Source organism: Paenarthrobacter sp. AT5 (assembly GCF_032764245.1).
In the GTDB taxonomy this organism is placed as follows: domain Bacteria; phylum Actinomycetota; class Actinomycetes; order Actinomycetales; family Micrococcaceae; genus Arthrobacter; species Arthrobacter ureafaciens.
Window position 1 is genome coordinate 1,780,253 of sequence record NZ_CP136441.1, and the last position, 230,686, is coordinate 2,010,938.

Consider the following 230,686-nt stretch of genomic DNA (forward strand, 5'->3'; position numbering starts at 1 on the left):
CGGAAAGTTCGGCGACCTCTGCTGCAGTGGCGCCGCTGCGGATCCGGGCCTGGATGTCCCGGGGCGACATGGCCACGGGAGTGATCGATGCCCGCGCGGCAACCTGGGCAGGGGTCCGGCTCGCCGCGGCACGCAAGGCCTCGTCGATCGGAAGCTGGAACATCGCACCGCCGGGTCCGCTAAGGAGCAGATGCCCGCCGTCGTCGTGGACGCCTACCAGCCGTAGATCCTGCATAACACCCTCCACCACATGGCATAACTGACATTCGAAACTCTGCCACCCAAGCAGGCCTTTTCCCGTTAGGAGAAAGGGCGTGCCGTGATATTGGCGCTCAAAGCGGTGATATTGGCGGCCCATCGAGTCGATCTTGGCGGCGAAGTGCGCCGTTTTTTCCGGGTGCTCGGACCGGTTGCGGACCCTATGGACAAAGCCTGCCGGGAGGAGGAAAATCTGGCCGATAATCGGGCACAAAAACGCGGTGCCCGGCGTTACATGTGAACATCCGGGCGTGCCGCCCAGCGAACTGCCCGGCCCAAAACCACTGCCTGTATTAAGGACGAAGAAGGACCATGGCCACGGACTACGATGCCCCTCGGAAGACCGAGGAAGACGTCAGCGAGGACTCCATCGAGGAGCTCAAGACGCGTCAGCCGGGAAAACAATCCTCGGCGGTGGATGTCGACGAGACTGAACTGGCCGAGGGCTTCGAACTCCCCGGAGCGGACCTTTCCGGCGAAGAACTGCTCATCCAGGTGATGCCGCCGCAGGCGGACGAATTCACGTGCTTCAACTGCTTCTTGGTGAAGCACCGTTCACAGATTGCTGCGGAGCGCAACGGGCACCTCTACTGCACGGAGTGCGAGGGCTAAGGGCGCTGTTCCCGGGTTTCGGTCAGGGCCCCGGTTTCGGTCAGGGCAGCCACCAGTTGTTCCGGTCTGCGTGACGACGTGAGCCAATAGGGGGTCCGGTCGGCCGGATCGGTGATCTGGATCTTCACCACGGGATCGATCCAGCCCCGGAAGCACATAAAGGCGAGTCCGTTCAGGCGCGGGCCGCGCTCGGCGGTGGCTTCGGCGCCCCGAAAGGATTCAACGGTCCCGACGAACTTGCGCTCGATGCTGGCCCGCCCGACGCGCAGGTTGGTGCCGGAGACGGTGATAGTGGGTGTCGACAGGATCAGCAGCGTGGCGATGATCGTGAGCAGGACCAGTGCGGCGATGATGCCGGCGGCAGCGCTGATGGGGGAGAACATCAGGATTCCCGCACCCGAAAGCCCCACGGAGATGACCCAGATCCATGGCGAGGGCCAGAGTTTTTCCTTGAAGAGGAACTCCGGCGCCGAAGAAGCGTTCCGGGCAGGCATGGAGGCGGACTGGTCAGGCGTAGGCATGCACCCAGCTTATCCGTCGGCGTGGACCCACGTAGAATGGACGACTGTGAGCAACGAGACCGCAGTATTCAGCACAGACGCCGGCGCAAGCGGGGCGGGAACCGACAACCATGGGACCTATGGAGCTCCTACGCTCGAGGTCCGGTTGAAGATGCTTGACGAGGGACTCGAAGCACCGTCCTACGCCCACCCCGGTGATGCCGGCGCCGACCTCCGCGCCCGTGAAGACGTTTATCTTGCACCGGGGGAACGGAAGCTGGTTCCCACTGGCGTTTCCATTGCCCTGCCCAACGGTTTCGTGGCGCTGATCCACCCCCGTTCCGGATTGGCCACCAAGCACGGCCTGACCGTTGTCAACGCCCCCGGCACCGTGGACGCAGGCTACCGTGGCGAAATCGCCGTGACGCTCCTGAACACGGACCTGCACAAGGCCATCGAACTGAAGCGCGGCGATAGAATTGCCCAAATGGTGATCCAGCGCGTTGAGTACGCGCGCTTCGTGGCCGTCGACGAACTGAGCGGGTCGGCACGGGGTGCCGGTGGCTTCGGTTCCACCGGAGGCTTCGCCACGCCCGTCGCCTGATCCGGGGCAGGCGACCCGCCAAGGCATACATTTCACGCGTGAAAGAGCAGCCCCTCCGGCATTGCCGTACTTTGACGCGGTTGCGGTTTACTGGGGGATAGACCACTACTAAGGAGACAACCCACATGGTTTTTGGGCGCAAGAAGTCCAAGGCTGACCAGCCTGAATCCGCAGACTCCGAGCTGGAAAGCACCGGGGGCTCCGCAGCGGGAGAACCCGGCAAGGGCGACCTCCGCCAGAGCAAGGGCCCGTGGGACATCGACGAAGTGGAGGACCGCGACGGCTACGTCGACCTGGGCGCCCTCCTGATCGCTCCCACCGAAGGCCTGCAGTTGCGGCTCGAGGTGGAGGAAGCCACGCAGCGCGTGGTGGCAGTCACCATGGACCTGGGCGGTTCGAGCCTCCAGCTCCAGGCATTTGCCGCGCCACGCTCCGAGGGCCTCTGGGAGGAGATCCGGGAGCAGATCAGCCAGTCCGTGGCCAGCCAGGGCGGTGAATCGGAAGAGATCGAAGGCGCTTTCGGAATCGAACTGGTCGCCAAGCTTCCCGCCGAAGCCGCCGATGGCAGCCGCGGGTACCGTGCTGCCCGCTTCATGGGAGTGGACGGCCCGCGCTGGTTCCTTCGGGGCGTTCTTGGCGGAGCTGCGGCCCTGGAGCGCGAGGCTGCTGCCCCGCTGGAGGATCTCTTCCGCCAAGTGGTGGTGGTCCGCGGTGGAAACCCGATGCCGCCAAGGGAACTGCTCCAGTTGCGCCTGCCCAAGGATGCCGCGGCCCAACCGCCGGCGCCCCAGGGTGGACCCGGGGTCCAGCGTCCGGAACGGGGCCCGGAGATCACCCAGATTGGCTGAATCACCAGGGCTGCCCCCCCGGGGAGGCCGCTCCGGGCCTTCCGGTCAGGGCATTAAGGACTTGCCGGTCCGCGGCAGGGCCACCTGTACGGGTTTTATTGAGTCCGTCACCCATCAGCCGCCCAGCGAGCAACCGTTCTTCTCCGCAATCGTGGTTGATGCGTTGGAGCATGGCTCATTGTTGGCGGGCAGGGGCGGCAGTTCCCGGAAGTCCTACCAGCGGCTGCGCGTCGTGTGGTTGGGCCGCACCCGGGTGCCCGGCATCGAAGCCGGGGTCCAGCTGCGTTTGAACGGCATGGTGGCCCCGGTCGGCGGGCTTCCCACCATGTTCAACCCCCGGTACGAAATACTTTCCCGTCAGGAGAACCCATGACCGTGGCCAACGGATCCGATCCTAAAGACGGCAACCCGCCACAGCCGCCCTCCGAAGGCACTTCGGCCGGCCCGGCTGCCGATCACCGGCGGGTTGCCCCTGAACCCGGAACCGCAAATCCTACTGTGGCGGACCTTGCAGCGGGCTACGCCCAAAAAGCGGGCCTGCACCGCAACAGCGCCGGCCATGTTGACATGCTGAAGTCGGCCGGCGGAATCCAGGGAATTGCCGAAAGTATCCTGCCCGGCCTGGTCTTCCTGGTGGCTTTTACCATTACCCGGGACCTGACCCTCTCCTTGGTCGGCGCCCTGGCTGCTGCCGCCGTCTTCACGGTGGTGCGGTTGGTACAAAAGCGGCCGTTGACCCAAGCGCTGGCCGGCGTGGTCGGCGTCGGTATTTCCGCGTGGCTGGCCAACAGCACCGGCAAGGCCGAAGACTTCTATGTCCTGGGTTTCCTGACCAATGCCGCTTACATAGCGGGCATGGTCCTGTCCATCATCCTCAAATGGCCCCTCGCCGGGCTGCTGTTCGGCTTTGTCCGGAACGAAGGGCTGGACTGGCGCAAGGACCCCGAACGCCTGCGGGTCTATCAGCTGGGCACATGGATTGTGGTGGCCGTCCTGGCACTGCGCCTTGTAGTGCAGGTTCCGCTGTACCTCATGGGTGAGGAAGGGCTGACCGCGCTTGCCACCACGAGGCTCCTCATGGGCGCGCCGCTGTACATTTTGGGACTGTGGGTTGCCTGGCTGGTCACCAAGCCTGCGCCTCAGCCGTCGAAGCCGTCATCCTCCACGGACTGATCCGGGACCGGAACTGCTCCCTCGCGATGGCCGCTGCCGTCCGTTGATCCCGGGGAGAGCAGCGCGCGCAGCCCGTCTTCAGCCGCGATCGTGGTGACGAAGAAGAGCTCGTCGCCGCCGTCCAGGACGTCGTCGCGGCTCGGCGTGATGGGGGCTTGATCGCGGAGGATGGCCACCAACGTGGCGTCTTCCGGCCACTCGATGTCTCCCACCGTGCTGCCGATGATGTGCGAGTCGTGCGGCACGGTGAACTCGACGATCGACGCCACGCCCGTCTGCAGCGTCAGGAGCCGGACGATGTCCCCGATCTCGACGGCCTCTTCAACCAGCGCAGTCATCAATTGCGGAGTATTGACTGCGACGTCCACGCCCCAGGAGTCGTTGAACATCCAGTCGTTCTTGGGATTGTTGACCCGGCCGACGGTTCGTCCCACGCCGAATTCGGTCTTGGCGAGCAGGGAAACCACCAGGTTCACCTTGTCGTCGCCGGTGGCGGAAACCACGACGTCGGCGTCCTCCAGTTTGGCGTCCTGCAGGGTGCTGAGTTCGCAGGCATCGCCCACCAGCCATCGGGCACCGCGGAGTCCGCTGCGGCCGATGACCTCGGGTTTCAGGTCGATGAGGAGTATTTGGTGGTTGTGGGCCAGGAGTTCGCGCGCAATGGAGGATCCAACGCTGCCGGCGCCGACGATGACAACTTTCACTACGACTCCTTGGCAGGTGCTTTGGCGAGGACACGGCTGATCTCGGTTGTCCTGTCAACGCTGATCATCGCGTGGACGGTGTCACCCTCCTGGTAGGACGTTCCGGGCCCGGGAAGGAGGCCTTCCCCGAACCGGGTGAGAAACGCGATCCGGATGCCGGCTGCAGCCTCAATGGCGGCGAGGTTCTGGCCTATCCAACCGTCGTGGAGGTCCACTTCGGCCAGCACCAGCCGGCCGGACGGTTCCCGGTAGTCACCGGCAAGGTGTTGCTCGGGGAGGATGCGGCGCAGGACCTGGTCCGCGCTCCACCGCACCGCCGCCACGGTGGGGATGCCAAGGCGCTGGTAGATTTCCGCGCGGCCGGGGTCGTAGATGCGGGCCACAACGTGCGCGACGTGGAACGTTTCCCGTGCCACGCGGGTGGCCAGGATGTTGGAGTTATCGCCGCTGGAAACGGCCGCGAATGCGTAGGCCTCTTCAACGCCGGCTTGCTTGAGGGTATCGCGGTCGAAGCCGACGCCCGTTACTTTGCGGCCGGTAAAAGTGTTGCGGAGGCGGCGGAAGGCCCGCTCGTCCTGGTCAATGATGGCCACCGAGTGGCCGGAGTCTTCCAAGGTGTGTGCCAAGGTTGCGCCAACACGGCCACAACCCATGATCACGAAGTGCGCCACCGTGTCTCCTTTTTGATGTATCCGAACCGCTCCGTATGACTTTACCGGTGCGAACGTCGCGTTGACGTTACCGCAGTCATGACACCGCCGGGGTTTGCCGTCATGACATCGCCGGGGATTCAGAGTAGCTTTGCGGAGTGCTGACAATACTGAATGCGGCCAAGCGGGTATTGGTGGGTCGGCCGGTCCGGAATGACCGCTTGTCCCACACCTTGCTGCCCAAACGCATTGCGCTGCCGGTCTTCGCCTCGGATGCGCTTTCTTCCGTGGCCTACGCGCCGGATGAGATCCTTCTGACCCTCGCCCTGGCCGGGGTCAGTGCCGTTGCCTTTTCGCCGCTGGTGGGACTCGCCGTCATGGTGGTCTTGCTCACGGTGGTTGCTTCCTACCGGCAGAACGTCCACGCCTACCCGTCCGGTGGCGGCGACTACGAAATCGCCAATGTCAACCTGGGCAAGTATGCGGGACTCACCGTGGCGTCGGCACTGTTGGTGGACTACGTCCTCACGGTTGCCGTGTCCATGTCATCGGCGGCCACGTACCTGACCACTGCCATCCCTTCACTGCACGGCCAGCAGGCCCTCATTGCGAGTGTCGGCGTCGTGGTCCTTGCCTTGGTGAACCTGCGCGGCGTCAAGGAGGCCGGCAGCGTCTTTGCCGTGCCGACCTACATCTTCATGGCCTCCATCCTGGGCATGACGGTGGTTGGCATCTTCCAGGCGCTGACCGGGCAGCTGGGTGAGGCTCCCTCAGCCAACTTCACGATTGTTCCGCAGCCCGGATTCGACGAAGGACTGGTGGGCCTCGCCGGCGCCTTCCTGCTCCTGCGTGCGTTCTCCTCCGGTGCGGCTGCGCTGACCGGCGTCGAGGCCATCAGCAACGGCGTGCCCAACTTCCAGAAGCCGAAGAGCAAGAACGCAGCCACGACGCTGCTGTTGCTGGGGGCCATCGCAGCAGCCATGCTGGCCGGCATCCTCTATTTGGCCAATGCCACCAAGGTGCACATCGTCCTGGACCCTGCAACCGAGTTCCTGGTGGACGGCAAGCCCCTCCCTGAGGGATACATCCAGAACCCTGCCATCAGCCAGATCGCAGACACGATCTTCGGTGCAGGGTCGATTCCTTTCTACATTGTGGTTGCAGCCACCGGCATCATCCTGGTGTTTGCCTCCAATACCGCCTTCAACGGCTTTCCGGTCCTCGGTTCGATCCTCGCCCAGGACGGCTACCTCCCCAGGCAGCTCCGCACGCGCGGCGACAGGTTGGCGTTCAGCAACGGCGTCCTGGCTTTGGCCGCGGGCGCGTTGGTGCTGATCCTGTCGTTCGATGCCGATGTCACCAAGCTCATCCAGTTGTACATCGTGGGCGTGTTCATCTCGTTCACGGCGAGCCAGCTGGGCATGGTGCGGCACTGGGGCCGCGAGTTGAAACTCGTCCGGGACAAAGCCCTCCGGCGGAGGATGATCAAATCACGCACCATCAACATGGTGGGCTTCGGCATGACTGCGCTGGTGCTGGTGATCGTGTTGATCACCAAGTTCGAACAGGGCGCGTGGATCGCCCTCCTGGCCATGTTCATCCTGTTCCTGATCATGTGGAGCATCCGGGCCCACTATGACAACGTCGCCAAGGAACTGGCCGTCGACGAAGACTCTTCGCCCCGCGCACTGCCCACACGGGTGCACGCAGTCCTGCTGGTCTCCCATGTCCGTAAACCGGTGCTTCGTGCGCTTGCCTATGCCCGTGCATCCCGTCCTTCCCGCCTGGACGCCATCACGGTGGACATCAACGCAGAAGAGACTGAGCATACGGTCCGGGATTGGGAGAAGCTGGAAATTCCCGTACCCTTGACTGTCCTCGCCAGTCCCTACCGCGAGACGGTAACGCCCATCATGGAATACATCAAGAACATGCGGAAAGACTCTCCGCGGGACCTGATCGTGGTGTACATCCCCGAATACGTGGTGGGCAAATGGTGGGAACAGCTGGTCCATAACCAAACCGCACTGAGAATCAAGACGCGGCTCCACTTCGAACCCGGTGTCATGGTCGCCAGCGTTCCGTGGCAGCTGAAGTCCTCCGAAGAAGCAAAGGCACTGCAGGATACCCAATGACCCCCAAGGAAACTTCCACCCGGTCCCACGAAGCGCGCAGCCAGGGCGCTCCAGGCACAGAACTGGTGGTGGACATCGGTCCTATTGCCCACGGGGGCCACTTCGTGGCACGGCATGAAGGGCGGGTCATCTTCGTCCGCCACGGAATACCCGGCGAAAAGGCACGTATCCGGCTTACCGACTCCGGTGCGGAATCGCGCTTCTGGCGTGCCGACGTCGTCGACGTCCTGGAACCTTCACCCGACCGCGTGCCGCACATCTGGAAGAGCGCCGATTCACCCTCCGCCTGGCGGCGCGGTGGCCCGCCCGTGGGCGGCGCTGAGCTCGGGCACATTGCCTTGGAGCGGCAACGCTCACTTAAGTCCGAGGTTCTCGCCGAACAGTTGAAACGGTTGGCGGGAGTGGAACTGTCCGCGCCTGTCGAGGCTGTGGGAAACGACGACGACGGCGGCCTCGGCTGGCGTACGCGTGCCGCCTTTGCGGTCACGGACAACGGGCGGCTGGGTATGCACGCCCACCGTTCGGACGTTGTGGTTCCGGTGCGGGAGATGCCGCTTGCCCACCCCGCCATCAACCAGCTGCGGCTATGGGACGTGGACCTGACCGGGATCGAGCGCGTGGAAGTCGCCGCGCCTGCCAACGGTTCGAGGCCCCTGGTGCTCTTGGCGCCCCGCGAAGGGACAAGCCCCAAGCGCCTGCACTCCATAGCGTCCGCCTTGCCGGAAGACGTGTCGGTTGCCGGCTTCGAACCCAACGGACAGGTGGTCCGGCTCCGCGGCAGGACCTGGGTGCAGGAATCGGCGGCGGGCCACGAATACCGGGTGACGGGGGAGGGGTTCTGGCAAATCCACAAGGATGCACCCGCCACGTTGGTCAAGGCGGTCACCGACTACCTCTCGGGCGGAGGCTACCTCCAGCCCGGTGCCGTCGTCGCGGATCTCTATGCCGGTGCCGGGCTGTTCACGGCACCCCTGGCTGATGCCGTGGGAATTACCGGTTCGGTGCTTTCGGTCGAGGGTTCGCCGGGATCGAGCCGCGATGCGAAGAAGAACCTCCATGGCCAAAGCCACGTGGAAATCGTACAGGGGCGCGTCGAGCGCGTACTCCACCAACGGCCAAGGAACTTTGATGCCCTCATCCTGGACCCACCCCGGGCAGGGGCCGGCAAGGCCGTGGCTCGGCAGCTCATGGAGAGCGGCCCCCGCGCAATTGCCTATGTGTCATGCGATCCGGCATCGTTTGCGCGTGATTTGGGTTACTTCCAGCGGGGTGGCTGGCAGCTGGCGGAACTGCGGGCGTTCGACCTGTACCCGCACACCCATCACATGGAAACCGTGGGCTTGCTTATCCCCGGAGCATAGGTCCGGGGCAACAGGCCCGCGCAGTAGTGGGGCAATAGTGATTCGAGCCACTACGATTGCCTTTAAGTAGTCCCGCTCCGTTCAGTGCCGCGGTTGGATCCCGGCCCTCGGGCCGGGGTGATCAAGAGCACGTGCCGCGGGACCAAGTTAGGGCTGCCTAACTGGCCTGCGGCCAACCACGCGACAAAGATGAAACTGTTGCGAGAGGAGTCCTGCCATGAGCACTGTGGACAGCTTCGGTTCCAAAGGCGTACTGAATGTAGCCGGCACCGATTATGAAATTTTCCGGTTGAACTCCGTAGAGGGCGCAGACAGCCTTCCGTTCAGCCTCAAGGTATTGCTTGAAAACCTCCTGCGGACCGAAGATGGCGCCAATATAACGGCTGACCACGTCCGCGCCCTGGCCGGTTGGGACCCCAATGCGGAGCCCGACACGGAAATCCAGTTCACCCCGGCCCGCGTCATCATGCAGGACTTCACCGGCGTGCCCTGCGTAGTGGACCTTGCCACCATGCGTGAAGCCGTGAAGGAACTCGGCGGCGACCCCAAGCGCGTCAACCCGCTGGCACCTGCCGAAATGGTCATCGACCACTCCGTCCAGATCGACGCCTTCGGCAACGCCGGCGCGCTGGAGCGCAACATGGAGATCGAATACCAGCGCAACGGTGAGCGTTACCAGTTCCTGCGCTGGGGACAAACCGCGTTCGACGACTTCAAGGTTGTTCCCCCGGGAACCGGAATCGTCCACCAGGTCAACATCGAATACCTGGCACGCACCGTCATGACCCGTGAAGTGGACGGCGCGCTCCGCGCTTACCCGGACACCTGCGTTGGTACCGACTCGCACACCACCATGGTCAACGGCCTGGGCGTGCTGGGTTGGGGCGTCGGCGGCATCGAGGCCGAAGCAGCGATGCTCGGCCAGCCTGTTTCCATGCTCATCCCGCGCGTCGTTGGCTTCAAGCTCAGCGGCAGCATCCCCGCCGGTGCCACCGCTACCGACGTCGTCCTGACCATCACCGAAATGCTTCGCAAGCACGGTGTTGTGGGCAAGTTCGTTGAGTTCTACGGTGAAGGCGTAGCCGCCGTGCCGCTGGCCAACCGCGCCACCATCGGCAACATGAGCCCGGAATTCGGTTCCACCGCAGCCATGTTCCCGATCGACGACGTCACCCTCGACTACCTGCGCCTGACCGGCCGTTCCCAAGAGAACATCGCACTGGTTGAGGCGTACGCCAAGGAACAGGGCCTCTGGCACGATCCTTCCCGCGAACTCCGCTTCTCCGAGTTCCTGGAACTGGACCTCTCCACCGTGGTTCCCTCCATCTCCGGACCGAAGCGTCCCCAGGACCGCATCGAGCTCAGCGATGCGAAGGAGCAGTTCCGCAAGGACATCCACAACTACGTCACCATCGAAGACGGCAGCGTGGATGAGGCGCTTGACGAGTCCTTCCCGGCCTCGGACGCTCCGTCCTTCACGCACGCGGACTCGCACACCACCGAGACCGCACGCGCCGCCTCCGCGGCCAACGGTGCGAACGGCCGCCCGTCGTCGCCCGTCCAGGTAAAGACGGCCGATGGCCGCGAGTTCGAGCTGGACCACGGCGCCGTTTCGATCGCGTCGATCACCTCCTGCACCAACACGTCCAACCCTTCGGTCATGCTTGCTGCCGCGCTCCTGGCACGCAACGCCGTGGACAAGGGCCTGACGTCCAAGCCGTGGGTCAAGACTTCCGTCGCACCCGGCTCCAAGGTCGTCACGGACTACTACGAGAAGTCCGGCCTGACCCCGTACCTGGAGAAGCTCGGCTTCTACATCGTCGGTTACGGCTGCGCCACCTGCATCGGTAACTCCGGCCCGCTGGAGCCGGAAATCTCCGAGGCCATCCAGGCCAACGACCTCTCCGTTACGGCTGTCCTGTCGGGTAACCGCAACTTCGAAGGCCGCATCAACCCTGACGTCAAGATGAACTACCTGGCCTCCCCGCCGCTGGTCATCGCGTACGCCCTGGCCGGCACCATGGACTTCGACTTCGAAACCGATGCCCTTGGCACGGACTCCGAAGGCAACGAGGTATTCCTCAAGGACATCTGGCCGAACCCCACCGAGGTGCAGGAAGTCATCGACTCCTCCATCGACGAGGGCATGTTCGTCAAGGGTTACGAGGGTGTCTTCGAAGGTGACGAGCGCTGGAAGGCCCTCGATACCCCCGCCGGAGATACCTTCGCTTGGGCAGAGGACTCCACCTACGTGCGGAAGCCCCCGTACTTCGAAGGCATGAAGGCCCAGCCGGACCCCGTCCAGGACATCACTGGCGCCCGCGTCCTGCTGAAGCTCGGCGATTCGGTCACCACCGACCACATCTCCCCGGCCGGCTCCTTCAAGTCGGACACCCCTGCCGGCCAGTACCTGCTGGCAAACGGCGTGGAGCGCAAGGACTTCAACTCCTACGGCTCGCGCCGTGGCAACCACGAGGTCATGATCCGCGGTACGTTTGCCAACATCCGCATCAAGAACCAGCTTCTGGACGGCGTCGAGGGTGGCTTCACCCGCGACTTCACCCAGGACGGCGGTCCCCAGGCCTACGTTTACGACGCAGCCCAGAACTACCAGGCAGCCGGCACTCCGCTGGTTGTGCTGGCAGGCAAGGAATACGGTTCCGGTTCGTCCCGTGACTGGGCAGCCAAGGGCACCGCGCTCCTGGGTGTCAAGGCAGTCATCGCCGAAAGCTACGAGCGCATCCACCGCTCCAACCTGATCGGCATGGGCGTCCTTCCGTTGCAGTTCCCTGCAGGGGAGTCCGCTGCGACCCTCGGCCTGACCGGTACGGAGACCTTCTCCGTGGAGGGCGTGACCGAACTCAACAACGGCACCACGCCCAAGACGCTGAAGGTCACGGCAACGGCCGAGGACGGATCGTCCAAGTCCTTCGACGCAGTGCTTCGCATCGATACCCCGGGTGAAGCCGATTACTACCGCAACGGCGGCATCCTGCAGTACGTGCTGCGCCAGATCTCCGCATAAGGAATCGGCCGGCCTACCGCCAAATCACCCGCCAGGCAGCCCCTGCTGGTCCTCGACCGGCAGGGGCTGCCTGCTTTTTGTTGCCGGTCCAGCCACGCACGATCATGGCGGCGGCGTCCGTGGGCTTCAAGGATGCGGGCAACGCGCTAAAGTTAACAAGCACGTCATTCACGTAAGGAGGGCCTTTGGGACTCTTGGAAACCATCAAGGATCCGCAGGACCTGGCCGGCCTGACCAGCTCCGAATTGGATCAGTTGGCCGGCGAGATCAGGGACTTCCTGATCACCAACGTAGCCGCAACCGGTGGTCACCTGGGGCCCAACCTTGGCGTTGTGGAACTGACCATGGCCGTGCACCGGACCTTCGATTCGCCACGGGACAGCATCGTCTTTGACACAGGGCACCAGTCCTACGTGCACAAACTGCTGACGGGCCGGCAGGATTTCAGCACGCTGCGGCAGCAAGGCGGCCTGTCCGGCTACCCGGACCGTGCCGAGTCCGAGCATGACATCGTGGAAAGCTCCCACGCATCCTCGTCCCTGTCATGGGCGGATGGTATTTCCAGGGCCCGGCAGCTGACCGGCGAAGGCGACCGGTTCGTCGTCGCCGTCGTCGGCGATGGAGCGCTGACGGGCGGCATGACGTGGGAAGCCATCAACAACATTGCTGCCGATAAGCGCCGGCGGGTGGTGATCGTGGTCAACGACAACGGCCGCTCCTATGCACCCACCGTTGGCGGCCTTGCAGACTACCTTGCTTCGCTGCGCCCCACCATCGATTCCCTCCGCACTGCTCCCGCCTACGAAGGCATGCTGGACTGGTGGAAGAAGCGCCTCCAGAACGGCGGGCCGGTAGGGCAGTTCACGTACAAGAGCCTGCACGCGATGAAGAAGGGCATCAAGGACTGGTGGGCGCCCCAAGGCATGTTCGAGGACCTTGGGATGAAGTACATCGGCCCTGTTGACGGTCATAACCTCCAGGCGCTGGAACACGCCCTGAGTACTGCCAAGGCGTACGGCGGTCCGGTGATCGTCCATGCCATGACGGAGAAGGGCCACGGGTACGCCCCGGCCTTGGCCAACGAGGCCGACCAATTCCACGCAGTCGGGATCATCGACCCGGAGACGGGAGAGTCCACCGAGACCCCGGGCGCGCGCTCGTGGACGTCGGTCTTTGCCGAGGAGATCGCGGACCTCGCGGACGAACGCCAGGACATCGTCGGCATCACCGGGGCCATGTTGATCCCCGTGGGACTGCACAAGTTCGCCGAGCGCCACCCCGAACGCGTCATCGACGTCGGCATCGCTGAACAGCACGCGCTGACGTCTGCAGCTGGAATGGCCTATGGCGGCCTCCACCCTGTGGTGGCTGTGTACGCCACCTTCCTGAACCGCGCTTTCGACCAGTTGCTCATGGACGTAGCGCTTCATAAGGCCGGCGTCACGGTGGTCCTGGACCGCGCCGGCGTGACCGGTCCTGATGGGCCCAGCCACCACGGCATGTGGGACATGGCAATGGTGCAAATCGTCCCGGGCCTGCATCTGGCTGCGCCCCGCGATGCAACCCGGCTCCGTGAAGAACTCAGGGAAGCCGTGGCCGTCGATGACGCTCCAACGGTGGTGCGCTTCTCCAAGGGCAGCGTCGGCAAGGAAGTCGACGCGATCGAGCGGCTCAAGGACGGTGTCGACGTCCTGGCGCGTCGTCCGGAAGGGTCCACGGAAAACGACGTCCTGATCGTCAGCGTGGGAGCCATGTCCGAACTCGCCTTGGACGTGGCCGGTCGCTTGGGTGCCCAAGGCATTAGCTCCACGGTGGTGGATCCTCGCTGGGTCCTGCCGGTCCGGAAGTCGATCATTGCCCTCGCTGCCCGGCATCGCTTGGTGATCTGCATCGAGGACGGAGTCCGTGCCGGCGGTGTGGGCTCGCGGATCCGGCAGGAAATGCGTGCCGCTGGAGTGGACACCGCCCTCAACGAGGTCGGGTTGCCGGTGGAGTTCCTCGTCCACGGGTCCCGCAGCCAAGTCCTGGAGCGCGTCGGTCTGACGGCCCAACAGATAACCCACGACGTCGTTGCCCAGGTTTTGGGCACCAAGGTCCCCTTTGCGCGGCCCTTGCCAGGCCAGGCCCACCCCACCACCGGCAGCTTGCCCACGTTGTGAGCGGGGGACGCGAGCCCGGAGTGCTGCAGCCCGGCGATCTGGTGGTGGCACGGAACAGGAAATGGGACGGGAAGGCCCACTGGGTAGTACCGGGAAGATACCTCGGCGAGGACATCCACGGATGGTGGATCTTCCAAGGCAAGGGTGAATTCTGTGCCCGCCCCGGAGCTGCCTTCTACACAGCCTCGGATGCCTTGCTGCTGGTGCCCCGAACAGGGGAGTACGTTGCCACGTTCTACGACGACACGTACCCCGGCGACTTCCGGATCTATGTGGACCTTGCCACCGCCCATGAATGGAAGACCATCCGCCCGGGCGTGACGGAGTTCCACTTGATCGACATGGACCTTGACGTGATCAGGTCGACCGTCCGTGGCGTCTTCGTCGACGATGAGGATGAGTTCGAAGAGCACCGCATACATATGGGCTATCCCGGGGAAACTGTCTCAGCCATGCGCACTGAGTGCGCGGTTCTCCTGGCGGCAGTCAGCACCATGGAAGCACCCTTTGATGTTGCCTCACCGGGAAGCGTCAGCGCCGAATGGTTCACGAAAGGACGGGCATGAGCGGAATCATCCGCATGTACAAGCGCGATGAGGACGGAGTCCTGCATTTCCGCGAAGCATGGTTCGACGACGAGGACCGGCACTTTGTGGTCAACCATGGCGTGGTCGGGCACCAAAGCCGGACCGAAGAATCGGAAATCGGGGAGGACACCTCGGTGGACGGACTGATGGCTGCGTTCGCTGCGCAGTGCGAAGAGGATGGCTACGCGGAGATTCCTCCATCCGAACAGTTCTGGGTGGTGGCGCAGTTCGCGTTGAAGACCAAGGACGGCACCGAACGCGACCGGTACTTGGAACGGAATGCCAAAGCGGCACTGACCGCGGAGCTCGCTTGGCGGGGCCTCGGGACGGTGGAACGCTCAGAGGTAGGGAACTCGCTGTTGAACATCTTCTGCCTCTGCCCGGACGTCAATAAGGCCGTCAACGCCATCAAAGTCTGTATCCGCAATGAGGACCTTGATTTCACCAAGCTCAGCATCGCAGCGGCCCCGCATGGGGAACCGACCGGGTTTAAGTTGAAGCACTCGCCCCGGAAGGGTGCTGGCTTTACGCTCTAAGTACTAGCGACCGCACCAGGAGGGACCGTTCCATGCCACAGAAAAGCAACTGGCCCGGACATACGCCGCTGCCAAAGGGCCTCGCAGCTCCGGCCAGGCGGGCGTTGGCCCACGAGGGCATCGAAACCTTGGAACAGTTGGCAGCGTTCGGTGGGCTGGAGGCCTCGAAACTGCATGGATTGGGCCCCGTGGCCATAGCCCAGTTGGAGGATGCGATGGAAGAATCCGGCATCTCCTACGGAGCCGTCCGGGGGGACTGAGTCCCCGCGCCGGTGCCCCGGCCGCACGTACTAGGCTGGGGCCATGACTGAATATCGACGCCTTGGCCGCTCCGGACTGACCGTCTCCGTCGTGGGGCTGGGCTGTAACAACCTAGGCCGCGCCAATACGCCTACGGAATCCCAGGAGGGCACGGACGCGGTAGTCCACGCCGCCCTCGACGCCGGGGTGACGTTCTTCGATGTTGCCGATGCGTATGGTCGGGAAGCCGGCCTCAGCGAGACGATGCTGGGGAAAGCCCTCAAGGGAAACCGGGGGGACGTGGTCATTGGCACCAAATTCGGCATGGACATGAAGGGCGCCAACGGCAAGGACTTCGGGGCACGGGGTTCCCGGCGGTACATTGTGCGGGCCCTGGAAGCTTCCCTGCGCCGTTTGGACACCGAATGGATCGACCTTTACCAGTACCACACCCCGGACCACGCAACACCGGTGGACGAGACCCTCGCGGCCCTGGATGATCTGGTGACCAGCGGCAAAGTCCGGTACATCGGGCACTCCAACTTTGCCGGATGGCAGGTGGCGGAAGCAGAGTACGTGGCACGCCAGCTTGGTGGATCCCGCTTCATCTCGACCCAGAACCACTACAACCTGCTGGACCGCCGTGCGGAACTGGAGATCCTTCCCGCGGCCGAAGCTTTCTCCTTGGGCGTGCTGCCGTACTTCCCGCTGGCCAACGGGCTCCTCACTGGCAAGTACTCGGCGGGGAAGGCCCCGGAGGGATCCCGCTTGAGCCACACCCGCACGCATCTGGTCCATGACGCGGATTGGGACCAGCTGGGCCGGTATGGACAGTTCGCCAAGGAGCGCGGCCTGACAGAGGTGGAGCTTGCCTTCTCGTGGCTTGCCGCCCAGCCGTGCGTGGCCAGCGTCATCGCAGGGGCCACCAAGCCGGAACAGATCCGCCAAAACGCCGGGGCCGTGCGCTGGGTGCCCTCGCAGAGCGACCGGGACGAACTCGATGACATTTTCCCGAAAACTCCGAAGGTTGCACTCTTCTAGTTCTTGGGTAGACCAGAGGACAATGCCTACGCCAAAGGCCGTGGACCACGGGTCCACGGCCTTTGACGTTGCTGCGGTTAAAGCGCCGCTGACGTTGCTGCGGTCAAAGCGCCGCTGAGGCGACGCCCGGTGCGTGGAAACGCTTCCCGTTGACCCGCTCCGACGCCCCCACCCGGTCCAGGTATGGAGTGATTCCGCCGAGGAACATGGGCCATCCGGCACCGAGGATCATGCAGAGGTCGATGTCCTCAGGACCTGCCACGACGTTTTCGGCCAGCATGAGCCCGATCTCTTCGGCGAGGGCATCCTGGGTCCGACGCAGGACCTCTTCCCCGGTGGACGGACTCTGGCCGAAGGACAGAATGGCGAGTGTCTCTTCGGGGAGGACAGGCGCACCATCGGGGCCTGCAACCCACAGGGACTTCACGCCGTTGTCGATCAGCTTCTGCAGGTTCTGCGACACCGGGAAGCGGTCGCCAAAGGCCGCGTGGAGTGACTCCTGGACATGCTGTGCCACGGGCAATCCCACCATGGCACTCAGGGTGAACGGCGTCATGGGCAGGCCCATGGGGCGCAGCGCCGTGTCGGCCACCTGTGCGGGAGTTCCCTCGTCGAACGCGGCAATGACCTCGCCCATCAACCTCAGGAGGATCCGGTTCACGACGAAGGCCGCAGCGTCCTTGACGAGGACTGCGGTCTTCTTGAGCCCCTTGGCGAGTTCGAAGGCCGTGGCGAGGACGGCGTCATCGGTCTTCGGTGCCCGCACTATTTCGAGCAGCGGCATGACTGCCACGGGGTTGAAGAAGTGGAAGCCCACCAGGCGCTCGGGATGCCGGAGGTCCTCGGCCATGGCTGTCACCGACAGGGATGACGTGTTCGTTGCCAGGATGCACTCGGGGGAGACGATCGCCTCCACTTCGGCGAAGACCTGCTTCTTGACGCTGAGTTCTTCGAAGACCGCCTCGATCACAAAGTCGGCGTCGCTGAAGGCCTCCTTGGACACCGATCCGGTGACCAGTGCCTTCGTCCTGTTCGCGGCATCGGGGCTGATGCGCTTCTTGCCGAGCAGCTTGTCCACTTCGGCGTGGACGTAGGCCACACCCTTGTCGACGCGGGACTGGTCAATGTCGGTCATGACCACAGGGACCTTCAGCTGCCGTGCGAAGAGGAGCGCCAGTTGGCTGGCCATGAGGCCTGCACCGACGACTCCCACTTTGGTAACCGGCCGGGCCAGCTTCCGGTCCGGCGCACCGGCCGGCCGCTTGGACCGCTTCTGGACGAGGTCCAGGAAAGCGTAGACCGTGGCGCGGAATTCGTCCGACTGCATCAGGTCCGCCAGCGTCCGGCACTCAAGGGCAGCCGATTCCGCCTGGGTCATGGTCCGGTTGGCCTCCATGATGTCCAGCACCTTGCCCGGGGCGGGCGCTGCGTTGGAGATCTTTGCTTCCACCAAGTCCCTGCCTGCGGCAACGGCGGCGGCCCAACGCTCTGCCACGGCGGGGTCGGCAGGATCGACGGCGTTCTGCCGGTCGGCGGCGGTACGGCCGGAGATCACCCCGGCGGCCCAAGCCAGGGATTGCTCAAGGAAGTCGGCGGGTTCGAACATGGCATCGGCAATTCCCAGCTCGAAGGCTTGGGGACCCGTCAGCGTCTTGTTGTTGTTGAGGGCGTTCCCGATCATGACCTGCACGGCGTTTTCCGGGCCGATCAGCCTGGGGAGGATATAGACCCCGCCCCAACCCGGTACCAGGCCCAGGAACGCCTCGGGAAGCGCCAAGGCGCCTGCGCCGGTGGACACCGTCCGGTACGTGGACTGCAGCGCTATCTCCAGCCCGCCGCCGAGGGCGAGGCCGTTGATGAACGCGAAGCTGGGGACACCCAGGTTGGCGAGCGTGCCGTAGACCTCGTGGCCGAGTTGGGCCATCCACAGGCCGTGTTCGCGCTCCTTGAGGGTCTTGACCGCGGAGAGGTCTGCACCCGCCACCAGGAAGTAGGGTTTTCCGGTGACGCCTACGCCCACGATCTCACCCTTGGCGGCCCGGTCCCTTAGGGCTTCCAGGACGCCGCCAAGTTCGACGAGGGTATTGGGCCCCAGGGTGGTCGGCTTGGAATGGTCCAGTCCGTTGTCCAGGGTGATGAGGGCGAAGGTCCCGGCCCCGTCGGGAAGCTCGATGTCCTGCACATAGGAGTGCGTTACCACTTCGTCCGGAAACAGGGCGGCAAGCTTCTGGAAATCGTTGGCGCTCATGCGGCGGCTCCTTCTTCGGAGGTGGAATCGGTGGTGGAGCTGGCTCCATAGTCTGCGTGGTGCGGGTTCTCCCAGATCACGGTGGCGCCCATGCCAAGGCCGATGCACATGGTGGTGATGCCATACCGCACGGAAGGGTCCTGTTCGAACTGCCGCGCCAGCTGGGTCATCAGCCGGACACCGGAAGAAGCGAGGGGATGTCCGACGGCGATCGCGCCGCCATAGCGGTTCACCCGGGGATCGTCGTCCGCGATGCCAAAGTGGTCGAGGAAGCTCAGGACCTGGACTGCGAAGGCCTCATTGATTTCAAAGAGTCCGATGTCCGTGATGTCCAAGCCTGCATTCTTCAGCGCTTTTTCGGTGGCAGGGACCGGGCCGATTCCCATGACCTCCGGCTCCACGCCGGCAAAGGCGTAGGACACCATGCGCATCTTTACGGGGAGGCCGAGTTCGCCCGCTGTGTCTTCGGCCGCGAGCAGGGCTACGGTGGCGCCGTCGTTCAATCCTGCCGCGTTGCCGGCGGTGACCCGGCCGTGGGCCCGGAAGGGCGTCTTGAGCCCGGCCAGATCCTCCACGGTGGTTCCCGGGCGGGGAGGCTCGTCTACGGAGTGCACGGTCCATCCCTGGCCCGGCTTCATGGTGGCCACCGGAACAAGGTCGCCCTGGATCTGTCCTTCGGCGTAGGCCGCCGCAAGCTTCGCCTGGGAGGACGCAGCGTAGGCGTCCGCACGCTCCTTGGTGATGGCGGGGAACCGGTCGTGCAGGTTTTCGGCAGTGTTGCCCATGTTGAGTGCGGCCGGATCGACGAGGCGTTCGGACATGAAGCGCGGATTGGGATCAGCGCCGGCACCCATGGGGTGGTTGCCCATGTGTTCCACTCCACCGGCGATCACGACGTCGTAAGCGCCGAAGCCGATGCCGCTCGCCGTCGTCGTGACTGCGGTCATGGCGCCTGCGCACATGCGGTCGATCGCGAAGCCCGGAACGGTCCGGGGGAGCCCGGCCAGAAGCGCGGCTGTACGGCCGATGGTGAGGCCCTGGTCTCCGGTCTGCGTGGTTGCTGCGATGGCTACCTCGTCAACGCGTTCGGCCGGGAGGGAAGGATTGCGGCGCATGAGTTCCCTGATGCACTTCACCACCAGGTCATCTGCACGCGTTCCGGCGTAGATGCCTTTGTCTCCGGCCTTGCCGAAGGGAGTGCGGACGCCGTCCACGAAGACGACGTCGCGGACGGTTCTTTGCGCAGTGCGTGATGGACTCATGTGAAACTCCTCGCTGAGACACGGTGCCGGAACCGCTGGGCGGAATCCGGAGGGCATTGCTGCAATGTTACTCACCAGTAACTTTGCGTGCAAGGCCCGTATACGGCAAAGGCCCGCATCCACGAACCGGGGTTCATGAACGCGGGCCTTCAGGCGGTTACGGAGAATCTTTGGGCTTGGGCTCCTTGGCCGGGAGCGGCTGTGGGTTCAGGCATGCCTCGACGATGATCGGGGCGGCGAACGAAATCTGCCATTCGCGGGCTCCCAGGGCGCGCAGTTCGTCGGCGACCGTCTGGTGCGAGACTTCCGACGGCGGCCGCCACAGTACCCGCCGCAGGTAGTCCGGGGTCAGCAGGTTTTCCACCGGCAGCTTCAGCTCGTCCGCCTTTTCCTGGAGGGCAGGCCGGGCAGTGGCGAGGCGGGCGGCTGCTTCAGCATCGCGGTCTGCCCAAACGCGGGGCGGCGGCGGTGCGTTGGTGGGCAGATGCAGCGGGGGAAGCTCGGTCAGCATACGGGCCGCGGTGATGCAGCGGAGCCATCTGGGTGCTTCCCGCTGCGCCGACCTGCCGTGGAATCCCTTGGTGGCCAACAATTGGGGGACGGTGGTGGGCAGGGCTTTTGCGGCGGCCACCAGTGCGGAATCGGGGATGAGCCGTCCCGGTGCCACGTCCCGCTTCCGCGCCAGCTGGTCCCGCTCCAACCACAATTCGCGCACGGCTGCGAGTTGCCGCCGGTCCCTGATCTGGTGGAGGCCCGACGTCTTGCGCCACGCATCCACGCGGGGAAGTGCGATCCCGGCGGCGAGGATACCGGCGAACTCCTGTTCGGCGAATTCCAGCTTTCCGTCGGCTTCCAGGAGTTCGATGAGTTCTTCGCGCAATTCTGCGAGGACCTCGACGTCCAGTGCTGCGTACCGCAACCACGGTTCAGGGAGCGGTCGGGTGGACCAGTCGGCGGCGGAGTGTTCCTTGGCCAGGCCGAAGCCAAGCAATTGCTCGATGACGGCTGCCAGGCCTACCCGGGGCAATCCGGCGAGGCGGGCGGCAAGTTCGGTGTCGAACAGCTTGTCCGGCCACATGCCGAGCTCGGACAGGCATGGGAGGTCCTGCGTTGCCGCATGGAGGATCCATTCGACGCCGCGGAGGGCGTCATTGATGATGGCCAGGTTCTCAAACGGTTCAGGATCGATCAGCCACGTACCGGATCCTTCCCGCCGGATCTGGACGAGGAAAGCTCGTTGGCCGTAACGGAAGCCCGAGGCGCGTTCGGCATCGACCCCTGCAGGCCCGGATCCGGCGGCAATCGCTGCGGCGCAGCGCTCCAGTCCGGCCATGGTGTCGATGACCGGAGGGACGCCTTCGCGCGGTGAATCCAGTTCGATGATTTCGGGAACGTGGCTGTCGAAGCCGTCCACCTTGATGTGGGTTGTGGGATCAGCAACCGGGTCGCCGGTTGTGGTTTTTTCCAGTTTTTCAGGGGTCATGATTGCTTAAGCTTACCGAGTCCGGCGCGCCGGGGCCGGATCGGGGGTGCAGTGCGGCTTCAGTTGAGCCTCCTGTTGGGCAGTCCCGTCACTCCCGGCGGCAGGGGCGGGAGGCCGGCGAAGGTGCACACCATGTCCGACCAGGCTTCCAGGTGTGCCTGTACATCGGAGGAGGCCGGTGTCCATGAGGCCCGCAGTTCTATGTCAATGGTGTCCGGCCGGTCTTCCAGCGTCCCAAAACTCTCGGAAAGGATCCGCGTGGCCGTGCCACCGGCCGCTTTGTACTGCGCGTTGTGGTTTTCCAAGGCTTCCACCAGCCAGGTCCACGCCACTGAGCCGAGCATTGCGTCGTTGCCCATGTCGGCGTCCAGTTGGGCCCGGATATAGGTGACGATCCGGAACTCACCTTCCCAGACCGCCGACCCTTCGGGATCGTAGAGGAGGATGAAGCGGCCTGTGGCGAGTTCGTCGTCTTCGTTGTCGCCGGGGTGCTGTCCCTGTTTCTCGATGAAGGCCTTGGCCACGGGACCGTGCACCGGCACGCGGCGGGTGGCTGCCGTGGGCCGGAAGACTTCGGCTCCCAAAGCCACGGCGTACGGCGCGAGCCGTGCCGGGGCGGGGATCTCATCCAGTCGCAGTTCGCTGCGGCACTGTGCTTTTCGTAGCGTTCCCAGGGCTGAAAGGAAGTCCGCGGGAACCTGTGAGAGGGCGTTCACCATGGCAGATTATGCGTCCGGGGCGGCGTTTCTGTGCAGGCTCGCCGCCCCGGAACCCAGCCGTTATCCCGCAGCCACTTCCCGTCTGATGGCTGCCACGAACGCGTCGATGTCTTCCTCAGTGGTGTCAAAGGAACACATCCACCGCACCTCGCGCCGTGCAGCGTCCCAATCGTAGAAAGCGAACTGTGAGCGGAGGCGGTCGGCAACACCTTCGGGCAGGATGGCGAAGACGCCGTTGGACTCGGTTGCCTGGGTGGGTTCAACGCCGTCGATCTGATCGACGGCTGCCCGCAGCCGCGCTGCCATGGCGTTGGCATGCGCGGCTGACCGCAGCCAGAGGCCGTCGTCCAGCAGGGCTATGAACTGGGCGGAGATGAAGCGCATCTTCGAGGCCAGTTGCATGTTCATTTTCCGGAGGTACTTCAGGCCGTGGGCTGCCTCGGGGTTCAAGGCCACTACTACCTCACCGAAAAGCAGGCCGTTCTTGGTGCCGCCGAAGGAGAGGATGTCGACGCCGGCGTCGCGGGTGAAGGCGCGGAGCGGAAGGTCGAGGTGGGCGGCTGCGTTGGCAAGCCGTGCCCCGTCCATGTGGAGCTTCATGCCCTTGGCATGCACGTGGTCCGCGATCGCACGGACTTCCTCCGGGGTATAGCAGGTGCCAAGCTCCGTGGTCTGCGTAATGGAGACCACAAGCGGCTGGGCCCTGTGTTCATCGCCCCAGCCCCAGGCCTCACGGTCGATCAACGCGGGAGTGAGTTTGCCGTCTTCGGTGGGCACCTGCAGGAGCTTCATGCCGCCGATCCGTTCGGGGGCACCGTTCTCGTCCATGTTGATGTGGGCCGTGGAAGCGCAGATGACAGCGCCCCAGCGGGGGAGCAAGGACTGGAGGGACAGCACGTTGGCTCCCGTGCCGTTGAACACGGGGAAACATTCGATCCCCGTCCCGAACTGCTGCTCAAGGACTTCCTGGAGCCGGGCCGTGTAGATGTCCTCGCCATAGGAAACCTGGTGGCCGCCATTGGCTGCGGCCAGGGCAGCAAGGATTTCGGGATGCACGCCGGAGTAGTTGTCCGAGGCGAAGCCACGCACGGAGGGGTCATGCAGCCGGCTGTGATCCGTAGTGCTGCCGTCAAGGTGGATAGCCTGTGTAGTGCTCGTCACTTGTTCATTCACGCTTTCAAGTCTATTTCGCCGGCAGGATGCGTATGGGGCATCAGGCCGCGGTCGCGCCGGTGATGCCCGTGGTGGACTCGATGACGGGGCGCATCTTCTTCTCCAGGGCTTCATAGAACATGGACAGGGGGAACTCGTCGTCCAGGACCTGGTCGGTGAGCGCCCGCGGCGGTCCCGCCAGCGGAAGGGCCTCGGGGCCCTTGGCCCACACCGACGCCGGATGCGGAGTGACGGTCTCGGAAATCAGCTGGTAGGCGGCCAGCCAGTGAGCCGCCTTGGGGCGGTCGATGGAACGCCAGTACAGTTCCTCGATGCGGGCGCCCAGTTCAATCACGACGTCGGCAGCTTCCGCCCAGTCGATGCTGAGTTTGCTGTCGGTCCAGTGCAGGACATGGTGCTGGTGCATCCAGGCGAACAGCAGCTGGCCGCCGAGGCCGTCGTAGTTGCGCACGCGGCTGCCGGTAATGGCGAAGCGGAAGATGCGGTCGAAGATGACCGCGTACTGCACGAGCTTCGCGTGCCGGCGGGCATCGGGGTCTGCTTCCTCGTCCTTTTCGATGCGGACGGCTTCACGGAACGCCGTCAGGTCGCAGCGGAGTTCCTCCAGGGAGTACAGGAAGAAGGGCATGCGCTGCTTGATCATGAACGGGTCGAACGGAAGGTCCCCGCGCATGTGCGTGCGGTCATGGATCAGGTCCCACATCACGAACGTGCGCTGGGTCAGCTCCTGGTCCTCCAGCAGCTCTGCGGCATCCTCCGGCAGTTCCAGCGACGTCGTTTCCGCGGCAGCCTTGAGCACGCGGCGGAAGCGTGCTGCCTCGCGGTCGGCGAAGATGGCGCCCCACGTGAACGTCGGGGTCTGGCGGACTGCCACTGTCTCAGGGAACAGGACTGCGGAGTTGGTGTCGTAGCCCGCGGTGAAATCGACGAAACGGATCGGGACGAACAGTTTGTTCGAGTACTCGCCGCCCTCCAGGCCGGCAATGAACTCGGGCCAGATGACCTCGATCAGCACGGCTTCCACGAGGCGGTTGGTGCTGCCGTTCTGCGTGTACATCGGGAAGACCACCAAGTGCTGGAGGCCGTCGATGCGCTGCTTCTGGGGTTGGAAGGCCTGCAGGGAGTCAAGGAAATCGGGGATGCCGAAGCCACCCTCTACCCAGCGCGCGAAGTCCGCCACCAGCAACTCGAGGTAGTCGGCGTCGTGGGGGAAGCTGGGCGCCAGGCGGGTGATTGCATCCTGGATGGTGGCAACGAGCCGTGCCGCTTCTGCGTGGGCGGCGGGATCGGCGATGGAGCCGTCCTGCTGCTGGTGTGCCTGCAGTGCTGTTGCTGCTGCCTTAAGGGACTTCCAATCCGCGTTGTCTGCAGTGACGAGCGGACGGGTGGAGGTGGCGATGGTTGTCATGTAACTCGGCCCTTTCGAAGGAGGTAATGCTTCTGAGGCGAGCGTAGCAACGCAGAAGTATCGCTAATTCAAAAAAGGGTCGAGCATAAGAAAGTCTTGGCCATGGCCCTGGAAGAGTGGCCCCAAGGTCCAGCGGAACGCGGACCTGGGCGCGGAATTCCCTTCCGGAATCCCGCGCCCTCCAGCAGTTAGTCCGCGTCGGTTTCCACCAAGCGCAGGGAGATGGAGTTGATGCAATAGCGCTGGTCGGTGGGAGTGTCGTACCCCTCGCCCTCGAAGACATGCCCCAAGTGCGAATCGCACTTGGCGCAACGAACCTCGATCCGCTCCATGCCCAGTGTGCGGTCATGGAGGTACCTCACGGTGCCCTCGGCCAACGGCGCCCAGAAGGACGGCCAGCCGCAGTGCGAATCGAACTTCTCCCGGCTGGTGAACAACCGGCTTCCGCAAGCACGGCACTGATAGACACCCTCAGTGTGGGTGTCCCAGTACTCACCCGTGTAAGGACGTTCCGTTCCGGCCTGCCGCAACACCCGGTACTCCTCCGGAGTCAATTCCTGGCGCCACTGGGCATCGGACTTTGCCACGGGCACATCGGTAGCTGGGGTGGTGTTCTCAGATGAGCTCATGTTCTATGCAACGCTCACGAGTCGCCGATAAATCCCGAGCCCGCGTAAAGATGCAGCACGGGAAGGCCCAACTGGTCCTGCGCCTTGTTGGCCCAGTCCGTGTGGAAGGTATCGGCTATGGCATGCGGACGCGTGACGACGACGGCCTGGGCGGCACCGAGGTCCCGAACCTTGGCAACCAAGCCGGCCACGGCACCGCCGTCGACGATCTCTCCGGTCACGCCCCCGCCCAGGCCTTCCAGTGCCGCCAACGACGTCGCCAGCGTCTCAGACGCGTGCGCCCGCTCCACCTCCGGGTCCGGGGACTTGGCACCAAGCTCCCTGAAGGCCTTGGCAATATCCAGCAAGGAGAGATTCTCCAGGAAATCAACCAAGAGATGCCGTTCCGTGTTCGCGGGCACCAGGACCACCACCGGAGCGTCACCGCCGTCGAGCAATTTGGCAATGTTGGCACGGTCGTCGGGGCCGAGGGGTTCTTCTGTCAGGATGACGATGGGATCGCTCATGGCTACAGCGTAGACCTGCGATCGCGCACAACGCAGGGTTTTGCCCGCAATTGCGGCATTGCGCCACGGCTACCAGCGAGAATGGAACCATGGCAACCAATTCCCGGTCAGCGAGCGACGCTGCAGACTCCACCCTCAGCCTGCGTACCAAGTGGGCAATCGCCGGAATCCTCACGGGGACCTCATTGGCGGCCTTTGTGGGTGCCGGCTCCTCGGCGCTCGCCGTCTACTTCGCCAGGCGCGTCATCACGCCCTCTGCCAAGAACGCTGACCAGGAGGTCCTGGCGGTCATCCAGGGCGACGCGGGCCCGCAGGTCATTCTCGCCGCGACCCCGGACACAACCGTGGACGGCGTGTACAGCCTCTTCTTCGACAACGGCAAGGGGCATGCCAGGATCGGCCGGATTGTTTCCTACTCGCCGGCCGAGCAGACCGTACTGAGGGAGGTGGAAGAGGTCTACTCCGGGAACCTCTCCGAAGCCCGCCGGGGTTGGTGGAGCGGCGCCGCCTACCACCACCCGTCAGCCATTGGCGTGGCAGCTGACGACGTGGAGATCGAGGTGGAAGGCGGGACGGCGCCTGCCTGGTTGATCCGTGCCGAGGCGGCCGCAACCGCTCCTGTCTGGGCCATCATGGTCCACGGCCGCGGAGCCACCCGGATGGAATGCCTGCGTGCCGTCCGGACGGCAAAGGAACTGGGCCTGGACAGCCTGCTGGTGTCCTACCGCAACGACGGCCTGGCCCCTTCGGCCCTGGATGGCCGTTACGGACTCGGCTCCACGGAGTGGCGGGACGTTGAGGCGGCCATCGGATATGCCTTGGACCACGGAGCCCGGGAAGTGGTTCTCTTCGGCTGGTCCATGGGAGGTGCCATCAGCCTGCAGGCAGCGGACCTCTCCAAGCACCGGCAACGGATCCGGGCCCTGGTGCTGGATGCACCCGTGATCAATTGGGTCAACGTCATGGCCCATCACGCGCAGGTCAACAGGATTCCCTACAACGTGGGACGTTATGGGCAGTTGATGCTCGGCCATCCTTTGGGACGCCGCTTGACCGGGCTGGCCGCCCCCGTGAACCTGAAGGCCATGGACTGGGAAGCCCGCGCCGTTGAACTGCGGACCCCCACCCTGTTGATCCATAGCGTCGATGACGAATACGTGCCGTTCGAACCTTCGGCAAGCCTGGCGGAGAAGAATCCGGACATGGTGACGTTCGAGGCGTTCCACGGGTCGCGGCACACCAAGGAATGGAACGTGGACCCGGAGAAATGGGAGCGGATGGTGCGTTCCTGGCTGCTGCAGCAGCTGGCTCCCCGGAACAACCCCGGAGGCACCGGCGCGGACGCCGAACCGGCAGGAGAGGCCGCAGGCCGTTCCTAGTCCTTGGCGGAGCCGATTGCGGCGGTCACCGCCCGGGTGAGCCGCACAAGATCGGCTGGAGCCACTTCGATGTCCAGGCCACGCCGGCCGCCGGAGACAAAGATGGTCTCGAAACCCAGGGCGGACTCGTCCAGGACGGTGGGAGAGGGCTGGCGTTGGCCAAGGGGAGAGATGCCGCCCAGGACATAGCCCGTGCGCCGTTCCGCCGCCTTTGGATCAGCCATGGACGCCTTCTTGGCGCCCAGGGCACCGGCAACAGCCTTCAAATCCAGGCTGCCGGACACCGGGACAACCCCCACAGCCAGACGGCCTTCCACCTCCACCATGAGGGTCTTGAAGACCCGGGCGGGATCGATGCCCAGAACCTCGGCCGCTTCCAACCCGTAACTGGGAGCTGAGGGGTCATGAGCGTAGGGGTGGACGACGAAGGGAACGCCGGCCGCAGTCAGTGCTGCGGTAGCCGGCGTTCCCTGTGAAGCCATCTTCTTGGCCATGCTTAGCTTTCCAGCTTGTTGGCCGCTGCGACTTTCCTCTTGATACGTCCCAGCATGGCCGTCATCCCGCGCATGCGCAGGGGAGTGATGGCACGGGTCAAACCCAGCAGCTCCGGCATGTCGTCCGGCACCGCAAGGATCTCCTCCGCGGTCAGTCCGTCCAGTCCCTCATGGAGGACTCCAGCGAAACCACGCGTGGTGGGTGCCTCCGGCGGGGCTTTGAAGAACAGGCGGTAGGCGCTGGGGCCATCCGTTTTCCTCTCCGATTCAATGGTGAGGAACAGCGGCGACTGGCACTCCACCACCTGTTCCAGCAACTCCGGATGGTTCGTCAGCCGTTCCGGCAGTTCGGGCAGGCCACGCGAAAACTCCAGCAGCAGTTGCAGGCGTTCAGGCTCGGACAGCGCCTGGAAGTCGTCGACGATTTCCGCCAGTGCGGTGGGCAAAGTGTTGGTACTCATCACATCCCAGCTTACGCACTACGTAGCACGATGACGTGCTAGTTACGGACCAGGGAGGCCGGAACGGATCCGCGCTCGGCTCCCTTGACGATGGGAACGCGTACTGCATTGCCCCATTCGGTCCATGAGCCGTCGTAGTTGCGGACGGACTCAAAGCCCAGCAGGTACTTGAGGGCGAACCAAGTGTGGCTGGAACGCTCGCCGATGCGGCAGTACGCCACGACGTCGTCACCGGCCTTGAGGCCTGCTTCGCCAAGGTAGAGGGCTTCGAGCTCTTCGCGCGAGCGGTAGGTGCCGTCCTCGGCAGCAGCCTTGGCCCAGGGAACAGAGGCAGCCGTGGGAATGTGGCCGCCGCGCAGCGCGCCCTCCTCGGGGTAAGCCGGCATATGTGTGCGCTGGCCGGTGTACTCCTCGGGGGAACGCACATCGATCAACGGCTTGCCCAGGTGTGCCAGGACGTCTTCCTTGAATGCGCGGATGGGAGCATCGTTCCGCTCCACCTCGGGATAGTCGCCCCGGGCGGGAGCAGGGACGTCGGTGGTGAGTTCACGGCCTTCAGCAATCCACTTGTCGCGGCCGCCATCGAGGAGGCGGACATCCTCATGACCGAACAGGGTGAAGACCCACAGTGCGTAAGCGGCCCACCAGTTGGACTTGTCGCCGTAAATGACCACGGTGCTGTCGCGGGAAATTCCCTTGGCGGAAGCCAGGGCGGCGAAAGCCGCGCCGTCGACGTAGTCGCGGGTGACTTCGTCATTCAGATCGGTGTGCCAGTCGATCTTGACCGCGCCGGGGATGTGGCCGGTTTCGTAGAGGAGGACATCCTCATCGGACTCCACAACCACCAGCTTGCCGTCGGCAACGGCGCCATCGGCCAGCGCTGCCGCGAGCCACTCGGTGGATACGAGGCGTTCGGGGTTCGCATAAGCTGCGAACTTTTCGTTCTGTTCAACGGGGTAGGACATGGCGGTGGCCTTTCACTGACAACGGACGGAGCCAGGCCCAACGTAGCTCCTGTTGCCGGCCCGGCATGCTCACAACACTAACTACCGCGCCGGGTTCGCGCTGCTCCGCCGGTCATACGGTGAAACATGGCTTTGGTCACGTGCGCCGTCCGGGCGCCCGCGTTGCCGGTATTCTTGCTGGGGACCCACTACCGGAAGAACGGACCACGCCTGGTGCACATCGAACAACTGACAGCCCGCACGCCGTCAGTCTCTGTGGAGGAACTCCTCAAGGGTTTCTACCCCTCTCCGCGATTTGGCGAGGTGTCGTTCGACAGTTACCGGCCCGACCCGTCGCAGCCGAGCCAGGCCAACGCCGTCAAGGTGCTGTCCTTCTTCGCGGACGCTGTGGGGGCTGAAGACAACGGCGGCCTTTTCAAAAAGCTGTTCGCCAAGAAGACCACCTCGCGGGCCGGCATCTACCTGGACGGTGGTTTCGGCGTCGGGAAAACCCACCTCCTGGCGTCCCTGTGGCACCGGTCGCCCGGTCCGAAGGCCTTCGGCACGTTCGTTGAGTACACCAACCTCGTGGGCGCGCTGTCTTTCCGCAAGACCGTTGACGCCCTCAGCAATTACAAACTGGTCTGCATCGACGAATTCGAACTTGATGATCCCGGCGACACCGTCCTGATGTCGCGCCTCATGCGCGAATTGGCCGACGCGGGGGTCAAGCTGGCAGCAACGTCAAACACCCTGCCCGGTTCTTTGGGCGAAGGCCGCTTCGCAGCCGTGGACTTCCAGCGCGAAATCCAGGTCCTGGCGGACCAGTTCGATGTTGTGCGGATCGACGGCGAAGATTTCCGGCACCGCGGATTGCCGGCAGCTCCTGCACCCCTGAAGACCGAAGAGCTCAAGCATCGGATGCGCAGCGAGTTCAAAGGCCAGACTGTTGCCGTTGATGACTTCCGCACGCTGGTGGACCACCTCGCAGGCGTCCACCCGAGCCGCTACCGGCAGCTGATTTCCGGGATCGACGCCGTGGTGTGGCGTGACGTGGACACCATCACGGAGCAGGCTGTAGCCCTGCGCTTCGTGGTGCTGGCCGACCGCCTGTACGACAAGGACGTGCCGATCCTGGCCAGCGGTGTTCCGTTCGACAAACTGTTCACCGAAGAGATGATGGCCGGCGGCTACATGAAGAAGTACTTCCGCGCCGTTTCCAGGCTCACTGCCTTGGCGCGCGAGGCCCAGAACCACGAGCCTTCCTGACCAGCGGGCCGGGCTTCAGCAGCCACCGGACCAGAATGCCGCACGTCAGAGCCCAGAACGCTGCCCCGATGCCGCCGAAGCTGAGGCCCGAGGCTGCCAGCAGAAACGTAATGCAAGCCGGAACGCGTTCTTCTGCTTCGGCCAGCGCCGAGGAGATGGCGGCGGCCAAGGTCCCCAACAGCGCGAGGCCGGCAACAGCTTCCAGCAATCCCGGCGGAGCCGCCGAAACAACGGTGACCAAGGCGGCGGAAAACACGGCAAGAACCAGATAGGCGAGTCCTGACACGAAGGCGGCGCGCCACCTTTGGCCGGGGTTCCTGCCCGCTTCCTCCCCGGCAGCCAATGCAGCGCTGAGGGCCGCCAAGTTGATCGCATGACCGCCGAACACCGCCCCCGCCATGGTGCCTGCTCCGGTCATCACCATGGAAGACCGCCATGGGGTGGTGAAGCCGAACGACTTGAGGACGGCTACGCCGGGGATGTTCTGCGACGCCATGGTGACGATGAACAGCGGCAGGGCCAGCCCGACCGCAGCCTCCACACTGAAAGCCGGCGTTGTCCATTCAAGCCTGGGCACCAGCGCGTCAGCGGGAAGATAGGTCCCGTTCACGCCAAGATGGATTCCAATCACCGCCAGTGCCACCACCAATGCTCCGGGTACTGCCCACCGGGGAGCGAGCTTCAGCAGGAGCAACCAGCACAAGGCAACAGGACCAACCAGCAGCGGCGCCGTTCCCAAGGACTTGAACGGTGCCAGGCACAGGGGGAGCAGGACGCCCGCCAGCATGGCTTGGGCCAAGGCGGTGGGGATCCTTCCCATGAGCCTGCCCAGAACGGGGAGCAACCCGGTCAGCAGGATCAGCACCCCCACCAGCAGGAAGGCTCCTACGGCTGCCGGCCACCCGCCGTCGACCATCCCGGCAGAGGCGAGCAAGGCGGCGCCAGGCGTGGACCACGCCAAGGTCACCGGCATCTTGGAACGCCAGGACAGCCAGAGAATTGCCGCGCCGAACGTCAAAGTCAACGCCAGGAGTCCACTGGCTGCCTGGGATTGAGTGGCTCCCACGGACTGCAATCCTGCCAGGACTACGGCGAACGATGACGTGAAACCCACGAGTGCGGTGACCACTCCCGCTGCGATGGGCGGCCCGAGGCCCTCGCGCCGGGGAGGGTGCTGAATGACGGTGGGGGCGGAAGGCATAGTGACCAAGGTACCGGAAGGCCGCCAGCCTGCCCGCCCCGGGATAGCCAAGCGGATCTAGTGGCTGATTAAACGCCAAGGGCACCGGCGTCGCCTCTCGGCGGGACCGGTGCCCCCTTGACGTATCTGTTGCGGCGGCTCAGGCAGCTAGGGCTGCTTTGGCTCATCCGTTGCGGGAGCCGGATCGGCTTCACCGTCGTTCTTGGCCACGAAGTTGGAAGCGGCATTCTGGACTGCATCAACCTGTCCGGCGAACTTGCCGCCGGTCTTCTGGTCGACGAAGTCTCCGGCCTTTTCGATGCCATTCTTGATGGCTTCTTCGTTGCCCTGAATGAGACCCTGAGCCTTGCCCTTCAGGTCGTCAATTAATCCCACGGGCACCTCCCTTCCTTCGCGGAGCCAGTTCGCTCCTCCGCGTCCGACCCTAACACCAGATGCTGGGGGTGCCAAGGACCAGGCGGTTCGCTACGCCAAGGGCTTACTTGTCTCCAGGTGACGCGGGCTGTCCGGGTTCATGAGTGAGTGCTTCCGGCCGTAGAAGTAGTAGATCGCCAGGCCTATGACCAGCCACACGCCGAAGCGCACCCAGGTCTCCCAGTGCAACTGAACCATCAGGAAGGCCGAGGCCAGGACGCCGAATGCGGGGACAACCGGCATGAGGGGGAGCCGGAACGTGCGGGGCGCGTCGGGCTTGGTGTAGCGGAACATGATGACGGATACGCACACCACGACGAACGCCGCGAGGATGCCGATGTTCGTCAGGTCGGCAACTTCCTTGATGGGGAAGATGCCTGCCAGGAAGGCGGAGGCGACGCCGGCGATCCAGGTGACACGTTGGGGCGTACCGTGGCGGTCCGTTTTGGCGAACCAACCGGGGAGGAGGCCGTCACGGCTCATGGAGAACCACACGCGGGTGACACCCAGAAGGAAGGTGAGCATCACAGTGAGGATGGACAACACGGCGAAAACCGAGATGATGGTGGCGATTACCGGCAGTCCGACGCCCGTGAATGCCGAGGCGAAGCCGGCGGCGGGATCGATGTCCTTGTAGTTCTGCATGCCGGTCAGGACCAACGTCGCGGCAACGTAGAGCAGCATCGCGATGACAAGCGACAGGATGATGGCCTTGGGCATGTGCTTCTTGCCGTCCTTGGCCTCCTCTGCGGCTGTACTCATGGCGTCGTAGCCGAAGACGGCGAAGAAGACCGTGGCGGCACCTGCCAGGACCGGACCGAAGCCGCTGGGCATGAACGGGTTGAAGTTCTCGGTATTGATGTAGAAAACGCCCAAACCGATGATGAACAGAATCAGGATCACCTTGATGGCGACCGCCACGAGTTCGAACCGGCCGAAGGTCTTGGTTCCACGGCTGAGGATCCAGGTGACCAGGAGGCAGACCAGGATTGCGGGAAGGTTGATGATGCCGCCCTTGCCCTCATCGGCTGTGGAGGTCATCCAGGTGGGCATGTGGATTCCGATGCCTGAAAGGAAAGCGTCAAAGTATCCGGAGATGCCGATCGCCACCACAGCCACGATGGCGATGTATTCCAGCAGCAGGTCCCACCCTATGAACCATCCAATGATCTCGCCGAGGGCAACATAGCCGTAGGTGTATGCGGAGCCGGCGCGCGGAATCATGCCGGCGAATTCGGCGTAGGAGAGGGCTGCCGCTCCGGATGCCAGGCCTGCGATGAGGAACGAGATCAGCACCGCGGGGCCCACCCCGGGATTGCCCTCCGATCCGTGCGCCACCAGCCCGGCAAGGGAGAAGATTCCGACGCCGATGATTCCGCCGACGCCGATGGCCGTCAGTTGCCAGAGGCCAAGGCTTTTGAACAGCCCGCTGTGCTTGCTTTCTTCCTCGATGTCGTCGATCGGCTTGCGCCGCATGACGGATTGGGAAGCCGTCTGTTGATTCATGGGGTACTCCTGCCAGTGGCGTGGATTGGTGATGAACTCGCAGTACATTATGCGAGCCCAATCACATTAGATAAAGCGACTTTTTCTTAGCGATATCGGTTACGGCCACTGATGAATTGCAGAAACTGGTTTCGGGCACAAAAAAAGCAGCTCCGGGGAGCTGCTTTTTCTTGGAGCGGACGACGAGATTCGAACTCGCGACATCCACCTTGGCAAGGTGGTGCTCTACCAGCTGAGCTACGTCCGCATGTGGTGCAAGCCCGGCATTGCCTGGCTATACCACTCAAACAAGTTGCCTTGTTTTGGTGGGCGATACTGGGATCGAACCAGTGACCTCTTCCGTGTCAGGGAAGCGCGCTACCGCTGCGCCAATCGCCCGTTACCGGGTCCTTGTGAAAGGAGAGCGGACGACGAGATTCGAACTCGCGACATCCACCTTGGCAAGGTGGTGCTCTACCAGCTGAGCTACGTCCGCACATGCTCCTAGCCGGGTTGGAACCCGGCTAGGAACAACAAACAAGTTGCCTTGTTTTGGTGGGCGATACTGGGATCGAACCAGTGACCTCTTCCGTGTCAGGGAAGCGCGCTACCGCTGCGCCAATCGCCCAAGCATCCAGCACTGCTGAAAGCATGGTTTTCACCGAGGTGGGTACGGGATTCGAACCCGTGTATACGGCTTTGCAGGCCGCTGCCTCGCCTCTCGGCCAACCCACCGTGTAAGCAGGATTCCGAAGAATTCTTGCCTGACAGTGCCTTGCGAGCGGACGACGAGATTCGAACTCGCGACATCCACCTTGGCAAGGTGGTGCTCTACCAGCTGAGCTACGTCCGCATTGTTGGTTAGCGTGGGCCGCCTTGCAGGCATTCCGTGGCTTTCCGACGAGTAAAAACTCTATAGGAGGTTCCAGCAATCTCCAAATCGCGCAGCCACTTTCCACTCGGAGACTGCCCGGATGCCTGATTTGACGCGGAATTCCGTGTCTTTCACGGCTGTAATTTCAGCTGTGTAGTTCCGGCTCCTGGTTCGTTTTGCATTCCTGCGATGGTGGGCTAATCTTCTATATGCACCGGCCCGCAGTTGCGAAAGCGCGGCAAGGTTCGGGGCGATTGGCGCAGTGGTAGCGCGCTTCGTTCACACCGAAGAGGTCACTGGTTCGAACCCAGTATCGCCCACCAGGAAAAGCCCCCGAGTTACTCGGGGGCTTTTGCTTTTGGTTCGCTGCTGCGTTGCGGGTCGGCTACTGCTGCGGAGCGACGTCGCCGGCTGAAGCTGCGTCTGTGTCGCCGTCGATCTTCGCTACGTAGTCCGAGGCTGCGCCTTGGACCAGATCCACTTGTTCAGCGAACTTGCCGTCGGTTTGTTCGTCGACGAAGTCGCCCACCTTTTCGATGCCTTCCTTGATGGCTTCTTCGTTGCCGGCTATGAGGTCTCGCGCCTTCTTCTGCAGATCGTTAAAGAGTTCCATGGGTTTCCTCTTCCATGAGTCGTTGTCATCGCAGAGCGGGTTCGCTCCAGTGGATCTGTCTGGCAGGGAACGCGTTTGTGTCGCGGCGGGGCCATTATTCGGATGGGTTTCGTCACGATCATGGTCTTTCGTCACGATCATGGTCGGGACGGCACAAGGGAAGTGTGCACAATCACCATTGCCCCGAAGCAGGCGTAACCACTACTGATGTTTCCTTGGTTCTGCGCGTTGAGGAACTTGCCGGGAAAGCGCCAATCCTGGCCGCGAAGCTCGCCAGGCTGGATCCCCGGCACCTCACCACCCTGCTGGGTTCCCCGGCCGTGGGGACGTCCGGCGGGGCTGCGGATTCCGGATCCGATCAGCCGGGAAGCCCCGAACCGCAGGCCTGAGGGGAATTCTGTCGGTGGTCTGTGTCAGAGTCTTTATATGACCGCACCACTGCTTGCCCACGCTACTGACTACGGACGCATGTACGCCCGCTCCACTACTGAGCAATTCGCTGTTCCTTCCATCACAACAGTGATTGCACAGCAGGCGCACGCCCTGGATGGTTGGTTCAGCTACATGGGAGCAAGCAGCCTTGCCGCAGATCCGGAACTCCCGGCAATGATCGGCAGCCCGGCAAGGATCCGCCAGGCAGTCAACAAGGCCGCCAAAGCCGCTGAAACATACCGGGATGAAGCAGCGGCCCGCGGTGACCGGGTCCATACCTACTGCGAGCAAGTGGCGCTTCGGGCGCTGGGCCGTCCGCACCGCATGCAGGAATGCCGGGACGAACTCGCTTCGCATGGGGAGCAGGCGTTTGCAGCGCGCTTCGACGAGTGGTGGGAGCTGTACCGCGTGGAACCGATCGCGCCCGAGATCACCGTCTGGAACCAATCGGTAGGTTACGCCGGCACCTTGGACTTGGTGGCCCGTATTAATGGACGGATCTGCCTGATCGACTACAAGACCAAAGGAACAACCCGTGACGGCACGGTGAAAGCCCTGGATGACAAGGTGGTCATGCAACTGGTGGCGGGAATGAAAGCCGAGGAAAGCCTGGTGGATCCCGTGGCCGGGCAGTGGGAGCCCTGGAAGTTCGGTGAGAACCCCATGCTCCTGGCCGTAGCCATCGGTGAGACGGAAGTTCGCCCGCAGCGCGCCAATCCGGACGTCCTCAAGCACCATTGGTGGAAGTTCTGCGCCCTCCGCCGCGTGTGGGAGATGTCCGCCGACGTTTCCGCGGCCGGTCAGGCCCTCCTGCCGATTGCCCCGCCTCCGCTGGCGGCTCCTGCCAGGGTAAGCGTTGGGGCCGGAGCGCTGGGCTGAACGCCCGGCGCCTCCTTGGCCGTCTCAACTAAACTGGCTTTGGCTCCGCAACGCGGACCAAAGACAGACAAAAGTGAGGACTGGCAACAGATGGCAATTTTGAGTATCCGAATCATCGGTGATCCGGTGCTGCGAACCGTAGCGGATCCTGTAACCGATTTTGGTCCGGAGCTCGCCAAACTGGTCGCGGACATGATGGAGACCATGGAGGACGTGGAGGGTGCAGGCCTCGCCGCGCCCCAAGTCGGCGTGAGCAAACGCGTCTTCACCTACCGCGTCGGTGGCGTTGCCGGCCACATCATCAATCCGGTGCTGGAAAACAGCGAGGATTTCCAGCCCGATGAGGTGGAGGGCTGCCTTTCGATCCCCGGACTGGGCTTTCCCGTCCGGCGCCACCGTGCCACCCGGGTCACCGGTGTGGACCTTCACGGCAAGCCGGTGTCCGTAGAGGGCGAAGGCATGCTGGCCCGTTGCTTCCAGCATGAAACCGACCATTTGGACGGCATCCTCTACACCGACAGGCTCGAAGGCGAAGACCGGAAGGCTGCCCTGCGCGCCATCCGCAACGCCAATTACCATGCCGTCACGGAAGAGACCACGTCCAAGCGTGCTTCCTCCGTCGGCTCGAGCTTTGGCGGCGGCAGCTTCGGGATTCCCGAGTGAGGGTATTGTTTGCCGGAACTCCGGCGGTAGCCGTTCCGTCATTGGACGCGCTGGTCAAAGCAGGGTTCGACGTCGTCGCGGTGCTGACCCGGCCGGACGCTCCGCTGGGACGAAAGCGCGTCCTCACTCCATCTCCCGTGGCTGCCCGCGCCGAAGAGCTGGGAATCCAGGTGATCAAGGCGGCCAAAGTAGACGCTGAGACCACGGCGCACATCGCTGACACTTCGCCCGACGTCGCCGCAATCGTCGCCTACGGAGGAATCGTTCCCCGGGACGCCCTCGCTGTTCCCGCACACGGCTGGGTCAACCTGCATTTCTCCCTGCTTCCGGCATGGCGCGGGGCGGCTCCCGTGCAACGGGCGTTGATCGCAGGTGACGATGTGACAGGCGCGGTGACCTTCCAATTGGAGGAAGGCCTGGACACCGGCCCCGTCTTTGGAGCCCTGACGGAATCGGTCCGGGATGAGGACACCGCCGGTGACCTCCTGGAGCGGCTCTCGGTCAGCGGTGCGGTTCTCTTGTGCCAAACGCTCTCCGCTATTGACGCCGGCCAGGCGGCTCCGCAGCCGCAGTCCGGTGAGGTGAGCCTGGCGCCCAAACTCACCTTGGAAGACGGACGGTTGGATTGGCAGCAGCCGGCCCTGGCGCTCCACCGCAGGTCCAGGGGCGTTACCCCCGAGCCCGGAGCCTGGACAATGCTGGAGGGCCAGCGGATCAAGCTTGAGCCCGTGGCCTTACGGCCGGATGTGAACGGTCTTGCGCCGGGTCATGTCCGGCCAGAAGGTAAAGCCGTGCTGGTAGGGACAGGCTCCCATGCCATACAGCTGGGGCGTGTCCAACCCGCAGGCAAAAAAATGATGCTGCCGGCCGATTGGGCCCGCGGCTTGGCAACACCCGAGAAAGTGGTCTTCGAATGAGTGAGTCCGGCCGGCGAGGCCCCAACAGCAGCGGTGGCCGCGACGGGGGTGGCCGGGACAACCGGGACAACCGGGGCACCCGGGGCGATCGTTCAGGAAGCAAGCGCAACGCCCAGGGCCGCGAACGCAACCGGGGTCCGCAGCGGGGCTTCTCCACCAATGCCCCTTCGCAGCGGACCCGGCGTGCTGATCCTGCCCGTCTGGTGGCTTTCGAGGTGCTGCGCGCAGTTGCTTCCGAAGACGCCTATGCAAACCTCGTCCTCCCCGCCCGCATCCGCGAACACCGACTGGACCGCCGGGATGCCGGCTTTGCCACGGAGCTCAGCTACGGAGCGCTTCGCGGGCAGGGAACGTACGATGCCATTCTTGCCCGGTGTGTGGACAGGCCGCTTGACCAGCTGGACCCCGCCATCCTTGATGCCCTGCGGATCGGAGCGCACCAGCTCCTGTCCATGCGGGTGCCCGCCCACGCTGCCTTGGACCAGACCGTTGGCCTGGCGAGGGCAGTCATCGGCGCAGGGCCCTCAGCGCTCATCAACGCGGTCCTGCGCAAGGTGGCGGCGCACTCGATGGAGGAATGGCTGGACCTTCTCCTGGACCAGGAAACGGATGCCACCAGGATTGCCGCCTTGCGCCACTCCCATCCGGAATGGATCGTCCGTGCTTTGCGGCAATCCTTGGTGAACCACGGCAGGCCTGCCTCGGACATCGAGGCACTGCTGGAAGCGGACAACGCCGCTCCGGTGGTTAATCTGGTGGCACTGCCGGGACTCGGAGACCTGGACGAAGCCCTCGAACAAGGCGCCACGGCAGGGGAACTCGTTGAGGGCTCGGCGATGTCCGCGGGCGGTGACCTCGGCAGGCTTGAATCCGTGCGTCAGGGCACCACGCGTGTCCAGGACGTCGGTTCGCAGCTTGTGGCGCGTGCCGTTGCGGGCGCTGACGTCGAAACTTCTGCCGACGGCAATGAACGGTGGCTTGATCTGTGTGCCGGTCCCGGCGGGAAAGCCGCGCTGCTTGCGGCTTTGGCCCACCGCGACGGTGCCACCCTCCTGGCCAATGAACCTGCACCCCACCGGGCAAAGCTGGTACAGCAGGCGCTGTCCGCCGTGCCGTCCGCAACCTGGTCCGTCCGCACGGGGGACGGCAGGGAAGTAGGCAGCGAAGAGCCGGAGTCTTTCGATCGCGTGCTGGTGGATGTTCCCTGCAGCGGCCTCGGAGCGTTGCGACGCCGGCCGGAGTCCCGTTGGCGCCGGTCACCGAAAGATATCGCAGACCTGGGTCCGTTGCAGCGTGAACTCCTGGCATCCGCCATCGATGCCGTCAAGCCCGGAGGAGTAGTCGGCTACGTCACCTGTTCACCCCATCCGGCCGAAACCACCGCGGTCGTCTCCGATGTCCTTGCCAAACGGACGGACTTGGAACTGCTGGATGCCGGAGATGCCTTGGACCGGGTCAGCCTGGGCAGGGAACTCGGCGCCGGTCATGAGCTGACGGCCCAGCTCTGGCCGCATGTCCACCAAACGGATGCCATGTTCCTGGCGCTGATCCGCAAGAAGGCCTAGTTCTGCTGTTGTTGTTCGCCCCACCAACCACCCGAAGGATTTTCCTTGACTCAGTGCTGTATCAACCCGAGCATCCTGTCCGCGGATTTCGTCAACCTTGAGGCCGAACTGCAGCGCATCAGCAATGCCGACGCCGTGCACGTGGACGTGATGGACAACCACTTCGTCCCCAACCTCACCCTCGGGCTGCCCGTCGTGCAGAGGATTCAGGCTGTCAGCCCGGTTCCGCTGGATGCACACCTGATGATCTCCGACGCCGACCGCTGGGCGCCCGCCTACGCGGACGCAGGGGTCGCTTCCGTGACGTTCCATGCGGAAGCTGCGATGGCCCCGGTCAAGCTCGCCCGCGAGTTGCGGGCGCGCGGCGCCAAGGCCGGTATGGCGTTGCGGCCGGCAACGCCCGTGGAGCCTTATCTGGACATGCTGAGCGAAGTGGACATGTTGCTCATCATGACGGTCGAGCCGGGCTTCGGGGGACAGGCATTCCTGGACATCACGCTGCCCAAGATCCGTCGGGCACGCGAGGCCGTTGAGGGTTCGGGAGTCGACGTCGCCATCCAGGTGGACGGCGGGATCACCGAGGAAACCATCGTCCGTGCCGCCGAAGCCGGGGCCAATGTCTTCGTGGCAGGCTCTGCTGTGTACGGGCACGCGGATCCCGCAGCAGCGATCGACAGGCTCCGGCTCGCCGGTACCAAGGCCACGCAGCCCGCTGCCTAGGCAGCAACGAAGCCCAAGCAGCAACAATGTGTCACGAAGATGGCCGGGAATAGCCCGGCAATCTTCGAGGTTATGGCACAATAGCACCACACATATACGTGCTCCGGGGTCGGTGTAAGTCCGAACCGGCGGTCATAGTCCGCGACCCGCGCGCTAACGGTTACCACTCTTGTGGAGCCGGAAGCAGACGGTTGAACCGGTGGAATTCCGGTACCGACAGTTAAAGTCTGGATGGGAGAAGCACGTACAGGTATGCCGTCGGCGTCCTTTGAGGATGGCCGGGCGGGCATGCGCTGTCGTACACCCCCGGAGCCATCGCGGTCACTGGGAAGGAACGGCATGGACTTTCTGCGATGGCTCTTCGAAGCACAGATTCCCGTTGGAGGATCTGCGCTTGTTCTACGCGAAGTGCTTGGCAACATCTTTGGGCTCGCCAGCGCCCTCGGCGGAATGCGCCGCAAAGTCTGGGCATGGCCTGTTGGCATCCTCGGCAACCTCCTGTTGCTGACCGTGTTCCTCGGGAACGTCTTTGGCGCGGCGGCGCCGGCCACTTTGTGGGGCCAGGCGGGCCGCCAAATCATGTTCATGGCCGTCGCAATCTATGGCTGGTACCGCTGGCAGCAGGGGCGTCACCTTGCAGGCGAAGGCCGCGCAATCGTGCCGTTCTGGGCCAGTAACAAGGTCCGCATCGCTTTGATTGGCGCCATGGTGGCGGGAACGGCAGCACTGACACCGCTGTTCGACGCCCTCGGCTCCTACCCGCCGGTGTGGGCGGACGCCTGGACTTTCATGGGGTCACTGCTGGCCACTTATGGCATGGCCCGCGGCTGGACTGAATTCTGGCTGATCTGGGTGGCCGTGGACGTTGTGGGCGTCCCGTTGCTGTTCACCGCCGGCTATTACGCCAGTGCCTTCATGTACCTGTTTTATGGATTCTTCACCCTCGCCGGATTCTTCGTCTGGCGGCGGGCATCCAAGCGCGCAGCTGCAGTGGCCGGTCCGGCACCCGTCGCAGTGGGGGCCGCCCGATGAACGCGGTTGCCACTACCTTCAGTGTGCTTGAGTCTGCGGCCATGGACACGGCTCTGCGCGCGGCCTTGCAGGGTCCCCGTGGCGCCAACCCCTTGGTAGGTGCCGTCATTCTGAACGCCGACGGTGAGCAGGTCGCCGTCGGCTATCACCGTGGCGCCGGAACGGCACATGCCGAAGCGGACGCCATCCTCGAAGCGCGGAAGGCAGGGATCGAGCTGCGCGGTACCACCATGGTGGTGACGCTGGAGCCCTGCAACCACGTGGGTCGTACCGGTCCTTGTGCCCAGGCGATCATCGCCGCCGGTATCACCAGGGTGATTTACGCCGTCGACGATCCCCATGATCCCGCGGCAGGAGGCGCCCGCACGCTCCGTTCCGCGGGTATCACAGTGGAGTCGGGCCTCGCGGCAGCCGATGCTTTGGAGCTGAACCGGGAATGGTTCGACGCCGTTGCCTCCAAGCGGCCCTTTGTCACCTTGCACATCGCCCAGACGCTGGACAGCCGCATCGCGGCAGTGGACGGCACCAGCCAATGGATCTCCAGTCCGGAGTCGCTGGCGGACAACCACAGCCTGCGCGGACTTATTGACGCGATCCTCGTGGGCACCGGAACGGTCCTGATCGATAATCCCCGGTTGACTGCAAGGGATCCGGAGGGTGGACTTTCCGGGCGTCAACCGCTCCGCGCTGTCATGGGCCGGCGCGAGGTGCCCCAGGACGCGGCGGTGCGCGGGACGGACGGGCGCTTCCTCCACCTGGCCACCCGGGATCCGCGCGAAGCGTTGTCCATGCTGTTCGAGGAGGGCGTCCGGCACGTCATGGTGGAGGGTGGTTCGAGCATCCTCAGCACCTTCCTGGCGGCGGGCCTGGTGGATGAATTGATTGTCTACCTGGCTCCCACACTGCTGGGCTCCGGAACCCCTGCCCTGAACGACCTCGGCATCACTACCCTGTCCCAGGCCCAGCACTGGATGTGGGACGAGGCCGGCGGCGGTTCCGTGCGGACCCTCGGCAATGACCTTCGACTTCATCTCCGGCCCACCCGGCCGGCTACCACACAAGAAAATTCCCTTCCCGGCAGCGAAGCCGCGGAGTACGTCTCAGGAGGACACTGATGTTTACCGGAATTGTTGCCGAACAGGGCACCGTACTTGGCATCGACCACGACGGCGAAGCCAGCGCCACGTTGCGGCTTAAAGCCCCTACCACCACGGAGGGCCTCGCCTTGGGCGGTTCGATCGCCGTCAACGGTGTGTGCCTGACGGCTACGCAGATCAACGGGCAGGAGTTCAGCGTCGATGTCATGGGGGAGACCCTGCTCCGGACCACTATCGGTCAGTTGGCGGCGGGGGACAGCGTCAACCTGGAACGGTGCGTTCCTGCCGGCGGACGCTTGGACGGGCACGTGGTCCAGGGACACGTCGATGGCGTCGGCGAGTTGCTGGAGCGTGAGGCCCTGGGGAACTGGGACCGCTTGCGGTTCGGTGTACCTGCCACGTTGGCCCGCTACATTGCCGAGAAGGGGTCCATTGCCGTTGACGGCGTGTCGCTGACCGTGACCGCCGTCAGTCCCGCTGCCGACCCGGAGCCATGGTTCGAAGTCGGCCTGATCCCCACCACCCTCGAAGAGACCGGCCTGGGTGCAAAGCCCGTGGGTGCCAAGGTCAACCTCGAAGTCGATGTCCTGGCCAAGTACACCGAACGGCTGCTGTCCTTTGCACCCCAGGGCAAGCCTGCCCACCGTGCCGACGATGAGAGCCGGTCCGCAAGCCCCGAACAGACCACGGAAGCCCAGGAGGCTGTGCGATGAGCGCCCCCACCAAGACCGATCCCGCCCGGGTACGCAGGCAGGGCCTGGACCCCGTTGAAGCGGCCATTGCCGCAATGGCAGCCGGGAAACCGGTGATCGTGGTTGATAACGAAGACCGCGAGAACGAAGGCGACATTATCTTCGCCGCCCAGCACGCCACCCCGGCCCTTATGGGATGGACCATCCGCTACTCGTCCGGCGTCATTTGCGTGCCGCTGGAAGGAGAGCGGGCGGACGCCTTGGCACTGCCGCAAATGGTGGCCGTCAACGAGGATGCCAAGGGAACCGCCTACACGATCTCCTGCGATGCTGCCCACGGAGTGAGCACCGGGATTTCAGCGACGGACCGCGCACTGACAGCCCGGATCCTGGCGGATCCGGCGAGCACCCCGGCCCACATCACGCGCCCCGGGCATATTTTCCCCCTCCGAGCAGTTAAGGGAGGAGTGCGTGAACGCCCCGGACACACGGAAGCTGCTGTGGACTTGTGCCGGCTCGCCGGGCTTGCCCCGGTGGGTGTGATCGCGGAGTTGGTACACGACGACGGTGAAATGATGCGCCTGGACAGCCTGCGCGAGTTTGCCGCCGGGCACGGATGTCCCCTCATTTCCATTGAGGACCTGGTGGCATACGTCGAGGCGGTAGAGTCCCAGCAGGAAGAGATTCCAACGGCACACCTTTCAGTGGCAGACGAGGAGAAGCGATGACGGCATCCATCACGCGCAGCAGCGACGAGACCGAACGCACGCCCCACCCCGTGAGCGGAGGGCCGATCGTCCAATTGCCCACCGCTTTCGGAGACTTTGTGGCACAGGCCTGGACGGACCACGAGACCGGAGTTGAACACCTGGCTGTCAGCTCGCCGAATCCGTCCAGGAGCGGGAAGGCTCCGCTGGTCCGGCTGCACTCCGAGTGCCTCACCGGGGACGTCTTCGGGTCCTACCGCTGCGACTGCGGAGAGCAGCTGGCTTTTGCGCTCGAACTCATCAACGCCGAGGGCGGCACGTTGTTGTACCTGCGCGGGCAGGAAGGCCGGGGCATCGGCCTTGCCAACAAAATCAAGGCTTACGCGTTGCAGGAAGCCGGCTTCGATACCGTTGAGGCCAACGAGCAGCTGGGCCTGCCGGTCGACGCGCGTTCTTACAACGCTGCCGCGCAGATCCTGGCGGAAATGGGCCTGCAGGAAGTCCGTTTGTTGAGCAACAACCCGGACAAGCAGAACCGCTTGGCACAGGCGGGCGTCACCGTGGTGGAGATGGTAGCCACCGAGGTTCCCTCCCGCGAGCAGAACCTGCGCTACCTGCAGACCAAGAAAGACCGGATGGACCACCGTCTGACGCTCCAGGCAGAGCACGCAGGCAACGGGAAGACCCCGCTGGCCCACCCCTTTGACAGCATCAACGACTGAACGGATCTACTGCACACAATGAGCGGACACGGCGCCCCCACCATTGACCTCACCACCCTCAACCCCGAGGAAACCTCACAGCTGAAACTGGCCATTGTCGCCGCCAGCTGGCACACCCAGATCATGGACGGCCTGGTTGACGGAGCCCTCCGCGCCGCCAAGGAAGCCGGCATTGCCGAACCCGTCCTGCTGCGGGTTCCGGGCAGCTTCGAACTCCCGGTAGCGGCTGCCCGCCTTGCTCCGCACTTCGACGCCGTTGTTGCCCTGGGCGTCGTCATCCGCGGCGGCACCCCGCACTTCGATTACGTCTGCCAGGCCGCGACGTCGGGACTTACCGACGTGTCAGTCCGCACCGGTGTGCCCGTCGGCTTTGGCGTCCTCACCTGCGATACCGAGCAGCAGGGCCTGGACCGCGCGGGACTTCCCGGCTCCAGCGAGGACAAGGGCCATGAGGCTGTTACCGCAGCCTTGGCCACGGCAGTAACGCTCAAGCAGTTCCAGTAAAGGGCGGTGGCTGCCGCCCCCGGAATAAGGCCCGGCAAGGGGATGTGGGTGTGTGTTCACTCACATCCCCTTCGTCATCCAAGGCCCCAACAAGCGGTGGTTGCCGTGAAGGAAGTAGTCTGTAGGGCGTGAAGAATTTCGAGACGCTGTTCGCAGAACTGAGTGAGAAAGCAGCGACCCGCCCGGCAGGTTCGCGCACGGTAGCCGAACTGGACTCCGGAATCCACGGCATCGGCAAGAAGGTAGTCGAAGAAGCCGCCGAAGTGTGGATGGCTGCGGAATACGAATCCGACGAAGCCGCTGCCGAGGAAATCTCCCAGTTGCTGTACCACCTGCAGGTCCTCATGCTCGCCAAGGGCCTCAGCCTGGAGGACGTTTACAAGCATCTTTAGCCACGCCTCCCGGGCTGTGTCCTGCAGTGGAAACAACCGGGCCCGCAGCGTGGCCGATGTGCCTGAAAACCTCCAACAACAACAGAAAGTCTCCCAATGCTCCGTGTAGCAGTCCCCAACAAGGGATCCCTCTCCGAAGCCGCCTCAGCCATGTTGTCCGAGGCCGGCTACCGCCAGCGCCGCGACAACCGTGAACTGGTGATGGTCGATCCCGACAACGACATTGAGTTTTTCTTCCTCCGCCCCCGGGACATCGCGGTCTACGTTGGACAGGGAACGCTGGATGTCGGAATCACCGGCCGCGATCTCCTGCTCGATGCCCAGGTTGAAGCCGAAGAGCTCCTCCCGCTTGGCTTCGCGGCGTCCACCTTCCGCTTCGCGGGGCCCGTCGGTGACTTCTCCGCCGTCGAAGAGCTTGAAAACAAGCGCCTGGCCACCAGCTACGACGGCCTCTTGCGCGACTATCTCGCAGAGCGCGGGGTCAACGCCAAGGTGGTCCGCCTGGATGGTGCCGTGGAATCGTCGGTGCGCCTCGGCGTCGCCGATGCCATTGCCGACGTCGTCGAAACCGGAAACACCCTCAAGGCCGCCGGGATGGAAATCTTCGGCGACCCGATCCTCCGCTCCGAAGCGGTGCTCATCCGGCGCGCAGGCAACGGCGGTGCCGCCAACGGTACTGCCAAGGAAATCGACGTCCTGATCCGCCGCCTCCAGGGCGTACTGGTGGCACGGCAGTACGTGCTCATGGACTACGACATCCGCAAGGACCTCGTGGAAGACGCCGCAGCCCTCACTCCGGGCCTGGAATCGCCCACCGTGTCGCCGCTGCGCGACTCGGAATGGGTTGCCGTGCGGTCCATGGTTCCCAAGAAGGAAACCAACCGGATCATGGATGAGCTCTACGACCTGGGCGCCCGGGCGATCCTGGTCAGCAGCATCCACGCCTGCCGTATCTGACCCGCGCTCCGATCAGCAGAACCGCAGAATTGAGGATCAGCACATGGCTGTAGCCGTACGCGTTATTCCCTGCCTGGACGTTGATGCAGGCCGCGTAGTCAAAGGCGTCAACTTCGAAGGCCTCCGGGACGCGGGGGATCCGGTGGAATTGGCGCACCGCTACGACAACGGAGGCGCCGACGAACTGACGTTCCTGGACGTCACTGCGTCGTCCGGCAACCGCGAGACTACCTTCGACGTCGTCCGCCGGACCGCCGAGGAAGTCTTTATTCCGCTCACCGTCGGAGGCGGCGTCCGTGGCGTTGCCGAGGTGGACAAGTTGCTCCGCTTTGGTGCCGACAAGGCCTCGATCAACACCGCAGCCGTCGCCCGGCCGGAGGTCATCGACGAAATCACCCGCCACTTCGGCTCCCAGGTCCTGGTGCTGTCCGTGGATGCGCGCCGCACCCGCGAAGGTGACGCCCCGACGTCGTCGGGCTTTGAAGTCACTACCCACGGCGGCCGCAAGGGCACCGGGATCGACGCCATTGCCTGGGCGAAGGAAGCCGCGGACCGTGGTGTCGGCGAAATCCTGCTGAACTCGATCGACGCTGACGGAACCAAAGACGGATTCGACCTTGAACTCATCCGCCTGGTCCGGGCAGCCGTGAACATTCCGATCATCGCCTCCGGCGGTGCGGGGGAGCCGCAGCACTTCCCGCCCGCTGTGGAAGCAGGAGCCGACGCTGTGCTGGCTGCCTCCGTGTTCCACTTCGGACCGGACGACATGATTGCCCAAGTCAAGGCAGCGATCGCGCAGGCCGGATTCGAAGTACGTTAACCCGTACGGTAACCACATAGCGTTCACAACAACGAAAGGGCCACCTGCAGGTGGCTCTTTCGTTGTTGTTGTGGGTTTGCCCTAAAGTCCGATGTCGGCCGATTGCAAAAGCGCGACGGCGTCCGGCTGGCCTTCGAACGTGACCAACGCCTGGTTGGTCCGGCCGTGGGCGTGCATGATCAGCTCGCCCGGCTCTCCGACGATTGCCACCGATACGGGTGCCCGCTTGGCCACGTGGCGGGGTCCCGTGGGCCGCACGAGCACGATGCCAAGATCGACTCCGCGGTAAAGGAAAGCTGCCCGCTTGATGAGATCGTCCCAGAGGGCGTCCGAATAGGCTTCGTCCAAGGCGCGGGGCGCCCAGCGGTCACCGGCCCTGCGGATGTCCTCGGTGTGCACGAAGTATTCAATGAGGTTGGAGGTCTCGTCCAGGGCTTTGATCCTCAACGGCGAAAGGGCCGGCGGGCCTGCCCGGAACGCCTTGACCAGCTTGGCGTAGTCCTCGGCAGTCTTCAGCTTGGAAGCCAGCTTGGCCGTCGCCTTGTCCGAGGCCTTTCCCAGGCTTGGGATCAACAGCCCGATGCCCACGGATGCTTTGCGTTCACGCAGGTACAAGTGGGCGGCAAGATCGCGCGTCAGCCACCCTTCACAGAGCGTGGGGGAGTCAGGCCCGGCCGCCAGCAAGGTTTCGGCCAGTACTTCTCGGGAAGGATCGACGAAATGCATCACTTGTGAAACTAGCACGATCGAGCCGCTGTTGCGCAGAGGAACCGCCGCAGGAACCGGGCCCCGGCAAAGGCACTAGACTTGATCTGATGTCTGAGCAGTCCACCCCCAGCCCAACTCCCGCCGCGGAGGCAGCGAGCGACCCCGCCGCAACCCTGCCGCAGGAGATTTCCAGCGCGCTCAAGCGCGATCCTGCAGGCCTTGTAGCCGCCATCGTCCAGCAGCATGACACCAACGAGGTCCTCATGCTGGGCTGGATGGATGACGAAGCTCTTCGGCGCACGATGACCACCGGTCGTGTCACTTTCTACTCCCGTTCGCGCCAGGAATACTGGCGCAAGGGCGACACTTCCGGGCATGTCCAGTTCGTGAAGTCTGTCGCCCTTGACTGCGACGGCGATGCCCTTCTGGTCCGGGTGGACCAAGTGGGCGCTGCCTGCCATACGGGAACCCGGACCTGCTTCGACGGACGCGAGCTGACCGTCGTCGCCGGCAACCGTGACTAGGGCCCCCATCCTTAACCACTGACTCACCACCTCACACAAAGGCGGAAAGATATAGCCATGCAGGACCTTGGAATCATCAGCCCGGGCCTGGAAGAGTTCCGGAAACTCGCCGCCCACAGCCGTGTCATCCCCGTTCGACTCAAAGTACTGGCCGACGCCGAGACACCCATCGGCCTCTACCGGAAGCTGGCGCAGGGCCAACCCGGCACCTTCCTGATGGAGTCCGCTGCCGTCGGCGGCTCATGGTCCCGTTACTCCTTCATTGGCGCCAAATCCCGCGCCACCCTGACCACCAAAGGCGGAAACGCGCACTGGATTGGCCAGCCGCCGGTGGGTGTCCCGACGTCCGGCAACCCCGTGGAAGCCGTCCGCGACACCATCGCGGCACTGCAAACCGACCGTTTTGAAGGCCTGCCTCCCTTCACGTCCGGCATGGTGGGCTTCCTCGGCTGGGAGACAGTGCGCCACTGGGAGCGCTTGACCTCCCCGCCCGAGGACGATCTGCAGTTGCCGGAGATGGCCCTGAACCTCGTGACGGACATGGCCGTGCATGACAATGTGGACGGCACAGTTTTGCTCATTGCCAACGCGATCAACTTCGACAACAGCTCCGAGCGCGTGGACGAGGCATGGCATGACGCCGTGGCACGGGTCAAGGCGTTGCTGGAGCAGATCAGCACGCCCGTTGCCCAGCCGGTCTCGGTGCTGGAAAGCGCTGCCTTGGACTTCGCTTCCAGCGTGCAGGAGCGCTGGGACGAGAACCAATACCTGGAAGCCATTGACCGCGGCAAGGAAGCCATTGTTGATGGTGAAGTCTTCCAGGTGGTCATCTCGCGCCGGTTCGAAATGGAATGCGCCGCTGATCCACTGGATGTCTACAGGGTCCTGCGCAATACCAACCCGAGCCCGTACATGTACATTTTCAGCCTCGCCGATGCCGATGGCCGGGAGTACTCAATTGTGGGTTCGTCCCCGGAGGCGCTGGTCACCGTGACCGGCGGTGAAGTCATCACCCACCCGATCGCAGGTTCGCGTCCCCGGGGCAAGACCGTGGAAGCCGACAAGGCCTTTGCCGCGGAGCTGCTGGCTGACCAAAAGGAGCGCGCAGAGCACCTGATGCTGGTGGACCTCTCCAGGAACGACCTCTCCAAGGTGTGCGTGGCTGGAACCGTGGACGTCACCCAGTTCATGGAGGTGGAGCGCTTCAGCCACATCATGCACTTGGTCTCCACCGTGGTGGGGGAGCTGGCTCCCGACGCCAAGGCGTATGACGTCCTCAAGGCGACCTTCCCTGCGGGGACCCTGTCCGGTGCCCCCAAGCCCCGTGCTTTGCGCCTCCTGGACGAGCTTGAACCACACCGGCGCGGAATTTACGGCGGGGTGGTGGGCTACCTCGACTTCGCCGGCGACATGGATATGGCCATTGCCATTCGCTCTGCCCTGCTGCGCGAAGGACGGGCCTACGTGCAGGCCGGCGGAGGCATCGTGGCCGATTCGCACAAGCCGTCCGAGGCCTTGGAAACCGTCAACAAGGCGGCAGCACCCCTGCGCGCGGTCCACACCGCCGGTTCGCTGCACAACATCGCTGCTGACGGCGTGGGCGAGGCCGGAGCAGACGAGGACGGAACTCCAGCACCGTGACGGCAAAGGCGCAAGACAAGACCTCCGGCGTTGAGCGGCGGTGGACCCGGAAATCGACCGTGGTCCTGGCCACCGTGATTCTGGCCTTCGCGGTCTTCGGCACCACTACGCAGACGTGGATCGAGGTCCGCTTGGACCCGGCTGCCGTTTCCAACAGCAACCTCCAAGTACCCGGCAACAAGGCCGCCACCGCAGTAACAGCCCTGGCGCTCGTAGCCTTGGCCGGTGCCCTTGCGGCGTCCATCGCCGGCAGGATTGCCCGGTGGATCATTGCGGTGATCATCGGGTTGTCGGCTGTCGGTACCATCCTGGCTGCCGGGACGGTCCTCGGTGATCCGTTGGGTGCCGCACAAGGTTCCATCGCTGCAGCAACCGGCGTCTCCGGCGGGCAGGCCGGAGTGAGCACCACGGTGTTTCCTGTGCTTGCCGTTGTTGCGGCCGCACTCCTGGCAGGCTGCGCCGTGTGGCTCCCGTTGGCCGGGCGCCATTGGAAGACCAGGACCAAGTACGCCGCCGCCCGCGCAGGGGAGCGCGGCACCGGTCCAGTCGATGAGATCGACAGTTGGGACAGCCTTTCCCGCGGAGAAGACCCCACGTAAGCGGCGTGTCCGGCCGGGGCCGCCGTCGAACATCAACTTCCGCAACAAAAGGGCCCGGCACTCGCCCTGACGTCGGTCGATGTCCCGGCCATGGCCAATAAATGGCAGAATGTAAGCAGTATTCATCCCGAGGAGATTCCACATGAGCAAAACCACAGTGTCCGCCAACCAAGCCGAGTCCGCCATGGCCAGCCACGCTGATGCCATCGGCCACGGAAACAGCCCGGCTGCCTGGACCTGCGTGATTGTGATGCTGGTCGGCGCCCTCGTTGCCTCCATCGCTTTCGTGATTGCCAGCACGCCCATCTTCATCGGCGGCATCGCAGTCATGGTCATCGGCCTGATTGTTGGTTGGGCCATGCGTAAGGCCGGCTACGGAGTGGGTGGCAGCAAGCTGCAGAACAACGGCCACTAATCGTGACCGTTCTTGACGACATCATCGTCGGCGTCAAGGAGGACATGGAGGCCCGTCGGCGGCTTGTTTCTCCCCTTGAGCTGAAGGACCGCGTAGCGGCAGCCGCCCCGGCACGTGATGCCTGGGCAGCGCTCGGCGGACCCTCCGCCACGCGCGAAGACCTGAAGGTCATCGCGGAGATCAAGCGGCGCAGCCCCTCCAAGGGTGACCTTGCACCGATCGAGGATCCGGCGTCCCTCGCCGCGCAGTACGAAGACGGCGGTGCGTCCGTCATCAGCGTGCTGACGGAGCAACGCCGATTCGGCGGATCGCTGGCCGACCTGGATGCCGTTCGCGCCACCGTGAACATCCCCCTGCTCCGCAAGGACTTCACGGTTGACGAATACCAGATCTGGGAAGCCCGTGCCCACGGCGCCGACCTTATCCTGCTGATCGTCGCCGCGCTGTCCGATGCCCAACTGGCGGACTACAGCGCACTCAGCCGGGAACTTGGCATGAACGTCCTGGTGGAAACTCACACCGAGCAGGAAATTGAACGCGCCGTCGCGGCCAATGCCCGCATCATTGGCGTCAACGTCCGCAACTTGAAAACGCTCGACGTCGACCGCTCCCTTTTCGCCTCGCTCGCCGGTCTTATTCCGGCTGAGGCGGTCATTGTCGCGGAGTCGGGCGTGCGCAGTGCCGATGACGTTTCGCACTACGCCGCGAGTGGCGCCAACGCCATCCTCGTCGGTGAAGCGTTGGTCAGCGACGCCACACCGCGGGAACGCATCAACGAATTCAAAGCAGCTGGTGCTGCTGCCATCGCTGTCAGGAACTGAGACGCACCTGAAGCAAGGCGTTAGCTACGAGGCAGCCCGGACTGTGGTCCGAGGCTGCCTTGTGGCACGTGAATACCCATTGAACTAACTGGAACAGGACGGTGAGACTGATGGTGGACGCGCCAACAGCCAACTCGGAAGAGAATGCGGCCGACGCATTCCTGCAAGGTGGCATTTCGCTGCGCAACGCTGCCGGCCCGTACTTCGGCAAGTACGGCGGCCGCTGGATGCCTGAATCGCTCATCGCTGCCTTGGACGAGGTCCAGGACACGTTCGAGAAAGCCAAGGCCGATCCTGATTTCCTTGCCGAACTGAAGGACCTCAACAAGAACTACTCCGGCCGTCCGTCGCTGTTGACCGAAGCCAAGCGTTTCTCCCAGCATGCCGGTGGCGCTCGGATCTTCCTCAAGCGCGAGGACCTCAACCACACCGGATCGCACAAGATCAACAACGTCCTGGGCCAGGCCCTCCTTGCCAAGCGCATGGGCAAGACCCGCGTCATCGCCGAGACCGGCGCCGGCCAGCACGGCGTTGCCAGCGCGACTGCCGCAGCCCTGCTGGGGTTGGAGTGCGTGGTGTACATGGGCGCCGAGGACTGCCGCCGCCAGGCCCTCAACGTGGCCCGCATGCAGCTCCTTGGAGCCACCGTAGTGCCGGTAACCAACGGTTCCCAGACGCTGAAGGACGCCATCAACGACGCCCTGCGTGACTGGGTCGCCAACGTGGACAACACCCACTACCTGCTGGGTACTGCGGCAGGGGCCCACCCGTTCCCCGCGATGGTCCGCTTCTTCCATGAAGTGATCGGCGAGGAAGCCCGCGCCCAGATCCTCGAACAGACCGGCAAACTCCCGGACGCCATCTGCGCCTGCATCGGCGGCGGCTCCAACGCGATCGGCCTGTTCCACAGTTTCCTGGACGACGCTTCCGTGAAAATCTACGGCTTCGAGGCCGGAGGCGAAGGCCTGGAAACGGGACGACACGCTGCAGCGATTTCCTTGGGACGTCCGGGTGTGCTGCACGGTGCCCGTTCCTACCTCATGCAGGACGAGGACGGCCAGACGGTCGAGTCGCACTCGATCTCCGCCGGCCTGGACTACCCGAGTGTCGGACCCGAACACTCCTACCTTGCCGACATCGGCCGGGTGACTTACGAGCCCATCACGGACACGGAAGCAATGGATGCCTTCAGCCTGCTCTGCCGGACCGAAGGCATTATTCCCGCGATCGAGTCCTCGCACGCCCTCGCCGGGGCCATCAAGGTGGGCCAGCGACTCACGGCAGGCAAGGAGAACCCGGCCGAGGTGACCATCATCGTCAACCTCTCCGGGCGCGGTGACAAGGACGTGGAGACCGCTGCGGCGTGGTTCAACATGCTCGATGAGGAAGGCCACGTCAAGGGCACCACGCTGTCCACCCGCAAGCCCAAGGGACCGACGGAGCACACCTCCGAAGCTGCCGTGGATGTCAACGAGGACCAGAACTGATGACCGAGCAATACCAGAGCAAGTCCGCTGCGGCGATCGACCGTGCCAAGTCCGAGGGGCGTGCCGCCCTCATCGGGTACCTGCCGGCCGGCTACCCCACGGTCCAGGACAGCATCGACGCCGGTATTGCGTTGGCCCGCAACGGCGCTGACCTGATCGAGATCGGCATCCCTTACTCCGATCCCGTCATGGACGGCCCCGTCATCCAGGCAGCTACTACCGAAGCCATCAACAACGGTTTCCGGGTTTCCCACGTGTTTGACGTCGTTGCCGGCATTACGGCGGCAACGGATGCCGCAGTCCTGGTGATGACCTACTGGAACCCTGTGATGCGCATGGGCGTTGACGAGTTCTCCCGCCGTCTGGCAGAAGCCGGGGGAGCAGGCCTCATTACCCCGGACCTCATTCCCGACGAAGCCGCTGAATGGTTTGAAGCCTCGGACAAGTACGGCCTGGACCGCGTGTTCCTGGTGGCCCCGTCCTCCACTCCCGAGCGCTTGGACATGACAGTCAAGGCGAGCCGTGGATTCGTCTACGGCGTTTCCATCATGGGTGTCACGGGTGCCCGCCAGTCGGTCAGCAGCAGCGCGGAGGACGTGGTGGCACGGGCGCACGCGGCGGGAGCCGAGCGTGTCTGCGTGGGCCTGGGTGTTTCCAACCCTGACCACGTCCGCGAGATAGCCGCGTATGCCGATGGCGTGATCGTCGGCACTGCCCTGGTGGCGGCCCTGCGCGATGGCGGCGTGGACGCCGTCGGGCAACTCACCAAGAACCTCAGCGCCGGCTTGGGCCGCGCAGCTGCAGACGCCTAGGAAAAGGAACAGCGACGCACATGCACAACGTCCTCCACGCAGCGGCCATGGTCCCGATGAGCATCCCGAGCCCATCGTGGTCCGGATTCGACATTCCGCTCCCGTGGGGGACGTTGCGCATCCACGCCTACGCCTTGTGCATCCTTGCCGGGATCATCGTTGGCCTGTGGCTCACCTCGGTCCGCTGGAAGCGTCGCGGCACTCCGGAGGGCAGCTTGTGGGATATTGCCATCTGGGCGATTCCCCTGGGAATCATCGGCGGCCGGCTCTACCACGTGTTCTCGTCACCGGACGCCTACTTCGGCCCGGGCTTTGACGGCACAGGTGACTTGTCCCTGATTCCGCAAATACAGCGGGGCGGCCTGGGAATCTGGGGCGCGGTGCTCTTGGGCGCCGTCGGTGCCTGGATTGGCTGCCGGCGGGCCGGGGTCAAGCTGACCGCCTTCCTGGATGCGGCAGCTCCGGGACTCCTGCTGGCGCAGGCGATCGGCCGCTGGGGCAACTGGTTCAACCAGGAACTGTTCGGCGCCCCGACGACGCTTCCCTGGGGGCTGCAGATTGATCCGGCCAACGCGAACTTCCCGGCCGGCATGGCTGCCGATACCCTCTTCCACCCCACCTTCCTCTATGAGTTCCTGTGGAACCTCGCAGGCGTCGGCATCCTGTTGCTCCTTGACCGCAGGTTCAATTTCCGGAAGGGACGCCTGTTCTGGCTCTACGCGATGTACTACACCGTGGGCCGCGTATGGATCGAGGCGCTGAGGATAGACGATGCCGAGCAGATCAGCCTCTTCGGTATCACCACCCGGCTTAACGTATGGACCAGTATTTTCGTGTTCCTAGCGGCACTGGTGATCTTCCTCCTGCTGGGCAGGGGAGGGCGCCCGGTGCCTGACAGCCCCTATCTGCCGGGCAAGGAGCCGTCCCCGGAGGCTACTTCCGAGGCGTCCTCCCGGTCCGCCGGGGATGCCTCGACGGTGACGAGCGTCACGAGTCATGATGCGGACCGATCTGTCTCAGATAGTGGTTCCCGTGATAATCTCCCAGATAACCAAAGCGATCCGGGCCACGTTGACCAGCCGCAGGAAGCAGCAGGGGATTCCGGCCGAGGCACCCAGGCCACGACGGAATCGGAATCTGCTGGTACTGCCGCGAGGAAGGCCCCCGGATCTTCGCCGGAAGGTGACGTCACCAAGTAGTCGCGTCCGGCAAAAAGGGGCAACAGAGTCACCGCTCGTAGGGCCCAGTCCACAGCGTCGTGGCACCCCGGAATCCGGATCGCAAAACACACCGATGTTCACCGGTCTTGCCGGGGCCAGTGGTCGGCCCAGCTGTTCAGCTGAGTTGACTGGCTGGCCTACAATTTCCATTAACTAGCGCTTTGTTGTGCCCATCACAAGGGCCTGCAAGGTGGGGCCAACGTTGTCCCTTCCATACGCACGATCTCGAGGAAGGACGTCTCCCATGACCCATCTTCATAACCCCGGATGGTCCGAAAAAATCGAACCCCAGGGTGCCATGTCTCCGTTCAAGCGCTTCGCTGCGCTGCCGGAGGCGCAGGGTCTCTACAACCCTGATGCGGAGAAGGACGCCTGCGGCCTGGCCATTATTGCCACGCTCCGCGGGGAACCGGGATACGACATCGTGGAAGCGGCCCTGACCGCCCTCCGCAATCTCGAACACCGCGGCGCTGTCGGCGCCGACGAGGGAACCGGTGACGGCGCGGGCCTGCTCATGCAGATCCCCGACGAGTTCTTCCGCGCAGTGGCTGAATTCGAACTCCCGGCGCCCGGCCAGTACGTCGTCGGTACCGCATTCCTTCCTGCCGAGTCACGTGAAGCTGCGACGGCGAAAGCCGGCATCGAAGCATTGGCCGCCGATGAGGGCCTCAGGGTCCTCGGCTGGCGCGAAGTGCCTGTGGTCGCCGACCTGGTCGGTGCCATGGCACGGGCATGCATGCCGTACTTCTCCCAGCCCTTCCTGGCCTCTGCTACCGGCGAGCAGCTGGAGCGCAATGAGCTGGACTCCCGTGCCTGGCGGATCCGCAAGCGCGCGCAGAACAAGTTCGGCGTCTACTTCCCGTCGCTCTCCTCGCGGACCATCGTCTACAAAGGCATGCTGACCACGGCGCAGCTCGAGCCGTTCTACCCCGATCTTTCGGACAAGCGCTTCAAGACGAAGCTTGCGATCGTCCACTCGCGCTTCTCCACCAATACGTTCCCGTCATGGCCCTTGGCGCAGCCGTTCCGCACCATTGCCCACAACGGAGAGATCAACACGGTCAAGGGCAACCGCAACTGGATGCGTGCCCGCCAGTCGCAGCTGGCCAGCCCGCTGTTGGGCGACACCCCTGAAGAGCTGTACCCGATCTGCACCCCCGGCGCCTCGGACTCGGCATCCTTCGACGAGGTGGCCGAACTGCTCTGGCTCTCCGGCCGCCCCATTACGCACTCGATCATGATGATGATCCCGGAGGCGTGGGAGAACCACGCCACCATGGATCCGGCACGCCGTGCGTTCTACGAATACCACTCCCTGCTGATGGAACCCTGGGACGGTCCTGCCGCAGTGTCCTTCACCGACGGCAACCTCGTCGGCGCCACCCTGGACCGCAACGGCCTGCGTCCTGGCCGCTACTGGATCACCGAAGACGGCCTTGTTGTCTTCGCATCCGAGGTGGGCGTTATTGAAGTCGAGCCCTCCAACGTCGTGAAGAAGGGCCGCGTTGCGCCCGGCAAGATGTTCCTTGTGGACACCGAAGCCGGCCGCATCATCGATGACTCCGAGGTCAAGGCAGAGGTAGCAGCTGCGAACCCGTGGGCCGAGTGGCTCAAGGACAACCTGATCGACATCAACGAGCTCCCCGAGCGCGAACACGTCCTGCACACCGCAGCGTCGGTCAACATCCGCCAGCGCACCTTCGGCTACACCACCGAAGAGCTCAAGATCCTGCTCGGGCCCATGGCCCGCACCGGCGCCGAACCCCTCGGCGCCATGGGATCCGATACCCCGGTTGCTGTGCTGTCCAAGCGCCCCCGCCTGCTGTTCGACTACTTTGTGCAGTCGTTCGCCCAGGTGACCAACCCGCCGCTGGATGCCATCCGCGAGGAACTCGTGACCTCGCTGAAGTGTGCCATCGGCCCGAACGGCAACCTCCTGGACGGCAAGCAGGTCCGCCAGCCGCAGATCTCCCTGCCGTTCCCGGTGATCAACAACGATCAGCTGGCCAAGATCGCGAACATCGAAAACCCCGACGGCGACCGCATCGCCATGAAGGTACGCGGCCTCTACCGCCCCGAAGGTGGAGAAGCTGCGCTGCGTGCCCGGCTGACCGAGATCTGCGAACAGGTTTCCGGTGCCATCAACCGCGGCGTCCAGTACATCGTGCTCTCCGACCGCGACTCGAACGCCCAGTGGGCCCCCATTCCGTCGCTCCTGCTGGTCAGCGCCGTGCACCACCACCTGCTCCGCAGCGCGAACCGCACCAAGACGGCGCTCGTGGTGGAAGCCGGCGACGTCCGCGAGACCCACCACGTGGCAGTGCTGATCGGTTACGGCGCCTCCGCCGTGAACCCGTACCTTGCCATGGAGTCGGTGGAACAGCTGATTGCCAACGGCGACGTTGTTGGAGTGACGCCCGAAGATGGCGTCTACAACCTCATCAAGGGCCTCGGCAAGGGTGTCCTGAAGATCATGTCCAAGATGGGCATTTCCACGGTGGCTTCCTACACCGGCGCCCAGACCTTCGAGGCACTGGGCCTGTCCCAGGAACTCGTGGACGAATTCTTCTCCGGCACCCACTCCCAACTGGGAGGCGTCGGCTTGGATGTCATCGCCGCGGAAGTTTCCGCACGGCACCAGATGGCCTACCCCGACGGCGGCATCGAACAGCCGCACCGTCCGCTTCTGGGTGGCGGCGAGTACCAGTGGCGCCGCGACGGCGAACCGCACCTCTTCAACCCGGAGACGGTGTTCCGCCTGCAGCACGCCACCCGCGAACGCCGGTACGACATCTTCAAGTCCTACACCAAGGGCGTTGACGACCAGTCCGAGAACCTGATGACGTTGCGCGGCCTGCTGAAGTTCAAGGCCGGCGTCCGTCCTTCGGTTCCGCTCGAGGAAGTGGAGCCCGTCTCCAGCATCGTCAAGCGTTTCTCCACGGGTGCCATGAGCTACGGCTCCATCTCCAAGGAAGCGCACGAGACACTGGCGATCGCCATGAACCGCCTGGGCGCCAAGTCCAACACGGGCGAAGGCGGCGAGGACGTCGAACGCCTGCTTGACCCGGAGCGCCGCTCTGCCATCAAGCAGATTGCGTCCGGCCGTTTTGGCGTGACCAGCCTCTACCTGACCAACGCCGACGACATCCAGATCAAGATGGCCCAGGGTGCGAAGCCCGGTGAAGGCGGCCAGCTGATGGCACAAAAGGTCTACCCGTGGGTGGCCCGGACCCGGCACTCCACGCCCGGCGTCGGACTTATCTCCCCGCCCCCGCACCACGACATCTACTCGATCGAAGACCTCGCGCAGCTCATCTACGATGCCAAGCGCGCCAACCCTTCGGCCCGGGTGCATGTGAAGCTTGTTTCGGAAGTCGGGATCGGCACTGTGGCGTCCGGCGTCACCAAGGCGAAGGCCGACGTCGTGCTGGTTTCAGGGCACGACGGCGGTACCGGCGCCTCGCCGCTGAACTCGCTCAAGCATGCGGGTGTGCCGTGGGAACTCGGCCTGGCCGAGACCCAGCAGACCCTGATGCTCAACGGCCTCCGCGACCGTGTTGTGGTCCAGGTTGACGGACAGCTTAAGACCGGCCGCGACGTCGTGATCGCTGCACTGCTGGGCGGTGAGGAGTTCGGCTTTGCCACCGCTCCGCTGGTGGTTGAAGGCTGCATCATGATGCGCGTCTGCCACCTGGACACCTGTCCCGTGGGCGTTGCCACGCAGAACCCCGAACTCCGTGCGCGCTTCAACGGCAAGCCCGAGTTCGTGGTCAACTTCTTCGAGTTCCTCGCAGAAGAAGTCCGCGAAATCCTGGCTGAGCTCGGCTTCCGCAGCCTCGAAGAGGCGATCGGCCACTCCGAGGTCCTGGATACCCGCGACGCGATCGACCACTGGAAGGCAGACGGACTGGATCTCGATCCGATCCTGCACGGCCTCGAATTCGACGACGACGTGCCGCTGCGCAACATGGTGGGCCAGAACCACGAGCTGGACAAGCACTTCGACCAGCGGCTGATCACCATGGCACAGGAAGCCCTGAGCGACCGCATGCCCGTGAAAATCACCCTGGACGTCATCAACACGGACCGTTCCGTGGGCACGATGCTGGGCCACGTGGTGACCAAGACGTTCGGTACGGACCTCTTGGCAACCGACACGATCGACGTCACCCTCAACGGCACCGCCGGGCAGTCGCTTGGCGCGTTCCTTCCGGCCGGTATCACCCTGCGCATGTTCGGCGATTCCAATGACTACGTTGGCAAGGGCCTGTCCGGTGGACGCATCATCGTCCGCCCCGACCGCACCAACGTGTTCCAGGCGGAGCGGAACGTCATTGCCGGCAACGTCATCGGATACGGTGCGACCAGCGGCGAGATGTTCCTCCGCGGTCAGGTGGGCGAACGCTTCTTGGTCCGCAACTCCGGTGCGACAGCCGTCGTCGAAGGTATTGGCGACCATGGTTGCGAGTACATGACCGGTGGCCAGACGCTGATCATCGGACGCACCGGGCGTAACTTCGGTGCCGGAATGTCCGGAGGCACCGCCTACGTGCTGGACCTGCAGCCCGAGCGTGTCAACAAGGACGCCCTGGACTCCGGCGAGCTCCAACTCCTGGAGCTCGATGCCGAAGACCGCGACATCGTGCACGGCCTCCTCACCAAGCACCTTGAGGAGACCGAATCCGTCCTGGCCGGCCGTCTGCTCGAAAACTTCGACGACACCGCCGCCCGCATCACCAAGGTACTGCCGCGCGATTACGCTGCAGTCCTGCAAACCCGACTCAACGCCATCGAAGAAGGCCTCGACCCCGACGGCGAAGAAGTATGGTCTCGAATCCTGGAGGTAACCGGTGGCTGATCCACGCGGATTTCTGAAAGTCCGGCAGCGCGAAACGCAGCCACGCCGTCCCGTTCCCGTCCGCATCATGGACTGGAAAGAAGTGTACGAAGCCCAGGAAAAGGGCGTCCTGAGGAGCCAGGCCGGCCGTTGCATGGACTGCGGCATTCCCTTCTGCCACCAGGGCTGCCCGCTGGGGAACCTCATCCCCGAGTGGAACGACCTCATGTGGCGGGACAAGGGTGAAGAGGCGATCGAGCGCCTCCACGCCACGAACAACTTCCCCGAGTTCACGGGCCGCCTGTGCCCGGCGCCGTGCGAAGCCTCCTGCGTGCTCGGCATCAACCAGCCGGCTGTCACCATCAAGCAGGTTGAGGTCTCCATCATTGATGAGGCCTTCGACAACGACTGGGTGCACCCGCTTCCGCCCACCCGCCTCACCGGCAAGACGGTCGCCGTTGTTGGTTCTGGCCCGGCGGGCCTGGCAACTGCCCAGCAGCTGACCCGCGTTGGCCACACCGTTGCCGTCTACGAGCGTGACGACAAGATCGGCGGCCTGCTCCGCTACGGCATCCCCGACTTCAAAATGGAGAAGGAACAAGTTGACCGCCGCCTGGAGCAGATGAAGGCCGAAGGCACCCGTTTCCGTACCGGAGTGGCCGTTGGTACCGACGTCACCTGGGAGCAGCTCCGCCGTCGTTATGACGCCGTGGTTGTTGCTACCGGTGCCACCGTTCCCCGCGACCTGCCCATCCCGGGCCGCGACCTTGACGGCGTCCACTTCGCCATGGATTACCTCGTCCCGGCCAACCGTGTGGTGGCGGGGGAGAACCCCGCGAACCACATCGATGCCCGCGGCAAGCACGTGGTGATCCTTGGTGGCGGCGACACCGGCGCCGACTGCATCGGTACCGCGCACCGCCAGCAGGCAGCATCCGTGACGACGCTCGCAATCGGCAAGCAGCCGCCGTCGGAGCGTGCCGCGCACCAACCGTGGCCGACGTTCCCCACGCTTTTCGAGGTGGCCAGCGCCCACGAAGAAGGCGGCGAACGCACGTACCTGGCGTCCACCGTTGAGTTCGTTGGCGAAAACGGCAAGCTCACGGGCGTGAAGGTTGCCGAGACAGAATTCGTTGACGGCAAGCGTCTCCCCAAGGCCGGAACCGAGCGGGTCATCCCCGCGGACCTCGTGTTCCTCAGCCTTGGTTTCACCGGCCCTGAACCGGCCGGTATCACCGAACAAGTAAGTGCAGAGTTTGACGGTCGTGGCAACGTTGCCCGCGATGGCTACTACATGACGAACACCGAGGGCGTGTTTGTTGCCGGCGATGCCGGGCGTGGCCAGTCTCTGATTGTGTGGGCCATCGCGGAAGGCCGTGCTTGCGCGGCCGCCGTGGATAAATTCCTCATGGGAAGCACCATCCTGCCGGCGCCGGTCGCCCCCACAGACCGGGCAATCGCGGTCTTATAGCGCCGGAAGGAACTTTCTTTTACTCAATCAGCAGCACACTACTTAGGGTAGGTATATGAGACGCGCGAAAATTGTGGCAACATTCGGCCCGGCTATTTCCAGCTTCGACAACACCCTCGCGGTGCTGGAAGCCGGCGTTGATGTTGCGCGTATGAACATGAGCCACGGCGACTACTCCGTGCACGACAACACCTATGAGAACGTCCGCAAGGCTTCCTCGCAGCTGCGCAAGCCGGTAGCGATCATGGCTGACCTCCAGGGTCCCAAGATCCGCTTGGGCCGCTTCGTGGACGGACCGCATGAGTTGGCTGTTGGTGACACCTTCACCATCACCACCGAGGACGTTCCGGGAACCAAGGACATCTGCTCCACCACGCTGAAGAGCCTCACCGAGGACGTCAACGTGGGAGACGCCCTGCTGATCGACGACGGCAAGGTCGCGCTCCGCGCGATCGAGGTTGACGACGTCAAGGTTGTTGCCACCGTGACCGTGGGCGGCAAAGTGTCCAACAACAAGGGCATCAACCTCCCCGGCGTTGCCGTGAACGTTCCTGCCTTGAGCGAGAAGGATGAGGACGACCTCCGCTGGGCGCTCAAGCGCGGCGTCGACCTGGTTGCCCTCTCCTTCGTGCGTGACGCTGCCGACATCAAGCGCGTCCACGAGATCATGGACGAAGAAGGCCGCCGCGTGCCGGTCATCGCCAAGATCGAAAAGCCGCAGGCCGTGGACCAGCTCCACGAGATCATCGATGCGTTCGACGCGATCATGGTTGCCCGTGGCGACCTCGGCGTTGAGCTTCCGCTCGAAGAGGTGCCGATCGTCCAGAAGCGCGCCATCGAACTGGCCCGCCGTTGGGCCAAGCCGGTCATCGTGGCCACACAGGTCCTCGAGTCCATGATCGATAACCCGCGTCCGACGCGTGCCGAGGCTTCCGACTGCGCCAACGCAGTGCTCGACGGCGCCGACGCAGTGATGCTCTCCGGCGAGACGTCAGTGGGTCAGTACCCGATCGAAACCGTCAAGACCATGGCCCGGATCATCGAATCCACCGAAGAACACGGCCTGGAACGCGTCCCCCCTCTGGGCACCAAGCCCCGCACCCGCGGCGGCGCCATCACCCGTGCAGCCGTCGAAATCGCCGACCAGCTGGACGCCAAGTACATCTGTACGTTCACGCAGTCCGGTGACTCCGCGCGTCGCCTTTCCCGCCTGCGCCCGGTGAAGCCCGTCTTCGCCTTCACGCCGGTGGAGCACGTATGGAACCAGTTGGCCCTCACCTGGGGTATCCGCCCCGTGCTGGTCTCCATGGTTGGCCACACCGACGAGATGACCGCCCAGGTGGACAAGAGCCTGCTGGACATGAAGCTCGTGGACGAAGGGGACCTGGTGGTCATCGCTGCCGGTTCGCCTCCCGGACAGGCCGGCTCCACCAACTCGCTCAAGGTCCACAAGGTGGGCGACCTCGCAGACACCTCCAAGGTCTCCGGTTCGCGCAAGGAACCTGTTGGACCGTGGCCTGAAGACGAGACCAAGAACAAGGCCTAGTCTTCGTAGTGGCTTGGCAGGACCCCGCCTTTTTGAAGGCGGGGTCCTGTTTTTTTGTTTAAGGCGCGACGGCGGGTGGGGGCTGTGTTGCTTTGGCGGCGGCTGGTGACGTTGCCGCTTTGGTGGCGGCCGCCGTCGGGCGTGTATTTGGGCACGCAAAAGGCGGCCTCCCGGATGGGAAGCCGCCTTTCCCGGCGTTAGTTGACCTGGTTGATGATGGTCTCGGCAACCTCGCGCATGCTGAGGCGGCGGTCCATGGAGGTCTTCTGGATCCAGCGGAAAGCCTCGGGTTCGGTGAGGCCCATCTTGGTGGTCAGGAGGCTCTTGGCGCGCTCCACAAGCTTGCGGGTGGCGAACTGCTCCTGGAGGTCCGAGACCTCGTTCTCGAGCGCCTTGATTTCCTCGTGGCGGGAAAGGGCGATCTCGATCGCGGGGACCAGGTCCGCCGGGGTGAAGGGCTTCACGACGTACGCCATGGCGCCGGCGTCGCGGGCGCGCTCCACCAGTTCCTTCTGGCTGAAAGCCGTCAGGAGGACCACGGGAGCGATCCGGGCCTTAACGATCTTCTCAGCTGCGGAGATGCCATCCATCACCGGCATCTTGACGTCCATGAGGACGAGATCCGGCTTCAGTTCCTCGGCCAGTTGCACGGCCTTCTCGCCGTTGTCCGCCTCACCGACGACGTCGTAACCCTCGCCCTTCAAAATCTCGATAATGTCCAGTCGGATGAGGGTCTCATCCTCGGCAACGACGACGCGTCGGGCCGGCTGGGCTGCGGGTGCGGACTCCGTCTGTTCTGTCACGGGATCTCCTTGCAAAGGTTCGGCGGGTTCATGTCCATCTTAGTGCGGGCGCATCCAGGGCAGGTTTTGTTGCACGCGGCGCGTCCGGTTCTTTGAAACAGCCTATCTGCATGTAGAGTAGTTTCGCGTGCTGGGAACGGATCGCGTTGCTCACAGAAATGGAGCCGCTTTCAACCCGGTATCTCCGCGCCCGAGTGGCGGAATTGGCAGACGCGCCGCACTCAAAATGCGGTATCGAAAGGTGTGTGGGTTCGAGTCCCACCTCGGGCACTGTATTGTCGCAGGTCAGGGGCCTAAACGGCCACTGACTGTTGACAAAACCCCTAAAAGTGTGTACAGCGGCGTAGCGTTTTATGCATGGCCAGCATCTCTACACGTACCAAAAAGGACGGTTCTCAGTCCTTTATGGTCCGCTGGCGGGACCCCAAGACGGGCAAGGCTCAAGGCCTCACAGTGGCCAGTGAATCCGAAGCAGAAACGCTCAAACGGCTGCTCGACGCTAATGGGCAAAACTTCGAAATCGCGCAGCACGCGATCCTCACAAACCAGAAGCGTGTGCCGACCGTCGGTGAGGTTATTCAGGAACACATAGACCTGCTCATCCGGCCCTCGAGCGGAACGGTGAAGACGTATCAGACCATGCTCGATCTGCATGTGAAGAAGGTCATCGGCCACGTGCCCGTCGACAAGCTGGACTATCGACTCATCGCCTACTGGGTGAAGTCGATGATGGCCAAGGGCCGCTCACCGAAGACGATCAAGAACGTACACGGCTTGATTTCCGCGTCGATGAACACCGCGGAGATGCTCGGCTACATCACTCGCAATCCATGCCGCGGCGTGCAGCTGCCGAGCGTCGAGAAGGCTGAGGACGAGTTGATGTTCCTCACCCATGCTGAGTTCGGACTGATCATGGACGGCATGGGGGAGCGGTACCGGGATTTCACGAACTTCCTGGTGATGACCGGGACGCGCTTTGGGGAGGCCACGGCACTAACGGTCGCGGATATCGATTTGCTGGGGACGCCGGCCACAGCTCGGATCAATAAGGCGTGGAAGCGGGACGGGAAGAACCAGTTCTATATCGGGCCAACGAAGACGGGCGCAGGCAGGAGGACCATCGGGTTGAACCCTGCTCTCGTGGACCTCTTGATTCCTCTGGTGGCTGGACGCCCGAGCAGCGATCTGCTGTTCACGACGCCGAAAGGGGAGCGGATCGTTCACAAGCTGTTCTGGCACCACTACTGGATGCCGGCGGTCAAAGCTGCGCAGGAGCGCGGCCTGCGCAAGAATCCGCGGATTCACGACCTGCGGCACACACATGCCTCGTGGCTGATTCAGGACGGTATCCCCATTTTCACGATCTCGCGTCGGCTGGGGCACGCATCGACCAGAACTACTGAGGGCGTATATGGGCACCTCATGCCGGAAGCCTTGCAGGCCGGGGCGGATGCTACAGAGCGGTCGGTGTCGGCGTTCATGCGGTGATTTGGCCGGGCTCGCTGGAGGTCTCTTAGGAAGCCAAGCGGTTGCGGGCTCTAGTCCCTATGAGCCGAGCGTTGGTGTTGCTCCGCTCATGGACATCGGGTGCCGGGTGGGAGCTGGGCAATATCTCACTAATCCTGGCGATCTCGGCAATGTGCTCAGACGTGAAGACAATCTTGCCCTTGCCCCAACAGGCATGCGGGAAGCGTCCCGCAGCAGCGCCGTCACGTAGCCATCCTTCGCTGCAGCGCATGAGAGCTGCAGCTTCCGCAGGTTCGAAGAATTCCAAGTCCACATCGATCCGATCTCGTCGTGTTGTACCCAACAGTTCATTTGCTGTGTTCCGCAAAAGGACATGACGAGATGGCAAGCGCTGAACAGCCGCTGACACAGCTTGTCCTTGCCCAGACCTTGCGCCATCAGTGTCGAGAAAATCGGACAGAGCATCTCGGCACTGTCTCGGCTGGAGCTTTCGGAGAGGATCTTGGCGTGACAGGGAAGAACATCGGAAACGCAGAGTCACAGGGTAGATCTTTAGGCTGCGTCTCGCGAGAGTGAGATAGCTTGCACCGCAGTCTTTCCACTCAGAACCTGGTAGGCACCGACCGCCGGTAAGGTCAGCCGCAAGGCACACCTGCACCGGAAAGACGAGCGCGAAAAGTCGCGATTTCAGAGCCTCCCGTTCCTGATTTGCGGCTCCGCACTGGCATCGGTTGCCTTGGCCGGCTGTAAGTCGTAGGGGCGATGTGACTGGTGGCGCGTTGCAAGACCTTGCAGAAACCTGCACGGACTTTGCGGCGCTGCATGAGGCTGACACATTCTGACGCCAAATGGCAAGCAACAAGGCCATATGAAAAGCTAGCCCCGTCGAAGGGGAGTACTAAAATGTACGACAATGCTTTCACTCAGGCCCAGGCTGCTGAGCTGCTGCAGGGAATGGTGCAGGCGCCGGTGTCAACGACACCGCCTCAGAATGGGGCCTGGGCCAACGTTGACGGTCCCTCGCTCCTTTCGGCGGCCAGCTCCCTTCAGCTGATTTCGTCCAATGCGCATTTCTTGACCCGCCTCCAAAGGTTGGCGGCTGCCGCTGCCCGTATTCCGGAAAATCCGAAGGCGCAACGGCTCTCGTCGTCACTGGTCAAGAAGCTGTTGGCGGACCCGTTCGTGTCCGGTTCCGACGTGCTCGCTCAGGAAGACCCGTATGAGGGCATTTACGTTGCAGAGGTTCCTTATACCGGCGGGGCCCGACTTGTCATCGAAGGGATCTCTGAAGGAGGAGGCGCACGGATCGCCTCAACACTGCTTTCCGCTGTTAGCGGTGCGGCCGACGGTGTGTTTCCTGAGGGCTATGTTGTCCGCGTCAAGGCTCTGGCAAGGTGCCTCCTTGACCTCAGCCACACCGTTTGCGTGTCGGCAGGGTTGGAACGCGGGTCCACAACATTGGATCGAGGTCGCGCGGTGACCGTTCCGAGCGCGGGCCGGCTTGCTGCACTGTCGCACCATGTTCGGTTCGATGTGAACCGGCTGTGGGCGGATCTACCTGACTATGTGCGCGAGTACGTATCCGACATGCTCGTTCAGGACACAGCAGATGTGCCTGCGTGGCGTGAGGGCGAAGTGATTGACGACGGCATTATCCTCAAGCCGCTGATCCGGTCCGGCAACAGCCTGGTTCTCGCCTCACCCGGGCACCTGATGGCATGCCTGCGCCACCACATCATTAGTGAAAGCCACGAATGGGGCTGCTCTGAAGCCTTGGCCACAGCCTTGTGCGAGGCTACAGCGCACGGGGCCTGGTCGCTGCTATCCGGGATGTGTGAAGAACCCTTGGAAGTGACAGCGTCGAGTCAGGGGTACATCCGCAGCGTGGGCACCTTCGACCAAGACAAGACCCTTGACCTTATCTGCCTCGTGGATGATCTTACCGAGTACGACCAGTCCACAATCTTCCAACCGTGGCAAGCACCCGCCCTTTCCGAACGGGTCCACGAAATCTTCGCGGCAGCTGATTCCGCCCCCGAAAAGACGCTGCGCATTGTGGTTTATCAGGGCGTGGGCAGGGACATGATGTTCGGGATCCCGAGCTCGGATACCCCGGCGCCGACGTTGTTCCTACCGTTTGATGACCTCGAAGTGATTCTCCAGAGCCCGGGAACTGACCGGATGACGCTCTGGTACTTCGCAGTTTCCTGGGAACGCCTGGAAAGGGAAGTACATGTCCTGCACTTCTCGGCCGTTGACGTGTTCGCGTTCTACCGCGAACATCACGACAGCTTCTACATTGACGATGGCGTCAGGCCGGGCATGATCAGCTTTGACCCCGGCTATGGGCAGAAACTTCGGATCGACAATTACAGAAGAATCAATCGTCACTGGGTGATCGACCCCCAAACCAGGGTTTTATCCGAGGCATACGCCGTCCATGGCCGCAGGTCATCACCGGTACATCTGGTTGTCGGCTCAAAGCAATCCGCCATGATCGTCGACACGGGTGAAATCCACGTGTGGGTTCGTCTTGCACGAACCACTCAACGCCACGGGGCGACCTCAACCTACGATCTCGGCCAGGCGGTGGCGTTTTGGGCATGGCAGCTGCTTATGGCGAGTCCGGCATTGCTCGCACCGCGGTCCGTCGATGGCCGGGCCGTCGAAATCGAAGTGGCATTGCACGAACCCGGCAGCGGAGCCCAAACGCTCGAGGAGCCGTGGATTTCGGTGCAGGAGGAATCTTCCGGGCGACTGACTCTGAGATTTGGAGACCTTCCACCGGCTGACGACAATGCCCCTATGAACTACCTCGACCGGGAAATGGTCAAGTCGTTGCTGGAAGCCCTGGTGCCTGCGGCGACCGAAGGTTCGACAACAAGGGATGAACTGTTGGAAAGAGTGGCTCCCGCAGGGCCTAAGCAAATGATCCATGTCTACGGTGGCGGCGCGGACGAGGTAGTGCTCCCCGGCAACTTGCCGGAGGCGCGCAGGCTGCAGTCGGCCCCGGTGGCCAGACTACTGGACGATTTGGGCCACTATTTGACGAGCGTTATGGGCCTCGCGCCCGGTCCCATCGAAAAGGATCAACGAACAGCATTCCTCAACGAAAAGGTCACCAGATGGTTGATGGACAACCTCCACGACACCGTCGGGCAGCTGAACAGAGAGGGTTTGCTGGAGAAGTTGATCACCTTGGATGAAGCTCTGGCCTCTGAAACGGCACGTGAGCCCGCCCAGCTACGCGCCCGATTGGCTTGTTTTGGGCCCCGAGACGATCAGGTGCAGACACTGCAGAAGCATCAAAGCACAGCCGTGGCCTCATCCTTGGCAAGCCGATTCATCATTGAATACGTCACAGCATTCACGCCTTCCGGGACCCTGCCGCTGACCGACGAAACTTACGACCACTTGTTGGCCCTGGGCAGCGAAATCATCAATAAGGGCATGCTGTCGGACGCCCTGCGGCACAACATCTCGGACGCCGAGATCGGCGTCCTGGAGTCTGGTCGGCTTGGAATTTCCCGGGATGAGGATAAGTATCACGCCGCTCTCACTCATTTCGGAAACACCAGGGCCCACGACACGTTTACTGTGGCTGTAGCGGGCCTGCAGGAGTCCTCCGATGACAGCACGGATCCGCTGGAAGAAGCAGACTTCCTAGCGGAAGGTGAGTTCGGCTTCAGTTACACCGACCTAGCCCAAGCGTGTAGACAGATCATCGCGCTCGGGGATGACGGTGCATTCAAAGACGTGGTGAAGGTGCACGAGGATGACGTTCGCGAGGTACTGAAGACAGAACTTGGTTGGCAGGACACGAAGGTGGAGGCACTTCTGGCCGCAGCTAGTTTGAGCCACACAGCAACCACTGCCGAGGAATACTGGAGAAACGGTACCCAGGTGTTTCCTTGGCGGTTCAATCGAGACCTGTCCTATCTCAGGCGCCCCCTCTTGCGTAGAGTTTCGCCTGGAGGAACTGAACTGGTTTCCGGTCGTCGACGACTGTGGCAGACGGCATCCTTTTGGCTCGAACAGTTCAAGACCGGCAGGCTGCAGGCCAAGACCAAACCCATGAAGGCGGCCCTCAACAAGATCAGAAGCGCTAAAGGTGACTCCTTTGAACTGGCGGTCGCCGCCTCCCTCACTGCAGCCGGGCTCAGCGGCGTCAGAAGTCGACTGAACAGGGTCGGCCGTCACGATTTCAGGAACATCGACGGTGCCGACCTTGGGGACATCGACGCCATCGGGGTCGACCAGCAACACCGGCAAATCTACGTTGTTGAGGCCAAGGACTTCGAAGTGGCACGAACTCCTGCTGAACTCGCCAACGAAATCGACAATCTACTGTTATCCGACAAAGCCGCGGTCAAGCGGCTTGCTTTGAGGGCGGACTGGGTACGGCGCCACATCCCGACAACGCTCACAGAACTGGGCGTCACGGCACAGAAGGGCAGTTGGACCGTGGTCCCGCTAGTAATCGTTGATGAACGCCTGTTGTCGGCTCGGCTCTCAAGTTCCGAATTTCCGATACTGGGTATTGCAGAAGTGGAGACATACCTGCGCCGAAACGACCGGCCCGCGAGACGCGGACGGTGATGCGCCACCCGGCCGGGGGCGCTGTGCGCGCAGATTCTCGGGAAGCTCCCGATATCCCGTTGGATCTGAAGATGGGCCCCGAGCCTGTGGGCGGCCAATCACGACTAGAGTGACCGGACCGCTTTTTGGTGCGTGCGGTGCAAGTGCACGTTCGATCCAATGTAGGAGCTCGCTACTGGCGTGTTGCTAGAGACAGCCCGACAGGAGCGGGATCGGGAGTCCATCTAGTGGCGGCCTGGCTGGTGCTCTCCCAAGACCGAGATCGCCCTGCCTGCATTAGCTGCCCGTCCGGCAGGCCGGCCTCCGACAAGCAAGGAGTTGAGCCCGGGCCCGTCAGCCGACGTGGAATTCCTTCGACTCCTCCTTGCCGTCCTCTGTCCACAGGACCCGGACAATCGGCTGGCCGGCGCCGAACATCATCACTATGGGAAATTTTCGCATTTGCTCCCGATGGATGGTTGCTGGGCCGTCGTCGCTCCCAGCCAGGACCAGGCCCGCGTCAGGGTTGGCGACCTCAACGCGGACATTCTCGGCGTCCTTACCGCCCTTGTTTGTGATTTCCAGCCATCGGCGGGTGGTGTATTGCTGTTTGCCCTGCCGACTCAGCTCTTTCGGTTCGCGGGCGTCGCGGGGTTGCACGAGAAGGTCCACCCCAGCGGTGGGTTTAGGGGTGTTCGGCATTCCTAGAGCAAGTTGTGCCAAGTCGAACTCGATGGCTTTCCAGACTTCGTGGCTCAGTTCGTTGGGCGTGCTGAATTCCCCAAGGAGGCCCTTCTTCAAAAGCGCATTCTTGAAATCGCGCACGGCGGCTAACTGATCTACATCCACGTCGTTGGGCAGCGGGCCATTTGAGAAGTAAACGTGGACATGCTTGCCCTGCTGTTCGGCGCGTTCGATCTCCTCGACGGTGCCCGAGATGGCCTCCCCGGTGGGGCTGCCCAGACGGCTGCCGAAGAGTGCGAACACAATGTCGGACTGATCGACACCCTGGGCGTTGATGAGTGCCTGCGGCCGATCTCCCAGGGTGGGAACAGCGTTGTCCTCCCAGCGCCACGGCAGCAACACAATCTGGCGGTTGCGCGAGTGTGCCACGTTCCAGCTGCTGATCGCCTCTTCGACAGCATCCCGGGCTTGGGGCAGGTCGGAGGGAGAAGCGATCATCACACTAAGAACATTCGCGGGGTATGTCATGTCCAAAGCCTAAACGTCCTTTCCTGAGGCGCCAGGCTCAGTTCGCTCGCAGCCAACAGCATCGTCACACTTCGCCTGACAAGCGCGTCGACCGTCAACGGTCGTGGCCAGGTGCTTCGGGCCACCTGTGGCAATGTTGTTTCAGTTCGACGGCGCGGAACCATCGTGGGACTCTGGACATGTCCAGAGTAGGGGCGTTCAATGGGACTAAGGGTTCGCTACGGGCTCGATATGCGCCTTTCGCGTGGGCCGAGAACGAACCAAATGAACGCATCACTGGGGATGCTCATGGACGACTTCACATATCCCTCTGGCCAATCGCCGGCGGAACGCGCCGCGAATGCCTTCGATGCGTTACAGCTCCCAGCCCACTTGAACCTGGAAAGGCTTGTCGAAGTGGTCGAGGGTGTCCGGCATCGTCCCATTCAGATCGAAGCCGCGGGTGTACTAAATGGCGGTTCGCTTTGTGGTCTGTGGCTTTCAACTGACGATGTCGAGATCATCTTGCATGCGGTCAGTCCGTCCGGACTCCACAGACAGCAGTTCGTACTCCACGAGTTGGGGCACATGGTCTTAAGGCACGACGAATTAGTCGTCCCAGCCGACTACATCGAAGTCCTCTTTCCAAACCTTCCGGTGGGTCTAGTCTCTCGTGTGTTGGCCCGGAGCAGCTTCACCGATGACCTGGAGGCCGCTGCGGAATCGCTGGCAGATCTCTTCGCCGCAGCAATCCGGAACAGTGCCAGGGAGCCGCGGTCGTTCGAGAAGGTCTTCGAATGATCCAGATTGTGGCCGCAGTTCTGATTTGGCTACTCGTCATCTGTCTCCTCCCTGGAACCAGGAGGCGGCGAGATCACAGCGTGCTGACGGCCGCGATCACGATTTCAGTTTCGCTGACGCTTAACATCGATCAGGTCTACTTGGGGATTGATTCTGCCTTGGGCGGCCGCAACCTTGTGGACCTGTTGGCCAACATATCCATGGTCGTGGGCATCTACTTCCTCTCGAGAGCTATCATCCGGGCGGCGACGGCAGATGAGACGGTCGGAAAAGGAGACCGGGCTGGTCTAATTCTCTTGGCCGGGGTGATCCTGGGTCTCGCAGCCAGCTTCGGCGCCGTCGTCACTCAGGGCAGTTCGACTCGATTCATGGTGGATTTCGGTGACCAGCCGGCTGCTGCCCTCTACTCATCAATCCAGTTCTTATACATCGGCTACGTGGTTGGCGTTACCGGTGTTACGTGCTTCCACTTTCGCGGTGACATGTTGATGCCCTACTTCCGTAGGGCATTTACGTGCATCGGGGTTGGCTGCGTCTTTGCCGTTCTCCTTGTAATCCTGGTGCTGGTCATGGACATTCTGCACCTGCAAGGGCGCCTGGATGCTATGCGTGCGATCTCGCCCGTTTATGACGCGGCGGTCATTGCCGCCATGTTCTTCCTCTGCTTAGGTCTGGGCATACCGCCTGTTGCGCGTCGAGTTCTCCGCTATAGGGAGTCCGTGACCGAGGACGAGTTGGTCAGCAGCCTCACGAAAATCTGGGAAAAGACAACAAAGAAACGGCAAGACGTTCGGCTCGTGCGAGGCACCGAAATGATCAGCCAACAGGACCGGGCACAAAGACTCCATAGAATGCTTGTTGAAGTACAGGACGCCCTGTTAGTCGAGCCCGGTTTAGGCAGCTCCTTGGACATCCATGACCTCAATGTTCTGAACGCTGCAGAGAACTACCTCGCGGGACCGATCGTGCGCCAAGTTCCAGTTCGTCGACGGAAGGGGGAGCGAGCGACATGACGGATGATGCAACTTCCTCCGAAACCCCTCAGGCCAGATTGGCTCGGAAGCTCAACCTATTGCTGGACCTCTACGAGGCCGGGGAATCGGAGGCATTGACCTACCCCGAGATTAATCGGCACATGAGTAAGCGTGGAACGCCACTTTCCCGCTCCCGCTGGGCGTACATGCGCAGCGGGGACAGCTCACTGGCGACCGATCCCATGCTGCTTCGCAATCTTGCAGAGTTCTTTGGAGTGGATCGTGACTATCTCTTGGACGATGCCGGCGAGATCCCAAAGCTTGTAGACGCTCAACTGGAACTTCTTCGCACCCTGCGTGAGTCACGTGTGCGGAACTTCGCTGCTCGTCAGTTGCAGGGGATTTCTCCGGAAACCCTGGTGCGGCTCCGCCAAGTGATCGACGAACGCAAGAGGGCCGAGGGGGTGGACGATGCCGACAGCCACCAGTCGTAGGGCCATAAGGGTCGGAGTTCTTGCTGCATCAGGGGCCTTGCTTGCAGGCGTCTCCGGTGCAGCCTACTTCGCTCGTCACGTCGTAGTACCAAATTACAGCCGTCGTGAGGGTCTGGACGTTCGGGCTGTTCACACCAATGGGGACGGATCTCTAGAAATCGAACTCCCCGCTACGGAACAAACGAGAGCGCCGGGACGATACAGCCTGTGGTTTGAGCAGGGGACGGGCCACGCATGCCTCGGACCGGTCGTTGTCTCCCACCCTGACCGAAACTCAGTAGTCCGGGTAGTTGAGCGAGTGGACTCGGGGGACCTTGAACAAGCCAAGGCAGGTATATGGAGTGGGTACGTTTACTCGAAACCGGAGCAACTTGAACTGCCGTATAGGGACGTTTGGATTCCAGTCGACAACGGTGTCGCCCCAGCGTGGAGGTTCGATCCGCCGGCCAGTGTCGACGACGCATCCGGTGTCTGGGCCATCCATATCCACGGAATGGGGGGCAAGAGGGCCGGAACTCTTCGCGGAATACCCATCGCGAGGCGTCTGGGAGTGACGTCGCTGGTAGTCTCGTTCCGCAACGACGGCGATGCGCCGCCGTCGTACGATGGCCGCTACAACCTCGGCCAAAGCGAGTGGCGCGATGTCGATGCCGGCATCAACTACGCCATTTCCAATGGCGCTGAACGCATTGTCCTTTTTGGATGGTCACTGGGCGCTTCCATCGCCCTTCAAGCAGCGGCCCTGTCGCCGAGTTGCTCGCGAGTAGCGGGGATGGTTCTCGACGCGCCAGTCTTCGACTGGCGAACGACCCTGGCATCGAACGCCAAGGCGGCCGGACTTCCTCGGCCACTTGTGCATGTGGGCTTCACCATTCTTCGATCCAAGGCCCTCCGGTGGGTGACCGGCCTTGCTGAACCTATATGTCTCGATTCCCTGGACTGGTTGGCGCGAGCAATTGAACTGGACAAACCGATTCTCGTACTCCATGGAGAGAAGGACGCCACAACGCCCTTCGAAGCATCCAAGAAAGCTGCCAGTCTGAGGCCGGACCTAGTCAGATTGGTGGAGTTTGAAGCTGAGGGCCACTCTCTGGAGTGGAATGTCGACCCCGAAAAGTGGGAGCGATCGGTCGAGGAGTGGTTCTACGGTCTCCCGCTGGCTGGCTCTAGTCCTGAACAAGCGGGATCGCAGTCATAGGAGGCATTTGCACTGAGTACTGGGCGGCTAGGTCAATGAGCTGACACTCGACGAATGAGGCGTGAGCGGAGTAACGCTCGTCGGCCAAAGCCTGAATGTAACCAGCCGACTCAAGGACGATGAGATGACGCCGAACCGTTGCTCGAGAAGCTTGAAGTCCCGACGCTAAAACGCCGGGGGATGATGGCCCGCTTCTGATGAGAAAGCGAAGGATCTGGCTCCGTGTTCGGTTCATCAAGATGGATGTCGACATTCAAACCACGGCTCGCGATTGTGGAGGCTGATGCTGTAGACGGGTCTACAGCATCAGGATACGCCTCATGTAGGCAGCGGACTAGATTCAAGGTGGGGTTGATTGTTTAGTCACTGCGCTCGCGGAATACTGAGGGCAGCAGCAGTATTTCTATTGGAACGAGGCAGTGGAGTATGCCGGCAAAAGACGCTAGCCGCAACGGCGAGTTGTCGCCGCAGGCTACCCTTGCCCGCCGGCTAAACCTGCTGCTCGACGTCGTTGTGGCCGAGAGGGGTTCGCCCGTCACTTTCAGGGAGATTGAGGCCGGACTCCGGTCTCGAGGCATCAAGATCTCTCGAGCAAGATGGTTCTACATGAAGGATGGAACAGGCCGCCTGGTCAGCGATCCGCAGCTGCTTGCCGCTATCTGCGAGATGTTCGACGTCGATCCCTCCTATTTGCTAAACGGCGTCGAAGGCGACGTTCCCGAACGCATCGACTCGCAGTTGGAGTTTGTGAAGTCACTGAGGGCAGCCCGGGTGAAGTCATTCGCTGCTAGGACGCTCGGGGACGTCTCGCCGGAAACGCTTCGCGCAATCTCCGAGTATCTGAACAAAGACATCGAGTTGCACCCGAATGGGGAGCGTGCCGCGGCTACTCCTCCAAGACATACCGGAGATGGGCGTCCAGCAACTCCTTGATGCGGGCAGGATTGGCCGAGTATCGGGGGGAGCGGCCGTGACGCCGCCCAGCCTCCACATCGACCTCAATGGCGCCGACCTGTTCAAGTGCGATGAGGTGTTTGGCTACGCTGGGCTCGCCGGCGCTGACGGCTGCGACGATGTCCCCTCTGGACGCAGGACCATTTGCCGTCAGAAACCTCAGAATTTCGTTCCGTGAGCGGTTCCCGAACGTCGCCACGGCGGCTTCAACGTCAGGCGACCAGGCGTCGTCGTGAGGCTGCGTAATCCGTGGCATGGCTCCATTCTTGCTGAACAACATGCAAAAAGTAAGAACTTGGGTCTTGACGATACTTTAATTACCTTTGACAATAGTTTTTAGAAGCTTGTGTTGTGGTCAGTGTCGTTACTGCCACGTCGAGTCGCCACATCGGGTGACGCTGGAGATATTCGAATCCGTTAGTCGAAGCGGTGAGAGCCATGAGCCTGGAACACCTGGCGGGCAACGCTGAAATAGAGAACTTAAACTCATCCCCGGTGGACATTTCGCTGCTGAGTCCGGTGACACCGGACCTGCGAGTCTCCGTCGACCAAATGATGGGAGCGGTTGAAGGCGTGCGTCGCTACGTCATCTCACACTTGGCCCGGATCGGCCGCTCGTGCGATGTGGACGACGTCATGCAAGACATCAGGATGGCTGTCTGGGACGGGGTGGCACGCGGAAACTACCGACAGATCCCTGGAGTTCCGTTCGAGGCCTGGGTGCAAGGCGTCACCGGGAATGTCTGCGCAGCGCACGTCCGCAGAGAACTCGGCCACAAGACGCTACCGCTGCTTTTGGATCCGGGCAACGGTGAGAGCTCGGGCATTCTCCAGCAGCTAACCGTGCTCGTCGTGTCCCGTGATTACCGCGAGGCCGAGGAGATCGTCGATCAAGAATGGGCGCACATGGTTCTAGGGCTGACTCGGGCCGCTGTGTCAGCTCCGGTATGGCGCCTGGCAGTGGGCAGCCTTACCGAGCCAAGACGATACGCCCCTCCGTCGCCGCAAGACCGTCGCCGCTGGAATGCAGTCACCGCGGTTCGGCAGACTGCAAAGACAATAAGCCAAGCGTTGGAGGTAGATCCCGAAGCTGTGCACGACATGCCCGGTCTGTGCCGGCACGCCGTTGGTTGTCTGCCGAGTCCGCTGCTGCGGGGAGTAGCCGAAGCAATCGTTCTGCCCGAACATCACGGCGTCGAACGGCAGGTTGCAATAGCGGCGGTTGCCGAGCAGTTCAAAGTCACTGATCGATATGTGGCGGTTCAAATCGGCACGGCCCGTCGCCTGTATCAAACGGCGTGGAGAGTCATTCGCAGTTCCATAACTTCGGCTGTTTGAGTCATGTTGCTCATTGGCGAGCTGAGCATGAACAGGCCAGGAGGAAAACATGGTTGAATCCCTTTTGCATGGGCGAAGAACTCGTCGGTGGTTATTTGGCCTGGCACTGGCGGCCATCCTTGGCGCATTCATTCTGGTTCTGGTCGCACCGCGGGAGTCCCCGTCAACGAGAGGGACCGATTTCCCATCGGCAGAGCCTCAAACCCGGAAGGCTCCACCGAGCGCTTCACCGACGCCTACGCCGAAACCAACGGGGCCAGCTGCGCTCTCTAAAGTGCCGGCGTCCGTTCCGCCTGTCACGGCCGATTATCGGGCGCTTGCTTCCGCGGCCGCTGTGGCTATCTATAGCTGGGACACCCGAAGCTCGTCCTATACAGAGGTGTACGCTCGAATTCGGGCTTGGTGGTTCGTCCTCCCTGACGGATCGAATCCATTGGCCGTCTTCGTTCAGGAGTTTGAGGCAACGGGCATAAATGCGGGGTCCTACGCGACGCTTGCGGGCCAAGGCGCCTACAGGGTAGCCGCGTTCGAATCCATGGCGTGCGACAACGAACTCGTGAAAGTTCGCGAACGCCCGTCTCCGTGGGTGGGGCTTCATGTCTGCACGGTTCGACTCAAGGTCGTTGACCAGACAGTCAGTAGCAGCAATTCATACACAGCACCGGTCAGTGTCATAGCCAATTGCCCGCCGGCAGCGACCGCCCCTCCTGATCGGTGCCAAATGGTCGGCTTCTATGCTTCGACTAGCCGGATCGTTTACTGATGCCGCATCCGGCTTTGGCGATGGGCCTAGTCAGGCGCCGAACGCTTGTGCGGGCTGCATCCGCTGTCGTCCTCGTCATCGTGCTTTCCCTGACTGCTTTCTTCAGTGCCGCCGTTTTGGCCCTGCCGGGCGACAAGCCTGAATCACATGTTGGGTGTGTGTCGAGCAGCGGTGCTGTCACGCAAAACTTCCTCGAGAACAGTGGATCTCGGCCGGATGGTCAAGCCGTTGGACTCTCCACAGGGCAGATTGCTGTGGCACAGGGGTACATTTCCGTAGGGAAGCAACTTGGCGTTCCTCGTGAGGCGATGGTGATCGCCATTATGATGTCTCTCCAGGAGTCGACCCTCCGGATGCTGGCCAACGCGAATGTCCCTGCGTCGTTTCAGTTTCATCATGACGGGGTTGGGAGTGACCACGACTCAGTAGGTTCGGCACAGCAGCGGCCAGCGGCTGGATGGGGAACCGTTGCAGAGCTGATGGACGTTTCTTACAACGCACGGGCATTCTATGGCGGGCCTTCTGGACCGAATCAGGGTAGTCCTCGAGGTTTGCTGGATGTGCCGGGCTGGTCTGCCATGAGCAAGGGGCAAGCAGCCCAAGCAGTCCAAGTATCTGCGTTTCCAGAGCTCTATGCTCGATGGGAACCACAGGCGACAGCTATCGTTGACCTGCTCCAGGGTGGTACCACTGTCCGGACGTGCGCCACGGGGGAGAGCGGCATTCCTGAACCTGTTTCAGCAGAAGGCTTGTCTCAAATCCGACAGGACATTTTACGCTTCACGCAGACAGGTGTGGGCGGTGCTTACGTCTGGGGCGGTACGGCTTTCAAAGCCTGGGACTGTTCGGGATTTGTACAGTGGATTTATCGTCAAGTTGGTATCGAACTGCCACGAGTAGAGCAGTGGCGGGTCGGACGAATGACCGATAACCCTCAGGTCGGAGACCTTGTCGTGCAGAACCCTCAGGGTGCCTTTAACTGGGGGCACGTGGGAATTTACGCCGGGGAGGGGATGATGTATAGCGCGCTTAACCCGTCCGCGGGAACGCTTCTGCATCCAATTGATTGGAATCACGGCAGTGCCTACTTCGACCTGCTAGGGAGGCGGATATGAGCCTGGCTCCATTGGGCCAGAAGTTGCCGATGTGACACGGAGAGGATCCGCGGCGACGCCCAGGGTCCGAGACCTTGACGTTGCGGGTCCGTGCCCCACTCACTTCGTGTAGATTCACCACTACGCTGCCCTGTATGAATAGTCGTGGAAAAAACATAGATGCGTTCGGTCCGCCTATGCGAGGAAACTCGGGGCCGGTTGCCGGCTGGATAGCCGTTTTGCCTCCACGCCGCAACGGAAGGTCTGAACCAGTCGCTGCGAGACCGACCAGGCCAAGGGGGCATCTCCGAACTGATCAAACATCAGGAAGCAACCTCCTCGGCCCCATCCACTGACAGCTTGACCGAGTCTATGGTTGACTCCGTAAAGTCCCCACTTAAGACGAAACGGATCCCGTACAACTTGCTTGCGCGGATGACGTGGCGATTCCAGTCCTCGTAATACGAGTAAGAATCTGTGTTCTGCGCGTAGTACTCGGTTTTGTCGATGAATCCCTCGATGCCGCACTCTGCGTCGACCGTCACGCGGAGCGTCATTTCGTCCGCATCGCCAGTGCGGAAGACCTCGTGTTTAATCGTGCCGTTCTTGGGGGCGACCCCGTCGAAAGCTGCGTCGCTCAGCCCAGTGTTGATGGGAATGGTCGTGTACCCGTCGCCCTCATAGACGCCGATGGTGGGTTCGAGATCCTGGCCATCGAGAGCAATAAGGGCGTCATCGACAAGTTTCTCCAACCGATCGGTCGTGAAAGCTTGGTCAAACACGCGTAGTGAATCGATTAGGGGACTTATTTCGCGATGAGCAAGCAGAGCGCCTAGATCCTCGACTACATGAAACGGCAGATTGGGGTCGATCTCATCTCGCAGTTGGCTGTGCAGCGACATGTCTTTCCCAGCACAGAAGTCCTTGTAGTTTTTTGTAGTGAAGACAACAGCTCTGCCGGGGATGGTCACCTCGTTGCACACCTCGCGAATAGTCTCCCAGATGAGCGCATCCCGGAATCCTTTGCCCCCTTCGGTAAACGGTTTTCGGTGGTCAAGGTCTCGAGCGAGAAGATCCGCGACAGCGAGGTCCGGGTAGCATGGCGTCTCCACTTTTTGGCCGTGTAGGTACGCAATCATTGCGTCGGAGAATGCGGCCCTGCCTATAGGCGCAGGGCCCTCACTCCTTACTTCTGCGGGTGAAACGAGGAGGCCGAATGTCTGGGCGTCACCGATTGTGTCGTTGAAGCTTTTCACCGCATTACGCAATGACGAGCACCTGTCGTTGAACTCTTTCGCACCTTGGCGGGAGAGTTCCTGCACGACAACCCTCGGAATAATGGCCCTAATTAGGTTCATTTTGGAGAGAGTGAGCACGCTTTTTACATCCGGGTTCGAAAACGCTCTCAAACCATGCAGGGCATTCGCGTCGACGATAACTATAGGCTTCATGGTCAATAGGTTAGTGGCAGGATCTGCAACGCCAAATTCGAGTTAGGAGTGTTTTGTAACCTCGGCGTACGCAGGCGGTGTTGAGCGCGCTGATCTTGGATCCTCGGAACCCGACGTCCTAGTGGCATGGCTTGGCCTTCGCTGCATGCTCCTGGACATCCATCTTGTGGCTCATTGAGCAATAACTAGACTTTCGCATCTCTGTGTCTGTCCCGTCGACTCGTCGGCCAGTCGCCATCCAATGCGGCTTCGGTGCCGTTTCGGCTTCTAATACGTGGTCGAGTACCGCAGCACCCTCGACCAGTGCGGTGATCGCGAGAGTAAAAGACAAGCCTGTTTGACGTTTGGTTGTCAGTTCATTAGGCGCTTGTATCGTGCTTCAAAGGCGGGCTTGCCACCTTCCATGATCAAGCAGATCGACTGCTTAATTGTCGCTTCCTGGATCGACCCATGAGCTTCGACATCGGGCATGGTGCCGTGGCGAAGTATGGTGACATGTTCGGCGTCGGCGTTAACAACTACGTTGGCATTATGGGTAACAACGATTACCTGTCGGTTGGTCTTGATTCTCTTAAGGGTAGCAACCACGAGATCGTAAATGAGCTTGTTGTCCAGGTCGTCTTCTGGTTGGTCAAGGAGCAAAGGATCGTTACTGAGTTGAAGAATCACTGCGAGCAAGGCCGCGGTTTTTTCGCCTGGGGAGCCCTCGCCAAGCTCCCGGAAACTGGTGACGCCGTCCTGTTTGTATTGCACCCTTAGACGATCCTCTGGAAACCAGAGGTCGATCTCGGTCTGATATGTATGTTCATCGATCAACTTAACATGCGTGAAAAACCGCTGGTCGATGGCAGTCTTGAGGCTTTTTTCCAGCGAGGGAGCTTCCGAACCATTCGCGCGGATCTCTTTTAGTAGTGTCTTAAGGCTAGCGACACGAACGTCGCGCTTGGGCCTAAAGGGATGGCCGAGAATTCCGGGGAGACCGTCACTCGAGAAGACCGAATCAAATGAGTTCGATTTTTGCACTAGACGGCGCAGATCCGCCTCAAGTAAGGTATCGTCCGCCTGTGCAAGAACTTGGATCTTGAGATCGTCACTACTAAGTTGGCTTACCAACGCTGCCCGGCGCACGGTCAATTCCGAACGATGCTCGGTGATTTTACCTAGCGTTTCTTCTGCGTCACTGACCAGCCCCAATTGTTTGGTTCTTGCTTTTCGGATATCAGCAAGGCTAGCCTCCAAATCGCTCTTCTCGACTAGCAGCCGCGCGTTAGCTTCGTTTGGATCTCCGAGTCCTTCGACTAAGCCGGACGCGCCTTGGTCGGTCCCCTGGCTAAGATACTGGTTCAGTTCCTCCATCCGGAGGTGGCGAGGAGAGCCACTTTCCACGGCCCCCCAGATCTCTCGGGACGCCTTCAACACCTGCACCGCGTCGTCGATTGCACTGTAGGCCTGGACGACCGAGTTTCTGCGAGCCTGCTCAGCTTCCCACAATTCCTCGGCCTGAGGACCGTCTTCCTGGCTATCCTCTAGATCGCGGTACTCGTCGATTAATTTCGCAACGGATGCTTCGAACGTTGTTGCCAGGGACTCTTTTCGAATTGCCCTCTGCTCTTCTTGCGTGAGCCGGTCAAGTTCTCGGGCTTCGTCTGAATCTCTTAGCTTTGCTATCTGGGCCAGGCCCGCAACAACGTCGGATAGCTTCCCTCTTACCCGGTCCTCAGAGTCGATTTTAATCTGGAGTTCTTTTATCGCGGCCCGATGAGTACGGTACTCGCCACAGAGTTCGTCAAAAGTCTCTTTCCACGTCACATACCCGATGGAGGGCTGATCATCGATCGCCTTCAGCAGGCTTTGCGGGTCTCGAGCCGTCTCGTATATTTGTTTCTGGCTGTTTATCAGCAGTGGGAAGCGGTCACGAGGCGAACCGCCTTCTTTCTTCCACTCCTTGCCCTGGAGTATCTCAATCACAGAGGTAGCAGGGGTACTGCCTTGCCACACGACACGGTACTGCTGCTCAAGTCGACGGAGATGGACCTCGATTCGAGTGTCACGATCCCAAAAGCGGGATGTCGTGTTGCGTCCTGGCCAGGGCGAGAACCATTCGCTGTCTTCCTGAAGTGTGGACGGTAGGTCTGAGAAGCGGCCCATTGCAAGTCGCAGGAGTTCGATGATGGTGGACTTTCCTACGCCACGCCCACCGATAATCGTATTCATCCATGGCCCAAACTTGTACGTCGCCTCGGAATTGCCCTTGCGAACGACTACCTGATCAATCACGCTATGGGAGAAATCATTCGGGTTCAGTTCGCCCGCCTTTGTCGGCAGGACTGATTGCTCACCGTCGGATAGCGCGAGTTTGATTCCAAAGAGATCCGGTGTTTCCATCTTCACCCAGGTGAAATGACTTCCGGGATATTTAGCTTCCATGCCCTCTGGGCACCCCGCGTCGTCAAGATGATGCGCATCGGATCCAAGCACCCTCACCCACCCGAGGTCTGCGGCACGTTTCGATCCGGGGTCTGTGACAGTTTCGACGGCAACTATGCGCCGCGACTGCACGAGATCCTCTTGATTGCGCCGGTCGTGCTCGAATAGCCCTTTTGAGGCATCAGCATGAGCGGGGATGGCTAGGCCGCCCCTTTCTACGATCGTCTGAACGACTTCAGCAAAGGACATTCTGGTAGTGCCCAGACTGCTGCCACGTTGAGCGGTGTAGCCACAAACGTGGAGAAGGGCATTAATATCCTCACTCGGTGTATCTGGCCCGAAAACGCCGAGCAGGTGATAGCCGCCGTCAACAGTTAGCTCAACTCCGCTGAATAGAACGAGCTCTCGGAAGCCATCTGTATTTTGCTCGCGCATTGATGCAAGTTCTGCGCGGGCCTGATCGATACCCTCGTGGGAATTGTGATCGGTCACTACCACTGCATCGACGTCATTTCGCATATACGCCAGAAGCCAGTCGCGGAAGGAGGTAGTAACGGTGGCTGGCTTGCCTTCGTCTGATCCAAAGTCGAATGATGCGGGGCTGTGTGCGTGAAAGTCGACCTTCCACCACCGTGCACCCGGATGAATTTGGCGCACGACTGATACTGGTGATGCATTCACCGGAACTCCCTACCGGCGACGATGCCACCAAGCTTTCCCTACATGAAGCTTCAATCTTGTCATCGCAGTCTCAGAGTTTTTTGGCGACACGCGCAGATTAATCTGCTCCACCTGATGGATGGATAGACGTGCAATCCGAGATTCCTGCATCCGAGCTAGTGGCACGTGGATGACAACTTCTTGGCAGGACCCACAGACGATAGTGGGTACCGTGGTCGGACGTCATGTCGTTCCCTCCCTCCACCCCCATGAAGTCGTGAGCTCAACAGCTCATTCCATTGGAAGACGACTGGATGGAGCACCAGATGGTACTGGCAGCGGTGGATCCTGGGATCACGCCAAACGCGAACTTTCCTTTTCTTGAGTCCCTAAAGCAGATCGGCGGCGGCATCCTCGTCGGCGCCTTCATCGTCATTGCAATCGTGGCGATCATCGGAGCAGCGATGCTGTTGGCCGGCAAACTGACTCAATCGTCGCGGCTTGCCTCAGGCGGTGGGGTAATCCTGCTGTGGACCGGGCCGGTCGCGGCAATCCTCGGCGGTATCAACGGCTACATACTGTGGTCTCAGACGGCCTTTCCGTTGGGCTTCTAGCCGCTCGCGATCATGCCTATCGAGTGTGACCTTAACGGTTGGTGGCCGCCCGGCTGCGGGCTGGTTTCTCAAGCGAACGACGGCGTCCAAGGTTCCATCACTTCAATCTTCGCGAACGTTCTGCAGAACATTGCCTCGTGGATGTGGGGGTTCATCACGGGGGCCTTCAGTGTTTCCGAAGTCGACGATTCGCAATGGGCGGCTATCGGCGGACTTACCAACTGGTGGGTCATCGTGATGATGACTCCACTGGTGGTTGTGATGATTCTTCAACTCCTTTCCGGACTGATCAGCCAGCAACCTCGTCGGCTGATCAGGGCAGTCGTCGGGGGAGTGGCTGCGGTACCGTTGGTTGCCGCGGCGGTCTACCTTGTCCAGCAGCTCACCCGCGTGACCGACTCTGCTTCGACCGCTCTTCTAGAGTCGATCGGGACAGACCCCTACGTCGTGTTCATGCGGCTCTTCGGATTCGAACGCGCTCCCGAAGGCTCCGAGCGCGAATGGAACGTCATCTCCTTGGCGCCGGGCAACCAAGGCGGAGCTGTCGGCGGCGCGATAGTGACAGTAATGGCGGTCATCGTGGTGTGGATTCTCGCGTTCATCCTCATGTGCTCGATGATCTTCAGGACGTTCGCCCTCGCCGTCCTGGCGGCTGTCGCCCCCGTCGCCCTCATGATGATGCCCTGGGAGAAGTCAAAGGCCTGGGCCGGACGGTGGTGCGAAGTCGTCGTCGCGCTCTTGCTGGCGAAACCTCTGGCGGCGACGATTCTTGCGGCGGCGATCAAGCTGTTTGCGGATTCGACGTCCTTCGCAGGGTTGGCGGCCGGCACTGTTGGCATGGTTCTTGCCTGCGGAGCGCCCTTGATGGCGCTGAGGCTGGTGAGCTTTGCGGGTGGCGAACTCGCAGCCGCTGCTCAAACGGCTGGCGGCGGCCACGTTCTTGCTCGCAGCAGCAGCGTTGCTTCCAGGCAATTCAGTCGCCAACTCGGTGGCCGCATGACGATCGCTTCAATGTTGGGCAGATCATCACTAGCTCGACCAATTCCTTCAAGTCGCAAAGACATCCCACCGCGCGTACTGGCACCGTCTGTGCCACTACCGCGCAGCCTAACGGGTACGACGCCGGTACCCGCCTCAGGTGCAAACCCTTCGGCGTCGAACGGAGCAGGCTCTGCCCGCGGAGGAGCCGCCAGACAGGACGACGTGGTGAGCGGGGAGGTCGTAGCCGAGTCGAGTAGGAAATCGTCGTCTGCGACACCGTCGCAGACAGACCGAACGCCGACCGCCGGACCGGCAAAGGCAAACCGGGCGAGGACCCCTCGGCAGCCCGAAGTGCGAAGTCCCGGCAGTGCGCTACCCGCATCCCAATTGCCGCCCATAAGGCCCAAGCCTTCTGAGGGGCACTTCCCACCGGAGAAACCCCATGACTGAAGATACGCGCGCCCTGGAGGCCGTCAAATTTCCCCGGTACGAGCGCCGCGGCATTTTCATGGGGTTGAAGTGGTACCAGCTCGTGTTGCTGGCTCTCGGTATCCTGACGGCAATTATTGCCTCTGCGACGGGAGGTCCGGTCGGACTGACAACGATGAGTCCCATCTGGCTGGTGCTCATGCTCATGGGCGTACTCCAACATGCTCGAATCCCTTATCCAATATGGGTCAGCCTCATCACCCTGTTTTTCGTCCGACTGATCCTGGGCCAGACTCGCTATATCGTCCGGCCCGAGAAGGCGCTGAAAGCCGGAAAGCTGGCACTGCCAGGAGGACTTGGCAGCCTCAAACTTCAGATGACGAGCCGTGGAGAGTGTTTTATCGTCGACCCTCAGGGGAAGGAAGCAACGGTCGTCTTGCGTTGCACCACCAGGTCATTCGCTCTCCTCGACGACGATGACAAGGCGTGGGCCGCTCAGGCATGGTCACGGGTACAAGCAGGACTCGCCCAGCGTTCGGACATAGCCAGAATCGCCGTTCAGGACTACACGGTTCCGTATCCATCGTCAGCGCTCCAAGACTTCTACGATCACACCATCATGCGAAATGGAGGTCGACCGGGAGGCAGTTCGTGGGGTGAGCTGGCCTATCAGGACTTGATTGCTGCAGCCGGATCCGCCATGAGTCACGACGTCTTGCTGGCCGTGGTTGTGGATACCGCCAAGTCGAGGAGGCGCATCAAAGAGTCCGGCGGAGGTATGGGCGGACTCGAGCGTGTTCTGCGTTTGGAGGTACAGGCAATCACTACATCCCTGGCAACTCATGGAGTCCGGGTGGACGAGTGGCTATCGGAGTCCCGACTACTTGAAGTGTTCAGGGGTTCCTTTGATCCTGAAACGGTTTCGCGAGGGTCGGTGAAGAAAGACAGCGAGCCGCAGGATGCCCCGCCGGCCGGAAATCGGCGACTGAGTTCGAGCCCGATGGCCGTGGAGGAGCACTGGACTTACCTCCGCACGGACTCCGGATTCCACCAGACTTTCTGGGTCGCAGAGTGGCCCCGGCAGAAGGTGTATCCCGGATTCCTGCACCCGCTGGTTTATGTGGGCGACTTCCGGCACACAGTGACGCAGGTGATTCGCACTGTCCCCACCTTGGAGGCGCTGCGGGACATCCGATCGGCCCAGGAGGCCCATGAAACCCGGCGAAGGATCAATGCCCGGTTCGACCGGCCCACGACGCGGGAGCAGCGAGCCGAGGAAGAAGAAGTATCGCAACGCGAAGAAGAGATCGTTGCCGGGCATGGCGATGTACGTCCGACGGCCTTCGTGACGATAACCGCAGCGTCCCTGGAGGATCTAGCCCGACACCGCCACGAACTCGAGTCCGCAGCAGCCGGCGCCTTTGTAGAACTTCGATTACTGGCGGGGCAGCAGTGGGCAGCCTTCATTGCGGGTGGACTGCCCCTTGGAAGGGGATTGCGATGAGCCTCAAGAATCAAGAGGTGACCTATACGCCGTCGGGCACTCGCGCCGAACGCAAGAGGCTCAGGAAGGCGACAACCGTAGAGTCATTACCGCAGAAGCGCAAACTCGGTCAGCGGATCGACCAAGCCTTGGAGCGACGCGGCGACCGCGAGCGCCTTGCCGGCGACTGGGGGAGCAGGGAAGCGCAGTCACTATGGGGACCGCATAGACTGCAGCCGGCACCTCACCGCGCCTCGACCATGACCTTCGCGGCGGCCTACCCCTTCATCACCGAGTCAGGACTTGGCCACGAGGGAACGTACATAGGAACGGACGTCTTTGGTTCGGGAGCCTTCTCCTACGATCCGTGGATCCTGTACGACAAGGGAATCATCAGCGGTCCTTCTATCGTCGTGATTGGCACAGTGGGCACCGGTAAGTCCATGTGTGGGAAGTCGCTGGTTGCTCGCTCCATCACGTTGGGACGGAAAGCGGCTGTTGCATCGGATCCCAAAGGTGAGTGGGTGTCAGTGGCTCAGGCAGTTGGCGGCAAGGTCATTTCCGTTGGCCCAGGGCGCACGGCACGTGTCAATCCTTTGGATGCTGGTCCACGGCCCAGTTCCCTGTCCGACACTCAGTGGAAGGCTGTCGTGCGGCAGCGGCGTCGGCAACTGATAGTGGCCTTGGTGTCTCTCATGCGTCAGGGCACACCGTTGCATCCCGTTGAGCACACCGCGCTCGACATGGCCCTCATGGAGACCACCGCGGAAAACTCGACGCCGACCCTTCCTATGGTGCTGGACCACCTCTTGAGTCCTTCCGCAGAAACGCTCGCCCTTGTCGGCAAGGACGGCGGAGCAGCGGTCAGCCACTCGCTGCGGCGCACGGTCTCTGGCGACTTGGAAGGCATGTTCGATGCACCGTCCACGGTGGCCTTCGACGCCGACGCGCCAATGATGGTCATGGACACTTCCGCTCTCATCGGGGCGTCGGAGCAAGCGCTGTCTCTCGCCGCAGCTTGCAGTGCCACCTGGCTGGAAGCGGCAGTGACAAACCCCGACGGCGGCAAGCGGCTTGTGGTGTACGACGAAGGTTGGCGGATGCTCGCCGATCCCTACATGTTGGCCAAGATGAGCGAGCAGTGGCGCCTTGCGAGAACCTACGGGATTGCAAACCTCCTCATCATGCACAAAGTGGCTGACCTCAATGAGATTGGAGACAGCACCAGCGGTCATCGTCAGAAAGCACTCGGGCTGCTGACGGAAGCGGACACACGCATCATCTATCGGCAAAAGCATGACGCCATGCGCCTGACCAAGGAAGCGCTGGGTCTCACCGAAGCTGAGTGTGAGCACGTCGAGAACCTGCCCAAGGGCGTCGGGCTCTGGAAGGTAGGAAACCGCTCGTTCATTGTTGCGAACAGAGTAACCACGGACGAGTTGGAAGTCCTCGGCACTGATGACCGGATGCACCTGTGAGGGCGCGGTTGGGTAGCAGCAGTCCTCTGGTTTCAGTCGGGCTCTGGGCGTTGACCGGCTACATGGCATTCTGCCTTTTGGTTCAAGCGGCCGCGCAGTTTGCTGGCGCCGGACGCTGCGGCGGGAGGCCGCCGTCGTTCTTCAACACCGCTGCGGGAGTGGGCTTGCTTGCTGGCCGGCAGGACTGGATTGTTGGTACCTCCCGAAACTGCACCTTGGACATGGCTGCAGTCTGGTGGATTGTGGGAGTCGTCCTCACGGTGCTTGCGGCGCTCGCGGCCGGGGCGGCGCTGGCGTGGAGAACCTGGAAGCAGTCCGGTGCTTGGCTGCGGCAGGACATTCTGAGCAGGGATGGCGTCGCTGGCAGGGCGGAGATACTTCGGGACTTCGGAGCCAGAGCGGTTCGCAAGCGTGGGCAATACACTCGCCCCGGCCTCAGCAAGCCGAGCATTCACGATGTGTCGTGGACACTTGGGCGCTCCCGCGGGGTGACTATCCATGTTTCCACCGAAGAGTCGATGGTCATTCAGGGGGGCTCCTCGGTCCGGCAAGGGCCTCTATGTTGTCATCAATGCGATTCTCGATGCGCCCGGTGCTGTTGTCACCACATCAACGCGAGCTGACAACCTGGTGGTCACGATGCGAGCGCGGATGTCTGATGGGCGGCCGGTTACAGTCTTTGATCCTCAGGGCATGTCGGGTCTGCCAACGACCCTGCGCTGGTCGCCGGTACGTGGTTGCGGTGACCCGGATATCGCAACCCGACGGGCTCTTGTGATCACCGCAGATACAGAGATGAAGGGCGAGAACGCCGCGTGGCAAAAGCGCTCGCTGATCGTGCTCCAGTGCCTGCTCCATGCGGCAGCGCTGTCAGGGGAGGGAATAGCGGCATTCCGCAGATGGTCGTCCAGCCCGGTGTTGGCCAGAGAGGCGCTGGATATTCTGGGGCGTCCCGGTGCGGCGTTGGGGTGGCAAGCAGATCTGATGGGGATCTTGGAAGACGACCCGCGGAACACTTCCAACTCCTGGATTGGCGTATCAGCCGCCGTGGCCCCACTTTCATCTCCGAGGGTGTTGGCGGCGCTGGACCCACAGGACGAAGCTCAGGAGTTCGATCCCAAGAGCTTCATCAGGCAGCGGGGGACGCTTTACCTTATTGGCACACGCTCTGGAGCGGCGGCCGCTGGCCCTTACCTGTCGGCTCTGATCGACGACATCGACAACGCTGCGCGTGAGCTGGCCTTTGTCTCACCTGGAGGCCGACTTGATCCACCGCTTTCCCTGATCCTGGACGAAATAGCGAATCTGTCACCGTGGCCCGGTCTGCCTGTGGTGCTCTCTGATGGTGGTGGTATTGGCATCTCTACGCTCGTGGTCCTGCAATCCCTTTCGCAGGCACGGAGTGGATGGTCAATCGAGGAAGCGGCCACCATCTGGGATTCCGCGATCATCAAGGTCATCTTTGGTGGGGGATCGGATGAGCGTGACTTGCGCTCGCTGGCGGGCCTCTTAGGGGAACGGAGCCTGATCCTGAATACCCGGTCGTGGTCCTCGCAGGGACGGCAAGACGGAGAGCAGATTCGAGAGAGTCCGGTTATTCGCCTGGATGAGATCCGACGCCTTCCGGTTGGCACTGCACTGATGCTCGGACGACGAACTCGTCCCATCCTGTTGGACTTACGTGACTGGCATAGGCGCAAGGACGCCGCTGAGCTAGGACGCTCGAAGCTGGAAACGGAGCGAGAGCTGGCCGCCGGCCATAGGAGCCGACAAGAAACGACCAATGAGGCTGATCTATGAGCACTCAGGCGGATGACTCTGACTTCGAGGTGGGGCGGGTATCTGACCTGGATGACGAACTAACTGCGGAACTGTTCCGTTCCTCGTTCCAGCCGTCGCCGCGCAACACTGGCTTGACCCATCGTTGGCGGGACATGTCGTCGGCGCAGGCGGAGGTGGTCTGGCAGAACCTTTTCGACTGGGTTCGATGGTTTGTTGCCACGTATCAGCTGACGACGTCGGTGGTGCCGGATTGTTGGTGGCGGCACTCGGAGATCGTGGCCGAGTTGTATGCACTTCAGCGGGCTGAAGCGGCGTCCTTCACGTCAGATGACTCGGGATTCGGTCCGCTGGCGTTCCACGAGAGGCTGCCCCACGGCGTCGAACGTCTCCGAGCCCATACGCGGACGGCCGGGTGCGTCGGGCTGCAGAGTCACAAGGAACCGGTCATGAGGATCGTGCCAGCCGAGCCGGACTTCGAGGACTGGAAGTTGGGCACCCACCAGACCAGCAGCTGATTCCGTCATGCCGTTGCCAACTTCCATCGACATGAATAGGTGATCCCTTCTTGGGGCTGTCTAGAAGCACGAAGGATGGCTGTCGTGGCCTCTGCATCTGAACTGAATCCTGACTCAAGCGGGGCTGAAGAAGCCTCCGCGCCGCCGTCGAACGTTCGCCTGTCACCTGAGGAGCGCATAGCCGACCTGACCAGGGGACTTCACACGGCACTTGAGGAAGCCATTGATTCGCCCATGCGCTGGCAGGTTCTGCTCGACGCCTCCGCAACACTGTGGCGGTACTCCGGGGGCAACGTCGCCCTGCTCATGATGCAAATGGCGCAGCGCGGTACCCAAGAGCCGACCCTGGTGGCCGGCTACAAAGAGTGGGCTCGGCATGGGCGAACGGTTCTGCGGGGAGAACACGCGCTCTGGGTGATCGCGCCCCGGACGGCCTCCATGCAGGAACTGATTTTGGCCGACGGACGGCGCAAGCTCCTGCCAGCGAATCAGACTGCACCTGCTGATGCCGTCAGCAGAGGCAAGAAGAACGTGATCACTGGTTGGCGCGGGCAGGCTGTCTTTGACGTCACCCAAACGGAAGGCACGCCGTTGCTGGTGCCCCGCGCGGATGCTCAAGGTGGGGCGGACGTGGGTAATCTGTGGAGTTCCCTGCGTGAGGTTGCGAAGGAACACAGCTTCCGGGTTGAGGTTTCCGGATTTCAACAGGGCTACACCAGTGGCTATACCGACTTTGATGCTCGTCGAATTCAAGTTGGTGCCTGGATGAACGACGAGGAGCGGGTAGCGGTTCTTGCCCACGAACTCGGTCACGTCCTTTTGCACGGACCGGACGACCGCCTTGGGCGACTGTATGGCAGCAGCGCGAACCATCGCGGCCTGGCGGAAGTAGAGGCCGAATCAGTTGCCTACACGGTCCTGCGGGCCCACGGCATTGATCGTGGAGCGCAGTCAGCTTCCTATCTGGCTGGTTGGGCAGACGCGGTGATAAGAGCGGAGAAGGATTTGAAGCACGATTCCGCGGATGGCTGGGTACCGACGTCGCGTGTCGACATCGCCAAGTCCGTTCTGGGGAGGGTGACCGGGGCTACCAAGGGGATCCTGGCGGTCTCGGATCCTCCTGGGTTCGGAGGGAAGTTCGCCGCGGTAAGTGCTGACCGTTCCGTGGCGGCGAGTCCAAGCTATGCAGGCGCCCCTGGACCGAACGCGTCATTGAACGGTCCTGAGATTGCTGGTCCTTGAACGCACAGATGTCCGTCGGGAGAGGCCCGTCGACTAAGGAAGGTAATCCATCATGAATACAAAGATCCCCATCATTATCGCGGGGAACCTGGTCGCAGATCCTGAACTGACGATCGGGGAATCCGGCACTCCGCACGCGAAACTCCGCGTTGCCGTGAACCAGCGGATTCAGAACCCAGATGGCACGTGGCGAGATGGCGAACCGGTCTTCCACAACGTGTCTGCGTTCCGGATGCTTGCGGAGAACGCTTCTACTTCTCTGAAGAAGGGCGACCCTGTGACGGTGTCGGGAGAGCTTGAGTTCCGGTCTTACGACAAGGACGGGGAACGACGTGAAGCTCGGCGGATCATCGCCGACACGATTGGTCCAGATCTTCGCTTTGGCACGGCCACGTATCAGCGCTCGGCCCGTGCAGTCTCGGAGCCCGAGGCGGCTGTGGAGGCAACCGGGCCACAAGCGACGACGGCGACTGGCTGGCCCGCGTACAACGTCACCACCAAGGGGCCAGTGGTCGCGTCCCCTTTAGGCGGAGCTCGGGTGAATGACATGACGGTTTGATCCGTCTTCGCAGTTTCAGACCCACGTCTCTCAAGGGAGGCGTGGGCTCTTCTTTGTGTGCGGGATCCGTATTCGAACATATGTTCTAATCTTGTTTGTATGAGACCAAAGCAAGACTCCATAGCTTTCGCCCGCATGATGGCCCAGATAGGCGCCGACAATAGCCACCCCAAGCCTGACGACGGCAAGATCATCGAGCTTGAGCCCGGTGGTCAGCCTCTGGTTCGCGTGGGGGAGATCTATGGTCGAGCGATCAAATACACGCGGACGCTTGGGCTGGTCGAGTGGGTGGATGACCGCCGGGTCTATAACGTTGAGTGGTTCCCGGTTGGGCAGGTCAAGCGGGTTGACCAGGAGTCTTGGAGGGGGCGGCCGCTATAGAAAAAGGTGGCCGTTCCATCAAGCACTATGGAGCGAGGCCAACGAGTCAACTGCAGCGGAGTGATCCGACGACTAAACGTGTGGTGCCCACGCCAATACATGATCACCGCTGATGCGGTAAGCCTCGGGCCACGGAGCTCCAGGACGCACCTGGGCGGGATCCGGCCTGATCAGCAGAACAGAACCCGGCCAGATGGGCTCGGGAAGCGCTTCGATCCACGCTGGCTGGATGTAGTCGAAACGGTTCCACCTGATAGTGACCCAGGCACCTGTCGGCTGAGGGGCGTCGACGGTTAGGACCGTGATTTCAGTCGTAGTGCCGCTGCCCCCTTTTAAACCCGCGAGACGCTTCCATTGAGCGTCGGTTTCCGATTGCCACCGCCGTAGATCGTGAAGGCGTCGACCCCAGACGATAACGAGTACGACATTTAGAGCGGCGATGGTCATCAGCAGCCAAGCGGTACCGGCAACGGTAAGGGCCAGGGCGGCCAAGATTAGGGTAAGCGCCACAGTCACTGCGCTCGCAACGATCAGACCGGGTGTTGCTACTCTCGGCTTGAGGACTTGGTTCATCTGCATGATTGCTCCAACTTCCAGTTTAAAGGTGCCATCCAGCGTTTGTCAGGCGTATTCGGGAATTGAGCTCATGCAGGCTGCGGACATCTTCAACCTCGGTCTGTGCTGTGGCGGCCTTGCTAACTGCTCGCTGCAGGTCGTCCCACTGTGAGCGTTGTTCCCACTCCCAGTCCGCCGGAGTCGGACCAAGGGCGAGTCCCGCGCTATTGACGCCCCAGCGATCCCGGTACACGGCCACATCACGAAGCATTGCGGCCGACTCGAACGGATCTGCACCCGCCTCGATGTCTTTTCGCAATAGTGTGGCCCATTCAGGGTCATCGAGTAGAACCGCGTTGGCGACGTGCTCCGCACGGTTCCCAATCCGCCGTCGTACTTGGTCCAGCAAGACTGCAAGGTCTGGGCGGTCTATCGGCAACTGCTCAGTCAACGGATCGATGGGCGATGGGGGCATCTCCGAGCCGAACCTGCGAAGCCGGGCGTGGATAACGGCGGTCAGGTCCCGTGCATTGGCTTCTGAGCCCAGAGTCTCGTTCAAGGCCCGATGGGCTCCTAGGCGACTGATGTTGTTGGCACGTCGCCACGCAGCGACGGCGGCGCCCCAAGCAGGAGATTCGCGCATCTCCTCAGAGCGGCCGGGCATAAGACCGTCGATATCCCTGGCGAGTTCAAGACCGGAAGCGATTTGAGCCAGGTAATCGTATTCGCGGCTCAGACGCTCAAGGCTGTCGGCGTGCTGCCGTTCGAAGTCCAGTATCTCGTGAGCCGCTCGCTCCGCACCTTCAGCAGCAAGGACCTCGCCGAGGATCACCCGCCAGCTAGAACGGGCACTCGGGTCCAGGATCTCGTCCTCGTCCGGGTCGTTCTCGCTCACATAGGCTGTGTTCGAGTGCCGGCCCCGGGTCATGCTGACATAGAGCAGCTCGCGCGTGAGGCGGCCGGGAGTCACGACGGTGTGGCCGGTGTCTACTGTGAGGCCTTGACTGCGATGGGCTGTGGTGGCGTAGCCCAGCTCCAGGAACGCCTCAACGTACGTGCTCGGCAAGAGTAGGGCTGCTCCGCTGTCTTTACGTATCGCCCGCAGAGCACCGGGGGACCTATCGACGTCCGTGACTTCGAGGAGCGTCCCATTGCGAAGGAACTCACCTCGATCGTCGCGAATGGATCTGTCATTCCGGCGGGCAATGACGATGTCGCCACGACCGGCTCGAAGCCCGTCCCGAAGCGGCAAAGTAAGTTCCGCATCCACGTCGCCCAGACTTACCCGATCGGCTTGGGCCCGTTCATTGAGCATTTGAACGGTCTCATTGTCAGGCGCTATCAGGACCGAGACTCGGCCAGCCAAGATATCCGCGTGCCAAGCGGAGTAGGCATGGTCGACCATGTCGGAGTAGTGGCCATGCCGAATGCGACCGTGCTCCTCATACTCTGCGAGCACAGACGGACGTCCCTCACGCAGCCCGAGGGAGGCTGACCGTTCCCATGGATCCTTGAAACGCCAGATGGTGCTCAACCGTGCTGCCTTCCCTTGTCGATCAAGCCAACCCAGCACACCGCCGGCATCGATGGAGTCGAGCTGGGCAGGATCGCCAACCAAGAGGATCTTGGCACCCGATTCCTTAGCTTGGCGGACCAAGGTTGCGAGCTGAAGAGTTGAGACCATGGAGGCTTCATCGACTATTACCAGCTGATTGGGCCGGAACAGCCATTGATTCTGCTCGGCGGCCAGTCGAGCGAGCTCTTGCTGAAGTCGACTAACGATTGGACCGTGGGGAACGGATGCTCTACGCAGTCGATTCTCCGTCTGGAAGAATCGGTCTGCGCGCTCGGCGGCACCCGACCCAACAGATTCATGCAGCCACTTGGCGACATTCTCAGTAACCATGCGCAACTCCGAACCGAGAACCTCGGCGCTCGCAGCCGCCGGCGCCAGGCCAACAACACTGCCCACTCCGTGCGCTGCCTCCCACGCTGCTTTCACGGCGCCAAGGGTCGTCGTCTTTCCGGTTCCGGCCGGCCCCACGATGGCGTCGAGCCGGCTGCAGCTCAGCAGGACATCCGACGCGGCCGTCAGTTGGTCATCGTGCAGCGGTGCTCCTTCGCCGTTTCTGTATGACGTTAGTGTCTCGAAGGCGAGATTCACCGGCACGGCAGGTCCGCCGTCGTCGTTCTTCACCGCCAGGATTTCGTCCTCAAAGGCGAGCGTCGACTCATCCGTGTAAAGGCGCGACCCGTGGAAATCGAAGACGCTGCGCCCGGCGAATCGCAGATCATCAGCGGCATCCGACGGGAGGCCGTATCGATACTGGTTGAGAGGCACGGATTGACGCTCTGCCGCGGTGGCCACGGCATCGATCAGCGCGTTGCGGTCGGCTGGGGAGGCGCAACGGATCTCGGCGCACACACGCTCACCTTCGGCGATCAGGTTCCAGCGATTCCAAGTTGAGCGCTTGGCCGCCACACGTTGTCGGGTAAGTAGCCCGACGGCGGCAATCCAGTCTGGGGCGAAGTCGCCGATGCGGAACGAACGTGAGCGGGAACGCCGAATGGTGGATGCTACGACAGATTCGGGGTCATAGCCCTTTGCCTTGGCTCTGTCGCGCCACTGTGCGGATAGCAGTCGCAGAGGGGATGGCGAAGCGTTCTTGGGGGTCCGAGTCGACAGTGTGGCTTGTTGGCGCAGTCTCACGGTGGTTGTCGCTGTCGGGGGAGTTCCGCGTTCCTCGGTCCACAGTTTGACCAGGCGATCGGTCTCGATGTCGATGAGCCTTGAGCGGTTGGAGAATTCTTGGATTAGGGCTTCAGCGATGCCTGTGAGCTGTTGGCTTGGGTAGTGAGTGTTCTGCGCTGGGGCTCGGATGTCGGTTTTTGTGCCGAGGCTTGTTTCCAAAGCATCGAAGAGGAGCCCGTTGTAGTGCTCGCTGGCGGCGACGACGGCTTTGTATAGGGAGCGGGAGTCCAATGTGGCCCAGGCGCCGTCCGTGACCCGCTGGACTCGGTTGGCGATGACAAGGTGGGTGTGGAGTTGAGGGTCGCCGGCGCGGGATTCCCAATGGTCGAAGGCTGCGGCGATCACTCCTCGAGTGCCGACGTGTGCCACCCCGTTCCGCCCGGACCTGGTGTTGATGACCTGCTCTTCCATCCACCTCAGCGTTGCTTCGACGGCTTCGTGGTGGATCTGCAGGATCTGCTCCTGGAGGTGTCGGGGACTGAGTGCCCAGAGCGCGGAAACGGACTTCGGGACGCTGAAGGTGAGGTCGAAGCCGGCGACGGCATGCTTCGTCGCTTTCTGATTGCTGGCCTCTTGGCTGATCGGCGGCTGCCAGTGGGGCCTTCCCAGCGGTTCCTCGCTGTCGGGGTGGGTCGCGTCTTGGAAGACGGACCGTGCATCGGATTCGGTGACTTTGTCTCCGGATGTGCGGGCGATGCCGAGGAGTCCGCTGCCCAGCCAACCACCCTGAGGTGTTCCGGTTTTCACGTAATAGCTGATGGTGTCTGCGGGAGTAGGGGAGACGTCGTCCAGCATCGTGGACTTGAACAGGTATTTGAGTCCAGATCGGATGGAGAGCCTGGCGATGGACATCGTCATCGTCGTGCTCCAATTCGGCTCCTGGCGGGCAACCATCCTCGTCTCCGGAGAATGTCGAGTGTTACTGAATCGAGTGCGATGCCTTTTGCGCGCGAAATTTGGAGCACGACAGCTGCCACGCGGGCGAGGTCTTGGACGTTCGTTCGCTGGGCGCGCTTTAGGCGAAGGACTTCGTTATGCAGGAGACCGTTTCTGGTCTCCAGCTCTTCGTAGATGGCGTGGAGACGTTCGAGTTCGGATGACTGGGACCGCAGCTCGGTCAGGAGTCGGTCTATGGGGTTGGCGTCATTTCCAGTGTCGCTACGTGTTTGCTGTCCGGAGCTGTGTTTGTTCACGTCAGTTCATGAGTTCTGCCCGCACCACCCGCATGATTTCGCAGCGGACTCGCCCTTGGATGCCAGAGGTGTGAGGAGTTTGAGCAGGTGGTGAGCGCACGACAACCGCGGCAGCGGTATCGACGGTGGGCGTGTGGGGATGGCGGACCGCTCAATAGTGCCACAGCTAGTGGCACTATTGCGCCGATTCGAGGACACGTAAGGCTCGGACAGGCGGAGCCCGTGCAGCTCGGATTCCTAATTGTCCAGACAGCCTCTGGACAATTAGGCAATAAGCTGCTGAGCTCAGCAACATGGGGCGCCGGTCAGGTTTGAATCTAAGACTTGTCTCTGGACATGTGCAGAAGTTGGCTTTCGCACCCTATTCTGACGTGATTGGAGGAGCTGCCTGACGTCAGGTTGGGGTGTGCTTCAATCTGTGATGGTGCGAACAAGATGTCTGTGCGTGGATATTCGGAAACACGTGAGTGAGCTGCCCAAATTCCCTATAGCCTCCGCTTCCGCTCTGCTAGTGACTTTTGGACAAGATCTTTAGGCCTCCACCACAGCACGACCTCTTTTCGTTGGTGTCGACTACAGCGCGCCGGGGCCGATCACGCGCGTGTCGCTGCCGACCGTGCGCCCCAGATGTTTCAGAAGCTGGAGTACGACGGAGCGGTCGGCGATCCTCACACCGGCGAGTGCATTCTCGAGCGCGATCTCGAATCTGTTTACCTCGGCGAGGGTCTTCAGCCAGACAAATAGGATGAGATTGAACCGGCTCGAGGCAGTGAAGGCTAAACGGATCTCCGGAACCCGGGATAGCGCCGTCCTGGCGAGCTCGATCGTGCTTGCCGGGGCTTCGATGAAATACCAGGTCGAGACCGGCCAACCGGACAACGAACGCGCGATGTCGGTGCGGAAGCCCAGCTCTCCGTTGTTCCGGAGCACCGCGATCCCATCGGCGATGCGCTGGGGGGTGAAGCCGTACTTCTCCGCGATTGCGGCGACAGGAACCCGTCCGTCGATCCATACCTCCCGCTCAATCGCCTCCTGCAGATCGCTGGCCACGTGGCGCGGCGCGCGGGTGCGCGGTCGGGTAGCGGGGGGAATGCGCGCCACCTCGTTCGGGGATAGTGCCCCGAGCCGCCAGTTAGATCCGTCCGAGAACACCTCATTGATAAGGTGCGCGCGCATGCTGTGGACGCCGGGTGTTCGTCCCAGCGTCGTACGGCCGTATTCTGCCAGGCCGGGCAGGTCTTCGGTCGTGATGATCGCCAGGAGGTCGCGACTGCCGGACGTGTAGTCCAGGGAGATCACCCGACGATCCTCCAGCATCTTTTGGATGACGGCATCAACCGTGTCGGGGGCACAGACGATTTCCACCAACGTCGGTTGAAATCGCGTCACGAAGCCGGTCGTCCAGGCGATGCCTTCGGTGGTGAGTCTGCGCCACCGTCGCGCGAGCGTGGACGGGTCAGCTCCGAGTACGGGAGAAAGTGCCGCCCACGGCGCGCGTGGTTCGATCTGAACTGCATGCAGCAGCCGTCGGTCGAGCTCATCGATTTCTGTGCCAATCATGGCATCCTCCGTTCGGATATCGACGCTCGGGCGACCGAGGTACGCTGAACTCAATTTGGGTTGAGTTTCTCCACTCCGGCCGTGCTTCCTCCACCCGGTGCATCTCGAACCAGTTTGCCACCTGCAGCACGCGAAGGTCCTGCCGACGGGGACCAATGATCTGCAGTCCCACTGGCCGCCCCTCCGCCGTGAAACCGGCATTGATCGAGACCGCAGGAGCGCCGGTGGCATTGTGCTGGGGGGTGAACGAGGGGCCGTCTCCGAGCTCGGACATGAGGCTGTCCGCATCCCCTCCTGCCATCCACAGCACGGGGGAGAGCACGATGTCGAACTTCTCGATGGCGGCGACTGTCTGCGCGATCAGCTCCTGCACAGCGTCGATACCGCGGATCAGCGCCAGTGCTGGCATATCCGCCACAGGGGCAAGCGCCTGGACGAACTCGGGGTTTGCTGCACCGATGTCATCGATGATGCGCGGATTATTAAGCTGCGCCCACAGATGCGCGCTGAACAGTGTCGTCCACGATTGGGCTTCCTCCGAGGTGAGGTATGGTGCAATCTCTTCGATTTGCGCTCCTCCGGCGCGGAAGGTCTCGGCGGCACGGAGGACAATGTCCTCAACTTCGGGAGTGGCCCTCGCCCCGGGCACTGGTTCCAGGCTCAGCCCGATGCGCAGGATCGAGATGTCTATCTCCAGGTCAGTCCAGTTGATTACCTCGGGGGGCAGCGCCGACCAGTCGCGGTCGTCGGGAAGGGCCAGCGCGGACATGGCCAGGGCCGCGTCGGCGACCGTCCGACTCATCGGGCCGGCGACCCGCCCGGTGTAGGTGTCCAGGATTGGGACGCGGCCGAAGGTCGGCTTGAAGCCGACCACTGCGTTGAAGGACGCGGGTGCGCGAACGGATCCGCCGATGTCCGTCCCAATGTTGATCGGCGCGTAGCCCAGTGCCGCGGCGACGGCGGCGCCGGACGAGGAACCGGCAGGGTTCCAGGCCGGATTCCAGGCGTTGCGGGTGATGCCGTGCCGTGACGAGATGCCGGAGCCGATGCCGCTCAGGTCCGGCATCGTCGTGCTGGCGATGAAGATCGCCCCGGCCTCGCGCAGACGGGCGACCGGCGGGGAATCCGCTGCAGCGGTCACCGGAACGCGCCCGGCGGTTCCGTAGGACTGCGGGAGTCCTTGGCGCGCCTGATTTTCCTTTGCGGTGAACGGAATCCCGTCGAGGGGGCCGAGGTGTGCCCCTTGTATCCAACGGCGTGTGCTTTCCCTGGCATCCGCCTTTGCCCGTTCTGCATCGACGACGTAGGTCGCACGATGGACGGGCTCGAAGTGGGTGATCCGGGCGAGGCAGTCCTCGACGGCGTCAAGGGGTGTGAGCTTTCCCGCTTCATATGCTGCGGCGAGCTGGATCGCAGTCAGGGGTGTGGTCTGGGTCATTATGGTGGTGTCCTCAATTGGGGCGGTAGCCGGGACGGAGCGGGGGCGGGATGATGCCCTCCGGGATTGGCTTGTCGTAGGGGGTTTCGGCGATGACCGCGTGGAACTCTCGCTGCGCGGCGGCGAGCAGCTCCGGGTCCGTTAATAGATCCAGGGCGGTCGCGGCCATCGCTTTCGCCGCGTGGATCATCCCCTTGTGCGCCACCCGGCTTTTGCCTTGGGCGACGAGCTGCCAGGAGTGCGCCGGCGTTCCGATCGCCATGGTGCTGCCTACGATTTGGACCGTCGGCACAATCCAGCTCACATCACCGACGTCGGTCGAGCCGGTCAGCTGGAAGCGATGTGCCGGATCGACGAGGGTAGGGATGCCGTCGAAGAGCGCCCGCGGATCGTCGGCGCTTAGACCCAGGCGACGGCGCACGGCAGAGGCCGCACCGTCGGGAAGCGTGACCGCCATTCGCTGGCCGTAAGCCTGGTCGTCCTCATCGAACGGCACACCGCCCAGTTCGCACACGTTCGCGTGGAGCCGCTCCTCCAGGGTGCGGTTGGGCAGCATTTCCGCGCAGGCGCCGTCGAATTCGATCTCGACGGTGGTGCCGCTCATCATGGCCGCACCGTGCGCGATAGCCACGACCCGCTCGTACAACGTCCGCATCTTCGCCACAGTGGGTGAGCGCACGATGTAGTAGAGCTCCGCTGTGGGCTGGACGACGTTCGCGGAGACGCCGCCGGCGTCGGTAAAGGCGTAGTGGATGCGTTCAGCATCCTCCATGTGCTCACGGAGGAAGTTCACTCCGATGTTCATGAGTTCTGCTGCATCCAGAGCGCTGCGTCCGAGATGCGGCATCCCACCGGCGTGGGCGGCAAGACCACGGAATCGGAAGTACGCCTGCGTGTAGGCGAGCGAGAGCCACTGATCGGTCGACATCACGTCGGCGGGATGCCAGGTCACCGCAGCATCCACGCCGTCGAATGCACCGCCGGCGACCATGTACGTCTTACCGGCCGCGGCCTCCTCGGCCGGGCATCCGTAGTAGCGCACGGTGCCCGACGCCCCGCTGGACTTCAGCTGCTGGGCGACCGCGACCGCCGCGAGCAGCGATCCCGCCCCAAGCAGATTGTGACCGCAACCCGCGCCGTTGCCGGAGGTGTTCGCGGGGTCGGGTTCGCAGACCACGGAATCCGCCTTCTGGCTGAGGGAGGCGAGTCCGTCGTACTCGCCGAGGACGGCGATCACGGGAGCACCTGACCCCCATTCCGCGAGGAACGCTGTGGGCACGCCGCCCACGGCGCGGGTGACACGGCCGCCGAACTCCTGGGCGACTTCGATCTGCTTGCGGACGGACTCGCGCTCCTCCCAGTGCAGTTCCGGCTCGTCCCAGATCTCATCGCTGAGACGGGTGAAACGCGGGGAGAGGTAGTGGACAGGCTGCGTATCAAGTCCGCGCGTATTCGGCGGGTATGAGACCCGGTGAGACCGGCGGCTAGCATCGCCCAGTGCCTATCGAAGTGGTCGCGTCCTCGCCATCGTGGCCTGCGCAGTTTGCGCTGGTCGCAGGCGACCTGAAGCAGGCTCTCGCTGGACTGGCGACCGCGCGAGTCGAGCATGTGGGCTCAACCTCAGTGCCAGGGCTGGCGGCCAAGCCCATCCTCGATATCGACGTCATCGTCGACGGAGCGGAGATGTCGGCAGCGGTCGCCGCCCTGGGTTCGGCCGGGTACGTTCACCGCGGCGATCTGGGAGTTGTCGATCGGGAGGCCTTCCATGCTCCTGATGCGAACCCGCGGCGGAACGTCTATGTCTGCCGGGCGGGCACGTTGAACGTCCGCAACCACCTCGCGGTTCGCGACGTCCTTCGTGTGCGGGAAGATCTGCGTGACGAGTACGGAGCCGTGAAGCTGGCGCTTGCAGCGGAGCCCGACATGGACATCGATACCTACATCGCTCGAAAGTCTGCGGTTCTCCAGAAGGTCCTCGCGGAGTCCGACCTCACCTCCGACGAGTGCCTTCAGATCTTGCGCCTCAACGACCCTGCCGCCTGACCCGACTACAGCTCGCCAGGCGGGCTGGCCGCCTCAGTGCGAACGAGCTCAGACGCCTGTCGGACGAGATCGACCAGGTTGTCGGGGAAGACCTGTACGTCCGCGCTTGTGAGGTCGTCGGTCGACCACCATCGCCACGTGGTCACGGCTCGCTGTTCCAGCTCGGTCCATCCGTGGGCGCTCAGCGCGCTGTTGTTCGTCCTTGCGGCGAAGAAGTGCTCGATCTGATGCTGTGGCTGACCGTGGTTTAGAAAGTCGAATTCCCGGCGATGGAAGGGCCCGATCAGAGTCAGTCCTGCCTGGCCGGTCTCCTCGAGCAACTCGCGCTCCGCGGCTTCCGCGAGCGACTCGCCCGTGTCCACTCCGCCGCCGGCCGTGAACCAGAATCGGACCGTGTCACCGGTGTCGGAGAGGTCCCGGCCTTCGAAGAGGAGCACGCGGCTGGACTGGTCCAGGAGGACGATCCGAACTGCGACTCGCGTGTCTTCAGGCATCGCGCTCTCCCGACTGCGCCATCCGTCCCAGGGTGACGAGGAGGTTGGCGTATCCGAGAGCATCGTCGATCGCGCGGTGCGTGTGCGGTACGTCGCCGAACCACTCGGTCGGCAAGCTCGCTGGCGAGATCTCCGACGCAGGGCGACCGGTCACGGCTGCTGCGTAGCTCCGAAGGCAGAGGCCAGTGCCATCGAAGACACGGTCGTCCTCGTATGGGCCCTGGATGATGCCGTAGCGAGTGAACCGGCGAAGGTAGAAGTCGATCCACAGGCCGTCGAAGGCCAAGGGCGAGGCAGCGAAGCACTTCTGGCCGGGCAGTGATTTCACCCAACTCGCGTATCTGGCCATCACATCGGGCGCTGGTTCCGGATCGGTCGTGGCGGCCTCCCACACGTCGGGAATCGACTGGAACCACGCGAGGGTCTGCTGGTTCGGTGCGGCTCCGGGCAGTTCTTCGAGAACGGCTTCGAAGCGCCCGTGCTCCGTGCCGTCGAGGGTGATGGCGACGGACGCGAACGATCGCATCGAGTTCGGCCCTGGCCACGGTCCGTCGACCTCGATGTCCGTGACGACATAGACCCAGTGGTCGGGCGATTCGCTAGACACGACGAGGATCCTCGCATTCCGGGTGACGGCGGCAAAGAGCGGCGTGTGCCAACGGTCAAGTGGCCTTGATGGATCGGCCGGCGTACCGGGCCCACGGCTCGCCCGCCTTGTCGGCGTGGAGGAACGCGACCTGGGCGCTGTAACCGAGCGCCTCTGCCACCAGGGAGGGCGGGCATTCAAGGACGAGCTCACCGATGGCACGGTTGCGGGCACCGAGGAGGTTGATGCCCACGTCGCGGAGGCGGTCCATGACAGTGTTGGGGTGTAGGTGGCGGCCGGCAAGCGTGCTCGGGAACAGCCACGGGCTGTCGGATCCGGCGCCGGTGCGTAGGTTCGGCCGTGCGGCAAGGTGCTCCCTGATGAGCGAGGCGAACGGCTCGGGAACATCGGTCGGATGCGTGCCGAGAACGATGCTCATCCCAGAGTCGGCGTCGTCGACGATGCTGGTCGGGAAGGTGACGACCTTGACCAGCGGCTGGGCGTAGAGCAACAGGAGCATCCCGGCGACGCGGTAGGGGAGTGACTCGCTGGTGCCCGTGAGGAGCTCGTGGATCCAGGCGAGCCGTTGGTCCTGACTGAGAGATGGGCTGCTCTTCGCGGATCGGTGCTGAACAGTCACCGCCGTGTTGAGACGCGCCTGCTTCGCGACCACGAAGAACGTCCTGATCGCACTGCGCGTCGTCGGTCCGGCCGCGAGCCACTCGTCGACGTCCTGCTGAGTGCAGGTGGCCGCGGTGCGCTGATACGTCTCGTGGAGCCACACGAGGAACTTCACCGTTTCGGTGATCTCCTGCTTCGCGGAGTGAATTGGCCCGCGAGTGGGTGCGCCAGCCCCGGTCTTGGCGCGGATGCGCCGCAGGTGGTGCCACGTGGCGAAGTGCTGAACTGGCTGCCGTACCTCGTCGGGGAGTCCGTCGAGCTTGGCGTCGATCCATTGCTCGAAGCGCGGCAGGTAGGGGTCGCGAGGGGGGAGTAGACCGTGGTGCTGCATCAGTGCCCGGAGATGCTCGGCGGGCTTGCCGGGCACGGAGTCGAGACCCTCGTGCGACGCGGCGATGGCGCCGTTACCGAGCCCGCGAAGCAGTTCCTGGACCTTGGCCGACCGCTTCCAAACGAGGATGGACTCGGGCCTGTCTGACGCGCAGAGAGCATCGACAAGGCCGAGGAGTGCGGGATCGCTTGGCGCGCCGCCGAGCAGCGCGTGGAGGTCGTCGCGGAGTGCGCAGCGGACGCAGAGCCGTCCGCGATGTCGCGCTGCTTCGACGTCGCAGCGCTCGCAGTGGAAGTCGACGGGGATCTCAGCGCATGTCGAGCAGATCGGCTGGCGATCGGTGGCGCGCAGGCCCGGCAGGAGCCGATCCTGGAGGCACTCTGGGCAGGTTCCGCGGGTGTGCACGGCGTCGTAGTAGCAGATGTTGCAGAGTCGGCCTTCTGGCCAGTTGGCTGCGAGCCTGGGGATGTTCCGGCCGCAGCGAGCACACGGATCGTCGCGAGTGCTCGTCGCGCGCGGACGACCCTGGACGGTCGAGCGAGGGGAGAGGCCCGCCGGCTTCGGATCCATCGATGCTCCTGGCGCTACTCGTCGAGGATGTTTGCGCGCCGCGGCCGCACGCTGCGGTCGAGCGAGACAACGTTCGGCGGGGAAGCGGTGCCCGTCTTGCGCACGCGTACATCCGTCGCCGTCGTCGTGAACAGGTCCGTCGACTCGCACTCGAAGATGTCGCACAGCGCCGCGATCAACATCAGGGAGACGCGCTCCGGCCGCTGGTTCACCAGCCGGTACACCTGCGGTCGAGACAGATTGATGTCGCGCTCGGCCAGCAGGGGAATGAGATCCGTGGTGTTGTGCAGGCCTCGGGCGGCCATCAGCTCGGCCAGGCGCCACGTGTAGTCGACCTTGCGCTTCATGATGTTCCGTCCTCGGTCTTGCGGGCCATGGCTTCCTTCACCGTACGGTCCAAGGCGCTCCTGAGCGTGGAGCGCCTGAACTCGTCGGACACGAAGTGATAGATGCCGGTTGTCGCCCCGTGCTCATGGCCCATCTGGTCCTGCACGAACCGCGGGTCCCATCCAGCTTCGAGCAGGTGAGTGGCGTACGAACGACGGAACGAGTGGAGATCGAGCCCATCGGAGAATCCCAACTCCTCGCAGTAGCGCCGGACCCGTCGGATCAGAGTCGATTCGACGACCAGTCCGCCGCGTTCGCTGGGGAAGAGATCCAGGGTGCCCGGATCACCGCGGCCGTTGGCGAGCCAGTCCTCGATGATGCCGGGCGTCCACCGCCAGACAGTGAGAACGCTGCGCGGCTTGTGCGGCGAGGACCGCTTTGCCTTGCCGTAGCGGACCTTGCAGACGCCGAACGCGCCGAACTCTCGGGCGTGTGGGTTGCGGGCGAAGTCGACCGTTTGCAGGTGCCTCAACTCGTTGAACCGGAGCCCGTAGCCGTACGCGATCTTCATCATGACCGCGTCCCGGTAGGCGGCCTGCCAGCCCTTGCGGCCCGACTTGCCGATCCGTTCAACCTCGTCGTCGGCGTGGTCGAAGAGTTGACTGATCTCATCACGGGTGTACGGACGTTTCTTCGGGCGTCCGTCGTACTCCTGGACGTGGGGAGCGGTGTTCCAGTCGAAGAACACCTGCGCCGGGTGGGTGCCAAAGAACCGCTCGCACACGACGTCGAACCCGTAGTCGGGATTGCTGATGTAGCTAGTGAAGGCACGCAACGCGGAGTGGTAGCCGCGCAGCGTCGAGTGGGCAACGTGCTTCTGGGTGCGTAGGTCCGCCGAGAACTCCTCGACAAGCGCGGGCGTCCAGTTCCACGGGTCTTCGTTGACGTGGCTGATGAAGCGCTCGACCATCCGGAGCCGTTGGTCGATGGTCGCGAACTGCAGGTTGCGTGACAGCTGCTGGTTCCGCCAGCCCTCGAGCATCTTCTGGAGCACCTGCTCGTCGGGCCGGAGGACCGGCACCGACTCGACCAGGCGGACCCGTCCGGAGCCATCAACCTGCATCAAATCCTCCCGAGAATCCGGTTTCATCCAGTGATTCCATGATGCATCTGATGAGACGCCATCTGTGTTTGCGCAGGTCAACGGCGTGTCGCGGTGGCCGCGCAACGCCTGATCGTTCCGCCGCCACACACGGTTTGACGCCGTTACGACGACGTTCGGTGCTGCGTTTCCGCTGGTCAGAGCTGGGTTAAGTACGGCCAGCGGGGCAGTGAGTCAGCCGCCCGCGATTGATTCATCCGATGCAATACGCAGACTAGTCGTCAACATAAGGGGTGATATCGGATACAGAGCTCATGAAATCTTTCTTGGTGGATGATCGAAACTGATTCGGAGGTGGTTACTCAAGCGTTGAGGCGACCGGCTCTTTGGAGGTCTTCGAACGGCCAGGCAGTGTCAGTGAGAGCGCGATCGTGGCGATGACGCCGAGCGCGACCGCGAAGTATGAAACGGCTGGGAACAGGGGAGTCAGAACGAAGACGACGATCGCCCCGACCATGGCCGCGATGATCAGGATGCGCGGCTGCGGGTTCGCCCACACCATCTGCACCAGCACGGACCCCATCACGGCGGGAAGCACATACGTTTGCACGGTGTTAATCAGTTCCGGCGGGATGATGCTGATCAGGAGCGTCCCGAACAGTCCGACGGCCACAGCGAGCGTGGCCAGGTGCACCGCTGCCGCACCGCAAATGCCGAGTACCGAGGCGAGCTGGCCGCGCTTGGTCTCCGGCTTCGCATTCACGGCCGACTGTGCAACAATCGCGGCGGGAAGCAGCTTGTTGGCGATGTTGCCGATCATGAACGCTTGGTACATGCTCGCCGGCCCCAAAAGGGGGAAGTACGACAGCGGCTCGACGAACCATACGACACCGAAGGCCGCGGTGATCGCGAGGACGCCGGTTATGACGGCTCCGGGTTGGACTCCGAGCTGCAGGGCGAGGAGTCCCGGTCCAAGGATCATCACGATCATCCCGAGAACCATGGTGATCCGTCCCCAGCGGGAGGTGGTTTTGTCGAAGGCGGCCCACCCGGCAGGTGCGGTGTCGGAAGGCGGTGGAGTCAGTATGGCCATGGTGTTCTTCTTTCGGGAGGTCAGGCTAGGCCGAGAGCGGGTAGGAGCGTAGCGAAAGCGAGGCTGGCCACGAGTGCGATGCCGAGAGCCCACTCCCGTAACCAGTGCTGCCGGAACGTCTTGGCGATCAGGAGCAGCGCGGCCATGATGAGACCGCTGGCGATGAGGACGAGCAAAGGACCGAATCCGCGTGCCGCCTGCTGGTAGGTGAAGCAGATAAAGGCGCCCAGCAGCGCAGCCGATGAGATAAGCCCCATCAGCGCCTTGTTCTTGCCGCGTTCCACCGCGCCCTGGCCGCGCTTGAGCAACGGGGTCGCGGTCAGCGTCACGAGCATCCACCCCGCGCCCGCGATGGCGATGCAGAGCAGGACGTTTGCGAAGACCTGTTGCGTGTAGCCTTCGCCGCCGAGCGTGGTCCCTTCAGTTCCGGCGACGATGCCGGCGGCAGCGACGTCAAAAGCGGCGGATCCGATCAGGCCGATGCGCTGAAGCACTCCAGGCGTTCCAAAAACACTGACGAGGGTGATCGCGATTAGCGATACAGCGAGGGACGGACCGATGGAGGCAATCGCGCCGGCGCGGAAGGCCCTCGTGACCTCCTTGCGTTCCAGGCCCACATTGGGGGCCGCCCGCGACGCTGCCTGATAGTAGATCACGGTCTGGATGGCGATCACGGCGAAGACCGCGACGACCGATCCCCACAGAATCGGTGAACCCGCGACTGCGAGGATGTCTGAGGATTCGGAAGGCGGGGCGTCGGATGCGTGCATGATGCTCCTTCTAGGGATTGCCGGGTGATAGTTCTCATGGTGTTCCCCGCATGCTTTCGTTGGGTCAATTCGCCGAAATCTGGCGAAGTTTACTTCGCTATCCCAGAAAGATGTCGAAAACTGTCCATTCGTGCAGGAAAAGATGCTCGCCCGCGGCGGATCTGGAACCTAAAGTTGGACGCACAAAACGACTAACTGAAGCGCTGCTTCAGGAGACTGCACGCCACGCGGCTGCCGCAGGGGCAGCGCCTCCCTCGAATCTCTCAGACACCCGTACCGAAGTGCCGAGAGCACACTGAAAGTGTCGCGCCGTGTCCGCCGCTGCCGGGGCAAGCGCGTCGGCTCTCAAAAGCTCCTCCTGACTTGGCTCATTCGCTTAGTGCGTGAGTTTCGGATTGTGGATGGCGTCGAGGATGGCTTGTTGCGCTGCTGTAATGGCGGGAGCGTATGTCTTGGGGCGTGCCATTGATGGTAACCGTGGCTGAGCGCGGGGTCCGAAGTTGTCTGGGTGTTACGCCCGGCGAGTGTCGGTGACGGTCGAAAACTGAGCCATTGTGACGGCGGCGGAGTTCAGCGGTCGTTGCAACGATTTATGGTTCGGTCGAAGGTGAGACCAGTCGAGTCAGGTGCTCCAAAGGGCTTTGCCATCCGAGGATTTCGCGTGGTCGCTGATTGAGTTCGGCGGCGACCATAGCCAGGTGTTCGCGGGTGTGGACGCTGAGATCTGTTCCTTTCGGAAAGTATTGGCGGAGCAGGCCGTTGGTGTTCTCGTTGGATCCGCGTTGCCAGGGGCTGGCTGGGTCGCAGAAGTAGACAGGGATGAGTGTTTGCCGCGTGAAATCCTGGTGGCAGGCTTAACGAAGCGATGGCCCTTACCGAAAGTGAACGCCCGCTTTTTATCGGCTTCCTGGGACCGCTGACCGATATGGCGTCCGCGATACTCCTGGAGCCCTCTATCGTCGACAAGGACATTGTCGTGATTTGGGTCGGAGGACCATCCCACGACCCGGGCATTGTCTCCGTTGGGTCGTGGCCGGAATTTAACCTGAAGAACGATATTGCGGCGGCAAATGTAGTTTTCGAATCCGGCGTAACTCTGTGGCAGATCCCTTCCAGCGTGTACCGGATGGTCAATGTCGGATACGCCGAACTCGAGGCAAAGGTCGAACCTCACGGAGCCTTGGGCTCCTACCTCGTAAAGCAAACGCGCGAGTTCAATGCGCAGTATCACAAAGTACCCATTGAATCGCGGTCCCTCGGTGATTCGCCCGTAGTAGGCCTGATGCTGGAACCCTGGGGCGGCGTTTTCCGACGACAACCCCCCGTACGATTCAGCCCAGACGGCCACTACACACCGTCCGCGTCGGGTTCGGAAGTGCTTGTGCTTGAACAGGCGGACACGCGATTTCTCCTTGAAGATATGTATGCCAAAATCGCACAACATGCAGAGAAGCCGCGTTGAGAGCAACGTTTAGAACAAGGAGGTTTCCTAGCGGTCAGCGACCCCGGACGCTCATCAGGCACTCACGTGCTCGTCCTAGGAGCTCCATTGGTCAGCCGGTTGATAAGCTGTTGAAATGCCAGCGAACTCCTCAGCAATAGCGGACCGTATGGCCGCCGCTCTCACCCCGATGGACCAGGGCTCGGTGGTGTCTGAAGTTGCTGAGCGACTCCTGGGCCTCTTCACGAGCGGCGGAATCGCGCCCGGCACACGCCTTCCTGCAGAGCGCCAACTGGCAGCCTCCCTCAGCGTCGGCCGGTCCGCCGTCAGGGAGGCTCTGGCGGCACTGGAAATCTTAGGTGTCGTTGTTGTTCGCCCCGGCTCGGGAACTTACCTTCGTGATGGGGTCTCAGAACTTCTGCCCAAAACGCTCAGCTGGGGACTGATGTTGGGGGAGCCTAGGACCAGGGAACTGGTCGAGCTTCGGAGCGGCCTGGAAATTCAGGCAATGGAGTTAGCGTCAACACGGGTGACTGACGAAGCCTTGAACCGGATGCGGCACAACCTTGAGACCATGAGCAGGAATCTCGATAATTACTCGGCCTTCGTCGAAGCGGACGCACTCTTTCACCGCGAGATCGCCGACTGTGCCGGAAACGCCGTTCTTGGAGAGCTCCTTCAAAGCATCCGTTCCCTTCTCCGCATTTGGGTGGACAGGGCCTTGGCGGACGAAGACCATGCGGAAGCGGCGCTCCAGGAGCACACCGCCATCTTGCAAGCTCTTGAGTCCGGAAACCCCGCAACGGCCGCGGAAGCTATGCGATCCCACATGGTTACAGCCTCAAGACGCCTGCTTGCCGGGTTTGATACAAGCGGGAAGTCTGAAGCGCCCCCCACGGGTGATTAGACGTACCACCCAATCCACCCGCCGTATGGCAGGTGTTTTGGGTCGGCAATCCATACGACAGGTTGCTGCTGCACCCCTTGCCGGCCGCTCTTGAGCGGGCCGTCCGATTGCCGTTATCCACCGTGCGCTCACCGACGTTCTTCGCGCCCGTAGGCGCATCCTACCTAGGCAAGTTTCATAACGTCAGGTTGGGGTGAACCTCAAAAAAGCAGGTCCTCACGCTACATTGCCCTCGTAACTGCTCGTGCTAGTTTGAGGGTCTCTCTTCACCCTCTTCACCGGTTGCTCGTCGCGATTGGAGCCATCATGCCGACCGCCAAGGAGGCCGGCACCATCTTCGGCCCGCTCATGGCCGCGATGTTCGTCCCTTCTACGCCTACAGCCTGTCGGGGGTTGGGGTGCTGGGGCGCCGGTGGAAGCGTTCGGGATTTTTGTCGTAGTAGCGCTGTAGTGCCTGGTCGCGTGTTTTCCAGAGTTCCTTCCAGGACCCGTCGTGGACCTGGGAAGGTGAGAAGAGGGCGATGCCTGAGTGTTTGTGTTGGGTGTTGTACCAGGGGACGTAGTGGGCAAGGTAGGCCCGGGCGGTCTCGAGCTCTTTGAACACGCGTGGGTAACCGGGCCGGTATTTCATGGTCCGGAATCCGGATTCGGAGAACGGGTTGTCGTTCGAAACGTAGGGGCGGTCGGCGATGGCGGTTTCGAACATCTCCACGGCGAGATGGTCCGCTTCCCGTTCCTCGACCCGCCGGGCAACCATGTGGCGGGAGTAGAAATCAAGGACGGAATTGGCTTTAAACGACTTTCCCCGCAAGGGTGAATGCAGATCGGTGATGTCCCCGGACCAGACCTGACCCGGTCCGGTGTCCCGGATAACGGGTTTCTCCCGCGGGGGCCGTTTGTTCCCGCTCCTGGTAGGGATGGCCGGGCGCAGCATCTGGTCCTCGATCTGGGCCGCGACCCGCCACCAGGTCCGCCGGGAAGCGAGCATTACCCCTTTGTCCCAAGCCGCCGCGTAGGAATGGTCAACAGAGACCTGCTCGGCCCAGCCCTCCAGAATGTACTCTGCGATCCGGTCGCGGTCCGCCGTGCCAATCCGCGATTCATAGGCCCGCTCAGACTGTCCGAGCGGGTCCTGCACGCGTTCGCGGGGGGTCTGCCGGTAATGCCAAGTCGAACGTGATAGGCCGGCGAACTCGAGGGCTTGACGCTGCGATCCGGTGAGCGTTGTCAGCTCACGGACGAGCCGGTTCTCGGCTTCGATGAACTCTTCGGATCGTTCGTCCGGGCCGTATCGGGCTCTGGCACGTTCAACTCGTGCAAGAGCCCGATAGCTTTTCCCAGAGCTGTATTCGTGCCTTCAAGTTCACGGATACCGCTCTTGAGCTTTTCGACTTCGGACTCGTATTGGGCGATCTCTTTGGCGCGCGCTTTTTAAAACGCGGAGCAGTCGCCATTCGTGCGGGCCATATTCCCATGCTCTCGTGGAAGCAGGTTCCGGTCGAGGTCACCCTCCAGAATCATCTTCCGCCACCGCCGGAACGTCCACTCAGTCACCGGCTGAGAGGCAAGCCATTCCTTCCTCGTCCCGTACGGCTGGACGTAATACTCGTGCACGGAGAGCATAGGTTGGCCCTGGGGAGTCCTCCCCGGTGAAGACCAGGCTTTCCTTGACGAATTCGACCCGGACGCCTTTATGTGTCAGACCCTGGACAGCGCGCGGAGGTCATCGAGGTTCCGGGCCAGCCGGTCCATGCTGTACACGTCCACCAACTTCATCTCAAAGAGGCTGCGGTCACCGGGGCCGTGATCTTATGATCGGCGGACAGTCGTGCCGCGGTCTGCAACGACACCGTTCGGTGACGGGCGAGTCCGATGTGCCCTTTTCCTTGGCAGGATGTGAAAAAACCCGGCGCGGGACACGAATCTCAGGTGCGTGTTGCGGTTCCGCGTGCCCGCGCCGGGAGGACTATCACTTCAAGAGTTCTCACTGGGTCCATTCCTTGGAGCAGCTCAAACTCGTTTGAGGGTCACTGCCCCTTCCGCGGCATCCCCCGCTCATTGGCCAAGGAATGCCTTAGTTCCTAAGGGAGGAAGTGATCCGTCGCAGGATTGTGGGGTCGGAGAGGGTGGTCGCGTCGCCGGGGTCACGGCCCTCGGCGACGTCCTTGAGTAGGCGCCGCATGATCTTCCCGGAGCGCGTCTTGGGCAGTTCCGGGACCACCAGGATGGCCTTCGGCTTGGCAATGGGGCCGATTTCCTTGCCCACGTGGTTGCGGAGTTCCTGGACCATGTCGTCCCCGGAATCCACGGCATCCCCGCGCAGGATGACAAACGCGACGACGGCCTGGCCGGTGGTCTCGTCCGCGGCACCCACGACGGCGGCCTCAGCCACGGCCGGGTGCGACAGCAGCGCGGATTCGATCTCAGTGGTGGAGAGCCGGTGCCCGGAGACGTTCATGACGTCGTCAACGCGGCCCAGGAGCCAGATGTCGCCGTCCTCGTCCTTCTTGGCGCCGTCCCCGGCGAAGTACATGGTTTCAAAGCGCGACCAGTAAGTGTCCTTGAACCGTTGCGGGTCGCCCCAGATGCCGCGCAGCATGGCGGGCCATGGCTCACGGATCACCAGGAACCCGCCGTGGCCGTTGGGCACGGATTCGCCGAGTTCGTCCACGACGTCCACGGCGATCCCGGGCAACGGCACCTGCGCCGAGCCCGGCTTGGTGGCCGTGACCCCGGGGAGCGGAGCGATCATCTGCGCGCCGGTTTCGGTCTGCCACCACGTGTCCACGATGGGGGCCTTGCCGCCGCCGATGACCTTCCGGTACCACATCCAGGCCTCGGGGTTGATCGGTTCGCCCACGGAACCCAGGACACGCAGGGAGGAAAGGTCGTACTTGTCCGGGATCTCCCGTCCCCACTTCATGAACGTCCGGATCGCGGTGGGCGCGGTGTAGAGGATGGAAACCTTGTACTTTTCCACGATCTCCCACCAGCGGCCCTGGTGCGGGGAGTCAGGGGTGCCCTCGTACATCACCTGGGTGGCGCCGTTGATGAGCGGGGCGTAGGTGACGTAGGAGTGGCCGGTGACCCAGCCGACGTCGGCCGTGCACCAGTACACGTCCGTTTCAGGGTGCAGGTCAAAGACAGCCTTGTGCGTGTAGGCGGTCTGGGTGAGGTAACCGCCGGTGGTGTGCAGGATGCCCTTGGGCTTCCCCGTGGTGCCGGAGGTGTAGAGGATGAACAACGGGTGCTCGGAATCGTGGCCCACGGCGGTGTGCTCGGCAGAGGCAGCCTCCACAGTGTCCGCCCACCAGTGGTCCCGGCCCTCGTGCCAGTCCACGTCCTGGCCGTTGCGCTTGACCACCACAACGTTCTGTACCGTGTGGCCGTCCTTGGCCAGGGCTTCATCGACGGCGGTCTTCAGGGCGCTTGGCTTGCCGCGCCGGTAGGTGCCGTCAGCGGTGACCACCAGTTTGGCCTCGGCGTCGTCGATCCGTGACCGCAGGGCGTCCGCGGAGAAGCCGCCGAACACCACGGAATGGACTGCCCCGATCCGGGCGCACGCGAGCAGCGTGATCACGGCCTCGGGGATCATTGGCAGGTACACAGCCACCCGGTCTCCCTTGGCCACGCCGAGGGATTCGAAAGCGTTGGCTGCCTTCTTCACCTCCTCGGTGAGCTGCGCGTAGGTGTAGGTACTCGTGTCTCCGGGCTCGCCCTCGAAGTGGATGGCAACGCGGTCTCCGAGCCCGTTCTCCACATGCCGGTCCAGCGCGTTGTAGGCGGCATTGACCTCCCCGCCCACGAACCACTTTGCGAACGGCGGGTTGGACCAGTCCAGCGGCTGGTCGAAATCCTTGCTCCAGGTCAGCAGTTCGCGGGCCTTCTTCGCCCAGAAGGCGGGACGGTCAGCGTCAGCTTCGTCGTACTCAGCAGCGGTAACGACGGCGTCCGCGGCAAATTCCGGTGTGGGCGGGAAGGCCCGGGTCTCATGCAGCAGGTTTTCGAAAGCGTCACCGTGTGCCTCACCCTGCTGGGCGGCACCGGCCGACGCGGTTGCTACGGCGCTTGTAGTGTCCTGGGACATGTGAACCTCATCATTCATCGATCTTTGCTGTGCGCGGGATGCGCGCGTGAACATCGCCTGGCGAGCAGCAGGCTGCGCGAAAATCTCGGGTCCCCGAACAGTACAGCCCGCATCTTAGGTTCTCGGCCAATGGGGGAGTTGAGAGTGTCGACAGCAGCGGCGCATGGGCTCAAGGCGTTCAAGCTCGCCGCCGGGCTAGTCGGAGTTGCGGCTACGCCAGTGTGCGGCGAAGCCAATCCGCGCGTGCAGCGCGGCAGGCTAATCCCAAGGGGGTAGTGGCGCCGAGAAACTCGAAGCCGTGGTAGCCGCCACGCCAGACGTGAAGCTCGGCTTGGACTCCTGCCGCCCAAAGCCGAGAAGCATAGTCAATGCACTCGTCGCGGAAAACCTCGGCTGATCCTACATCGATGAATGTTGATGGCAGGCCTGACAAGTCCTTCGCACGGGCCGGAGCGGAGTAAGCGCTTATCTCGCGGTCAGCGTGCCCCTCGCCGAGGACGGCGTCCCAGGCCCAGAGGTTGTTCTCCCTTGGCCATATACCTGTGGCGCTGCCCTGGTACTGCCGCGAGGACGCCGTTGTGTTTCTGTCGTCGAGCATTGGGCACATGAGCAGCTGCGCGAACACCTCGATCTTGTCATCATCACGGGCCATGAGAACAGTTCCGGCAGCCATTCCCCCTCCACCTGAGGTTCCGCTGACGACGATCCTGGCTGGGTCCGCGCCCCAGCTTTCAGCTTGAGATGCAGCCCAGACAAGTCCCGCGTAGCAGTCTTCCACCCCTGCAGGCGCCGGGTGCTCGGGCGCTAATCGATACTCAGGGGTAACGTAGACCATTCCGTGTTCGGCTACCCACTCAAGTTCTTCCAACGCGGTGAGGAATCGGTTGCCCATCACCATGCCACCGCCGTGAATCGTGTAGTAAATTGCTGCACCGGTCAACTGTGCGGCCGGACGAACTACGGACATTTCAATGTCGCCCCGGGGCCCACTGATGATGTGCTCCTCGTACACAAGTCCCAGCGCGGCGCACGTCTCCTGTACCGCCTCAGACGTAGGGGCGTACGCAGCCCGTAGTGGCTGCAGGGTTTCGGCATTGAGAAGCGGGGCAGGCGGCAGGGCTGCTAAAAGAGCTCCAGCCTCTGGGTCATAGCCAGGGCGCCCCCCGTTCAGGACTTCGGACATGTCAACCTCCGTTTCGCGGTACTCCTTCGTACTGTCACGACGAGCATAAGTAAAACGGTCAAGGTCGCGGAACCACCACATGAGTGCAATACCGGTGGTTCTACTCCGACAAGTGTCGGATCAGAACGCTGCAGTCTTCATCCGCAGTAGTGTCACTGCAATAGTGGCACGGAGGCGGCCTTGAGGAGTTCGCACGTCAAATCCCAGTGCCGTTGAGAGGGAATCCAGCCTGGCGTGAACGGTGGAAGGGTGCCTGTGCAAAATGAGGGAAGCTGCGCGGACGCTGCCGCCTTCTGCAAGTGCTTCGAGTGTGGGGGCTGCCCACGCAGAAATTTCATTGACTTTTTCGAGGGCGACAACATCGGCATCATCAGCCTCAAGGCGGCCAAGCTGCAGCAGGACGCCAAGTTCGGCGGCGTTGACTACCGGGCGGGCAGGGGTGGTTAGTTTGAGCGCGATAATCGCAGTTCTCCAAGACGCGGCCAGCTCTAATGCAACGCTTTCGATTCCGATGCCGGCTTGCCCCTCTAGTTCCTGTCCCCGGTAGAGGGCGACCCGTAGCAGACCGACGTCCGTCGGAAGAACGACAGACTTCTTCCCATCAGAAGCAGGTTTTGCAAGGGCCGGGGACGCCACCACACGTCCTGTCTCAGTCGGACGCATCCCCAGCACGCTGACCATCGACTCCTTTTCCTCACGGGTGGCGAAGGCATCAACAAGCACTTCGAGAGCTGGCCGAGGCCGGCGGCGGACTGAACGCTCGCAGGTAATCTGGATCGCGAGGCCAAGCCGTTCGAGAATCATCTCGTCATTTACGTGAGCAGGACCAGTGCGTTCGATCCACACAACCCCATCTTCGCCTGAAATGCTCTTCGACGCCCAGCCGCTGTCTGCATGCACTTGGGTCGCGGACGCTATACCGCCGATGTCCACTCGCCGACCACCAGACTCGGAGCGGGTGATGGCCCCCGCAGGACAGCCGGAGAGGAGAGCGGCAGCACGCAAAAGAGCGTCCACCCCGACTCCCTCGGACACAAGGGCATCAAAGTAGCTGATAATCTTCACGCTCTCCCGGACGGCAGGATCGAGTGTGGAAAGCATCCCCTCTAAGTAGCGCATAGACCTCCTCGTTCCCTCGCATTTTAATTGGTCTCGCCCTGCTCAACCCGGATACGCATACTTTGTGGTGATATTGAAAGCCCTGGCTAAACGCATGCAATCCATGGCCTCGTCGCCGCCCCCGGCTACACAGCGGCCAAGCACGGCGTGGTGGGCCTTACCAAAACGCCGCCGCCGAGTATGGAGCACAGGTGCTACGCGTCAACGCTATCGGCCCCTGCTATATCGACACACCGATGGTAGCCCTTGGTCCGGAGGAAGTCGTCAACGTGCTCGAGGCGAAGCATCCTCTCGGTCAACTGGGGCAACCGGAAGAGATCGCAAACGTGGCCACGTTTTTTCTCACAGGGCCAGTTTCATGACCGGCTCGTACGTACACATCGACGGCGGCTACACAACTGCCTAAGCCTCGATTCAGCGATCCGCTGCGAGTCCTGATTTGTTTTCGAGGGTTGGCGGGAGCAGCATCGCCAACCCCTGCTCGGTGGCGTCGCGCTCGGCCCGGTTCAACTTCGCGGCGTACTGCGCGAGCAAGCCGGCCATTCTCTCAGTGGTCGGCTCGTGGGCTGGCTGAGTACGGTATCACGGTCAACTGCTTTGCGCCAGGTGCGATGGAGCGCCGTTGTGGCTATCGGTGGAACGCCTCTCTGAGCTTGGCGGTAGTCCTGCTCAGTCAAACGTAATTCTCGCCCGAGCGGCGGACGGGCAGTGGCATAGGCCTGAGACTCAACGGCGCGGAGGTGCTCATCCAGTTTGTGGGTCGCTTCGGCTAACTGTTCCCTGGCGTTTCTCTCGCGCGCAAGTAGCTGATGCATCTCCTCTTCAAGACGAATCATGTCTTTGTGGAAGTTCACTTCGAGAGCAATTCTACGGGCAGATACTGCCTGCTCCGACTCGTTATATTTCGGTTTGAAAGAGTCCTGCGATGCATCGTATTGCCGAACCAGTTCTCGTCGCTTCACATTGAGCCGCTCAAGCTCTTCTGCCATACCCATGAGCTCTGGTCTGTACTTGATGGTCTCGTCCAAAAACGTCTCCCCATCCTCGGCAACGCTTAGGCCGACATACTGCACCGCGAAGGTGAAAACGGCAAGCACCAAGTGGAAAGTATTCATGGCGAGCAGTTCGTTTGATTCTGTCGCTGACCGCCAATAACCGACGTTCCGTCAATCTAGTGTGCTCATGGTGGATCTGGAGCCGGAGCTTGCCGCGGGCAAAGTAATCGCCCCTTGTAGCCGGATCCTCAGGATAGTCCATGTTGCCCCTCACGTATTAGGCGAGGAGTCACGGCACGTCGAAAGGCAATGTTTTGTATGCGGTGTCTTTGTTCATGTTCCAGCCGGCGACGATGCCGGAGCCGATCATTTGGTCGCTGAGGCGGGCGAGGCGGTAGGCGGGGTCGGTATCGAGGGCTAGTTGGAGGAATTGGTGGGCTTTGCTGCCTTTGCCTTCCCACCAGTTGATGTAGCCGATGGCGGTCAGGACTGGGGCTGCGTGTTCTGCGGTGGTGCGGGTGTAGGCGCGCAGGAGGAGTTGTTGTGCCCATTCAATGCGTGACCATTTAGGCGCTGCTTGGGTTTGGGCGAACAGGATTTGCTGCATGGGCTCGTCCACTCCTGGGATGTCTGCGATGAGCCGGTCGCGGATCGCCGGGAACTGCAAGTTGGCAACGAGCGCGTGGCAGCTGTCATCGCTGGGGAACACTGTGGAGTCGAGCATGTCTGCCCAGAGTTTCCGGCCCTGTTGCAGAGCGGTGTCAGTGGACCAGGTCCTGATGGTTTCCATATGGTGTTCGACGGCGGCCGCTTTGGTTGCTTCCTGGCTGGTGCTGGGCAAGGTAATCCTGTCGGTGGGTTCGACGAAACTGCCGCGGTAGATGAATTCGGCGTTAATCGCACTAGTTTGGGCGGAACTGACAGGCAGGGCAAGACTGGTGCCGGGTTCGCCGTCGTAGGGCGAGAAGGTGTCATCTCCGACGAAGAGCCCGTCCCGGATGGTGATGCCCTGCTCGGCGAGGACGCCTGTGAGCGCGGCGATGGTGCCGGCATACGGCCTGGCCTCTCCGGGGCCAGCGGTTGCGCTTGTGTAAACGGCGAAGAGGATGGATGTCGCGCTGGTGTCGCTGGTGAGGTAGTGGGCGACGGTGCGTGCGTAGGGGAGTTCCTGACCGGGTTGGCGGGGCAGATCAATGCGCAGGGTCGCGCCGATGCTGTTCTCGTCCAAAGTGATGCAGACCAGGCTCTCTTGGGGCCAGAAGCCCACGGTGTGCCCGATGAAGCTGAGTACATCTGATGGTGTTGTGATCGTGAGCTTTTCCATGATCCCTGGTTTCCCTTCACCTTTGTGTTGCCGTGGTTTTCTGCGGTTGTTGGTTGTGGGCGTCGTTCTGGTCGGGGACCATCCGCTGGGATGAGGGGCCGGAGTGCAACTTGGGGGACCGACGCCGGACGAACACTTCATCTGGAGCCAATGCTTCACCGTTCTGACGATGAAGTTTTCGGTTCGGGGTCGGCGCGGTAGCGCCCTGGTTGCGCGGAGGACCCGCCCAGCGATCATGGGACTTATCAGAATGACAAGCAGCCATTGAACTTCCGCCTGTCCATCGGCGGCCGAAGAGCCAGGCGGCATGACCTGCCGAGAGGGCGAGGCAGATCTGTAGGGACAAAGAAACAACCGCATCCCTTCCTTGCGGGATGCGGTGGTAGGTTACGGCTCCGAGGGGCGGAAATCGGGGGTTTGGACATTGTCCACAGTCTTGCCCTCGGCTCGGGTAATACCGCCCTCGGATTGCTTCGAATACCGCATGTTTCCGCGGCTTCCCATTGTTTGCATGGGCTGGAATGTCGTTCGAGTCCCACCTCGGCCACAGCCTATCCCCTCGTCAGAGGGGTTTTTGCTTTAACGTGTTGACATGGCTTGTGGTGGTGTCCCTTTGACGCTAGGTGCGCGGGCTGTGGCCTGGCCGTCGCGGTGGGCCTATTCAGGTGTGTGAGGTGGCGGGCTCAGGGTCCTGGCTGGTGGACGCTCCGCCTGACGCGCGTGGGTTCTTGTGGTTCCTCGTTCCGGTCTTGCTGGGTGGGCCCGGGGTGGCCTACACCTATTCATGTGTCGGGGGTGCGGGGACGCCATGACCCAGCCGATTCTGGTGCAAAGCTTTCTTGGGAGACTGCTCGCTGGCGTCACGCGAGCTCGGGGTGCTCTGTTTGTCCTGCAGAGGGGGTGTGGACAGTGTCCACACTTACGTCTGCTTTAAGGAACGTGTACGTGTGCCCGGCTCACACACCTGGCGCGCTCGGACGCGTGATGTCAGGTTGGGGGTACCCCTCCTTGGACGCGACGCCATCCGAATTCGGGACGGGGCTCCCGGTCTCAAACCGAAATTTTTGGCTACGGCAGGAACGGTTTCAGACTCGAGGAACTCCTAATGCTGCGGCATCCCGACCTGGCGGGGTTAATTCAGTTCAGCCGGTGCTGGGGTCCAGGGCTGCCAGTTCTGATTCGATTTGTTGTGCCAGTGACCGGAGCCGCCGCACGTGTTCCTGAGCGATCGGCGTTGGCTGCGACGTCACTTGTGCGTCGACGTCGAAGACGGTGTTGGGGCTGTGCCAGACGTTGAACCATTCCAAGCCGTGGCCGAGTGCGTCACGGGTTACCCCTTGCAGCAGGAGCAGGGGTTCACGGGTGTTGGTGTGGAGTTTGTGAGCCAGGTCAGTATCTGCTGCCACGGCCTGGACCTGTCTGGGTCCGCCTGCCGGGTGGTAGCCGTGCTCCCGCATGAGGCCGAGCAGTGAGGCGTTCTCCAGTAATTCTTTGGTGAAGTGAGGGAAGAGGTCACGTGGCACCCAGGTGCGCATGAAGGCTACTGGGACCTCCTCGAGATAGCGGACCCGTTCGATCTTCCACGTGTTGGTGGTATTCAGGGCTTCTGTCGCCGCTTCGGGCGGCGCTGCGTGTTCGACGGAGATGACATGGGTTCGCAGGTGTTGGCCGTGCGCGGCTACCTGTTCGTCGAGCCCTCCGGCGCGCTGAATATGCCGGCGGAGGACCGGCGCGGCGGCCACGACACTGCCGCGGCCGCGCTGCCGGCGGATCAGTCCGAGGTCGGACAGTCCGGATAAGGCCTGGCGCACGACACTGCGGGAGACACCGAACTGCTTCTGCAGTTCCTCTTCGGTCGGAAGGGGAGAGCCGGGGAGCAACGGCCGTTCCAGGATCTGCCGGTGCAGGATGTCCCGTATCTGCGCATGGAGGGGCGGCCCTTCCTGCCGGTTGAGGCCGTTGGCCCGTTCCAAGGGCTCGGCCTTGGCTGGTTGCACACTCACTCTGACTCCTTTGCCATTCGAGCACATCATAGCCCGCGGGCGTGCCATCTCCTGCTTGACGAGTGATCCGACCCACATGTAATGTACGTACTAATTGTACGGACTAGTTCCGGCGACTGAAAAATACAATGATGTAGAAAGGTCGAGTTAATGACACAGCTGCACTTGAGGAGTGGGCGCTCACGCCTACCTATGTTTGCTTTCCTCCAGAAGGTTCCGGCGGGCATGATGCTGATCCCGCTGATGCTTGGTGTGCTAATGAACACGTTCGCGCCCGAAGCCTTGAAGATCGGTGGCTTTACCACAGCGTTGTTTAAGGAGGGTGCCCTGACGCTCATCGCGGTGTTGATTCTTGCTACCGGGGCGCAGATCACTGGAAGCCACAGCGGCAAGGCCGCCGCGTCCACCACAACAGTGGTGTTGGTCTGCAAGACCCTGATCCCGGCTACGATTGCGGTGATCTTGGGACTGGTGGTCGGCATCGACGGTATCGCAGGGGTTTCGATCCTGGCGATGCTGGCAATCTTCGGCAACAGCAACGGCGCCCTCTGGCTGGCTTTCGCCGGCCAGTACGGCGACGAACGAGACACCGGCGCGTACGTCGCCAGCGCTTTCGATGACGGCCCCTTCCTTGCCTTGATCTTCCTGGGCGCATCCGGATTGGGCGACATCCCGGTACTGGCTTTCGCCGCGGCACTGATCCCATTCATCATCGGCCTCTTCATCGGAGCTGTCGACCGGGAGTGGACCAAGGCATTGGACCACGTGCCTAACATCGTGATTCCGTTCATGTCCTTCGCTGTTGGCACGGGCATCAACTTGAAGACCGTTCTCACCGGCGGTTTCGCCGGGATCTTCCTCGGCCTGATCGTCGTCGTGTTCACCGGAGGCCTGACTTATCTGGGGTACCGGTTCATCCTCAAGCGCGGCTCGAAGAGCGGCATCGGGTTCGCGGCCGGCACCACAGCCGGCAACGCCGTCGCCGTACCCGCAGTAGTCGCCGTCGCCGACCCGCGATTCGAACCGTTTGTCGCCTCCGCTTCAGCCCAGGCCGCCACAGCCGTCCTCGTGACAGCGCTGCTCGCGCCGATCGTCGCTTCTTGGGCTCTGAAGCGGGCAGGTGGCCTCCAGCCGGCCGACCCCGTCCCCACCGCAGTCTGAGCCAGCCCCATTACATCCCCTTCATGGACGGAGAAACCATGCGCGATCCGCGCTCGGTGCGTTGCACATACTACTTAGAGTCCGAGATTGACCCTGAAAAGGCCGCCGCCATCATGGCGGGCGAGCAGTCCAGCGGCACCTTCCTGCCGGTACCCGGCGAGTCCGCACGGATCCGGGAGCGGCACGCCGCGCATATCTCGAATGTTCAGGAGCTTGGCTTTTGCCGCCCATCCCTGCCATCACGTTCGACTCCTGAAAAGGTCCGGGCCGCTCTCGTCACTGTCGATTTCCCCATGGAGAACGTCGGCACGGACCTGGCCACCCTGCAGACCGCCATAGCCGGGAACCTTTTCGAACTGGGTGATCTTTATGCCTGCCGCCTGCAGGACATAGCACTGCCCGAGGACTTCGTCGCCGCCCACCCTGGCCCGGCATTCGGCATCGAGGGGACGCGTAAACTCATCAGCGACGTTCAGGGGGTCATGGTCGGAACCATCGTCAAGCCCAACGTCGGACTTTCGGAAGAGGAATTCCGGCTGGTCGTGCGGGATCTGGCGATGGCCTCTATCGACCTGATCAAGGACGATGAACTGATGACCGACCCCGCTTACCTGCCACTAGAGCGGAGGGTCGCGGTCGCCGTCGAGGAGATCCGCGCGGCCGAGCAGGTCACCGGTCACTCCACCATGTACGCCTTCAACATCACCGGCGACCTCGCCGGACTGCAGAAACGCCACGACCTGGTCGTTGAAGCCGGCGGGCGCTGCGTGATGCTGAATATCCCGGTCATGGGTCTGCCCGCCCTGGCCATGCTGCGCAGCTTCGCCGAGGTGCCGATCCATGGCCACCGGGCGGGCCTGGCGGCCTCGATGCGGTCAAAGGCGCTGGGCATGGACTATCGGGTCTGGCAGCAGATGGCCCGCCTCGCCGGCGCCGATCACCTGCACGCCAGCGGACTGGGCAGCAAGTTCTACGAACTGGACGAAGAGGTCGCCGCGAACATCCGTAGCCTGCTTGAACCCCTCGGCCAGACCATTGCACCGCTACCGGTCCTGTCCTCAGGACAGAATGTCACCACCCCCGGACTCACCTTCGAGGCGGTCGGCTCCACAGACCTGATGATGCTCGCCGGTGGCGGCGTCGCCGCCCACCCGGACGGTCCCGGGGCCGGGGTACGAAGCCTGCGCCAGGCCTGGGAAGCCGCCGTCGTCGGTGTGCCCCTGAATGCGGCGGCGGAAAAGCTGGCCCAAGCCGGGGACGAGGCACTTCTGCACGCAGTTCAAACCTTCAGCAAAGGTGCCTGATATGCCCGCTTTTGGTTTCGTCGCAGACGACCTCACCGGAGCCGCCGACGTCCTTGCCCAGTCCCACCGCTACGGCCTCGAAGCTGTGCTGGTCATTGGCGACGCCCCACTGCCCGCCGATGCTGACGTCGTCGGAATTGCCGGGCCCTCCAGGTCCCTGTCCGGGGGAGCATTCGACAACCTGGTACGCAGGGATTTGGCCGGCATCGCACCAGTGAACCTGGAGGTGCTCCTCTACAAGGTGTGCTCCACCTTCGACAGTTCCGTCACGGTCGGCAGCATCGGCCGCGGGATCCAGCTTCTCCATGAGCAATTTCCCCTGCACGGCCCGATCCCCGTCGTTCCGGCCCAGCCAGCCTTTGGCCGCTACACCGCTTTCAGTAACCACTACGCCGCCTACGCCGGCCAGATTTACCGGCTGGACCGCCACCCGGTCATGTCCGGGCACCCGTCCACCCCTATGTTCGAGGCCGACCTGCGCGAGGTTGTGGCTGACCAACTCGGCACCGGGGAAGTTCCCGGCGCCATCCACCTGCCCGCTTATGAGGACGGCAACTTCAAGGATGCCTGGGCCGAGCGCCGGCGGGAGCTCGGAGCACAGGCCTTCGTCGTGGATGCTGTGGACGAACGGCACATGGACGCCGTCGCTGAAGCACTCACGCGGGAGGAGCACGGGCACGGTCCTTCCGTCGTTGTTGGCTCCGGCGGCATCATGGCAGCACTGGCGCGGTCCATCTCGGACCAGGCTCCGCGTACACCTGGACCGCAGCAGCCATCAGGACCCGTACTGGCCATCAGCGCCTCTGCTTCCAGCACCACAGCAGAGCAAATCAACGACGCCATCTCCCATGGCTGGGAGGATGTGCCCGTATCCTCGGAACTGCTGCAAGAACACGACGCCGCGGCCGTAGCCGCCCTGGACCGGCGCGTTTCAGCAGCCCTTCAAAAGGGCCGGAACGTCATCGTCCACACCACCCGGGGTTCTGGGGATCCCAGGTATGGAGCCGCCAAACCGGCTGATGCCGGCTACGTCGGGGCACTGATCGGTGGCATCGCGGCCCGGATGGCCACAGCTGGCCTCACCCGGGACATCGCCGTGTGCGGCGGAGACACCTCCAGTCACGCCCTCATCGCCATGGGCGTGCGCGAACTGCGTGTCTCGGATCAGTTCGTCACGGCAGGGCCGATCCTGCAAGCCGACGGCGGCTCCGCCGTCGCCGGATGCCGCCTGCTGCTCAAGGGCGGACAGGTCGGCCCCACCACCATCCTGCGCCGCTTCGCCGGCCAGCTCCCCGACTGATACCCATCCAGGCATCCCCCACGGATCACCAGAACCAATGAAAGGCGGCCCCCAATGCGGGCAGTAGTCAAAGACGCAGCCGAACGAGGCGTCAAATACGTCACCGACGCCGGAGACCCCAAAGCAACAGAAGGCACAGTTGTCATCGAAGTAGGCGCCGCATCCCTCTGCGGCACAGACCGGGAACTGTATGAATGGACCCCCTCCGCGCAGGCCTTCAACCTCAACCTTCCGGTCATCCTGGGCCACGAAGGCGCAGGCACCGTAGTCGAGGTCGGCGCCGGTGTCACGGGGCTGCGCGTGGGTGACCAGGTAGCGCTTGAAAGCCACCTCACCTGCGGGCAGTGCTTCCCCTGCCGCACAGGAGATGCACACACCTGCGAACGTACAGGCATCCTGGGCATGCATATCGACGGCGTCTTCGCCGAGTACGCCGCCGTTCCGCAGGACATCTGCGTCAAGCTCCCCACCGGATTGTCCCTTGAATCCGGCGCTCTGCTCGAAGCAGCCGGCGTCGCCGTCCACGCCATCCAGCGCGCCAATTACTCTGTTGCAGGACGGGCCGTGCTCGTCAGTGGCGCAGGACCGGTCGGCCTGGTGGTCGTGAACCTGGCACTGCTCATGGGCGCCTCCCACGTCATCGCCGTCGACCCCAACCCCTACCGGCGCGCACAAGCCGAAAAGCTTGGCGCTATCGCACTGCACCCCAATGACGGCATCATCGAGCGCTGCCGCGAACTGACCGGCCGACGCGGCGGCTTCGACGTCGCCTTCGAATGCTCCGGTGCACCGGGAACCCTGACGACGCTCTTCGAGGCCGTCCGACGCGAAGCCACCGTCATCACCGTTGGTCACCCCAGCCGCCCGGCCGAGATCGACATCGCGGCCCACATCAACAAAAAGGGCATCACCCTGCGCGGCATCTTCGGGCGCCGCCTGTGGGAAACCTGGGAACAAAGCCTGTTGCTGCTTGACTCCGGCAGGCTGGACCTCGACTGGCTCATCACGCACCGCATGAAACTCAGCCAAATCGACGAAGCCGTGGAACTGCTCACCGGAGACGCATGCAAAGTGCTGCTGATCCCGGACCTCGGCTAATCGTAGGACTGCCTGGTCAAAAATGCGCGTATAAGGCAGACCAGGGTGACGAAGCGGGGGTGTGCGTCGTGATGCACACCCCCGCTTTTTCTCTCCAAAACCCAATCCGGCCAACGCCGCCCAAGCCATCACAAGTAATGCTGAAAGCATCACAGCGGAAGGAACCACATGAACGGGGACGCTAAAACAACAAGTTTCGCGACGCTCGCGACTAAACCCCGCCCCCTTGACTATCACAATTGGGTCCACCTAAACACGGGCGACCGAGTTATCGTCAAACGGTATGGTTTCGAACCAGAACACGGCACTGTGGACATCGTCAGCGAAGACGCAACATACTTCTGGGTCTGGCTTGACGGCCAAAGCCGAATCCTGATCTTTCATGGTGACGGAGCAGTAATTCACAAAAGCTTCTAACGGCAGGATGCGGCCAGCACCTCAATTCAGGTGTTCTGACCCCTCAGGTGTCTCCTACCGTGGCAGCGCACAACTGATCGCACACTACGCGCCGTTATGAACCCGCAAAGGTCTATGAAACCAAGCGCAGAATCGAAGGAATACGAACCACCATGTCAGCAGAGACGCCGCTTATCGTTGTCAAAGTCGAGGATGCCGCTTCAGTTGACCGCGAACTGGAGCAAGCCAGTGCAGTACTGCGTGAAAAAGCCACGAGCTCGGTCCTTCTCGTCACCAGGGTGGACTTCACGACTTACACCGTTGCCCTCCATCCCGGCATCTCGTTTGGTTTCACCCAGGAACTCGATCTGCTCTGAAGGAGGGCGGCTCCATTGCATCCGGCCTTAGCCAGAACCGTGATGCCCTGACGCGCTACATCGAACAGATGGGGCCAGCCGAATCGCGAAGGCACGCGTAGAGCCGCAAGTTCTCCTCACGCAACTGGACTCGACACCCAGGCCTCGCCGACCCGTGCAGATTCGAGGGGGTGGCTGTCACCATCTTATTTTTCGGCTCGCTGCGATCAGCCGTCGACGATCCCTGTTCTTAACGCAGGTTCGACGTGGCAGAAGTGGCCGGGCCCTGATTTGTTTCGCCGTTGAGACTATTCGATCCCGGAATATACCGCAGATCGCTGGGAGACATTTCCATCATGAAGACCGGCTCGTTGGCGTAGGCTGGCCGTTTGGAGAGAGTCTCCGCTTGGCAATGCGGAAGGTGACTCCGATGTGTCACAGCGCATGCGAACGGGAAGGATATTGATCATGGTCACCACGCCCCTACGTGCAGATGCGGCACGCAACAAGGAGAAAATCCTTATTGCCGCTAGGGAACTTTTCGCCGAACAGGGCATGGATGCCCCGCTTGATGGACTCGCTAAGCGAGCAGGCGTCGGCCCGGGCACTCTTTACAGGCACTTCCCGGGCCGTGAGGCGCTCGTCGCGGAACTTCTGATGGCCGAAATGGGGGATCTAGAGCAGGAGTTCGTCACCCTCCGGCAGGCTGCTGGTCTGGATGCCCTGGAAAGATTGGACCGCTGGGCCCAGGTTCTTCAGCGGTGGATGACGAGATATAGCGGGCTGCCGGAGCCCCTGCGTCAGGCACTGGGCGAGGACTTCAGTGCCTTGACCTACGGGTGCGACATGGTGATTGGCTGGACCGACGAAATGGTGAGGGATGGCAAGGCTGCCGGCGTCGTGAATGACTTCGTCACCGGCCGTGAGTTCTACCGCGCGACGCTCGGTCTCGCGTGGGTGGCCGCAGCTGCTGGGGCACGACCTGGTGCCGAGTCCGAAAATCTTTATCGGTTGGCGCGGGCCGGGTGGCACGGCTCTGTCGAGTAACGGCTCAAGTTGATAACTGGAGAGCGCCTCCATATCATCTAATCGGATGAATTCTCCGCTTTGGGGCCATGCACCTGCGACAGAAGAAGGATGGTCATGAACGACAATGCGATGCTGCTCGGAACGGTATCGGGGCAGCCGTACGGTACCCACCCGGGAGCGTGGCGGATGCCCTGGGCCGCCCCCGATGAATACACCGACGTCAGGAGCCACGTGCGCTCTGCCCAGACCGCCGAGCGTGGTGGGCTGGACTACATCTTCTATCCCGACCGTGTCTTTGTGTGGGGCGACCTGGAATCCGGCCCACCCATCGTGTCGATGGAGCCGGTGATGCTGCTGGCCGCCATCGCCCTCGCCACCCAACGGATCGGCCTGGTCACCTCCGCGTCCACCTCTTTTAGCGAGCCGTACGCCCTCGCACGCCAGCTTCGCGCACTCGACGTGATGAGCCATGGCCGCGCCGGGTGGAACGCCATCCCAAGCTACGAGCCGCAGGCCTTCGCCAATTACGGGCTCCCCGTCCCGCCGCGCGAGCAGAAATACGAACGGCTCCATGAGGTCATCCAGATCACCCAGGCGCTGTGGGGGAGCTGGGCGCCTGAGGCCGGCAGCCCAGACAAGGTAACAGGGCGGTTCGCTGACACCTCACACATCCGCCCGATAAATGTCCAGGGTCGCCAGGTCGCCTCGCGTGGGCCGCTCCAGATCCCGCCATCCGAGCAGGGACAGCCCGTCATTTTCATGCCCTTCGCCAGCGGCACCGGTGTGCAGGCCGCAGGTATATATGCAAACGGGATTATCGCCATGCCCTCCTCGATGGAGGAGAGCCGAGCCCAACGGAACATGATCCGCTCAGTGACCGAGAGCGCCGGCCGGAGCGCGGACGAGGTGAAGTTCCTCCCCTTCGTCTCCTTCGGCCTCGGCGCAACCCAGCAGGAGGCCGTTGAGCGGCGCATGGCGCTGGAGGATGCTGCCGGTATCGAGAAGCGCCTGGCCCACCTGTCTGCAATACTTGGCCTGCGTCTCGACCCGGCGGACCGCGATAAGGCGCTCACGAGCGCTCAGGTCCGGGCGCTAAGGCCGCATCCCGGAGCACCACAGGCGGTCCGCGCCCTAGAGCTTGCCAGCCAGGGCCGGACGCCGCACGAGATTCTCGGCCACGGAATCCTGGACCAAATGCCCGGTCTGGTCGGAACCGCTGAGCAGGCTGCAGACATGCTGCAGGAATGGATGGACGCCGGCGTCACCGACGGCTTTACGCTAGCCGTCGACGACCTGCACGACGGGTTTGACGACTTCGTCAACCAGGTCGTGCCGATCCTGCGCCGGCGCGGCCTTCGCCCGGACGACTACCAGGGAACCACGCTGCGCGACCACCTCGGGCTACCCGAGCAGCTCGGACTGGACCCCCGTCTGGCCGGCAGCAAGGACGAAAGCCACTGGACAGAGTGATTCGTTACACGGCCTGGCACTGATTCACCGTCGACCCGCAAACGCACGTCTGAAGAACCACTGATAGATTGTCTCCCTGCTGACCCCGTAATCGCGGGGAATGAACGACTTGTGGAATGCCGCTGCAAGCCCGCTGGACCAACTCGGCTGCTCGTTCCGGAGTCACAGTCTTTTCCGCCCGTTGTACGCGCCGCGCTGCTAATCAGGGCGATAGATTCCCTCTGCCGCTCCCTGATGAGGGAACGCGTGGACGGCACACCACAACGCCGTCGAAGGCCTTCCCAAAGGTGGTAGCTGCGAAAGGTTTGGGAGGTCAGTGGGCCGCTGTGCATGCGTCGACCTGGGACGTGACGATCGCGCCGTACTGCCACATCACTTTGTTGAAATCCAAGCCGTCGAAGAGTCCGAGCGTGTGACGGATTCTCCGAAGCCGGTCACCAGGGCGATTGGTTGGGTCCCCGTGTAGGAGTCCGGTGACTATGTGAGTTTCGTGTCCGAGAATGGACGCAGGAGGAAATTCACTAGTTATGGCACGTAGGCATACCCCCGAGCAGGTCATCGCGAAGGTCCGGCAGGGCCAGAAAATGCTCAATGAAGGACGGCCCCTCATCGAGGTCGTCAAGGAACTGCAGGTCACCGAGGCGACCTGGTACCGGTGGCTGAACCAGTACGGGTCCGAGAAGAACGCCGAGGCGACGAAACGGACCAAGGAGCTCGAGAAGGAGAACGCGAGGCTCAAGCGGCTGCTGGCCGAGAAAGAGCTAGCCATCGACATCCTGAACGAGGTGGCCAAGGGAAAATTCTGAGCCCCGAACCACGCCGCCGTGCCGTGCGCATGGCGATGGAGAAGTTCGGGGCGTCGGAACGCTTTGCCTGCAAAGTGCTGGGGCAGAACCGCTCCGCCCTGCGCAAGAAGAAACCCGAAATGAGTTTCGAGGAAACACGGCTGCGCGCTGACCTGCGGGCAGTCGCGCAGAAACACCCGGCGTGGGGCTGGAAGAAGGCCCGCTGGCACCTGCGTGCCCAGCCGCAGTGGCAGGACGTGGCGCTGAACAAGAAGCGGGTACGCCGGCTCTGGCGCGACGAGGGACTGGTTTGTAAACCCAAGCCGAAGAAGAAGCGCCGGACCGGCCCGGACGCCGGGGAACAGAAGCGCCTGAAAGCCGAATACCCGATGCACGTGATCAGCTTCGACTTCCAGTCCGACGTCACCTCCTGCGGGCGCCACATCCGCTTCTTCAACGTCATCGACGAATGCACCCGCACGGCGCTGGCGATCGTGCCGCGGCGCTCGTTCAAGGCTTCCGACGTGGTCGCCGTGCTGGAGAACATCATCGCCGAAACCGGTATCGAACCGGCGTACGTGCGCTGCGACAACGGACCGGAATTCACCGCCGCCGCACTGATCGAATGGTGCAGCACAGCCGGTGTGAAGACCGCGTTCATCGACCCGGGATCGCCCTGGCAGAACGGGTTCATCGAATCATTCAACGCCCAATTCAGAAGGGAACAACTCTCCGGAGAAATCATCGACACCATGGCCGAAGCAAAGTACTTGGCCGACGAATGGAAAGACATCTACAATCATGAACGGCCCCACGGATCCCTGGATGGAATGACACCATCCAACTACTGGAATCAGTGGACCGCAGACCACCAATCAGCTATCGCATAGCCGCTGGACTGCTAAAGGGGGCCCAATCACGATCACGGTAAATGCGAAGCGGCGTTCTCGGGGGGGGGTCACTGATCAGCTGGGCGATGGCGGCGAGGTAGCTTTCGCGTGTTTCTGTTCGTGCAGACTCGGGGTCCGGGGAACAAGTGCCCTGCCGAGTTCCGACGTCGGGACATCAAGTTCGCCGAGCTGGGATTAGGCACGAGGCAAATGCCAGGATCGTACACTTTGTACGCGGCTTACCCTGAAAGATACTGTCTGTTTCCATCTAATTTGACGCCAATTCTCCTGTGGACGCGCCAAATTTGTCAGGGAACGGGATTTTCCCCATCCACTATTACTCCTGTGCTTTAAGAGCCGATACAAAAATCCTCTGTCAAGCTGCGCCAACTCGGCCGGTCCCGAAGTGACTTACGGGAGTTCCTAGGGCGAGGCCTTGGAGGCGGTGTTGTTGTTCATGTTCCAGCTTTAGGCGCTTCTTGGGTTTGAGTGAACAGAATTTGTTGCAAGGGTTCGTCGACTCCTGGGAACTCTCCAGAGTCGATCGCTGCCGGGTCCGCCATTCCAGCCCAGGCTTTCTCGCGGACGAGAACGTCGTCCCCGACATCCAGATAGGCATCGATGTCATGGCGGGATGTCGAATCAGGAGGCGGGCGAGCGGTGAGCTGGGCGATGGCGACGGGCGCGAACATCATCGCCGAGACCAGGGAGCACGCCGACGGCGCGCAAGACGGCGCCCGGGCTAAAGACTTAGGGGAAGAGCTGGGCAAGTCGCAGTCCGAGCACTATTGTGAGTCTGTCTTCGGCATCAGTAAGATCAAGCTCATATTTGCTTTCGAGCCGTTTGAGTCGGCTGTAGACGGTTGAACGATGTAGGTGGAATTCGGCAGCAATTTTATCGACCTCACCATTGCGTTCCAGATATTGTCGCAACACCGCTATGTTCTCCTCGCGTTCGCGAGCGATAAGATTCGCAACCCGTGGGTCGATTGTGCGCAATCCAAGTTCGCGACCTATCGATACAAGAGTTCGCCACGAGCCCATATGGTCCCATTGGGCAATCGCGGAGGACCCATGCTGGATCTTGGCCACACGCAAAGATCCCAGAGCCTCCTCATAGGACTGCCTCGCCAGGTCCAAACCTGAAACTTTGCCTCCAATCCCATGAAAAGCTCCTGAAACGGAGGTGCTGCGTTCCAGGGCAGCGCAAAAGCGCTTTATTTCTTGCAGGGGAGCGCGCTCATCTTCGTTGACAATCGTTACGAGCCGGCCGTTCATCTCCGCCCACGCTCCATCGAGGTGTGGAATACCCTCCCACATCAAACGGGCGCCGGGTGACGGGTTCTCCTTGAATTCCGACACGAGAACGCGGATCGGGGCGGATCTCTCGAACGGCCGCATCGAGCTCAGACTGTCAACCCCGATCCGATGAGTCGCAGGGTTCCGGCTGAACGTCGATCGGACTGCCAGCTGGACTTGATCGGATTGAGACTTGAGGAGTTCGATTTCCAAGCCCAGCGCCGTCAGCGTGCGTTCGTTCTCCAGATGCCAGTCGGATGGAATTCTCCGGTCGACGTCAAGCGCGAACACATATCCGACCGGGTAGCCTCGGTGACGCACAGTAATGACGGTGCGCGGGAGAGTATGCAACTCCTCGTTTGCAGGTACGCGGACGAGATCTTGGTCGGGATCCAAATACGGCATGAGCCAGTCGGGGACGCGAGACGGATTGCTGGTCAGAATGCCGTTACGCCGAGGGGCGTCCGTGCGGTCAGACGGCTGCTCAGAGAAGGCCAGAATGCTGCCCACGCCGGATGTGATCAGGATCGGCGTATCAAACTGGGCATATAAAAGATCCGCAAGTAGCTGGGCTTGACTGGACGCCTTCACAATTTCTCCTGCAGTTGTAGGGGGACAAATCCGCAATTGAAGCCTATTCGTTTACCGCCAAGCTCCCAGTGCTGAGCAATTTGGGCGAAGCCCAGTGGACAATCCACGGATCTCCAGACTGGGCCTCACCCCGAAAAGGACCCATAAGCGATGTCAAGTTACGGACCACGGAAACAGATGTTGGTCGCGTTGGAGTCGGTAAAGTGGCAATGGGATGAGCTCAAAGATTTTGCCCTGTGGCGATACTACGGTGATGCCAACCATGTTAAGCGTGGCCATACAAATGTTTCCTTCGGCGTTGATTGCGAGGGAGTCAAACATTGCCCCAGAGGACTATGGGAAACCCTGGACGGCACGGCAAGCAACCTAACGGGCGCCACCACCTCCCAACTGGAGATACGCCACGACGCAGTTTCAGCCGCATGCACGATAGCGCCATCGGGAAATAGCCCGGCCCCGTCAGGTTGGGTCAAAGGAAGTTGTGGTGGTGAGTTGTAGATGAGCTCAACTATCGCGGAACCATCGGCCTTGGCGCAGTACACGCCGCCTAGATCGACAAGTCGACCCCCGCCTGACCAATATCTGTGAAGTAGAACCCCCCCCATTGGCGTAAAAAAACAAGGTTGTTGGACTAAGCAGCGGCAGACCGTCTCACTCGGTCAAGAGAGACGTGATCTCACCCTTCAGTTTTACAGGCTGAATGCCTGAAGGGACCAAAGCTTTGAGGGGCGCTGGTGGGCCCGGACAAGGCCCGTTCGGTCCGCCCTTGGGCGTCGTCAGAGTATCAGTACTGCCAGAGACCACGTCCGGCACCGTGGCTTCCGATCGAGGAAGACCACGTGGGCCGGGTTGATGGCATTTCGACAGCCTCCTGCCAACCGACATGTGTCTGATTCGGAGCTGAAAAATCCCAGACAGTTGGCGCAGGCGCGTGAGCAGGGCCACTGGCAGACTTTATGGAACGCCGATCAGCGAGAGGATTAGACAACGATGTCTCAGCGAATTTTGCTACTGAACCCGTGGGGTATGAGTTACATGGACGAGCCGGCTCTCGAGTTGGTGGCACGACATGTCCGACCCGATACGACCGTCGAGGTACGCAATTTGGGCAACGCCGCCCCCCCGCTTCCATGGCCGGTCGCCGGGGTTGAGGAGGCCATGATTGCCGAGGCGCGACAGGCACAAGCAGAAGGCTTCGACGGCCTGGTCATCGCTTGTTCGGGCGATCCGTATCTCAAGGTTGTTCGGGAGGCGATCGACATACCGGTCTCGGCGCCAACGGAGGCCGCGATTCACTTGTCCCGTACGTTGGGCAGGGTCGCGATTCTGGCAAGGCAGATGCCCGACAGCTACTCGGCGCCTCTGTCGCGTCTCTCGGGTCGCGGAAACGGGGACTTTTGGCAGGAAATGGCGCACGAGTACGGGCTTGCGGATGATGAGTACACAATCCGTCGTGTGCCTATTTCCAAGCACCCCGAGTTTGAAACGCTCGAGCACCTGACGGTTGCCGACCCTGGACGACTGCGCAACCTCACCCTTGAAGCGATGACTGACGCGCTGCTCACAGACGGCGTGGCCCAAGCGAGGGCGGCTGTCCAGGAGGATGGTGCCGAGGCTGTCTACTTCGCCTGCACCTTCTTCAGCCGAGGCATTGATGAGTTTGGGGGTGACCGGTCGCTCTTCGGGGTTCCCGTCCTGAACCCCCTGGTGGCGGCAGCAAGCTTCCTAGAGTCCGCCATCGTTTGCCAAGGTCAGGGCGCCCCCATGGTGTCCGCTTTGTCCTGACCGTCCGGAGGCGTCAGGAGTCGAGACAGAACGCTCCGTCCGGACGGTGAACGCTTGAGAAAGCCAGGGATCGGTGGCCGCGCGCGAAAATTCCCGTCAGCCACCGTTCGGAAACCAACGCAATAACGAACATTTGAGGAGTTTTCAAATGCACAACAATGACCAAAACAGGACGCGGCCCGGGCGCCCGCTCCGCTTTTGTATGTTTACTACCAATTCGCCCTCGGGATTCCCTGGCGCTCCCTGGAACCAGCCTCAGGCGGCGGGCCACGACTATCGCTCGTTGAAATCCTGGATGGAAATGGCCCGCGAACTCGAAGCTGCGAAGTTCGACGCTATCTTCTGGGCTGATCACTCTGGTGTCTACGACACCTACGCAGGCTCCCGGGATGCAGCCGTCCAGCACGGCGTTCAGTTTCCGATCAACGATCCGAGTTCGCTTGTCTCAGCGCTTGCGACTGTTACGGACCATCTAGGATTCGCTTTCAGCGCGAACGTGATTCAGGAGCACCCGTACAGCTTTGCCCGGCGTGTCAGCACCTTGGACCACCTCACTGAGGGGCGCGTCGCATGGAACATCGTCACTTCCTTTCAGCGTTCGGCATGGCGAAACGTAGGATACGAGGAGGTCGCCAGCCACGCTCAGCGCTATAAGCGTGCTGAAGAATACGTTGATGTGTTCTACAAGCTGGTCGAGGGCAGCTGGGAGGACCGTGCTGTAGTACGGGATCTCGAAACCGGAGTCTACGCGGATCCGGCCGCCGTTCATTCCGTCGATCACCTCGGCGACTTCTACCGCTCTGCTGGGCCACTGTGTGTCGAGCCCTCGCCACAGCGGTTGCCGGTCTTATTCCAAGCTGGCTCCTCCAATGACGGTCGGTCTTTCGCGGCAGGCAATGCAGAAGCAATATTCATTTCCGCAAAGAATCCTCGTGGTGCTGCCACCTTCGTCGAGGACATGCGGGCGCGTATGACGGAAACCGGCAGGCACGCAGATGACATCCTGATCTTCCAATCCGTATCTTGCATCATCGGAGCCACCGAGGAGGAGGCGCAGCACAAGGCTGAGGTCATGCGCTCGTATATGAACGATGAGGCAACACTTGCGTACCAGAGCTCAGGGATGGGTCTCGATCTCAGCTGCGTGGACCTCGACGCGCCTCTGGGCGACTTGGAAACAGATGCACTGCAGGGGAATCTCCGCGCCTTTATAGAAGCAGCACCCAACAAGGAATGGACCTTCCGTGAAGTGGTTTCGAAATCACTGACACCACATGTCGTTGGCACGGCCGAGCAGGTTGCAGACTGCATTGAGGAGTGGGCAGCATCGGGTATCGACGGCATAAACGTCTCCTTCATCAACGGGCCTGGGGAGCTCACTGACTTTGCCCGCTACGCCGTTCCCGAGCTGCAACGGCGCGGGCTCATGCAGAGCGAGTACTCGCCAGGAACTCTCAGGGAGAAGTGGTTCGGAACTCCGCGTGTCAACGATCGGCACCCCGCGGCGGCGTACCGCAGTGGAACTGCTGTTGAGTCTAAATCCCCAGTTGGATCTCTTGAGATGAGCTAGCAAACAACCCACGGAGGACGGGCGGTTCTCGTCATCGCCCCATCAAGCATTGTTGGGGTTGCTTAGACACCCTTGTTCTCGTGCAGCGGTACAGGGCAACCACATCTGCGATGTAGTGCAAGCCAGCGGTAATGAGTCTGGGCATAAATGTCCCATAATGCGACACTGCGCTCTGCAGTGTCTTGCCCTGGCGTTTATTGGGACAGTTTCTTAAGTCTCGATGATGTCAGGATTATCAGCATTACGCAGCACCAATGGAGCTTTGGGGGCCACTGATCCAGGCTCGGTGCGGGCCGGTCGCCCGCTGCGTTCCCATACGTGCAACCAATGAGCCCGAGACCATCCGTTTCTCACGATCGTCTTCTCGAAAACGCTGTAGGCAACAACTCCAACCCAAGCAGGATGAGGCAGTGACGGCCGTGCAGCCTCACCCCTACCCCCTCAATCACAAAGGGAAAATCCCATGAACAGCGAATTGGGCATAACAGTAGATGGCAACCATAATGCCTCCGAGGCAGGTGTGCAGACCACCCAAAACCATGGACAAGGACCCGTACGTCCTCAACAGGGAAAGAGGGCGTTTCTAGGTGCCATCTGCGGCCATATCTTTGAATGGTATGACTATGCAATATACGGGTTCCTGGCCGTATATATCGGCGCCAACTTTTTCGACTCAGGCGACCCCGCTGTGAATGTGATCAGCGCGTTCGCTGTCTTCGCACTGGCATTCTTTATAAGGCCGATCGGCGGAATCATCTTTGGCCCTCTGGCCGACAAGATTGGTCGAAAGACCACGCTCCTTCTTGTCCTCACCATGATGAGCGGGGCCACGATGCTGATGGGACTTCTGCCCACGACAGCGTCCATAGGTGTGATGGCGCCCGTAGTGTTGATCCTACTCAGGTTGGTTCAGGGTCTGTCTGCCGGGGGAGAACTCGGAACCATCAACACGTTCATCGCCGAGTACTCCTCGAAGGGAAGACGGGGATCAGCCACAAGCCTTATTGCAGCCGCATCGATTGTGGGGCTTCTGCTTGGGGCGTTTGTCGCTAACGGAATGAGTTGGGCACTTGGCACGGAGGCCATGACTGAGTGGGGTTGGCGTGTCCCGTTCTTGCTTGCGGGCCCCCTCGGACTTCTCGCGGTTTACATTCGAATGAAGCTGGAAGAGAGCCCTGATTTCAAGGCGCTCAAGGCAGAGAACGGGACTTCCAAGTCCCCGCTCAAAGAGACCCTTCGCCACCCCAAGCAGCTTTTCCTGGTGTTCTCGGCAGTCACCCTCTTAGGCTCGTCCATTTATTTGGTTATGACGTACTCGACTACATACCTGACAGCTGTCGTCGGCTTCGATTGGGGGCCGACGTTCGGATATGTAGTCCTCGCTGGGGCGATTGCCATTGTTCTTGCTCCGATCAGCGGGTACATCGGTGACAAGTTCACACGCCGTAAAAACTACCTGATTCTGACCTCCGTACTCGTTGCGCTGGCCATGGTGTGGTTCTTCTTCGCAGCTCCCGCCGCCACCCCAAGTACGCTACTGGCACCGTGGATCGCACTGTCAATCGCCTTCGGTCTTTTGCTGGGAAACCCACTGGCGATGATGAGCGAACTCCTGCCGGTTCGATTGCGGTCCACTGGATCCGCTATCGGATACAACGTCGCGATGGCCGTTTTCGGAGGATCTGCGCCGTTCATTGCGTCCTCACTCATCGCATGGACTCGCGACCCATCAAGCCCGGTGTGGTACTTCCTTTTCACCGCTTTGGTATCGGCCGGCGGACTCATGCTCATTAGGGACGGGGATCTGCTCGGGAAAGACCATTAATTCCCCGACTATCCCGTCGGCCCTCCAATTACCCAGCAAGACAGAGAGGCAGCACAAAATGTCGGTACTGCATACCGAAGTGCGCGGACACGTAGGCATCATGACCTTAAATCGTCCCGAGAAGCACAATGCCATGGACGCAGAAATGTTTGTCAGGATGGCTGAAACCTGGACAACATGGTCAGCCGACAGCAACGTGCGATGCGCAGTCGTGACGGGAGCAGGCAACAAGGCGTTCTCTGTGGGAGGGGATCTTGGCACACTCATTCCCGTGCTCACCGGCGCTAAACCGCCACAGAACGACTACGAGACGCTTTTGCTGGAGTCGCACCCCAAAGTACGTGACACAGCCATGCTCCGCGCGTATTTCCCCAAACCAGTCGTTGCCGCCATCAATGGTTTCTGCGTCGCTGGCGGAACCGAGTTCATTCAAGGAACCGACATCCGCGTGTGTACGGAGAACGCTACTTTCGGTCTACCGGAAGTGAAGCGGGCCATCGTCCCAGCGGGTGGGTCTCTCACTCGCCTGAGTCGACAGATTCCCTTCGCCAAAGCGATGGAGCTGATTCTGACGGGAAACCCGATGTCAGCAGCAGAAGCACTCCAATACGGCCTCGTGAACTATGTAACCACGCAGGACAACCTCCTAGACAAAGCGCTGGAGATCGCCAATGAAATCAGCGCCAATGGCCCGTTGGCCGTAGCTGCAGCAAAGAAAGCCGTGATTCAGAGCTCCGGCCTGACTTATGAAAATGCTTTTGTTCTTGAAGACGCGGCGTGGGACGAAGTGGCGAGATCAGAGGACGCTAAAGAGGGCCCCATAGCTTTCGTTGAAAAACGGCCCGCGGTATACGTTGGGAGATAGGCGCAAAAATGAACACACTTTCTGATAAAGCGTGCATTGTAGGCATCGGTCAAACCGAATTCACCAGAGGTACGGAGAAAACAGAACTTCGCCTGCTTCTCGAAGCGACGAAGAATGCGCTGGACGACGCTGGCCTGGAGGCGCATGAAATTGACGGCATAGTGGGGCCGCCAGTGGCCAGCACCTCTGAACAGCTTGCGGCCAACCTCGGTGTGAAAGAGCTGAAGTACGCATCGACCGTTCTGATGGGAGGGGCAAGCCCAGTGGTCGCGCTGCAAACAGCAGCTATGGCGGTAGCAAGCGGTGTAGCGGAAAATGTACTGGTTCCCCTGGGGTGGAACGGATATACGGATCGCAGAATCAGCAAGGTCGGAACAAATATTGAAGCGATTGCTGGCTCGCTGGGGTCCTACTACATTCCCCATGGAGCCGTCTCGCCAGTCCAGTGGTACGCCTGGTTGGCGACGAGACATATGGCCATGTACGGCACCTCACACGACGCGTTGGCAGAAGTCGCCCTCAGCAGTCGGGCCAATGCCCAGTTGAACCCCAACGCATTGATGTACGGTCGTTCACTGAACCGCGAACAGTATGACAATTCCCGCTGGATTTCAAAGCCCTTTAGAATGTTCGACTGTTGCCTGGAAAACGATGGGGCATGTGCGGTGATCGTGAGCTCTCCTCGACGGGCGCGCGATCTCCGCAAGAAGCCAGTCTTCATTTCCGGAATCGCGGAGGGACATCCATATCCGGCAGACGATTTCTCGTCGCGGGAAGATATTTTCAAGATCGGTTTGAGCGACGCCGCTCCGCGTGCCTTTGCTGCTGCCGGGGTTAAACATTCGGATATCGACTTCATGCAGGTGTACGACTGCTTCTCCTTTGTGGCTTTGCTTCAAATTGAGGCACTGGGCTTTTGCGAAAGAGGCGAAGTTGAGGATTATGTGAAGGATGGACGCCTGCGGTTAGGGGGAGAATTGCCCATGAACACCCATGGTGGTCTTCATTCCGAAGCACATATCTGGGGAATGAACCATATCAATGAGGCGGTCAGGCAACTCCGGGGAGAATGCGGAGACCGTCAGGTTCCTGACGCGCGTGTCGGTCTAGTGACGGGATGGGGAGACTTTGGTGACGGCGGATTGGCGGTTCTCCGAAATGACTGAGATGACAAAGAACCTTACGTTTATCAAGCCGGCTGCCTCCAAGTTGTCCGACGAATTTTACGGCCACTTCTCGCGCGGAAAGCTCTGCCTCCAGAGGTGTGTCGACTGCAGATCGTGGATTCATATTCCGAGAGAGATGTGCGCTCGCTGTGGTTCTTTCGACCTTGAATGGGACGAATGTTCAGGTCGGGCAGAGCTGTTCACCTGGACCGAGACCATACTGGCTCCGCTCGCCACTCTAAAGGAGGACGTTCCATTCACCGTTGCCCTTGTCCAACTTGAAGAGGGTCCGCGTGTTGTTTCCCGGATTGTGAATGTCGAATCCGGCGAGCTGGCTTTTGGCCTCAAACTGAAAGTGCGATTCGACAAAGTCGATCAGGACATTACGCTGGCCACTTTCGAACCTGCCTAAACTTCACCAGTCCATTAGAGAGAATCAGGAGGTACTCCGAATGCCGTGTGCTTCTGGTGTGTTAAACGGTCTTAGGGTCATCGATCTGTCGACCATCGTATTTGGTCCCTACTGTACGCAGATGCTTGCTGACATGGGTGCGGACGTCATCAAAGTCGAGTCTCCGGATGGCGACTTCTTCAGGCAGAGCGGAAGGCCCAAACAATCCGAAGATATGGGTCCTATCCATATGACTTTGAACCGGGGTAAACGCTCTATAGTCATTGATTTGAAGTCGGATGCGGGTAAGCAAACCCTTATGGATCTGATTCGCTCTGCAGATGTGTTCATACACAACATTAGGGGAGCTGCAATCCAACGGTTGGGGTTTGATTACGAATCGGTTGCGCTTTATGCGCCGGACATAATCTATGTGCATTGCGTGGGATACGGGTCCGGTGGCCCCTACGCGGACTATCCGGCCTATGACGATACCATCCAGGCCGCGAGTGGATTTATCGATCTCGTTGCCAGCACTTCGAGAACCTACGAGCCTAAGTTCGTCCCCACCATCGTGGCCGACAAAGTCAGTGGCCTGTACGCAACTCAGGCAGTTCTCGCCGCGCAGATACACAAGCATCAGACAGGTGAGGGCCAATTCGTAGAAGTGCCCATGTTCGAGAGTTTCGTTCATTTCCTGCTCGAGGAACACCTGTTCGAAAGAACCTACGAGCCACCTGGGGGTCGAATTGGGTATCGGCGCATCGTGGACAAAGACCGGAAGCCTTTTGCAACCGCTGACGGCTTTATCACTATCCTGCCCTATACGGATAAGAACTGGCATGACCTATTTGACTTGTTGGAGTGCCCGGAGGTCCTGTCCACTGTGCCTGTAGAAGGCTCTTTGCTCCGGGTTCAACACGTCGGTCGGTTCTACGAAGCTATAAGAGAACGAACTCCGAGCCGGACAACTGAGGAGTGGATGAGAGCGCTGACGAAGATCAACGTGCCGGCCATGCCTGTACGAAAGATCGAACACATTCTCGATGATCCACACCTGACGGCCGGCGAGTTTTTCAAGGTAGTGGAACACCCGACCGAAGGTTCGTACATTCAGATGCAACCGCCGGTCAGGTTTGGGGCAACCGGCTCCCCGGAGGTCGGTCATGCTCCGCGCCTCGGGCAGCACACCCAGGAAGTACTGGAAGAGTTGTCATCACTGGCAACCTCCGTTGACGTTGAAGCGGTGCGAGGTTAACCCATGACGAGAAATCTAGTCCTTTTCGAAGAAGCGAACGGTGTGGCGATCCTGACATTGAATCGGCCGGAGGTGTTGAACAGCCTTACGCCGGAAATGCACGTTCAGATCAGGGAAGTACTGGCAAAAATCCAGTCCTCACCGGAAGTCCGCGCGCTGGTTGTTACTGGCTCAGGAAGAGGTTTCTGTGCAGGCGCCGATTTGTCGGAAATCGATCTTACGCCTGATTTCGGTCTAATGGATCGAATCGACCCTGGGCGGCTGCTCAGCGAATCGTATAACCCCACCGTAAGGCTTTTCCAAGAGCTTCGCGTTCCCACGATTGCTGCTCTGAATGGCGTAGCCGCCGGCGCGGGCGCGTCTCTGGCGCTACTTTGTGACATGACGATCGCCCATCCAAGCGCTTATTTCATCCAATCGTTCACAAAGATCGGAATGATCCCGGATGCAGGGGCTACCTGGACTTTGGTCAACCGTATTGGCTATGGGCGTGCAATGGGCTTGTGCATGACAGGTGGTCGGCTTGATGCGAACCGGGCCAAGGAATGGGGGCTTGTGTGGGACGTCAGCGAATCGTGTCTACAGGACGCTGTGTCTCTCGCTGAGGACCTGGCCAGAATGCCGACGAAAGCACTTGCTGCCCTGCGGCAGACTCTAAGCGTCGCTTGCCATCAAGACCTGAATGCCCAACTGGAGGTCGAGACGAGTCACCAGTCGGCCCTTGGTCGGACCCAGGACTTCGTGGAGGGGGTCACCGCCTTTATGGAAAAGCGACCAGCCGTATTTGTTGGACGTTAATCTTCGGTGGAGCGCACATTCAAGCTTGGTTAGCGAGAGGGAAGAAACATCTTGAATCTAGTTAATACGTCTGTAGAGGACGGGGTTTATACGTTAGTGCTGAACTCGCCGGAAACGTTGAACGCAATGTCTTACGAGATGCTCGATGAGCTGAAGCTAGCCCTGGACGCGGTAAGAGCTGATAAGCACAGCAAGGCACTGATCCTCACAGGTTGCGGACGTGGTTTTTGCTCCGGTGCGGAACTGTCCGCAATGGATTCCCGTATGGCAAACGACAGTTTCGGTGCGGGCGTCAGTCACTTCATGACCTCTGTCTGTTCTCCTATCGTCGAGGCCATTCAAACAATGCCTGTTCCAGTCATCGGAGCGGTAAATGGGCCTGCGGTTGGTGGGGGGTTCGGCCTTGCCTTGGCTTGCCATGTCGTTATCGCCGCTCGAACGTCCTATTTCAGCGCCCCTTTTGTCCCAAAGCTCGGACTGATTCCGGACATGGGGGCGACATGGTTCTTACCTCGATACGTCGGTAGGGCCAGGGCGCTGTCGCTATGCCTCCTGGGTGAGCGACTGTCCGCGGCAGAGGCAGTGGACATGGGATTGATCTACAAGTGTGTGGATGATGAAGTGCTGGCAGAGGAGGCGCGGGCACTTGCGCGAAGGCTGTCTGAGGTGCCTCGAGAAGCGTTTGTCGATCTCTACGAGGCGCTGAGCTCGGCCGAAGAAAACTCCCTTGGCGAGCAACTGCACATAGAAGCTGAGCGGCAGGGTGTCCTCATTGAACTTCCTGCGTTCAGAGGGAGTTTCTAAGTTTCTTAGAAAGAGCTCCTAAATGGTTCTGATCGGGCCCAATGATATGTCTGCAACAGGCCGGGCATACTTCGGTTTTTTGGCTAAGGAGTGGCATGAACGAAACCAGATATAAGGACGTGGTTGGTTACGTCGGGCTGGGAAACATGGGAAGTGGAATAGCAACCCACTTGGTCGAGGTAGGCGTGCGCCTAGTCGTATTCGATCTGAATCCGGAAGCGATCGCCGCGGTCGTGGCGAAGGGGGCGAAGAGTGCGGGTTCCTTGGAGGAACTGGCTGCAACAAGCGCCGTCATCATCGTTTGTGTTGATCCTCAGAAGCAAGTAGAGCGGGTGGTTGACGAACTGGCCGAGTTCCTGCGCCCCGGTCAGACGGTCATTATCCAGTCGTCCGTGTCTCCGGCGTTGGTGATTGAGATGGCGGAGACAATGGCGCAGAAAGGGGTGAAGCTATTTGACGCCCCTGTAAGCGGCAGTCACGAAGATCGGCGCAATGGCACACTGTCAGTTCTCACCGGTGCCACCGCTGAAGGAGTGGAGGCCGAGCGCGCTCTTCTTGAGTCGATCGGCCGCCCGCTCTACCTGGACGCTCTCGGAGGCGGAGAAGTAGCCAAACTCGCCAACAACGCGATCATGACGGTGACACGTCTGGCTACGATTGAATCGTTGGAATTCGGTCGTGCCTTTGGAGTGTCGGAGGAGAATCTGGCTAAGGCAATCAAGATCAGCAGTGGCGGCTCCTGGGTACTGGACAACTGGGAGTATTTCGACGAACAGCTCAGATCCGGGTTCACCTTGCGGATGTCAAGCAAGCAGTCGAGAGAGATTATCGAGACAGCGGAAAACCGCGGCGTCCACATGCGAATGACCGAGGCTGCCTTGGAACACTCCAAGATCATTCATGAAGCCCGTTATGCCCACTTGACCGGCCAAGAACCGCAGGCATCTGCAAGCATCTGACCTTTCCGGCGCACCGGCACGTTCGGACGAAGGATGGTCTTCTGCGTCGGCAGAGCGCGCTGTGCGAGAGGGCTCCTAAGGGTGCAGGCGACGCCCTGTTCGTCTTCACTTGGTTTGCCCGCTTTGCCTCGGCGCGAACAAGTTGAACTCCCCGACCACCTTTTGGCCGGCTACGCCCAACCTCGCTGCACTCCGGCCCTGGGTACTCGGCTGGTTCACGACGACATCAGCGGCGGCAGCCGCGGGCTTCCGCATTTTGAGCGGAAGGCAGTAATGAGACGGTGCAGCAGCCGCCACAACTGTCGGCTGCTGCACCAACCACAACAACCAAGGAGGCAAAGCTGGACATTCAGCGTCTTGGAGACGTCAAAACGCTGCTGGGGGAAGGCCCTTACTGGGATCCGACCGCTGGCGTACTGTACTTCGTCGACATCCTGGGATGCGCAATCTGGCGGTACAGCCCGGATGAGGACTCATTCATTAGTTGGCCGACCCCTGTGCCGCCCTCAGCAATCAGCCGCACAGCGGACCAGCGGCTGGTCGCGGTCCTTGCCGACGGGTTCTACGAGTTCCATCCTGTCCGGGGGACTTTTGACCTCATCGCAAAGGTGGAGTTCGAGAATGATGTAGAGCAGATCAACGACGCAAAGGTGGACCGGCAGGGACGCTTTGTTGCCGGTACTACCAACAACAAGTCAGGGCAGCCGGTTGCGGGCCTGTACAGTTTCGACGGCGAAAAAGTCACCAAGCTTGATGATGGGTTCACCATCTGTAACGGCCCGTGCTGGAGCCCGGACGGCCGCAGGTTCTACATCGCCGACACGATTCCCAACATCATCTACGCCTACGACTACAACACCGCCACCGGCGCTATCTCCAACAAGAGCGTCTTCGCGGACACCTCCGGAGTCAGCGGGCTCCCCGACGGGGCCACGGTCGACGCCAACGGCCGGGTGTGGTGGACCTTTGTCGGAAGCGACGGGGGGCTGATTTGCTACAACCCTGATGGAGAAATCCACCAGCGCCTGTCCACTGGCATCAAATCGATGACGAGCATCCAGTTCGGTGGCGAGATGTTTGACACCATATACCTGACCTCCCTGGATCCTGAGAAGGTTGGCCGACCCAAGGGTGATCCTGACAGCGGCGCCCTGTACAAGATTGAACAGACCGGCGTAATCGGCCTGCCTGAACCGCTTGCCGCCCCCATCGTGTATTCGCAGAGCACTAGGACACGATGACCCGGCGGAAAGATCCCTAATGAGCCCATTCACCCCTTGGACCCAGGGCTGAACGCAGTGCCAAAAGAAGGCAGCATTTTCGACCGCTCCTTTGCTTCAAGAAGGTGGCCGCGCCGTGGTGCAGGTGGTAGACCTCGCGGATGACGTAGCGTTTGAATCTCCCTTCGGCGGTTCTGCGGGTGGGTGGAATTTCATCTTTACCTCTACCGCCACGATCAGGTTTCGGCAGCTGTTCCGGGTCCGATCCCGTAGGCGTCCAGCAGCTGTGGCGCGGTGCGGGTGACAGGGTCCTCGATCATCCTGGCTTGTTACTTGGCCTCGGCATCCAGGTTCAGCCAAGGCCTGGCGATGGAACGCAGGGCATGGCGGATGGAATCCTCGGGGGTGAAGAGTCCGGGGGACGGGGGGGCTCCAACGCGGGCAGCCTCGCGGCTGATACTCCGGAGTGCATTTCTGTCATGTCGTGCTCACAAGGACACCTTCCCGCAGGAAGCAGAGATCCCGTGGGAAGGTATCCGGCTCTTCGTGGTTGATGGTGAAACAGGTTCCGTGTCTTGAAAGCTGAAGGTCTCGTAGCCCCGCTGTGATGGATGTTCTCTACGCATTCATCAAGTCAGGAGCCACGAGCCTTGATCGAGCCTACTTCCCCGCGCCCCGATGCTGCCACCGCAATTTTCAACCTGCCCGACTACCGAGTCATTGATACTGAGGTCCTTGCCTTCGGGCAGCGGCGGATCCGCGTCGTGTCCACCGCCGAGGCCGGCTGCCCCTCGTGCGGTGTGATCAGCACCCGCGTTCATTCCCGCCGGCCACAAGGGCTGCGTGACATCCCTGTCGCCGGGCCGGTCGAAGTGGTCTGGGCCAAGCGGAGATTCTTCTGCGATGAGTACCTGTGCCCCCGCCGGACATTCACTGAAGAGACCGCTCAGGTCCCGCGCCGGGCTCGGTCCACCCAGCGGCTTCGTGAGGCCCTGGTGGCCGCTGTCATCGGCTCCGGGAGGGCGGCTGCGGAGGCCGCCGTTTCGTTCGGTGTCTCGTGGTGGCTGGTCCAGCGGCCTTGGATTCCGCGGCGCTGACGCTGCCCGACGTTGATGCACTGGCACCGCGGATGCTCGGCATCGATGAACACCGCTACCGGTCCGTGCGGTTCTTCCGCGACCCCGCCACCAAGGCCTGGAAACGCTACGAACCCTGGATGACCACCATCGTTGATCTGGACACCGGACAAGTCCTTGGCATTGTGGACGGCCGTGACAGCGAGGGCGTCGGGAACTGGTTGCTCCGGACCCTGCAGGCCACCGGCTCCCTCGCCGACGCTGCCGCCGCGAAAGACCAGCTTCAGGCATTGGTGGTGAAAGCAGGGCAGCCCGAAACCAACCGGCTCTGGCGCACGGTCTGCCGCTGGTGGAAAGAGATCGAAGTCCTCATTGTCACCGGCGCGACAACCGCGAAAGTGGAAGCCAACAACACCGCGATCAAACAGATCAAACGGACTGGCCGCGGATTCACCAACGCACGCAACTACAAAACGCGTATCCTGTTGCGCAGTGCCGCCAGAACAGCGGCATGAACATCCCTCACGGCAGAACATTCACCACGAACCGTGAAGAGCCAGGTATCCACCAACAGAGCCAAGGAGACAGGAGACCGGTTCGCATAGGTTGATGCACGAGCCCTCAAACAATTCGGCGCGGCTGTTAACGTTGCGAGGCCGGTCAGTTTAGTCACTGCTCGTGCAGGGTGACAAAGCTCTCGACGGGCTCTCTCGTGCTGCTATAGCGGTAGGCAGCTGCATCCTTGTCCGGCCAACCGAACGAGATGCCGAAAAGCAGCTTTCGTTCATCAGAAACTCCCAGTTCCCGGCGTATCGTGTCGGCAAACATGGCAAGGCTGGTCTGGGGGACCCCGGCAAGACCGCGCGCTGTAAGGGCCAATAGGAAAGTCTGTGCAAACATGCCCAGGTCGGAAGCAACACGGACAGAGTCCCCAACCTCCGGCATGAACAGGAATGCAACGTGAGGTGCACCATGAAGATATAGATTCTGCGCGGATACTGAGCGTCGCTTTTGGTAATCCTGGCGGTCGATTCCAAGCGCTTCGTGGTACGAGGCTCCTTGGGCGTGTCTGCGGACGCCGAACGCCCCCGTGTATGCAGCACTATCGAACGAAAAATCCGGGCTAAGAACGTCTGCTGCCTCGGCCTCCACCACTGCAGCAATGAGACGGTCACGGGCAGGACCCGAGACGACATGGACTTCCCATGGCTGGGTGTTGCAATTGGAGGGCGCCCACAAGGCATCAGCAAGAGTCTCGCGCAAGGTCAGCTCATCCACAGGTTGCGGAAGGAAGCTACGGCAAGACCGACGCTCCCGGACAAGTGTTTGGAAAGACGATGCCAAGCTCGTTTCGGCCGGCACCGGGCGCGAGCGATCGATTTGACCGTCTGTCAGGCCGCGAGTCATCGGCGATCACCGGCGGCCACGACGGCTCGCTCAACCTTTGGAGTCGCAGCAGCACCCGTCTGTGAGCCTGCTGGTCTGAACAGCGTCAATCCCTCGGCCGCCTTGGTCCGTATGTTCCCAACATCCGATCCAATTGTCAGGAAGTCGGCCTCCTCGTCAAAGCCGTACCCCGCCGGTGCTCCGAGTCGGACCCCCATCGGGCGGACAGACGCCAGAAGCTCAGTCCAGACTTCGCGGATGTGCTCCCGGTCGGCGTACGTGTCCAGACCGAGATCCTGAGAGAGGTCGGCCGGGCCGAAGAAGAGGTAATCGATGCCCTCGACCGCTGCAATCTTCGCCGCGTTTTCGATGCCCGCCATTGTCTCCAAGAGCGGCACCAGCAGCACGTTCCCGTTGTGGCGTAGGCTGCGGGTGTGCCAGTCGGCGCCATCGAAATTTGCTCCAGGTGTTTGTGGGCACTTGCCTCGCCCACCTGGCTGATACCGCGTCGCCCTCACAAGGCGTTCAATCTCTCCTGCGTCCTCCGCTTTAGGTACGACAATTCCATGTGCACCTGCGTCGAGCGCCTGCTGGACCGAGGCCGCGGTCGGCTCCAGAACGCGAATCAGGGGAACGGCCCCACCCATCTCTACGGCACGGACATGACCGACGGCGGCAGCGAGGTCAATCATCCCGTGCTCTCGATCGATGATGACGAAGTCAAAGCCGGTCGTGGCAAAGATGGCGCTGGTCGTGGGATCGTTCGACATTACGAACGCGCCTATAGGCCGCTGTCCCCGTCCTACCAGTGCATCGAAGCGTTCTCTTGCGTTGGTTCTCATCGTTACGCCTTTCCTGTGTTTTATCCGTCGAGTGACGGTATGAGGGCGACCTTGATCGGGCGTTCTTCGGTGTTGAAGGACGCGACCTGGATGGCATGGGCAGCCTGGGAGAGGCCGAAGCGGTGAGTGACCAGTTCCCCCCAATTCGTGCCCTGCTCCTGCATCTCGACTGCAAGTTTGAAAGCGGCTTCCACAGTGTGGGGGTGCGAGAGCGCGTGCACGAGGGTCACTTCCTTGCGCAACAGGGCCAGCCAGTCCACCGACCCACTCCGTGACACCGAAACGTTCACAATCGTCCCCTGTTGACGCACGAGGCGCACCGCCAGCTCTTTGGCCGCGGGGGCTCCGGAAGCCTCCACGACATAGTCGACCTCACGGAGGGTGGCACGGACCTCTTTGACCAGCTCGTCCTCGGCCCCCGGAGCCGAAACCAGCGCGCCCTCTGCTCCTAGGCGGGTGGCAGCCGTGAGTCGTTCTGAGTCATGCTCTACGCCGGTTACGCATATCCTCGCGCCGGCCCGCCGCGCCACGGCAGCGCAGGCAAGACCCTGCGGCCCTGGGCCGACCACGACGACGCGATCTCCGGAGCCGATACCGGCAAAGTTGTTCCACCGCAGGCCGTTGGCCAAGACGGAACAAGCAAGGAGAGCCGACTCAAGGTCCAGTTCGTCTGGCACACGGTGGACAAGCGCACGTTGAGGCACGAAGACGTGCGTTGCATATCCACCCCACAGGCCGGGGGACCTGGTCAAGGAAATGTGTCCGTAGCCTTCGCGGCCGGGATTGTTTTCACATGAATAGTACTGGCCCCTGTCGCAGGTCGGGCAGCCATCGCACGGCCAGCGCGCTTCGACGGTTACACGGTCGCCGACCTCGATGTCACGCCCGACCGGTTCGCCGGCCGCCACGACGCGGCCGATAATTTCATCACCAAAGATCAGGGGGGCTCTCTCATTGAGAGTGTCGAATGCTCCACGGAACATGTGGATTTCAGAGCCGTCTACGCCTGCTATCTCGACTTCGACCAGCAGATCACCCGGGGCTAGCTCCGGCAGTGGAACGGATTCGATTTCGAAGACTTCCGGTCCTTTGTAAACGACCGCGGTTGCAGTCTGGGGACCATCGTGTCCGGATTCGACCGGCATGGAATCGCTCCTGACTTCCTGTATTGGGTTTAAGACCGTCTCAATAGTGGCCATTCCGGCTAAGCGATGGCCATGGACGAGCGTCGTGAAAAAAGGCTTAACGTCAGGACACGGGTTCTTCTCTTCCCGGACACAGGCAACGCGCGCTGGCCAGTAACAGGTCTCCGGTCAGCGGCGAAGATACCTGCAGTCGGCCCCACGAGCGTCTATTCCCGGATATAAGTACGGGTACGTTCTACGTGATCATGATTCGAGCAAGGGGATCTCAAGTTCCGCGGTCTCGCGGATATCCGGTGGTCTTGACGAGGTCAGTGGTGCCGTCTCACCCGACTTTCGGCGCACAGACCCGGGTGCCGGACATGGCACTCGCGAGTAACACTCGCCGCGACCCTGACTGAAAAGTCCTTCGTTCAATGGTTTGCGCGTTTTTCACGACACCCGTCCATGGCCGGTGACTAGCCGGGTTGGCCAGTATTGAAACATCAGATGCAACAACGCCCAGGCATTTAGGACAGAGCTCATGGCCTCCCTGCTGAAGAGCTCGTGGACTTCGTCGACCACGTTGTCGCGGAACCGCAGAAGCGCGGCGCTTCCTCGCCTCATACGCCCAAGGGACTGTCCGCGAGCAGCGGGTCTTTGCCCCGTCCGATAACCAATCCACCCACAACCAGAAAGCTTGGTGAACCAGTCATGAACACAGCACTCCAGCAGCAGACCATCGATCCCCGGGCGTTCCGTGACACTCTCGGACATTACGCCTCCGGAGTCACCATCATCAGCGGCATCGATGAATCGGGACCGATCGGGTTCACCTGCCAGTCCTTCTTCAGTGTCTCCACTGAACCGCCGCTGATCTCTTTCAGCGTCATGAAAACTTCCACCACCTATCCGCGCATACGCCAGACCGGGAAGTTCGCCGTGAACGTACTCTCCCACCACCAGCACACCGTTTCGAACCAGTTCGCCAGGAAAGGCACCGACAAGTGGGCCGGCATACCCTGGACTGGCACCCAGGCAGGCAACCCCGTCATCGAAGACACCCTGATGTGGCTTGACTGCGACATCTGGGCCGAACACGACGCCGGCGACCACCTCATCGTTCTGGGTAGGGTCAACGAGCTGAGCCCGGCGGACTGGCACATCCACGAACCCCTCCTGTACTTCAAAGGAAAATACCGCTACCTCCGGGCTGACGAGGAAGCGTCCTGACCGAGTCGCAAACCCTCAGGTCGCGCCCTCGGCGACATACGAGGGCGAAGGAGCGGTCCCTTCGAGGGAGTTGAAAGGACGACATGAGCATCATCGCGCCATCCCCCGCTCTCGGGTCTCGACCCGGGGCCCCAATCGACGTACCCGCCGGTCACACCGTGATTGCTGCTGTCATCGAATGGCGCGGCAAGGTTGCGCTGTTCAGAAGGAGCCGCAGCCTTGGCCACGACAACGGACGTTGGCACTGCATCACGGGATTCGTTGAAGCCATGGCAACGCCTGAACAGCAGGCCTTCGAAGAGTTGTTTGAGGAAACGGGGTTGCAGGCGACAGACCTCCTGGACTTCCGCCGGGGCCCGGATGTGGTGATCGCTGACGGGTCGGGGACCCCCTGGCTCGTGCACACCTTTACTGCCGTAACCTCCCGCCGCCGGCTGCGTCTAAATTGGGAACACGACAGCTACCGGTGGGCTGCCCCGCATAAAGCGAAACGTTTCGCCAACCGGGTCAGCTGGCTGGACAGCGTGCTCGAGGCAACCGGCCACCACCCTGCCGCCGAGACAGCACCTGCCTCGTGGGCCGGCTCGATAACCGGAAACCAGCCAGACGGGCTGGTGAGCAAATGGCACGGACTTCGATAGCCGGGACGGGGTCTGGAATCAGCGACACCTTCCGGTTCCGCATCGAGGGGACAGTTGAACACGGGGATGCGCGGGGACGCCGGCTCGGTTTTCCGACCGCCAGCATCACCGTGCCGGATGAGGAAATTCGGGATGGCGTCTGGGCAAGCAAGGTCTGCCTCAGGTCGAAAGGGAAAGACGAGACTTACGCTGCCGCTGTCTCCATAGGACGGCGCCCGACGTACTGCCGCAAAGGAACACGACTGCTCCACCTTCTCGACTACACCGGCGACCTGTACGGGCGCAATATTGAGGTAACTTTATACGCCCACATCCGCGCCCAACGAAGTTTCCGTGGACCGGATGAACTCGCAACACAAATCCGTGGCGACGTGGTCCGCGTGCGTTCCTGGGCCGCCGCGGCTCTCCAGTCCATGGAGGACCGAACAGGGGAGAGCGCAGCTCCAAGGGGAATCCAACAAGCCCCAAGCCGCGCCTGTTACTCCGGGGCACCGGCCCCGGGACCAGCGTGCCCTGACGCGTCAGCGTCCGATAGCCACGAGACGCCCCACCGGGCAATGCCTCTTGACCAGGTCGAGTGGGGCAAGCTCATCAACGCGCTGGTGGAAGTCCGACGTTACGGCCGGGTCAACAGAACCGGCATAGTCGAAGACGCCATGCCGGACTCCTCCGTGCTCTGGATTGCTGCAGACGCTAATGATCCACGCCAACTTTTTGATGCATCCCAAGGCCACCAGGTGTGGGTCACGCCCCGGCAATTGCCCGGGGCCCTCCGCTACAGAATGACCGCGGACCAATTCTTCAAACCCGGCTCCGCACAGATCGTGTAGGCAACCCCACCCATTGATTCGGGAGCGTCCAACCACGGTCCGGCACGCAAAGGACCAGGATCCTCAACGGCCGCGCCTCTCTTAAGGCTTTTACATCGCTGCACTCACAGTCGAGGGCCGCAGTCAAGGGGCACTCACCCGCCAGCCGCGTCACCAAACTCCGCGGGTAATACAGTTGCTGGCTCCCTCCCAGCTCAGGCCCACCGCTGATCGTCGATGCGAAAGGCTCGCATCTTGCGGTACAGGGTGGAGCGCGCAATACCCAGCAGCTCGGCGGCGGCGAGTTTGTTCCCGCGGCAGTCGTCCAGCGCTGCCAGGATTGTCTCCCGCTCAGAGCGCTGGAGGGACGGGAGTGGGCTTCCAGCGGCCTGTCGATACTCTGCCGGAAGATGAGTGTCCCCGATGTCTGCGCCCCGGGCACGTAGTCGAGCCGATGCGAGCACGGCTCTGAGTTCGCGAATATTTCCAGGCCAGGGTTGGTTCCCGAGTGCCCGCAGGGCGGCGGGCTGAACGCGCGCTGATGGACCGCCGTCCTCGCGGAGCAGTGCAGTTGCGATATCGGGGATGTCCTCGGGACGCTGTCGCAGTGGAGGAAGTTCGACACGTACCCCGAAGTGGTCAAGCAGTCGCGCGGCCTGGTTGCCGAGATCGGTTGTGGTGGCGGTCGCCACAACACGTGCGGTGTGAGGACTTCCAAGAAGGGCTGCGAGAAGGGCAATGTGGCTCGGAGGCAGAACTTCGAGCTGCCGGATGATGACGGGTTCCGGGCCGTCAAGTTTGCTGCGGATCTGCATAGCCCAGTCCTGCTCGACTGCAGCGAGTGCGGCCTCGAAGATGACGGCGTTGCCACCTGCAACGCGGGTGGCAACGCGGGTCTTTCCTGTCCCGGCTTCACCGGTGAGCAGGACGTCGCGCCCGGAGCGGGCTGCGGAGTCGACATCGCTGAGCGTTCGGCGCCACGTTGCGCTGCGCCCAGGCAGGTCTGGGTCAGATACCGGCTGGACCGATTTGCGGTGTGGTGATCCCGAGCCAGGACTCCGAAGTTCGACGACCACTCCTGCGGCGCCGCCGGGCCGCTCGCCCACCATCCTGCCCCACGCCTGGACCACCGCTCCACTGCGCAAGGTGACTTCCGACCTGATCTCAGTGCGTTGGGCCATCGATGCTGTGGCCCATTCCCAGAGCAGGGCATGATCTGTGGGATCGAGCAGCGTGGCTGCCGCAGTGTTCTTGATCAGGAAGTCCTCGTTGAGGCTGACGACTGCGGCGGACGTGCGGCGTGAGGCTCCGAGGAACTCCTCAAGGAGCATGCGCTCCCGCAACGACGACTCGGCATACATGCGCGCCTTGATCTCCCGCGCTGCCGATTGCAATAGCGGGACCATCAGGCCATGGGTGTCCAGGTAGTTACAGGACACACTGAGCACCCCTGTCAGGTTCCGCCTTAGCGGATGATGCAAGGGTGTGCCCGCGCACGTGAAGCTCTGAAGGTTCTCCCGGTAGTGTTCCGCTCCGGTGATGATGACGGGGTTCGATGTCTCGATGACGCTGCCGATGCCGTTGGTCCCGATGTGTTCCTCGCTGTAACTGGAACCCGGGACACAGAACGCCTCGTCGAGGTAACGCGAGTACATGTTGCCGGAGGCCCGCCGATCGAGGATTCGGGCCTCAGGATCCGCCAGAATGACGGCCGTGCCAGTCGGGAGCTGATCTGCGAGCCAGTCCATGACAGGCGTGGCGGCCTCACTGAGTAGCCTATTGGCCCCTTCGGAGAGCGGGAAGAATGGTACGTCGATCTCGTCCGGAGCTACGCCTGACAACTTCGACCGACGCCACGACGTCATGATCTCCGGTCGAACCTGGATATCCGGCTCCGGCCGGAGATCGGAGAGAAAATCTTCGCGAGCGTTGCGAACGACCCGCTCCCGATGGTCAAGAACCACGTGGCACCTCGCTGTGCTTGCAGTGTGATGAAAGTCAACCGCCGTTGCGGTGTGGTCTAAGTCAACCTCAGTGAGCCGCGACACGACTGTCCCATAATGCTACACGTGCCCGGGAGTGTCCTGTCCTGCCTCGTAATCGGACAGTTTCGCGAGCACCGAAGAAGCCAAGATTCTCATTAGGACCAGACACCCAAGGAATGGTTCTCACAGCCATCTAGCAGACATGAGGAGCAGTGACATGGCATCAGTGAAGGAGACGCCCGGGACGAATGAACAGGTTCCGGTAGACGTCGAGGCCATCATCATCGGTGCGGGGTTTGGAGGCCTGCGTTCCCTGTGGGAGCTCCGCTCGCGCGGCATCTCCTCCAAGGTCCTGGAGAAGGGATCGAACGTGGGCGGCACCTGGTACTGGAACCGCTACCCGGGGGCACGTACCGACAGCGAGAGCTGGGTGTACTGCTATTCCTTCGACAAGGACCTTCTGCAGGAGTGGGACTGGAAGGAGCGCTTCCCGACCCAGTCTGAGGTCCAGGCCTACCTCGAGCACGTCGCTGACCGGCACGACATGCGCAAGGACATCGAGTTTGGTGTCACCGTGACGTCCGCGATCTTCGATGAGAACTCGAACGTGTGGACGGTGACTACCGATGCTGGCGCGACGTACACCTCGCGCTACGTCGTGGCGGCGACAGGTCAGCTGGGGATCCAGCACCTCCCGGTCGAGGGAGTCGAGAACTTCAAGGGAATCGCGTACCACTCCTCGAGCTGGCCGAAGGAACCAGTGAGCTTCGAAGGAAAGCGGGTCGCGGTCATCGGAACCGGAGCTACCGGGATCCAGATCATCCCCTTAGTCGCCCAGGAGGCCGGAAGCCTGACGGTCTTCCAGCGAACACCGAACTTCGTCATGCCCGCCCGGAACTACGCCCTGACCGAGACCCACCGCGCTGCCATCAAACGCGACTATGACGACGTTTGGGCCAAGGTCAGCGAGCAGCCTTTCGGTATGGCATTCGATCCCGTTAACCGTGTTCTCGGGGACACCGAACCCGCATCCAGGGACCAGGTGCTGGAGGCCGGCTGGGAGGCCGGCGGCTTCCGCTATGTCTTCGAGACGTTTGATGATCTCCTGACCGACGAGGAGTGCAACGCTGCGGCTTCCGAGTTCGTGCGGAATAAGATCCGGGCGATCGTTAAGGATCCCGCGACTGCTGAGCTGCTGTGCCCCACCGATCACCCGGTGGGAGGTAAGCGTGTTCCTCTCGGCCATTTCTACTACGAAACTTTCAACCGCGACAATGTGAGCCTGGTCGACGTCAACGCGAACCCCATTGAGCGGTTTACCGAGAACGGGCTGATGACGGCCGATGGTGAGCTCGAGTTCGACGTCGTGATCATCGCCACCGGATTCGATGCCGTGAGCGGCGCGCTTACCCATATGGACGTCCGTGGTCGCCAAGGCCTGTCGATGAAGGAGCGCTGGGCCGATGGCGCTGAAAGTTTCATGGGGGTAATGGTCGACGGGTTCCCGAACTTCTTCACCATCCTCGGCCCGCAGGGCCCCTTCTCGAACAACCCCCCCGTTATCGAACACCAGGCGGAGTGGGTCGGGAAGGTCATCACTTACTGCGAGCAGCAGGGCCTGGCTGCGGAGGTGTCGACCGAAACAGTCGAATCCTGGTACCGGACAGCCAAGGAAGCCTTCGATTCGACAGTTCTCGCTGCGGGCGAGCAGGCGCACAGCTGGTACCTGGGAGCGAACATCCCCGGTAAGGCGCACCGCATCCTCTACTGGTTCGGCGGCTCGCCGGCCTACAACGACATGCTCGACCGCACCGAGGAAGCTGGCTTCCACCTCATCGGTGCACGACAGGCCGCACCCGTCGCCTGACACTGGCCCTCCCGGCCCGAAGGTCAGTCAGGCCCCGGGATCAACGGCACTGCTTGGCGGCACTACGGCTAGGCGAAGCTGGCGCCAACATCAACCCTGTTTAATCACACATCTTGAACGGAGCAGTCAATGGCATTTCTCGACGTCGAAGAGGGCAAGCGCGTCTACTACGAGCACTACCGCGGGGACAAGACCCCCGTGGTGCTCGTGCACTGCTGGGGAGGCACCGCCCAGCTCTGGAATTCAACGCTCAGCGCGCTGCTCAGCGCGGGGCACGAAGTGGTCAGGCTGGACCAGCGCGGCTGCGGACAGTCTGACAAGGACTTCTCGGACGCATCCATTGGGGCGATCGCATCCGACGTCGTCGCCCTTGTCGAGCACTGCGGATTGGACAAGCCGGTCATTAACGGCTGGTCCTTGGGTGGTGCAGTTGCAGTGGAGGCTGGGTCGCGGCTGGGCGACAATCTCGGTGGGCTCGTTCTGACAGGTGCCGCCACCCCTCGTTTCACGCCCACCGAAGGCTGGCCGTACGGCAACGACCGTCAGGGAAGCGAGGACACCTTGGCCCTGATGGCTCAGGACCGTCCGGCAGCGATGAAGGGTATTGCAGACGCATGCTTCGCCAAGCCGGTGTCGCCTGAGCTGTCCGCATGGGCATGGAGTCAGTTCGCACTGAACGGGCCTGTAGCTGAGCAGAGCCTGCGTGAGCTGCTCGATATCGACCAGCGACAGCTCGCTCGCGAGTTCAACAGGCCGGTGCTCGTCGTCGCGGGGGACGAGGACGCTTTTGTGCCGTACGACGGCGTCTTGGCGGCGGTGGATCTGTTTCCAAGTGCCCGGCTGGTGAAGATGGAAGGATGTGGGCACGCTCCGAACATGGAGAACCCGAGCGCGTACAATGCCGAGCTGCTCTCCTTCCTTCGGGAGATCGGCGAGGGTCGTGGCGCTCGGCATGATGTCGCCGAGAACCTCAACCTCGTGTAGCCCCCCGGAAATCAGGAGCCGCCGCATCGACGATGCCGGCGGCCACCTGTTTCACCTGAGACTGGCCGCCGTCATGATTTTCCCCCGGCGACTGTTCCATGTAGCCACGGCTGGACACGGAGCAGGTCAGCAGGGTTCGGGAACGCCAGCCTCCCCGATAAGGACATCCAGGGGTCAAAGTCCGGACTCGTACATCAGGGTGCCGTGAGGGAATCCCCAGACCGTGAAAGGTGCAGAACTCATGTCCAGTCGAGGACAGCTCCGAGACAAAGTAGTCGTCATTACCGGGGCAAGCTCGGGAGTCGGGCGCGCCAGCGCCAACGTGTTCGCAACTGAAGGTGCGAAAGTCGTCGTGGCCGACATCATCGAGAAGCCTCTGTCGGGAGGCTTCGGAGCCGACGAGGAATCCTCGACGGCTGAACTGATCGAATCGAACGGGGGTGACGCTTTCTTCGTCAAGTGCGATGTCACCAAGGCTGGGGACGTCGACGCCGTGGTTCAAACCGCTGTGGAGCGCTTCGGCCGCCTGGACGTGATGTTCAACAATGCCGGGGTGTACCGCAGCGGAAAGCTGCTGGACGAATTTACAGAAGAAGACCTCCAGCTCTGTTTCGATGTCAACGTCAAAGGCACTTTCCTGGGGACCCAGGCGGCCATCCGGCAGTTCAGGAAACAACAACGCGTCCGTGCCGAAAGTTCCGGAACGATCGTTAACCTGGTCTCAACTGCGGGGCTTCATGGCAACTTGAAGCAATCGGTCTACAACATTTCCAAGGCGGCGCAGGCCAACCTGACACGTTGTGCCGCCCTGGAATACGGCCCGGAAGGAGTACGGATTAACGGGATTTGTCCTACGTTCACCAAGACCGCGCTGACGCGGAATCTCTATGACGACACGGCCTTCATGGAGAGCTTTGCCGACAGTGTTCCGCTAAAGCGCTGGGGAGAGACTGTCGACGTCGCCAACTTGGCTCTATTCCTCGCCAGCGATGCATCGAGCTACATCCACGGCGCCCTCATACCAGTGGACGGAGGTAAATCCCTATGACGAATGGATCAGCAACCGGCACGAAGACGACAGCTGCCACCCCCGCGTCAAAAGGGGGAGATACGGGGGTGAGGTATCCCCTTACCATCCGCGGAGCCGTGCTGGAACACACAGGCAGGGCCCGGCCTTACGCTTCGTCCCTCCCAGTGAGCATTTGTGAACTCCAACTGTCCGCACCGGGACCCGATGAGGTCCTGGTGCAGATCGAAGCGGCCGGTGTGTGCCACTCGGACCTTTCTGTGGTCAACGGCAGTCGGGAACGTCCCCTCCCGATGCTGCTGGGCCATGAGGCGGCCGGCCGAGTCCTGGACCGTGGATCGGAAGTTACCGACTTGGAGGTCGGCGACCGGGTCGTGATGGTATTCCTGCCTCGCTGCGGGCAGTGTTCTGGCTGCAAAACAGGTGGCAAGCAGCCGTGCTCTCCGGGTACGGAAGCGAACACTGCGGGCACGCTCTTCAACGGTGCGATCCGTCTGGAACGGGCCGGTACCCCTGTGAAGCACCATTTGGGAGTCTCTGCCTTTGCCACGCACGCCATTGTGGATCGTCGCTCAGTGGTCCGGGTCGACGACGACATCCCCCCCGAAGTTGCAGCCGTCCTCGGATGTGCGGTGCTCACCGGCGGCGGAGCAGTACTGAACGCTGCCCGGCCGGGACCGGGCGACAGCGTCGCCGTCGTGGGCCTTGGCGGGGTGGGGATGGCGGCCCTGATCACAGCACGCTCCCTTGGCGCGAAGGACGTTATCGGCATCGACAACCTGGAGGAGAAGCTTGACCAGGCTCGCGCAGCAGGCGCCGACGCAGCTTACACACCAGCCCAAGCTTCCGAACGAGGGATACGCGCGGACAATGTTATTGAGGCCGCCGGCCATCCTCGGGCCTTCGAAGCGGCCATCGGACTCACCGCTCCGGGAGGAACCATGGTGACGGTCGGGCTGCCGGCTCCGGACGCCCGCGCGACGATCAGCCCCCTGGCCATCACAGCGGAAGCAAAGACGATCACCGGGTGCTACCTCGGGTCCGCCGTCCCGGAACGTGACATTCCCGTCTTTGCCCAGCTCTGGCGCGAGGGAAAGCTCGCCATCGAAACACTTATCTCTTCCCGGATCCGTCTGGACGAGATCAATGAGGCCTTCGACCATCTCGACGCTGGCCGAGCCGTACGCCAAGTGATCATTTTTGGTGATCCCGGCGAAGCCAAATAGTCACCACGATCGATACGAGGGCTCTGATGCTGCGGTCAAGAAAAGTTGACCGTCCCAGACGCAAGCCCTGTGCAGAGAAGGAAGCTTTATGAGTATTTATCCAGGGGTAGTCTCCGGTACGGTCGATGCCGCGGGGGCAACTGTCGGTTATTACGACGGCGGCCAACGGGGCTCCGGGCCGGTTATCGTGATGGTGCACGGAACCGGTGGCCGGACGGACACGCATTTTTTCACCCTCTACCCGATGCTGGCCTCCCGTCGCAGGGTGATCGGAGTGGACCTATCGGCCCAGGCTTCGGGGGAGGAACCGCTGATAGTTGACCATTTGGCGGCCCAAGTGCGGGCCGTGCTCGATGCGGTGGTTCCTGGGCAGCCCGTCGTCCTGGTCGGATACTCCTTGGGAGCGGCTACAGTGGCTGTCCTGGCAGCCAAACACCCCGAGCTCGTGGAGGCGCTCGTACTGCTCAACGGTTGGGCGGTGACCGATCACGCCCTGCGGTTGCGACTGTCGCTGTGGCGAAGGCTCTACGAACAGGGACCCTCCGGGGCGCTGGCGGAGTTCATGATGCTCAATGTCTACAGCCGCGCCTGGCTCAATGCCCGGTCCTGGAGCGAGATTGAACAGCTGCGTACCGCCTATCAGGTGGGTCCGGGCAGCAACCGCATGATGGAACTGAACAATGCCCTGGACATCTCCTCCTCACTGTCCGGGATCCAGGCCCGCACGCTGGTCATAGGCAGCACCTTCGACCAGCTCATCCCCGTCGGCCATAGCCGGGAACTCTTCGGCGCCATCACGGATGCCCGCTTCGCCGAGATCGGCAGTGGTCACGCATCGGTGACCGAGCGACCGGCCGAGATTTTCCACTTGATCGATCATTTCATCCGAGAACCACAGGACCATCCCGCAGGCACCGTGGTCGGCGACGACGTCCTGCAGCAGCTGAACCGACTCCAGAAGTAAAAAGGACCTTTCGTATGAGCACCTCGAACCCTGTCGAGCGCACCGACATCATCATTATCGGGACCGGCTTCTCCGGTCTGGCCATGGGTGCCCAACTCAAGCGCCGCGGTCGGGAGTCATTCGCCATCCTTGAGCGCGCTGACGATGTGGGCGGTACGTGGCGTGACAATCAGTATCCCGGGGCTGCCTGTGACCAGCCCTCACACATGTATTCTCTGTCCTTTCGCCTTAACCCGGACTGGTCAAGTGCGTTCTCTGCCCAGCCGGAGATTTGGGAGTACCTGCGTACCACCGCCCGTGAAGAGCACCTGATGCCGCACATCCGTTTCAACGCCGAGGTCCTGGATGCCAGCTGGGATGAGGACGAACAACAGTGGACCGTCACCACAGGTGCCGGGACATATGTCGGACGTATCCTCGTAAGTGCTTCCGGACTGTTATCTGAACCGAAGCTGCCCGACATCGAGGGTCTTGAAGCGTTTACCGGTGACCTGTTCCATTCGGCCCGCTGGGATCACCGGACCGCGCTGGCGGGAAAGCGCGTCGGGGTGATTGGCACTGGGGCATCAGGCATCCAGATCATCCCAGAGGTGGCCAAGGAAGTAGCCCATCTGACAGTCTTTCAACGCACACCGCACTGGATCGTCCCGCGAGCCGACAAGGCATACAGCGATTCCGAAAAGGGAATGTTCCGCAAGGACCCCGCAGTAATGCAGCAGCTGCGCACCCAGATGTTTTGGGAGAACGAAGAACGCTTCGCCCAGCGCGCAGCCATTCCCTCCCTGCTGGCCAAGGCAACAGAACTTGCCCTCGGACATCTCCAGGCCCAGATTCCCGACAACGAACTGCGTGCCAAACTAACCCCGAAATACGAGATCGGCTGCAAGCGAATCCTCAAGTCCAACGACTACTACCCCGCCCTACAGCGCGACAACGTTCACCTAGTCACCGCTGGCATTGAGCGGATCGACGGGAACACTATCGTCATGCAGGATGGCAGCCGTCACGAACTGGACGCGCTCGTCTTGGCGACCGGCTTCGAAGCCACCGACCCGCCCATCGCAAAGCGCATCCACGGCCGCTCCGGCCGCTCCGGCCGCTCCTTGTCCGAGCGCTGGTCCCACGGAGCGGAGGCGTACAAGACCATTTCGGTAAGCGGCTTTCCCAACCTCTTCGTCCTCGGCGGTCCGAACACCGGCATTGGTCATAACTCCCAGGTCTATATGTTCGAGGCCCAGGTGGAACACGTTCTGGGTGCACTCGACTACATGTCCGTTAACCAAATCCCTGCACTTGAGGTAACCCCCGCAGCAGAGGACGAATTCAGGGAGAGTGTGGACCGCCGCGCTTCCACCACTGTCTGGCTCACCGGAGGCTGCAGCACCTGGTATATAGATCCCCGCAATGGCCGGCTAACAACCCTTTGGCCCGACTACTCCCACACTTTCCAGAAAGAAATCGCCCCATTCAGCCCTTCTGCCTACCAGGCCCTGCGTACGGGAGCGGACTCGACCCCCGTCGAAGAGACACGATGACCAATACGGACAGGTCACCGTCACCGAAGTCACTGAACGGATCGGGCTGCTGGGCGCATACGAACTGAGGGCCGCTTGGACTGGAGCTTTTGGGCTGAATCCCGTCCGAGGCCACTAGGCAGTGATCCCCGTATTGAGCTATGCCCCGGTCATGAGAAAGCGGCTGGTGTCCAGGAATGTGCCTGGGCACACTGGCCGCATCCTTTCAGGCCGAGTACCACCCTCCTGGCGAGCCCGCCCCTTGCGCAAGACGAACGGGAAGCGGTCAGCGTACTGACGGGACTCGCGCTGTTGAGGAATAAAGCAGATGCCCAGTGGCCGGATGTCGGAATCCTTCCGCGATTGAAGAAGAGAAGAGAGTGGAAACGTGACACGTATCGGGATCGTGGCCGAGTTTGGCCAAGAGACGCGGGTGGCAGCTACGCCCGTCACCGTCAGCCAGCTATTGCAGCTGGGCTACGAGGTTGTGGTCGAGAAGGGTGCGGGGGAGTCCGCGTCCTTCCGTGACGAGGCGTACGCAGAAGCTGGTGCCCTGATTGGGGGAGCCGATGCGGCGTGGGGCAGCGAGGTGGTGCTATTGATCAATCCGCCGACAGAGGATGAGATTAGCCGCCTGGTGGACGGGGCTACGATAATCGGAATGCTGGCCCCGGGGCTCCGGCCGGAACTGGTGGAGGCGCTGGCTTCGCACCCGATCACGGCACTGGCTTTGGATGCGGTGCCACGGATTTCGCGGGCGCAGTCGATGGATGTGCTGAGCTCGATGGCAAACATCGCCGGGTACAGGGCCGTGATCGAGGCAGCTCATGAGTTTGGCCGGTTCTTCACCGGCCAGGTAACCGCGGCGGGCAAGGTACCGCCCGCCAAGGTCCTGGTCGCGGGCGCAGGTGTCGCCGGGCTGGCGGCGATCGGCGCTGCGAGCAGCCTGGGCGCGATTGTCCGGGCGACGGATCCGCGGCCTGAGGTCGCCGACCAGGTGAAATCCATTGGCGGAACCTACCTCAAGGTCGAGGTGGGGGAGGAGATGAACTCCTCAGACGGGTACGCAAAGGCGACGTCCGAGGCATACAACGCCAGGGCTGCGGAAATTTACTCCGAGCAGGCAGCGGATGTGGACATCATCATTACCACGGCCCTGATCCCCGGGCGTCCGGCGCCGAAGCTGCTCACGGCTGAAGACGTGGCAGGCATGAAGGCTGGCAGCGTGATCGTTGACATGGCAGCGGGCCAGGGCGGGAACGTCGAAGGTTCGGTCGCCGGCGAACGCATCGTGACCGATAACGGGGTCGTGATCCTCGGTTACACGGATCTGCCGGCCCGGCTACCGGCCCAGGCGTCCCAGCTGTACGGGACGAACATGGTGAACCTGCTCAAGCTCCTGACCCCGGACAAGGACGGGGTCCTGCGGATAGATTTCGACGACGTGGTGCAGCGTTCCGTGACGGTGGTGCGCGAGGGTGAGAAGACGTGGCCGCCACCGCCAGTCCGGGTCTCTGCCGCACCCGCAATCACGACGCAAGCACCGACCGCCCAAAGCGCTGCGCCGAAGAAGAGGCAGGGCCTCAGCGCGGGCGGTAAGGCCGGGCTTTTTGCCGCGGGCACCGCCGCACTGTTCCTGGTCAACGCGCTTGCCCCGGCGCCGTTGCCGCAACACTTCACGGTCCTTATGCTCTCGATCGTGGTCGGGTTCTATGTGATCGGGAAAGTCCACCACGCCCTGCACACGCCGCTGATGTCCGTGACGAACGCGATCTCCGGAATCATCGTCGTCGGGGCCCTGCTGCAGGTCACCTCGGAGAACATCGTGATGCAGGTCCTCGCCGCCGTGGCGGTGCTGCTGGCCAGCATCAATATTTTCGGCGGGTTCGCTGTCACCCGGCGCATGCTCGCGATGTTCTCCGCCGGAAAGGCACGGTCATGAGCGCCGCTCTCACCGAACCAGCCGTCACACTTACGAGGAGCTTTACCGTGTCCGACACCGTCACGGGTCCGTTGACCGCTGACTCCATCGCGGGGGCGGCCTACATCGTCGCGGCCCTGCTGTTCATCCTCAGCCTCGCCGGGCTGAGCAAACACGAGAAAGCCCGGGCGGGGGTCGTCTACGGCATCACCGGCATGATCATCGCCCTTGCGGCCACCATCTGGCTGACTCTTCAGGGGGCCCTGGATTCCGGCACCGGCCTGACCGGCCTGGGCCTGCTCGTGGCGGCGGTGGTGGTCGGCGGTGCCATCGGACTCTGGCGCGCCCGGGTGGTCGAAATGACAGGCATGCCCGAACTGATCGCCCTGCTGCACAGCTTCGTTGGCCTCGCCGCCGTGCTCGTGGGCTGGAACGGCCACCTCGAAGCCCCCGCATTGTCTTCGGACCTGATGGCCATCCACCACGCCGAGGTCTTCATCGGCGTGTTCATCGGCGCGGTCACCTTCACCGGCTCGATCGTGGCGTTCCTGAAACTCTCCGCACGGATGAAATCCTCACCGCTCATGCTGCCGGGCAAGAACGCCATCAACCTCGGCGCCCTCGCGGCGTTCGTCGCCCTGACCGTCTGGTACGTCAACGACTCCCAGCTCTGGCTACTCATCGTCGTCACTATGCTCGCCCTCGGCCTGGGCTGGCACCTAGTAGCCTCCATCGGCGGCGGCGACATGCCCGTCGTCGTCTCCATGCTCAACAGCTACTCCGGCTGGGCCGCAGCAGCCGCCGGCTTCCTGCTGAACAACGACCTGCTCATCATCACCGGTGCCCTGGTCGGCTCCTCCGGCGCCTACCTGTCCTACATCATGTGCAAGGCCATGAACCGGTCCTTCATCTCCGTCATCGCTGGCGGCTTCGGCATGGCCGCACCGACCGCGGCGGATGCGGAATACGGTGAACACCGCGAAATTACTGCCCATGCCACAGCGGAAATGCTGACCAACGCCTCCAGCGTCGTCATCACCCCCGGCTACGGCATGGCCGTCGCACAGGCCCAGTACCCCGTCGCCGAGCTCGCCCACCAGCTCCGCGAACGCGGCGTCAACGTCAAGTTCGGGATCCACCCCGTCGCCGGGCGCCTGCCCGGGCACATGAACGTGCTCCTCGCCGAAGCCAAGGTTCCTTACGACATCGTCCTGGAAATGGACGAAATCAACGACGATCTCAGCGACACCTCCGTAGTCCTTGTTATTGGTGCAAACGACACGGTCAACCCCGCCGCAGCAGAAGATCCAGGCAGCCCTATTGCCGGGATGCCTGTTCTTCGGGTTTGGGAAGCCGAGAACGTCGTTGTGTTCAAACGGTCCATGGCTGCCGGCTATGCCGGTGTCCAAAACCCCCTGTTCTTCCGAGACAACTCCCAGATGCTTTTCGGCGACGCCAAACAATGCGTCGAGGACATCCTTCGTGCATTCTAAGGAGAGAAGAGAGATGCCCCAACGCCGAGTTTCCCCTATGGGATCCAGCCAAGAGCCATGGCTCTCGGCCGTGCCGGATCCGACTGTCTGCGCAGAGGAAGCACCGGCACCCGTACAAGCCATCAACGTCGACGAACTTTGCGCATCCCCCTGGGTTGGCCTCCACTACCGCCATGAGTTCTTGCTCCACTACAGGCACGAGCTGTTGGTACAGGTCTCAAGAACTGATGCACCATGGTACGGCGGCTGGCGGGCACAGCGCTTGGGGGCATCCAGTCGTATGCGTTGGTGGGGGTAGGCTGGGGACTTAGCTAAACGACTTCTACGGGCAAGGCCCCACTTGTGGCTGGAAACACCAGCGTGCTGATGGCGGAATGCAACGACCGCTCCTTCCTAGGTGTCAGAAACTTTCTTCGAAGGACAACTTCCAGCCCGTCCCTTAAGACAGCGCGCCATTAGCACTTTTTCTCGAACACATAGACTTTTCGGACTGGCGACCCGAGGTAACAGTGTCGGGACTGTCAGGGAGTGTCCTTGGCTCCCAGTGGTGGAAAATGACGCCCTGTAGCTGCGGTGCCGCTCCGGTATCTACCAGGGCCTGGACCGTGGCCGCGTTTGCGACGAAGACGACGCAGAGAGGTCCAATGATGAACACAACGGTTGAAGTGTTACGCGCGCCCAGGGCAACAACTTCGGGGTTCGACTTGGGAACTGAAAGTGCCCTTGGAATGATCGGCGCTTCCCGGGTGCACTGGGATCATCCGCGGACCGCTCTTGGCGTCCGCGTCATGGCCGATTATGCGGTCGCCTCCGGTTACTCGCGTGAAGCAGTCCTCGTGTCAACCGGGCTGCTTCCGGAGGAGCTTGACCGGCGCGATACCTTGATAACCGCGAGCCAGGAGATAGCCGCCACGCGGAACCTCCTCGCGTTGTTTAAGAACCGGCCGGGTCTCGGGCTGGAAGTTGGGCGGGAGTTCCATCTGACGACGTACGGGCTGTTCGGATTCGCGCTGCTGAGTAGCCCCCGGATCGTCGACATGATGCGGACGGCACTGCGTTTGATGGGGCTAACGTTCGCCTTTCCGGCCTTTAGCGCCGAGATCACACCGGACGGCCGGTTTTGCACCCGCCTCAGCGGGCAGGGGGTTCCTGAGGATGTCAAGCGTTTCCTCGTGGAACGCGAGCTTGCCGCCACGCTGAACATGCACAATGAACTGTTCGCAGGTAACTCCGGGGTGGTTCCCCTACTTTCGGTGCACTCAGAATTTTCCGCGACGCATAGCGATCCTCCGTTCGGTGTCCCAGTTGAGTTTGGCGCCCGCGAAACCGCAATCGTTTTCGAACGGGAGTACCTTACGCAGGAACTCCCCCAAGCATGCCCCGAGACTGCAGGGGAGTGCATTGCCCAGTGCGAGATGATACTTAGCGAACGGTTGAACCGCCGCGGTACCGCTGCGGCTGTCCAGGCCAGGCTGCGAAGACTGGGTGGGCGGGAGGACGGCATTGCGGCCGTCGCACGGGAGCTCCACATGACCGAACGAACCTTGCGGCGGAAGTTGACTGCAGAAGGCGTCAGTTATCGCCAGATCGTGGATGAAGTTCGCGCGGTCATCACCAAAGAGCTGCTCACGGTTCAAAAGCTAACAGCAACCGAAGCAGCGTATCGACTTGGTTTTAGTGACCTTTCGAGCTTCCTGCGCGCTCAGAGCCGCTGGGCGGAGACCGTCCCAGGGTTTCGACGCGACTGAAAATGTCAGGGCACCCCTCGGTCGCTACAAAATATCCTGAGTGCCCCGGGCCTTCGTGACGCCCGGATACTCGGAAAACGGTCTGGTCAGTCCAGCTCGAAGCCGACGTCCTGACCCTGCTGCGGATGCTCGACCTCCGTGCGACATCGAGCAACATCCCCTCATCTTCTTCGGCAGCGACACTCACCGCCTCCGCAGCTGAAAGCCCGACAGGAGCGGCACAAGGGCGGACAAGAAAATCCTCAGTATGGCTCTCAGTGACGGGTACGGGGCGCTTAGAAAAGCTGGGGGAGCACCGAACGTCCATTCAGGCAACATCCGCTGCGCGCAGGCAGCCGAGCGCGGCAACTTTTGCCTTCCTCTTCATCCCCGATTTCCCTGCGGTGCGCGGAGGCGTCGGACGCACGGGCTTGAGCGATTTTATTGACACGATGACGCGCCCTGAGTGTCGGTGACGGTCGAAAACTGAGCCATTGTGACGGCGGCGGAGTTCAGCGGTCGTTGCAACGATTTATGGTTCGGTCGAAGGTGAGACCAGTCGAGTCAGGTGCTCCAAAGGGCTTTGCCATCCGAGGATTTCGCGTGGTCGCTGATTGAGTTCGGCGGCGACCATAGCCAGGTGTTCGCGGGTGTGGACGCTGAGATCTGTTCCTTTCGGAAAGTATTGGCGGAGCAGGCCGTTGATGTTCTCGTTGGATCCGCGTTGCCAGGGGCTGGCTGGGTCGCAGAAGTAGACAGGGATGAGTGTTTGCCGCGTGAAATCCTGGTGGCAGGCCATCTCAGTGCCCTGATCCCAGGTCAGAGATCGGCGTAGATGGGCCGGTAGCGGTCCCATCGCTTCGGCCAGTCGATCGCGCAGATTCTCCGCTCCGCGGTTACCGGCCAGGTGTACGAGGACGATGAAGCGTGTGGTCCGTTCGACCAGCGTGCCGATGGCAGAGCGGCCTCCCTTTCCAATGATTAAGTCCCCTTCCCAATGCCCTGGTACTAATCTGCCGATTGCTTCTGCCGGCCGGTCTCGGATCATGACCATGTCCGGGAAGCGCCTGGTTCGGTGTTCCTTCCGACGACGCGGCCGGCGACCGGTCCGTCCGGTGCGCAGGGAGACTGCAGGATCAACGGCCAATTCCAGGCTTCCGCGCCCGTACAGGGCTTGATAGACGGTCTCCGGCACGACGTGCATTTCTGTTTGTCCAGGGAAAACGGCGCGCAAGCGGTTGCTGATCTGACGGGGACTCCAGCGCTGTTTCAGGTGTTCGCGCACGAACTCCCGCAGCACGGGATTGGATGCGATCTTCCCGGTCCGCTGGCGGCTCCGTCGACGCTCGGCATTGCGCTGGGCCGTGCGCGGACGGTAGTTACCGGAGGGCTCGTGCACGTTCCGGCGGATTTCCCGGCTCACTGTTGATGGACTTCGCCCGAGCTCTGTGGCGATAGCGCGAATGCTGCGCCCTGCATGCAGGAGGTCCGCGATCGTGATTCGTTCCATCTCCGAGAGAAACCGGGCGGAGATGACGGCCGGCCTCTGATGCGAGATGGGAGCAACCTTTTTGATGTCTCCGGACTTCAGGACAACCGAGTGCCCGTGCCGCCATCGCGTACCCGAGCTACGGCTGATTCCCACAATTCGGCAGGCCTCAGAATTGCCTATTCCCTGTTTCATCAGCTGATCATAGTGAGCCCGAGCGGCGTTCTTTGGAGGGGCACCCCGGGACTTTCTTGCTCTTTTCATCTCTGCCAATTGCAACTCCTACAAGCTCAGGTGTTGCAACGACCACTAGACGCCAAGCCCGCGAAATGGCTCAATTTTCGACCATCGCTGACACTGAGCGGCCATTTCGATGGCCACCTCGCACCTAGAATTTGTGGCCTCGGGTTCCCCTACATTCCAGGAGCCGTTCAACCGCGCATGCCGGTTCAAACCACTGGACGTGCTCAGCAAGCAGTTCGGGTAGGAATTGCCGTCACAGGAGCGACTCGGCAGTCGCCGCAAACTACGGCAAGCCCGTCGCTGAGAGCTCTGAGCGCTATCAGCGACGCCCACGAGTCGATCCAGACTGTCCAGGCGCTGTGGGGGAGGTGGCAGAATGAGGCACAGATTGAGGATGCGGCACGTCTATACATGTGCCCCTAGGTGCTCGATGAACTTTCCCACGATGGCCATGAGTTGCAAAGATGGGCAAGCAATATGACAACTTCTATTCCCGGGCTGCGTGCAAGGCGATGCCAATTCTGGTGGCCAACGTCTCAGCCGAAGCTCGTCGTTCCAAACGAAAAGAAGGCCGGCCCCGGTCCCATTGACTGAGCAGGCTAAACAAAGATGAACAGGGCTAGGCTCCCGGTCCTCTCCACTGACGGAGGTCCCGGACAGTCCAGCCGTAGCCAGGTATCTGACGAAGGGTCCGTTTTCGGCGTATAAAAATGGTCAGGGGAGGGGCTGTAAAGGGGCTGCTTGCTGTCGCCATTCGTAGCGTTGAGCCTTGCATCAAGTCAGAACCGCTTAGCTATCGTCGGGTTCACGGCTAACCATGAAGATCGCTGCGGACGTGGCTTACGTCGCCGGAGCCCTAGCAAGGTTCACCTTGAGCTCGACACCCAGATCGAGGCGGGGGATCACGTCCTGACTTCGTCGAGCGCCCTCGATATCCATCGAGACACTAAGCAACATCCCCTCAACTTCTCCAGCAGCGAAACTCACCGTTTTACCCGCTGAGCTTCGCTGCTGGAGCATCCCGATGGCAGACCTAAGTTAGTCGTTCGCTGATCAGGAGCCGCTGCCGCCGGAAATGGCATAGTCGAGAACGAGGGCGCCACCTGTTGCGTAATTGGGCACGTCCGCGGCAACTGCCTGCCCTTCAGGCGAGGCCATCGCAGCCTGGAGCTCGCCGGCGTCGTTGAACTCGGCCTCGAAGATCGCGAAGTACGGGCTAGGGCCGCCGCCGGCGCCCGGCGAGATGTTTGTGGTGTACCGCCAGGAACGCAGCCCCGGCAATTTCATCGCGAGCGGCAAATGGGTCGACTCGTAGTACTCGATGAATGCATCGCGGTCAGCCGGTTCGGGGTATAGGACGATGATCTTATGCATGGTTCTTCTCTCGGGTTTGACGTAAACATGGTCGATGCTTTGGGTGAGACGTGAAAATTTGTTCCTGAAGCGACCCCTTGGCTTCAACGACGAGACCTAATGCAAGGTTTGTGCGCGCTGTAGCTCTACTGCAGCCCGAACCACTGGACGGTCGTACCTGCTTCGACCCGCAACGCTGTAGGAGACGACCCGAGAGTGCGTTCGCGCTACCCGACCATCTGTGTCTGTAACGGGGAGTTGCACTTCCTGCCAGGTACCTGTCCGGTGCGACTTTCGTGTGTGGCGGATTAGCCGAAAACGGCAACAGCTTCGACTTGCGCAGAGGACCCCAGAGAATGGCACGTCGTCGTGCTTCACGGAATCGCTAATTGATGTTCCTTCATTCAGCGACGCTGGGCGCGTCATCGTTGCCTCTCGGGTTAGCACGGCGGGTGCGCGCTCTACCTTGGAGAAGGTAACTGCAGATATATCTGCGGCCAGTTCACTGCACGAGTTCTGCCATTCCAGCCGCGGCGATAGCGTCGCGATCACCGGTCACCCAGACGTTGACAAGAAGACGATCGCGGATCCGCCAACCATCCGGCGTGCGAATCAGGGAGTCCTCATAAAAGCCGCCCATCACGAATAAGGGATCGGAAAGCTGCTTACGCCAGACGTGGGTTGCAATGTAGTACGAGGTCATGGATGCCTCATCGCCGGAAACCTCGACTTGGAACTGCGTGGTGACGTGCTGGGTGGCGGAGAATAATTCGTTCAAGAAAGCAAGGGACTGATCCAAAACGAGATTGGATCGAAGCTTCGGCAATCCGAAAGCGGCGTCGGGCGTGAAGCACGACATGAATTTTTCCTGATCCCGAGTGTCAATACTGCGCGCATAGCGCATCCCCACCTCAATGATCGCGCGCTCATCCGTCATGACTTCGGTCATTTGGTACTCCTTTGGTTGCTGAGTTCTCGAAGATGTGACTCGATCCGACCCGTTGCCATGCCATTTCCCTCCCGCCGTGCCCGTGAGCCGACGGCTGAGGGAAAGAATGGCCCGTCTTGCTCACGCAGGCCGCTGCTAAGTTAACATCAGTCCGTACGACGCCAGCGAGCAGGCGCCGCCTGCCCTGCCTCCCCCCAAAGTAAGTCAGGACCGACAGCGGATCGCTGGGGTTGAGGTTTAGACGGCGGTGTAGCCGCCGTGGACGTGTACTGAGTCTCGCCTGATAACGGTTCAGTCCAGCTCGAAGCCGTGGTAATTCGAGATCGCGACACCGTCTCCGATCTGCTTGTAGGTGCCCACTCCTCCGACGAATGGCATGAACACCCTTGGCTTACCCGGGACGTTGGCGCCCAAATACCAGGAGTTGGCTTGCGGCATCAACGTAAGGGCGGCGAGGTCGTTGGTGGTATTCACCCAGTTGTCTTCAACGCCCGGCTCCGCTTCCATCCGTGTCAGTCCCTGCTCGCGGAGGTACTTCAGGGCGTCGGTAATCCATTCCACGTGATACTCGATGGAGGTGAGCATGTTCGAGAACACCGAAGGGCTCTGAGGGCCCGTCATTATGAACAGGTTAGGGAAGCCAGCCGACATGAGTCCCAGGTACGTCCGCGGCCCGTGGGCCCACTTCTCACGCAGGGTAGTTGCGCCGTTTCGGATGTCCATACTGTTAATTGCACCGGTCATCGCGTCGAAACCCGTCGCCATGATGATGACATCAAATTCATGCGCGCTCCCGCCCGCGAGAATTCCGGCCTCCGTGAAACGGTGAATGGGGTGTTCATTGACGTCAATGAGGGATACGTTATCCCTGTTGTAGACCTCGTAATACCCGGTGTCCACACACATCCTCTTACTGGCGATGGGGTACCAGGGCGACAGCTTCTCAGCCAGTGCGGGATCTTTAATTTTGGCCCGGATCTGGTTACGGACGTACTCGGCTGCAGCTGCGTTTGCCAGCGGGTCAGTCAGGGTGTCTTTGAAACCAAACGTGAAACACAGGCCACCTTCGTCCCATCGCTGGCCGAGTTCCTTCTCGACCGCTACCGGTTCGGTTTCTACTGTCAGGCGTGTGCCTTCGTTGCACGCGACGCCGCTGAGCGTAGCGCGGCTGTACTCGCGAATTTCCCGGTATCGGGCTTTCGCTTGTTTGTTACGCTCCTCGTTGGGTCCATTGTGTGCAGGCACGGCGTAAACCGGGGTGCGCTGGAAGACAGTAAGCTGGTCTACCACCGGAGCGATAGCGGTTATTGTCTGCAGGCCGGATGAGCCTGTGCCAATGACCGCGACCTTTTTGCCGGCCAGGTCGACGCCTTCGTGTGGCCAGCTGGACGTCCAATAAAGCTCCCCGTCGAAGTCGTTCATCCCCTCGAACCCAGGGCGGGACGGCACGGAAAGACATCCGGTCGCTGATATGACGAACTGCGCCGTCCGTGATACGCCGTCGTCGCTTACCACTGTCCACTGGTTAGCGGTTTCGTCCCATTGCATCCCTTGGACACGCGTCCCGAACGTTATGTCTTTCCGCAAGTCGTAGCGCTCCGCCACGTGCTGAATGTAGGAGAGGAGTTCCGGCTGCGAGGCGTAACGCTCGCTCCAGTTCCATTCCTGTTCAAGTTCGGGGTCGAAGGAGTAGGAGTATTGGATGGACTCGACATCGCATCGCGCCCCAGGGTAGCGGTTCCAGTACCAGGTCCCGCCCACGTCCTCGCCCGCATCGATGACGTGGGCGTTGAAGCCAAGCTGGCGCAGCCGATGAAGCTGATACAGGCCAGAGAACCCTGCACCTATGATGAGGACGTCGTGGTCAGACATTGATCAGGCTCCTTGGGTCAAACGAGGCAACAAAATGGTTTATGTGGTCTGCCACGAGGCGCATGCCCTCGTTGGATCCGGGCAGGATGTTAGCCATTTGGAAGAATGCATGCATCTGGCCTTCGGCCTCTTCGAGCGTGACGGCGACCCCAGCGTCCTCAAGGGCCTTCGCGTACGCGACGCCTTCATCGTGCAACGGGTCGTACTCGGCTACATATACCAACGCCGGCGGTAGCCCCTTCAAGCTCTTTGCGCGAAGCGGAGAAGCATCAGGATCCGCACGGGCTTCCTCGTCGGCAAGGTAATGCCCCCAGAACCAAATCATTGTGTCCCTGCTGAGCATCAGCTGGTTCTCCGGCGCCAAGTACGAGGCCCTGTCGAAGTCGCAATCGGTCACCGGGTAAACCAGAACCTGGTAATCGACCTTCAGTCCCTTGTCCCGTGCCCACTGTGTCATCACAGCAGCGATAGCCCCTCCTGCACTATCACCGGCAACGATGAGCGGAACCCCCTGGGGTGCCAGCTCGGTCGCATGATCGGCCACCCACGTCAGCGCGGCAAAGCTGTCCTCGATCGCAGTGGGAAAAGGGAATTCGGGTGCCTTTCGGTAGTTGACAAGCACCACAGTCGACTGCGTCATGTTCACAAGCTGGCGGCCCAGGTGATCGTACTGCAGGTCGATGTCACCAAGGACCCAGCCACCACCGTGGAAGTACACGATGATCGCCTGCGATTGACCTGCTGGTTGAAGAACACGGGTCCGGAAAGTGCCGCCCTTGGCATCAATCTTCAAATTGCGGACAGCGCCGACCTCAGGACCAGGTCCGGTTAGCCCAGACATAATCGGGCCGCCCATTCGGGCGATCGCAGGAGTCGACTCGTGGATCGCAGGGCCTCCCCCCTCGGCGAACTGCGCCAACAGGGCTTGCGATGCGGGTTCTAACGGCATGACAAATCATCCTCGACAATCTTGAATTCTGTGGACCCACGGCCCATTTGGTTTCGAACGGCCTCGCGAGCTCAGCCAGATCCTTACGGCGGTTGCACTCCGAGGCGCCGGAGACAAACAGCGCTGGTGAAGCGGGCGTCTTCAGGCCTGGATGGCCTTGACCTCAAGGAACTCCTCGAGGCCGTAAAGACCAGCCTCCCGGCCAATGCCCGACTGCTTGTACCCGCCGAAAGGCGCGTTCGGATCAAAAGGACTGCCATTGACAGAAACCTGGCCAGCCTTGATCCGTCGGGCGAAGGAACGCGCCCGGGCAGAATCTCCGGACCACACCGCCCCAGCCAGCCCATAGACGCTGTCATTGGCAATGCGGGCAGCATCATCCTCGTCCTCATAAGGCTCGATCACCAGAACCGGTCCGAAGATCTCCTCACGGTGAATGACCATGGACGAGTCGACATCAGCAAACACGGTGGGCTCAACGTAGGCCCCCCGGTCGCCCTCGGGCCGGCCCGTGCCACCGCCGGTAACCAGGCGGGCACCCTCAGCCTTGCCCCGCGCGATGTAATCTAAAACCCGCTGCTGCTGCCTCACGGACGATAAGGGGCCAAGAACGGTCTTCTCGTCCGCGGGATCGCCCACCGAGTAGCCGGAGAGGGCCGCGGTCACGAGCGATTCGACCTCTGCTTGCTTTTTCCGCGGGACGACAAGGCGGGTCAGAGCCGAACAGGTCTGCCCGGAGTTCATCATCGCGCTCTGTACCGCGGCAGGGATAGCCTTTGACAAATCGGCGTCGTCAAGAAGAACGTTAGGGCTCTTGCCGCCAAGTTCCAGAGCCACGCGCTTGATCGTTGGCGCTGCCAGTTCGGCGACGCGCCTACCCGCCCCTGTCGAGCCGGTGAAGGTAACCATCGCAATGTCCGGATGCCCCGCTATGGCTTCCCCAACCACCGGGCCGGTACCAAACACCACGTTGACCACGCCCGGAGGCAATCCCACCGAATCGAAGATATCCACCAAAGCAATGGTGCTGAGTGGAGCCACCTCGCTTGGCTTAAGAACCACCGTGTTGCCCGCGGCAAGTGCGTATGCCACCTTGCAGGCGACAAGGAAGAGCGGATAATTCCACGGCGTGATTGCACCCACCACACCAAACGGCTCGCGCACTATAGTGGATGGTCCCTGCCGGTGCTCGAAGTCGAACTCCGAAACGATCTGTGCTGCGCTACCGAAGCTGTGGATAGGCAGAGGAAGCTGCGCCGCGCGAGCAAAACCAATGGGTGATCCCATCTCCTGGGAGATGATTTGGGCGATCTCTTCCAGCCGCTCGGTAAGCCCCTGGGACACGCCCTCGAGTAGTTTGGCACGGACCGCAACAGGAGTCTCGGACCACCCCGGCCCGGCAGCGGCCGCTGCAGCCACCGCTGCATCAACATCCGCAGACGTCCCTGCCACAACACTGGAAATCTCCTCTCCCGTGGCCGGGTTGACCACGGGAATGAACTCGGTGCTAGTGGACGGGCGCCAGACGCCGTTGATGTAATGCTTGTCATAGACAGTCATGTCACGTACTCGCTTCTTCGAGAGTGGGTGGGTAGTGCGTCAGGCCGAGGACAGCGTGCATGCGGGCGAGGTCTTCACGCCCTGAGTGCTTACGGTCAAGACGGGCAACTCGGATGTGATCCACGTTACTGACGCCTGGCACGATGAAGAATGGCTAGAACGGACAGAATGCTGGCCGTTCCGGCCAGGGCTGGGCCAGCAGAAGGACGATGGAGCGGCGCTAGAGAACTCTTAGCCCCTGACCTTTAACGCGAGCGAAGACTGACCTGCGTTTCGGCTTCGGTATCCATCCCGGCTCAGGCATCCTGCTCGGCAGCGAGGAGGCGACCGCGACCAGATGCGCCTCGAGGCCAGGTCCGTTACCGGTTCCGGTTTCTCCAGCATCAAGGGCTGGCCGAAGCGACCGAACTATTCGTGATGAAACACAAACGTCGTGGGAGCGTGCTGGGCGGTGTTGAGGACTCCGGCCGGCAAGTGGCTGGTGCAGGTGTTGCCGGTGCTGGTCCCCTTGCTGCGTCGGGACGGGGAGTTGGCATTGAGCGATGAGAGTGCTGCGCTGCTGATGCGGATGAGCGCGGCGACGATCATCGGAAGCCAGCTCGCGAGCGGGCGAAACTGCGGCGCCGGTCGCGTACCAAGCCCGGCTCGTTTGTTGAAGTTCCAGATCCCGGTGAGGACCTGGGCGGATTGGGGCGACGCGGTACCCGGGTTCGTTTCGAATGACCTGGTCGGGCCTGGGGCGGCGTGGCGTCCGGCCAGTTCCTGGTTCACCCTGACTGATATCGCGACCGGGCGAACGGTGAAACAGTCGGTCCCGAACATAGCGCAGAAAATGGGTGTTCGCGGCACTGCAGTAAGCGCAGGGCAGGTTTCCGGTCCCGATCCTTGGGATTGATTCGGATAACGGCTCCGAGTTCATCCGTTTCTTCCACTCCCGGTAGGTTCGCGCGGCGACGTTCGCGCCTTGCTCCCGCAGGTCGGCGCAGACCGACCCGACCACATAATCAACAGCGCGCATTCCATCGATCAATCGGCGGACCAGCGGCGGCGAGAGTCGAGCTCCCTGGCGAAGAAAAGCGAGGCCTGTGCATCGGACGTTGAAGACGTCGTTGTGGTTCGGACTCCTGGACAAGCTCCGCTCCACTCGGAAGTCTTCTTTTGCCACCTAACCGCGTCCCACGTGCCCAACGTCCATGGTCAATACATCTAGACAGCTTCCGTAAGTCCTGCTCGCCTGAACTGCTGCTGAACGGGTGCCCTCGAGTATCTCGGTCAGGGGAGGATGATGGCTCGTCCGCGTAGGTTCCCTGCATGCAGTTTCTCGTCGACAGTGAGTACGTCGTCGAGGGTGAAGATCTCTGCTTCGACGTGTACGGCGCCGGATCGGGCGGGGTCGAGGACCTCGAACAATTCGGATCTGAAGCCCCAGCAAGGGCTGCGGACGGTGGCTTCGTAGGGTTTGTTCAGCATCCCAACCGGTAGGGAGCCTGATCCGGCTCCGACCAAGATTTGGTAGCCTTCGGAGCGGACCATAGCTTGGCCGAGTGTATTGTGGGCTGGATTCCGACGAGGTCGAAAACCGCTTGGGCGCCGGGGGCCGTGCGTCAGGTCTTCACTTCGGTTATGGCGTCGTCGTTGGACAGGAAGACGTGATGGGCGCCGACGTCTTTGGCTAGTTGCAGTTTGTCCTCGTTCACGTCCAGAGCTACGACGGTGGTGTGGGATGTTGCCCGCAGGATTTGGATTGCTACGTGTCCAAGTCCTCCTGTGCCGATAACAACGGCAACCGGGCCAGGGACGAGCTTGGGTGGTGAGTGTTTGATTGCGTGATACGGGGTGAGCCCGGTGTCGGTCAGTGACACACTCGCCACGGGGTCAAGGTCCCCGAGGAGCACCAGGTGGCGGGCATTGTCGACGATCATTTACTCGACGATGGCGCCAGGGGCGGAGCCCGGGAGGGGCGATACCGGGATCGGCGGCCTGCAAACAATAGCTTTCTTTGCCCTGGGAGCACGCGTAGCAATTACCGCAACCCCACGGCCCGTAAACGGCCACAGAGTCACCGAACTGCACGCCCACGACTCGGTCTCTGAGTTTGTCGACGATGCCGGCGCCCTCGTGTCCCAGCGTCAAGGGAGGCCCGCAGCAGACCGCTCTCCGGGAAAGTTCATGGTGAACTCGTCCGAGTGGGACACCACGGCCGCGGTCACCTTCAGCCGGGCCTGGCCAGGACCGGGCTCTGGGGTTTCGATTTTTACCCCTTCAGGGGGCGCCCCGATGGTGCGGTATTGAAGTTCCTTCATCTCGCTTTCTCCTGACCCTTACCCGTGAGGGCGGCCTATTTCCTGTCACTGACATTGCCGATTTTTCACGAATGTACTGGCGTGCCGAGGGGAAGTTCCCACGTGCACAAGGGCGAGCCCGTGTGCACGTGGGAGGGATTAGTACGTCTTGGCGCCGGGGTGCAGTGCGGGGCGGCAGGTGCACGGATCCAAGACGGAATTGATCCACAAGTAATCCGGGTGTTGTACAAAGCAGCGGCAGACCCGCTTGAAGCGGTTGTTTGAACGCTGCCGCTTACAGGAGAAGGCGGTTCCCCAGCTTCTTCTCCTGCTGAGTCAATGACCTTCTAAGACTGCCGGTTCGCGGGTTTCGGCCGCGCGATCCAGTTCGCGTTCTGAACGACGGTCAACCGTGTAGAAGATCACGCCGCAAAGGACTAGTAAGGCGGCGACGACGGCGAAGACATTGAGAGCTGAGCCTGTGAGATCTGCAAAGAAACCTGTCACCACCGGACCGAGCAGACCACCGATGCTTGAGATGGACGTCATCATCGATATTACGGCGACCGCCGCGCCCCCGGCGAAAATTCGCGTTGGGATACTGAAGGCGGCAGGAGGGACCGAGAGGCACCCCAATGCAGCAATTGATAGGCCGATCATGTTTACCAAGGGTCCGGTGTTTGCGAATGCGAGAAGTGCTCCAGCAGCTCCGATTGTCAGCGCGATCAGCATGTGCAGACCCGGATGACCAAACCTAGAGATGGAGCGGCCTAGCGTCAAGATCCCGATGATGGCGAAAATGAAGGGAATGGACGCAAGCAGTGACACTTCGAGCGGCGTGGCATTTGGTGAAAAGCTACTGATCATGGTGGGGAGAAAAAAGGTCAGGATATAGACTGCGAACATCGGTGCCATGTAGCCTGCGGTCAGGGCCCAAGCGCGTCCGCTCCGGAATGCATCCGTCGCCCGCCGCGACCCGGCATCCACCGCGGCTAGCTCATTATTGACCGCGCGAGACAGAGTCTCGCGCTCCACGGCCGAAAGCCAGCTAGCACGGTCGGGATGGTCTTTGAGATAGAAGGGGACAATGATCCCGATTGCCATCGGCACAACACCACTGAACAGAAACATGAAACGCCACCCAGCCATGTCCGCATGGAGGCTCTGTCCCCACTGAAGGATGAAAACAAGGAGCGGGCCCCCTATGACTGTTGCCAGACTTGCCGCAATGAAAAAAATGGAGAAGGCACGGGCGCGGGGTTTGCTTGGCAGCCAAGCTGTCAGATAGGCCAGAACTAGAGGAACGAATGCCGCTTCCGTCACGCCCAGAAGGACCCGAAGTACGTTGAGGCTCGTCGCATCGAACGTCAGAGCGGTCAGCGCTTGTACCGCTCCCCATGCAACCAAAATCATCGCAAGGCCGCGTCGTGCGCCGAAGCGGCGTAATGCGAGGCTGATGGGAATGCTGAAAGGAATATATCCCAGGAAAAATAGGCTGGACGCGAGCCCAAACTGTGTCGCCGTTAGCCCCAGATCGGTGTTCATGCCATTCGGCGCTGCGTAAGCGATGGCAGCGCGATCCAGCATCGAGAAAAAATACAACATGGCGACAAAGGGCGCCAACCGAAACAGTATTTTGCGTGTCACGCGTTTCAGTGCCGGGCTTTCATCAATCTTTCCAGCCATAGTCTGCTCCACCCTAGATTCGTCTTTGAACGACATGGTGTGCCCTCCTTGGGGCTTCGGTCCTTGTGAGGACGGATTGCGGCATCGGTTTTATGCGATGCCGGGATTGGAATGGGTTGTTAGAGGACGGCGACGCAGTTGAGGGGGCTCGAGGTGGAGCCTACGAAGCGCCAGGGGAGGGCGGTGAAGAGGAAGTCCCATTGCTGGGCCTTTTCGCAGGCGGCGGCGAGAGCGGTGAGGTCCATGTTGTCGATGAGCCAGAGTCCCATCGAAACGAGGCTTACCGTGTGGATCGGGCGGGCGAAGTCGAAATCCTCCAGCTGGGGCGGCTGGAGATCGTGTGTGCCGTCGGCTCCCATGACGGAGATGTCGCGTTCGCGCAGGAACGGGAGGCAGGAAGCGTGCAGACCGGATTGGACTCCGTCGATGGGGCCCGTTTTTCCGTCGTGGTGGAGCGTCCCGAACCGTACGATGGCGTCGGCGTTACCGGTGTGGATGAGCAGAGCATCACCGGACCGCACCGTGATTCCTTGGCGTTTCTCAGCGGCGAGCAGGTCTTCGGGCAGGATCGCGTAGCCGCGTTCGACGTGCTCCACGCCGAACAGTCCAGCGATGTCGAGAAGCACGCCTCGAGTGATGAAGCCCTCACTGGCGTGGCTGACGTCGAGGTATTTCGAGCCGGTCTCTGCGGACGAGTCTGCCTCGGGAAAGCCGTTGTACTGTTTGCCGTCCCAGCTGTAGTGGGCGAGGCCGTCGAGGTGGGCGTTGCCGCCGTGGGGGCTGATGTGGATGTCCTCTCCCATGGCCTCCCATCGCGGTGAGATGTGCATGATCTCCTCGATCTCGCGGGGGCGGGTGCGGCGCTCGACGGCCGCCACGCCGGAGTGCACCGGATCGGGGTTTTTGGGGTCGATATCTCTGGAGAGGGAGACCGCCTGGCCGTGGCGCACGGAGGCGAGAGCTGCGAGGCGGACCTCGGGCGTGATGAGGTTGAGAGTGCCTCGTCGGTCGTCGTTGCCCCATCGGCCCCAGTTTGAGAGTGTCTCGAAGTAGCCCTCGATCTCGGCAGCGGACGAGGGTTCTACCTGGGATGAGGGTTCTACATGTTTGGTCATTTTGTTCTCCTGTTTGTTGAATTTGGCGGCGGCGGTGACGCCGCTTCCGCGTTATGGGCGTTTGTGAAGGTGCTGGCCGCGAGATGCATAGGGAGCATCTCGGCTCCCCCACCAGGCGCGTGGGGTGGGGGTGGTCGAAGCAGAGCCGAGCGTTGTGACAAGCGGGACACGTCATCCTGATAGCGGCGGAAGACGTCGGCTGCAGCGCGCTGGTGATCGAGCGTTCCGGTTGAGATTTGGTCAAGGCTGTTTGGAGACCACCCGCGGTGATCCGTTCTCGGTGACCACGTATCCTGCGCTCGTGCCGGCCCAATGGGTGCCGAGGACGAGGATCGGTTTGTCGAGGACGAGCTCGAGTAGGTCCTCGCGGGCCTTCTGCGCCAGATCAGGATCAACGTCTGAGTATGCCCATTCGGAATTGACTATTTCGAGCGGGTGGTGCCAGATGTCGCCGATGATGACTGCTTCCTCACCCTGCGAGCTGATCGTGAGCAACGAGTTGCCCGGCGAGTGGCCGGGAAAAGGCTCGAACATGATGCCCGGGGCAACTTCGTGGCGTCCGGTGAAGAAGTCGACCTGACCGGCTTGGACCACAGGCGCGAGCGAATCGGCGACCACGCGCGCCTGGTCAGCTTCCATCGAAGGCTCGGGGCCACCCCTCGTCCAGAAGTCGTACTCGTCCTTGTTGAGGATGTATCGCGCATTGGGAAAGGTCGGCTTCCAGACACCGTCGCGGAAGACCGTGTTCCAGCCGACGTGGTCGAGGTGAAGGTGGGTGCACGCGACAATGTCGATGCTTTCAGGAGGAAAGCCGGCCGACGCGAGTTCCTCCAGATACGGCAGATTGAGGTGTGCCATCGTCGAGTAGTAGGTACGCTCCTTGTCGTTCCCGAAGCCCGTATCGACCAGAATCCGTAGCCCCCCGGTCTCGAGCACGTAAGAGTGACTACTTAGCGTGGCGGCCCCGTCGTCATCGATATAGTCCGGTCGGAGCCAGTGCTCATTAGCGGCGACATCCGCGGTGGTGACCTGCGGAAGGAGAAAGGACATCGCCAGCGGCATCACCTGCTCCACCACGCGGGTGACGCGAACGTCTCCAACTGTCCATGTGTCATGTGTGGACTTGGGTATGGCGGTGCTCAGTTCGGTCATCGTTGACCCTCGGCTTTCCTGGTAGAAGAGCGGGTGGGGTGGGGAGTGCGAGGATCGGCGGTGTGCGATTGTCGCGGGGGTGAGGCCGAGGGTGCGGTGTCGGCCGGGGCGTGAGTCGTCAGTTGCGCATTGTGTAGGGGTTGCCGTCGACGGCTGAGGGTTTCCAGCCCATCATTTCGGCGACGACGAGTCCGCGCTCCGCGAGCGAGGCGGGGAACATCCAGTCCTTGTCCGAAAGGATGGTATCGATGTGCTGGTGCACGTCGTCGATGCTCTCGCCCAGTCCGAGCACGCCCCGCGTCTCTGCGAGGGTGATGCGCGCGACGCGGCCGCCGCCGGCGGACAGGATCTGACCGGTGACGTTCGACGCCTCGCTGACTAGGTAGGCGACCGTCGGGGTCACCGACTCGGGCGTCATGGTTTCGAAAAGCCAGTCGGTGTAAGCGGAGCTCTGCATCCGCTCAGTCATGCGGCTTCTCGCGGTCGGCGCGACAGCGTTGACGGTGATGTTGTGGTCGGCGCCTTCGATTGCAAGGGAGTTGATGAACCCGATATACCCGGTCTTCGCTGTGGTGTAGGGCACGGAGTTCGCGTTCCCATAGATGCTGTGCGAGGTTACGACGACGATGCGTCCGAACTTTTGTGAGAGGAAAGTCGGCCAGGCTGCCTTGGCCATGTGGAAGGCGGCGTAGACGTTGACCTGGATCGTGCGGTCGAAGACCTCGTCCGGCGTCTCGTACATCGGTCCGGCGTCGGGGGCCGTGCTCGCGTTGTGGATGATCCCGTCGATCCGCCCAAAGGCGGCCAACGTCGCCGTGACCGCTCCCCGCGCGCCCTCCTCCGTAGAGAGATCGCCGTTGTAGGCCTCAGCTGTTCCGCCCGCCGCACGGATCTCAGCGACCACCTCGTTCGCGGGACCTGTGTCAAGACCGTCACCGCTCATCGTCACACCACGATCGGCGACCAGAACCGATGCGCCGCGCTCGGCAAGAGCCAAAGCATGCGTGCGTCCCATTCCGCGACCAGCTCCGGTAACGAGAATAGCGCGGCCGTCGTAACGGACCGAGGATGTTTCGTTTTCGTTCACAAGACCCTCCATTGGGTGTGTAACTAAGGAATAAATTCGGCGTAGTAATTAGCTGCATTCGTCAATTTGGGCCCAGCGCGGCCGTTGTCGAGTGCCATAAATTCGTTCGTCTTTGAACAATTGATGTGTCCACCCGGGGATAAATCGTTCCCCGACGAGGTGCCTGCGCCGATCGGTGTCACCAGCGTAATTAACTTGACGTATGCCGTCAATTTGCCGGTTGCCCCGTGCGCATGGGGTGACGAAGGCAATGCAAGGCTTTGCTGGCTTGTCGGGTGGAGGCCGGCCGAGGGCGAGAGCTCATCGTCCCGGAGGTCTTCGTCAACCGGACGTTTATGACGTCCAGTGAAGAACGCATGGCGGGGCCAGTGACTGCCGGGTCCACCGGGAGCAGGAGTACTTGGCGGCGCAGCATATCGAAGTGGTGGCTGCCTCGTCTGCGGGTAACCTTCTCTCATGGAGTCCACGATGTCCCGCCAGCAGGGTCCCCGACGTCCCCGGCGGATTGACGCAATCGAAAATGAGGCCAGGGTTCGTCAGGCGGCCGAAGTCGTCTTGAGGCGCGTAGGCAGCGCGATGACGATGGACGACGTCGCTGCGGAGGCCGGCGTTAGCAAGGGGACGGTCTATTCCACGTTCGGCAGCCGGAATCAACTCTTGGAGGAGATGGCGATCCTTTTCTTCGATCGCGCCCACGATTTATACGTCGAAGCCCTCCAGGCGCCTTCTGCATGGGACGCGCTGGCTGAGCTCTTTCTGGAGCCCACCATCCAACTGACGTCGGCCGCCCGCGACGCCATGAATCCCGATCGTCCCGACGACGCCGTCAAAAAGGCGGGCCGCCGCACCTTTGAAGCGCTCAATGCTCTCATCGAAAAGGGCAAGGGGGAGGGCTCGATCAGAGCAGACGTGTCGATCCGTCACTTCGAGGTCTTATTCCGGGGCCTCGGACTCGCCCTGCAGCCGTACTCTCCTGCTTACCGGGAACTCATGCACGAGTGCGGACTTATCATCCTCAAGGGTATGCGCGCCTAACCTCAGCGCCGACTCGTACTCGGGTCGGCGATCTGCATTAGTACCGACGGCCGTGCCCCAGCGCAGGGAGGGGGGAGTCATGGCAACCCTAAGCTCCGGCAGGGACGGTCGGTATTGCCGGCGAAGCAAGAGATCCACGAGTACTTGGAACATCACACAGAAACACTGTTCGCTGACTCATGCAGATGATTGGCAGCCCCGCCGTTTGGAGGGTATTTTCGGCCACTCGTCGGCTTCTGCCCGGTTTCTTCTGATCGGATGCTTGGGGGTATCAGCGTCACCGGCGAGCTGAATAGACAAGAGAGATTCCATGACTGCAGTGAAGATTCCGTTCCCGCAAACTCGGCTCCTGTCAGCCCTCCACCCCCTTTCGAACCGGGAGTCGCAGCTGTTCTCCTGCAGTGGCTTTACGGCCAGCATCCCCTCATCTTCTTCGGCGGTGGCTCTCGCCGCCCCGGCAGCTGGAACCCCCGTGGGAGCAACACGAGGGCGGACAGGAAAAACATCCTTGCATGCCCGAGGACAGCCCCACTCATGCAGCGTCCCACACGCGGGCATTTCAGATAAGTTGACTACCCTTCCCGCACGGCGGACGCGAGTCATTCATTACTTGACGGTCTGCGTCAAGTTAGCTACGGTGGGGAAATGGGATCGGCCCATGCCTCTCGTCGCGGGAACCTCCACACCCGCGTCGGGGAAGATGTCTTGCTGCGCGCGCGGGACCCTTTTTCCGGTGAGTCCCGGTGTGCTTTGCATACCTACATTTCTTTGGATCATTAGTTTCAGCCCATCAGAGTGGTGCCATCGCTATGCGTGGCAATGAAGGCTCCGGCCGAACCAATTCGCCAGTCCACCCAGCAGAGGAGAAGTACCTTGAAGAGAGTCAATGCCCGTGAGCGTTTTGAGGGGATCATCGCTGATCACCGCACGCCTCTTGGCACGTTCGTGATGTCCATTGACCCTGCTGCCACCGCTGCCGTGGCAACCGCTGGCGTTGATTTCGTCGTGATCGACCGTGAGCACGGCCCGAATGACATCATCAGCACCGCCAACCATGTCCGTGCTGCCGAGGCGAACGGCATTGTCCCCATCGTGCGCGTGCTGGCTAACGATCCGACGCAGATCCAGGCAACGTTGGACGTTGGTGCCCATGGGATCATCGTGCCCAAGATCGGTACCGCGGAGCAGGCCGCCGCTGCCCTCGCGGCGACGCGCTATCAGGCCGGCGGACGTGGAATGTGCCCTGGGACGGAGGGGGCGCGCTGGTCCAGCGGTGACGGCTGGTTCGCCCACCGTGAGAGCTCCAACGAAAATGTGTTGCTCATTCCCCTCATCGAGACCCGTGAAGGGGTTGAAAATCTGGCCGAGATCCTTGCCGTGGACGGCATCGACTATGTTTTCTTCGGTCTGGGGGACCTCTCGCAGGACCTTGAGCTGCCGGGCAGCATGTTCAGTCCCGACTCGATCAAAGAACTCGTACGGATTTGGGACGAGGCTGCCGCCACTGTTCATGCTGCGGGCAAAAGGATCGGTGCCATGGCCGGCTATGGTTTCCACGGTCTGGATTTCGGCACCATTGAAGCTGACTTCGGGCTCCTTACAGCACGACTTCGTTCCGAGCTTGAGTCCTTGCGTGCAAGCGAAAAGCCGGTAGGCACCCGACGATAAACAACGCAGGAACACCAGCGCGGACATCGGCGCAGCTGCTACACCACAACAAGTCGCAGCCGCCCGGGCCGTCTTCTCGCGACGCTGAACTTCTCGGTACCGCCGATCGAGCCACCTCGCGCTGGCCCGGAAGGGGCGGCAAACCTGCACCACGGATCACTGAGCATCCGTCCGGTACTCCCGGCACAACACCCTGCCCGGGGTCTCGGGCGGAAAGCCCCATTCAGGGAGCCATCTCTCATGCCAGCCAACGTGCGTGTTGGCCAAATGAATTTCCCATCAGCCTTCACTTCATTCCGCGCGCAGACATTTCGTCGCAGGCCCTGCCACAGTACTGACCCCGCCGTCGGAGTAAGGACAATGACCATGCACGCAGTAGTCCGTTCTCTTGTTGTAGCCGTAACCACCCGGAAGGAACTGGACGCCGCTCTCGATAAAGCCGTGGATCTCCTGAAGCCGGCGGCTATGATCGAACGCGTTGGCATCTCGATCACGCGATTAGCCCCAGGACGCTATGAAGCGAGCCTTAGCAGCAACGTTCCCTTAGGTGTGACTCTCGAAAGATGGGGCACGAACTTCGATGAGGGCCGTCAAGAGTTTTGATGGGGGCTACGACTGACAGCTTTGGTTGCAGGCCTGTCCGCTGCCCGCTGAGCCGAGTGCTATCGGCGCACGGCAGTTCGGCGTCCCAGCCCCGGAAGGGATGGGCTCAAAGGCTTTACAGCACCTGGTTTGCAACACAAGTCCAACCGGCGCGTGTTGCACGGATCACCTGGTCTATGCCAGTCCAATGTGTTAAAGCGGCCTGGTAGCCGGATGACAACGGCACAGTTCAGAAGGTGGTCTGGCACTACAACCAACGGACGGGAATGCCCATAGTCACATTTGTGAAAAGAGTTCAGAACCGTTCGGTGCTTGAGCCTTATGTCGCGGTTCCTGATTCAGGGCCGCAGCTCCAGACCAGAGTCATGCCCGCACGCCACCCAGGCCAATATCATTGCCGAGGTCCTGACTCAGCGCGCGGAGCACCGCGAAGGCACCATGGACCTGGCCGTGCGCTGCGGCACATCGCCATTACGGTCTCCGGGGCCGCTTAAGACTGTCGACGATCGCATTTTTTATCCCTACGAATAGACCTGGCTGTCGCGCAGTACATGGAACAACAGCCCCTCCCGGTCGGTGCGGGATTGAGCTCTTGGAGAAGGACTTCGGGTTGGCTATGCGAGGCCCCGGTCGGCAGTGATTGTGGCGCTACCGACTGATGCCCGGCTTGGATGATGACTCCTGATCCCCAGAAGCGCTTCCCGCTGGGCCAAAGTCTCTTCCTGCAAAGCGCGCGCCACTGCCACAACCGCGGGTCGGCGCAGGGAGTCCGGGCGCAGAACCATCCAGTAAGGGACTAGCTCCGCGAATTCTCCCGGCAACAGCCTGATCAGGTCCTGATGCAGGTCGGCCATAAAGCAGGGAAGGAAGCCGATACCTGCGCCAGCCCTGGTCGCTTCCAAATGGACGAAAACGTTGGTTGAGCTCAGACTGTCCTTCATGTTGGGCACCAATCGGCGTGGAGCATCCAGGTTATCGACCTGCAGCATCGAATCCACGAAGTACACCAGCGGGTGCTCTGCCAGCTCTTTAACTGTTGTGGGTACCCTGTTGCTTTCCAGGTATGCCCGTGAGGCGTAGGTCCCGAGCATGTACTCGCCCAACTTAAAAGCTTCCGCCCGGTGGACCTGCGGTTCACCGACGACTACCTCGATGTCCACGCCTGATCTTTGCTGTAGGGCGCGCCTTGTCGTTGTAACAATTTCCACGCTCAAGCCCGCATGTTGTTTACGCAGCCGTGCCACTGCTGGGGCTGCAATATAAGCGCTGAAACCGTCGGTAGCAGTCATGTGGACGACACCGGTGAGCGATTCCTGCGCCTCACCCGACAACCGCAGCGTTCCAATCACGGTTTCGACCTGTTCGGCCGCCGCCACGGCCTTTGCTCCAAGCTCCGTCAGTTCCCAGCCGCCAGCTGCCCGCACGAGAACACGCCCACCTAAAACCTCCTCCAAGGCAGCAATTCTGCGCGAAACGGTGGTGTGACTAAGTCCCAAGGCCCGGGCGGCTGTCGTGAACTTACTTGACCGCGATACTGCGAGCAGTACCAACAGGTCATCGACGTTAGGGTTCATTCTGCGATTCTGCACTTTCGTTGTGCTGAAATTGCCATTGGCACGAATCCAACGGGCGAACTCAAGTGCCCGTGTGGGCCATATAGGGCTTCGGCGTCGTCCCTTCTCGCCGCGGCCCTGGCGCCGGTGAGCCTCTCGAGTTCCTTTAGGGACCGAATGTGGCCCCAGTGCTGGTGTGTGGTGGGTATCGCGGCGCTTATGTGACAGATTTGGCTTTCTCTAGCAATTGCTCAATGGCGTGGAGTCATCGGCGGCGTCGATCAGGACATGTTCCCCGCTGGATTTCGTTGTCAGCATGTGAATGTTGTTGACCATTTCGCTGACTGTTATGCGGCCATTGGTAAGGGCACAGGGGTCATGTAAAAGGCTGTCATGGGTCCCGTTGTGTGGTCGCAGCGGCTATTCGGCTTCTGTGGGTTTGGTATGCGTGGACTTGAAGTCCTTGTCTTCCGTAATCCGTCATACTCACGAGGTGGAGAGGGATTGGAAGAGTCGATCCGAGGTCATGCGGTACGTGGTCGCACCGGACAGTTGCTGGGGTATCACCCAGACTTCGTGACCAAGGGCTGCTTCAAATATTTGTCGGGGTTGAATGCCGTCGGCTGCGATCCATAGGGCGGAGGAGTCGGGCATAGCGTTGTCCACCACACCGGTTCTAATAGTCCGTCCGTGCTGGCGAATTTCTACTGGAACATTGATGAGCTGGGCCCAGTCTTCATGTTTATACGACGTCATTAGCTGGCCTTACTCGGTGTAGTGGCACTGAGTGACTGTGCCACTACACCGAAGTACTCGGAGGAGCGCGGGTTAGTGTCCTGTCATGTGGTCCGGCTTTGACCAGCCGCCCATATGTCGACGGGGAGTGCTCCGGCTGTCGGGCCGTCCGCAGACGATTTCATTCGGTCTGCCGAGCACGACCTCGAAGTATTGACTTTGGGCGGTGCAGATCCTCTATGCGGCGGGCCCCCGCCGCTACGCCACCCCCACTTTTGAGCGCAGGAGCCACATGGGGTCGCTCGCGTCTCTCGTTTGGTGAGAGAGCCCGGCAGCGAAGGTAGGTGCGGGTTCAGTCATCTTCAGGACAGTCTCGGCCACAGCAGTTCGGCCCATGATGCCCCAGCGCCCGTCCTTTCGGACGAAGTGGTCAAGGTAGCGTCCGGAGAGTAGAACCTCGTAGTCGGCGGTTCCTTCTGAATCCGAGGGAAACGGGCTCGATTTCGCGGTGACGCTCTGCCAGACGAGAAAGTAAGTCTCAACGGCAGCATTATCGTCGTCCGCGAACTCGATGATGGTGTTGCCGACGTGGTGGCTTGAGTATCCAATGGTCTCGTGGCGCCGCTGGGTGAACTCGATCCAGCCGTCCAAATCTCCTTTGTAAACGCCATGGTCGTGTATTGCGCCGGGATGGTAGACCTCGTGCAGCAGACCGAACTCCAGTCGATCCACCGCACGGCAGAATTGGTAGATTCGATGCTGAATCTCGGCGCGGTCGCTCATGCGCTCAGCGGAGAAGTCATTCGACATGGTGTGCCCTCCTTGGGGCTTCGGTCCTTGTGAGGACGGATTGCGGCATCGGTTTTATGCGATGCCGGGATTGGAATGGGTTGTTAGAGGACGGCGACGCAGTTGAGGGGGCTCGAGGTGGAGCCTACGAAGCGCCAGGGGAGGGCGGTGAAGAGGAAGTCCCATTGCTGGGCCTTTTCGCAGGCGGCGGCGAGAGCGGTGAGGTCCATGTTGTCGATGAGCCAGAGTCCCATCGAAACGAGGCTTACCGTGTGGATCGGGCGGGCGAAGTCGAAATCCTCCAGCTGGGGCGGCTGGAGATCGTGTGTGCCGTCGGCTCCCATGACGGAGATGTCGCGTTCGCGCAGGAACGGGAGGCAGGAAGCGTGCAGACCGGATTGGACTCCGTCGATGGGGCCCGTTTTTCCGTCGTGGTGGAGCGTCCCGAACCGTACGATGGCGTCGGCGTTACCGGTGTGGATGAGCAGAGCATCACCGGACCGCACCGTGATTCCTTGGCGTTTCTCAGCGGCGAGCAGGTCTTCGGGCAGGATCGCGTAGCCGCGTTCGACGTGCTCCACGCCGAACAGTCCAGCGATGTCGAGAAGCACGCCTCGAGTGATGAAGCCCTCACTGGCGTGGCTGACGTCGAGGTATTTCGAGCCGGTCTCTGCGGACGAGTCTGCCTCGGGAAAGCCGTTGTACTGTTTGCCGTCCCAGCTGTAGTGGGCGAGGCCGTCGAGGTGGGCGTTGCCGCCGTGGGGGCTGATGTGGATGTCCTCTCCCATGGCCTCCCATCGCGGTGAGATGTGCATGATCTCCTCGATCTCGCGGGGGCGGGTGCGGCGCTCGACGGCCGCCACGCCGGAGTGCACCGGATCGGGGTTTTTGGGGTCGATATCTCTGGAGAGGGAGACCGCCTGGCCGTGGCGCACGGAGGCGAGAGCTGCGAGGCGGACCTCGGGCGTGATGAGGTTGAGAGTGCCTCGTCGGTCGTCGTTGCCCCATCGGCCCCAGTTTGAGAGTGTCTCGAAGTAGCCCTCGATCTCGGCAGCGGACGAGGGTTCTACCTGGGATGAGGGTTCTACATGTTTGGTCATTTTGTTCTCCTGTTTGTTGAATTTGGCGGCGGCGGTGACGCCGCTTCCGCGTTATGGGCGTTTGTGAAGGTGCTGGCCGCGAGATGCATAGGGAGCATCTCGGCTCCCCCACCAGGCGCGTGGGGTGGGGGTGGGAGTGCGAGGATCGGTGGTGTGCGATTGTCGCGGGGGTGAGGCCGAGGGTGCGGTGTCGGCCGGGGCGTGAGTCGTCAGTTGCGCATTGCGTAGGGGTTGCCGTCGACGGCTGAGGGTTTCCAGCCCATCATTTCGGCGACGACGAGTCCGCGCTCCGCGAGCGAGGCGGGGAACATCCAGTCCTTGTCCGAAAGGACGGTATCGATGTGCTGGTGCACGTCGTCGATGCTCTCGCCCAGTCCGAGCACGCCTCGCGTCTCTGCGAGGGTGATGCGCGCGACGCGGCCGCCGCCGGCGGACAGGATCTGACCGGTGACGTTCGACGCCTCGCTGACTAGGTAGGCGACCGTCGGGGTCACCGACTCGGGCGTCATGGTTTCGAAAAGCCAGTCGGTGTAAGCGGAGCTCTGCATCCGCTCAGTCATGCGGCTTCTCGCGGTCGGCGCGACAGCGTTGACGGTGATGTTGTGGTCGGCGCCTTCGATTGCAAGGGAGTTGATGAACCCGATATACCCGGTCTTCGCTGTGGTGTAGGGCACGGAGTTCGCGTTCCCATAGATGCTGTGCGAGGTTACGACGACGATGCGTCCGAACTTTTGTGAGAGGAAAGTCGGCCAGGCTGCCTTGGCCATGTGGAAGGCGGCGTAGACGTTGACCTGGATCGTGCGGTCGAAGACCTCGTCCGGCGTCTCGTACATCGGTCCGGCGTCGGGGGCCGTGCTCGCGTTGTGGATGATCCCGTCGATCCGCCCAAAGGCGGCCAACGTCGCCGTGACCGCTCCCCGCGCGCCCTCCTCCGTAGAGAGATCGCCGTTGTAGGCCTCAGCTGTTCCGCCCGCCGCACGGATCTCAGCGACCACCTCGTTCGCGGGACCTGTGTCAAGACCGTCACCGCTCATCGTCACACCACGATCGGCGACCAGAACCGATGCGCCGCGCTCGGCAAGAGCCAAAGCATGCGTGCGTCCCATTCCGCGACCAGCTCCGGTAACGAGAATAGCGCGGCCGTCGTAACGGACCGAGGATGTTTCGTTTTCGTTCACAAGACCCTCCATTGGGTGTGTAACTAAGGAATAAATTCGGCATAGTTCCCGCAACAGACCCTCCATTGGGTGTCTAACTGGGGAATAAATTCGGTGAAGCTCCGCGAGCATTGCGTCGACAGATTGCTACGGCAATTCTAAATAAGATGACGCTTGGCGTCAACTTATTTGCCAGGCTGGATGAGGCAGGTCTTCCCGGAAGGAACTCGTCCGCACGTCGAGTCAGAAGCACCGCCGGACGGCTAGGTGCCCGCATCGCGGCTCAGCTGCAGTTCAGCAGACGGGCCGGCCCTGTTCAGTGATCAAATCGTGGCTTTAGCCATGTTTAACGCATCCCACCGGGTGAGCAACCACGGCCCGGGTCGCCTACCCAATGCGACCGAGCAAGAATGCGGAACCGCGCAGGGCCCACTTGCAACCTGCCCAACGGTGGTGGCCGTCCTGGCTGGCCTCACTCGCGATTTGTCGACGGAGCGTGCGCCGATTCATGTGTTGATGCGCTCGCCCCACCCGATGACTCCGAGATGGATTCAAGTGAACGGTTCGTCGTTCGAGGGCCGAGGGTTGCCACGAGTAGCCCGGCAGCAGTGATCACGACGGCCAGGAGAACATAGAGGCCCTGGTATCCAAGTCCTGCGTAGATCACGGCGATGGTGAGTCCTGAGATGATTCCGGCGACGCGAGCGATCCCGGAGACCACTCCGAATCCGAGGCCGCGAATGTTCGTGGGGAAGATCTCCGGAATATAGGTGTAAAATGCCGCGCCCATCATTGAGATACCCAACTGGGTTCCAAACCCGGCCACCATGCTCAGGGCAGGATTCGGGGCGAAGGCGAAGACCACAAGAGAGGCTGCGCAAAGAAGGCCGGTGAGCAGCAGAGTTGTCTTGCGTTCAATTTTGTCCGTGAAGGAGAACATGACGAGGGGCCCCACGACTGTTGAGAACGAGAGGACAGTGGCGAAACCAAGAGCTTCGGCCTGAGGCATGCCCCGGTCAGTCAGAATTGTTGGAACCCAAGCGAGGAATCCGTAGGCGGTGTAGATGTACCCGCAGAACGCCAACGCGGTGACAATGAGGCGTTTGAGGTTGTGGCGCTGTAAGAGATCCCGGTAGGAACCTTGAGGCGTTGCCGGAAGAGCTGGCGCGACGTCCCCGAGGGTGCCTCCACTCCGGACGACGGAGGCCTCAAGGCGCTCGACGATCCGCTCTGCTTGCGCGTCCCTGCCCCGCATAACGAGCCATCGAACGGTCTCAGGCAGCCAAAGTGCCGCGGCTATCGCAATGAGGAAGCCGGCAGCGCCGATTACAAAGACCCAACGCCAGGCCCCGAGCCCTGTCGGCGCGATCGCCAGGGCTGTCAGCGCGGTGAGAGGTGTGCCAAAGTACCCGATAAACAGGAGTATGCTGAATGCCCGGCCTCGGACCAGCTTGGGGAACATTTCACCTGCGTAGACCATTACCACGCCTGTCGCCGCCTGGACCCCGACCCCGGTAAGAACCCGGCTGACGGTAAGCACCTCGTAGTTGGGGGCGATCGCGGACAGAAGGGACATGGCCGAGTACAACACCGAAGCCCAGATGAGAACCGGCCGGCGTCCATACCGGTCAGACAGGCGTCCGCCCGCGATAGCGCCGACCATCATGCCCACAAATACGGCTGACGTAATTACGCCAACCTGCCCCAACGTCAGATTCCATTCAGCTCTGATTGAAGGAGCCAGGAATGCGAATACGGTATTGTCGTAGGTTTCGATCAGCATGGCGATGCCCAGAACGACCACCCACACGGCGTGGTACTTGGAAGCGGGCAAACGATCCAATCGGGAATTGACTAACATTCCCCCCGGCGTAGCCGAGGAATGAGAACGAGTCATCTTTGACCTTTCATTAGGAAAATTGACGGGCTGAAACTAGCGGTCTAAGAAAATATTCGGTTACATGCACATCAAGACTCACCGGAAGAAGGGTCCCGTGTGCGTGCCTCAAGGAAGAGTTCAGCAAGCTGCTCGAGTTGTACCTGCTGCTAATCAGCGATCGGGTCGAAGCACATGTGTTCCTCAAAGAGGGTATGGAGATGTGACGACCGGTCATCGGCCGGTCTCTGCGACCCAATTAGTCGCTTCGGCACTGATCGTTTGTATGATGAACGCCCAGCTACCCACGCAGGAGCGAGGGGATACTGTTACGCAGCAGTGTTAAGGGAGATGCGCTGCAGAGTGAGGGAAGAGTCGACTTCGAGGCGAGCCTTACGTCGTCGACAGTGAGGTAGTTTTTCCACCGCAGTCCGGGGTAGCTGCGGTCAAGACCGAGACGTCGCACGCGACTGTGCCGGAGTCTGCGCCTGAAGATCTTGTGGCGATGCGTTTCATGCAATAAATCCGTTCGTCTTTGAACAATTGATGTGTTTACCTGGGGATAAATCGTTCCCCGATGAAGTGCGTGCGCCGATCGGTGTCATCATCGTAGTTAACTTGACGCATATCGTCAAGGTACTCAATTTGGTTCACGCGGATCGCCGTGAGAACGGTCGCTGACTCACCTGGAATGCCGCGTCGTGTCGCTACGTGGGTGAGGTTGTAGATTTGGCAATGCAAGGCTTTGCTGGCTTGTCGGGTGGAGGCCGGCCGAGGGCGAGAGCTCATCGTCCCGGAGGTCTTCGTCAACCGGACGTTTATGACGTCCAGTGAAGAACGCATGGCGGGGCCAGTGACTGCCGGGTCCACCGGGAGCAGGAGTACTTGGCGGCGCAGCATATCGAAGTGGTGGCTGCCTCGTCTGCGGGTAACCTTCTCTCATGGAGTCCACGATGTCCCGCCAGCAGGGTCCCCGACGTCCCCGGCGGATTGACGCAATCGAAAATGAGGCCAGGGTTCGTCAGGCGGCCGAAGTCGTCTTGAGGCGCGTAGGCAGCGCGATGACGATGGACGACGTCGCTGCGGAGGCCGGCGTTAGCAAGGGGACGGTCTATTCCACGTTCGGCAGCCGGAATCAACTCTTGGAGGAGATGGCGATCCTTTTCTTCGATCGCGCCCACGATTTATACGTCGAAGCCCTCCAGGCGCCTTCTGCATGGGACGCGCTGGCTGAGCTCTTTCTGGAGCCCACCATCCAAGTGACGTCGGCCGCCCGCGACGCCATGAATCCCGATCGTCCCGAAGACGCCGTCAAGAAGGCGGGCCGTCGATTCTTTGAAGCGCTCGATGCGCTCATCGAAAAGGGCAAGGGGGAGGGCTCGATCAGAGCAGACGTGTCGATCCGTCACTTCGAGGTCTTATTCCGGGGCCTCGGCCTCGCCCTGCAGCCGTACTCTCCTGCTTACCGGGAACTCATGCACGAGGGCGGACTTATCATCCTCAAGGGTATGCGCGCCTGACCTTAGCGCCGCGCGGCTTCGTTCCACGACTGCGTCCCGGCCTGTTTCACCAGGCGCATCACGGCATCGGCTCGATCTTTTCGCTCATCGTCCTGAATTTGCGGGCGGAGCGATGGATTGTCACGCACCGGTTACTTCGCCGAGAAGGAGCGGACCAAGGCAGCTACTGCCGCATCGGCGTAACCCTTCAAATCCTCGAGAAGTTCAGCGGGCCGCCGGATCTTGTCGCTGCGCTGTCGAGCATGCCCATTGGTTCGCTGCTTGACGGTTGTGTTTGTGTTCCTTGAGCACGAAAGGGTTTGCTCTTACAGAAGGACAACAACGCTAGGTTTAGCCTGTGTTTCCAGCTTGACCGCCTGCGCACACCCGCCGCGTCACCACCGCTTCGCAGACGATTTTCTCGGATTTTCGCCGGCTTTTTACCTTGACGGTGTGCGTCAAGTTAGCTACGGTGGGGAAATGGGATCGGCCCATGCCTCTCGTCGCGGGAACCTCCACACCCGCGTCGGGGAAGATGTCTTGCTGCGCGCGCGGGACCCTTTTTCCGGTGAGTCCCGGTGTGCTTTGCATACCTACATTTCTTTGGATCATTAGTTTCAGCCCATCAGAGTGGTGCCATCGCTATGCGTGGCAATGAAGGCTCCGGCCGAACCAATTCGCCAGTCCACCCAGCAGAGGAGAAGTACCTTGAAGAGAGTCAATGCCCGTGAGCGTTTTGAGGGGATCATCGCTGATCACCGCACGCCTCTTGGCACGTTCGTGATGTCCATTGACCCTGCTGCCACCGCTGCCGTGGCAACCGCTGGCGTTGATTTCGTCGTGATCGACCGTGAGCACGGCCCGAATGACATCATCAGCACCGCCAACCATGTCCGTGCTGCCGAGGCGAACGGCATTGTCCCCATCGTGCGCGTGCTGGCTAACGATCCGACGCAGATCCAGGCAACGTTGGACGTTGGTGCCCATGGGATCATCGTGCCCAAGATCGGTACCGCGGAGCAGGCCGCCGCTGCCCTCGCGGCGACGCGCTATCAGGCCGGCGGACGTGGAATGTGCCCTGGGACGGAGGGGGCGCGCTGGTCCAGCGGTGACGGCTGGTTCGCCCACCGTGAGAGCTCCAACGAAAATGTGTTGCTCATTCCCCTCATCGAGACCCGTGAAGGGGTTGAAAATCTGGCCGAGATCCTTGCCGTGGACGGCATCGACTATGTTTTCTTCGGTCTGGGGGACCTCTCGCAGGACCTTGAGCTGCCGGGCAGCATGTTCAGTCCCGACTCGATCAAAGAACTCGTACGGATTTGGGACGAGGCTGCCGCCACTGTTCATGCTGCGGGCAAAAGGATCGGTGCCATGGCCGGCTATGGTTTCCACGGTCTGGATTTCGGCACCATTGAAGCTGACTTCGGGCTCCTTACAGCACGACTTCGTTCCGAGCTTGAGTCCTTGCGTGCAAGCGAAAAGCCGGTAGGCACCCGACGATAAACAACGCAGGAACACCAGCGCGGACATCGGCGCAGCTGCTACACCACAACAAGTCGCAGCGGCCCGGGCCGTCTTCTCGCGACGCTGAACTTCTCGGTACCGCCGATCGAGCCACCTCGCGCTGGCCGCCTAAGGGGCGGCAAACCTGCACCACGGATCACTGAGCATCCGTCCGGTACTCCCGGCACAACACCCTGCCCGGGGTCTCGGGCGGAAGGCCCCACTAGGCCTGCTTACACGGCAGTGCATGTTGTTGTCATGCATGGGACTCCGCCGAAGAAATCCCTATGCTGGCGTTCTCCCGACTGCCCAAGTCCATAGGGCGAACGGATACCTGCAGGGTGGGTGGCTGTCTCCAGCAATCGCTCGCACTGTTGGCCTCACTCACGCTCCGCCATATCGTCCCTGCAGAACACGCGATTCCACTCGCGCTCGGCGGATATCGGGAGTAACTCATCAATCCTGGCCGGAGGCTGGATCAGCAGCGCAACCGGGCCTGCCAGCTGCTCACTTAGGTTCCAGGGATCAGCTGCGGACCCGCCTGGGACTGTCCGATAACCGGTGTGTGGGCTTGGGCGTTTTCGTTTCCAAGGGATCTGGTAACCAGATACAGGCATTTCAGGGCAGCTTTCTCGTTGGTAAAGTGCCCGAGGGCTCTCACAGCTCGGCGGTAGCGGGCGTTGATCGACTCGATCGCGTTCGTCGTGCAGATCACTCGCCGGATTTCCACGTCGTGATCCTGGAAGGGCACGAATTCTGTCCTGGAAGACTCCCGGAGCCGCACGATGACAGGTTCGCCGAATTTACCGCCGAATGGGGCCAACGGTATCCAGCCATCCTTAGCTGCTTGTTTGGACGAGGCGGTGTAAACGGGTTTGAGTGCTTCGGATCAGGTGCACGATGCATTGCTGCACGATCGTCCGGTCCCAGGTGGTTGTGTTTGCTTCCGGCAGGCCTTTGAGGCCGTCGCAGACAGCGACCAGCACATCTTCCACACCCCGGTTCTTCAGTTCGGAGAAGACCTGCAGCCAGAACCCGGCTCCCTCGCCGCCGTCGCTGGCCCAGGTGCCTAGAATGTTCCGTTCACCATTCGCGGTTACTCCCGTGACGACGTAGAAGGGGGTGTTGCGCACCTGCCGGTCACGGACCTTGACCACGATCGCGTCTACGAAGAGCACCGAATAGACCGGGTCCAGGGCGTCGGGAAGACCACTCGGCCAGTTCGGCGGCGACTTTTTCGGTGAAGCGGCTGATGGTGTCCTTGGAGACCTTGGCCCCTTAGACCTCCTCGAAGTGCGCGGCGATTTCCCCGGTAGTCAGCTCCCGCGCGGAGAGCGAAAGCACGACCTCGTCGATCCTGTCCAAGCGCCGCTTCGTTTGGACGCGATCACCGGCTCGAAGTACCCGTCCCGGTCTCTGGGTACCTCGATCTCGACCGGGCTAATCTCGGTCAGCACGGTCTTTGACCTGGTGCCGTTGCGCAAGTTGCCGGCGATCGGTTTCTGACCATGCTCGTGCCCGAGGTGCTCTGTCAGTTCCGCTCAGAGCGCGGTCTCCTGGACGTTCTGTCAGTGTCTTCGACTTTGACCACCCAGCGGAACACTCCGCGCATTTGGCGGCCCTGCTGGATCCGTCCGTGCCCAGTGCAAGGAGATGGCCCGGGCCATGAAGGCGATTCACGCGACGTCGAACTTCACCTTCAACAATTCCGCGAAGCAGGGCATGAGATTCGTGAACATGATGTCGATCAATAGGTTGCGCGCATATAACGCCGATGCCGAGCACTGCGTATAAACCGTCAAGGCCGGAAACCTGGCAACCGCAACGGCTCGCCTGACCAAGGCGAAGGAACAGATCGAACGCCAAGGCACCATGATCAACCTACGAGTCGACGAGACCTACCACCGCCTCCGCATCCAGGAAATGGTCCTAGCCGCAGAACACCTCCAAGCCCTTGCCGCTGATAAGGAATTGGAACGCGCCCGATGCGAAGATCTGCCCGAACAAGAAGAAAGCTGAAGCGGAACTTGCTGCGGCCCGGCGAAATCTCGTCAAGGAACGGGCCGTGCACCAGGCAACACTGGACGCACTCATAGCCAAGGGAGACCTCGAAGGCGCAGAACGAATGCGCACCAAAATCGTTGAAGACGAACTTGCCCTCGCCGACGTGGAACGGCGCGCTGCTAACATCCGCCCCGGCTACCTGTACGTGATCTCCAACATCGGCGCTTTCGGGGGGAAACATGGTCAAGATGGACATAGTCAACGAAATCGGAGATGCGTCCGTACTGTTTCGATTCGATGGAAACGCGCTCTTTGACTCCGACGATGCCCTCGCCACTGAAGCTCTGCTATACCTTACGTTCGCTGAGCAGCGCGTAAACAAGGTCAACCTCCGCCACGAATTCTTCCGGATCACCCCGCATCAGGTCCTGGAAGTACTGAAAGAACACCACGTCGAACTCGTTGAAGCCGACAGTAGAAGACATAGTGAAACGTGCAGAGCTGCGGCTGATGGTCTCTGCCAAGCTATGAGGCGTGTAGATGGCCAGTGCGAGTGCACCGGGGACCGCACTCGAAGCTTCTACAGTTTCGATGTCCAGTCGCGTGCAAATGTCGGCATTGGAGGCTCTCTGCCCTGAAGAGAAGCGCCTGGTTCAGCAGCGACTGTATGCAATCTTTCGGAAAATTTTGGAATCTTTATTGAGTGTCAGAGGCTGCTTCGGGCGCTCCAGCTCGCCCATAATGGAACGGCAGCAGCTGGGATCAGCAAGCGATCACGTGGACGGCGAGGCCACCCCGGGACGTTTCTTTGTACTTGCTCTTCATGTCGGCACCTGTTTCTCGCATTGTCTTGATGGCAGTGTCGAGGCTGACATGGTGGATGCCGTCTCCGCGCAGGCTGATCCGTGCAGCGTTGATGGCTTTGTTGCTGGCCATGGCGTTGCGTTCGATGCACGGGATCTGGACCAGGCCACCAACGGGGTCGCAGGTCAGCCCGAGGTTGTGCTCGATTCCAATCTCGGCGGCGTTCTCCACCTGCTGGGGTGTGCCGCCCAGGATTTCGCACAGTGCGCCCGCTGCCATGGAACAGGCTGAGCCGACTTCCCCTTGGCAGCCGACTTCGGCGCCGGAGATGGAGGCGTTCTGTTTAAACAGGACACCTATGGCAGCTGCGGTGAGGAGGAATCGGATCACTGCTTCTTCCTTGGCTCCGGGTGTGAACATCATGTAGTAGTGCAGCACCGCTGGAATGATTCCGGCAGCGCCGTTGGTGGGGGCGGTGACGACGCGCCCACCCGTGGCGTTCTCTTCGTTCACCGCCAGGGCAAACAGGTTCACCCAGTCCACTGCACGCAAGGGATCGCTGGTGTCGTCTTTCGCTTGCAAGTCCGCCAGCAGCCGGGGCGCACGACGGCGGACCATCAGGTTCCCGGGCAGGTGTTCTTCCGTTCGGCTACAGCCGCGTGACACGCACTCTTTCATGGTTTCCCAGATGTGCATCAACTGCGCGCGGGTTTCCTCCTCGCTGCGCCAAGCGCTTTCGTTGGCGAGCATGATCTCGCTGATGGAAAGGTCTTCACGGTCGCAGTGGGCCAACAGTTCCTTGGCGTTGGAGAACGGGTAGGGGAGATGTATCGTCTCGGGATGCGAGTTCCCAACGTCATTCTCGTCAACGACGAATCCGCCGCCCACGGAGTAGTAAACGCGTTCGCTCAGCAGTGTTCCCTGGTTGTCGGAAGCCTGGAACCGCATTCCGTTGGGATGCGCCGGCAATGACTTGCGCAGGTGGAGCACCACGTCCTTGGTTCTGTTGAACGTGATCACTCGGCGCCCTGCAAGCAGTATCTTCCCGGCCTCAGTAGCTTCGTTCACCACATTGTCTGCCGTCGTCGTGTCGACGGTTTCCGGCGACTCGCCCATGAATCCCAGGATGACCGCCTTGTCCGAGCCGTGCCCGCGCCCGGTAGCCCCCAAGGAACCGAACAGTCCGGCGTGAACGCGGTCAACGGCGTCGAACTTTCCTTCCCTCTCCAGTTCTTCGACGAACGAGCGGGCGGCGCGCATCGGCCCCACAGTGTGGGACGACGAGGGGCCGATTCCGATTGAGAAAAGGTCAAGGGCACTTAAAGCCATGGCATACCTCCGGAGCAGGTTTGGTGTGGGTCTGCTACCAGCTTGGGTGCGAATGCGGTCAGCGTCTATCGGAAACTTTTGAACAAAACGTCAAGCACAACTTAACAATTTGCCTGATCGCCGAGGCGCGTCAAGCTTTCGGGCGGGCGTCGGTCGCTTTCCGCAGCTCGTCGACGACGGCGGCTACCGCCGGCGATTCCCGGCTGGCCGCCCGGTGCAAGACAATGATGTTGCGGCCGCAGCTTGGATGCACGCGACGCACCACCAGGTCGTCCGTTTCCCGGCCGAGGTTCAATTCACTCATCAGTGCGACGCCGAGGCCGCCACGCACCAATCCCAGGGTTGCCATCAGGTTCCGACAGTGAGCTACGACGTTTGGCTCGAATCCGGCGTCGCGGCAGGTTCGAAGAACGAATTGCTCAAAAACGCTGCCTTCCTGGTCAAGGATCCAGCGTTCATCGGCGTAATCGGCCAGTGTCGCTGCCTCCGGCGCCTCCCGATCCTGGGGCAGGCAGAGGATAATTTCATCGCGGCCCAGCACAGTCTTCACGAGCCCCTCATCCTGGATGGTGTGCAGGTCATCGACCACTGCGACATCGATGTGCCCTTCCCTCAACTCGGCCACACTCTCGAACGGCTCGAGGTCGGACACGGTAACGTCGAGACGCGGGTAGCTGGCCTGAAGGGACATGACGGCGGCAGGCAGCACCGTGCTGCAAAAACTGGGGAAGGCGCTGATGGCGAGGTGTCCGCGGACATCTGTTTGAAGCTTCTTTAAGTTTGCCTCGGCCGCCTCAACTTCCGCCGCAATCCGGCCAAAATGCTTCACCAACATGACCCCGGCTTCCGTCAGCCGCACCTTACGGCCTGCGCGGATCAGGAGCGCCAGTCCGGCCTCCCGTTCCAGCACGGCCAACTGCTGGCTGACCGCCGACGTTGTCATATGGAGCTTGGCGGCAACGGCCGTCATGGTTCCCTCAACCTCAAGGGTTTTGAGGATTTGCAAGCGTCGGATATCGAGCACGGGACCTCCCAGGGTTTAGGACCACTTAACTTTAGAGCCGATACACTAGCTGCTTTCCGAGGACGGGTGGACGAATCCCCGCGTCGCGGCCCCTTGTTCATCAATGAGCCGGCCGAGGTGCTTGCTCATCCTGAATACCACGCTGCGGTCAACGATGCGGGCGCTCGGCACAGCAGCTTCCATGGCAGCCTCGAAGCGCAAGACATCGGACATTTCCTTCAGCCAGACCGCCACCACCAAGTTGTACTGGCTCGCGACGGCCAGCGCCGTTCGGGCTTCAGGAATCTTAGCCATAAGCCCTTTCATCTGCTGAACGTGCTTGGCGGCGGTTTGCATGAAGTACCAGGCGTAGACAGGCCAACCCGTGACCGTGCGTGCGACGTCCGTGCGTATCCGCAGCATGCCATCGGCGCGCATGCGGGCCAGCCCATCCGCGACGCGCTGTTCGCTGAGTCCATGTTCTGCGGCAATCCGGCTGATGGGGCGTCGCCCATCTTCGGCCAGGCAATGGCGTAACGCTGCTTCGACGTCCGGGTGCACGGTCCGAGGCGCTCTTGCCCGTGGTGGGCGGGGGCGGGGGACCCTTGCTGCCTCTTGCGGTGTGAGGGCGCGGAGTCTCCAGTCGGAGGCCTCCATGACTACTTCGGTAACGAGATGCGTCTGGGTGTTCCTGACGCCTTCCAAGCCTCCGATGCGGTTGGTGACTGAGTCCCAGATGGAGAGTGGGGTGTCGGCGAGGACCGTGGCCAACAGATCCCGTCCGCCCGAGGTGTGGTCGAGGGTCAGCACTTCCGGGATCTGCGCCAGTTGGCGGGCCACTTCGCCGGTTTGCTGGGGTTTGCACGTGATGTCCACCAGCGCCGATGCTCCGTCGGGGAAAATTCCAGTGACCCATGCGAGCCCGCGTTCCCTCAGGGAGTCCCAGCGTCTGGCGAGCGTTACGGCGTCGACTCCGATCACGGGCGCCAGTTCACTCCATGGCGCCCGGCCTTCGATCTGTAGAGCATGGATGAGACGCTCCTCGAGGGGATCAAGCATGTTTTCCGGCATAGACAACAGAATATCCACGAAAAGCTGCAATTTCATCAAGTGGAAACACGGAACTTCCATGATGTTGTGATCCCGTTCACTTCTCATCACATCGGAGCGCACATGCGTACAACAGCGCAGAAATCCACCACCGCGGCAGGAGCCGTCGGTTTCCTGGTGGTCATGGAGCTTGGCAGTGGCATTCTTCAGGGCTGGCTGAATCCTCTGTTCTCTTCCATTGGTGAACACCACGGAGTCTCGGCAGCATCGCTGAATTGGATCAGCGCCGCCTACTTGCTGGCGACAGTGTTGGTGGTCCCTTTGCTGTCCAAGCTCGGTGATATCCACGGCCACAAGCGGATACTCATGATCTCCACGGCTATTGTTGCCGCGGCTTCCGTCTTGGTTGCCTTCGCCCCAAACTACGAACTGTTCCTTCTGGGACGTGCTATCCAAGCACCGCTGGCCGTTTTCCTCCCCTTGGAATTCGCCATCGTCCATCAACGCGACTCTGAACGCTCCGGGCGAAGCATCGGCAGGCTCGTGGCGGCGTTGACCCTCGGCGCAACCATCGGCGGTCTCCTGGCCGGAATTGTCCTCGACGCGACGGACAGCCTTTCCATCACTCTGCTGATGCCAGCGATCTTCATGGCCCTGTGCGTCCCCGGCATCGCGTTCTTCGTCAAGGAAAGCCCGCTGCGGAGCAAAGGCCGCGTGGATTATCTCGGTGCTGCACTGCTTGGCGGTGGCTTGGCTGCTCTCCTGGGAGGCGCTTCAAATCTCTCAACGTGGCCCCCGATGAACACGGCCCTCGCGATGGCGGTCGGCATCGCCCTCCTCGCCGGCTGGGTGGTTTCAGCCCGCAGGACAGAACACCCGCTGGTAGACCTCACCATGCTCCTTCGTGGCGGCATTGGTCTCCCGATTGTCGTCGCCTTCCTTTACGGCGCGCAACTGTTCGGCGCCCAAGCACCCATCTCCGTCTACCTGCGCTCCGATCCGGCCACGCTTGGATTCGGCTTCGGCGCTGCTGCCTCTGCCGCGGGAACAATGCTCAGCATCATGGCGCTTGCAGCCTTCCTGGGTGCCTCATTCAGCGACCGGGCATCCCGCCTGATCGGCGGCCCACGGAGTGTCGCGCTTGGGGGAGGGCTCAGCGCCATCGCATATCTCCTGATGATCCTTGCGCCGGGTACCCTGGTGACCTTCGCGCTATGGCTCGTCATGGCCGGACTCGGCTCCGGGCTGGTCAGCGGCACGCTCCCCACATTGGTGGTCCAGCGCGCAGCAACCGATTCAGTAGGGATCGCCTCGGGGTTGTACAACACAGCCCGCACCGCCGCCGGAGGAGTCGTCGGTGCTCTTTTCGCGCTGCTGATGGCAGCACTCACCACACCAACAGCCGCCGGAACGCGGGCGGCCACCGAACTGTCCTTTCACGCCGTTTGGTGGATCTGCGCCGCAGTCTGCGTCCTCTTCGCCGTGGCCGTTCTGTTCATCCGGCCTGCCCGGGCCACACCGGTCGAATCAACCACATCGTCATCGAATGCAGACGACGTCCTCGAACCTGCCAACTAATCCACCTCGACACGAAGGATCAACAATGACCGTTTCCATCGACACCACCCAGGACACCTTGCGCGACACCGTACGCGAGTCCGCTGCCGCCGTCGGGCCTTCCATCCTTGAACTTAGCCACAAGGTCCATGCACTGGCAGAGATCTCCTGGGAGGAACACGACTCAGCAGCGGCCGTGGCCGCTGTCCTCCGCGACGGCGGCTTCGAGGTGACCGAACGCGCCTATGATGTTCCGACGGCGATCGAGGCCGTCTACGGCACCGGCGAACTGACCGTGGTCATCTGTGCCGAATACGATGCCCTCCCCGAAGTCGGCCATGCGTGCGGGCACAACATGATCGCCGCAGCCGGCGTCGGCGCTGCGCTGGCCCTTAAGCCCGTGGCCGACGCCGCCGGACTGCGGATTAAACTCCTCGGCACTCCCGCGGAGGAACACGGCGGCGGAAAAGTCTCGCTGCTTCAGGCCGGAGCGTGGGAGGACGCAGCGTTCTCCCTTATGGTGCATGGCATGACGGGCGCTGAGCGGAGTGCGGCGGCCATTGGCATGGCCGCCGTCGAGCGCTTCGAGGTGCAGTTCAAAGGCAGCGAAGCCCACGCAGCCGGAGCCCCGGACAAGGCCATCAACGCAGGCGCGGCGGCGAGCCTGGCGCTGATGAACATGGCCGTCCTACGGCAGCACCTGCCTGAGAACGCAAACACCAACGCGTTCATCTCGCACGGCGGCGGCGCCACCAACGTCATCGCCGGCGACTCCACCGTCCAGGTGGAAGTCCGCGCGGGAGACGTGGATGTGTGGCGGGACCTCAAGCGGCGCGTCCTCGCGTGCTTCGAAGGTGCAGCCATCGCCACCGACTGCACCTGGACCCACCGGCAGACCGAACACCCCTACGCCCCGCTCAATACCCACGTCGGGCTGGGCAAAGCATGGGACGCCAACATGGAAACCGTCGGAAGGCCCGTGGACACTACGCCCATCTTCGGGGGCGGTTCCTCCGACATGGGCAACGTTTCCCAGGTAGTCCCGTCCGTGCACGGCATGGTGGTGGTCCGCAACAGCACCGCGGTCCCGCACCACCCGGACTTCACCGCCGCCGCCATCTCACCGGAGGCGGACGAAGCCATCCTCGACGGCGCCACCGTCCTGGCACTCACGGTTCTGGATGCGGCTCTGGATACCTCACTCCGGGCCGAACTGCTGGAACTCCAGGCTGCGCGGGTTCCCGGCGCCACGACGGTGACGCTGGAAGCCTGATTCCCGCAGGTTGACCGGTGGCGTCTCTTAGTCGAAACGCTAAGGGCGCCACCTCGTCGCGGTCGGGCCGTGCTCAGTGCGATAGAGGGGGTGGCTCCGTTTGACGCAAGACATACGAAGTTGCCGTGCCCTGCTACCAGACCCCGGGCTAATCGGATGTAAATGAGCAGTGGGACAATGTCCACCCTTTCCACCACGGATTGCCCCGTTCTTCCGACGAATTGCCGCCGATTCCGCATGTTTCCGCATGATTCCGCCACTTCCCAGTGTTTGCAATGCCCAGAATCCCGTTCGAGTCCCACCTCGGGCACGGCATAACCCCTCGTCAGAGGGGTTCTTGCTTTTAAGTGTGGACAAAGCTTGACATGTGCCTCTGCGTCATCGTCCCGGATGGTGCCTGGCCGCCGGGTGCGGCCTGTTCAATCTAGGTGGGGTAGTGGACTTAGCGTCGACGCATTGGCTCGCACTAGGCATCCACTAGGCCATGCACCCCCTTCGAGCCGCCGCACACAAGATCGGCAGCAGGGTAGTAGGCGAAAATTCAATCAACAACCACTATCGTCAATTGTTGACAATCGTTATGCTTGGGTCGTACCTCCGATGACAAGGCTCGGCTCCGTAGGTGGAGGGGTAAGTAATGAAAAAGCGGCCAGTAACAGGACTGATTCGTACCCGAAGCGAGACATCGCGCACAGGACACTACTGCCAGCTATCGGGGTGGTGGACTGCTGTCGGGAGCAGCGCTGGCCCGAAACTTATTGTCGAAGGCGAGGTCATGCCGGCCCTCAGTGGGACGGCTGTCGTGTGGATCCTTGACGTCGCTCCTGCAGATAAGCATTCCGGTGCCGCTTTGCCCCAGGCTTCCTAGGGATGTTTTCGGCCATTCACTCCGCTGCTTTCACTGCGTGACGCCTCTTCCACGAGCTCGGCCAGCCAAGGACGGTGCCCCTGGTGGAACACCATTCCTTCTGGCAGTCCCCTCACGTCGGGTACGGAGCCTGCAATGTCGATCGTCATTCGTCCCCCGGCCATGGGGGCATTTGAAATGTGCAAGTCGCCGAAGGAAAGCGGTAGATGAGGGTCCATCCAGAAACCACCGCGCGAAACGTGTGCGTCGTAGCGCATGAGGCTCGTGATCAGCTGGATGGGAGTGGTTGCGGCCCAGGCCTGCGGCGAGCACGCGGTCGGGTATGGAACCGGTTCACCGTATTTGTCCCGGCTGAAGCCGCAGAAAAGTTCAGGAAGGCGTCCGCCGGAGTAGTCGGCTGCGTCAAATAAGGCTGTAGCGATGCGCTGAGCTTCGTCGATGAAGCCATACCGCATCAACCCGGCAGCGATCACGGCGTTGTCGTGGGGCCATACAGAGCCGTTGTGGTAGCTGGCGGGATTGTAGGCACCCATGTCTGTCGCCAGGGTTCGAACGCCCCAGCCGCTGAACATCTCGGGCGACATCAGACGTTCAACAACTTTCGGCGCCTTGTCAGCGTCCACCAGGCCAACCCAAAGGCAGTGGCCCATGTTGGATGCGCATGCGTCCACCTGACGCTTTTTGCCATCCAGCGCAACAGCGTAGTAACCACGGTCGGGCATCCAAAACTGCTCGTTGAACCTGGCTTTCAGGTCCGCTGCGCGCTGGGCAAGATCCGCTGCCAAAGGTGAGTCGCCGGCGTCGTACGCCATCCAGGCCCGCGCCATATATGCGTCGTAGACATAAGCCTGAACTTCACAGAGCGCGATTGGCGGCTCGGCCAGGGATCCATCCGCGAAATTGATGCCATCCCATGAGTCCTTCCACCCTTGGTTGATCAGCCCTTCCGGATTCAGGCGCTGGTACTCAACGAAGCCGTCCCCGTCCCTGTCTCCGTAATCACGGATCCACTCGAGGGCCCTGTCGGCGTGCGGCAGGAGTTCGGCAATAGTCTCTTTGGCGAATCCCCAACGGCTGACCGTTCCCAGCACCACAACGAACAACGGGGTTGCGTCGATGCTCCCGTAATACGTGGATCTTCCACCAAGCGCCAGGTTGCTGGAAACGTCGAGCCGGACTTCGTGGAGAATCTTTCCGGGTTCTTCCTCCGTGACAGGATCAACGCGGGTTCCCTGACGGTCGGCGAGTGTCTTGAGCGTGCCCAGGGCGAGGGAGGGATCGACCGGCATCGCCATTTCCGAAGCCCACAATGAGTCCCTGCCGAAGAGAGTCATGAACCACGGTGCACCGGCGGCCACCACCACTCGTTCCGGGTGAGCGGGGTCTTCAATGCGGAGAGCGCCGAGGTCGTCATAACTGCGTCGCAACGTCCGTTCGATGCCATGGTTGCCCATCTGAAGGACCGGGATTCTCGCCACCCATTCCTGCCGGCGCCGGTCGCTGGGGGACAGGCCGCCCTGTTCCAAGGCAGGCTCCTCGAGCGGACTGATCTCCTCCGGTCTCACCGCCAGAGTGGCGCCCCAATGCCCTCTTGCCGGGATGGTGATGGAGAATTGCAAGCCTTCCGACACCGCCGTGGCGGCCTCGGAACTTACGACGACGGACTTCCGGACTTCCTGCCACACGGCATTGATGCTGAGTCCTGTTGCCTGAACATGCCGTCGCTCTGTCCATTGCCTCTGAACGCGGGCCTCCTTGACCTCAAAAACGTCAGCGAAGTCGGCGGAGGCCTCAACCATTACCCGGCATTCCAGGGGCTCGGTTGAGTGGTTGTGCACCGTGATGTGCTCCACGATGCCAAAACCGAGCTCACGGATGCGCTCCACCACGAGGGGACTGTCTGCATATCCTTCCGCGCGGGTAACCCTGGCGGCGAAGACAGCCCGGTGGGGCTCTTGGACCTGCGCAGTGAGCGGCTCCAAACGTTGCCCATTTACGGTGAGTCGCCAGTCAGAGAGGACCCGAGTGTCTTGAAAGAAGAGACCGTGCGGATGGTCTGCCTGAATGTCGCCGTTGGGAAGGGAAATACAGAACGACGTACCTTCAACCAAGGTGACGGTTCCGGCGCCTAGGGGTCCCGCTGCAGTGTCAGCGTTCCATCCCGCCATTGGCCTTACCTCCTGGAGAGCGCTGCAAACATCAGGAGACGTCCGCGGCGGCTGGTGTTTCAACCAGACGCTACTCCTGCAGGAATCACTCGGCTAGCGCCGGAAGGGACCAGACGCGGGTGCCAGGTCAAGCTCATACTCATCCTCGATGTGAAACAACCGCCGGTCCCCAATCCGGTCCACAACCCAAATGGTGGATCCGTCCTCAGTGCGGTCATCTACGGTGCCTCGATGATGAACAAAGCCGTGCATGCGGAGTAGTACTTTGTCGCCCGGTTCCAGCGAAGTCCAAAGCGCGATTCGCCGGTTGTGGGCGCTGGGTGAATCGAAGAAAGCCATGCTTAAGACTATCGTCAATTGTTGACAATTGCTAGGATGGGACAGTGCCTTTCCAACGACGGCGGGCACGGTTTATTAGGGCAGAGCGCCCGGAAGGAGCGGCATGGTCAAGGCCACCGTCATGAGCAACGCAAACACCGTCAACCCGGGAGAACACACTCCCAAGCCCACTTCGATTACGCCCGGACAGACCGAAGTCTCGCTGCGGCTCTGGGCTCGCGAGGGCCTTAAGACTGGAATCTGGGAGGCGACGCCGGGGGTATCAACCAGCACCCGGCCAGGCTATGACGAGATTTGCCAGATTCTGAGTGGCACGGCCACCATCACAGAGGAAGACGGCACGAGTTTCGAAGTGGGCCCGGGGTCGCTGTTTGTGACACCGGCTGGGTGGACCGGTACGTGGACCATTCACGAGACTCTTCGCAAGATGTGGGTGGTGGCGGATCTTCCCGCCTAGCGATGCCAAACAAACGGCCCGGCTCCTTGGAGAGCCGGGCCGTTTGTTGATATCCCTTGGGAATGCAGCTGGGCGGGGTCCCCATCGCCTGAGGTCTATCTCAGAGTCGTGAAAGCCTTCGCCATACCTTCCAGCAGCCGATCGGCGTCGTTGCTGGAGAACGGCATCGGCGGGCGGAGTTTCAGGACGTTCCCTTGGGCGCCGCACGCGGAGATGAGGATGCGATCCCGTCTCAGGGAATTCACGATCTCCGTTGCTGCAATCCCGTTGGGGGAGAGCGTGGACCGGTCAGTGACAAGGTCGACTCCGATGAACAGGCCGCTTCCACGAACCTCTGCGACTTGTTCCAAGTCCTGCGAGAGGACCTTGAGTTCAGAGACAATCTTGTTGCCAACCTCAAGGGCGTTGGGAATGAGTGATTCCTCGCGGATAACGTCCAGGACTGCTTGGGCCGCGGCGATGGCTACAGAGTTCCCGCCGAAGGTGTTGAAGTAGCGGATGTTCTTACCGAAGTCCACAAGGAGTTCGGGCTTGAAAATCGCTGCCGCTACCGGGATGCCGTTACCCATGGGTTTACCGATGGTGACGATGTCCGGGACGATTCCGTGGCGTTGGAAGCCCCACCATTCTTCACCGGTACGGCCAAAACCGGGCTGCACTTCATCGGCTATGTACAACCCGCCCGCTGCGTGGACTTCCTCAACTACGGGGCGGAGAAAACCGGTCGGGCCGGAAAAAACACCGTCGGAAGAAAAGATGCTGTCCGCGATGAAAGCTGCTACGCCAACGCCGTGCCGGTGGAGATCCGCGATGGCGGCCCGCACCTGCTCGCGCAGGTGATCCTCCAGGGAGACGGTGTCGGACGAGTAGCGCAGGGCGTCCGGCGCATCAATGACCCGCACGTTTGGGCCCAGGGGAACACCGACGCCCAAAGACGGCGAGAATGATGACACTTCCGCGGTCAAACCGTGGTAGGCGCCGGCCGTGACAATGATGCCCTGACTGCCGGTCACGTACTTTGCCACCCGCATTGCCAAATCGTTGGCTTCGGATCCCGTGCAGGTGAACATGACGTGGCCAAGTTCGGCAGGGAATGTGGCAAGGAGCTGTTCGGAGTACTCCAGGATGGGCTCCTGGACGTAGCGGGTATTGGTATTCAGGGTCTGCATCTGCTGGTGCACGGCTTCAATGACCCGCGGGTGGGAGTGGCCAACGGAAGGGACGTTGTTGTAGACATCGAGGTATTCGTTACCGTCCCGGTCGAACAACGTCACCCCTTTTCCACGCACGATTTCCAGTGGTTCGTCGTAAAAGAGCCGGTAGCCGGGACCCAGGCTTTGGTCGCGGCGTCGAATGTTCTTCTGCAACGGTTCGGGAAGTTCATTGAGGCGGCTTGGATCAAAACCGTTGACCATGGATTGGGATGGTTTACGAAGGGTCTTGGATGGGGTGGTCATTGATTCTCCTTGGTTGCCGGGGTTGCGGGGTTCAGGGCTTGGTGCGAAGTATGGGCTCCGGGGCTGCAGCGGTTAAGGCAAGGCGCTCCCAGTCCGGCTTTGAATGGGAGAGAAGGTACTCACGCCGTTGGGGTAACTGGCTGGCCCGCCACTGCGTAATCAGTGCTCGCAGCAGGAGCCGCGCTTTGGCGGCAACAGGAAGGGCGTCCAGTTCCCGCGTCGAAAGCGGGCGGACACTGAGGAAGCCGTCCAAGACGTGCAGAGCGGGTTCCCAGGGGCTGTCCACATCCGTCCCGAGGAGATTTGCCATGGTGACGCTGACATCAAAGATCACAGGGGTCCGCACAGCGTCACCGAAGTCGATGATGCCCGTCACGTATCCGGGATGCAGCGGGTCGACGAGCACATTGAAGGGGCTGAAATCGCCGTGGATGACTTGCGTGGCGAAGCTGTCCAGGAATGGCACAACCCTGGCATCGAACTGATCGAAAATTTGCTCGGCTAGGGCGCGTTTCTGTTTGTCCTCGACGTATTCAAGCAAGGGGCGCATCCTGTGGAAATGCTTCAGGTCCCAAAGAAGCAGCCGGTCAGCTCGGAGGTGGTCAAAGGTCTGCAAGGCGAAGCCCAGATCGGCAAGTCGTGAGCCCACCGAGTGCAGGTCGCCAGCAGTAGGGGTGCAGGTCGCCAACAGATCGCCGGGCATGAAGCGCATAACTCTCAGTACACGATCGGAGGAGCCATCGGGGGTCTCGAGGAGTACTTGCAGGTCACCGTTGACGTCAGGCACGATGCGCTGGACCGGAAGTTCCGGAGCGACCCGTTCCAAGTGCGCCATGCAAGCAGTCTGGAATTGAACTATTTCCGGGTTTTCGTCCGGCGATGACACCTTTACCAAGTAGGTTTCCGTTTCAGTCTGTAGGCGAAAAGTCTCGTCCTTCTCAGTGGGGATGCGTACAAGGGCGCCCTTTAGTCCGTAGTGCCTGTGGAGCAACTCCAGGACCGCTGGGTACGCCAGCTGGGGGAGCGCTGCAGAGAGGCCGCTCTCGGACGCCACAGCATCGACGAAAGCAGAATCGGTACGTGGTTCCATATGCGGAGCTCCTGACGTTGGAAGTGGATTGGGCCAACTGTTCTACTGTTCAACAGTTCTAAAAAGACTAAATCATGAATCGGTCACGGGTCAACTGTAGAACTGTTGACAATCTGCAAAAATGGTACCTACCATCGATGCAACGGCGTGGGCGGACAAACCGCGGAGTCCTAAAGCGCCGGCAGTTTGATCTATGAGCCCTGCGCGCCAGCGGCCCAAAACACTACCAAGAACGGAAGTCTCATGGCAGACAGCAATTCACGGCCGAAGTACATCTCTTTCGACATTTACGGCACACTCATCAACTGGGATACGGACAGCACCACCCGCCGCCTTCTTGCCGGACGCCTGCCCGAAGAGCAATGGCCTGCATTCAAGAAGGTGTTCCGCGGTTACCGGTTCGACGAAGTCCTCGGTGACTACAAGCCCTATGAGCAGATCCTCCAGGATTCTTTCGACAGGGTATGCAAATACTTCGGTATTGGACCTACGCCCGGCGCCGGAACCGAGTTGGCCGAAGCTGTGCGCGGCTTCGGCGCCCATGATGACGTGCCGGCTCCGTTGAAGCTGATGGGCGACAACTACAAGCTGGTGGCTCTCTCCAACGCAGATGACAGCTTCCTGGATATCAGCATCCCTAAGCTCGGCGCCGAATTCCACGCAGTACTGACCGCGGAACAGGCGCAGGCCTACAAGCCGCGCTACCAGGCCTTCGAATACATGCTCGACACCTTGAACGCCAAGCCTGAAGACTTCCTCCACATCGCCTCCCACACCCGTTATGACATGCACCCGATGCATGACATGGGCTTCCGCAACCTTTGGGTGCTGGACCGCGGCTACGACCCCATTACCGGTGGCTACGACTACAACACCGTCAAATCCCTCGACGAGGTCAACAAGCACCTCGGTCTGTAGGGCACCACCAAGGGAGATCTTGCCCTTGAAGCCCAAAATGCCCGGTCGGGATTTTCCCGACCGGGCATTTCGCTGCCTACCTCCCGGGGCGATGCACCCTAGCCGGCGGAGTGTCGCTGGGCAACAACCTGACGAATGGATTCGCGGTACTGGATGATCGTGTCCGAGATGACCTTCTCGGCCAGGACAGGATCGCGGGAGTCCAGGGCGTCAATGATGTTTTGGTGTTCGGCTTCCAATGAATCGGGATCCTCGTATTCGTGATTCTCAACGGAGAGCACAAACATGAAGTACCTCAGCTCGGTCACCAGTTGCTGGTAGAAGGTGTTCAACTTTTGGCTTCCGAGGAGTCCCACGATCGCGCTATGGACCGCCAGATCCTTCTCAACGATCTTGAAGGGGTCTCCGGTTTTCAGGACTTCGCGGAATTCTTCCATAGCGGCATGTACATCATCCATCGATGTGGTTTCGGTAATACTCCGGGCTGCAGTGGTTTCGAGGTGGTACCTCGCGTTGTAGACGTCCATGATCTCGGCGTCCGTGGGATCCCACACGATTGAACCCAGGTTGGCGCGATGCCGAATGAGGCCGCCCGCTTGAACAATGCGGACGGCCTCGCGGACAGTATTTCTGGAAAGACCCAGTTTCTCGGCGAGCAGACTCTCCCTCAAGCGTTCTCCGGGCTTCAGCCCTCCGCTGAGTATCATCGCGGTAAGGCCGTCTGCGACCTGTTGCACCGTGGATGAATGGACAATTTTGATCTGCTCAATCATGGCTACATCGTACAGTGGGTATCAACTGTAGGACTGTAGATCAACGTGGATGTCATGGCGGGTCAGCGTATGGCTGCCTCAGTAATCGCAGAGTCGCCGAGCCCCCAGTACTCAAGGGACTCTTTATATTGAGGCGATTCCAGCATGGACTGTATGGCCTTCTGGAAGGCCGGCGTCAACGGTGATCCCTTCTTCAGCCCCATAGCGACGTTTGTGTCTGTGCGGGTGTCCATCCTCGGCTCAAGCACGACGAAGTGGTCCGGTTGCTGGACCTGTGCCCAAGCCAGCCCGCTGGCGTCGTAGAAGACACCGTCAATGCGCTTGGAGTCCAGCTGGGTCAAGGCTTCCTGGACATTGGGCAGTGTGACCGCGTTGATTGCAGGTTTCCCCTTCTCTTCGCAAGTCCACTTGGAGACGTTGGGGAGGTGCTTGAGCTGCTGCGTTGAGCCCTTTGTTACGCCGATGCTTTTGCCGCAGAGGGCGTCGTTGCTCAAGTTCTGCGGGTTGCCCTTGGGGACAGCGATGGCCGACCCGCCTTTGAGGTAATTGATCATGTCCAAAACTTTGAGGCGTTCCGCGGTGGCAGACATTGTGGTTGCGGTGAAGTCGTAGCGACCACCATCAATGCCGGGGATGATGGTGTCGAAGGCTGTGTTTTCGAACCTCAGTTTTAGCCCCAGCTTCTTGGCTACCAAACGGGCAAGGTCGGGATTCACGCCGATAGGGGTGCTGTTGTCTTCGGCAAGGAATGTCATTGGCGGGGAGCTCAAATCCATGGCAACAGTGAGTTCACCTTTGTCCTTCACCGCCTGGGGCAACAGGGCCACGGCCGCTTCATCGAGCTGGACGCCCTCTGAGATGTCTCGGGTGTTCTGTGTCTTGGGGATGTCTGTGGCTTGTGTCCCGGTGGCTGTGCCGCCGCAAGCGGTCAACGCGAGCAGGAGCGAAAGTCCGGCGGCGGCCGCTTGGAATTTAGTGATGACCTTCATGGTGCTTCCCTTCGTGGGATCAGGGGCAATGCCGCCTGTGATGGGTTTTCAGGGTGCTTACCGTGCCGCCTGAGGTGGGTTTGTCAGGTGCATTTCCATACCGCGTCGTCGAGGCATGCCAGGTGAAGCCCGCTTTTGAACGGCTGCCCTATGTGAGGCAGCTCTCGTCCTGATTTATTCAAGCGCTGACGAAGGGTAATTGTCAACAGTTCAACAGTTCTACTTAATTCTTAAGTGTGAAAAGGGCCTCTGCCCGGTCTATAACCGGGCAGAGGCCCCTAACAAATGTTCTACTTAGTCCGCCAGCTCCTTAGACCCTGCGAGGCGGCTTCTAAGCGGTAATTTCCGTTACCTCAGGTTTGGACGTGAGGTCGTCCACGGCTTTCTGCATGTGCCGCTTAATAGCCCGTTGCAGGCCTTGGCGATCCGCAGCTTCCAGATGGTCGAGGATCAATTGGTGCTCCTGGACGAGCGCGTCTATGCGGGGGTAGGCAACTTCCAGGCTGAGGATGCACATCCGCGTCTCCGCTGCCAGGGTCTGGTAGATCCTGATGAGCCGCGTGTTCCCCGTGCCGGAGACAAAGGCAGTGTGGAATTCCATGTCCAGCCGGGCCAGCGCCTGCCAGTCGGAAGCGGCAACCTGCTTTGCCATGTTCTTGATGATTCCTTTAAGCACACGGCAGGTGTCGGAAATTTTGTCTTGTCCCGAGTCAAGAAGCGTAGTGGCGGCAGCCAGCTCAACAGCTTCCCTCACCGCATAGATTTCGCGGATGTCGTCTTCGGAAAGTTCGGCAACGAACACCCCGCGGTTCCGTTTGCTGACCAGAATTCCTTCCTGGCACAACCGCTGCAAGGCCTCCCGAAGAGGGCCCCGGGAGGTGCTGAGCTGGCTGGCCAGCGCAGATTCATTGACCTGTTGTCCCGGGCTGAACGCTCCCTGGACTATCAGCTCCCTTAATTGATCGGCGATCAACTGTGCAGTAGGCCGGCCCTCCAATACGAACATCGTCTCCGGTGCCGCCATGACATCCCCTCATCTCGTTCTGTGACACATCGAATCTACTAGACCGCTATGGCCGTGTACTTGTACTCCAGGAATTCATCGATGCCCACCTTTCCACCTTCGCGTCCGAGGCCGGACTGCTTGACTCCGCCGAAGGGAGCCGCGGGGTTGGAGACAAGCCCGGTGTTGATTCCTACCATGCCGACTTCCATACCGGCGGAAAACTTCAAGGCTTTATCCATGCTTTCGGTGAAGACGTAGCCAACCAAACCCCACTCGGTGTCGTTGGCCTGCTGCAGGACCTCTTCTTCACTGTCGAAGGCTGTGATCGCGGCGACGGGGCCGAAGATTTCGGTGCTCATCAATTGCGCGTTGCCCGGAACGTCCACCAACACGGTGGGGGAGTAGAAGTACCCCTGCCCCTCCGGGCGTCCGCCGCCGGTGAGGACGCGCGCGCCCTTTGACACGGCATCATCGACGAGGCTTTGTACTTTGTCCAAGCCCTTTTGCTCGATGAGCGGTCCCACGTCGGTCCCGTCCAGTGCACCGTTTCCGACGCGAAGTTCAGACATCTTCTTGGCGAACTTTTCGCTGAACTCGGTCAGGACGGAGCGGTGGACGAAGAACCGGTTCGCGGCGGTGCACGCCTCACCCATGTTCCGCATCTTGGCTTTCATGGCCCCTTCCACCGCTTTCTCGATGTCAGCATCGGCCAGGACAATGAAAGGTGCGTTTCCACCCAGTTCCATGGAGGAGCGCATCACATTATCTGCCGCCTGCCGCAGCAGTACTTTGCCCACTTCCGTGGAGCCGGTGAAGCTGATCTTCCGCGCGAGGCCGCTGTCCGTCCAGGTCCTGACCACGACGGAAGCGGACGATGTGGTCACGACGTTGAGTACGCCGTCGGGCAGGCCTGCCTCCTTGAACAGTTCCACCAGCGCCAGGGAGGTCAGGGGTGTCAGCTCTGCCGGTTTGAAGACCATAGTGCAGCCGGCTGCAACGGCCGGGGCGATCTTCCGGGCGCCCATCGCCAAAGGGAAGTTCCAAGGCGTGACCAGGACCGAAGGGCCAACGGGTTCCTTCGTGACCAGTATCCGGGTGTTGCCGTCCACGGAGCCGGTGGCGTCTCCGCCGACGCGTACGGCTTCTTCGGAGAACCAGCGGAGCATGTCGGCGCCGTAGGCCACCTCGCCGCGGGCTTCGGCCAAGGGTTTGCCCATCTCGGCAGTCATGATCGCCGCAAGCCTTTCGGTGTTGGCGATGACCAGTTCGAACGCCCGGCGCAGGATGTCAGCACGCTCACGCGGGGTGGACCTGGCCCACTCTGCCTGGGCCCGTCCGGCCGCTTCGATAGCACGGGCGGCGTCTTCCGGGCCTCCGTCGGCAACGTGGGCAATGACCTCGTTGGTGGCTGGGTTCTCCACCGCAAACGTGGCGCCGGAGGCAGCCTTTTGCCACGTCCCGTCAATGAACAGGTCTGTTCGCAAGCTGCTGGGATCAAAGGAGGAGTTCATGCTAATTCTTTCAGTGAGCAGGTGGTCAGGACGTGGCAGTTTTGATCGCCTGGGTAAACCTGGCGAGGCCGGTCTGGATTTCGTCAGCGGTGACATTGAGTGCCGGTATGACCCGGATGACGTTGCCGTGGGGACCGCAGGTAAGAAGCAGGAGCTCCTCGGCGACGGCCGCCTGCTGCACGGCAAGTGCAGTGGCTGCGTCGGGTGTATTGTCCGGGGCGGTGAACTCGATGCCCTGCATCAGGCCGCGCCCTCGGACGTTGCCGATGACGGCGAACTCGGTCTGCAGCTTATCCAGCCCCGCCCGCAGCTCGTTGCCTCGGAGCAGGGCGTTTTCCACGAGGTTCTCGCGCCGGATGACGTCCAGGGTTGCCACCCCGGCTGCAGCTGCGACTGCGTTTCCTCCGTAGGTGCCACCCTGGGATCCAGGCCAGGCCTTGCCCATGAGTTCGGATGACGCGGCAATGGCCGAAATAGGGAAGCCGCTTGCCAGGCCCTTGGCCGTAATGACGACGTCGGGGCGGATTCCGGCCCAGTCATGTCCCCAGAACCTGCCGGTGCGGCCGACACCGGCCTGCACCTCATCGATGATGAGCACAATGCCGTGGCGGTCGGCCCTTTCCCGGAGGCCCTGAAGGAAAGCCGGCGGGGTGGGGATGTAACCGCCGTCACCAAGCACAGGTTCAATGATGAACCCGGCCGTGTCGCTGGGGTTGCTGATGGTCATCAGCAGGTAGTCAAGTTCCTTCAGTGCGAAGTCGACGGCGGTTGCCTCGTCCCAGCCGTGCCGGTACCAGTGGGGGAACGGGGCTATATGGACGCCGCTCATCAGTGGGGAGAACCCCGAGCGGAACTTGGTTCCGGCTGTGGTCAGCGATGCCGCAGCTACAGTCCGGCCGTGGAAGCCGCCCTGAAAGGAGATGATGTTCGGGCGGCCCGTGGCCATGCGCGCCAAGCGAATGGAGGCTTCCACGGCTTCGGAGCCGGACGTGGCGTAGAAGACGCTGTCCAGCCCTTCCGGCAGGACATCGCCAAGGAGTTCGGTGAGTTCCAGGAGGGGCTTGTGCATCACGGTGGTGTATTGGGCGTGCACGATCTTGCCCACTTGCTCGCGGGCTGCGGCGACCACGTCCGGGTGGCAGTGACCGGTGCTGGTGACACCAATTCCGGTGGTGAAGTCGAGATACTTCTTGCCATCAGTAGCGTGAATCCAGCTGCCCGCCGCATAGTCGACCACCACGGGGGTCGCCTGCTTCAAAATGGGACTGAGAGTTGCCATGTCGTCATACTTTCTTAGTAACTGTAGATTGTCAACAATAGGCGATGCATGTCACAGCCTATTGCTTCGCGGGGTTTGTTCAGCGGGGGCTGAAACGCTGGGGTCGGACGAACTCCAAGCCGTTGAAGATCTGTTTGCCGAGTGCCTCAGCAGCCGCTATCTCGCCATAACCCGAGGCCATTTTGAAACCAGCGCCAGAGAAGCCTGTAGCGGCATAGACCCTGCCGGTGTCTCCCACGTATCCCAGAAGCGGGTTCCGGTCGCTGGTGAAGAGGTCGGGGAAGGCATCCGAGCGAACGATTGTGGGCACCAGGCCGGGGAAGAACTCGGCGACGGTTTCCATGGTTTCGGCGATTTCTTCTTCGGACAGTTCCCGGTTTATGGCTGCGGGGTCCAGGGCCGGCCTGCCGCGCCCGTCAAGGGTGGCCTTGACGGTGGCACCATCCACGGCCGGCGCGCCATACATGGAACGGTCTTCGTAGATGCGGCTGAAAACGGGGAAACGTTCGGGCGCGAACTCCTTGGGTTCCCGGGCTACGAACCAGGAAAGGAAAACCCGTCGGGTTTCGACGTGTTCCTTTGCGTACACCGGCAGCAGTTGCCGGGACCATCCCCCCGAGGCGACAATAACCTGCTCAAATGTCCAGGACTCCCCACCGGCTGTGATGACGACGCCGTCCTCCGTTTCGGTGATGCTGTCAATTGCCGTTTTGGTGTGGACCGTTGCGCCATTGGCCCGGGCTGCGGCAATGGCGGCGGTGACGGCCCGATCGGTTCGTAGGGCGCCGGAATTCGGGTCGAAGACGGCGACGTCGTCGGACCGCAGATTGTGCTGCGGGTAGCGTTCGGCCAACTCCCGGTGGGACAACAGATGATGCTCTGCTCCCGTTATCCCGGTCGTTTCGAGTACGCTGGCAAGGTACGCCCCTTGGGCTGCTCCGATGGAGAGCCCTCCGCAGCGTGTGAGGATGTCCTGGCCGGTTTCGGCCTCAAGTTCAGCCCAAAGTTCCTTGGAGCGCTGCATGATGGGGTAGTAGCCCGGATGCCCCTTGTAGATCATGCGGAACAGACGCGTATCACCGCCGACGGCGCTGCGTCCGTGGGCGGGATGCTTCGCTTCAAATCCGGTAACGGAGTCCGTCAGTCGGGAGGCCTGCCAGAGGGCCATACTGCCGATGCTGCCCAGGCCGATGACGGCGAGTTTTCCATCTGTCATGGTTAGAGGACCTGCTTCAGGAATGCTTGCGTGCGGGGTTCTTTAGGGTTGCTGAGGATTTCGCGGGCGTCGCCTCGTTCAACCACGATGCCGTCGTCCATGAAGATGAGGGAATCGGAGACTTCGCGGGCGAAGCCCATCTCGTGGGTGACCACCACCATGGTCATGCCCCTCTTGGCCAGATCCTGCATGACGCTGAGGACTTCACCAACCTTCTCGGGGTCCAGCGCCGAGGTGGGCTCATCAAAGAGGATGATGTCAGGGTCCATCGCCAGGGACCGTGCGATGGCCACGCGCTGCTGCTGGCCGCCGGAAAGCTCAGCGGGATAGCGATCCCCGAACTGACCCAAGCCAACGCTGGTGAGCAGCTCCTGGGCTCGCTTGGCTGATTCCTTCTTGTCCGCCCGCTTGACCAAAACGGGCCCGGACATGACGTTCTCCCGGGCGGTCATGTTCGGGAACAGGTTGAACTGCTGGAAAACCATTCCGACGCGTGTCCGCTGCTGTGCCAGCTTCTTGGGCGGCAGGGCGTGGTAGGCATGATCGGTTTCGTAGTACCCGAAGTCTTCACCATTGACTTTCAGGACGCCGGAATCAACAGTTTCGAGGCCGTTGATGCAGCGCAGGAGAGTGGACTTGCCCGAGCCCGAAGGGCCGATAATGCAGCAGATCTCACCGCTGGCGACCTCGAGGTCCACGTCTTTGAGAACCGTCTTGGGTCCGAAGGACTTTCGGATGCGGCTGGCTTGGATGGTACCGGCGGTGCTCATCGTGCGATTCCTTCCGGTGCGGTCAAAGTGACTTTTTTGGATTTGCGGGGGATCCGGACGGAGGTGTGCGAGTACTTCTGTTCGAGCTTGGACTGCGGGTAGCTCAACACCAGGGTCATGACGAGATACCAAAGGCTGGCCACAATCAGCAGCGGAATGGTCTCGTACGTGCGGGCGTAGATCAGCTGGGCGCTCTGGAGCAGTTCGGCCACGCCCAGGACGGAGACCAGGGAGGTTTCCTTGAACATGCCGATCACCTGGTTGCCCGTGGCCGGAATGATGGAAGGCATCGCCTGGGGGATGATGACCTTGCGCATCTTCATGGCACCGCTCATCCCCAACGAATCAGCCGCTTCGATCTGTCCCTTGCCCACGGCGGAGAACCCGCCACGGACGATCTCGGCCATATAGGCGGCCTCATTCAAGGTCAGACCCACCAGCGCGGCGGTGATCGGACCCATCAAGGCGTTCGTATCAATCGCGGTGCCAATATCAGTGAAGGGAATACCGATAGACAGGTTCGGGTAAAGGGCGGAGATGTTGAACCAGAAGATCAGCTGCACCAGCACAGGGGTCCCACGGAACAATGTGATGTAGGCGCCCGCGGCGATGGCGATGGGTTTGACGCTTGATGCCCTCATGATGGCCAGGAGCAGCCCCAGCAGGGTACCGAGGGCCATGCTCGCGATGGTGAGGAAGATCGTCAGCATCAGTCCGCGCAGGATGGATTCCGCCGTGAAATACTTCGCTACCGTTCCCCATTTGAAGTTCGGGTTGGTGGCAACGGAGTAGAGCATGCCGGCACCCACGAGGATCGAAACTGCCCAGGCCACGTACTCGAACGTGCTGCGCCGCTTCAGTCGCGGCTTCAACGCGGGATCCATGCCGTCCACTGTCTGTCTGCTCCGGTCAAGGGTTGCTTGCTTCATCATGAACCTGCTAGTTCAATTTGGCGTCAGTGATGGCGCCTGAATCCAGGCCCCAAGTCTTCAGAGATTCCTGATACTCCGGGGTCCCAAGGACCGACTGGATAGCCGCCTGCATAGCCGGGGTCAGCGGCGAACCCTTTTTAAGGCCGGCGGCAGATAGGTCGCTGGAGCCGACGTTGACCCGGCCCAGGAGAGTGAAGGAGTCCGGCTGCTGCCTGGCTGCCCAGCCGAGAGCGGTTGTGTCATAGAGGATGCCGTCGATGCGCTTGGAGTGCAGCTGCGTCAGAGCTTCCTGAATGTTGGGCAGCGTTACAGCGTTGATCGCGGGCTGGCCCTTGGAGGTGCAGGTCTGCTCGCTCAGTGCCGGAAGGCGCTTGAGCTGACCGGTAGAGCCCTGCGTCACTGCAACATTCTTGCCACACAGGGTCTCCATAGATAGGTTCAGCGGGTTCCCTGCCGCCACAACGACCGAGTTGCCGGCCTTGAAGTAGTCGATCATGTCCAGGACCTTCAGGCGCTCTTCGGTCTTGGCCATTGTGGTGACGGTAAAGTCGAAACGTCCGCCGTCCAGACCCGGGATGATCGTGTCGAACTTCGTGTCCACGAACTTCAGTTTCAAGTCCAGCTTCTTGGCGATGAGCCGGGCGACGTCCGGGTTCAAGCCGATCGGTGTGCTGTTGTCCTCGGCCAGGAACGTCGTGGGCGGGTAGTGAAGGTCCATGGCGACCGTCAGTTCACCCTTGTCCTTGATCGACTGCGGCAACAATGCCACCGCGGCTTGGTCAGGCTGCACACCCTCGGAGATGTCTCTGGTGTTGTTGGTCAGGCTGGTGTCCGCCGACTCACTGCTGGCGGAGTCGCTGTTGGCGGCACCTCCGCATGCGCTCAAAGCAAGCAGCAGGGCTATGCCTGCAGCCGTTGTCTGTGCCTTGAATATGGTCTTCATGATGCTTCCCTTCGAGGGTTTCAGCTGGGGGATTTGACAGTCACCAGGAGTATTATGTGCGTCCCGTCGATGTCCGGCGGAGCTGGAATGTGATGCGGATCTCTCCTGCGTCTAAGAGCAATGCAACCTCCAAAAGAGTAGATTGTCAACAATTCACACTGAAGTTTTCTTGGCTTCTCCAAGGTGACTTCCATCCACAGGGATCGCGGAGAACTGTTGACAATTTACAATTTTGGCTTCTACAGTCTAGATATCCGGCAGCAACACTGTGGCCGCTCCAGCCCGCTCTGGTTCGCTCCCAATGAACATGTCCATATCCAGGGCAGACCCGCCCCGCCTCCCGAATGAACGGAAATTCCCATGGCAGAGACCAACTTCCGCCCGAAGTACATCTCCTTCGATGTCTACGGCACGCTCATCAACTTCGACATCGATCCAACTACCCGTCGACTGCTGGATGGTCGCATTTCCGAGGAGCAGTGGCCGGAGTTCAAGAGGCAGTTCCGCGGCTACCGGTTTGACGAGGTCCTTGGTGACTTCAAGCCGTACGAGCAAATCCTGCAGGATTCCTTCGACAGGGTGTGCAAGCGTTGGGGAATCGGACCCACTGAAGGTGCAGGGGCGGCGTTTGCAGATGCCGTGCGCGGTTGGGTTGCGCACGACGACGTGCAGGCACCGCTGAAGCTGATGGGCGACAACTACAAGCTGGTGGCTCTCTCCAACGCAGATGACAGCTTCCTGGACATCAGCATCCCCAGGCTCGGCGCTGAGTTCCACGCAGTGCTGACCGCGGAGCAGGCACAGGCCTACAAACCGCGCTACCAGGCCTTCGAGTACATGCTGGACACCTTGAACGCCAAGCCTGAGGACTTCCTCCACATTTCTTCGCACACCCGGTATGACGTGCATCCGATGCACGACCTGGGCTTCCGGAACCTTGTGTTGCTCGACCGTGGCTATGACCCTGTCACTACGGGCTACGACATGTTCAGCGTGAAGTCCCTCGACGAGATCAATAAGCACCTCGGTCTCTGATCCCGATTCCCTGAGGCGAAAGGCCATCCCGTGAAACTCATCCCTTACTGGCTGGACACAGCCGAGCCTTCCGGTGACTACCGCAGCACGCCCGTGCCGGATAACGTCGACGTCGCGGTTATCGGTGCCGGCTTTACAGGCTTGTCCGCTGCGCTTGAGTTTGCCCGGCAGGGCGCGAGCGTCGCGGTCTTCGAACGCCACACCGTGGGCTGGGGGGCATCCGGCCGCAACGGCGGAATGGCCACGACCGGGCTCGCCATCGGTTTCAGCTCAGCGGTCAAGCGGTACGGCGAGGCCCGTGCCGTGGAGTACTTCCGCGAGTACAACGACGCGATCGACAGCATCGAGAAGCTGGTCCATGACTACGCGATCGATTGCGACTTCAACCGCTTCGGCAAGCTCTCGCTGGCCTACCACGAGTCGCACAACGACGGCTTCAAAAAGTCCCAGGAGTTGCTGGCCAAGCTCGTGGACCACCATGTCACGCTGATTCCGAAGGCCGATATCCACAGCGAGATCGGAACCAACTTCTACCAGGGCGCCATGATGGACCCCTTGGGAGCCGGACTCCACGTGGGCAAGTTCGCCCACGGACTGGCCGGCGCGGCAGCCAACGCCGGCGCACAGGTCTGCGAGAACGCAGGCGTGACGGAACTGAAGCGGGTCAACGGCACGGTTTATGACGTGCATACGACGCGCGGCATCGCGCGGGCGAAGCAGGTGCTCGTGGCCACCAGCGGATACACGGGCAACGTCACCCCGTGGATGCAGCGCCGGGTGATTCCTGTTGGCAGCTTCATCATCTGTACCGAACCGTTGCCGGAAGACGTGGTCAACCGGATCCTGCCGAATCGCCGGATGGCTTCCGACAGCAAGATGCTGACCTACTACTTCCGGATCACCCCGGACAACAGGCTTCTTTTCGGGGGCCGTGCCAGGTTCGCGCTTTCCAGCCCGGACTCGGATGTCAAGAGTGCCGCAATTCTCCGCAAGGCCATGCTCGAACTCTTCCCGTACCTGTCCAACGCAAAGGTGGATTACATCTGGGGCGGACTGGTGGACCTGTCCATGGACCAGATGGTCCACGCCGGGGAGCACGATGGACTTTTCTACTCGCTCAACTACAGCGGGCATGGTGTCCAGATGGCGGCCCACATGGGCAAGCGCATGGCCCATTACATGGGAGGGGACAAGTCCGCGAACGTGTGGGGCGACTTGAAGAACCCCCCGGTGCCCGGCCACTTCGGCCCGCCGTGGTTCCTGCCCTTCATCGGCGCTGCGGCCAAGATCATCGACCGCGTGAAGTAAACCCGCTTCAGGCAACACAGCAAGTATCAATCAGTAAGGCTTCGGATGACGACAAAGACAACCGTGGGTGGGCTGCGGCCAAAATCCGTCGGAGAGACCGCATACCAGCGGACACAGGTCGCAGACCTGCAGGGAGGCGCCTTCTTTGAAGGAACCTGGCAAACGACGGACATGACCGTCGAAGTCCGGGATCCTGAAGATGGGCTCCTTCTGGGAACCGTATGTTCGTCCACCCCGGAGGACGTGCGACGCGCCGTTGCCCACATCCACCGGCATTTGCTGGAGGTTGATTGGCCCCTGCGCCGGCGTAGGGAGTCTTTGGAAAAGGCGGCTGAATTGCTTCGCGGACAGGCGGTACGTTTCGCCAACATCATTGCTGCAGAAAGCAGCAAGACCATCAACGAAGCCGAACGTGAAGTCCTCCGTTGCATCGAGACGCTCAGGCTTTCGGCTGCTGCCTCCGGAGAGCTCCAGGGCGAGACCCTGGCTTTCGAAGACAGTTTGGCAGGCACGGGAAAGCTTGGTTGGTACAACCGCAAGCCTGTGGGAATCGTTGCAGCCATCACGCCGTTCAACGATCCGCTGAACCTTGTGGCGCATAAGCTGGGCCCGGCGCTCATCGGAGGCAACGGCGTCGTGCTCAAACCTTCCGGACGGACGCCCCTGACAGGGCTGGCCTTCATTCAGTTGCTATTGGACGCTGGAGTACCCGCCGGGCGGGTGGCTGCAATCGTTGCGGGCCCGGGCGTTTCCGAGGCCCTTGTGACTGACCCCCAGGTGGACTTGATCTCTTTCACCGGGGGGCCAAAAACGGCGGACAGGATTGCTTCATCCGCCGGCGCCAAGAAAATCCTCTCGGAACTTGGCGGCAACAATGCCACGATCGTCTGCGCTGATGCGAACGCAGGAGAAGCTGCGCAGGCGATCGTGGCAGGGGCTTTCGGCGTGGCTGGCCAGAACTGCCTGTCCGTCCAGAGGGTCTACGTACACATTTCACTCTTCGAACGGGTCCTTGATGACGTTGTGCGCGGAACCAAAGCGCTGCGGTCCGGCCCGAAGCTGGAACGCACAACAGATATCGGGCCCCTCATCAGCGAAGCGGAGGCGCGGCGCGTGGAGGATTGGGTGGAAGAGGCGAAGGCCGCTGGTGCCACCGTCCACGTCGGCGGACGTCGGCTTGGTGCATACTTTGCCCCAACTGTCCTCACGGACGTCCCGTCCGCTTGCCGTGTGATCCGGGAGGAAGTCTTCGGCCCGGTGGTTAGTGTTCTTCCGTTCATCGAGGTCCAGGATGCTGTTCGTGCGGCCAATGACACGGAATTTGGCCTTCAGGCCGGCGTTTTCACTGAATCTTTTGGTGAAGCACTGGCCATCGCGCAGCAGCTTCACGTGGGGTCAGTTGTCATCAACGAGACCAGCGACGTGCGGATCGATTCGATGCCCTTCGGCGGATTCAAGAGAAGCGGCGTAGGAAGGGAAGGCGTTAAGCACACCGTGCGCGAAATGACCGAACCAAAGAACACCATCATCCAATTGCCTAAAACATCCTCAGGCTGGCAGCAGTTCGCCGCCACCACGAACGGAGCAGTATGACCACCCACAAAATTGCCGTTATTGCCGGTGACGGTATCGGCCAGGAAGTTGTTCCCGCCGCACTGGAATGCCTGGAACGAATCGCCCGGCTTCATTCCCTGGACCTGCAATTCACGCACTTCGACTGGGGTTCGGACTACTACCTGCGCCACGGCCGGATGATGCCTGAGGATGGCCTTGAGCAGCTGGCCCGGCACGAGGCCATCTTCCTGGGTGCTGTCGGCTCGCCGCAGGTCTCCGACGCGGAATCGCTGTGGGGGCTGTTGATCCCCATCCGCCGCGAATTCCAGCAGTACATCAACGTCCGCCCGGTCAAAACGCTCGACGGCGTGAAGTCGCCGCTCGCGTCGAAGGAACCGATCGATATCCTCATTGTCCGTGAGAACAACGAGGGCGAATACTCGGAAGTCGGCGGCCGCATGTACCGCGGGTTGCCCCACGAAAGCGCCATACAGGAGACGATTTTCACGCGTTTGGGAGTCTCCCGGGCAGCGCACTACGCGGCCTCCCAGGCTTCAGCCAGGGGCGGGCGCGTGACCTCGGCCACCAAGAGCAACGGCATCATCCACACCATGCCGTTCTGGGACGAAGTCGTTGAAGAAACGGCCCGGCTCTATCCGGACATTTCACTTAGCAGTGAGCTGGTGGACGCCTTGGCCGCCCACCTGGTGTTGAAGCCGTGGACCTACGACGTGATCGTCGCATCAAACTTGCTCGGAGACATCCTGTCAGACCTTGGCAGCGCCGTGACGGGTTCCATTGGAGTAGCGCCCAGCGCCAACCTGAATCCGGAAGGCGACTTCCCGTCGCTCTTCGAACCCGTCCATGGCTCGGCGCCGGATATCGCGGGCAAGGGACTTGCGAATCCGGTTGGCCAAATGTGGTCCGGGGCAATGATGCTGGAACATCTCGGCCACAAGCAGGCAGCCAACCACCTGCAGGCGGCGTTCGAGTCGGTCCTCCGTGAAGGACTGGGAACCCGCGATGTCGGCGGTACCTCTTCCACCTCCGAGTTCACGGCTGCGGTCCTGGCCGCCATCGATTCCATCGATGCCGTTCCGACCTTGGACGCTGCCACGGCCCCCGCGGCAGCACCGGCGTCGTGAGCGTCTCCGGCGGACGGCCTCGCCCCGTGGTGGCAACGCTGTACCGGGAAGCGTTGCCGCCGCGGTTGGCCGAGATCCAGGAACTGGCTGACGTTCGGCTGACCAAGGCTGACGGGCTCGCCGAAGCCTTGGACGGCGCGGACGTGCTGTATCAGTGGCATTCGTTTTCCCCCGCGCTGCGGGAGAACTGGGATGCGGCTTTGTCGCTGCGGTGGGTGCATGTTTCCGCGGCCGGGGTGAGCCAGTTGATGTTCGATGGGCTGGTTGCGAGTGACGTGACCTATACGAATTCCCGTGGAGTGCTCTCACGGGCGATCGCGGAGTTCGCGCTCGGTTTTGTTCTGGACATGGCCAAAGACTCCCACGCGTCCTTTAAGCTCCAGCAGGCCCAAAGTTGGCAACACAGGACCACACGCAGGCTCCAGGGGCAGACCGCCGTGGTTGTGGGAACAGGATCCATCGGGCGCGAAATCGCCGCCCTTTTCCGGGCCGTTGGCATGGTTGTTGACGGCGCCGGGAGGACCGCGCGGGCCGGCGATGCTGCCTTCGGTACAGTCCATGCCTCACAATCGCTGGCTTCCGTCGTCCATGCCTACGACTACGTCGTGCTCGCAGCGCCGCTGACCTTGGACACCAAAGGGCTGGTGGACGGGCGGGTCCTTGACGCCATGAAGGACACTTCCGTGCTCATCAACGTGGGACGTGGGGAACTGGTAGACACCGACGCCCTTGTCCATGCGCTCACCACAGGGGCGATCAGGGGTGCCGCACTCGATGTGGTGCATCCTGAACCCCTGCCTGCAGGTCATCCACTGTGGACCCTGGAGAACGTCATCCTCACCCCCCACATGAGCGGCGACACGGAGGACTACCTTGATGAGCTGGGCAAGTTGTTCGTGGCGAACCTCCGCCGTTACGTCAACAACGAACCACTCGAAAACATCGTGGACAAGCAGCTTGGTTTCGTTCCGGGCATTTAACCGTTCGTGCTTTGTCCCTTTCAACAACTTCAGCTCATCCTGCCTAAGGAAACCCAATGCCTTCCTCGACGACGACCACTTTGACCACCATCAACCACTTCATCAACGGCGCCGAGTCCTCTGGTTCAGGAAACGATACCCGGCCGGTGTATAACCCGGCCACCGGGCAGGTCACCGCCGAGCTGCGCCTGGCCAACGAGGACGACCTCAACAGCACCGTGGCGGCTGCCCGCAAAGCTGCTGACACGTGGGGTGACATTTCCCTGGCCAAGCGCACCGCGGTGCTGTTCAAGTTCCGTGAACTCGTCGCAGCGCACGTGGACGAACTCGCTGAACTGATCACGGCCGAGCACGGCAAGGTCCTCTCCGATGCCAAGGGCGAGATCGGCCGTGGCCTGGAAGTCATCGAATTCGCCTGCGGCATCCCCTCGCTGCTCAAGGGTGACTACTCGGACCAGGTCTCCACCGGCATTGACGTCTTCTCCTTCCGCGAACCCCTCGGTGTGGTGGCCGGTATTACCCCGTTCAACTTCCCGGTGATGGTGCCGTTGTGGATGGCCCCGATGGCCATCGCCACCGGTAACGCGTTCATCCTCAAGCCCTCCGAGCGGGACCCGTCCCCGTCGCTGCTGCTGGCCAGGCTGTGGCAGGAAGCCGGCCTGCCCGACGGCGTGTTCCAGGTCCTGCACGGCGGCAAGGACACCGTCGACGGCCTCCTGACCCACCCGGACGTGGACGGCATCAGCTTCGTCGGGTCCACCCCGATCGCCCAGTACGTCCACGAAACCGCAACGAAGCACGGCAAAAGGGTCCAGGCCCTGGGTGGGGCGAAGAACCACGCGATCGTGCTGCCGGACGCTGACCTGGACAACGCCGCGGACCACCTCGCTGCCGCTGCTTTCGGCTCGGCGGGGGAGCGGTGCATGGCAATCTCTGTTGCCGTCGCGGTCGGGGATGCTGCTGATCTGTTGGTGAAGAAGGTCGAAGAGCGTGCCCTGGCCGTGAAGGTCAGCAACGGCACCGAGCCCGGCGCTGAAATGGGCCCGGTGATCACTCCGGCCTCCAAGGAGCGCATCCTCCGGATCGTCACCGAAGCCGAAACCGCCGGTGCTGCGATGGTGGTCGACGGCCGTGACCTGGTCGTCCCGGGGCACGAAGACGGCTTCTGGGTGGGCCCGACGGTGATCGACCACGTCAAGACCGAGATGACCGCCTACCAGGAGGAAATCTTCGGACCCGTCCTGGTGGTGGTCCGCGTGGACACCCTCGGAGAGGGCATCAAGCTGATCAACTCCAACCCGTACGGCAACGGCACCGCGATCTTCACCTCCTCGGGAGCCGCAGCCCGGAAGTTCCAGCGCTCGGTCACCGTGGGCATGATCGGCATCAACGTTCCCCTGCCGGTCCCGGTGGCCTACCACTCCTTCGGCGGCTGGAAAGCCTCCCTGTTCGGTGACAAGCACATCTACGGCCCCGAAGGCGTCTCCTTCTACACCCGCGGCAAGGTAGTGACCTCCCGCTGGCCCGAAACCCACCACGCCTCCGGCGCTTCCTACAACTTCCCCTCCAACTAGGGCCACCTCCACATGCGTGCTTTCGCAGCCGTGATGGCAGTCCTGGCTGTCACGGGTGGTACTACCTGTGTCTTTGCCAACGGCGCTCTCAATCTGGTGAGCGGGCTGTTGCTCCTGACGATCGGCGGCGGAGGATTGTCGGCAGCCTGGACCACGCATGCAGGGGAAAAGCGCGCCTCGAAGACAGCACGGCACACTTCGAACTGAAAGGACACCCCCGTGCCTTCACAAGCCAAGGCCTACGTCGCAGACGCACCGAACTTACCTCTGAGGCCCGGGACCATCACCCGCAGAGAGCCCGGAGATCATGAGGTCCTGATCTCCATCCTCTATACCGGTATCTGCCACTCCGACATTCATGCGGCCCGTGGCGAATGGTCGCAGGTGCGTTATCCGCTGGTGGTTGGACATGAAGTCGTAGGCGTTGTGGAGACCGCAGGTGTGCGTGTGACACGCCATGCCGTAGGCGACCTGGTCGGAGTGGGATGCTTCGTGGATTCCTGTCGGGAGTGCGTGAACTGCCGCTCCGGAGAGGAACAATACTGCCTGAACGGTTCAACAAGCACCTACAACTCCA

Annotated in this window: 202 protein-coding genes, 8 tRNA genes, 4 pseudogenes and 1 riboswitch (2 of these 215 cut by a window edge); of the genes and pseudogenes, 118 read left to right on the forward strand and 96 right to left on the reverse strand. The window is 61.7% G+C overall.

Translation table 11 applies throughout. The annotated features are described in order from the left end of the window. Nucleotides 1-235 carry the beginning of a septation protein SepH gene (gene sepH, locus RI444_RS08125; RefSeq protein WP_207604846.1) on the reverse strand. It extends 1,133 nt beyond the left edge of the window, so only the first 235 of its 1,368 coding nucleotides appear in the window; its start codon is at nt 233-235; the stop codon falls past the left edge of the window. Nucleotides 236-570: 335 nt separating this feature from the next. On the opposite strand from sepH, the gene RI444_RS08130 reads away from it, so the two are divergent. Further along, the gene (locus RI444_RS08130; protein ID WP_021473108.1) at nt 571-870 is read left to right on the forward strand and encodes a DUF4193 domain-containing protein; all 300 of its coding nucleotides are present in this window, start codon (nt 571-573) and stop codon (nt 868-870) included. On the opposite strand, the gene RI444_RS08135 is transcribed toward RI444_RS08130, so the two are convergent. Then, the gene (locus tag RI444_RS08135; RefSeq protein WP_207605928.1) at nt 867-1,364 is read right to left on the reverse strand and encodes a DUF3093 domain-containing protein; all 498 of its coding nucleotides are present in this window, start codon (nt 1,362-1,364) and stop codon (nt 867-869) included. The two genes, RI444_RS08130 and RI444_RS08135, sit on opposite strands and share 4 nt — an antisense overlap. 73 nt (nt 1,365-1,437) lie before the next feature. On the opposite strand from RI444_RS08135, the gene dut reads away from it, so the two are divergent. From dut to RI444_RS08155, 4 genes are all read left to right on the forward strand, one after another. Next, entirely contained in the window at nt 1,438-1,974 is a 537-nt protein-coding gene (dut, locus tag RI444_RS08140) for a dUTP diphosphatase (RefSeq protein WP_021473106.1), read from the forward strand. Nucleotides 1,975-2,099: 125 nt separating this feature from the next. Further along, nucleotides 2,100-2,822, forward strand: a complete 723-nt coding sequence (locus tag RI444_RS08145; protein WP_207604845.1) for a DUF3710 domain-containing protein — start codon at nt 2,100-2,102, stop codon at nt 2,820-2,822. Continuing rightward, a complete protein-coding gene (locus tag RI444_RS08150; RefSeq protein ID WP_242703102.1) occupies nt 2,815-3,195 on the forward strand; it encodes a hypothetical protein in 381 nt (126 codons plus the stop codon). The genes RI444_RS08145 and RI444_RS08150 overlap by 8 nt, the downstream gene beginning before the upstream one ends. Next, a complete protein-coding gene (locus RI444_RS08155) occupies nt 3,192-3,995 on the forward strand; it encodes a DUF3159 domain-containing protein (RefSeq protein WP_069695716.1) in 804 nt (267 codons plus the stop codon). The genes RI444_RS08150 and RI444_RS08155 overlap by 4 nt, the downstream gene beginning before the upstream one ends. On the opposite strand, the gene RI444_RS08160 is transcribed toward RI444_RS08155, so the two are convergent. After that, nucleotides 3,962-4,699: a potassium channel family protein gene (locus RI444_RS08160; protein ID WP_021473102.1), complete on the reverse strand. Its 738-nt coding sequence runs from the start codon at nt 4,697-4,699 to the stop codon at nt 3,962-3,964. The two genes, RI444_RS08155 and RI444_RS08160, sit on opposite strands and share 34 nt — an antisense overlap. Beyond that, the gene (locus tag RI444_RS08165; protein WP_021473101.1) at nt 4,699-5,370 is read right to left on the reverse strand and encodes a potassium channel family protein; all 672 of its coding nucleotides are present in this window, start codon (nt 5,368-5,370) and stop codon (nt 4,699-4,701) included. Before RI444_RS08165 ends, RI444_RS08160 begins: the two co-directional genes overlap by 1 nt. 137 nt (nt 5,371-5,507) lie before the next feature. On the opposite strand from RI444_RS08165, the gene RI444_RS08170 reads away from it, so the two are divergent. From RI444_RS08170 to RI444_RS08205, 8 genes are all read left to right on the forward strand, one after another. Beyond that, nucleotides 5,508-7,484 carry an APC family permease gene (locus RI444_RS08170; protein ID WP_069695715.1) on the forward strand — a complete coding sequence of 659 codons (1,977 nt, stop codon included), beginning with the start codon at nt 5,508-5,510 and terminating at the stop codon, nt 7,482-7,484. Further along, the gene (locus tag RI444_RS08175) at nt 7,481-8,845 is read left to right on the forward strand and encodes a class I SAM-dependent RNA methyltransferase (RefSeq protein ID WP_207604844.1); all 1,365 of its coding nucleotides are present in this window, start codon (nt 7,481-7,483) and stop codon (nt 8,843-8,845) included. The genes RI444_RS08170 and RI444_RS08175 overlap by 4 nt, the downstream gene beginning before the upstream one ends. A 217-nt stretch (nt 8,846-9,062) precedes the next feature. Beyond that, on the forward strand, nt 9,063-11,870 hold the full coding sequence (acnA, locus tag RI444_RS08180) for an aconitate hydratase AcnA (protein ID WP_021473098.1): 2,808 nt from the start codon (nt 9,063-9,065) through the stop codon (nt 11,868-11,870). A 185-nt stretch (nt 11,871-12,055) separates the two neighbouring features. After that, a complete protein-coding gene (dxs, locus tag RI444_RS08185; RefSeq protein ID WP_207604843.1) occupies nt 12,056-14,029 on the forward strand; it encodes a 1-deoxy-D-xylulose-5-phosphate synthase in 1,974 nt (657 codons plus the stop codon). Further along, on the forward strand, nt 14,026-14,595 hold the full coding sequence (locus RI444_RS08190) for a DUF402 domain-containing protein (protein ID WP_021473096.1): 570 nt from the start codon (nt 14,026-14,028) through the stop codon (nt 14,593-14,595). The genes dxs and RI444_RS08190 overlap by 4 nt, the downstream gene beginning before the upstream one ends. Continuing rightward, complete coding sequence (locus tag RI444_RS08195) at nt 14,592-15,152, forward strand: hypothetical protein (protein WP_316963884.1); 561 nt, start codon at nt 14,592-14,594, stop codon at nt 15,150-15,152. The genes RI444_RS08190 and RI444_RS08195 overlap by 4 nt, the downstream gene beginning before the upstream one ends. A gap of 32 nt (nt 15,153-15,184) precedes the next feature. Further along, entirely contained in the window at nt 15,185-15,412 is a 228-nt protein-coding gene (locus tag RI444_RS08200; protein ID WP_021473094.1) for a hypothetical protein, read from the forward strand. A 43-nt stretch (nt 15,413-15,455) separates the two neighbouring features. After that, on the forward strand, nt 15,456-16,433 hold the full coding sequence (locus tag RI444_RS08205; RefSeq protein WP_069695712.1) for an aldo/keto reductase: 978 nt from the start codon (nt 15,456-15,458) through the stop codon (nt 16,431-16,433). Between the two features lie 103 nt (nt 16,434-16,536). Here the strand turns inward: RI444_RS08205 and RI444_RS08210 are convergent, their stop codons facing one another. The 8 genes from RI444_RS08210 to RI444_RS08245 all read right to left on the reverse strand — a co-directional run bounded on the left by RI444_RS08210 (nt 16,537) and on the right by RI444_RS08245 (nt 25,861). Next, the gene (locus RI444_RS08210) at nt 16,537-18,681 is read right to left on the reverse strand and encodes a 3-hydroxyacyl-CoA dehydrogenase NAD-binding domain-containing protein (protein WP_207604841.1); all 2,145 of its coding nucleotides are present in this window, start codon (nt 18,679-18,681) and stop codon (nt 16,537-16,539) included. Next, complete coding sequence (locus RI444_RS08215; RefSeq protein ID WP_207604840.1) at nt 18,678-19,943, reverse strand: thiolase family protein; 1,266 nt, start codon at nt 19,941-19,943, stop codon at nt 18,678-18,680. Before RI444_RS08215 ends, RI444_RS08210 begins: the two co-directional genes overlap by 4 nt. A 157-nt stretch (nt 19,944-20,100) precedes the next feature. After that, nucleotides 20,101-21,426 (reverse strand): HRDC domain-containing protein, encoded by a 1,326-nt coding sequence (locus tag RI444_RS08220; protein WP_062096194.1) that lies wholly within the window; start codon nt 21,424-21,426, stop codon nt 20,101-20,103. Nucleotides 21,427-21,485: 59 nt separating this feature from the next. Beyond that, complete coding sequence (locus RI444_RS08225) at nt 21,486-22,145, reverse strand: DUF3000 domain-containing protein (protein ID WP_207604839.1); 660 nt, start codon at nt 22,143-22,145, stop codon at nt 21,486-21,488. A 60-nt stretch (nt 22,146-22,205) separates the two neighbouring features. Further along, nucleotides 22,206-23,285 carry a threonine aldolase family protein gene (locus tag RI444_RS08230; RefSeq protein WP_207605927.1) on the reverse strand — a complete coding sequence of 360 codons (1,080 nt, stop codon included), beginning with the start codon at nt 23,283-23,285 and terminating at the stop codon, nt 22,206-22,208. 73 nt (nt 23,286-23,358) lie between these two features. Further along, nucleotides 23,359-24,726: a DUF6421 family protein gene (locus RI444_RS08235; protein WP_207604838.1), complete on the reverse strand. Its 1,368-nt coding sequence runs from the start codon at nt 24,724-24,726 to the stop codon at nt 23,359-23,361. Between the two features lie 188 nt (nt 24,727-24,914). Further along, nucleotides 24,915-25,355: a peptide-methionine (R)-S-oxide reductase MsrB gene (msrB, locus tag RI444_RS08240; RefSeq protein WP_031216735.1), complete on the reverse strand. Its 441-nt coding sequence runs from the start codon at nt 25,353-25,355 to the stop codon at nt 24,915-24,917. A gap of 14 nt (nt 25,356-25,369) precedes the next feature. Further along, nucleotides 25,370-25,861 (reverse strand): hypothetical protein, encoded by a 492-nt coding sequence (locus RI444_RS08245; RefSeq protein WP_021473085.1) that lies wholly within the window; start codon nt 25,859-25,861, stop codon nt 25,370-25,372. Between the two features lie 89 nt (nt 25,862-25,950). Here RI444_RS08245 and RI444_RS08250 point away from each other — a divergent pair, with 89 nt between their 5' ends. Continuing rightward, complete coding sequence (locus tag RI444_RS08250) at nt 25,951-27,240, forward strand: alpha/beta hydrolase family protein (protein WP_062096198.1); 1,290 nt, start codon at nt 25,951-25,953, stop codon at nt 27,238-27,240. Here the strand turns inward: RI444_RS08250 and ybaK are convergent. From ybaK to RI444_RS08265, 3 genes are read right to left on the reverse strand one after another with little or no spacing between them, the layout of a single operon-like run. Further along, nucleotides 27,237-27,734 (reverse strand): Cys-tRNA(Pro) deacylase, encoded by a 498-nt coding sequence (ybaK, locus tag RI444_RS08255; protein ID WP_062096200.1) that lies wholly within the window; start codon nt 27,732-27,734, stop codon nt 27,237-27,239. The genes RI444_RS08250 and ybaK overlap by 4 nt on opposite strands. Before the next feature lie 2 nt (nt 27,735-27,736). Further along, nucleotides 27,737-28,195 (reverse strand): SufE family protein, encoded by a 459-nt coding sequence (locus RI444_RS08260; RefSeq protein ID WP_021473082.1) that lies wholly within the window; start codon nt 28,193-28,195, stop codon nt 27,737-27,739. Between the two features lie 38 nt (nt 28,196-28,233). Then, on the reverse strand, nt 28,234-29,160 hold the full coding sequence (locus RI444_RS08265) for a sulfurtransferase (RefSeq protein WP_062096202.1): 927 nt from the start codon (nt 29,158-29,160) through the stop codon (nt 28,234-28,236). A gap of 210 nt (nt 29,161-29,370) precedes the next feature. Between RI444_RS08265 and zapE the strand changes: the two genes are divergently transcribed. Then, nucleotides 29,371-30,408, forward strand: a complete 1,038-nt coding sequence (zapE, locus tag RI444_RS08270) for a cell division protein ZapE (protein WP_062099128.1) — start codon at nt 29,371-29,373, stop codon at nt 30,406-30,408. On the opposite strand, the gene RI444_RS08275 is transcribed toward zapE, so the two are convergent. The 9 genes from RI444_RS08275 to RI444_RS08315 all read right to left on the reverse strand — a co-directional run bounded on the left by RI444_RS08275 (nt 30,365) and on the right by RI444_RS08315 (nt 34,361). Continuing rightward, nucleotides 30,365-31,609, reverse strand: a complete 1,245-nt coding sequence (locus RI444_RS08275) for a benzoate/H(+) symporter BenE family transporter (protein ID WP_207604837.1) — start codon at nt 31,607-31,609, stop codon at nt 30,365-30,367. The two genes, zapE and RI444_RS08275, sit on opposite strands and share 44 nt — an antisense overlap. 147 nt (nt 31,610-31,756) lie before the next feature. Further along, nucleotides 31,757-31,990, reverse strand: coding sequence for an antitoxin (locus RI444_RS08280; protein ID WP_021473078.1), 234 nt, complete (start codon nt 31,988-31,990; stop codon nt 31,757-31,759). 84 nt (nt 31,991-32,074) lie between these two features. Further along, entirely contained in the window at nt 32,075-33,529 is a 1,455-nt protein-coding gene (locus tag RI444_RS08285) for an amino acid permease (protein ID WP_069695709.1), read from the reverse strand. 171 nt (nt 33,530-33,700) lie between these two features. Further along, nucleotides 33,701-33,776 (reverse strand) — tRNA-Gly (locus tag RI444_RS08290). 56 nt (nt 33,777-33,832) lie between these two features. Next, a tRNA-Val gene (locus RI444_RS08295) sits at nt 33,833-33,907 on the reverse strand. A 24-nt stretch (nt 33,908-33,931) separates the two neighbouring features. Next, nucleotides 33,932-34,004 (reverse strand) — tRNA-Gly (locus tag RI444_RS08300). Between the two features lie 57 nt (nt 34,005-34,061). Then, a tRNA-Val gene (locus tag RI444_RS08305) sits at nt 34,062-34,136 on the reverse strand. A gap of 36 nt (nt 34,137-34,172) precedes the next feature. Continuing rightward, nucleotides 34,173-34,243 (reverse strand) — tRNA-Cys (locus tag RI444_RS08310). Nucleotides 34,244-34,288: 45 nt separating this feature from the next. Then, nucleotides 34,289-34,361 (reverse strand) — tRNA-Gly (locus RI444_RS08315). Nucleotides 34,362-34,630: 269 nt separating this feature from the next. Between RI444_RS08315 and RI444_RS08320 the strand changes: the two genes are divergently transcribed. Further along, a tRNA-Val gene (locus RI444_RS08320) sits at nt 34,631-34,705 on the forward strand. Between the two features lie 62 nt (nt 34,706-34,767). Here RI444_RS08320 and RI444_RS08325 read toward each other — a convergent pair. Beyond that, on the reverse strand, nt 34,768-34,995 hold the full coding sequence (locus RI444_RS08325; RefSeq protein ID WP_021473076.1) for an antitoxin: 228 nt from the start codon (nt 34,993-34,995) through the stop codon (nt 34,768-34,770). A gap of 164 nt (nt 34,996-35,159) precedes the next feature. Here RI444_RS08325 and RI444_RS08330 point away from each other — a divergent pair, with 164 nt between their 5' ends. The 15 genes from RI444_RS08330 to hisF all read left to right on the forward strand — a co-directional run bounded on the left by RI444_RS08330 (nt 35,160) and on the right by hisF (nt 47,094). Next, nucleotides 35,160-35,384, forward strand: coding sequence for a hypothetical protein (locus RI444_RS08330; protein WP_128397295.1), 225 nt, complete (start codon nt 35,160-35,162; stop codon nt 35,382-35,384). A gap of 37 nt (nt 35,385-35,421) precedes the next feature. Then, nucleotides 35,422-36,306: a cytochrome P450 gene (locus RI444_RS08335; RefSeq protein ID WP_021473074.1), complete on the forward strand. Its 885-nt coding sequence runs from the start codon at nt 35,422-35,424 to the stop codon at nt 36,304-36,306. 90 nt (nt 36,307-36,396) lie between these two features. Then, complete coding sequence (gene def, locus RI444_RS08340) at nt 36,397-36,969, forward strand: peptide deformylase (protein ID WP_021473073.1); 573 nt, start codon at nt 36,397-36,399, stop codon at nt 36,967-36,969. Then, a complete protein-coding gene (gene fmt / locus RI444_RS08345; RefSeq protein WP_207604836.1) occupies nt 36,966-37,886 on the forward strand; it encodes a methionyl-tRNA formyltransferase in 921 nt (306 codons plus the stop codon). Before def ends, fmt begins: the two co-directional genes overlap by 4 nt. Further along, nucleotides 37,883-39,451 carry an RsmB/NOP family class I SAM-dependent RNA methyltransferase gene (locus RI444_RS08350; protein ID WP_062096206.1) on the forward strand — a complete coding sequence of 523 codons (1,569 nt, stop codon included), beginning with the start codon at nt 37,883-37,885 and terminating at the stop codon, nt 39,449-39,451. Before fmt ends, RI444_RS08350 begins: the two co-directional genes overlap by 4 nt. A 45-nt stretch (nt 39,452-39,496) precedes the next feature. Next, entirely contained in the window at nt 39,497-40,171 is a 675-nt protein-coding gene (rpe, locus tag RI444_RS08355) for a ribulose-phosphate 3-epimerase (protein WP_062096208.1), read from the forward strand. 94 nt (nt 40,172-40,265) lie between these two features. Then, nucleotides 40,266-40,419: riboswitch (FMN riboswitch) on the forward strand. Between the two features lie 91 nt (nt 40,420-40,510). Then, nucleotides 40,511-41,203, forward strand: a complete 693-nt coding sequence (pnuC, locus tag RI444_RS08360) for a nicotinamide riboside transporter PnuC (RefSeq protein WP_179014820.1) — start codon at nt 40,511-40,513, stop codon at nt 41,201-41,203. Beyond that, a complete protein-coding gene (gene ribD, locus RI444_RS08365; RefSeq protein ID WP_021473068.1) occupies nt 41,200-42,318 on the forward strand; it encodes a bifunctional diaminohydroxyphosphoribosylaminopyrimidine deaminase/5-amino-6-(5-phosphoribosylamino)uracil reductase RibD in 1,119 nt (372 codons plus the stop codon). Before pnuC ends, ribD begins: the two co-directional genes overlap by 4 nt. Continuing rightward, on the forward strand, nt 42,318-43,013 hold the full coding sequence (locus RI444_RS08370) for a riboflavin synthase (protein WP_062096218.1): 696 nt from the start codon (nt 42,318-42,320) through the stop codon (nt 43,011-43,013). Before ribD ends, RI444_RS08370 begins: the two co-directional genes overlap by 1 nt. Continuing rightward, nucleotides 43,010-43,720, forward strand: a complete 711-nt coding sequence (ribB, locus tag RI444_RS08375; protein ID WP_069695706.1) for a 3,4-dihydroxy-2-butanone-4-phosphate synthase — start codon at nt 43,010-43,012, stop codon at nt 43,718-43,720. Before RI444_RS08370 ends, ribB begins: the two co-directional genes overlap by 4 nt. Beyond that, the gene (gene ribA / locus RI444_RS08380) at nt 43,717-44,421 is read left to right on the forward strand and encodes a GTP cyclohydrolase II (protein ID WP_021473065.1); all 705 of its coding nucleotides are present in this window, start codon (nt 43,717-43,719) and stop codon (nt 44,419-44,421) included. Before ribB ends, ribA begins: the two co-directional genes overlap by 4 nt. Nucleotides 44,422-44,439: 18 nt before the next feature. Further along, nucleotides 44,440-44,925, forward strand: coding sequence for a 6,7-dimethyl-8-ribityllumazine synthase (ribH, locus tag RI444_RS08385; RefSeq protein WP_062096219.1), 486 nt, complete (start codon nt 44,440-44,442; stop codon nt 44,923-44,925). Nucleotides 44,926-45,053: 128 nt separating this feature from the next. Continuing rightward, nucleotides 45,054-45,317 carry a phosphoribosyl-ATP diphosphatase gene (locus RI444_RS08390; protein ID WP_018778638.1) on the forward strand — a complete coding sequence of 88 codons (264 nt, stop codon included), beginning with the start codon at nt 45,054-45,056 and terminating at the stop codon, nt 45,315-45,317. Between the two features lie 96 nt (nt 45,318-45,413). Then, nucleotides 45,414-46,274: an ATP phosphoribosyltransferase gene (gene hisG, locus RI444_RS08395; RefSeq protein ID WP_207604835.1), complete on the forward strand. Its 861-nt coding sequence runs from the start codon at nt 45,414-45,416 to the stop codon at nt 46,272-46,274. A 43-nt stretch (nt 46,275-46,317) separates the two neighbouring features. Further along, the gene (gene hisF, locus RI444_RS08400) at nt 46,318-47,094 is read left to right on the forward strand and encodes an imidazole glycerol phosphate synthase subunit HisF (protein WP_021473062.1); all 777 of its coding nucleotides are present in this window, start codon (nt 46,318-46,320) and stop codon (nt 47,092-47,094) included. Between the two features lie 81 nt (nt 47,095-47,175). On the opposite strand, the gene RI444_RS08405 is transcribed toward hisF, so the two are convergent. Then, nucleotides 47,176-47,820, reverse strand: a complete 645-nt coding sequence (locus RI444_RS08405; RefSeq protein WP_021473061.1) for a TIGR03085 family metal-binding protein — start codon at nt 47,818-47,820, stop codon at nt 47,176-47,178. A gap of 89 nt (nt 47,821-47,909) precedes the next feature. Between RI444_RS08405 and hisI the strand changes: the two genes are divergently transcribed. The 11 genes from hisI (at nt 47,910) to pyk (ending at nt 63,175) form a co-directional block, all read left to right on the forward strand. Beyond that, nucleotides 47,910-48,326 (forward strand): phosphoribosyl-AMP cyclohydrolase, encoded by a 417-nt coding sequence (gene hisI / locus RI444_RS08410; protein ID WP_021473060.1) that lies wholly within the window; start codon nt 47,910-47,912, stop codon nt 48,324-48,326. Between the two features lie 57 nt (nt 48,327-48,383). Continuing rightward, complete coding sequence (locus RI444_RS08415; RefSeq protein WP_207604834.1) at nt 48,384-49,967, forward strand: anthranilate synthase component I; 1,584 nt, start codon at nt 48,384-48,386, stop codon at nt 49,965-49,967. Beyond that, on the forward strand, nt 49,964-50,566 hold the full coding sequence (locus RI444_RS08420; RefSeq protein ID WP_207604833.1) for a Trp biosynthesis-associated membrane protein: 603 nt from the start codon (nt 49,964-49,966) through the stop codon (nt 50,564-50,566). Before RI444_RS08415 ends, RI444_RS08420 begins: the two co-directional genes overlap by 4 nt. A gap of 142 nt (nt 50,567-50,708) precedes the next feature. Continuing rightward, entirely contained in the window at nt 50,709-50,981 is a 273-nt protein-coding gene (locus RI444_RS08425; protein WP_021473057.1) for an HGxxPAAW family protein, read from the forward strand. Nucleotides 50,982-50,983: 2 nt separating this feature from the next. Further along, nucleotides 50,984-51,802: an indole-3-glycerol phosphate synthase TrpC gene (trpC, locus tag RI444_RS08430; protein WP_021473056.1), complete on the forward strand. Its 819-nt coding sequence runs from the start codon at nt 50,984-50,986 to the stop codon at nt 51,800-51,802. A 110-nt stretch (nt 51,803-51,912) separates the two neighbouring features. Then, nucleotides 51,913-53,289, forward strand: a complete 1,377-nt coding sequence (gene trpB / locus RI444_RS08435; RefSeq protein WP_021473055.1) for a tryptophan synthase subunit beta — start codon at nt 51,913-51,915, stop codon at nt 53,287-53,289. Next, nucleotides 53,289-54,101: a tryptophan synthase subunit alpha gene (gene trpA, locus RI444_RS08440; protein ID WP_179014830.1), complete on the forward strand. Its 813-nt coding sequence runs from the start codon at nt 53,289-53,291 to the stop codon at nt 54,099-54,101. Before trpB ends, trpA begins: the two co-directional genes overlap by 1 nt. 20 nt (nt 54,102-54,121) lie before the next feature. Further along, nucleotides 54,122-55,300 (forward strand): prolipoprotein diacylglyceryl transferase, encoded by a 1,179-nt coding sequence (lgt, locus tag RI444_RS08445; protein ID WP_062096235.1) that lies wholly within the window; start codon nt 54,122-54,124, stop codon nt 55,298-55,300. A 265-nt stretch (nt 55,301-55,565) separates the two neighbouring features. Next, nucleotides 55,566-60,179, forward strand: a complete 4,614-nt coding sequence (gltB, locus tag RI444_RS08450; RefSeq protein WP_207604832.1) for a glutamate synthase large subunit — start codon at nt 55,566-55,568, stop codon at nt 60,177-60,179. Further along, nucleotides 60,172-61,629 carry a glutamate synthase subunit beta gene (locus RI444_RS08455; RefSeq protein WP_021473051.1) on the forward strand — a complete coding sequence of 486 codons (1,458 nt, stop codon included), beginning with the start codon at nt 60,172-60,174 and terminating at the stop codon, nt 61,627-61,629. Before gltB ends, RI444_RS08455 begins: the two co-directional genes overlap by 8 nt. A gap of 55 nt (nt 61,630-61,684) precedes the next feature. Next, on the forward strand, nt 61,685-63,175 hold the full coding sequence (gene pyk / locus RI444_RS08460; RefSeq protein WP_031216728.1) for a pyruvate kinase: 1,491 nt from the start codon (nt 61,685-61,687) through the stop codon (nt 63,173-63,175). Nucleotides 63,176-63,372: 197 nt separating this feature from the next. On the opposite strand, the gene RI444_RS08465 is transcribed toward pyk, so the two are convergent. Beyond that, a complete protein-coding gene (locus RI444_RS08465; protein ID WP_021473049.1) occupies nt 63,373-63,978 on the reverse strand; it encodes an ANTAR domain-containing response regulator in 606 nt (201 codons plus the stop codon). 188 nt (nt 63,979-64,166) lie between these two features. Here RI444_RS08465 and RI444_RS08470 point away from each other — a divergent pair. The 3 genes from RI444_RS08470 (at nt 64,167) to RI444_RS08480 (ending at nt 70,044) form a co-directional block, all read left to right on the forward strand. Then, nucleotides 64,167-64,248, forward strand: a tRNA-Leu gene (locus tag RI444_RS08470). 87 nt (nt 64,249-64,335) lie between these two features. Beyond that, nucleotides 64,336-65,466 (forward strand): tyrosine-type recombinase/integrase, encoded by a 1,131-nt coding sequence (locus RI444_RS08475; RefSeq protein WP_207604831.1) that lies wholly within the window; start codon nt 64,336-64,338, stop codon nt 65,464-65,466. Between the two features lie 882 nt (nt 65,467-66,348). Beyond that, nucleotides 66,349-70,044 carry a hypothetical protein gene (locus RI444_RS08480; protein WP_207604830.1) on the forward strand — a complete coding sequence of 1,232 codons (3,696 nt, stop codon included), beginning with the start codon at nt 66,349-66,351 and terminating at the stop codon, nt 70,042-70,044. A gap of 333 nt (nt 70,045-70,377) precedes the next feature. Here the strand turns inward: RI444_RS08480 and RI444_RS08485 are convergent, their stop codons facing one another. Further along, nucleotides 70,378-71,235, reverse strand: a complete 858-nt coding sequence (locus RI444_RS08485) for a DUF4062 domain-containing protein (protein ID WP_207604829.1) — start codon at nt 71,233-71,235, stop codon at nt 70,378-70,380. Between the two features lie 264 nt (nt 71,236-71,499). On the opposite strand from RI444_RS08485, the gene RI444_RS08490 reads away from it, so the two are divergent. From RI444_RS08490 to RI444_RS08505, 4 genes are all read left to right on the forward strand, one after another. Beyond that, nucleotides 71,500-72,015 carry a hypothetical protein gene (locus RI444_RS08490; protein ID WP_316963885.1) on the forward strand — a complete coding sequence of 172 codons (516 nt, stop codon included), beginning with the start codon at nt 71,500-71,502 and terminating at the stop codon, nt 72,013-72,015. Further along, nucleotides 72,012-73,028, forward strand: a complete 1,017-nt coding sequence (locus RI444_RS08495; protein ID WP_207604827.1) for a hypothetical protein — start codon at nt 72,012-72,014, stop codon at nt 73,026-73,028. The genes RI444_RS08490 and RI444_RS08495 overlap by 4 nt, the downstream gene beginning before the upstream one ends. Continuing rightward, entirely contained in the window at nt 73,025-73,483 is a 459-nt protein-coding gene (locus tag RI444_RS08500) for a hypothetical protein (protein ID WP_207604826.1), read from the forward strand. Before RI444_RS08495 ends, RI444_RS08500 begins: the two co-directional genes overlap by 4 nt. A 493-nt stretch (nt 73,484-73,976) precedes the next feature. Further along, complete coding sequence (locus RI444_RS08505; RefSeq protein ID WP_242703266.1) at nt 73,977-74,681, forward strand: alpha/beta hydrolase family protein; 705 nt, start codon at nt 73,977-73,979, stop codon at nt 74,679-74,681. Here the strand turns inward: RI444_RS08505 and RI444_RS23075 are convergent. After that, nucleotides 74,650-74,934 carry a winged helix-turn-helix domain-containing protein gene (locus tag RI444_RS23075; protein ID WP_207604824.1) on the reverse strand — a complete coding sequence of 95 codons (285 nt, stop codon included), beginning with the start codon at nt 74,932-74,934 and terminating at the stop codon, nt 74,650-74,652. The genes RI444_RS08505 and RI444_RS23075 overlap by 32 nt on opposite strands. A 173-nt stretch (nt 74,935-75,107) precedes the next feature. Here RI444_RS23075 and RI444_RS08510 point away from each other — a divergent pair, with 173 nt between their 5' ends. Beyond that, on the forward strand, nt 75,108-75,614 hold the full coding sequence (locus RI444_RS08510) for a hypothetical protein (RefSeq protein ID WP_197493587.1): 507 nt from the start codon (nt 75,108-75,110) through the stop codon (nt 75,612-75,614). Here RI444_RS08510 and RI444_RS08515 read toward each other — a convergent pair. After that, complete coding sequence (locus tag RI444_RS08515; protein WP_064722929.1) at nt 75,568-75,891, reverse strand: ArsR/SmtB family transcription factor; 324 nt, start codon at nt 75,889-75,891, stop codon at nt 75,568-75,570. The two genes, RI444_RS08510 and RI444_RS08515, sit on opposite strands and share 47 nt — an antisense overlap. A gap of 182 nt (nt 75,892-76,073) precedes the next feature. Here RI444_RS08515 and RI444_RS08520 point away from each other — a divergent pair, with 182 nt between their 5' ends. Beyond that, on the forward strand, nt 76,074-76,973 hold the full coding sequence (locus RI444_RS08520) for a sigma factor (RefSeq protein WP_207604823.1): 900 nt from the start codon (nt 76,074-76,076) through the stop codon (nt 76,971-76,973). 843 nt (nt 76,974-77,816) lie between these two features. After that, nucleotides 77,817-78,851, forward strand: coding sequence for a C40 family peptidase (locus tag RI444_RS08525; protein WP_242703100.1), 1,035 nt, complete (start codon nt 77,817-77,819; stop codon nt 78,849-78,851). 302 nt (nt 78,852-79,153) lie between these two features. Here the strand turns inward: RI444_RS08525 and RI444_RS08530 are convergent, their stop codons facing one another. Together RI444_RS08530 and RI444_RS08535 are read right to left on the reverse strand one after the other, a co-directional pair. Continuing rightward, complete coding sequence (locus RI444_RS08530; protein WP_207604822.1) at nt 79,154-80,281, reverse strand: PIN domain-containing protein; 1,128 nt, start codon at nt 80,279-80,281, stop codon at nt 79,154-79,156. 351 nt (nt 80,282-80,632) lie between these two features. Beyond that, nucleotides 80,633-83,389 (reverse strand): TrlF family AAA-like ATPase, encoded by a 2,757-nt coding sequence (locus RI444_RS08535; RefSeq protein ID WP_207604821.1) that lies wholly within the window; start codon nt 83,387-83,389, stop codon nt 80,633-80,635. Nucleotides 83,390-83,694: 305 nt separating this feature from the next. On the opposite strand from RI444_RS08535, the gene RI444_RS08540 reads away from it, so the two are divergent. From RI444_RS08540 to RI444_RS08580, 9 genes are all read left to right on the forward strand, one after another. Continuing rightward, nucleotides 83,695-83,982 (forward strand): hypothetical protein, encoded by a 288-nt coding sequence (locus RI444_RS08540; RefSeq protein WP_207604820.1) that lies wholly within the window; start codon nt 83,695-83,697, stop codon nt 83,980-83,982. 12 nt (nt 83,983-83,994) lie between these two features. Beyond that, entirely contained in the window at nt 83,995-85,413 is a 1,419-nt protein-coding gene (locus tag RI444_RS08545) for a type IV secretion system protein (protein ID WP_207604819.1), read from the forward strand. Beyond that, nucleotides 85,406-86,896 (forward strand): SCO6880 family protein, encoded by a 1,491-nt coding sequence (locus RI444_RS08550; RefSeq protein ID WP_207604818.1) that lies wholly within the window; start codon nt 85,406-85,408, stop codon nt 86,894-86,896. Before RI444_RS08545 ends, RI444_RS08550 begins: the two co-directional genes overlap by 8 nt. Beyond that, nucleotides 86,893-88,353: an ATP-binding protein gene (locus RI444_RS08555; protein ID WP_207604817.1), complete on the forward strand. Its 1,461-nt coding sequence runs from the start codon at nt 86,893-86,895 to the stop codon at nt 88,351-88,353. The genes RI444_RS08550 and RI444_RS08555 overlap by 4 nt, the downstream gene beginning before the upstream one ends. A 498-nt stretch (nt 88,354-88,851) precedes the next feature. Beyond that, on the forward strand, nt 88,852-90,153 hold the full coding sequence (locus RI444_RS08560) for a type IV secretory system conjugative DNA transfer family protein (protein ID WP_207604816.1): 1,302 nt from the start codon (nt 88,852-88,854) through the stop codon (nt 90,151-90,153). Further along, complete coding sequence (locus RI444_RS08565) at nt 90,150-90,650, forward strand: hypothetical protein (RefSeq protein ID WP_207604815.1); 501 nt, start codon at nt 90,150-90,152, stop codon at nt 90,648-90,650. The genes RI444_RS08560 and RI444_RS08565 overlap by 4 nt, the downstream gene beginning before the upstream one ends. An 84-nt stretch (nt 90,651-90,734) precedes the next feature. Continuing rightward, nucleotides 90,735-91,892, forward strand: coding sequence for an ArdC-like ssDNA-binding domain-containing protein (locus RI444_RS08570; protein WP_207604814.1), 1,158 nt, complete (start codon nt 90,735-90,737; stop codon nt 91,890-91,892). Between the two features lie 52 nt (nt 91,893-91,944). Beyond that, a complete protein-coding gene (locus tag RI444_RS08575) occupies nt 91,945-92,451 on the forward strand; it encodes a single-stranded DNA-binding protein (RefSeq protein ID WP_207604813.1) in 507 nt (168 codons plus the stop codon). A 99-nt stretch (nt 92,452-92,550) separates the two neighbouring features. Next, a complete protein-coding gene (locus RI444_RS08580; protein ID WP_207604812.1) occupies nt 92,551-92,832 on the forward strand; it encodes a hypothetical protein in 282 nt (93 codons plus the stop codon). 72 nt (nt 92,833-92,904) lie between these two features. Here RI444_RS08580 and RI444_RS08585 read toward each other — a convergent pair whose 3' ends face one another. The 5 genes from RI444_RS08585 to RI444_RS08605 all read right to left on the reverse strand — a co-directional run bounded on the left by RI444_RS08585 (nt 92,905) and on the right by RI444_RS08605 (nt 101,828). Next, nucleotides 92,905-93,411: a hypothetical protein gene (locus tag RI444_RS08585; RefSeq protein ID WP_207604811.1), complete on the reverse strand. Its 507-nt coding sequence runs from the start codon at nt 93,409-93,411 to the stop codon at nt 92,905-92,907. A 19-nt stretch (nt 93,412-93,430) separates the two neighbouring features. After that, nucleotides 93,431-96,997, reverse strand: coding sequence for a MobF family relaxase (gene mobF / locus RI444_RS08590; RefSeq protein WP_207604810.1), 3,567 nt, complete (start codon nt 96,995-96,997; stop codon nt 93,431-93,433). A 908-nt stretch (nt 96,998-97,905) separates the two neighbouring features. Beyond that, nucleotides 97,906-98,892, reverse strand: a complete 987-nt coding sequence (locus tag RI444_RS08595; protein WP_207604809.1) for an Lrp/AsnC family transcriptional regulator — start codon at nt 98,890-98,892, stop codon at nt 97,906-97,908. Then, nucleotides 98,870-100,330, reverse strand: a complete 1,461-nt coding sequence (locus RI444_RS08600) for an amidase (RefSeq protein WP_207604808.1) — start codon at nt 100,328-100,330, stop codon at nt 98,870-98,872. The genes RI444_RS08595 and RI444_RS08600 overlap by 23 nt, the downstream gene beginning before the upstream one ends. A 13-nt stretch (nt 100,331-100,343) precedes the next feature. Next, on the reverse strand, nt 100,344-101,828 hold the full coding sequence (locus tag RI444_RS08605) for an amidohydrolase (protein WP_207605925.1): 1,485 nt from the start codon (nt 101,826-101,828) through the stop codon (nt 100,344-100,346). Between RI444_RS08605 and RI444_RS08610 the strand changes: the two genes are divergently transcribed. Further along, complete coding sequence (locus tag RI444_RS08610) at nt 101,828-102,373, forward strand: GrpB family protein (RefSeq protein ID WP_071416677.1); 546 nt, start codon at nt 101,828-101,830, stop codon at nt 102,371-102,373. The two genes, RI444_RS08605 and RI444_RS08610, sit on opposite strands and share 1 nt — an antisense overlap. A 5-nt stretch (nt 102,374-102,378) precedes the next feature. Here RI444_RS08610 and RI444_RS08615 read toward each other — a convergent pair whose 3' ends face one another. The 8 genes and pseudogenes from RI444_RS08615 to RI444_RS08650 form a co-directional block, all read right to left on the reverse strand. Next, nucleotides 102,379-102,867, reverse strand: coding sequence for an NUDIX hydrolase (locus RI444_RS08615; protein WP_071416678.1), 489 nt, complete (start codon nt 102,865-102,867; stop codon nt 102,379-102,381). Next, nucleotides 102,860-103,474: a hypothetical protein gene (locus RI444_RS08620; protein ID WP_071416679.1), complete on the reverse strand. Its 615-nt coding sequence runs from the start codon at nt 103,472-103,474 to the stop codon at nt 102,860-102,862. Before RI444_RS08620 ends, RI444_RS08615 begins: the two co-directional genes overlap by 8 nt. Nucleotides 103,475-103,529: 55 nt before the next feature. Next, nucleotides 103,530-104,870: a recombinase XerD gene (locus tag RI444_RS08625; protein ID WP_242703054.1), complete on the reverse strand. Its 1,341-nt coding sequence runs from the start codon at nt 104,868-104,870 to the stop codon at nt 103,530-103,532. Nucleotides 104,871-105,049: 179 nt separating this feature from the next. Further along, nucleotides 105,050-105,382 (reverse strand): helix-turn-helix domain-containing protein, encoded by a 333-nt coding sequence (locus RI444_RS08630; RefSeq protein ID WP_071416681.1) that lies wholly within the window; start codon nt 105,380-105,382, stop codon nt 105,050-105,052. Beyond that, nucleotides 105,379-106,512, reverse strand: coding sequence for a tyrosine-type recombinase/integrase (locus RI444_RS08635; protein ID WP_242703055.1), 1,134 nt, complete (start codon nt 106,510-106,512; stop codon nt 105,379-105,381). Before RI444_RS08635 ends, RI444_RS08630 begins: the two co-directional genes overlap by 4 nt. A gap of 310 nt (nt 106,513-106,822) precedes the next feature. After that, on the reverse strand, nt 106,823-107,557 hold the full coding sequence (locus RI444_RS08640) for a hypothetical protein (RefSeq protein WP_207604585.1): 735 nt from the start codon (nt 107,555-107,557) through the stop codon (nt 106,823-106,825). Nucleotides 107,558-107,577: 20 nt separating this feature from the next. Next, nucleotides 107,578-108,327: a DUF5058 family protein gene (locus RI444_RS08645; RefSeq protein WP_207604586.1), complete on the reverse strand. Its 750-nt coding sequence runs from the start codon at nt 108,325-108,327 to the stop codon at nt 107,578-107,580. Between the two features lie 590 nt (nt 108,328-108,917). Further along, nucleotides 108,918-109,181, reverse strand: a pseudogene (locus tag RI444_RS08650) (IS30 family transposase); the annotation flags it as partial. 11 nt (nt 109,182-109,192) lie between these two features. Between RI444_RS08650 and RI444_RS08655 the strand changes: the two are divergent. Together RI444_RS08655 and RI444_RS08660 are read left to right on the forward strand one after the other, a co-directional pair. Then, nucleotides 109,193-109,789 (forward strand): nucleoside hydrolase, encoded by a 597-nt coding sequence (locus RI444_RS08655; protein WP_207604587.1) that lies wholly within the window; start codon nt 109,193-109,195, stop codon nt 109,787-109,789. Nucleotides 109,790-109,904: 115 nt separating this feature from the next. Next, entirely contained in the window at nt 109,905-110,675 is a 771-nt protein-coding gene (locus RI444_RS08660) for a FadR/GntR family transcriptional regulator (RefSeq protein WP_207604588.1), read from the forward strand. A gap of 376 nt (nt 110,676-111,051) precedes the next feature. Here RI444_RS08660 and RI444_RS08665 read toward each other — a convergent pair whose 3' ends face one another. The 5 genes and pseudogenes from RI444_RS08665 to RI444_RS08685 all read right to left on the reverse strand — a co-directional run bounded on the left by RI444_RS08665 (nt 111,052) and on the right by RI444_RS08685 (nt 117,064). Next, a complete protein-coding gene (locus tag RI444_RS08665; protein WP_207604589.1) occupies nt 111,052-111,813 on the reverse strand; it encodes an integrase core domain-containing protein in 762 nt (253 codons plus the stop codon). 495 nt (nt 111,814-112,308) lie between these two features. Next, a pseudogene (locus tag RI444_RS08670) lies at nt 112,309-112,442 on the reverse strand (recombinase family protein); the annotation flags it as partial. Nucleotides 112,443-112,749: 307 nt separating this feature from the next. Next, on the reverse strand, nt 112,750-114,762 hold the full coding sequence (acs, locus tag RI444_RS08675) for an acetate--CoA ligase (protein ID WP_207604590.1): 2,013 nt from the start codon (nt 114,760-114,762) through the stop codon (nt 112,750-112,752). A 211-nt stretch (nt 114,763-114,973) separates the two neighbouring features. After that, complete coding sequence (locus RI444_RS08680; protein WP_207604591.1) at nt 114,974-115,945, reverse strand: alpha/beta hydrolase; 972 nt, start codon at nt 115,943-115,945, stop codon at nt 114,974-114,976. Nucleotides 115,946-116,065: 120 nt separating this feature from the next. Next, nucleotides 116,066-117,064, reverse strand: coding sequence for a helix-turn-helix domain-containing protein (locus RI444_RS08685; RefSeq protein WP_207604592.1), 999 nt, complete (start codon nt 117,062-117,064; stop codon nt 116,066-116,068). A gap of 191 nt (nt 117,065-117,255) precedes the next feature. Here RI444_RS08685 and RI444_RS23080 point away from each other — a divergent pair, with 191 nt between their 5' ends. Next, nucleotides 117,256-117,426: an SDR family oxidoreductase gene (locus RI444_RS23080; RefSeq protein ID WP_410510803.1), complete on the forward strand. Its 171-nt coding sequence runs from the start codon at nt 117,256-117,258 to the stop codon at nt 117,424-117,426. A 144-nt stretch (nt 117,427-117,570) separates the two neighbouring features. Here the strand turns inward: RI444_RS23080 and RI444_RS08695 are convergent, their stop codons facing one another. The 3 genes from RI444_RS08695 to RI444_RS08705 all read right to left on the reverse strand — a co-directional run bounded on the left by RI444_RS08695 (nt 117,571) and on the right by RI444_RS08705 (nt 121,386). Next, nucleotides 117,571-118,179, reverse strand: a complete 609-nt coding sequence (locus RI444_RS08695; RefSeq protein WP_207604593.1) for a hypothetical protein — start codon at nt 118,177-118,179, stop codon at nt 117,571-117,573. 169 nt (nt 118,180-118,348) lie between these two features. Then, on the reverse strand, nt 118,349-119,383 hold the full coding sequence (locus RI444_RS08700) for a DUF4192 domain-containing protein (protein ID WP_316963886.1): 1,035 nt from the start codon (nt 119,381-119,383) through the stop codon (nt 118,349-118,351). Between the two features lie 1,142 nt (nt 119,384-120,525). After that, nucleotides 120,526-121,386 (reverse strand): GntR family transcriptional regulator, encoded by an 861-nt coding sequence (locus RI444_RS08705; RefSeq protein ID WP_242703057.1) that lies wholly within the window; start codon nt 121,384-121,386, stop codon nt 120,526-120,528. Between the two features lie 258 nt (nt 121,387-121,644). Between RI444_RS08705 and RI444_RS08710 the strand changes: the two genes are divergently transcribed. From RI444_RS08710 to RI444_RS08750, 9 genes and pseudogenes are all read left to right on the forward strand, one after another. Then, nucleotides 121,645-122,547: a 2-keto-3-deoxygluconate permease gene (locus RI444_RS08710; RefSeq protein ID WP_242703058.1), complete on the forward strand. Its 903-nt coding sequence runs from the start codon at nt 121,645-121,647 to the stop codon at nt 122,545-122,547. 38 nt (nt 122,548-122,585) lie between these two features. Further along, nucleotides 122,586-123,851, forward strand: coding sequence for a RuBisCO large subunit C-terminal-like domain-containing protein (locus RI444_RS08715; protein ID WP_207605898.1), 1,266 nt, complete (start codon nt 122,586-122,588; stop codon nt 123,849-123,851). Between the two features lies 1 nt (nt 123,852). Further along, the gene (locus tag RI444_RS08720) at nt 123,853-125,151 is read left to right on the forward strand and encodes a four-carbon acid sugar kinase family protein (RefSeq protein ID WP_207604597.1); all 1,299 of its coding nucleotides are present in this window, start codon (nt 123,853-123,855) and stop codon (nt 125,149-125,151) included. A 54-nt stretch (nt 125,152-125,205) separates the two neighbouring features. Further along, nucleotides 125,206-126,249, forward strand: a complete 1,044-nt coding sequence (locus tag RI444_RS08725) for a zinc-dependent alcohol dehydrogenase (RefSeq protein ID WP_207604598.1) — start codon at nt 125,206-125,208, stop codon at nt 126,247-126,249. A gap of 569 nt (nt 126,250-126,818) precedes the next feature. Continuing rightward, entirely contained in the window at nt 126,819-127,022 is a 204-nt protein-coding gene (locus tag RI444_RS08730; protein WP_207604599.1) for a hypothetical protein, read from the forward strand. Between the two features lie 447 nt (nt 127,023-127,469). Beyond that, a complete protein-coding gene (locus tag RI444_RS08735; RefSeq protein ID WP_242703060.1) occupies nt 127,470-128,048 on the forward strand; it encodes a TetR/AcrR family transcriptional regulator in 579 nt (192 codons plus the stop codon). Between the two features lie 96 nt (nt 128,049-128,144). Then, complete coding sequence (locus RI444_RS08740) at nt 128,145-129,500, forward strand: NtaA/DmoA family FMN-dependent monooxygenase (protein ID WP_242703061.1); 1,356 nt, start codon at nt 128,145-128,147, stop codon at nt 129,498-129,500. A 584-nt stretch (nt 129,501-130,084) separates the two neighbouring features. Continuing rightward, nucleotides 130,085-130,192: pseudogene (locus tag RI444_RS08745) on the forward strand (hypothetical protein); the annotation flags it as partial. Beyond that, on the forward strand, nt 130,156-131,175 hold the full coding sequence (locus RI444_RS08750) for an IS3 family transposase (RefSeq protein WP_225740121.1): 1,020 nt from the start codon (nt 130,156-130,158) through the stop codon (nt 131,173-131,175). The pseudogene RI444_RS08745 and the gene RI444_RS08750, both read left to right, overlap by 37 nt. A 455-nt stretch (nt 131,176-131,630) precedes the next feature. On the opposite strand, the gene RI444_RS08755 is transcribed toward RI444_RS08750, so the two are convergent. Continuing rightward, on the reverse strand, nt 131,631-131,870 hold the full coding sequence (locus RI444_RS08755; RefSeq protein WP_207604601.1) for a hypothetical protein: 240 nt from the start codon (nt 131,868-131,870) through the stop codon (nt 131,631-131,633). Nucleotides 131,871-131,925: 55 nt separating this feature from the next. Then, complete coding sequence (locus tag RI444_RS08760) at nt 131,926-133,065, reverse strand: PucR family transcriptional regulator (protein WP_207604602.1); 1,140 nt, start codon at nt 133,063-133,065, stop codon at nt 131,926-131,928. A 990-nt stretch (nt 133,066-134,055) separates the two neighbouring features. Here RI444_RS08760 and RI444_RS08765 point away from each other — a divergent pair. The 13 genes from RI444_RS08765 to RI444_RS08825 all read left to right on the forward strand — a co-directional run bounded on the left by RI444_RS08765 (nt 134,056) and on the right by RI444_RS08825 (nt 147,297). Next, nucleotides 134,056-134,850, forward strand: a complete 795-nt coding sequence (locus RI444_RS08765) for an aspartate/glutamate racemase family protein (RefSeq protein ID WP_316963887.1) — start codon at nt 134,056-134,058, stop codon at nt 134,848-134,850. A gap of 202 nt (nt 134,851-135,052) precedes the next feature. Beyond that, complete coding sequence (locus tag RI444_RS08770; protein WP_207605900.1) at nt 135,053-136,420, forward strand: NtaA/DmoA family FMN-dependent monooxygenase; 1,368 nt, start codon at nt 135,053-135,055, stop codon at nt 136,418-136,420. A 463-nt stretch (nt 136,421-136,883) separates the two neighbouring features. After that, the gene (locus RI444_RS08775) at nt 136,884-138,245 is read left to right on the forward strand and encodes an MFS transporter (RefSeq protein ID WP_316963888.1); all 1,362 of its coding nucleotides are present in this window, start codon (nt 136,884-136,886) and stop codon (nt 138,243-138,245) included. A 58-nt stretch (nt 138,246-138,303) separates the two neighbouring features. After that, nucleotides 138,304-139,110 (forward strand): enoyl-CoA hydratase-related protein, encoded by an 807-nt coding sequence (locus tag RI444_RS08780; RefSeq protein ID WP_207604606.1) that lies wholly within the window; start codon nt 138,304-138,306, stop codon nt 139,108-139,110. 8 nt (nt 139,111-139,118) lie between these two features. Then, a complete protein-coding gene (locus RI444_RS08785) occupies nt 139,119-140,276 on the forward strand; it encodes a thiolase C-terminal domain-containing protein (RefSeq protein ID WP_207604607.1) in 1,158 nt (385 codons plus the stop codon). Beyond that, a complete protein-coding gene (locus tag RI444_RS08790) occupies nt 140,269-140,688 on the forward strand; it encodes a Zn-ribbon domain-containing OB-fold protein (protein ID WP_207604608.1) in 420 nt (139 codons plus the stop codon). The genes RI444_RS08785 and RI444_RS08790 overlap by 8 nt, the downstream gene beginning before the upstream one ends. Before the next feature lie 121 nt (nt 140,689-140,809). Further along, entirely contained in the window at nt 140,810-141,925 is a 1,116-nt protein-coding gene (locus RI444_RS08795; protein WP_242703062.1) for a CaiB/BaiF CoA transferase family protein, read from the forward strand. A gap of 3 nt (nt 141,926-141,928) precedes the next feature. After that, nucleotides 141,929-142,723, forward strand: a complete 795-nt coding sequence (locus RI444_RS08800; protein WP_207604610.1) for an enoyl-CoA hydratase-related protein — start codon at nt 141,929-141,931, stop codon at nt 142,721-142,723. A 126-nt stretch (nt 142,724-142,849) separates the two neighbouring features. Beyond that, on the forward strand, nt 142,850-143,527 hold the full coding sequence (locus RI444_RS08805) for an enoyl-CoA hydratase/isomerase family protein (protein WP_316963889.1): 678 nt from the start codon (nt 142,850-142,852) through the stop codon (nt 143,525-143,527). Between the two features lie 95 nt (nt 143,528-143,622). Then, on the forward strand, nt 143,623-144,486 hold the full coding sequence (locus RI444_RS08810) for an NAD(P)-dependent oxidoreductase (RefSeq protein ID WP_207604612.1): 864 nt from the start codon (nt 143,623-143,625) through the stop codon (nt 144,484-144,486). A gap of 281 nt (nt 144,487-144,767) precedes the next feature. Continuing rightward, the gene (locus RI444_RS08815; protein ID WP_207604613.1) at nt 144,768-145,727 is read left to right on the forward strand and encodes an SMP-30/gluconolactonase/LRE family protein; all 960 of its coding nucleotides are present in this window, start codon (nt 144,768-144,770) and stop codon (nt 145,725-145,727) included. Between the two features lie 629 nt (nt 145,728-146,356). Next, nucleotides 146,357-146,803, forward strand: coding sequence for a transposase family protein (locus RI444_RS08820; protein WP_242703063.1), 447 nt, complete (start codon nt 146,357-146,359; stop codon nt 146,801-146,803). After that, nucleotides 146,767-147,297 (forward strand): transposase, encoded by a 531-nt coding sequence (locus RI444_RS08825; RefSeq protein WP_242703064.1) that lies wholly within the window; start codon nt 146,767-146,769, stop codon nt 147,295-147,297. The genes RI444_RS08820 and RI444_RS08825 overlap by 37 nt, the downstream gene beginning before the upstream one ends. Before the next feature lie 154 nt (nt 147,298-147,451). Here the strand turns inward: RI444_RS08825 and RI444_RS08830 are convergent, their stop codons facing one another. From RI444_RS08830 to RI444_RS08840, 3 genes are all read right to left on the reverse strand, one after another. After that, on the reverse strand, nt 147,452-148,060 hold the full coding sequence (locus RI444_RS08830; RefSeq protein ID WP_242703065.1) for a nitroreductase: 609 nt from the start codon (nt 148,058-148,060) through the stop codon (nt 147,452-147,454). A 125-nt stretch (nt 148,061-148,185) separates the two neighbouring features. Continuing rightward, on the reverse strand, nt 148,186-149,010 hold the full coding sequence (locus RI444_RS08835) for an HpcH/HpaI aldolase family protein (RefSeq protein ID WP_207604615.1): 825 nt from the start codon (nt 149,008-149,010) through the stop codon (nt 148,186-148,188). 20 nt (nt 149,011-149,030) lie between these two features. Next, nucleotides 149,031-150,155 carry a zinc-dependent alcohol dehydrogenase gene (locus tag RI444_RS08840; protein ID WP_207604616.1) on the reverse strand — a complete coding sequence of 375 codons (1,125 nt, stop codon included), beginning with the start codon at nt 150,153-150,155 and terminating at the stop codon, nt 149,031-149,033. A gap of 690 nt (nt 150,156-150,845) precedes the next feature. Here RI444_RS08840 and RI444_RS08845 point away from each other — a divergent pair. From RI444_RS08845 to RI444_RS08855, 3 genes are all read left to right on the forward strand, one after another. Beyond that, on the forward strand, nt 150,846-151,364 hold the full coding sequence (locus RI444_RS08845) for a flavin reductase family protein (RefSeq protein WP_207604617.1): 519 nt from the start codon (nt 150,846-150,848) through the stop codon (nt 151,362-151,364). A gap of 83 nt (nt 151,365-151,447) precedes the next feature. After that, entirely contained in the window at nt 151,448-152,005 is a 558-nt protein-coding gene (locus tag RI444_RS08850) for an NUDIX domain-containing protein (RefSeq protein ID WP_207604618.1), read from the forward strand. Then, a complete protein-coding gene (locus tag RI444_RS08855) occupies nt 151,987-152,835 on the forward strand; it encodes a riboflavin kinase (RefSeq protein ID WP_207604619.1) in 849 nt (282 codons plus the stop codon). The genes RI444_RS08850 and RI444_RS08855 overlap by 19 nt, the downstream gene beginning before the upstream one ends. A 194-nt stretch (nt 152,836-153,029) precedes the next feature. On the opposite strand, the gene RI444_RS08860 is transcribed toward RI444_RS08855, so the two are convergent. Continuing rightward, entirely contained in the window at nt 153,030-154,778 is a 1,749-nt protein-coding gene (locus tag RI444_RS08860) for a sigma-54-dependent Fis family transcriptional regulator (RefSeq protein ID WP_207604620.1), read from the reverse strand. Nucleotides 154,779-155,016: 238 nt separating this feature from the next. On the opposite strand from RI444_RS08860, the gene RI444_RS08865 reads away from it, so the two are divergent. The 9 genes from RI444_RS08865 to RI444_RS08905 all read left to right on the forward strand — a co-directional run bounded on the left by RI444_RS08865 (nt 155,017) and on the right by RI444_RS08905 (nt 167,543). Next, complete coding sequence (locus tag RI444_RS08865) at nt 155,017-156,666, forward strand: flavin-containing monooxygenase (RefSeq protein ID WP_207604621.1); 1,650 nt, start codon at nt 155,017-155,019, stop codon at nt 156,664-156,666. A gap of 129 nt (nt 156,667-156,795) precedes the next feature. Continuing rightward, on the forward strand, nt 156,796-157,650 hold the full coding sequence (locus tag RI444_RS08870) for an alpha/beta fold hydrolase (RefSeq protein ID WP_207604622.1): 855 nt from the start codon (nt 156,796-156,798) through the stop codon (nt 157,648-157,650). A 241-nt stretch (nt 157,651-157,891) separates the two neighbouring features. Beyond that, nucleotides 157,892-158,698 (forward strand): SDR family NAD(P)-dependent oxidoreductase, encoded by an 807-nt coding sequence (locus RI444_RS08875; protein WP_207604623.1) that lies wholly within the window; start codon nt 157,892-157,894, stop codon nt 158,696-158,698. 68 nt (nt 158,699-158,766) lie between these two features. Then, nucleotides 158,767-159,903: an alcohol dehydrogenase catalytic domain-containing protein gene (locus RI444_RS08880; protein ID WP_242703066.1), complete on the forward strand. Its 1,137-nt coding sequence runs from the start codon at nt 158,767-158,769 to the stop codon at nt 159,901-159,903. A gap of 88 nt (nt 159,904-159,991) precedes the next feature. Further along, nucleotides 159,992-160,867 carry an alpha/beta fold hydrolase gene (locus RI444_RS08885; protein ID WP_207604625.1) on the forward strand — a complete coding sequence of 292 codons (876 nt, stop codon included), beginning with the start codon at nt 159,992-159,994 and terminating at the stop codon, nt 160,865-160,867. 14 nt (nt 160,868-160,881) lie between these two features. Further along, nucleotides 160,882-162,402 carry a flavin-containing monooxygenase gene (locus RI444_RS08890; RefSeq protein ID WP_207604626.1) on the forward strand — a complete coding sequence of 507 codons (1,521 nt, stop codon included), beginning with the start codon at nt 160,882-160,884 and terminating at the stop codon, nt 162,400-162,402. A 367-nt stretch (nt 162,403-162,769) separates the two neighbouring features. After that, entirely contained in the window at nt 162,770-164,323 is a 1,554-nt protein-coding gene (locus RI444_RS08895) for a Re/Si-specific NAD(P)(+) transhydrogenase subunit alpha (protein ID WP_207604627.1), read from the forward strand. Beyond that, nucleotides 164,320-165,795 carry a Re/Si-specific NAD(P)(+) transhydrogenase subunit beta gene (pntB, locus tag RI444_RS08900; RefSeq protein WP_242703067.1) on the forward strand — a complete coding sequence of 492 codons (1,476 nt, stop codon included), beginning with the start codon at nt 164,320-164,322 and terminating at the stop codon, nt 165,793-165,795. The genes RI444_RS08895 and pntB overlap by 4 nt, the downstream gene beginning before the upstream one ends. A gap of 836 nt (nt 165,796-166,631) precedes the next feature. Next, entirely contained in the window at nt 166,632-167,543 is a 912-nt protein-coding gene (locus RI444_RS08905) for an AraC family transcriptional regulator (protein WP_207604629.1), read from the forward strand. A 511-nt stretch (nt 167,544-168,054) separates the two neighbouring features. On the opposite strand, the gene RI444_RS08910 is transcribed toward RI444_RS08905, so the two are convergent. The 16 genes from RI444_RS08910 to RI444_RS08985 form a co-directional block, all read right to left on the reverse strand. Continuing rightward, on the reverse strand, nt 168,055-169,206 hold the full coding sequence (locus RI444_RS08910; RefSeq protein ID WP_242703068.1) for an IS30 family transposase: 1,152 nt from the start codon (nt 169,204-169,206) through the stop codon (nt 168,055-168,057). Nucleotides 169,207-170,307: 1,101 nt separating this feature from the next. Further along, nucleotides 170,308-170,628 carry an EthD family reductase gene (locus RI444_RS08915; protein ID WP_207604630.1) on the reverse strand — a complete coding sequence of 107 codons (321 nt, stop codon included), beginning with the start codon at nt 170,626-170,628 and terminating at the stop codon, nt 170,308-170,310. 481 nt (nt 170,629-171,109) lie between these two features. Further along, on the reverse strand, nt 171,110-171,556 hold the full coding sequence (locus tag RI444_RS08920) for a nuclear transport factor 2 family protein (protein WP_207604631.1): 447 nt from the start codon (nt 171,554-171,556) through the stop codon (nt 171,110-171,112). A 291-nt stretch (nt 171,557-171,847) separates the two neighbouring features. Further along, a complete protein-coding gene (locus RI444_RS08925) occupies nt 171,848-173,428 on the reverse strand; it encodes a flavin-containing monooxygenase (protein ID WP_207604632.1) in 1,581 nt (526 codons plus the stop codon). Continuing rightward, the gene (locus RI444_RS08930) at nt 173,421-174,377 is read right to left on the reverse strand and encodes an alpha/beta hydrolase (protein WP_242703069.1); all 957 of its coding nucleotides are present in this window, start codon (nt 174,375-174,377) and stop codon (nt 173,421-173,423) included. The genes RI444_RS08925 and RI444_RS08930 overlap by 8 nt, the downstream gene beginning before the upstream one ends. Before the next feature lie 141 nt (nt 174,378-174,518). Further along, nucleotides 174,519-175,937 (reverse strand): aldehyde dehydrogenase family protein, encoded by a 1,419-nt coding sequence (locus RI444_RS08935; RefSeq protein WP_207604633.1) that lies wholly within the window; start codon nt 175,935-175,937, stop codon nt 174,519-174,521. Between the two features lies 1 nt (nt 175,938). Then, on the reverse strand, nt 175,939-176,061 hold the full coding sequence (locus RI444_RS08940; protein WP_276514954.1) for a hypothetical protein: 123 nt from the start codon (nt 176,059-176,061) through the stop codon (nt 175,939-175,941). Nucleotides 176,062-176,345: 284 nt separating this feature from the next. Further along, a complete protein-coding gene (locus RI444_RS08945; protein WP_207604634.1) occupies nt 176,346-176,708 on the reverse strand; it encodes a hypothetical protein in 363 nt (120 codons plus the stop codon). 501 nt (nt 176,709-177,209) lie between these two features. Further along, the gene (locus RI444_RS08950) at nt 177,210-177,470 is read right to left on the reverse strand and encodes a hypothetical protein (protein ID WP_316963890.1); all 261 of its coding nucleotides are present in this window, start codon (nt 177,468-177,470) and stop codon (nt 177,210-177,212) included. 71 nt (nt 177,471-177,541) lie between these two features. Further along, nucleotides 177,542-177,859, reverse strand: coding sequence for a zinc-binding dehydrogenase (locus RI444_RS08955; RefSeq protein WP_316963891.1), 318 nt, complete (start codon nt 177,857-177,859; stop codon nt 177,542-177,544). Further along, nucleotides 177,813-178,070: an alcohol dehydrogenase catalytic domain-containing protein gene (locus RI444_RS08960; protein ID WP_316963892.1), complete on the reverse strand. Its 258-nt coding sequence runs from the start codon at nt 178,068-178,070 to the stop codon at nt 177,813-177,815. The genes RI444_RS08955 and RI444_RS08960 overlap by 47 nt, the downstream gene beginning before the upstream one ends. Continuing rightward, nucleotides 178,067-178,240, reverse strand: a complete 174-nt coding sequence (locus RI444_RS08965) for a hypothetical protein (protein ID WP_316963893.1) — start codon at nt 178,238-178,240, stop codon at nt 178,067-178,069. Before RI444_RS08965 ends, RI444_RS08960 begins: the two co-directional genes overlap by 4 nt. 315 nt (nt 178,241-178,555) lie before the next feature. After that, entirely contained in the window at nt 178,556-179,941 is a 1,386-nt protein-coding gene (locus RI444_RS08970) for an MFS transporter (protein WP_207604635.1), read from the reverse strand. An 83-nt stretch (nt 179,942-180,024) separates the two neighbouring features. Then, the gene (locus RI444_RS08975) at nt 180,025-181,020 is read right to left on the reverse strand and encodes a cyclase family protein (protein ID WP_207604636.1); all 996 of its coding nucleotides are present in this window, start codon (nt 181,018-181,020) and stop codon (nt 180,025-180,027) included. A 240-nt stretch (nt 181,021-181,260) separates the two neighbouring features. Further along, the gene (locus tag RI444_RS08980; RefSeq protein ID WP_207604637.1) at nt 181,261-182,172 is read right to left on the reverse strand and encodes an MBL fold metallo-hydrolase; all 912 of its coding nucleotides are present in this window, start codon (nt 182,170-182,172) and stop codon (nt 181,261-181,263) included. A 118-nt stretch (nt 182,173-182,290) separates the two neighbouring features. Beyond that, nucleotides 182,291-183,259: an SDR family NAD(P)-dependent oxidoreductase gene (locus RI444_RS08985; protein WP_207604638.1), complete on the reverse strand. Its 969-nt coding sequence runs from the start codon at nt 183,257-183,259 to the stop codon at nt 182,291-182,293. Between the two features lie 456 nt (nt 183,260-183,715). Between RI444_RS08985 and RI444_RS08990 the strand changes: the two genes are divergently transcribed. Both RI444_RS08990 and RI444_RS08995 read left to right on the forward strand, forming a co-directional pair. Beyond that, nucleotides 183,716-184,294, forward strand: a complete 579-nt coding sequence (locus tag RI444_RS08990) for a TetR/AcrR family transcriptional regulator (RefSeq protein WP_207604639.1) — start codon at nt 183,716-183,718, stop codon at nt 184,292-184,294. Between the two features lie 873 nt (nt 184,295-185,167). Then, the gene (locus RI444_RS08995) at nt 185,168-185,962 is read left to right on the forward strand and encodes an HpcH/HpaI aldolase family protein (protein ID WP_207604645.1); all 795 of its coding nucleotides are present in this window, start codon (nt 185,168-185,170) and stop codon (nt 185,960-185,962) included. 1,217 nt (nt 185,963-187,179) lie between these two features. Here the strand turns inward: RI444_RS08995 and RI444_RS09000 are convergent. The 5 genes from RI444_RS09000 to RI444_RS09020 all read right to left on the reverse strand — a co-directional run bounded on the left by RI444_RS09000 (nt 187,180) and on the right by RI444_RS09020 (nt 193,742). Continuing rightward, complete coding sequence (locus RI444_RS09000) at nt 187,180-188,139, reverse strand: LysR family transcriptional regulator (RefSeq protein WP_207605903.1); 960 nt, start codon at nt 188,137-188,139, stop codon at nt 187,180-187,182. A gap of 972 nt (nt 188,140-189,111) precedes the next feature. Next, nucleotides 189,112-189,663 carry a nuclear transport factor 2 family protein gene (locus RI444_RS09005; RefSeq protein WP_207604641.1) on the reverse strand — a complete coding sequence of 184 codons (552 nt, stop codon included), beginning with the start codon at nt 189,661-189,663 and terminating at the stop codon, nt 189,112-189,114. Between the two features lie 83 nt (nt 189,664-189,746). Then, nucleotides 189,747-190,742 carry a cyclase family protein gene (locus tag RI444_RS09010; RefSeq protein WP_207604636.1) on the reverse strand — a complete coding sequence of 332 codons (996 nt, stop codon included), beginning with the start codon at nt 190,740-190,742 and terminating at the stop codon, nt 189,747-189,749. Between the two features lie 209 nt (nt 190,743-190,951). Next, entirely contained in the window at nt 190,952-191,920 is a 969-nt protein-coding gene (locus RI444_RS09015; RefSeq protein WP_207604642.1) for an SDR family NAD(P)-dependent oxidoreductase, read from the reverse strand. 451 nt (nt 191,921-192,371) lie between these two features. Further along, the gene (locus tag RI444_RS09020; RefSeq protein ID WP_207604643.1) at nt 192,372-193,742 is read right to left on the reverse strand and encodes an MFS transporter; all 1,371 of its coding nucleotides are present in this window, start codon (nt 193,740-193,742) and stop codon (nt 192,372-192,374) included. A gap of 974 nt (nt 193,743-194,716) precedes the next feature. Between RI444_RS09020 and RI444_RS09025 the strand changes: the two genes are divergently transcribed. Next, a complete protein-coding gene (locus tag RI444_RS09025; protein WP_207604644.1) occupies nt 194,717-195,295 on the forward strand; it encodes a TetR/AcrR family transcriptional regulator in 579 nt (192 codons plus the stop codon). Nucleotides 195,296-195,982: 687 nt separating this feature from the next. Beyond that, nucleotides 195,983-196,777 (forward strand): HpcH/HpaI aldolase family protein, encoded by a 795-nt coding sequence (locus tag RI444_RS09030; protein ID WP_207604645.1) that lies wholly within the window; start codon nt 195,983-195,985, stop codon nt 196,775-196,777. 589 nt (nt 196,778-197,366) lie between these two features. Here the strand turns inward: RI444_RS09030 and RI444_RS23085 are convergent. Next, nucleotides 197,367-198,315, reverse strand: a pseudogene (locus RI444_RS23085) (IS256 family transposase); the annotation flags it as partial. 334 nt (nt 198,316-198,649) lie between these two features. Here RI444_RS23085 and RI444_RS09045 point away from each other — a divergent pair. From RI444_RS09045 to RI444_RS09055, 3 genes are read left to right on the forward strand one after another with little or no spacing between them, the layout of a single operon-like run. Beyond that, a complete protein-coding gene (locus RI444_RS09045; protein WP_242703070.1) occupies nt 198,650-198,796 on the forward strand; it encodes a hypothetical protein in 147 nt (48 codons plus the stop codon). 46 nt (nt 198,797-198,842) lie between these two features. After that, nucleotides 198,843-199,097, forward strand: a complete 255-nt coding sequence (locus tag RI444_RS09050; RefSeq protein ID WP_207605959.1) for a hypothetical protein — start codon at nt 198,843-198,845, stop codon at nt 199,095-199,097. Continuing rightward, nucleotides 199,030-199,419 (forward strand): GIY-YIG nuclease family protein, encoded by a 390-nt coding sequence (locus tag RI444_RS09055; protein ID WP_242703071.1) that lies wholly within the window; start codon nt 199,030-199,032, stop codon nt 199,417-199,419. Before RI444_RS09050 ends, RI444_RS09055 begins: the two co-directional genes overlap by 68 nt. A gap of 124 nt (nt 199,420-199,543) precedes the next feature. On the opposite strand, the gene RI444_RS09060 is transcribed toward RI444_RS09055, so the two are convergent. The 3 genes from RI444_RS09060 to RI444_RS09070 form a co-directional block, all read right to left on the reverse strand. Beyond that, nucleotides 199,544-200,914: an L-serine ammonia-lyase gene (locus RI444_RS09060; RefSeq protein WP_207604646.1), complete on the reverse strand. Its 1,371-nt coding sequence runs from the start codon at nt 200,912-200,914 to the stop codon at nt 199,544-199,546. A 130-nt stretch (nt 200,915-201,044) separates the two neighbouring features. Next, nucleotides 201,045-201,938, reverse strand: a complete 894-nt coding sequence (locus RI444_RS09065) for a LysR family transcriptional regulator (protein WP_207604647.1) — start codon at nt 201,936-201,938, stop codon at nt 201,045-201,047. A 45-nt stretch (nt 201,939-201,983) separates the two neighbouring features. Then, the gene (locus tag RI444_RS09070) at nt 201,984-202,988 is read right to left on the reverse strand and encodes an Lrp/AsnC family transcriptional regulator (RefSeq protein WP_242703072.1); all 1,005 of its coding nucleotides are present in this window, start codon (nt 202,986-202,988) and stop codon (nt 201,984-201,986) included. A gap of 102 nt (nt 202,989-203,090) precedes the next feature. On the opposite strand from RI444_RS09070, the gene RI444_RS09075 reads away from it, so the two are divergent. Further along, a complete protein-coding gene (locus tag RI444_RS09075) occupies nt 203,091-204,545 on the forward strand; it encodes an MFS transporter (protein ID WP_207604648.1) in 1,455 nt (484 codons plus the stop codon). A gap of 25 nt (nt 204,546-204,570) precedes the next feature. Continuing rightward, nucleotides 204,571-205,797, forward strand: a complete 1,227-nt coding sequence (locus RI444_RS09080; protein WP_207604649.1) for an amidohydrolase — start codon at nt 204,571-204,573, stop codon at nt 205,795-205,797. An 864-nt stretch (nt 205,798-206,661) separates the two neighbouring features. Here RI444_RS09080 and RI444_RS09085 read toward each other — a convergent pair. Continuing rightward, a complete protein-coding gene (locus RI444_RS09085; protein ID WP_179012850.1) occupies nt 206,662-208,833 on the reverse strand; it encodes an amylo-alpha-1,6-glucosidase in 2,172 nt (723 codons plus the stop codon). A 442-nt stretch (nt 208,834-209,275) separates the two neighbouring features. On the opposite strand from RI444_RS09085, the gene RI444_RS09090 reads away from it, so the two are divergent. Continuing rightward, nucleotides 209,276-209,629 carry a cupin domain-containing protein gene (locus RI444_RS09090; RefSeq protein WP_179012851.1) on the forward strand — a complete coding sequence of 118 codons (354 nt, stop codon included), beginning with the start codon at nt 209,276-209,278 and terminating at the stop codon, nt 209,627-209,629. Between the two features lie 95 nt (nt 209,630-209,724). On the opposite strand, the gene RI444_RS09095 is transcribed toward RI444_RS09090, so the two are convergent. Both RI444_RS09095 and RI444_RS09100 read right to left on the reverse strand, forming a co-directional pair. Beyond that, nucleotides 209,725-211,086: an aspartate aminotransferase family protein gene (locus RI444_RS09095; RefSeq protein WP_179012852.1), complete on the reverse strand. Its 1,362-nt coding sequence runs from the start codon at nt 211,084-211,086 to the stop codon at nt 209,725-209,727. 31 nt (nt 211,087-211,117) lie between these two features. Continuing rightward, nucleotides 211,118-212,176, reverse strand: coding sequence for a phosphotransferase (locus RI444_RS09100; RefSeq protein WP_207604650.1), 1,059 nt, complete (start codon nt 212,174-212,176; stop codon nt 211,118-211,120). 243 nt (nt 212,177-212,419) lie between these two features. On the opposite strand from RI444_RS09100, the gene RI444_RS09105 reads away from it, so the two are divergent. Next, nucleotides 212,420-213,094 (forward strand): haloacid dehalogenase type II, encoded by a 675-nt coding sequence (locus RI444_RS09105; RefSeq protein WP_179012854.1) that lies wholly within the window; start codon nt 212,420-212,422, stop codon nt 213,092-213,094. A gap of 98 nt (nt 213,095-213,192) precedes the next feature. Here RI444_RS09105 and RI444_RS09110 read toward each other — a convergent pair whose 3' ends face one another. The 9 genes from RI444_RS09110 to RI444_RS09150 form a co-directional block, all read right to left on the reverse strand. Next, complete coding sequence (locus tag RI444_RS09110; protein ID WP_179012855.1) at nt 213,193-213,867, reverse strand: GntR family transcriptional regulator; 675 nt, start codon at nt 213,865-213,867, stop codon at nt 213,193-213,195. A gap of 62 nt (nt 213,868-213,929) precedes the next feature. Continuing rightward, the gene (locus tag RI444_RS09115) at nt 213,930-214,856 is read right to left on the reverse strand and encodes an ABC transporter substrate-binding protein (protein ID WP_179012856.1); all 927 of its coding nucleotides are present in this window, start codon (nt 214,854-214,856) and stop codon (nt 213,930-213,932) included. A 331-nt stretch (nt 214,857-215,187) separates the two neighbouring features. After that, nucleotides 215,188-215,880, reverse strand: a complete 693-nt coding sequence (locus RI444_RS09120) for a GntR family transcriptional regulator (protein WP_207604651.1) — start codon at nt 215,878-215,880, stop codon at nt 215,188-215,190. A gap of 38 nt (nt 215,881-215,918) precedes the next feature. Beyond that, entirely contained in the window at nt 215,919-217,373 is a 1,455-nt protein-coding gene (locus RI444_RS09125; RefSeq protein ID WP_207604652.1) for an NAD-dependent succinate-semialdehyde dehydrogenase, read from the reverse strand. Nucleotides 217,374-217,398: 25 nt separating this feature from the next. Then, nucleotides 217,399-218,652 (reverse strand): aspartate aminotransferase family protein, encoded by a 1,254-nt coding sequence (locus RI444_RS09130; RefSeq protein WP_144648872.1) that lies wholly within the window; start codon nt 218,650-218,652, stop codon nt 217,399-217,401. A 79-nt stretch (nt 218,653-218,731) separates the two neighbouring features. Next, entirely contained in the window at nt 218,732-219,868 is a 1,137-nt protein-coding gene (gene solA / locus RI444_RS09135; protein ID WP_207604653.1) for an N-methyl-L-tryptophan oxidase, read from the reverse strand. Between the two features lie 2 nt (nt 219,869-219,870). Then, entirely contained in the window at nt 219,871-220,638 is a 768-nt protein-coding gene (locus tag RI444_RS09140) for an amino acid ABC transporter ATP-binding protein (protein ID WP_207604654.1), read from the reverse strand. Continuing rightward, nucleotides 220,635-221,570, reverse strand: coding sequence for an amino acid ABC transporter permease (locus RI444_RS09145; protein ID WP_242703073.1), 936 nt, complete (start codon nt 221,568-221,570; stop codon nt 220,635-220,637). Before RI444_RS09145 ends, RI444_RS09140 begins: the two co-directional genes overlap by 4 nt. 7 nt (nt 221,571-221,577) lie before the next feature. Beyond that, nucleotides 221,578-222,513, reverse strand: coding sequence for an ABC transporter substrate-binding protein (locus RI444_RS09150; RefSeq protein WP_144648869.1), 936 nt, complete (start codon nt 222,511-222,513; stop codon nt 221,578-221,580). A 360-nt stretch (nt 222,514-222,873) separates the two neighbouring features. Between RI444_RS09150 and RI444_RS09155 the strand changes: the two genes are divergently transcribed. The 8 genes in view from RI444_RS09155 to RI444_RS09190 are tightly spaced (at most 56 nt apart) and all read left to right on the forward strand, a layout consistent with a single transcriptional unit that may run on beyond the window. Next, nucleotides 222,874-223,548, forward strand: coding sequence for a haloacid dehalogenase type II (locus RI444_RS09155; protein ID WP_207604655.1), 675 nt, complete (start codon nt 222,874-222,876; stop codon nt 223,546-223,548). Nucleotides 223,549-223,578: 30 nt separating this feature from the next. Then, nucleotides 223,579-224,856 (forward strand): NAD(P)/FAD-dependent oxidoreductase, encoded by a 1,278-nt coding sequence (locus RI444_RS09160; protein ID WP_207604656.1) that lies wholly within the window; start codon nt 223,579-223,581, stop codon nt 224,854-224,856. Between the two features lie 45 nt (nt 224,857-224,901). After that, a complete protein-coding gene (locus tag RI444_RS09165) occupies nt 224,902-226,449 on the forward strand; it encodes an aldehyde dehydrogenase family protein (protein ID WP_316963895.1) in 1,548 nt (515 codons plus the stop codon). Next, nucleotides 226,446-227,555, forward strand: coding sequence for a tartrate dehydrogenase (locus RI444_RS09170; protein WP_207604658.1), 1,110 nt, complete (start codon nt 226,446-226,448; stop codon nt 227,553-227,555). Before RI444_RS09165 ends, RI444_RS09170 begins: the two co-directional genes overlap by 4 nt. Next, nucleotides 227,552-228,535, forward strand: coding sequence for a D-2-hydroxyacid dehydrogenase (locus tag RI444_RS09175; RefSeq protein ID WP_179014976.1), 984 nt, complete (start codon nt 227,552-227,554; stop codon nt 228,533-228,535). Before RI444_RS09170 ends, RI444_RS09175 begins: the two co-directional genes overlap by 4 nt. Nucleotides 228,536-228,591: 56 nt before the next feature. After that, complete coding sequence (locus RI444_RS09180) at nt 228,592-230,109, forward strand: CoA-acylating methylmalonate-semialdehyde dehydrogenase (protein ID WP_207604659.1); 1,518 nt, start codon at nt 228,592-228,594, stop codon at nt 230,107-230,109. A 12-nt stretch (nt 230,110-230,121) separates the two neighbouring features. Further along, nucleotides 230,122-230,316 (forward strand): hypothetical protein, encoded by a 195-nt coding sequence (locus RI444_RS09185; protein ID WP_179014982.1) that lies wholly within the window; start codon nt 230,122-230,124, stop codon nt 230,314-230,316. A gap of 12 nt (nt 230,317-230,328) precedes the next feature. Beyond that, nucleotides 230,329-230,686 carry the beginning of an NAD(P)-dependent alcohol dehydrogenase gene (locus RI444_RS09190; protein WP_179014984.1) on the forward strand. The gene runs 686 nt beyond the window's last position, so only the first 358 of its 1,044 coding nucleotides appear in the window; it begins with the start codon at nt 230,329-230,331; its stop codon lies beyond the right edge, outside the window.

Coding starts and splice junctions, on each gene's coding strand:
- RI444_RS09180 (WP_207604659.1), top strand. CDS start 228,592: ATGCCTTCCTCGACGACGACCACTTTGACCACCATCAACCACTTCATC.
- RI444_RS08275 (WP_207604837.1), bottom strand. CDS start 31,609: ATGCCTTCCGCCCCCACCGTCATTCAGCACCCTCCCCGGCGCGAGGGC.
- RI444_RS08655 (WP_207604587.1), top strand. CDS start 109,193: ATGGCCCTTACCGAAAGTGAACGCCCGCTTTTTATCGGCTTCCTGGGA.
- acnA (WP_021473098.1), top strand. CDS start 9,063: ATGAGCACTGTGGACAGCTTCGGTTCCAAAGGCGTACTGAATGTAGCC.
- RI444_RS08135 (WP_207605928.1), bottom strand. CDS start 1,364: ATGCCTGCCCGGAACGCTTCTTCGGCGCCGGAGTTCCTCTTCAAGGAA.
- RI444_RS08200 (WP_021473094.1), top strand. CDS start 15,185: ATGCCACAGAAAAGCAACTGGCCCGGACATACGCCGCTGCCAAAGGGC.
- RI444_RS08565 (WP_207604815.1), top strand. CDS start 90,150: ATGAGCACTCAGGCGGATGACTCTGACTTCGAGGTGGGGCGGGTATCT.
- RI444_RS08935 (WP_207604633.1), bottom strand. CDS start 175,937: ATGACTGTCTATGACAAGCATTACATCAACGGCGTCTGGCGCCCGTCC.
- RI444_RS08205 (WP_069695712.1), top strand. CDS start 15,456: ATGACTGAATATCGACGCCTTGGCCGCTCCGGACTGACCGTCTCCGTC.
- RI444_RS08865 (WP_207604621.1), top strand. CDS start 155,017: ATGGCATCAGTGAAGGAGACGCCCGGGACGAATGAACAGGTTCCGGTA.
- RI444_RS08915 (WP_207604630.1), bottom strand. CDS start 170,628: ATGCATAAGATCATCGTCCTATACCCCGAACCGGCTGACCGCGATGCA.
- RI444_RS09110 (WP_179012855.1), bottom strand. CDS start 213,867: ATGATTGAGCAGATCAAAATTGTCCATTCATCCACGGTGCAACAGGTC.
- RI444_RS08515 (WP_064722929.1), bottom strand. CDS start 75,891: ATGCCACGGATTACGCAGCCTCACGACGACGCCTGGTCGCCTGACGTT.
- lgt (WP_062096235.1), top strand. CDS start 54,122: ATGCACAACGTCCTCCACGCAGCGGCCATGGTCCCGATGAGCATCCCG.
- RI444_RS08840 (WP_207604616.1), bottom strand. CDS start 150,155: ATGCCGGTCGAATCCGGACACGATGGTCCCCAGACTGCAACCGCGGTC.
- RI444_RS08155 (WP_069695716.1), top strand. CDS start 3,192: ATGACCGTGGCCAACGGATCCGATCCTAAAGACGGCAACCCGCCACAG.
- RI444_RS08950 (WP_316963890.1), bottom strand. CDS start 177,470: ATGGTCCGCTCCGAAGGCTACCAAATCTTGGTCGGAGCCGGATCAGGC.
- hisI (WP_021473060.1), top strand. CDS start 47,910: ATGTCTGAGCAGTCCACCCCCAGCCCAACTCCCGCCGCGGAGGCAGCG.
- RI444_RS08805 (WP_316963889.1), top strand. CDS start 142,850: ATGTCTTACGAGATGCTCGATGAGCTGAAGCTAGCCCTGGACGCGGTA.
- RI444_RS08520 (WP_207604823.1), top strand. CDS start 76,074: ATGAGCCTGGAACACCTGGCGGGCAACGCTGAAATAGAGAACTTAAAC.
- RI444_RS08730 (WP_207604599.1), top strand. CDS start 126,819: ATGTCAGCAGAGACGCCGCTTATCGTTGTCAAAGTCGAGGATGCCGCT.
- hisG (WP_207604835.1), top strand. CDS start 45,414: ATGCTCCGTGTAGCAGTCCCCAACAAGGGATCCCTCTCCGAAGCCGCC.
- RI444_RS08870 (WP_207604622.1), top strand. CDS start 156,796: ATGGCATTTCTCGACGTCGAAGAGGGCAAGCGCGTCTACTACGAGCAC.
- RI444_RS08850 (WP_207604618.1), top strand. CDS start 151,448: ATGAGCATCATCGCGCCATCCCCCGCTCTCGGGTCTCGACCCGGGGCC.
- RI444_RS09080 (WP_207604649.1), top strand. CDS start 204,571: ATGACCGTTTCCATCGACACCACCCAGGACACCTTGCGCGACACCGTA.
- RI444_RS08755 (WP_207604601.1), bottom strand. CDS start 131,870: ATGATGTTCGCGCCCGTCGCCATCGCCCAGCTCACCGCTCGCCCGCCT.
- RI444_RS08325 (WP_021473076.1), bottom strand. CDS start 34,995: ATGGAACTCTTTAACGATCTGCAGAAGAAGGCGCGAGACCTCATAGCC.
- RI444_RS09060 (WP_207604646.1), bottom strand. CDS start 200,914: ATGGCTTTAAGTGCCCTTGACCTTTTCTCAATCGGAATCGGCCCCTCG.
- RI444_RS09010 (WP_207604636.1), bottom strand. CDS start 190,742: ATGACCAAACATGTAGAACCCTCATCCCAGGTAGAACCCTCGTCCGCT.
- acs (WP_207604590.1), bottom strand. CDS start 114,762: ATGTCCCAGGACACTACAAGCGCCGTAGCAACCGCGTCGGCCGGTGCC.
- RI444_RS09120 (WP_207604651.1), bottom strand. CDS start 215,880: ATGGCGGCACCGGAGACGATGTTCGTATTGGAGGGCCGGCCTACTGCA.
- RI444_RS09000 (WP_207605903.1), bottom strand. CDS start 188,139: ATGAACCCTAACGTCGATGACCTGTTGGTACTGCTCGCAGTATCGCGG.
- RI444_RS08595 (WP_207604809.1), bottom strand. CDS start 98,892: ATGATTGGCACAGAAATCGATGAGCTCGACCGACGGCTGCTGCATGCA.
- trpB (WP_021473055.1), top strand. CDS start 51,913: ATGGTGGACGCGCCAACAGCCAACTCGGAAGAGAATGCGGCCGACGCA.
- RI444_RS08475 (WP_207604831.1), top strand. CDS start 64,336: ATGGCCAGCATCTCTACACGTACCAAAAAGGACGGTTCTCAGTCCTTT.
- RI444_RS08215 (WP_207604840.1), bottom strand. CDS start 19,943: ATGAGTCCATCACGCACTGCGCAAAGAACCGTCCGCGACGTCGTCTTC.
- RI444_RS09155 (WP_207604655.1), top strand. CDS start 222,874: ATGGCAGAGACCAACTTCCGCCCGAAGTACATCTCCTTCGATGTCTAC.
- RI444_RS08415 (WP_207604834.1), top strand. CDS start 48,384: ATGCAGGACCTTGGAATCATCAGCCCGGGCCTGGAAGAGTTCCGGAAA.
- RI444_RS09090 (WP_179012851.1), top strand. CDS start 209,276: ATGGTCAAGGCCACCGTCATGAGCAACGCAAACACCGTCAACCCGGGA.
- RI444_RS09005 (WP_207604641.1), bottom strand. CDS start 189,663: ATGTCGAATGACTTCTCCGCTGAGCGCATGAGCGACCGCGCCGAGATT.
- RI444_RS09105 (WP_179012854.1), top strand. CDS start 212,420: ATGGCAGACAGCAATTCACGGCCGAAGTACATCTCTTTCGACATTTAC.
- RI444_RS08615 (WP_071416678.1), bottom strand. CDS start 102,867: ATGCCTGAAGACACGCGAGTCGCAGTTCGGATCGTCCTCCTGGACCAG.
- RI444_RS08370 (WP_062096218.1), top strand. CDS start 42,318: ATGTTTACCGGAATTGTTGCCGAACAGGGCACCGTACTTGGCATCGAC.
- RI444_RS08775 (WP_316963888.1), top strand. CDS start 136,884: ATGAACAGCGAATTGGGCATAACAGTAGATGGCAACCATAATGCCTCC.
- RI444_RS08685 (WP_207604592.1), bottom strand. CDS start 117,064: ATGCGCTACTTAGAGGGGATGCTTTCCACACTCGATCCTGCCGTCCGG.
- RI444_RS08955 (WP_316963891.1), bottom strand. CDS start 177,859: ATGATCGTCGACAATGCCCGCCACCTGGTGCTCCTCGGGGACCTTGAC.
- RI444_RS08560 (WP_207604816.1), top strand. CDS start 88,852: ATGTTTCCACCGAAGAGTCGATGGTCATTCAGGGGGGCTCCTCGGTCC.
- RI444_RS08130 (WP_021473108.1), top strand. CDS start 571: ATGGCCACGGACTACGATGCCCCTCGGAAGACCGAGGAAGACGTCAGC.
- RI444_RS08845 (WP_207604617.1), top strand. CDS start 150,846: ATGAACACAGCACTCCAGCAGCAGACCATCGATCCCCGGGCGTTCCGT.
- RI444_RS08485 (WP_207604829.1), bottom strand. CDS start 71,235: ATGACATACCCCGCGAATGTTCTTAGTGTGATGATCGCTTCTCCCTCC.
- RI444_RS08660 (WP_207604588.1), top strand. CDS start 109,905: ATGCCAGCGAACTCCTCAGCAATAGCGGACCGTATGGCCGCCGCTCTC.
- RI444_RS08245 (WP_021473085.1), bottom strand. CDS start 25,861: ATGAGCGATCCCATCGTCATCCTGACAGAAGAACCCCTCGGCCCCGAC.
- RI444_RS08790 (WP_207604608.1), top strand. CDS start 140,269: ATGACTGAGATGACAAAGAACCTTACGTTTATCAAGCCGGCTGCCTCC.
- RI444_RS08975 (WP_207604636.1), bottom strand. CDS start 181,020: ATGACCAAACATGTAGAACCCTCATCCCAGGTAGAACCCTCGTCCGCT.
- ybaK (WP_062096200.1), bottom strand. CDS start 27,734: ATGGCCAAGAAGATGGCTTCACAGGGAACGCCGGCTACCGCAGCACTG.
- RI444_RS08835 (WP_207604615.1), bottom strand. CDS start 149,010: ATGAGAACCAACGCAAGAGAACGCTTCGATGCACTGGTAGGACGGGGA.
- pyk (WP_031216728.1), top strand. CDS start 61,685: ATGAGACGCGCGAAAATTGTGGCAACATTCGGCCCGGCTATTTCCAGC.
- RI444_RS08770 (WP_207605900.1), top strand. CDS start 135,053: ATGTTTACTACCAATTCGCCCTCGGGATTCCCTGGCGCTCCCTGGAAC.
- RI444_RS08250 (WP_062096198.1), top strand. CDS start 25,951: ATGGCAACCAATTCCCGGTCAGCGAGCGACGCTGCAGACTCCACCCTC.
- RI444_RS08350 (WP_062096206.1), top strand. CDS start 37,883: ATGAGTGAGTCCGGCCGGCGAGGCCCCAACAGCAGCGGTGGCCGCGAC.
- RI444_RS08695 (WP_207604593.1), bottom strand. CDS start 118,179: ATGAATACTTTCCACTTGGTGCTTGCCGTTTTCACCTTCGCGGTGCAG.
- msrB (WP_031216735.1), bottom strand. CDS start 25,355: ATGAGCTCATCTGAGAACACCACCCCAGCTACCGATGTGCCCGTGGCA.
- RI444_RS08210 (WP_207604841.1), bottom strand. CDS start 18,681: ATGAGCGCCAACGATTTCCAGAAGCTTGCCGCCCTGTTTCCGGACGAA.
- RI444_RS08405 (WP_021473061.1), bottom strand. CDS start 47,820: ATGCATTTCGTCGATCCTTCCCGAGAAGTACTGGCCGAAACCTTGCTG.
- def (WP_021473073.1), top strand. CDS start 36,397: ATGGCAATTTTGAGTATCCGAATCATCGGTGATCCGGTGCTGCGAACC.
- RI444_RS08725 (WP_207604598.1), top strand. CDS start 125,206: ATGCGGGCAGTAGTCAAAGACGCAGCCGAACGAGGCGTCAAATACGTC.
- pnuC (WP_179014820.1), top strand. CDS start 40,511: ATGGACTTTCTGCGATGGCTCTTCGAAGCACAGATTCCCGTTGGAGGA.
- RI444_RS08735 (WP_242703060.1), top strand. CDS start 127,470: ATGGTCACCACGCCCCTACGTGCAGATGCGGCACGCAACAAGGAGAAA.
- RI444_RS08785 (WP_207604607.1), top strand. CDS start 139,119: ATGAACACACTTTCTGATAAAGCGTGCATTGTAGGCATCGGTCAAACC.
- RI444_RS08965 (WP_316963893.1), bottom strand. CDS start 178,240: ATGAAGGAACTTCAATACCGCACCATCGGGGCGCCCCCTGAAGGGGTA.
- hisF (WP_021473062.1), top strand. CDS start 46,318: ATGGCTGTAGCCGTACGCGTTATTCCCTGCCTGGACGTTGATGCAGGC.
- RI444_RS08630 (WP_071416681.1), bottom strand. CDS start 105,382: ATGAAGCGCAAGGTCGACTACACGTGGCGCCTGGCCGAGCTGATGGCC.
- RI444_RS08920 (WP_207604631.1), bottom strand. CDS start 171,556: ATGACCGAAGTCATGACGGATGAGCGCGCGATCATTGAGGTGGGGATG.
- ribD (WP_021473068.1), top strand. CDS start 41,200: ATGAACGCGGTTGCCACTACCTTCAGTGTGCTTGAGTCTGCGGCCATG.
- RI444_RS08990 (WP_207604639.1), top strand. CDS start 183,716: ATGGAGTCCACGATGTCCCGCCAGCAGGGTCCCCGACGTCCCCGGCGG.
- RI444_RS08265 (WP_062096202.1), bottom strand. CDS start 29,160: ATGTCCTACCCCGTTGAACAGAACGAAAAGTTCGCAGCTTATGCGAAC.
- RI444_RS08715 (WP_207605898.1), top strand. CDS start 122,586: ATGCGCGATCCGCGCTCGGTGCGTTGCACATACTACTTAGAGTCCGAG.
- RI444_RS09070 (WP_242703072.1), bottom strand. CDS start 202,988: ATGCCGGAAAACATGCTTGATCCCCTCGAGGAGCGTCTCATCCATGCT.
- RI444_RS08145 (WP_207604845.1), top strand. CDS start 2,100: ATGGTTTTTGGGCGCAAGAAGTCCAAGGCTGACCAGCCTGAATCCGCA.
- RI444_RS08700 (WP_316963886.1), bottom strand. CDS start 119,383: ATGGAAAAGCTCACGATCACAACACCATCAGATGTACTCAGCTTCATC.
- RI444_RS08890 (WP_207604626.1), top strand. CDS start 160,882: ATGAGCACCTCGAACCCTGTCGAGCGCACCGACATCATCATTATCGGG.
- RI444_RS08585 (WP_207604811.1), bottom strand. CDS start 93,411: ATGCAGATGAACCAAGTCCTCAAGCCGAGAGTAGCAACACCCGGTCTG.
- RI444_RS08480 (WP_207604830.1), top strand. CDS start 66,349: ATGTACGACAATGCTTTCACTCAGGCCCAGGCTGCTGAGCTGCTGCAG.
- RI444_RS08235 (WP_207604838.1), bottom strand. CDS start 24,726: ATGACAACCATCGCCACCTCCACCCGTCCGCTCGTCACTGCAGACAAC.
- RI444_RS09095 (WP_179012852.1), bottom strand. CDS start 211,086: ATGACCACCCCATCCAAGACCCTTCGTAAACCATCCCAATCCATGGTC.
- RI444_RS23075 (WP_207604824.1), bottom strand. CDS start 74,934: ATGTCGACATCCATCTTGATGAACCGAACACGGAGCCAGATCCTTCGC.
- mobF (WP_207604810.1), bottom strand. CDS start 96,997: ATGACGATGTCCATCGCCAGGCTCTCCATCCGATCTGGACTCAAATAC.
- ribB (WP_069695706.1), top strand. CDS start 43,010: ATGAGCGCCCCCACCAAGACCGATCCCGCCCGGGTACGCAGGCAGGGC.
- RI444_RS08800 (WP_207604610.1), top strand. CDS start 141,929: ATGACGAGAAATCTAGTCCTTTTCGAAGAAGCGAACGGTGTGGCGATC.
- RI444_RS09145 (WP_242703073.1), bottom strand. CDS start 221,570: ATGATGAAGCAAGCAACCCTTGACCGGAGCAGACAGACAGTGGACGGC.
- RI444_RS08765 (WP_316963887.1), top strand. CDS start 134,056: ATGTCTCAGCGAATTTTGCTACTGAACCCGTGGGGTATGAGTTACATG.
- RI444_RS08780 (WP_207604606.1), top strand. CDS start 138,304: ATGTCGGTACTGCATACCGAAGTGCGCGGACACGTAGGCATCATGACC.
- RI444_RS09025 (WP_207604644.1), top strand. CDS start 194,717: ATGGAGTCCACGATGTCCCGCCAGCAGGGTCCCCGACGTCCCCGGCGG.
- RI444_RS08335 (WP_021473074.1), top strand. CDS start 35,422: ATGACCGCACCACTGCTTGCCCACGCTACTGACTACGGACGCATGTAC.
- RI444_RS08970 (WP_207604635.1), bottom strand. CDS start 179,941: ATGTCGTTCAAAGACGAATCTAGGGTGGAGCAGACTATGGCTGGAAAG.
- RI444_RS08225 (WP_207604839.1), bottom strand. CDS start 22,145: ATGGTGAACGCCCTCTCACAGGTTCCCGCGGACTTCCTTTCAGCCCTG.
- RI444_RS09085 (WP_179012850.1), bottom strand. CDS start 208,833: ATGGCGGGATGGAACGCTGACACTGCAGCGGGACCCCTAGGCGCCGGA.
- RI444_RS08500 (WP_207604826.1), top strand. CDS start 73,025: ATGACGGATGATGCAACTTCCTCCGAAACCCCTCAGGCCAGATTGGCT.
- RI444_RS08195 (WP_316963884.1), top strand. CDS start 14,592: ATGAGCGGAATCATCCGCATGTACAAGCGCGATGAGGACGGAGTCCTG.
- RI444_RS09055 (WP_242703071.1), top strand. CDS start 199,030: ATGGACATAGTCAACGAAATCGGAGATGCGTCCGTACTGTTTCGATTC.
- RI444_RS09075 (WP_207604648.1), top strand. CDS start 203,091: ATGCGTACAACAGCGCAGAAATCCACCACCGCGGCAGGAGCCGTCGGT.
- RI444_RS08600 (WP_207604808.1), bottom strand. CDS start 100,330: ATGACCCAGACCACACCCCTGACTGCGATCCAGCTCGCCGCAGCATAT.
- RI444_RS08175 (WP_207604844.1), top strand. CDS start 7,481: ATGACCCCCAAGGAAACTTCCACCCGGTCCCACGAAGCGCGCAGCCAG.
- RI444_RS08680 (WP_207604591.1), bottom strand. CDS start 115,945: ATGTCCGAAGTCCTGAACGGGGGGCGCCCTGGCTATGACCCAGAGGCT.
- RI444_RS09165 (WP_316963895.1), top strand. CDS start 224,902: ATGACGACAAAGACAACCGTGGGTGGGCTGCGGCCAAAATCCGTCGGA.
- RI444_RS08645 (WP_207604586.1), bottom strand. CDS start 108,327: ATGCACGCATCCGACGCCCCGCCTTCCGAATCCTCAGACATCCTCGCA.
- RI444_RS08550 (WP_207604818.1), top strand. CDS start 85,406: ATGACTGAAGATACGCGCGCCCTGGAGGCCGTCAAATTTCCCCGGTAC.
- RI444_RS08910 (WP_242703068.1), bottom strand. CDS start 169,206: ATGAAACAGGGAATAGGCAATTCTGAGGCCTGCCGAATTGTGGGAATC.
- RI444_RS08885 (WP_207604625.1), top strand. CDS start 159,992: ATGAGTATTTATCCAGGGGTAGTCTCCGGTACGGTCGATGCCGCGGGG.
- RI444_RS08530 (WP_207604822.1), bottom strand. CDS start 80,281: ATGAAGCCTATAGTTATCGTCGACGCGAATGCCCTGCATGGTTTGAGA.
- RI444_RS08425 (WP_021473057.1), top strand. CDS start 50,709: ATGAGCAAAACCACAGTGTCCGCCAACCAAGCCGAGTCCGCCATGGCC.
- RI444_RS08980 (WP_207604637.1), bottom strand. CDS start 182,172: ATGACCGAACTGAGCACCGCCATACCCAAGTCCACACATGACACATGG.
- RI444_RS09045 (WP_242703070.1), top strand. CDS start 198,650: ATGATCAACCTACGAGTCGACGAGACCTACCACCGCCTCCGCATCCAG.
- RI444_RS08875 (WP_207604623.1), top strand. CDS start 157,892: ATGTCCAGTCGAGGACAGCTCCGAGACAAAGTAGTCGTCATTACCGGG.
- RI444_RS08555 (WP_207604817.1), top strand. CDS start 86,893: ATGAGCCTCAAGAATCAAGAGGTGACCTATACGCCGTCGGGCACTCGC.
- RI444_RS08575 (WP_207604813.1), top strand. CDS start 91,945: ATGAATACAAAGATCCCCATCATTATCGCGGGGAACCTGGTCGCAGAT.
- solA (WP_207604653.1), bottom strand. CDS start 219,868: ATGACAGATGGAAAACTCGCCGTCATCGGCCTGGGCAGCATCGGCAGT.
- RI444_RS08710 (WP_242703058.1), top strand. CDS start 121,645: ATGAACACGTTCGCGCCCGAAGCCTTGAAGATCGGTGGCTTTACCACA.
- RI444_RS08220 (WP_062096194.1), bottom strand. CDS start 21,426: ATGACCCCTGAAAAACTGGAAAAAACCACAACCGGCGACCCGGTTGCT.
- RI444_RS08640 (WP_207604585.1), bottom strand. CDS start 107,557: ATGGCCATACTGACTCCACCGCCTTCCGACACCGCACCTGCCGGGTGG.
- RI444_RS08260 (WP_021473082.1), bottom strand. CDS start 28,195: ATGAGTACCAACACTTTGCCCACCGCACTGGCGGAAATCGTCGACGAC.
- RI444_RS09140 (WP_207604654.1), bottom strand. CDS start 220,638: ATGAGCACCGCCGGTACCATCCAAGCCAGCCGCATCCGAAAGTCCTTC.
- ribH (WP_062096219.1), top strand. CDS start 44,440: ATGAGCGGACACGGCGCCCCCACCATTGACCTCACCACCCTCAACCCC.
- ribA (WP_021473065.1), top strand. CDS start 43,717: ATGACGGCATCCATCACGCGCAGCAGCGACGAGACCGAACGCACGCCC.
- RI444_RS08510 (WP_197493587.1), top strand. CDS start 75,108: ATGCCGGCAAAAGACGCTAGCCGCAACGGCGAGTTGTCGCCGCAGGCT.
- gltB (WP_207604832.1), top strand. CDS start 55,566: ATGACCCATCTTCATAACCCCGGATGGTCCGAAAAAATCGAACCCCAG.
- RI444_RS08580 (WP_207604812.1), top strand. CDS start 92,551: ATGAGACCAAAGCAAGACTCCATAGCTTTCGCCCGCATGATGGCCCAG.
- RI444_RS08720 (WP_207604597.1), top strand. CDS start 123,853: ATGCCCGCTTTTGGTTTCGTCGCAGACGACCTCACCGGAGCCGCCGAC.
- RI444_RS09170 (WP_207604658.1), top strand. CDS start 226,446: ATGACCACCCACAAAATTGCCGTTATTGCCGGTGACGGTATCGGCCAG.
- RI444_RS09150 (WP_144648869.1), bottom strand. CDS start 222,513: ATGAAGACCATATTCAAGGCACAGACAACGGCTGCAGGCATAGCCCTG.
- RI444_RS08285 (WP_069695709.1), bottom strand. CDS start 33,529: ATGAATCAACAGACGGCTTCCCAATCCGTCATGCGGCGCAAGCCGATC.
- RI444_RS08930 (WP_242703069.1), bottom strand. CDS start 174,377: ATGCCGTTAGAACCCGCATCGCAAGCCCTGTTGGCGCAGTTCGCCGAG.
- RI444_RS08795 (WP_242703062.1), top strand. CDS start 140,810: ATGCTTGCTGACATGGGTGCGGACGTCATCAAAGTCGAGTCTCCGGAT.
- RI444_RS08855 (WP_207604619.1), top strand. CDS start 151,987: ATGGCACGGACTTCGATAGCCGGGACGGGGTCTGGAATCAGCGACACC.
- RI444_RS08495 (WP_207604827.1), top strand. CDS start 72,012: ATGATCCAGATTGTGGCCGCAGTTCTGATTTGGCTACTCGTCATCTGT.
- RI444_RS08545 (WP_207604819.1), top strand. CDS start 83,995: ATGCCTATCGAGTGTGACCTTAACGGTTGGTGGCCGCCCGGCTGCGGG.
- RI444_RS08635 (WP_242703055.1), bottom strand. CDS start 106,512: ATGAAACCGGATTCTCGGGAGGATTTGATGCAGGTTGATGGCTCCGGA.
- pntB (WP_242703067.1), top strand. CDS start 164,320: ATGAGCGCCGCTCTCACCGAACCAGCCGTCACACTTACGAGGAGCTTT.
- RI444_RS09125 (WP_207604652.1), bottom strand. CDS start 217,373: ATGAACTCCTCCTTTGATCCCAGCAGCTTGCGAACAGACCTGTTCATT.
- RI444_RS08505 (WP_242703266.1), top strand. CDS start 73,977: ATGGGGGGCAAGAGGGCCGGAACTCTTCGCGGAATACCCATCGCGAGG.
- RI444_RS08810 (WP_207604612.1), top strand. CDS start 143,623: ATGAACGAAACCAGATATAAGGACGTGGTTGGTTACGTCGGGCTGGGA.
- trpA (WP_179014830.1), top strand. CDS start 53,289: ATGACCGAGCAATACCAGAGCAAGTCCGCTGCGGCGATCGACCGTGCC.
- RI444_RS09100 (WP_207604650.1), bottom strand. CDS start 212,176: ATGGAACCACGTACCGATTCTGCTTTCGTCGATGCTGTGGCGTCCGAG.
- RI444_RS08740 (WP_242703061.1), top strand. CDS start 128,145: ATGAACGACAATGCGATGCTGCTCGGAACGGTATCGGGGCAGCCGTAC.
- RI444_RS09185 (WP_179014982.1), top strand. CDS start 230,122: ATGCGTGCTTTCGCAGCCGTGATGGCAGTCCTGGCTGTCACGGGTGGT.
- RI444_RS08490 (WP_316963885.1), top strand. CDS start 71,500: ATGAACGCATCACTGGGGATGCTCATGGACGACTTCACATATCCCTCT.
- RI444_RS09130 (WP_144648872.1), bottom strand. CDS start 218,652: ATGGCAACTCTCAGTCCCATTTTGAAGCAGGCGACCCCCGTGGTGGTC.
- RI444_RS08925 (WP_207604632.1), bottom strand. CDS start 173,428: ATGTCTGACCACGACGTCCTCATCATAGGTGCAGGGTTCTCTGGCCTG.
- RI444_RS09115 (WP_179012856.1), bottom strand. CDS start 214,856: ATGAAGGTCATCACTAAATTCCAAGCGGCCGCCGCCGGACTTTCGCTC.
- RI444_RS08540 (WP_207604820.1), top strand. CDS start 83,695: ATGGTACTGGCAGCGGTGGATCCTGGGATCACGCCAAACGCGAACTTT.